The 229688-nt window shown below is 46.3% G+C and carries 195 protein-coding genes, 2 pseudogenes, 3 riboswitches and 1 other annotated feature (1 of these 201 cut by a window edge); of the genes and pseudogenes, 136 read left to right on the forward strand and 61 right to left on the reverse strand.

What is annotated here, in order from left to right:
- From BM056_RS03795 to BM056_RS03805, 3 genes are all read left to right on the forward strand, one after another.
- Window positions 1–85, forward strand: the end of a protein-coding gene (locus BM056_RS03795) for a phosphatase PAP2 family protein (RefSeq protein WP_092469254.1). It extends 1472 nt beyond the left edge of the window; the window shows 85 of its 1557 coding nt (coding positions 1473–1557); its start codon lies beyond the left edge, outside the window; the stop codon is at window positions 83–85.
- 292 nt (window positions 86–377) lie between these two features.
- Complete coding sequence (locus BM056_RS03800) at window positions 378–1958, forward strand: sigma 54-interacting transcriptional regulator (protein WP_092468865.1); 1581 nt, start codon at window positions 378–380, stop codon at window positions 1956–1958.
- Window positions 1959–2267: 309 nt separating this feature from the next.
- Complete coding sequence (locus BM056_RS03805) at window positions 2268–4559, forward strand: sensor domain-containing diguanylate cyclase/phosphohydrolase (RefSeq protein ID WP_092468867.1); 2292 nt, start codon at window positions 2268–2270, stop codon at window positions 4557–4559.
- 63 nt (window positions 4560–4622) lie between these two features.
- Here the strand turns inward: BM056_RS03805 and BM056_RS03810 are convergent, their stop codons facing one another.
- The 6 genes from BM056_RS03810 to BM056_RS03835 form a co-directional block, all read right to left on the reverse strand.
- The gene (locus tag BM056_RS03810) at window positions 4623–6038 is read right to left on the reverse strand and encodes an FAD-binding oxidoreductase (RefSeq protein WP_092468869.1); all 1416 of its coding nucleotides are present in this window, start codon (window positions 6036–6038) and stop codon (window positions 4623–4625) included.
- A 160-nt stretch (window positions 6039–6198) separates the two neighbouring features.
- Entirely contained in the window at window positions 6199–6903 is a 705-nt protein-coding gene (locus BM056_RS03815; RefSeq protein ID WP_092468871.1) for a FadR/GntR family transcriptional regulator, read from the reverse strand.
- Between the two features lie 106 nt (window positions 6904–7009).
- Window positions 7010–9235, reverse strand: a complete 2226-nt coding sequence (locus BM056_RS03820; RefSeq protein ID WP_092468873.1) for an LUD domain-containing protein — start codon at window positions 9233–9235, stop codon at window positions 7010–7012.
- Window positions 9232–9801, reverse strand: coding sequence for a LutC/YkgG family protein (locus tag BM056_RS03825; RefSeq protein WP_092468875.1), 570 nt, complete (start codon window positions 9799–9801; stop codon window positions 9232–9234). Before BM056_RS03825 ends, BM056_RS03820 begins: the two co-directional genes overlap by 4 nt.
- Before the next feature lie 62 nt (window positions 9802–9863).
- Window positions 9864–11546, reverse strand: coding sequence for an L-lactate permease (locus tag BM056_RS03830; protein WP_092468877.1), 1683 nt, complete (start codon window positions 11544–11546; stop codon window positions 9864–9866).
- A gap of 147 nt (window positions 11547–11693) precedes the next feature.
- On the reverse strand, window positions 11694–12707 hold the full coding sequence (locus BM056_RS03835) for an alpha-hydroxy-acid oxidizing protein (RefSeq protein WP_092468879.1): 1014 nt from the start codon (window positions 12705–12707) through the stop codon (window positions 11694–11696).
- Between the two features lie 371 nt (window positions 12708–13078).
- Here BM056_RS03835 and BM056_RS03840 point away from each other — a divergent pair, with 371 nt between their 5' ends.
- From BM056_RS03840 to BM056_RS26055, 12 genes are all read left to right on the forward strand, one after another.
- On the forward strand, window positions 13079–13738 hold the full coding sequence (locus BM056_RS03840) for a GntR family transcriptional regulator (protein ID WP_092468881.1): 660 nt from the start codon (window positions 13079–13081) through the stop codon (window positions 13736–13738).
- 62 nt (window positions 13739–13800) lie between these two features.
- Complete coding sequence (locus BM056_RS03845; RefSeq protein ID WP_092468883.1) at window positions 13801–14844, forward strand: TRAP transporter substrate-binding protein; 1044 nt, start codon at window positions 13801–13803, stop codon at window positions 14842–14844.
- 193 nt (window positions 14845–15037) lie between these two features.
- Window positions 15038–15505, forward strand: coding sequence for a TRAP transporter small permease (locus BM056_RS03850; protein ID WP_238456306.1), 468 nt, complete (start codon window positions 15038–15040; stop codon window positions 15503–15505).
- A complete protein-coding gene (locus tag BM056_RS03855; RefSeq protein WP_092468887.1) occupies window positions 15506–16789 on the forward strand; it encodes a TRAP transporter large permease in 1284 nt (427 codons plus the stop codon).
- Window positions 16790–16920: 131 nt separating this feature from the next.
- Window positions 16921–18567 carry a M20/M25/M40 family metallo-hydrolase gene (locus tag BM056_RS03860; protein ID WP_238456290.1) on the forward strand — a complete coding sequence of 549 codons (1647 nt, stop codon included), beginning with the start codon at window positions 16921–16923 and terminating at the stop codon, window positions 18565–18567.
- A 33-nt stretch (window positions 18568–18600) separates the two neighbouring features.
- Window positions 18601–19878: an aspartate aminotransferase family protein gene (locus BM056_RS03865; protein ID WP_092468889.1), complete on the forward strand. Its 1278-nt coding sequence runs from the start codon at window positions 18601–18603 to the stop codon at window positions 19876–19878.
- Between the two features lie 81 nt (window positions 19879–19959).
- Window positions 19960–21678 carry an aldehyde ferredoxin oxidoreductase C-terminal domain-containing protein gene (locus tag BM056_RS03870; RefSeq protein WP_274377510.1) on the forward strand — a complete coding sequence of 573 codons (1719 nt, stop codon included), beginning with the start codon at window positions 19960–19962 and terminating at the stop codon, window positions 21676–21678.
- Between the two features lie 35 nt (window positions 21679–21713).
- Complete coding sequence (locus BM056_RS03875; protein WP_238456291.1) at window positions 21714–23084, forward strand: FAD-binding oxidoreductase; 1371 nt, start codon at window positions 21714–21716, stop codon at window positions 23082–23084.
- Between the two features lie 20 nt (window positions 23085–23104).
- Window positions 23105–24340 (forward strand): (Fe-S)-binding protein, encoded by a 1236-nt coding sequence (locus BM056_RS03880; RefSeq protein WP_092468893.1) that lies wholly within the window; start codon window positions 23105–23107, stop codon window positions 24338–24340.
- A gap of 193 nt (window positions 24341–24533) precedes the next feature.
- A riboswitch (cyclic di-GMP riboswitch) is annotated at window positions 24534–24619 on the forward strand.
- Window positions 24620–24756: 137 nt separating this feature from the next.
- Window positions 24757–26103 carry a PDC sensor domain-containing protein gene (locus BM056_RS03885; RefSeq protein ID WP_092468895.1) on the forward strand — a complete coding sequence of 449 codons (1347 nt, stop codon included), beginning with the start codon at window positions 24757–24759 and terminating at the stop codon, window positions 26101–26103.
- Complete coding sequence (locus BM056_RS03890; protein ID WP_092468897.1) at window positions 26088–26483, forward strand: methyl-accepting chemotaxis protein; 396 nt, start codon at window positions 26088–26090, stop codon at window positions 26481–26483. The genes BM056_RS03885 and BM056_RS03890 overlap by 16 nt, the downstream gene beginning before the upstream one ends.
- A 5-nt stretch (window positions 26484–26488) precedes the next feature.
- Complete coding sequence (locus BM056_RS26055) at window positions 26489–26626, forward strand: hypothetical protein (protein WP_165613364.1); 138 nt, start codon at window positions 26489–26491, stop codon at window positions 26624–26626.
- A 32-nt stretch (window positions 26627–26658) separates the two neighbouring features.
- Here the strand turns inward: BM056_RS26055 and BM056_RS03895 are convergent, their stop codons facing one another.
- Window positions 26659–27366: a heparan-alpha-glucosaminide N-acetyltransferase gene (locus tag BM056_RS03895; protein WP_238456292.1), complete on the reverse strand. Its 708-nt coding sequence runs from the start codon at window positions 27364–27366 to the stop codon at window positions 26659–26661.
- 277 nt (window positions 27367–27643) lie between these two features.
- On the reverse strand, window positions 27644–27901 hold the full coding sequence (locus BM056_RS03900; RefSeq protein WP_092468899.1) for a glutathione S-transferase family protein: 258 nt from the start codon (window positions 27899–27901) through the stop codon (window positions 27644–27646).
- Between the two features lie 229 nt (window positions 27902–28130).
- Here BM056_RS03900 and BM056_RS03905 point away from each other — a divergent pair, with 229 nt between their 5' ends.
- From BM056_RS03905 to BM056_RS03935, 7 genes are all read left to right on the forward strand, one after another.
- Window positions 28131–29828 carry a Na/Pi cotransporter family protein gene (locus BM056_RS03905; RefSeq protein WP_092468901.1) on the forward strand — a complete coding sequence of 566 codons (1698 nt, stop codon included), beginning with the start codon at window positions 28131–28133 and terminating at the stop codon, window positions 29826–29828.
- A 179-nt stretch (window positions 29829–30007) separates the two neighbouring features.
- Window positions 30008–30235 carry a DUF1659 domain-containing protein gene (locus tag BM056_RS03910; protein WP_092468904.1) on the forward strand — a complete coding sequence of 76 codons (228 nt, stop codon included), beginning with the start codon at window positions 30008–30010 and terminating at the stop codon, window positions 30233–30235.
- Between the two features lie 78 nt (window positions 30236–30313).
- On the forward strand, window positions 30314–30544 hold the full coding sequence (locus BM056_RS03915; protein ID WP_092468905.1) for a DUF2922 domain-containing protein: 231 nt from the start codon (window positions 30314–30316) through the stop codon (window positions 30542–30544).
- A gap of 288 nt (window positions 30545–30832) precedes the next feature.
- The gene (locus BM056_RS03920) at window positions 30833–32155 is read left to right on the forward strand and encodes an ATP-binding protein (RefSeq protein ID WP_092468907.1); all 1323 of its coding nucleotides are present in this window, start codon (window positions 30833–30835) and stop codon (window positions 32153–32155) included.
- Window positions 32156–32579: 424 nt separating this feature from the next.
- Window positions 32580–33728, forward strand: coding sequence for a DUF2087 domain-containing protein (locus BM056_RS03925; RefSeq protein WP_092468909.1), 1149 nt, complete (start codon window positions 32580–32582; stop codon window positions 33726–33728).
- A complete protein-coding gene (locus BM056_RS03930; protein ID WP_092468911.1) occupies window positions 33728–35113 on the forward strand; it encodes an MATE family efflux transporter in 1386 nt (461 codons plus the stop codon). Before BM056_RS03925 ends, BM056_RS03930 begins: the two co-directional genes overlap by 1 nt.
- Before the next feature lie 148 nt (window positions 35114–35261).
- Entirely contained in the window at window positions 35262–36212 is a 951-nt protein-coding gene (locus BM056_RS03935; protein WP_092468912.1) for an EamA family transporter, read from the forward strand.
- 13 nt (window positions 36213–36225) lie between these two features.
- Here BM056_RS03935 and BM056_RS03940 read toward each other — a convergent pair whose 3' ends face one another.
- The 3 genes from BM056_RS03940 to BM056_RS03950 form a co-directional block, all read right to left on the reverse strand.
- Window positions 36226–38094 (reverse strand): heavy metal translocating P-type ATPase, encoded by a 1869-nt coding sequence (locus tag BM056_RS03940; protein ID WP_092468914.1) that lies wholly within the window; start codon window positions 38092–38094, stop codon window positions 36226–36228.
- 70 nt (window positions 38095–38164) lie between these two features.
- A complete protein-coding gene (locus BM056_RS03945; RefSeq protein ID WP_092468916.1) occupies window positions 38165–38584 on the reverse strand; it encodes a MarR family winged helix-turn-helix transcriptional regulator in 420 nt (139 codons plus the stop codon).
- A 327-nt stretch (window positions 38585–38911) separates the two neighbouring features.
- The gene (locus BM056_RS03950) at window positions 38912–40099 is read right to left on the reverse strand and encodes an SAM-dependent methyltransferase (RefSeq protein ID WP_092468917.1); all 1188 of its coding nucleotides are present in this window, start codon (window positions 40097–40099) and stop codon (window positions 38912–38914) included.
- Window positions 40100–40474: 375 nt separating this feature from the next.
- On the opposite strand from BM056_RS03950, the gene BM056_RS03955 reads away from it, so the two are divergent.
- The 19 genes from BM056_RS03955 (at window position 40475) to BM056_RS04045 (ending at window position 63794) form a co-directional block, all read left to right on the forward strand.
- On the forward strand, window positions 40475–40936 hold the full coding sequence (locus tag BM056_RS03955; protein WP_337833487.1) for an HAD family hydrolase: 462 nt from the start codon (window positions 40475–40477) through the stop codon (window positions 40934–40936).
- 267 nt (window positions 40937–41203) lie between these two features.
- Window positions 41204–41635, forward strand: a complete 432-nt coding sequence (locus BM056_RS03960; protein WP_238456293.1) for a DUF3574 domain-containing protein — start codon at window positions 41204–41206, stop codon at window positions 41633–41635.
- Entirely contained in the window at window positions 41632–42549 is a 918-nt protein-coding gene (locus tag BM056_RS03965; protein WP_092468922.1) for a DMT family transporter, read from the forward strand. Before BM056_RS03960 ends, BM056_RS03965 begins: the two co-directional genes overlap by 4 nt.
- Before the next feature lie 40 nt (window positions 42550–42589).
- Window positions 42590–43252, forward strand: a complete 663-nt coding sequence (locus BM056_RS03970; RefSeq protein ID WP_131820717.1) for a QueT transporter family protein — start codon at window positions 42590–42592, stop codon at window positions 43250–43252.
- A 151-nt stretch (window positions 43253–43403) separates the two neighbouring features.
- Complete coding sequence (locus tag BM056_RS03975) at window positions 43404–44543, forward strand: ABC transporter substrate-binding protein (protein WP_092468926.1); 1140 nt, start codon at window positions 43404–43406, stop codon at window positions 44541–44543.
- A gap of 42 nt (window positions 44544–44585) precedes the next feature.
- Window positions 44586–45980 carry an NHLP bacteriocin system secretion protein gene (locus tag BM056_RS03980; protein ID WP_092468927.1) on the forward strand — a complete coding sequence of 465 codons (1395 nt, stop codon included), beginning with the start codon at window positions 44586–44588 and terminating at the stop codon, window positions 45978–45980.
- A gap of 37 nt (window positions 45981–46017) precedes the next feature.
- Window positions 46018–48183, forward strand: a complete 2166-nt coding sequence (locus BM056_RS03985; RefSeq protein WP_092468929.1) for an NHLP family bacteriocin export ABC transporter peptidase/permease/ATPase subunit — start codon at window positions 46018–46020, stop codon at window positions 48181–48183.
- Window positions 48184–48210: 27 nt separating this feature from the next.
- Entirely contained in the window at window positions 48211–50931 is a 2721-nt protein-coding gene (locus BM056_RS03990; protein ID WP_092468931.1) for an NHLP bacteriocin export ABC transporter permease/ATPase subunit, read from the forward strand.
- A gap of 272 nt (window positions 50932–51203) precedes the next feature.
- Entirely contained in the window at window positions 51204–51515 is a 312-nt protein-coding gene (locus tag BM056_RS03995; protein ID WP_092468933.1) for a hypothetical protein, read from the forward strand.
- Between the two features lie 272 nt (window positions 51516–51787).
- Window positions 51788–52174, forward strand: coding sequence for a Nif11-like leader peptide family RiPP precursor (locus tag BM056_RS04000; RefSeq protein WP_092468935.1), 387 nt, complete (start codon window positions 51788–51790; stop codon window positions 52172–52174).
- Window positions 52175–52298: 124 nt separating this feature from the next.
- Complete coding sequence (locus tag BM056_RS04005; RefSeq protein WP_092468937.1) at window positions 52299–55502, forward strand: type 2 lanthipeptide synthetase LanM family protein; 3204 nt, start codon at window positions 52299–52301, stop codon at window positions 55500–55502.
- 43 nt (window positions 55503–55545) lie between these two features.
- Window positions 55546–55914: a Nif11-like leader peptide family RiPP precursor gene (locus tag BM056_RS04010; protein ID WP_165613365.1), complete on the forward strand. Its 369-nt coding sequence runs from the start codon at window positions 55546–55548 to the stop codon at window positions 55912–55914.
- A 431-nt stretch (window positions 55915–56345) separates the two neighbouring features.
- The gene (locus BM056_RS04015; RefSeq protein ID WP_092468941.1) at window positions 56346–56699 is read left to right on the forward strand and encodes a Nif11-like leader peptide family natural product precursor; all 354 of its coding nucleotides are present in this window, start codon (window positions 56346–56348) and stop codon (window positions 56697–56699) included.
- A 197-nt stretch (window positions 56700–56896) separates the two neighbouring features.
- Window positions 56897–57247, forward strand: a complete 351-nt coding sequence (locus BM056_RS04020) for a Nif11-like leader peptide family natural product precursor (RefSeq protein WP_092468943.1) — start codon at window positions 56897–56899, stop codon at window positions 57245–57247.
- Window positions 57248–57404: 157 nt separating this feature from the next.
- The gene (locus tag BM056_RS04025) at window positions 57405–58772 is read left to right on the forward strand and encodes a radical SAM/SPASM domain-containing protein (protein ID WP_092468945.1); all 1368 of its coding nucleotides are present in this window, start codon (window positions 57405–57407) and stop codon (window positions 58770–58772) included.
- A 664-nt stretch (window positions 58773–59436) separates the two neighbouring features.
- The gene (locus BM056_RS04030) at window positions 59437–60246 is read left to right on the forward strand and encodes a hypothetical protein (RefSeq protein WP_131820718.1); all 810 of its coding nucleotides are present in this window, start codon (window positions 59437–59439) and stop codon (window positions 60244–60246) included.
- 138 nt (window positions 60247–60384) lie between these two features.
- On the forward strand, window positions 60385–62856 hold the full coding sequence (locus BM056_RS04035) for a LuxR C-terminal-related transcriptional regulator (RefSeq protein WP_165613366.1): 2472 nt from the start codon (window positions 60385–60387) through the stop codon (window positions 62854–62856).
- A 117-nt stretch (window positions 62857–62973) separates the two neighbouring features.
- A complete protein-coding gene (locus tag BM056_RS04040; protein ID WP_165613367.1) occupies window positions 62974–63213 on the forward strand; it encodes a DUF2442 domain-containing protein in 240 nt (79 codons plus the stop codon).
- 38 nt (window positions 63214–63251) lie between these two features.
- Window positions 63252–63794, forward strand: coding sequence for a sigma-70 family RNA polymerase sigma factor (locus BM056_RS04045; RefSeq protein ID WP_092468953.1), 543 nt, complete (start codon window positions 63252–63254; stop codon window positions 63792–63794).
- 258 nt (window positions 63795–64052) lie between these two features.
- Here the strand turns inward: BM056_RS04045 and BM056_RS04050 are convergent, their stop codons facing one another.
- Complete coding sequence (locus tag BM056_RS04050; RefSeq protein ID WP_092468955.1) at window positions 64053–64340, reverse strand: hypothetical protein; 288 nt, start codon at window positions 64338–64340, stop codon at window positions 64053–64055.
- 157 nt (window positions 64341–64497) lie between these two features.
- On the opposite strand from BM056_RS04050, the gene BM056_RS04055 reads away from it, so the two are divergent.
- The 3 genes from BM056_RS04055 to BM056_RS04065 all read left to right on the forward strand — a co-directional run bounded on the left by BM056_RS04055 (window position 64498) and on the right by BM056_RS04065 (window position 66483).
- On the forward strand, window positions 64498–65631 hold the full coding sequence (locus BM056_RS04055; RefSeq protein WP_092468957.1) for a DUF7005 family protein: 1134 nt from the start codon (window positions 64498–64500) through the stop codon (window positions 65629–65631).
- 108 nt (window positions 65632–65739) lie between these two features.
- Window positions 65740–66078, forward strand: coding sequence for an NHLP leader peptide family RiPP precursor (locus tag BM056_RS04060; RefSeq protein WP_092468959.1), 339 nt, complete (start codon window positions 65740–65742; stop codon window positions 66076–66078).
- Window positions 66079–66294: 216 nt separating this feature from the next.
- A complete protein-coding gene (locus tag BM056_RS04065; protein ID WP_092468961.1) occupies window positions 66295–66483 on the forward strand; it encodes a DUF2442 domain-containing protein in 189 nt (62 codons plus the stop codon).
- Here BM056_RS04065 and BM056_RS04070 read toward each other — a convergent pair.
- The 11 genes from BM056_RS04070 to BM056_RS04120 all read right to left on the reverse strand — a co-directional run bounded on the left by BM056_RS04070 (window position 66480) and on the right by BM056_RS04120 (window position 75392).
- The gene (locus BM056_RS04070; protein WP_092468963.1) at window positions 66480–67121 is read right to left on the reverse strand and encodes a hypothetical protein; all 642 of its coding nucleotides are present in this window, start codon (window positions 67119–67121) and stop codon (window positions 66480–66482) included. The genes BM056_RS04065 and BM056_RS04070 overlap by 4 nt on opposite strands.
- Window positions 67122–67158: 37 nt before the next feature.
- Window positions 67159–67590 (reverse strand): hypothetical protein, encoded by a 432-nt coding sequence (locus tag BM056_RS04075; protein WP_092468965.1) that lies wholly within the window; start codon window positions 67588–67590, stop codon window positions 67159–67161.
- 14 nt (window positions 67591–67604) lie between these two features.
- Window positions 67605–68960, reverse strand: coding sequence for a radical SAM/SPASM domain-containing protein (locus tag BM056_RS04080; protein ID WP_092468967.1), 1356 nt, complete (start codon window positions 68958–68960; stop codon window positions 67605–67607).
- Window positions 68961–69091: 131 nt separating this feature from the next.
- Window positions 69092–69373, reverse strand: coding sequence for an NHLP leader peptide family RiPP precursor (locus BM056_RS04085; protein ID WP_092468969.1), 282 nt, complete (start codon window positions 69371–69373; stop codon window positions 69092–69094).
- 376 nt (window positions 69374–69749) lie between these two features.
- Entirely contained in the window at window positions 69750–70082 is a 333-nt protein-coding gene (locus tag BM056_RS04090; protein WP_092468971.1) for an NHLP leader peptide family RiPP precursor, read from the reverse strand.
- Window positions 70083–70102: 20 nt separating this feature from the next.
- Window positions 70103–71494, reverse strand: coding sequence for a hypothetical protein (locus tag BM056_RS04095; RefSeq protein WP_092468973.1), 1392 nt, complete (start codon window positions 71492–71494; stop codon window positions 70103–70105).
- Between the two features lie 386 nt (window positions 71495–71880).
- Window positions 71881–72117, reverse strand: a complete 237-nt coding sequence (locus tag BM056_RS04100) for a hypothetical protein (RefSeq protein WP_131820719.1) — start codon at window positions 72115–72117, stop codon at window positions 71881–71883.
- A gap of 49 nt (window positions 72118–72166) precedes the next feature.
- Window positions 72167–74062 (reverse strand): ferrous iron transport protein B, encoded by a 1896-nt coding sequence (feoB, locus tag BM056_RS04105; protein ID WP_092468977.1) that lies wholly within the window; start codon window positions 74060–74062, stop codon window positions 72167–72169.
- 16 nt (window positions 74063–74078) lie between these two features.
- The gene (locus BM056_RS04110) at window positions 74079–74306 is read right to left on the reverse strand and encodes a FeoA family protein (RefSeq protein ID WP_092468979.1); all 228 of its coding nucleotides are present in this window, start codon (window positions 74304–74306) and stop codon (window positions 74079–74081) included.
- Window positions 74307–74326: 20 nt separating this feature from the next.
- Window positions 74327–74548 carry a FeoA family protein gene (locus BM056_RS04115; RefSeq protein ID WP_092468981.1) on the reverse strand — a complete coding sequence of 74 codons (222 nt, stop codon included), beginning with the start codon at window positions 74546–74548 and terminating at the stop codon, window positions 74327–74329.
- Window positions 74549–74918: 370 nt separating this feature from the next.
- A complete protein-coding gene (locus BM056_RS04120) occupies window positions 74919–75392 on the reverse strand; it encodes a universal stress protein (RefSeq protein WP_092468983.1) in 474 nt (157 codons plus the stop codon).
- 226 nt (window positions 75393–75618) lie between these two features.
- Between BM056_RS04120 and BM056_RS04125 the strand changes: the two genes are divergently transcribed.
- A complete protein-coding gene (locus tag BM056_RS04125) occupies window positions 75619–76089 on the forward strand; it encodes a hypothetical protein (RefSeq protein WP_337833484.1) in 471 nt (156 codons plus the stop codon).
- A gap of 200 nt (window positions 76090–76289) precedes the next feature.
- Here BM056_RS04125 and BM056_RS04130 read toward each other — a convergent pair whose 3' ends face one another.
- Window positions 76290–77627, reverse strand: coding sequence for a YeiH family protein (locus BM056_RS04130; protein ID WP_092468987.1), 1338 nt, complete (start codon window positions 77625–77627; stop codon window positions 76290–76292).
- A gap of 507 nt (window positions 77628–78134) precedes the next feature.
- On the opposite strand from BM056_RS04130, the gene BM056_RS04135 reads away from it, so the two are divergent.
- From BM056_RS04135 to BM056_RS04145, 3 genes are read left to right on the forward strand one after another with little or no spacing between them, the layout of a single operon-like run.
- On the forward strand, window positions 78135–79736 hold the full coding sequence (locus BM056_RS04135) for a sensor histidine kinase (protein ID WP_165613368.1): 1602 nt from the start codon (window positions 78135–78137) through the stop codon (window positions 79734–79736).
- 5 nt (window positions 79737–79741) lie between these two features.
- Window positions 79742–80356 carry a response regulator transcription factor gene (locus tag BM056_RS04140; RefSeq protein WP_092468993.1) on the forward strand — a complete coding sequence of 205 codons (615 nt, stop codon included), beginning with the start codon at window positions 79742–79744 and terminating at the stop codon, window positions 80354–80356.
- A 9-nt stretch (window positions 80357–80365) separates the two neighbouring features.
- Window positions 80366–81823 (forward strand): transcriptional regulator, encoded by a 1458-nt coding sequence (locus BM056_RS04145; protein ID WP_092468995.1) that lies wholly within the window; start codon window positions 80366–80368, stop codon window positions 81821–81823.
- On the opposite strand, the gene BM056_RS27160 is transcribed toward BM056_RS04145, so the two are convergent.
- A complete protein-coding gene (locus tag BM056_RS27160) occupies window positions 81820–81954 on the reverse strand; it encodes a hypothetical protein (RefSeq protein ID WP_274377511.1) in 135 nt (44 codons plus the stop codon). The genes BM056_RS04145 and BM056_RS27160 overlap by 4 nt on opposite strands.
- A gap of 129 nt (window positions 81955–82083) precedes the next feature.
- Entirely contained in the window at window positions 82084–83214 is a 1131-nt protein-coding gene (locus BM056_RS04150) for a YeiH family protein (RefSeq protein ID WP_092468997.1), read from the reverse strand.
- Between the two features lie 221 nt (window positions 83215–83435).
- Between BM056_RS04150 and BM056_RS27165 the strand changes: the two genes are divergently transcribed.
- Window positions 83436–83561, forward strand: a complete 126-nt coding sequence (locus tag BM056_RS27165) for a hypothetical protein (RefSeq protein ID WP_274377512.1) — start codon at window positions 83436–83438, stop codon at window positions 83559–83561.
- Window positions 83562–83597: 36 nt separating this feature from the next.
- On the opposite strand, the gene BM056_RS04155 is transcribed toward BM056_RS27165, so the two are convergent.
- From BM056_RS04155 to BM056_RS04205, 11 genes are all read right to left on the reverse strand, one after another.
- Window positions 83598–84278 carry a TIGR00266 family protein gene (locus tag BM056_RS04155; protein WP_092468999.1) on the reverse strand — a complete coding sequence of 227 codons (681 nt, stop codon included), beginning with the start codon at window positions 84276–84278 and terminating at the stop codon, window positions 83598–83600.
- 99 nt (window positions 84279–84377) lie between these two features.
- The gene (locus BM056_RS04160) at window positions 84378–85187 is read right to left on the reverse strand and encodes an HAD family hydrolase (protein WP_092469001.1); all 810 of its coding nucleotides are present in this window, start codon (window positions 85185–85187) and stop codon (window positions 84378–84380) included.
- Window positions 85187–86368, reverse strand: coding sequence for a cysteine protease StiP family protein (locus BM056_RS04165; RefSeq protein WP_238456309.1), 1182 nt, complete (start codon window positions 86366–86368; stop codon window positions 85187–85189). Before BM056_RS04165 ends, BM056_RS04160 begins: the two co-directional genes overlap by 1 nt.
- Before the next feature lie 129 nt (window positions 86369–86497).
- Window positions 86498–87787 carry a phosphoribosyltransferase family protein gene (locus BM056_RS04170; protein WP_092469002.1) on the reverse strand — a complete coding sequence of 430 codons (1290 nt, stop codon included), beginning with the start codon at window positions 87785–87787 and terminating at the stop codon, window positions 86498–86500.
- Window positions 87780–88967, reverse strand: a complete 1188-nt coding sequence (locus BM056_RS04175; RefSeq protein WP_092469004.1) for an HpcH/HpaI aldolase/citrate lyase family protein — start codon at window positions 88965–88967, stop codon at window positions 87780–87782. The genes BM056_RS04170 and BM056_RS04175 overlap by 8 nt, the downstream gene beginning before the upstream one ends.
- On the reverse strand, window positions 88954–89715 hold the full coding sequence (locus BM056_RS04180) for a TerC family protein (RefSeq protein ID WP_092469006.1): 762 nt from the start codon (window positions 89713–89715) through the stop codon (window positions 88954–88956). The genes BM056_RS04175 and BM056_RS04180 overlap by 14 nt, the downstream gene beginning before the upstream one ends.
- Before the next feature lie 157 nt (window positions 89716–89872).
- Window positions 89873–90451 carry a TerD family protein gene (locus tag BM056_RS04185; RefSeq protein ID WP_092469008.1) on the reverse strand — a complete coding sequence of 193 codons (579 nt, stop codon included), beginning with the start codon at window positions 90449–90451 and terminating at the stop codon, window positions 89873–89875.
- Between the two features lie 159 nt (window positions 90452–90610).
- The gene (locus tag BM056_RS04190; protein WP_092469010.1) at window positions 90611–91231 is read right to left on the reverse strand and encodes a TerD family protein; all 621 of its coding nucleotides are present in this window, start codon (window positions 91229–91231) and stop codon (window positions 90611–90613) included.
- Between the two features lie 15 nt (window positions 91232–91246).
- The gene (locus BM056_RS04195) at window positions 91247–91819 is read right to left on the reverse strand and encodes a TerD family protein (RefSeq protein WP_092469012.1); all 573 of its coding nucleotides are present in this window, start codon (window positions 91817–91819) and stop codon (window positions 91247–91249) included.
- Between the two features lie 468 nt (window positions 91820–92287).
- Entirely contained in the window at window positions 92288–93709 is a 1422-nt protein-coding gene (locus tag BM056_RS04200) for an amidohydrolase (protein WP_165613369.1), read from the reverse strand.
- A 289-nt stretch (window positions 93710–93998) separates the two neighbouring features.
- Window positions 93999–95810, reverse strand: a complete 1812-nt coding sequence (locus tag BM056_RS04205) for a sigma 54-interacting transcriptional regulator (protein ID WP_165613370.1) — start codon at window positions 95808–95810, stop codon at window positions 93999–94001.
- Window positions 95811–96436: 626 nt separating this feature from the next.
- Here BM056_RS04205 and BM056_RS04210 point away from each other — a divergent pair.
- The 6 genes from BM056_RS04210 (at window position 96437) to BM056_RS04235 (ending at window position 102304) form a co-directional block, all read left to right on the forward strand.
- On the forward strand, window positions 96437–97597 hold the full coding sequence (locus BM056_RS04210) for a M20/M25/M40 family metallo-hydrolase (protein ID WP_131820722.1): 1161 nt from the start codon (window positions 96437–96439) through the stop codon (window positions 97595–97597).
- Window positions 97598–97708: 111 nt separating this feature from the next.
- Entirely contained in the window at window positions 97709–98962 is a 1254-nt protein-coding gene (locus BM056_RS04215) for an ABC transporter substrate-binding protein (RefSeq protein WP_165613371.1), read from the forward strand.
- Window positions 98963–98965: 3 nt separating this feature from the next.
- The gene (locus tag BM056_RS04220) at window positions 98966–99712 is read left to right on the forward strand and encodes an ABC transporter ATP-binding protein (protein WP_092469022.1); all 747 of its coding nucleotides are present in this window, start codon (window positions 98966–98968) and stop codon (window positions 99710–99712) included.
- On the forward strand, window positions 99699–100406 hold the full coding sequence (locus BM056_RS04225; protein ID WP_092469024.1) for an ABC transporter ATP-binding protein: 708 nt from the start codon (window positions 99699–99701) through the stop codon (window positions 100404–100406). The genes BM056_RS04220 and BM056_RS04225 overlap by 14 nt, the downstream gene beginning before the upstream one ends.
- A gap of 17 nt (window positions 100407–100423) precedes the next feature.
- Window positions 100424–101296 (forward strand): branched-chain amino acid ABC transporter permease, encoded by an 873-nt coding sequence (locus tag BM056_RS04230; protein WP_092469026.1) that lies wholly within the window; start codon window positions 100424–100426, stop codon window positions 101294–101296.
- A 6-nt stretch (window positions 101297–101302) separates the two neighbouring features.
- Window positions 101303–102304 (forward strand): branched-chain amino acid ABC transporter permease, encoded by a 1002-nt coding sequence (locus BM056_RS04235; RefSeq protein ID WP_092469027.1) that lies wholly within the window; start codon window positions 101303–101305, stop codon window positions 102302–102304.
- A 184-nt stretch (window positions 102305–102488) separates the two neighbouring features.
- Here the strand turns inward: BM056_RS04235 and BM056_RS04240 are convergent, their stop codons facing one another.
- Together BM056_RS04240 and BM056_RS04245 are read right to left on the reverse strand one after the other, a co-directional pair.
- Complete coding sequence (locus BM056_RS04240; RefSeq protein ID WP_092469029.1) at window positions 102489–103598, reverse strand: toxic anion resistance protein; 1110 nt, start codon at window positions 103596–103598, stop codon at window positions 102489–102491.
- On the reverse strand, window positions 103595–106030 hold the full coding sequence (locus tag BM056_RS04245; protein ID WP_092469030.1) for a YceG family protein: 2436 nt from the start codon (window positions 106028–106030) through the stop codon (window positions 103595–103597). Before BM056_RS04245 ends, BM056_RS04240 begins: the two co-directional genes overlap by 4 nt.
- A gap of 510 nt (window positions 106031–106540) precedes the next feature.
- Here BM056_RS04245 and BM056_RS04250 point away from each other — a divergent pair.
- The 32 genes and pseudogenes from BM056_RS04250 (at window position 106541) to BM056_RS04400 (ending at window position 147026) form a co-directional block, all read left to right on the forward strand.
- A complete protein-coding gene (locus BM056_RS04250) occupies window positions 106541–107605 on the forward strand; it encodes a permease (RefSeq protein WP_238456310.1) in 1065 nt (354 codons plus the stop codon).
- A complete protein-coding gene (locus tag BM056_RS04255) occupies window positions 107606–108478 on the forward strand; it encodes a TIGR03943 family putative permease subunit (RefSeq protein WP_092469032.1) in 873 nt (290 codons plus the stop codon). It begins immediately after the preceding gene.
- 285 nt (window positions 108479–108763) lie between these two features.
- Window positions 108764–109948 carry a YibE/F family protein gene (locus tag BM056_RS04260; protein ID WP_238456294.1) on the forward strand — a complete coding sequence of 395 codons (1185 nt, stop codon included), beginning with the start codon at window positions 108764–108766 and terminating at the stop codon, window positions 109946–109948.
- 191 nt (window positions 109949–110139) lie between these two features.
- On the forward strand, window positions 110140–111564 hold the full coding sequence (locus BM056_RS04265; protein WP_092469035.1) for a Wadjet anti-phage system protein JetA family protein: 1425 nt from the start codon (window positions 110140–110142) through the stop codon (window positions 111562–111564).
- 785 nt (window positions 111565–112349) lie between these two features.
- A complete protein-coding gene (locus BM056_RS04270) occupies window positions 112350–113456 on the forward strand; it encodes an isocitrate/isopropylmalate dehydrogenase family protein (RefSeq protein ID WP_207648129.1) in 1107 nt (368 codons plus the stop codon).
- Window positions 113457–113593: 137 nt separating this feature from the next.
- Window positions 113594–114691, forward strand: a complete 1098-nt coding sequence (locus BM056_RS04275; protein ID WP_165613373.1) for a mandelate racemase/muconate lactonizing enzyme family protein — start codon at window positions 113594–113596, stop codon at window positions 114689–114691.
- 30 nt (window positions 114692–114721) lie between these two features.
- Complete coding sequence (locus BM056_RS04280) at window positions 114722–115981, forward strand: 3-isopropylmalate dehydratase large subunit (protein ID WP_092469040.1); 1260 nt, start codon at window positions 114722–114724, stop codon at window positions 115979–115981.
- Entirely contained in the window at window positions 115982–116485 is a 504-nt protein-coding gene (locus tag BM056_RS04285) for a LeuD/DmdB family oxidoreductase small subunit (RefSeq protein ID WP_092469042.1), read from the forward strand. It begins immediately after the preceding gene.
- A gap of 55 nt (window positions 116486–116540) precedes the next feature.
- The gene (locus BM056_RS04290) at window positions 116541–117542 is read left to right on the forward strand and encodes a tripartite tricarboxylate transporter substrate binding protein (RefSeq protein ID WP_092469044.1); all 1002 of its coding nucleotides are present in this window, start codon (window positions 116541–116543) and stop codon (window positions 117540–117542) included.
- Between the two features lie 95 nt (window positions 117543–117637).
- Entirely contained in the window at window positions 117638–118129 is a 492-nt protein-coding gene (locus BM056_RS04295) for a tripartite tricarboxylate transporter TctB family protein (RefSeq protein ID WP_092469046.1), read from the forward strand.
- Between the two features lie 31 nt (window positions 118130–118160).
- Window positions 118161–119663: a tripartite tricarboxylate transporter permease gene (locus tag BM056_RS04300; RefSeq protein WP_092469048.1), complete on the forward strand. Its 1503-nt coding sequence runs from the start codon at window positions 118161–118163 to the stop codon at window positions 119661–119663.
- A gap of 30 nt (window positions 119664–119693) precedes the next feature.
- Entirely contained in the window at window positions 119694–121100 is a 1407-nt protein-coding gene (locus tag BM056_RS04305; protein ID WP_092469050.1) for an MmgE/PrpD family protein, read from the forward strand.
- A gap of 132 nt (window positions 121101–121232) precedes the next feature.
- A complete protein-coding gene (locus BM056_RS04310; RefSeq protein ID WP_092469052.1) occupies window positions 121233–121928 on the forward strand; it encodes a DUF2848 family protein in 696 nt (231 codons plus the stop codon).
- An 88-nt stretch (window positions 121929–122016) separates the two neighbouring features.
- Complete coding sequence (locus BM056_RS04315) at window positions 122017–123276, forward strand: aconitase/3-isopropylmalate dehydratase large subunit family protein (protein WP_092469054.1); 1260 nt, start codon at window positions 122017–122019, stop codon at window positions 123274–123276.
- Window positions 123276–123773 (forward strand): LeuD/DmdB family oxidoreductase small subunit, encoded by a 498-nt coding sequence (locus tag BM056_RS04320; protein WP_092469056.1) that lies wholly within the window; start codon window positions 123276–123278, stop codon window positions 123771–123773. The genes BM056_RS04315 and BM056_RS04320 overlap by 1 nt, the downstream gene beginning before the upstream one ends.
- Window positions 123774–123813: 40 nt before the next feature.
- Window positions 123814–125979, forward strand: a complete 2166-nt coding sequence (locus BM056_RS04325; RefSeq protein ID WP_092469058.1) for a sigma-54 interaction domain-containing protein — start codon at window positions 123814–123816, stop codon at window positions 125977–125979.
- A 24-nt stretch (window positions 125980–126003) separates the two neighbouring features.
- Window positions 126004–127260 carry a DUF401 family protein gene (locus BM056_RS04330; RefSeq protein WP_238456295.1) on the forward strand — a complete coding sequence of 419 codons (1257 nt, stop codon included), beginning with the start codon at window positions 126004–126006 and terminating at the stop codon, window positions 127258–127260.
- 129 nt (window positions 127261–127389) lie between these two features.
- Window positions 127390–128013, forward strand: a complete 624-nt coding sequence (locus tag BM056_RS04335) for a DUF4194 domain-containing protein (RefSeq protein ID WP_092469060.1) — start codon at window positions 127390–127392, stop codon at window positions 128011–128013.
- On the forward strand, window positions 127985–131326 hold the full coding sequence (locus tag BM056_RS04340) for an ATP-binding protein (RefSeq protein ID WP_165613374.1): 3342 nt from the start codon (window positions 127985–127987) through the stop codon (window positions 131324–131326). The genes BM056_RS04335 and BM056_RS04340 overlap by 29 nt, the downstream gene beginning before the upstream one ends.
- A gap of 1152 nt (window positions 131327–132478) precedes the next feature.
- Window positions 132479–133672 carry a hypothetical protein gene (locus tag BM056_RS04350; protein WP_092469064.1) on the forward strand — a complete coding sequence of 398 codons (1194 nt, stop codon included), beginning with the start codon at window positions 132479–132481 and terminating at the stop codon, window positions 133670–133672.
- An 11-nt stretch (window positions 133673–133683) separates the two neighbouring features.
- Window positions 133684–133815 (forward strand): hypothetical protein, encoded by a 132-nt coding sequence (locus BM056_RS27170; protein ID WP_274377513.1) that lies wholly within the window; start codon window positions 133684–133686, stop codon window positions 133813–133815.
- Window positions 133816–133922: 107 nt separating this feature from the next.
- Window positions 133923–134117, forward strand: a complete 195-nt coding sequence (locus BM056_RS04355; protein ID WP_092469066.1) for a ParB N-terminal domain-containing protein — start codon at window positions 133923–133925, stop codon at window positions 134115–134117.
- 176 nt (window positions 134118–134293) lie between these two features.
- Window positions 134294–134659, forward strand: coding sequence for a ParB N-terminal domain-containing protein (locus BM056_RS26785; protein ID WP_238456296.1), 366 nt, complete (start codon window positions 134294–134296; stop codon window positions 134657–134659).
- 82 nt (window positions 134660–134741) lie between these two features.
- A complete protein-coding gene (locus BM056_RS26790; protein ID WP_238456297.1) occupies window positions 134742–135038 on the forward strand; it encodes a DNA methyltransferase in 297 nt (98 codons plus the stop codon).
- A gap of 348 nt (window positions 135039–135386) precedes the next feature.
- Window positions 135387–135575 (forward strand): annotated as a pseudogene (rhuM, locus tag BM056_RS27580) (RhuM family protein); the annotation flags it as partial.
- Between the two features lie 31 nt (window positions 135576–135606).
- Complete coding sequence (locus tag BM056_RS04370; protein ID WP_131820723.1) at window positions 135607–136590, forward strand: hypothetical protein; 984 nt, start codon at window positions 135607–135609, stop codon at window positions 136588–136590.
- Between the two features lie 387 nt (window positions 136591–136977).
- Complete coding sequence (locus BM056_RS04375; protein ID WP_238456298.1) at window positions 136978–138552, forward strand: TIGR02677 family protein; 1575 nt, start codon at window positions 136978–136980, stop codon at window positions 138550–138552.
- On the forward strand, window positions 138536–139717 hold the full coding sequence (locus BM056_RS04380) for a TIGR02678 family protein (protein ID WP_092469072.1): 1182 nt from the start codon (window positions 138536–138538) through the stop codon (window positions 139715–139717). Before BM056_RS04375 ends, BM056_RS04380 begins: the two co-directional genes overlap by 17 nt.
- Complete coding sequence (locus BM056_RS04385; RefSeq protein ID WP_238456299.1) at window positions 139717–143826, forward strand: TIGR02680 family protein; 4110 nt, start codon at window positions 139717–139719, stop codon at window positions 143824–143826. The genes BM056_RS04380 and BM056_RS04385 overlap by 1 nt, the downstream gene beginning before the upstream one ends.
- An 18-nt stretch (window positions 143827–143844) precedes the next feature.
- Complete coding sequence (locus BM056_RS04390) at window positions 143845–145149, forward strand: TIGR02679 family protein (RefSeq protein WP_238456300.1); 1305 nt, start codon at window positions 143845–143847, stop codon at window positions 145147–145149.
- A gap of 155 nt (window positions 145150–145304) precedes the next feature.
- On the forward strand, window positions 145305–146417 hold the full coding sequence (locus BM056_RS04395) for a copper amine oxidase N-terminal domain-containing protein (RefSeq protein WP_092469075.1): 1113 nt from the start codon (window positions 145305–145307) through the stop codon (window positions 146415–146417).
- Between the two features lie 195 nt (window positions 146418–146612).
- Window positions 146613–147026: an SbcC/MukB-like Walker B domain-containing protein gene (locus BM056_RS04400; RefSeq protein WP_274377514.1), complete on the forward strand. Its 414-nt coding sequence runs from the start codon at window positions 146613–146615 to the stop codon at window positions 147024–147026.
- Between the two features lie 592 nt (window positions 147027–147618).
- Here the strand turns inward: BM056_RS04400 and BM056_RS25550 are convergent.
- The 3 genes from BM056_RS25550 to BM056_RS04420 all read right to left on the reverse strand — a co-directional run bounded on the left by BM056_RS25550 (window position 147619) and on the right by BM056_RS04420 (window position 151459).
- The gene (locus BM056_RS25550) at window positions 147619–148122 is read right to left on the reverse strand and encodes a transposase (protein WP_114319269.1); all 504 of its coding nucleotides are present in this window, start codon (window positions 148120–148122) and stop codon (window positions 147619–147621) included.
- 1545 nt (window positions 148123–149667) lie between these two features.
- On the reverse strand, window positions 149668–150699 hold the full coding sequence (locus BM056_RS04415; protein ID WP_092469079.1) for a sensor histidine kinase: 1032 nt from the start codon (window positions 150697–150699) through the stop codon (window positions 149668–149670).
- Window positions 150700–150718: 19 nt separating this feature from the next.
- Window positions 150719–151459 (reverse strand): LytR/AlgR family response regulator transcription factor, encoded by a 741-nt coding sequence (locus BM056_RS04420; RefSeq protein WP_092469081.1) that lies wholly within the window; start codon window positions 151457–151459, stop codon window positions 150719–150721.
- 314 nt (window positions 151460–151773) lie between these two features.
- Here BM056_RS04420 and BM056_RS04425 point away from each other — a divergent pair, with 314 nt between their 5' ends.
- Window positions 151774–152007, forward strand: coding sequence for an AbrB/MazE/SpoVT family DNA-binding domain-containing protein (locus tag BM056_RS04425; RefSeq protein WP_092469083.1), 234 nt, complete (start codon window positions 151774–151776; stop codon window positions 152005–152007).
- Window positions 152008–152158: 151 nt separating this feature from the next.
- Here BM056_RS04425 and BM056_RS04430 read toward each other — a convergent pair whose 3' ends face one another.
- Window positions 152159–153082 (reverse strand): hypothetical protein, encoded by a 924-nt coding sequence (locus BM056_RS04430; RefSeq protein WP_092469085.1) that lies wholly within the window; start codon window positions 153080–153082, stop codon window positions 152159–152161.
- Window positions 153083–153341: 259 nt separating this feature from the next.
- Window positions 153342–153653 (reverse strand): hypothetical protein, encoded by a 312-nt coding sequence (locus BM056_RS04435; protein ID WP_092469087.1) that lies wholly within the window; start codon window positions 153651–153653, stop codon window positions 153342–153344.
- Window position 153654: 1 nt separating this feature from the next.
- A riboswitch (cobalamin riboswitch) is annotated at window positions 153655–153850 on the forward strand.
- Window positions 153851–154261: 411 nt separating this feature from the next.
- Here BM056_RS04435 and BM056_RS04440 point away from each other — a divergent pair.
- From BM056_RS04440 to BM056_RS04465, 6 genes are all read left to right on the forward strand, one after another.
- Window positions 154262–155005 (forward strand): DUF2162 domain-containing protein, encoded by a 744-nt coding sequence (locus tag BM056_RS04440; RefSeq protein ID WP_092469088.1) that lies wholly within the window; start codon window positions 154262–154264, stop codon window positions 155003–155005.
- Window positions 155006–155025: 20 nt separating this feature from the next.
- On the forward strand, window positions 155026–155691 hold the full coding sequence (locus BM056_RS04445) for a MotA/TolQ/ExbB proton channel family protein (RefSeq protein WP_238456301.1): 666 nt from the start codon (window positions 155026–155028) through the stop codon (window positions 155689–155691).
- The gene (locus tag BM056_RS04450; RefSeq protein ID WP_092469091.1) at window positions 155642–155989 is read left to right on the forward strand and encodes a DUF2149 domain-containing protein; all 348 of its coding nucleotides are present in this window, start codon (window positions 155642–155644) and stop codon (window positions 155987–155989) included. Before BM056_RS04445 ends, BM056_RS04450 begins: the two co-directional genes overlap by 50 nt.
- Window positions 155990–156008: 19 nt before the next feature.
- Complete coding sequence (locus tag BM056_RS04455; RefSeq protein ID WP_092469093.1) at window positions 156009–160748, forward strand: cobaltochelatase subunit CobN; 4740 nt, start codon at window positions 156009–156011, stop codon at window positions 160746–160748.
- Window positions 160749–161363: 615 nt separating this feature from the next.
- Window positions 161364–162854 carry an MDR family MFS transporter gene (locus BM056_RS04460; protein WP_092469095.1) on the forward strand — a complete coding sequence of 497 codons (1491 nt, stop codon included), beginning with the start codon at window positions 161364–161366 and terminating at the stop codon, window positions 162852–162854.
- 713 nt (window positions 162855–163567) lie between these two features.
- Window positions 163568–164671: a mechanosensitive ion channel family protein gene (locus BM056_RS04465; protein WP_092469097.1), complete on the forward strand. Its 1104-nt coding sequence runs from the start codon at window positions 163568–163570 to the stop codon at window positions 164669–164671.
- Between the two features lie 4 nt (window positions 164672–164675).
- Here the strand turns inward: BM056_RS04465 and BM056_RS04470 are convergent, their stop codons facing one another.
- Genes BM056_RS04470 through BM056_RS04490 form a run of 5 tightly spaced genes read right to left on the reverse strand, consistent with a single transcriptional unit; the run spans window position 164676 to window position 169522 of the window.
- Window positions 164676–165854, reverse strand: a complete 1179-nt coding sequence (locus BM056_RS04470; protein ID WP_092469099.1) for an ABC transporter permease — start codon at window positions 165852–165854, stop codon at window positions 164676–164678.
- A 30-nt stretch (window positions 165855–165884) separates the two neighbouring features.
- Window positions 165885–167024 (reverse strand): ABC transporter permease, encoded by a 1140-nt coding sequence (locus BM056_RS04475; RefSeq protein ID WP_092469101.1) that lies wholly within the window; start codon window positions 167022–167024, stop codon window positions 165885–165887.
- 37 nt (window positions 167025–167061) lie between these two features.
- On the reverse strand, window positions 167062–167781 hold the full coding sequence (locus tag BM056_RS04480) for an ATP-binding cassette domain-containing protein (RefSeq protein ID WP_238456302.1): 720 nt from the start codon (window positions 167779–167781) through the stop codon (window positions 167062–167064).
- Window positions 167782–167783: 2 nt separating this feature from the next.
- Window positions 167784–168857, reverse strand: a complete 1074-nt coding sequence (locus tag BM056_RS04485; protein WP_092469106.1) for an HlyD family secretion protein — start codon at window positions 168855–168857, stop codon at window positions 167784–167786.
- Between the two features lie 35 nt (window positions 168858–168892).
- Complete coding sequence (locus BM056_RS04490; protein ID WP_092469108.1) at window positions 168893–169522, reverse strand: TetR/AcrR family transcriptional regulator; 630 nt, start codon at window positions 169520–169522, stop codon at window positions 168893–168895.
- 438 nt (window positions 169523–169960) lie between these two features.
- On the opposite strand from BM056_RS04490, the gene BM056_RS04495 reads away from it, so the two are divergent.
- Window positions 169961–171049 carry an acyltransferase gene (locus tag BM056_RS04495; RefSeq protein ID WP_092469110.1) on the forward strand — a complete coding sequence of 363 codons (1089 nt, stop codon included), beginning with the start codon at window positions 169961–169963 and terminating at the stop codon, window positions 171047–171049.
- Between the two features lie 24 nt (window positions 171050–171073).
- On the opposite strand, the gene BM056_RS04500 is transcribed toward BM056_RS04495, so the two are convergent.
- Window positions 171074–171709 (reverse strand): DNA-3-methyladenine glycosylase family protein, encoded by a 636-nt coding sequence (locus BM056_RS04500; protein ID WP_092469112.1) that lies wholly within the window; start codon window positions 171707–171709, stop codon window positions 171074–171076.
- 199 nt (window positions 171710–171908) lie between these two features.
- Window positions 171909–172349 (reverse strand): four-helix bundle copper-binding protein, encoded by a 441-nt coding sequence (locus BM056_RS27850; protein WP_092469114.1) that lies wholly within the window; start codon window positions 172347–172349, stop codon window positions 171909–171911.
- A 110-nt stretch (window positions 172350–172459) separates the two neighbouring features.
- On the opposite strand from BM056_RS27850, the gene BM056_RS27175 reads away from it, so the two are divergent.
- The 22 genes from BM056_RS27175 to BM056_RS04600 all read left to right on the forward strand — a co-directional run bounded on the left by BM056_RS27175 (window position 172460) and on the right by BM056_RS04600 (window position 197551).
- Window positions 172460–172585: a hypothetical protein gene (locus tag BM056_RS27175; RefSeq protein ID WP_274377515.1), complete on the forward strand. Its 126-nt coding sequence runs from the start codon at window positions 172460–172462 to the stop codon at window positions 172583–172585.
- Complete coding sequence (locus BM056_RS04510) at window positions 172585–173673, forward strand: Wadjet anti-phage system protein JetD domain-containing protein (RefSeq protein ID WP_092469116.1); 1089 nt, start codon at window positions 172585–172587, stop codon at window positions 173671–173673. The genes BM056_RS27175 and BM056_RS04510 overlap by 1 nt, the downstream gene beginning before the upstream one ends.
- Window positions 173658–175157, forward strand: coding sequence for a replicative DNA helicase (locus tag BM056_RS04515; RefSeq protein ID WP_092469118.1), 1500 nt, complete (start codon window positions 173658–173660; stop codon window positions 175155–175157). The genes BM056_RS04510 and BM056_RS04515 overlap by 16 nt, the downstream gene beginning before the upstream one ends.
- A gap of 6 nt (window positions 175158–175163) precedes the next feature.
- Complete coding sequence (locus BM056_RS04520) at window positions 175164–175916, forward strand: DUF6063 family protein (RefSeq protein ID WP_092469120.1); 753 nt, start codon at window positions 175164–175166, stop codon at window positions 175914–175916.
- Window positions 175900–180348, forward strand: a complete 4449-nt coding sequence (locus BM056_RS04525) for a coiled-coil domain-containing protein (protein ID WP_092469122.1) — start codon at window positions 175900–175902, stop codon at window positions 180346–180348. Before BM056_RS04520 ends, BM056_RS04525 begins: the two co-directional genes overlap by 17 nt.
- A 181-nt stretch (window positions 180349–180529) precedes the next feature.
- On the forward strand, window positions 180530–181342 hold the full coding sequence (locus tag BM056_RS04530; RefSeq protein WP_092469124.1) for a methyltetrahydrofolate cobalamin methyltransferase: 813 nt from the start codon (window positions 180530–180532) through the stop codon (window positions 181340–181342).
- A gap of 268 nt (window positions 181343–181610) precedes the next feature.
- Window positions 181611–182249 (forward strand): cobalamin B12-binding domain-containing protein, encoded by a 639-nt coding sequence (locus tag BM056_RS04535; RefSeq protein WP_092469126.1) that lies wholly within the window; start codon window positions 181611–181613, stop codon window positions 182247–182249.
- A gap of 1 nt (window position 182250) precedes the next feature.
- The gene (locus BM056_RS04540; protein WP_092469128.1) at window positions 182251–183405 is read left to right on the forward strand and encodes a uroporphyrinogen decarboxylase family protein; all 1155 of its coding nucleotides are present in this window, start codon (window positions 182251–182253) and stop codon (window positions 183403–183405) included.
- An 18-nt stretch (window positions 183406–183423) separates the two neighbouring features.
- Window positions 183424–183567, forward strand: a complete 144-nt coding sequence (locus BM056_RS26060; RefSeq protein WP_165613376.1) for a hypothetical protein — start codon at window positions 183424–183426, stop codon at window positions 183565–183567.
- 69 nt (window positions 183568–183636) lie between these two features.
- Window positions 183637–184986 carry an MFS transporter gene (locus tag BM056_RS04545; protein WP_092469130.1) on the forward strand — a complete coding sequence of 450 codons (1350 nt, stop codon included), beginning with the start codon at window positions 183637–183639 and terminating at the stop codon, window positions 184984–184986.
- Window positions 184987–185047: 61 nt separating this feature from the next.
- Entirely contained in the window at window positions 185048–185686 is a 639-nt protein-coding gene (locus BM056_RS04550; RefSeq protein WP_092469132.1) for a cobalamin B12-binding domain-containing protein, read from the forward strand.
- Window position 185687: 1 nt separating this feature from the next.
- Window positions 185688–186845 carry a uroporphyrinogen decarboxylase/cobalamine-independent methonine synthase family protein gene (locus tag BM056_RS04555; protein ID WP_092469134.1) on the forward strand — a complete coding sequence of 386 codons (1158 nt, stop codon included), beginning with the start codon at window positions 185688–185690 and terminating at the stop codon, window positions 186843–186845.
- A 12-nt stretch (window positions 186846–186857) separates the two neighbouring features.
- On the forward strand, window positions 186858–187001 hold the full coding sequence (locus tag BM056_RS26065; protein ID WP_165613377.1) for a hypothetical protein: 144 nt from the start codon (window positions 186858–186860) through the stop codon (window positions 186999–187001).
- 291 nt (window positions 187002–187292) lie between these two features.
- Window positions 187293–187979 carry a cobalamin B12-binding domain-containing protein gene (locus tag BM056_RS04560; RefSeq protein ID WP_092469136.1) on the forward strand — a complete coding sequence of 229 codons (687 nt, stop codon included), beginning with the start codon at window positions 187293–187295 and terminating at the stop codon, window positions 187977–187979.
- Complete coding sequence (locus BM056_RS04565; protein ID WP_092469137.1) at window positions 187972–188670, forward strand: GntR family transcriptional regulator; 699 nt, start codon at window positions 187972–187974, stop codon at window positions 188668–188670. Before BM056_RS04560 ends, BM056_RS04565 begins: the two co-directional genes overlap by 8 nt.
- Window positions 188671–188818: 148 nt before the next feature.
- A complete protein-coding gene (locus tag BM056_RS04570) occupies window positions 188819–190666 on the forward strand; it encodes an ASKHA domain-containing protein (RefSeq protein ID WP_092469139.1) in 1848 nt (615 codons plus the stop codon).
- A 288-nt stretch (window positions 190667–190954) separates the two neighbouring features.
- Window positions 190955–191671, forward strand: a complete 717-nt coding sequence (locus BM056_RS04575; protein ID WP_092469141.1) for a Vitamin B12 dependent methionine synthase activation subunit — start codon at window positions 190955–190957, stop codon at window positions 191669–191671.
- Window positions 191672–191996: 325 nt separating this feature from the next.
- A complete protein-coding gene (locus BM056_RS04580; protein ID WP_092469143.1) occupies window positions 191997–192581 on the forward strand; it encodes a 4Fe-4S dicluster domain-containing protein in 585 nt (194 codons plus the stop codon).
- Window positions 192578–193435: a CoB--CoM heterodisulfide reductase iron-sulfur subunit B family protein gene (locus BM056_RS04585; RefSeq protein WP_092469145.1), complete on the forward strand. Its 858-nt coding sequence runs from the start codon at window positions 192578–192580 to the stop codon at window positions 193433–193435. The genes BM056_RS04580 and BM056_RS04585 overlap by 4 nt, the downstream gene beginning before the upstream one ends.
- A 28-nt stretch (window positions 193436–193463) precedes the next feature.
- The gene (locus BM056_RS04590) at window positions 193464–195473 is read left to right on the forward strand and encodes a CoB--CoM heterodisulfide reductase iron-sulfur subunit A family protein (RefSeq protein WP_092469147.1); all 2010 of its coding nucleotides are present in this window, start codon (window positions 193464–193466) and stop codon (window positions 195471–195473) included.
- A 213-nt stretch (window positions 195474–195686) separates the two neighbouring features.
- Window positions 195687–196400: a zinc dependent phospholipase C family protein gene (locus BM056_RS04595; RefSeq protein ID WP_092469148.1), complete on the forward strand. Its 714-nt coding sequence runs from the start codon at window positions 195687–195689 to the stop codon at window positions 196398–196400.
- Window positions 196400–197551, forward strand: coding sequence for a glycosyltransferase family 4 protein (locus tag BM056_RS04600; RefSeq protein WP_092469150.1), 1152 nt, complete (start codon window positions 196400–196402; stop codon window positions 197549–197551). Before BM056_RS04595 ends, BM056_RS04600 begins: the two co-directional genes overlap by 1 nt.
- A gap of 124 nt (window positions 197552–197675) precedes the next feature.
- Here the strand turns inward: BM056_RS04600 and BM056_RS04605 are convergent, their stop codons facing one another.
- Window positions 197676–199061, reverse strand: a complete 1386-nt coding sequence (locus BM056_RS04605) for an MATE family efflux transporter (RefSeq protein ID WP_092469152.1) — start codon at window positions 199059–199061, stop codon at window positions 197676–197678.
- A gap of 12 nt (window positions 199062–199073) precedes the next feature.
- Window positions 199074–199520 carry a MarR family winged helix-turn-helix transcriptional regulator gene (locus tag BM056_RS04610; RefSeq protein ID WP_092469154.1) on the reverse strand — a complete coding sequence of 149 codons (447 nt, stop codon included), beginning with the start codon at window positions 199518–199520 and terminating at the stop codon, window positions 199074–199076.
- A gap of 197 nt (window positions 199521–199717) precedes the next feature.
- Window positions 199718–199976 (forward strand) — a binding site (T-box leader).
- Between the two features lie 393 nt (window positions 199977–200369).
- Between BM056_RS04610 and BM056_RS04615 the strand changes: the two genes are divergently transcribed.
- The 13 genes from BM056_RS04615 (at window position 200370) to BM056_RS04675 (ending at window position 216379) form a co-directional block, all read left to right on the forward strand.
- A complete protein-coding gene (locus tag BM056_RS04615) occupies window positions 200370–201560 on the forward strand; it encodes an ABC transporter substrate-binding protein (RefSeq protein WP_092469270.1) in 1191 nt (396 codons plus the stop codon).
- A gap of 16 nt (window positions 201561–201576) precedes the next feature.
- On the forward strand, window positions 201577–202452 hold the full coding sequence (locus BM056_RS04620; RefSeq protein ID WP_092469156.1) for a branched-chain amino acid ABC transporter permease: 876 nt from the start codon (window positions 201577–201579) through the stop codon (window positions 202450–202452).
- 51 nt (window positions 202453–202503) lie between these two features.
- Entirely contained in the window at window positions 202504–203511 is a 1008-nt protein-coding gene (locus BM056_RS04625) for a branched-chain amino acid ABC transporter permease (RefSeq protein ID WP_092469158.1), read from the forward strand.
- 34 nt (window positions 203512–203545) lie between these two features.
- A complete protein-coding gene (locus BM056_RS04630) occupies window positions 203546–204313 on the forward strand; it encodes an ABC transporter ATP-binding protein (protein WP_092469159.1) in 768 nt (255 codons plus the stop codon).
- A complete protein-coding gene (locus BM056_RS04635; RefSeq protein WP_092469161.1) occupies window positions 204306–205055 on the forward strand; it encodes an ABC transporter ATP-binding protein in 750 nt (249 codons plus the stop codon). Before BM056_RS04630 ends, BM056_RS04635 begins: the two co-directional genes overlap by 8 nt.
- 142 nt (window positions 205056–205197) lie before the next feature.
- Complete coding sequence (locus BM056_RS04640; protein WP_165613378.1) at window positions 205198–207213, forward strand: diguanylate cyclase domain-containing protein; 2016 nt, start codon at window positions 205198–205200, stop codon at window positions 207211–207213.
- A gap of 165 nt (window positions 207214–207378) precedes the next feature.
- Window positions 207379–209409 (forward strand): stalk domain-containing protein, encoded by a 2031-nt coding sequence (locus tag BM056_RS04645; protein ID WP_092469165.1) that lies wholly within the window; start codon window positions 207379–207381, stop codon window positions 209407–209409.
- Between the two features lie 169 nt (window positions 209410–209578).
- Window positions 209579–210157, forward strand: coding sequence for an RNA polymerase sigma factor (locus BM056_RS04650; protein WP_092469167.1), 579 nt, complete (start codon window positions 209579–209581; stop codon window positions 210155–210157).
- Window positions 210158–210160: 3 nt separating this feature from the next.
- Complete coding sequence (locus BM056_RS04655) at window positions 210161–210610, forward strand: anti-sigma factor family protein (RefSeq protein ID WP_092469169.1); 450 nt, start codon at window positions 210161–210163, stop codon at window positions 210608–210610.
- Window positions 210611–210645: 35 nt separating this feature from the next.
- Window positions 210646–211338, forward strand: a complete 693-nt coding sequence (locus BM056_RS04660) for a DUF2953 domain-containing protein (protein ID WP_165613379.1) — start codon at window positions 210646–210648, stop codon at window positions 211336–211338.
- Window positions 211339–211493: 155 nt separating this feature from the next.
- Window positions 211494–211844: a GerW family sporulation protein gene (locus tag BM056_RS04665; RefSeq protein ID WP_092469172.1), complete on the forward strand. Its 351-nt coding sequence runs from the start codon at window positions 211494–211496 to the stop codon at window positions 211842–211844.
- A 342-nt stretch (window positions 211845–212186) separates the two neighbouring features.
- Window positions 212187–213278 (forward strand): efflux RND transporter periplasmic adaptor subunit, encoded by a 1092-nt coding sequence (locus BM056_RS04670; protein ID WP_207648130.1) that lies wholly within the window; start codon window positions 212187–212189, stop codon window positions 213276–213278.
- A complete protein-coding gene (locus BM056_RS04675; RefSeq protein WP_092469174.1) occupies window positions 213275–216379 on the forward strand; it encodes an efflux RND transporter permease subunit in 3105 nt (1034 codons plus the stop codon). Before BM056_RS04670 ends, BM056_RS04675 begins: the two co-directional genes overlap by 4 nt.
- 154 nt (window positions 216380–216533) lie before the next feature.
- On the opposite strand, the gene BM056_RS04680 is transcribed toward BM056_RS04675, so the two are convergent.
- Together BM056_RS04680 and BM056_RS04695 are read right to left on the reverse strand one after the other, a co-directional pair.
- Entirely contained in the window at window positions 216534–218387 is a 1854-nt protein-coding gene (locus BM056_RS04680; RefSeq protein WP_092469176.1) for a flagellar assembly protein A, read from the reverse strand.
- Between the two features lie 477 nt (window positions 218388–218864).
- Entirely contained in the window at window positions 218865–219590 is a 726-nt protein-coding gene (locus tag BM056_RS04695) for an HD-GYP domain-containing protein (protein WP_165613380.1), read from the reverse strand.
- Between the two features lie 198 nt (window positions 219591–219788).
- A riboswitch (cyclic di-GMP riboswitch) is annotated at window positions 219789–219872 on the reverse strand.
- Between the two features lie 261 nt (window positions 219873–220133).
- Between BM056_RS04695 and BM056_RS04700 the strand changes: the two genes are divergently transcribed.
- From BM056_RS04700 to BM056_RS04710, 3 genes are all read left to right on the forward strand, one after another.
- Window positions 220134–220481: a helix-turn-helix domain-containing protein gene (locus tag BM056_RS04700; RefSeq protein ID WP_092469182.1), complete on the forward strand. Its 348-nt coding sequence runs from the start codon at window positions 220134–220136 to the stop codon at window positions 220479–220481.
- Between the two features lie 621 nt (window positions 220482–221102).
- The gene (locus tag BM056_RS04705; protein ID WP_092469184.1) at window positions 221103–221714 is read left to right on the forward strand and encodes a DedA family protein; all 612 of its coding nucleotides are present in this window, start codon (window positions 221103–221105) and stop codon (window positions 221712–221714) included.
- A 68-nt stretch (window positions 221715–221782) separates the two neighbouring features.
- The gene (locus tag BM056_RS04710) at window positions 221783–222991 is read left to right on the forward strand and encodes an NADP-dependent isocitrate dehydrogenase (protein ID WP_092469186.1); all 1209 of its coding nucleotides are present in this window, start codon (window positions 221783–221785) and stop codon (window positions 222989–222991) included.
- Between the two features lie 208 nt (window positions 222992–223199).
- On the opposite strand, the gene BM056_RS04715 is transcribed toward BM056_RS04710, so the two are convergent.
- The 5 genes from BM056_RS04715 to BM056_RS04740 all read right to left on the reverse strand — a co-directional run bounded on the left by BM056_RS04715 (window position 223200) and on the right by BM056_RS04740 (window position 227255).
- Window positions 223200–223802, reverse strand: a complete 603-nt coding sequence (locus tag BM056_RS04715; RefSeq protein ID WP_092469188.1) for a hypothetical protein — start codon at window positions 223800–223802, stop codon at window positions 223200–223202.
- 1226 nt (window positions 223803–225028) lie between these two features.
- Window positions 225029–225382 carry a hypothetical protein gene (locus tag BM056_RS26610; RefSeq protein ID WP_092469192.1) on the reverse strand — a complete coding sequence of 118 codons (354 nt, stop codon included), beginning with the start codon at window positions 225380–225382 and terminating at the stop codon, window positions 225029–225031.
- 342 nt (window positions 225383–225724) lie between these two features.
- Window positions 225725–226156 carry a PH domain-containing protein gene (locus BM056_RS04730; RefSeq protein ID WP_092469195.1) on the reverse strand — a complete coding sequence of 144 codons (432 nt, stop codon included), beginning with the start codon at window positions 226154–226156 and terminating at the stop codon, window positions 225725–225727.
- Between the two features lie 104 nt (window positions 226157–226260).
- Window positions 226261–226770: a DUF4367 domain-containing protein gene (locus BM056_RS04735; RefSeq protein ID WP_165613381.1), complete on the reverse strand. Its 510-nt coding sequence runs from the start codon at window positions 226768–226770 to the stop codon at window positions 226261–226263.
- Complete coding sequence (locus BM056_RS04740) at window positions 226728–227255, reverse strand: RNA polymerase sigma factor (protein WP_165613382.1); 528 nt, start codon at window positions 227253–227255, stop codon at window positions 226728–226730. Before BM056_RS04740 ends, BM056_RS04735 begins: the two co-directional genes overlap by 43 nt.
- A gap of 131 nt (window positions 227256–227386) precedes the next feature.
- Between BM056_RS04740 and BM056_RS26795 the strand changes: the two are divergent.
- From BM056_RS26795 to tsaA, 3 genes and pseudogenes are all read left to right on the forward strand, one after another.
- Window positions 227387–227872 (forward strand): annotated as a pseudogene (locus tag BM056_RS26795) (isocitrate/isopropylmalate family dehydrogenase); the annotation flags it as partial.
- A 158-nt stretch (window positions 227873–228030) separates the two neighbouring features.
- Entirely contained in the window at window positions 228031–228342 is a 312-nt protein-coding gene (locus BM056_RS04745; RefSeq protein WP_165613383.1) for a hypothetical protein, read from the forward strand.
- Window positions 228343–228911: 569 nt separating this feature from the next.
- Entirely contained in the window at window positions 228912–229346 is a 435-nt protein-coding gene (gene tsaA, locus BM056_RS04750; protein ID WP_274377516.1) for a tRNA (N6-threonylcarbamoyladenosine(37)-N6)-methyltransferase TrmO, read from the forward strand.
- A 120-nt stretch (window positions 229347–229466) separates the two neighbouring features.
- On the opposite strand, the gene BM056_RS04755 is transcribed toward tsaA, so the two are convergent.
- The coding region (locus tag BM056_RS04755) for a hypothetical protein (protein WP_207648131.1) at window positions 229467–229688 on the reverse strand (222 nt) is incomplete at its 5' end.

Below are 229688 nucleotides of genomic sequence, written 5' to 3' on the forward strand. Positions count from 1 at the left end.
TCTGCAGGATTACAGGAACACCTATAATGAGGATTTTCGCGGCTTTACCCTTACCAAGTTTGACGGGACCCGCATCATTATTTAATCATTATTTAATCTTCATTGTCTCTAAATTCTCTTTTCGGCCCCACTGGCAGCTAATGTATGTGGTTGAATGCATGGCAGGAATATATAGCCAAAATGTAGAACATAAATAAGATTAAAACCTTTCTTCAGCCTCTGAAACCAGCACATATTTAGATATAATTATCAATCCGGTATTCCTTAACTTTATGCTTTTCATGTGGGGCCTCTGCCTTGTCCTGGAGAAAAAATACCGCTCCTTCTAAAAACCGTTCACATTGGCCCGAAAATGACCATTTCAGGGGTGGGACACGGTGAAAACTTTGCTCGCAAAAGCTGATAACTCAACACGTGTTTGGTTAAGCCAAATTTTGCGTGATGCCGGCCGTCATGTCATTGAATGTGACAATGGAACAAATGAGCCTAATTTTGCTATTGCTATGGTGAAAAACATTAAAGAGCCAAAGAAAGCGAAGATGGTTTTAAACTGGTATAAGCTCTTTTTTGAGCATGCCCGCGATATTATTTTATTCATACGCCGGGAAGACGGTGGAATTGTCGAAGCAAACAATTCTGCGGTTAATGCCTATGGTTACAGCCGGGATGAATTGCTGGCGATGAGTATCTATGACTTGCGTGCCAAAGAAACCTTACCCCTGGTTAAAGCGCAAATGGAGCAAGCAAATCACCAAGGGATATTGTTTGAAACGATCCATCAGCGTAAGGATGGCGGCACATTGCATGTTGAGGTCGGCTCACAAGGCGTTACGATCGGTAACGAGCGTATTTTATTAAGTGTAATTCGTGACATCACCGCCCGGAAAAAAACGGTGGATAACCTTCGGGCAGCCAATAAGGAGCCGGCAGATTCCCGCGGGGCGCCGAAGAAAGTTTTACCTCAGGGAAAAGGGCCTGGTGGGATTGTTATCTTCTCCAAAAAAATGGAATCCCTTTTCCAACAGGCCAAAAAGTATCACACTGATCGATCGATTCCGGTTTTAATCCAGGGTGAAACTGGGACAGGCAAAGAAGTTATCGCCAAATACATTCATTATGGCGGTTTAAGCGTTGTGGAACCTTTTATCGATGTCAATTGCGCTGCGCTAACTTCAAGCTTATTTGAAAGTGAATTGTTTGGTTATGAATCCGGGGCGTTTACAGGTGGACTGCCCAGGGGGCAAAAGGGGAAATTGGACCTGGCTTCGGGCGGCACTATTTTCTTTGATGAAATAACAGAGCTGCCCATTGCCCTGCAGGCTAAATTATTACGGGTAATTCAGGAAAAAGAATTCTACCGGGTTGGCGGTTTGCGAAAAATAAGGATTGATATCAGAATCATCTGCGCAACAAATGGAAATATCGAAAAAAAAGTAAAAGAGGGTTTATTCAGACAAGACCTGTACTACCGTCTTAATGTCGGGCGTCTGTTATTGCTTCCTTTGAGGGAGCGGAAAGAAGAAATCTTGCCCTTAGCCACTAAGTTTTTAGAGGATTTTTCTCATCAGAGAGGAAAGAGATTCAGCAAAATCAGTGACTCCGCGGCCAAATTGCTGCTTTTCTACAGCTGGCCGGGGAATGTCCGGGAGTTGAGAAATACAATTGAATGGGTGACCTTCATGTACGACGATTCTGTACTGAAGCCCGCACATCTGGAAATTCTGCGGCAAAATGAAAATGTTCGCGTAGCAGAAGACTGCGCTCCGGTTATGGACCCGGATAACTTTACACTTCCCGCTGAAGGGTTATACCTGGAAAAATTTTTAAATAACATTGTCGGCCAGGCTCTGGCAATGCACAACGGCAATAAAACCAAAGCGGCTCGTTATCTTGGTATTTCCCGAAGATCACTGCAATGCCGTGTTGATCGAATGCGTAGACAGCTGTCCGGTGATTAACCCGACAACGCCATAATTTTACCTATTCGCGCAGGATTTACGTTTAAGCTGACTGATCCGTGCATTATAAAGCTGTAAAACACAAAACGTATTTTAGCACAGCAGCTTAAAAAACCAAATAGTACGGGTTTCGACAATAAATAGCAAAAAGCTTGCCCAAAATGGCAAGCTTTTTGCTATTTATTCACTGCTATATTAGCGCTATTTGGTAATTAGCCGTGCACAAAAAGAGTGCCAAATTATTATTCGACCACCCGCTAAAAGTCAGAGGGTGATTGGGCCGTACCCTCTTTAAGGAGGTTTTTTTACATGAAAAATCTTTATAACCTTATTCTTAACAATGAGAGCTGGCTTGTAGACAGAGTTTTTGATTATGCCAAAGCGCGTAATTATACCAAATACACTTCAACACTGAGGGAAGCCTGGCGTATGTCTGTCGCCGGCGTATCCGATACGATTATTGCGGCTTTGCAAAATTATGATAAGTCCCTGGAATTAGACCCGGACGATGATTATATCCGGGACCCCATTTCGGCTTACGCTGTTAGGCAGGCCCAAAAGCACCGGGCGCGCGGTGTTAAACTCGGAATGTTTCTTGGTTTATTTAAATACTACCGGCAAAGCTATGTTGATCTTATCCGGGCGGCTGAATTGGAAGAGGAGCTCAGCGATTTTTACCGTTTATTTATCAACAGGATTTTTGATCGCATGGAAATAGGTATTTATTTGGCCTGGGTCAAAGAAAATGAGAACAACCACATCGTTGACAGTTTACAAAAAACCAACCGGTTAATGATCAATGAAAAGAATAAATACTTGACAATATTAAAGCGGTATCAATTATTATCCCGGTACGCCAGGGACATTATTTTATTTGTCCGCCGTGACGGCCGCGTAATTGAAGCAAACGAAGCTGCAGTTGAAGCTTACGGCTATACCCGGGAAGAGCTGCTGCAAAAAAATATCCACGACTTGCGTGCTGGCCACACCAAATCCTTAATCAGCAATCAAATGAGACAGGCGGCGTCTTTTGGCATACTGTTTGAAACTGAACACAAGCGCAAGGATGGCGGCATCTTTCCTGTTGAAGTCAGCTCCCAGGGTGCGGTGATTGGCAACGAACGTATGCTTATGAGCATTATTCGCGATGTCACTGAACGCAAGCAAGTGGAAATGGCGCTGCGTGAGTCTGAAAATAGGTATCGAACTATTTTTGAAACAACCGGTAACGCGACAGTAATAATTGAGGAAGATGGGACAATATCACTGGCCAATATGGAATTTGAGAACCTTTCAGGTTATTCCAGGAGGGAATTGGTAGGTGAGAAAAAATGGATGGATTTTGTTATCAAAGATGATTTACAGAGGATGATAGATTATCATTATATGCGGAGAGTTAAACCGAACACCGCCCCGGGGAATTATGAGTTCCAATTCATTGATAGGCACGGTAATGCTAAAGATGTTTTTGTCAACATTGCCATGATTCCGGAGACCAATAAAAGCGTGGCGTCCCTGCTGGATATCAGCAAACGAAAAAGTATTGAAGAACAGCTCAAATTTTTGAGCCTGCACGATTCCCTAACCGGTTTGTATAACCGCAGCTACTTTGAACGGTCAATGCAGCGCCTGGAAAGGGAGGAGTTTGATCCGGTCGGTATTATTGTGTGTGATGTGGACGGGCTTAAATTGGTCAATGATACGCTGGGACACGACGCCGGAGATAAAATCCTTAAAACGGCTGCAGAAATGTTCAAAAAATCCTTTCGTAAAGACGATATTATGGCCCGTATCGGCGGTGACGAGTTCGCCATATTGCTGCCCAATTGCCAGGTAGAGCTCATTGAAAACGCTATCTATAGAATCAGGAAAGCCATCACGAAATACAATGAGTCCACCCCGGAACTTCCGATAAATATATCAATCGGTTTTGCTGCCGGAACCAAAGGAGCAATGGATTTTAACAATCTTTTTAAAGAAGCGGATAACAACATGTACCGGGAAAAGCTATATCATAGCCAAAGCTCTCGCAGTGCCATTGTCAAGACTCTGATGAAAGCGCTTGAAGCCAGAGATTTTATTACCGAGGGTCACGCAGACCGGTTGCAAACACTGGTATCGAAGATGGCTTCAGACATTGGTTTATCAGAACACAAGATCACCGACCTGCGGCTGTTGGCGCAATTCCATGATATTGGCAAGGTTGGCATACCGGATCGCATACTTTTCAAGCCGGGTCCGCTGACATCGGAAGAATTCTCTGAAATGCAGCGGCACTGCGAGATTGGTTATCGCATAGCGAAGTCCGCTCCGGACCTTAATCCCATAGCGGATTGGATTCTTAAACACCATGAATGGTGGAACGGCCTGGGTTATCCCCTGGGACTGAAAGGAGAAGACATACCTTTGGAATGTCGTATTTTAGCCATCGCCGATGCTTATGATGCGATGACCAATAATAGACCTTACCGGAAAGCCATGTCCAATACTCAAGCCATCTACGAATTAAAGAATTGCGCCAGCATTCAATTTGACCCTCGGTTGGTACAAGCATTCATAAAAGTACTTGAACAGGCAGTTAATGCGCCGGGTATTTTTTGAGTGATCTCTTCAGCGATTACATTTGTACCCTGAATCGAGAAAATTACCCGGCTTGACCGGTTGTTAAGCCAAATCTATTACTTTATCGGGATTGAGTATCAAATTGGGGTCCAGGGCTTTTTTGATGGCTGCAATCATCTTTAGCTGCACCGGGTCGGTAAATTTAGCCATGGCTTTTACCCGTTTGGCCCCGATACCATGTTCGCCCGACAGATTTCCCCCGCTGGCGTGGGTGATAGTATATATTTCGTCCAGCACTTTTTCTTTCACTGCATGCCAGGTGGCATCATCCATATTTTCCTTAAGCAGAGTGGCATGGATATTGCCGTCGCCGGCGTGGCCGAAGCAGGGTATTTTAATAGAATATTTTTCAGCTATTCTGTTGATTTCAGCCAGCACCGCAGGTATCTTGTTTACCGGCACAACAATATCTTCCATGCAGTACACCGGACTGGTAACGCGCAGCGCCTCAGCCAGGTGCCGGCGTGCCTTCCAGATTTTTTCCTGGCTGGCCCTGTTATCACCCACAAATACATCCAGCCCGTCGTTTTCCAGGCAGATGGTGCCGATGGTCTCGTAGTCGGCCTCCAACTGCGATTTGGTATACGCTTCCACTTCAATAATGATATGGGCGCCGGCATCACTAAAAGGAAGGGGGCGGTCGAGGAAGCCTTCTGCGGACTTGATGCACAGCTGGTCCATAAATTCAATGGAAGTAGGGATAATTCCGCCGTTGGTCATGATCTTGGGTACAACGTCAATGGCGGTCTGCATGTCCTCGAAAGGAACCAGCAGCACGGCGTTATGCAAAGGACGGGGCAATAGTTTTAAATATACTTTGGTTACTATGCCCAGCGTGCCTTCCGACCCAACCATCAAGTGCACCAGGTCGTAACCGGTGGAGCTTTTAACGCATTTGCCGCCCAGGGTGGTGATTTCGCCGGTTGGGGTGACAATTTCCAGGCCGTAAATGTACCGGGAGGTGGTGCCGTATTTTACCGCTTTGTTGCCTCCGGCATTGGTAGCCACGTTGCCCCCGATAAACGAACTGTCGGCGCTGCAGGGGTCGCCGGCATAAAAATAGCCTTCCGCCCAGGCGCGCTGCTGCACCTCGCCGGTAGTAACCCCGGGTTCAACAACCATAAAAAGATTCTCTCGGTCAATTTCCAATATCCGGTTCATGTTTTCCACGGAGAGTACAATTCCGCCCAGCATGGGTACGGCGCCCGCAGCCAGCCCGGTTCCTGCGCCCCGCGGTGTCACCGGTATCATTTCCCGGTTGGCCATTTTTATTATTTCCGCTGTCTGTTGGACGTCCCGGGGTTTTACCACAACCTCGGGCAGGTGTTTCCATTCAGCTTCGGGCACTTCGTCTCCGGCATAAGTTTCTAATTTTTCCGGATCTTCAATGACGTTACTCCGGCCCACGATATTGATCAGCTCGGTTACAAGCTCACTGGTAATTTTATTGTAATGCATGATAAAAACCCTCCTTATTAATACTGCCGCAGGCTTGTGAAGTCTGCTGGCATGGTGGTATGACCGCATTGGATAGCATACAGCAATTAACTTCCAGCCCCATAGTTTTTTCCGTTTAATATACTTCCAGCGGAGAACACAGGCTGCTATCCCGGCGTTTTTAAATATTGTTAAACAGGTAATCTTCGGCCTTGGTCAAATGTTCCAGCATTGCTTGGCGGGCGCCCTCGTGATCGCCATTTTTGATAGCGTCGTAGATAGCCCAGTGTTCCCTCATAATGCGCGGCGGGTTAGCGGGATTCTGATACAAAATATGCAGGGTTGCGGACAAAACGCGGCTCATAATATCACCGACGGTGTTCATCAGATTGAGCAGAAAAGAGTTATGGGAAGCCTCGGCAATGGTAAAATGAAACCGCAGGTCTGCTTCCCCGCCTAAATTGCCCTGCTCTATATCATTTTGCAATTGCTGCAGGGACAAACGGATATTCTCCAGCTGATCGAGGCTGCGGCGCTGGGCAGCCAAACCTGCGGCTTCCACTTCCAAAATTCTTCGCAGCTCCATAAATTCACGGACGTTTTTTCTGTCAGCCGGCAGCACCGGTGAGAAGGAATTAACCAGAGATTCCACATTTTGTTCGCTAATATAAGTGCCTTCACCCGGTTTGATTTTGATAATGCCCATAGCTTCCATAACCCGGAAAGCTTCCCGCACAGCAGAGCGGCCCACCTGTAATTTTTCGGCCAGTTCTCTTTCGGACATCAGTCTGTCACCGGGTTGCAAGGCTCCGCTGCCGATCATGGCCTTGACCTGGTCAATGATAACTTCATATATTTTTTTTGTTTTAATTGGTTTGAATTCCATTTGTGTCCCTCCGTGCTTCCAGCAACATACATTTGAATAATTATAGCACATATATCTGTTACATTGGATTAGATTAGGAGGAGGTGACTTTATTATGGTTGTGGTTCTATGTTGATAAATTTTGGGCCAGGATTTCGGCGGTATGCTTGACCGGCAGCGCCTTGCCCCGGCTGTCCAATCCGCCACTGAGCTGCAGCAGGCATCCCGGACAGTCCAAAGCCAGCATTTGTGCCCCGGACGCTTCAATGGCCGCCAGTTTTTTATCTAAAATGCACTGGGATATTTGGGGGAATTTGACGGAATAGGAACCACCAAATCCGCAGCACCTGTCGGAACCTTCCATTTCCGCAAGCTGTAGCCCTGCGGCGTACAGCAATGCCCGCGGTTCTTCCGAGATGCCCAGGCACCCTTTCATGTGGCAGGAATCGTGATAGGTAACCCGCAAATTACTTGGTTTTAATTTAAGCAGCTTGCCGTTTTCCGATTGCGCTGCGACAAAGGCCGAGAAATGCCGGACTTTGCCGGCGAAAGCCCTGGCCCGTTCCCGCCAGGCCGGATCTGCATCCAGCAGCTCCAAATACTGCTGCTTTAATGTATGGGCGCAGGTTGGACAGGCCGTAATGATCTGCTCCATCCCGTCAAGTTCAAAGGCGACGATGTTCTGACGGGCCAGTTTTGCCGCCGCATCCCGGGAGCCCATGTAAACGGCGGGCACACCACAGCAGCTTTGCTCCGGGGGAAAGACCATGGTCAGGCCCAGATGCTTTAACACCTTGTACACCGCCTCCCCCAATTGGGGGTAAACGAAGTCGGTCAGGCAGCCGGCAAAGAAGCCCACCCTGGCTGGGTGTCCCGCCGCCGGTGTATGGTGGCCGGCCGGTTTATAGTGCTGGCCGTTGGGATGTTCCGGTTTTGAATCAACCTGCGAAGGTATATTGAATAAATCGTCAACCCGGTCACGGAACGGTTTGGCGGCAATGGCGGGCAGGCTGCGTCCTTCGGTGCAACCGGCCAAAAACATGGGCAGGTGCCGCACCATGGGACCTTTTTGAAAAGGTTTTTGAGCCGTCCGGGCAGTTTTGATCAGGCTGTGGAACAGCTTGCGATTGGGGAGCACCTTTTCCAGGGCAAATTTCTGCATCCCGGACAGGCCGTTTTCAGCTGCCACCCGCCGGCGCAGCTCACGGATCAAGCGGGGTATGTCAATGCTGCCGGAACAAAAGCGTTTGCAGCGCTCGCACCCCAGGCATAAATTTTGAATATCGCTGGCATTCTGAAAACCGTTAAAGAAAGCAGTTAGAATCGTGCCGATGCCGCCGGTGTAGATATGACCGTAAACGTGGCCGCCAACCAGTTGAAACACCGGGCAGACGTTCAGGCAGGAGGCGCAGCGAATGCACTGCAGCGCCTCTTTAAATACAGGATCGGACTGCATTTCTGTGCGGCCGTTGTCGAGCAGCACAATATGCAGCTCCTTTTCCTGTATGGTGCCATCGGGGTACGCCGCCGGCGTGGGACCGGTAATCATCGTTACGTAACTGGTTATTTTTTGGCCTGTGGCGCTGCGTGGCAGTGCCTCCAGAATTGGTTTCACGTCAGTAAATTTTTCTACTAATTTTTCCAGGCCCACAATGGCTACATGCACCGGGGGCAAAGTGGTGGTAAGCCGCGCATTGCCCTCATTGGTCATAATCACGATGGTGCCGGTTTCCGCAACGGCAATGTTGGCTCCCGAGATGCCCATCTGGGCTTCCAGAAATTTTTTACGCAGCTGCTCCCGGGCCACCCGCACCAATTCCGGGATATCGGCAGAAAGCCGGCGCTTAACCTCATCTGAGAATACATCCGCCACTTCACCTCTGGTCATATGGATGGCCGGCATAACCATATGGGAAGGTTTTTGCCCTGACAATTGTAAAATCCATTCGCCCAGATCCGTTTCCACCGCTTCTATGCCTTGCTGGTTTAAAAATTCGTTCAAATGAATTTCTTCACTGGCCATGGATTTGGACTTGACAATTTTCCGCACCCCTTTTTCGTCAGCCAGTTGCTTGATATAATTCCGGGCCTCCTGAGCGGTGCGGGCCCTGTAAACTTTGGCGCCGCGGGCCCGGGCGGATTGGGTGAAGCGTTGCGCCAGCAGTTCCATATTTGCGGCGGCCGCGCCTTTGATAGCTGCTATTTGTCTGCGCAATTCCTCAAAGTCTTTTCCGGCATAAGCTTTTTCCCGCGCACCGGTGTAAGCGTCACCGAAACGGCCCAGTGCGCCGCGCAGGTTCTCGTTGGCCAGGGCATCGCTGACGTTGTTTTTTAGGATTCCCTTTTTACTCAATTCAGATCACCCCCCGGATGGTCAACAAAAATAATATACAGCTCTTTGGGGCCGTGCACCCCGATGGTCAAAACCCGCTCAATATCAGCGGTTCGGCTGGGGCCGCTGATAAAGGCTGTATAGCCCGGCAAATCACCGGCTTTATCGTTTAATAAATCAATGGCGTCAACAAAATATTCCACCATCCGGCCAGTGTGTACCAGTGCCACATGCACCGGCGGCAGCGTTGAAACCAGCCGCTGGTCCAAAGCCGTGCTATTCTGCATCAGGGTTCCGGTTTCGGCGATGGCCAGGTCCACTTCGGACAGCCCCAGGTGGATATCTTTGGCCTGCTGCTGCAGATTTTGGGTAAATACGGTTAGTTGGCTTTTATCTGCTGCGTCAAGGCATGCCTTTACCAGATCTGATCGGGCGGCTCCGATTATGGTGGCGTTCAATTCCTGCACTATCCGGGTTAGCAGCTCACCTGCGCTGCGCGGGTCTTTGACCCGGTAAACCCGGGCGGAAATAGCTTCCGCTTGTTCTTTAAAAACATCGTATAACCGGTGAAGATCCCTTTGGCTCATAGTTCAGCCAACCTTTCTAAATAACGGTGTAATATAATATTATACTAATTGCTTTTAGCTGTTTAAAGCAATGTGCTTACGGCCAGACCGCCATAGATGAAAATCAAGCCGAAGATCCCCACAGCCAGAGCATAAATAACGGTGGGTATCAGGTTTCTACGTATAATTACTCCTTCTACTCCGGTTAGTCCTACGGTAGCGCAAGCGGCTACCACATTGAGCACGCAGACCATGTTGCCGATGGCGCCGCCGACATTCTGCAGAGCCAGTGTTATAACTCCGGAGTGACCCAGTTGGCTGGCCACGCCAAACTGGAATTGAGAGAATAAAATGTTGGAAACGGTATTGGAGCCGGACATAAATGCTCCCAGGATACCGACAAAGGGTGATACCAGGGGCCAGGCGCCCCCGACCGTCATGGCGGTGGCCTTGGACATGGTAATCATCATGCCGTCTATTTGGTTAATGTTGACACTGGACTGTACCATCACCTGCACCATGGCCACGGCAAAAAACAGAGCAACGGCCGGGCCGGTAATTTGTCGCAGGGTGGCGCCCCAGGCTTGCTTAACTTTAGCGGATGGCATTCTGTGCAATAAAATGGTTATTATTGCCACCAGGGTAAATGGGACGGTTCCGGGCAGATAAAGGTATTGTAATGAATAATTGATACCGGAACCCAGAATATCTGACCAGGCCACCGCTTGACCCGCCAGAAGATCTTTAAGTCCAATTGCCGGTATTCTGGTAACTACTAGAATCAAAGCGATTAATATATATGGCGACCAGGCCAGCCAGAGGGGCATGTTGCTTTGCTCTTCAGCTCCCGCTTCAGTAACGCCCTTCCAATTGTCTTCCCAATCTTCACTGGCCGGGAATTTCCACTCGTCTTTGGGAACCAAAAATCCTTTGGAGGCAGCCAGCAACACAACGGGCAGACCTATCAGCGCCCCTACCAGAGCGGGAAACTCAGGACCAAGTACAACAGCGGTAATCATGTAGGGTACTGTGAAACACAGGCCGGCAAAAAGGGCGAAAGGCGCTGCCGCCAGACCGTACCTGACGGAACGTTTTCCCCTGGGCCCGAAAAAAGCGGTCAGCATGCAGATCGCCAGCAGAGGCAGGAAAGTGCCAACTATGGCGTGGGGAATGGCGGACCACAAACCTACTTGCTTTAAGAAGGGCAAGAATGCCCCTGCGCCAAGATTCTCTGTCACTGTGGATTTCATTACCGCGCCGATACCGCCGATAACCGGCGTACCAACGGCGCCAAAGCTTACGGCAGTGCTGTCAAATATCAGCGCCACCATAGCGGCAGCCAGAGGCGGAAACCCCAAACCGACCATCAGGGGACCGGCCAATGCGGCCGGAGTGCCAAAACCTGCCGCTCCTTCAATGAAAGAGCCAAACATGAACCCGATGATAATAGCCTGGATGCGGCGGTCCGGGGTAATGCCATAAAAGCCCCGGTTAATTGCAGCCATGGCTCCGCTTTTTTTCAAAGTATTTAGAATAAGGATGGCGCCAAAAATAATAATGAGAATATTAAAGGCCGAAAGAAAACCGTAAACGGTTGACGCTAATATACGAACCGGCTCCATACCCCAGACGGAGAAAGCAATTAAAGCGGCTATCAGCCAGGCCAAAGGCATTATCTTTTTAGCGGGTTGGGAGAACACAGTCATCATCAGAATGGTAAATAAAATTGGTATAAATGCCACCAGTGCCATACCTATTACACCCATAAGACTAAATTCCTCCTTTTCATAAAAAATTGGAAAACTTCTTATCTTAGCATAAGTTATTTATAAATATTTACAGGACTAAAGTGTTGATGTACTGCTGGTCATACCATTAATGTTAAAAAAATTGTTTTTAATGCTTAGTTACTATTAAAGTAATACTTTTCTGGTAATTTCCCCGAGAGAACCACATCCGGTAAGAAGCATAGCCTGTTTTAATTGTTCGGTTAGCTGGTTAATAACTTGCCGGACTCCCTCTGCTCCTCCGCCAAACGCTCCTATCACCAGCGGTCGTCCTACCAGCACTGCATCGGCACCTAAAGCCAGCAATTTAAGTACGTCGACACCGGAACGAATCCCACCGTCGGCGAGGATGGCAGCTTTTCCTTTAACTGCTGCTGCGATTTCCGGTAAAACCTCTGCGGCTCCGGGGGTATGATCCAAAATCCGGCCGCCGTGGTTGGAAACAACTATGGCGGCAGCTCCTGCGTCAACGGCAATTCCGGCTTCATCAGCAGTCATAATGCCTTTAACAATAAACGGAAGCCTGGTGGCTGAAACAATATCGCTCAATTCTGCGGGAGTTTTGGGCCCGACGGGTTGTCCCTTTAAAGCCATGGTTACCAGGCCGGCACCGTCTATATCCATGCCTACGGCTACAGCACCGGCTGCCTCGGCCTTGCGAATTCGTTTGATTACCTCGTGTTGTTCCCGTGGTTTGATGACCGGAACGCCCCATCCCTTTTCCGACGCCACTGCCTCCACGCCGGCTCCATACATGGTGGGGTCGGCTCCGTCACCGGAAAAGCCCAAGCTACCGGCCAGTAAGCTGCCGGAAATGATCATGCCTATAAATTCACGCTCTGATAAAGCACCTCCCATATTGTAAGTGGTACCGGTTATCGGGGCAGCTAAAACCGGTGTTTTAAGTGATAAGCCAAATATATGGCAGTGCGTTTGGGGATCCTTGGCATTGTGTAAAGTGCGCAGGTTCAACCGGTATTGCTCCAATGCTTCCAGGTTGGCCCTGAATCCACAGCCGGTTCCTGCGCCCCCCATACCCGGCACTTCACCGGAACATGCCCGGCCGTCACATACAGGGCAGACCCTGCAGGAGCCTTTTAGTTTTTCCCTGGCCGCTTTGCGAATCTCGCTCAAGTTCAATGTTTTCCTCTCCAATCTACAATAGAATGGTAAAAAAGCCTGCTGTACTGCTGGTATGACCATTGTGCTGTTGTACAAAGATTCGATTAATTTTTAATAAATCCTTTTTTTTAAAAAAAATTTTAGGGGTTAGACATTTAGCAGTGCCGATTTTCATGGATTCTCTGATTAGCTGTACCATTTCACTTCAGTTAGGCTTGTCAACTAAGGCCTGTAGGTGAGTGGAACTTAAACCGTCCTTGTATACAGGATACTTTTAAGGAAATATTTAATTTTCAAACAATATCGGTTATAATAGGAAGCAAAATATATAATCCAAACTTGTATTTGTATACAGATACGAGTACTACAATGAATGAGGTGGAAACAATATGGGTAAATTGCCTAAGATAGGAAACGATAAAACGTTAGCGGAACAAGCTTATTTAGCTATAAAAAATGCTATTTTAACCAACAGGTTTAAGCCAAGGGAAATTTTATCGGAAGAAGCGCTGGCTGAAGAGCTTGGTATTAGCAGAACGCCGGTAAGAGTGGCGCTTAAGGAATTAGCCTTTGAACGTCTGATTATACTTAACACCGGTAAAAACGCGGTTGTATCCGACATTTCAAAAGAGGATATCGAAAAAGTTTTTCCTATCAGAATTGCGCTGGAGCCATTGGCAGCAAGATATACAGCTAAAAATATTAATGAAAAGCAGGTTAAAAAACTTGAGGAAATTCTTTCTGAACAAGAACTTGCCATAAAAACTGAAGATTATAACTTATATGTTCAAAAAGATTTTGAATTTCATATTTCGTTAGCCAGTTACGCTGATAATGATTTGTTATTCGAGATGATAAAAACTATAAACACACTGGTTCAAAGATTTTTGATCCTTTCAGAAACATTACAAGAAAACTCTTTCGCTGCCTTGGAAGAACACAAAAAAATCTTAAAAGAATTGGAACAAAAAAATGCCGGCACGGCAGAGGAACTAACGAAAATACATGTTGTTAATGTGGCCAAGCGCATATTGAAAAACGGTAATTAAGGGGGGGGATTGTAAATTTAGTTGTTTTACGGTTATTGAAAAAATAAAAGGAGAGATGGTAAATGAAAAAATGGTTTGTGGTTTTTATCGGCATAGTTCTGTTAGCTGTTTTCGCAGCAGGTTGTGGGGGTAAAACAGCTACAAATGAATCCAATTCTACTGATGAGCAAAACACCGGCGCCAAAGATACCTATACTATTAAGCTTGCTTATGTTGTGCCTGAGACCCAATCAACGCATATTGCTGCAAAAGAAGTATTTAAAAAATATGTCGAAGAAAAATCAAACGGTAGAATTAAAGTTGAATTACATCCCAATGGAGAATTGGGCGGAGACAGGCAGGCAATTGAAGCCGTCCAATTGGGTACTATTCAAATGACAATTCCGGCTGCGGCAGTTTTATCAGGTTTTGAACCGAAATTTCAGGTATTTGATTTGCCGTATCTATTTAAATCAAAGGAAGCGGCATATAAAGCTTTAGATGGCGAACTCGGTAAAAAATTATCCGACCTGCTGATTCCATTAGGTTTGCGCAATTTGGCATATGGGGAAAACGGTTTTAGAAACATAACCAATAACAAGGGGCCAATTAATTCACCTGCCGACTTAAAGGGAGTAAAGATAAGAACAATGGAAAACCCGGTGCATATGGCTACCTTTAAAGCACTTGGTGCGAACCCGACGCCAATATCATTTGGTGAACTTTATACGGCACTTCAGCAAGGAACAGTTGATGCAGAAGAAAATCCGATTCCCCTGGTATATACTTCCAAGTTTTATGAAGTGCAGAAATACTATACTTTGGATGGTCATGTTTATGCGGCAACGGCAGTTTTAATTAATAATGATTTCTTTAACAGTCTGCCTGAAGACCTGCAGCAGATAATTGTAGAAGGCGCGGAAAAATATAAAGATGAACAGAGAAAATTATCCAGCCAGCAAGATACGGAAATGTTGCGAGCCCTTAAAGACAAGGGTATGCAAATAAATGAATTAACACCCGAGCAGAAGCAAGAGTTTATTGATGCCACACTTCCGGTCTATGATCAATTTAAGGATGTTCTGGGTGAGGATTTAATTAATTTAGCTAAACAAGCAAATAATTAAATGAAAGTCTTGGTTTATCATTCGGCCTCGCTCGGCCGAATGATAAAGAAGACTTGGTTCAGGTCGGGTTTTGACCCTACCTGAACCTTAGTCGCACTTATTTCGAGCTTACAGCCTGTTAATCCCGACCTAAGAGGGCGGGGTCTTGCGAAGATAAACTCTAAGGAACAGCAGTTTGGGGGAATGTAAGTTGGTGAGAAAAGTATGGAACTCTTTAGAGGAATATATATTAGTATTTAGTTTGGCCTTTACGGTTTTTTTGATCTTTATTCAAATTGTGATGAGGTACGTTTTCCACCATTCGCTGTCATGGAGTGAAGAGCTTGCCCGGTATGTTTTTTTGTGGCAGATATGGTTGGGAGCGAGTTTTGCCGTTAAGGAGCACCGCCATCTTAGAATAGAAGCTATTAAAAATGTACTTTCCCCAAAGGCCCAAAAATATTTTGAATTAATAACGCTGGTAATATGGTTTGGATTTAGCTTGTTTTTAGCTTTCAAGGGTGCTGAACTGACAATGATTTTGCTGCAAAGGGGACAAGTATCTCCGGCGATGCGGCTTCCAATGGCTTATGCCTATGCATCTGTTCCAGTGGGATGCGGATTAATGGCCATCAGATTAATTGAAGAAATGTTTGGCCTGTTTAGGAAGGGGGAGGCATAGTTGGAGATTTTAGTGCTTTTTGCAACATTAATTGTACTGCTTACTTTGAGCATACCGATAGGAATAGCTTTAGGAATCGCTACAGCAGTAACTTTGCTTCTGACCAGTAACATACCTCTGATTATGATTGCTCAAAACGCATTTGCTTCTTTAGATTCTTTTCCTCTTATGGCCATACCGTTTTTTATGCTGGCCGGTTCTCTAATGGGCTATGGCGGTATTTCCAAAAGGCTGCTGGCTTTGGCTGATAGCATGGTCGGTTTTATCACCGGTGGCCTGGCAATGGTAACTACGTTATCTTGTATGTTTTTTGCCGCTATTTCCGGATCCGGTCCCGCTACGGTTTCAGCTATTGGATCTTTTATGATACCTGCCATGCGCGAGAAAAAATATAACGGTGGTTTTGCCGCAGCGATAACTGCAGCTGCCGGTTCCATAGGAGTAATAATACCGCCCAGCATACCTTTTGTTATTTATGGTGTGGTTTCAGGCGCATCGGTTGGTGAAATGTTTATGGCCGGTATTATACCGGGAATATTGATTGGCATAGGTCTGATGTTGACAAGCCTGATAGTTGCTAAAAAGAACAAGTATGCAGCGGGGGATGCCAGGCCAGACTTCGGCCGTTTCTTAAAAGCCTTAAAAGATTCATTTTGGGCATTGCTTGTGCCGGTTATTATTCTGGGGGGCATTTACGGGGGTATTTTTACTCCCACGGAGGCGGCTGTAGTCGCTGTTGTCTATGCTTTGTTAATAGGAAAATTTGTTTATAAAGAATTGGATTTCCGAAGAACCTACGAAGCTTTTAAAGAGGCGGCCCTGATTAACGGCGCCACTACATTTATGATTGGTTTGTCGATGTCTTTTGCCAGTTATCTTACCATGGAACAAATTCCCGCCCAAATTGCCCAAAGCTTTTTATCGTATACAGATAACAAGGTCATAATTCTTATTTTAATTAATTTATTCTTATTGGTGGTAGGTTGCTTTGTAGATAATATATCTTCAATGATTATACTGACGCCCATATTTTTACCGGTAGTTACGAAGTATGGCGTTGACCCAGTTCATTTCGGATTGTTTATGACTGTGGCGTTGGCAACCGGTTTTGTTACACCCCCGTATGGAGCTAACCTATTTGTCGCGTCGGCCGTTTCGGGTGTAAATATAGAGAGAATTTCCAAACAAATGATTCCGTTTATTTTGGTTTTGATTATTTGTTTGTATCTTTTCACCTTTGTACCCGCCATTAGCATGTATTTACCCGGTTTGTTGCGGCATTAATGCCAACAGCTAGGGATATAAATTACAAAACGCTTTAAATTTTACTCTTGCCGGGAACCCATCGGCGAGGGTTATTTGCATCAAAGAAGGACCATTAATTTTACCGGTTAGCAGAGGGAGTGAATAACCTAGTGCCTTTTTACAAAGATGTAAAGGAACTAACTTTAAAACTGGTAGGAATACCAAGTATGAACAATAGCGCTGGAGAAACAATACTGGCTGAAGCAATAGCAGAGTATCTAAGAAAAATAGATTACTTTAAACAGCATCCTGATTATGTTTGGGAGGTTCCGTTAAAAGACGATCTTTACGGGAGGAAAAATGTTTTTGCCTTGATCAAAGGACAAAAAGGGAATTCTTCAAGGACAGTGATTTTACATGGTCATATTGATACTGTTGGAGTTGATGATTTCGGCATTTTAAAAGAATATGCATTTGATCCCGCGGCTCTGAAAAGGAAATTAAAGGATGTAAATTTACCCCCCGAGGTTAAACAAGACCTGGACAGCGGGGAGTGGATTTTTGGGCGCGGTGTGACGGATATGAAGAGTGGTGTTGCCGCACACATGGTAGTCATCAAAGAAATATCCAAAATGGCGCGGGAACTGGAGGGCAATATATTATTTATGGCCAATCCGGTGGAAGAAAACCAGCACACAGGGATAATTGAAGCTTTACCTGCATTGCAAGAACTCCAGGAGAAGTATGGATTGGAATATGTAGTAGCCATAAATAATGATTATATTTCTCCTTTATATAATGGAGACAAAAAGAAATATATTTATATGGGCGCGGTGGGAAAGCTTCTCCCATGTTTTTATATCGTCGGCAGGGAAACCCATGTCGGGCAGTGCTATGAAGGGCTTGACCCCAATTTGATAGCGGCGGAATTGCTTAAATCAATTAATTTAAATGCGGATTTATGCGATCAGTACAAGGGGGAGTATACCCTTCCTCCCACAGCTTTAAAGCTTACCGATTTAAAGCCGGCATATAATGTGCAAACTCCGCTGGCGTCTTTTCTTTATTTTAATTATTTTACTCACGACATACCGGTGGATAAAGTTTTGGAGATGATGAAAGAAAAGGCGTATGAAGCCTTTGTCAGGGTAATTAATTTTCTTGATCATGAATATCAAAAATATTGTAAGTTTTTGGGGCAGAATTACCAACCATTATCCTGGAAACCTAAAGTAATAACCTACAAAGAGCTTTATGACGATGTAAAGCAACAAGTGGGCCCGGCGCTTGATCATAAAATCAGCCAACTGGTTAAAGAGATGTTGGCAAGTGGAACGGATACCAGATTAATATGCCTGAAAGTTGTAGAAGAAGTAAAGAGTCTCAGCGGAGATAAAGATCCTGTTGTTGTGATATTTTTCGCTCCTCCTTACTGCCCCCATAATACGGTAAAGGGCGAGTCGGCCAGGGGGCGGGAGGTAATGCAGGTTATCAAAGACGTTATTGAGGAAATGTCTGCGGCAACGGGGGAAGAGTTTGAGATTCGTCAATTTTTCCCGAGCTTATCAGACAGCAGTTATCTTAAAATTGACGATCCTGACGAATCTATTAACGCATTGATTAATAATTTTCCGGAGTGGGAAAATGTATATCCTGTGCCGGTGAAAAAAATAAGGCAATTAAATATTCCGGCCATTAATTTTGGGGCTTACGGCAAGGATGCGCATAAATGGACCGAAAGATTAAATAAGAAATATACTTTTTCTGTTCTTCCCCGAATGACCATTTTAGCAATAGATAAATTTTTGCATAGCTAATAATCACTAAAAAATTGTATGGAGGTGTGGTATATGTCAATGAACATGTATGAAAGAGCGCAAAAAGTAATTCCGCCGGCTGCCGGCCGGGCCACCCAAATTGGCGTTGTTAGGGGAGAAGGTTCGTATCTTTATTCGGAAGAAGGTAAAAAATATTTGGATTTTGCCAGCGGGGTAGCTGTCTGCAACGTTGGCCACAACCATCCTGAAGTTGTTAACGCGGCCATAAATCAGATCCAAACCTTAATTCATGGCGGCCACAATGTGGTCTATTACGAATCCTATATCAGCCTGGCTGAAAAGCTCGTTGAATTAACTGGAAACAATACAATGGTATATTTTAGCAACAGTGGCGCCGAAGCCAACGAGGGTTCGGTAAAGCTTGCTAAATATGTAAGCGAGAGGCCTGCTGTAATATCCTTTATGGGATCTTTTCACGGTAGAACGATTGGCACAATTTCATTAACGGCATCAAGTTCCGCCTACCGCAAAAATTACGAAGGACTTTTACCCAGTATCTATTTTGCCGCCTACCCGTACTGCTTCCGCTGCCCGTTCAAACAAAAACAAGGAGCTTGCGGCATGGAATGCCTGGAACAGTTTGATAATATATTTACGCATTTAATTGATCCCTATAAGGTGGCGGCGATTATCATGGAACCTGTGGCGGGGGAAGGCGGCTATATCGTCCCCCCTGTGGATTTTGTGCAAGGGTTGAGCAAGATTTGCGATAAATACGGCATTTGCCTGATTTTTGATGAGATTCAAACCGGTTTTGGCAGAACGGGAAAAATGTTTGCTTATAAGCATTACGGAATACAGCCGGACATTATGTCTTGCGCTAAAGGGATCGCCTCCGGTTTCCCATTAAGCGCGGTGATCGGCAAGGAGGAAATTATGCGGCAATGGCCGGCCGGGGCACATGGCGGAACTTTTGGCGGCAACCCGGTTGCCTGTGCGGCTTCTTTAGCAACAATAAAACTCCTCGAAGAAAAACTAATTGATAATGCAGTAGAAATGGGTAATTACTTGAAAAACAGGCTTTTTGAATTAAAGGAGAAATATGCTGTTATCGGGGATGTCAGGGGACTTGGCTTGATGGTGGGCTTGGAATTAGTAGATGAAAATAAAAATCCCAATGGCAACCTGGTGAAAAAAATATTGGGGCATTGTCAGCAAAAAGGTTTGATCTTATTATCATGCGGCACCTATAAACAGGTTATCAGGTTTATTGCGCCTACCACGGTGACCAGGACAGAAATTGACGAGGCATTGGCAATCTTAGACGAAGGAATTAGCAATAACATTTAATTTGTTTATTTGGTATTGTATACATGTACAAATACCAATGTAAAACCTTAAGTCTAATTATTAAAACGCGAGGCGATACAGGTGATTATCAGAATAAACATGAGAACTAAATTGGTTAAACAAGAAAAGCTTCCTGATAAATATCAGTTATTAGGAGGCAGAGGACTTACATCAAGGATGTTGCTGGATGAAATTGACCCTACATGCGCGCCCCTTGGGGCAAACAATAAGCTGGTTATTGCTCCGGGGTTATTGGGCGGCACAGCCGCCCCATGTTCAGGCCGATTATCCGTAGGGGCTAAAAGTCCCCTTACCGGTGGAATTAAAGAGAGTAACGGAGGAGGAACGGCCGGCGGAAAGCTGGCGAAGATTGGGGTTAAAGCCATAGTAATAGAAGATCAACCTATCGAGGAAAATTTTTGTATTTTAATAGTTTCTTCTGCCGGTGTAAGAATATTGCCGGCTGTTGGACTGGAAGGTAAAGGTAATTACGAAACAGCAAATATACTCCAAAAAAAATATGGAGCGGCTGTCAGTGTCATTTCCATCGGCCCTGCCGGAGAAAGAGGCTATAGTCTGGCTTCGGTGGCAATAACCGATATGGAAGGGCACCCGTCAAGACATTGCGGTCGTGGCGGTATGGGAGCTGTAATGGGCTCTAAAAAAATTAAAGCTATAGTGGTAGATAATAATGAGGCACCGGCGATATTATATCAAAATGAAAAATTGTTCAAAGAGATTTCTAAAGAGTGGGCCCAAAATGTAATCCCGCTGAAAAAGGGGTTAACTGAGTACGGTACAGCGAATCTGGTTAATTTAGTTAACTCTTTAGGTGCTCTGCCAACCAGGAATTACAGTTATGGCAGTTTTACGGATGCAGAGCAGATCAGTGGGGAATATATGAAGCAAAGGATAGAAGAACGGGGTGGCAAGCCTTCCCATGCCTGCCACCCCGGCTGCGTAATCCGCTGTTCCAACATATATAACGACTCCAAAGGCAATTATTTAACATCCGGACTTGAGTATGAAACAATTGCACTTTTAGGCTCCAACTGCGGTATCAGCGACCTTGACTTTATAGCACAGTTGGATAATTTTTGTGATGATTTTGGTATTGATACAATGGAACTGGGCATAACCCTGGGTGTCATTATGGAATCCGGGTGGGCTCCTTTTGGCGATATTGACAAGATGGTGGAATTGATAGGAGAATTAAAAAAGGACACCCTGTTAGGTAAACTGATGGGGCAGGGGGCTGTAATAACCGGTAAGGTACTGGGAGTTCAGCGAGTGGCTGCGGTTAAAGGCCAGGGTATATCAGGATATGACCCGCGCGGATTGCAGGCTACAGGGGTGACCTATGCTACCACGCCAATGGGCGGGGACCATACCGCTGGTAACTGTTTACCCGGGCGAACAGGCTATAGACCTGAAACCAAAGACAAAGATTTTCTGTCCAAACCGGAGGGCATGGTGGAGCTTGCCAAAGATATGCAAGTAATGACTGCTGTTTATGATATCTGCGGGCTATGCTTTTTCCTGGGGCCAAGTGAGGATGACATGCTCAGGATTGCCAAACTGATTAACGCTAAATCAGGCGTGAATTTAACCGCACAGGATGTAATTGGTTTTGCTAAACAGTTGATTAAAGATGAAGTAGAATTTAATGAAAAAGCTGGCTTGTCCCAATCAAGCAATGGACTGCCGGAGTTCTTCAGTTCCGAAAAGCTTGGCCCCTATAATTATCTATTTAATATTTCCAAAGAAAAAATGATTCAGTTCTATAAAAAAGACTGTTAGTTTGCATGTACAGCAATTTTTTAGGGGGTAAGGGGTTGCAGAGTGGTATTATCAAAGAGCTAAAAAAAATAGTAGGGCCGGAAAATATATTAACAAGCAGGGAAGAGAGGGTGTGTTATTCTTTTGACGCTACTTTTCAAAGAGGGCTGCCGGATGCCGTTGTATTTCCGGGCAGCACCCCGGAAGTAGCGGAGATAGTTAAACTGGCGAACGTTGAAAAATTTCCCATATTCCCCAGAGGTGCGGGAACCGGTTTGAGCGGCGGCTCTATTCCACAAAACTCTGGAGTTGCCATGGTTTTAACCAGAATGAACAAAATTAAGGAAATTAGCAAAGAGGATCAGCTGGCCGTGGTTGAACCGGGCGTTGTTACAGGTTACTTTCAGCAGGAGGTGGAAAAACAAGGATTATTTTACCCCCCTGACCCGGGCAGTTTAAAAACTTGTACTCTGGGAGGTAACGTAGCCGAAAATGCCGGGGGACCCAGGGCATTCAAATATGGGGTGACTAAAGACTATATATTAGGTTTGGAAGTGGTGATGCCAACCGGGGACATTATGCGTACAGGTGGGCGAACAGTAAAAAATGTTACCGGATATGATTTGACGCGCTTGCTTACCGGAAGTGAGGGAACGCTGGGAATTATAACTGAAATTATTATCCGGTTAAGGTCTAAGCCCAAAGATAAAAAAACAGCCTTGATTACGTTTAATCAATTAGCAGATGCCGCTTATGCCATAACAGCTATAATAAATGCAGGTGTTGTACCTGTTACATTGGAATTGATGGATAAGGTAACCATCTATTGTGTTGAAAAATACATCAACATGGGACTGCCTTTGGATGCCGAAGCTATCTTATTAATTGAAGTGGATGGCTCAGAGGCGCAAGTAAAAGAAGATATACAAATGATTGAAAAAATCTGTAGAACAAATAAATGCCATAACATTGAAATTGCCTCTGCGCCTCAAGAAAGGGAAAAACTATGGAGCGCCAGAAGGGCGGTCTCTTCAGCTCTGGTTCAGCTTAAACCCACTAAAATTTCCGAGGATGCCACTGTTCCAAGGAGCAAAATACCGGAAATGCTCAGGCGGCTGAAGGAGATTGCTGCTAAATACAATTTGCACTTGCCTGTGTTTGGCCATGCCGGTGACGGAAACTTACATCCGAACATTATCGCTGATAAGGATGATCAAGAAGAGATGGTGCGTGTGGAACAAGCAATACAGGAAATTTTCCAAACTGCTTTGGCTCTGGGAGGTACGCTATCCGGAGAACACGGCATCGGGTTGATGAAAAAACCATATTTGGAATTAGAACTTGGTAAAACCGGGTTGGATTATTTGCGCTCCATAAAAAAAGCGGTAGATCCGAATAATATCCTCAACCCCGGCAAAATTTTTTAGGTGTAAATCAGGTGGGAGCTATGGATAAGAAATATCTCCAAATGATCGGCAAATGCAGCCGGTGCGGTGGGTGTCAGGCTCACTGCCCGCTTTATTTGGAAACAGGCAGGGAACCCTTTGTAGCCAGGGGTAAAATTGAACTGCTGGATAATTTGGCTGCCGGAAAATTGGTATGGAACGATAAACTGGCAGAGGTTTTTTCAACCTGTCTTTTGTGCGGTTCCTGTACGGAAAATTGCCCCAATGGCGTCGAGCCGGACAAATTGGTTAGGTTGGCCAGAAAAGATTTGGTTGCAGCCAGAGGTTTGCCAATTATTAAGCGAAATGTCTTGCAGCATTTATTAAAGCACAATGGCAGGCTAAATACGGCAGGGAGATTGCTTGGCCTATACCAAAAAAGCAAATTGCAGCTGCTGATACGAAATACCGGTTTTCTAAAACTTATATCAACCAATTTAGCCAACATTGAAGGCTTGCTGCCGCAAATTACAGGCCAGCCCTTTAGAAAAAATGTGCCTTTGCTAAACACCGTGGATGCGCCCAGGTTGAAAGTCGCTTATTTTACCGGTTGTGCCACCAATTGGCTTAATCCCCATATAGGCCGCAGTGTCGTAAAGGTATTAAAGGCATATGGTGTGGAGGTGGTTGTTCCCGAACAATACTGCTGCGGGGTGCCGGCGTTGTCCAGCGGTGACATGGACACGGGCAGATATCTGGCACGGGAGAATATCAGGAACTTCAGTGAGTTGGATGTGGATTACATTATCACCGACTGTGCGAGCTGCTTATCTGCCTGGTTGGAATATCCCGAGCTTTTGGAAAACGATGATGCATTAAATTTGGCTGCCAGGGTTATGGACATTAATAGATTGCTTGTGGAAATTTTAGATGTCAGTATTCCCGCTAAAGAATCGGGGGTAAAGGTCACCTATCACGATCCCTGTCATTTAAAGAGAACTCCCGGAGGTAGAACCAGCCCGAGGGAACTGTTAAAGCGTTTGAGCCCTTACTATGAATTTGTTGAGATGGATTTGGCGGATAGATGCTGCGGCTCGGCAGGTTCCTTTAATATAAGCCATTATGAGTTATCCCAAAGTGTTGTTAAGCATAAGGTTGCTTCTATATTAGATAGTAAGGCTGAGATTGTAGCCACTGCCTGCCCTTCTTGCATGATGCAATTGGGTCATGGCTTAAAAAAGAATAATAGCGATGTAAAAGTGCAACATACGATTGAATTACTGGCGCACTTGTTATAGTGAACGGTGGCCATGGCACAGGGGTGGGGCTTGACTGATTGGACAACGCCCCACCCCATTTTGTACTGGTAGAAATCTATTATTTCAGAAAAGTTTAAATTGCTTATCTTTTTTAAGAATAAAAGGATTCCAATTTAGTTTGTAGTATAATTCAACAAATAGCACCAAATTATGCTATTTTTGATCAACAATACACAAAAAAAGGTAAACCGGCTGAAAGGCCGGGACACAAAGCTATGGGCCTAAGGCTGTTTTGGCTATGGCTGCCAGGTTGCTTGTATTAGTTCATGTTATGCTGGCGACCGATGATTCGGTCGCTTTTGCTTTTCCGGGAGGTGAAAGGCATGACTTAGCTGTGATATTGCTGCCAATAAGTCGGTGTAATATGGTAAAGCATGAATGGGGTGTAGCGGCAAATGAAAAGTATCAAGCACAAATTAATATTATATATTGCAATTATTTTATTACTGGTATGCGGCGGTTTAGGCGTTATTGCCTATCAGAACGCTGCTAAATCTTTAATAGCCAATGCGGAAGAAACGCTGCCGGTTCTGGCTGTTGAAGGTTCTAAAATTGTAGAGAATAAGCTTGACGGGCAATTATCCGTTTTGGAGGCGAATGCGGCCCGGGAACGTGTCAGCAACGTGGACAACACCTGGGAGGATAAAAAATTAATATTGAATAATGAAGTTAAAAGGATGGGCCATTTGGGGATGGCTATTGTTGATACAAACGGGAACGCGCTGTCATCAAACGGTGCAACTTCTAATGTAGCCGACAGCGAATATTTCCAAAAAGCGTTATCCGGGCAAAGAGCTGTATCTGATCCTTTTATGAGTGAGGAATACAACGCTTTGGTTATGGTTTACGCTGTCCCGATTAAGAATGGTGATAGTGTGGTCGGTGTTTTAACCGCCACCAGAGACGGGAAAGAGTTATCCGATATAACCAGCGCCATTACCTATGCTAAAAGTGGCAAAGCCTTTATGATTAATAAAAATTGTATAACCATTGCCCATAGCAATATTGAACTGGTGGAGAACCGGGACAACGACCTGGAAAATGTGAAAAAGGATCCCCAATTACAAACTCTGGTCGAGCTGGAAAAGAGAATGATGGCCGGGGAAACCGGTGTCGGTGAATATGAGTATAACGGTGTATTTAAATATATGGGGTTTGCCCCTCTGGAAAGCACAGGCTGGTCTATCGCCGTGGCAGCCCCCAAAGATGAGGTTCTGGCAGGCCTGGCCAATATGAAAAAAAGCTCACTTGGAGCGTCATTAATTTTTCTGATTCTTGCGATATTGGGCGTTCTTGTGGTGGCCAGAATGATTACCGCTACTCTTAAAGCAAGCTTAAATCATTTAAAGCTGATTTCCCAGGGAGATTTCAGTGTAACCATTGAGGATAAATATCATCGCATCAAAGACGAAACCGGAGACATCGTAAGAGCTGCCGATACATTGCAAAAAACCATGCGGGAACTTGTGGGACATTTGGCGGAAAAAGCGGAAACCCTTTCCGCGTCTTCACAGCAATTAACTTCCAGCTCTCAACAAACCTCTGCCAGCGCTGCGGAGACTGCTTCAGCCATGTCTGAGATGGCCGGCACGGTGGAGCAGGTCAACCAGAATATGCAGCAAGTTGTAAGTGTATCCAGGTTAACATCCGAGCATGCGGAAAAAGGAAACCAGGGGTTGGACATGGTTAACCGGCAGATGGAAACCATTGCCGGTCAACTGATGCTGTGGCCGCATCCGTAAGCGAATTCAATGACAAAACCCAGCAAATCAGCCAGATTGTTGAATTGATTACCACTATAGCCGACCAGACCAACCTGCTGGCATTAAATGCCGCCATTGAAGCCGCCAGGGCCGGTGAACATGGCCGCGGCTTTGCCGTAGTTGCGGAAGAGGTGCGCAAGTTGGCGGAACAATCTGCTGCTGCGGCCGATGAAATCCGCAGCTTGATTCAGACTATCCAAACAGACGCTCATTCCATTGTTACCGACATAGTTTCTTCCGGTGCGGAAATTAAGAAGGGTGTGCAGGTGGTTGAAGAGGTCGGGGGCAGCTTTAAAAATATAATTGATGCGGTAAGAGGGCTCTATCCGCCCAGGTTGACGAGATTGCTGCAGCTATAGGGCAAATGTCCGACGGCGTGGAAAGCGTAGCCGCTTCCGCCGAGGAAGAAACCGCTACCATGGAAGAGGTTACGGCTTCCGCTGAAGCTCTTTCCAAGATGGCCGAAGAACTCAACACCATCATCGGCAGATATAAAGTATAACGCGTTGATTACCGCTTCCGGATCAAGCCGGCTCAGATATGATGAAAGATAACATACAGGGCTGCCATGATAAGTGGTTGGTGAATAAGATAAATAATAAGTGTATGTTTCCCGACTGCGGCAACCGGCTTCAAAAACCTGTTGGCTGTTGCGAAAAGGCTGCTGTTTTGTTTGTAGACCAACTTCCGGATGGATATTCCCCATAAGAATACTCCAAACCATGGAATTAACGGAAAGTAATCAACGGAATAAAAATCTGGTCCCATCAATCCCAGCGGTGCCAGCCAGTTATGGCTGACCGGCAATTGCGAAGCAGCATCTCCGGCCAGGATAATAATCGTTCCTATTGCCGCCAGCCAATAAGGAGAAAAATTGTTAAATACCGGGTAGAGCAGAAGGCACACGCCCAAAAACTGCAATATGCCGAATACGATGTTGGACCCTGGCACAACCAGATACATTACTATGTAAATGACATAGCCCCAGGCAATTAATTTAAAGGCCCTGCGGGTGTTTTTTTTGCTGAAAGTGCTGCTTACCCCGGCAATTAGAATAAATAAGATGGCAGCTGTTTTACCTATAATGAAATATAAGCCTTGATTATAAGCTATATTGACGTTATAGAACTCCTTGAGGTCGTAAAGCAGATGATAGGCAATCATCAGCAGCAGGGCCGTGCCCCTGATCGCATCAATTTCCCATAAGCGCTGCTGAACCGGTTTGGCCATGTTTTTTTCCATGTGTATGATTTCCTCTTTAAATGTTGGAAGCCATATTCCTACCTGCAATATAGCAAACAAAGCATAACCATAGCAAGTCTAAAAATAGTTTACTACCTTTGAAAATATTATTATGGTTTATCTCGTTAACCGCCGCTAAGACTCCCGCCTCTACAGGCGGGAGTTAAGCGGCGATAAACTCGAAATAAGTGCGACTAAGGTTCAGGTGGGGTCAAAACCCCACCTGAACCTTAGTCTTCTTTATTGTTTTCCGCCTTTAAATGCCGGGGTTGGAAATTTAACTTTCTACAGCCGGTTCAGGGCCAACTATAGAGAATTTTTGCATTAATTTCTCAATGGTAGTACATTCCTTTTTTAAATCTTCAAGAATCTTGGCCAGATAAACTGAAAAATCATTGTCGTGAATTGAATTTTTTAAACGGGTCATGTGATCTATGGAGATATTCCTATCCGTATAAGCCCGCCAGAGGGTATCGGCCTCATGTACATCCAGTTTTACCGCTTCTACTTGCCGGGGGTTTTTTAAAGAGATCATATTAATGCCCTCCAAGTAAATTTATATATATTATGTATCTTTTTTTTAAAGATATAATTTTAACGATGCCTGTACTTTTTAGCGCAAGGTGTAAGGGGATGCAGCTAAGGATATTTATTGACTAATATGTGAAATGTAGTACAATTAGGTTAATAGCTAATTAACCTTTTCTTAACAGTATCTTTACAATTTTTTAATATAACTTGCCCCTTAAAGGACGGTGATTTATTTGGAAACCTGGGAAACCGTAATCACAGGGTTTATTGGCGGCATGGGTCTTTTATTATATGGCATGTACATAATGAGTGAAGGGCTGCAAAAGGTGGCCGGTCATAGGCTGCGAACTATTCTTGGCAATTTAACCCGTAATCGTTTTGCTGCAGTCTTAGTGGGAATAGTTTTAACTGTTTTTTTTCAAAGCAGTACCGCCACAACTGTTATATTGGTTGGCCTGGCAAATGCGTCCATTATAACCTTACAGCAGTCTTTAGGTGTTATATTGGGGGCGGGTATTGGCACCACTGTTACCGCTCAGCTGATTGCCCTAAAAGTAACGGAAATTTCTTTCCCCATTGTCGGAATCGGGGCAACAATTATCTTTTTTGCCAAACGCGACCGATATCGAAGGATTGGTCAGATTTTGCTTGGTTTTGGACTTCTTTTCCTGGGCTTGCAGGTTATGGCCACAACAATGCAGCCATTGAAAGATGAGCCGCTATTCAGGCAAATGCTTTTAGGCGCCGGTAATTACCCGTTGCTGGCAATTATAGGTTCAACTATATTTACTTTTTTAGTCCACAGCAGTGCTGCTGCAATAGGTATTATCATGATTATGGCCATGCAGGGCCTGGTGTCATTGCACCCGACTATTTATTTAATATTGGGAGCCAATATAGGTACTTCATTCACCGCATTGCTGTCAAGCCTTGGTTCTTCAAGAGAGGCGCAAAGGGTGGCAATAGCTAATTTTCTCTTTAAAATCGTTATTGTTGTAATTCTTTTACCTTTTATTACGCCCTTTGCCAATTTAATAACCAAACTAAGCTCTTCCCCGGGCTATCAGGCTGCCAATGCTCATACATTATACAATATATTTCAGGCCATATTATTTTTACCTTTTATTAATCAGCTTGCCAAGCTGCTTAAAAAGATATTTCCCGATAAACAAACAGCAGAGGAAAAACAGTTGAAGCCCCGGTATCTTGATGAAAGGTTTATCACCAAGCCCGCCATCGGTTTGGGTTTGGCCTCAAAAGAAATAAATAACGCATCGGACCAGGTATATGACATGATCTGTTCTACGATCAACATTTTTGACCGAGGTGATGTTGTGCTGCTAAAAGAGATAAACGGCAAAGAGGAATATCTGGATATGCTTTGTAAAAACTTAACTAATTATTTAACGCAAATATTGCGTAAACCGCTTTCCAGAGAAGAATTTAACCGCTGCATGAGTTATATGAACATAATTAACGATTTGGAAAATATAGGAGACATCATTGAAAGAGATATTACCCATATCGCAACTTCCAAGATAACCAACGGAAGTCAATTTTCACAGGCTGGCTGGAAGGAAATCCAGCAGATGCACCAAAATCTTTGTAATTTAATGAGAATGGCTAACCTGGCCTTTATTTCCAGTGATAGTGACTTAGCTTATCAAGCCATTAAAAATTGCCCCAAGCTTGCCTTAATGGAAAGGAAACTTCGAGTCCAGCACTTTAATCGACTTATGGAGGGTACGGCAAATTCCATAGCTACAAGTTCAATTCATTTGGACCTTATAAGTTCTTTCTTGCGAATGAGTGAGCACATCAATAATATATGTCAGCAAATTATTACCAGAGGTGACGTAAGTAGTACATTGTTTAGCCATCATGAACAGGATTTACAAAGCAATGAGGATCAAATATGCTTTACTCATTAACAAATTTCAGTTCACGGGGAAAATTATTTTAAATTCTGATTGATCACTGTATTGGGGTATGCTAAATTTTAACTGGCCGAAGAAATTCGGCCTTTTTCTTTTCAGCGGCGGGGAATTCGGCCTCCCCGTCACTGAAACGGAAGGATGTTGTAAAAACCATTGATAGGAGGTGAAAATAAATGGCAGTCAGCAAAATACCCATCGGGACTGCGCTGCGCATCCAGTTCCAGACTGGTGTGGACGGCAAAGGCAACCCGGTCTACAGTACCAAAAGCCTGAACAATGTGAAAGACACAGCTGTGGACCAGGACATTTACGATGTGGCCCTGGCATTGGCCCAGTTGCAGGAATTTACGGTTGAAGCAGTGATGCGCGTAGACTCCGGCAGGCTGGAAGAAGCTATTTAACCGCTTGCGAGGGTTTAGTGCCCAAAGGTAAGTAATTTAACTAACTTAACGATTATATAACGAAAGGAGGTTTTTGATGTGGCAACCACGCAGAGCTTGCAGATGCGTTTTGTTACCCAGGCGGGCAACCGGGTGACCATTTCCCTGGATAGCCCCAAGGATAACTTGACCGAGGCGGAAGTAACCGCTGCCATGGAACAGATTATCGCCAAGAACATATTTGTAACCAGCGGCGGCGATCTGGTGGCCAAGGACAACGCCCAGATTGTGGACAGAACCGTCAGCGTTATTTATACTTCGCAACCTTAAAGGTAAAGGGTGGGGGATATACCCCACCCTTTAATATTTGGAGCCGGTGGTCTCAAAATAAATTATCTCGTTAACCGCCGCTAAGACTCCCGCCTCTACAGGCGGGAGTTAAGCGGCGATAAACTCGAAATAAGTGCGACTAAGGTTCAGGTGGGGTCAAAGCCCCACCTGAACCAAGTCTTCTTTATTGTATGATGTCTGTGGAAAGGAATTATCCTTTTTTGTGAGTAATAATAAGTTAATGCAGTTGATATTGTTAATTAAAGCCTAAACTTAAAGGAGGAGCTTATGGGCCATTTGGTCGGTAAAGATATTTATGGAAAACTGGGCGAAAAGATAGATAATCTCACCGTTAAAGCTCCCTGGAATGATGCTTTATATAAAATTTTAAAGGAGCTGTATGCCGGGGAAGAAGCCGAGCTGGTGGTAAAGATGCCTTATAACCTGTCCAATTTGCAAAGGCTCTCCAAAATAACCGGTTATGAGCCCACAAGGGTTAAAGGCATGCTTGATAAGCTTACGCATAAGGGATTGGTTATCGACCTTGCCAACAATGGAGAATATTACTATATGCCGTCCCCCATGGTAATAGGGGTTTTTGAGTTCACCATGATGCGGACGCAGGGAAATCTCAACTCCAAGGTTTGGGCGGAATTATTTCATGCCTACATGAGCGAAAGCGCGGATTTTCACAGGGCTAATGCCGGGGATGGCCAAAGGGTCAGCATTGCCAGGGCAGTGCCTCACCGTGACACGGTAGCACCGGAAGAAGCGGTGGAAATTCTGCCTTATGAAAAAGCGGAAGCCATAGTGGCGAGCCATAATAAATTTGCGATCGGCTTGTGTTCCTGCAGGCACGAGAAGCTGCACCTGGACTTAAAAAGCTGTGACGTGCCCCTTGATACTTGCGCGTCTTTTGGTTATGCGGCTGATTATTTAATTAGAAACGGGATGGCGCAAGAGGTTAGCCGCCGGGAGATGTTGGATAACCTGGAACGTTCAAGAGAGTTGGGGCTTGTTTTTTCAGCGGACAACGTTAAAAGAAATGTGACATTTATTTGCAGCTGCTGTTCCTGCTGTTGCAATATTTTGCACGGTATTAACAACTTTGGTTATCATAATACACTTGTTACTTCAAGTTTTATTGCCGGTGTGGACAAGGAAAAATGCACCGGGTGCGGGAAATGCGCACGCGCCTGTCCGATAAATGCAATTAAAATGGAACAGGCTGCAGCTGCCGAAGGCCGAACAATAAAAAGTAAATATTATGCTCAGGTAGAAGCTTCCATTTGCTTGGGCTGTGGTGTCTGTGCTTTAAAATGCGCAAGCGGAGCCCTGCAATTAAAAAAGCGGGAGCAGAAAGTAATCCACCCGGAAACTACCTTCGAACGCAATATTTTGCAAAGTCTTGAGCGAGGTAACCTGCAAAACTTTATCTTCGATAGTCCCGAGGCCGTTACGCACAGGGTAATGCGCGGTTTAATTGGAGGCTTTTTAAGACTGTCACCGGTGAAAAAAGCTCTAATGAGCGATCAGCTCCGTTCTGCGTTTTTATCCATGATGACTGCGGGAGTTAAGCTCCAGGGAGGCGGCTGGATGACTAAAATTTAATCCCATTTTATCAAACCTTACTGAGAATATCTTTAAGGCAGCCCTGTATCCAGGTAAACTTCGGAATAGCGCCTGCATATATCCTCCATAATATCAGTAATCTACTAATGAATTTAATATCTTCATAAAATAAGGTTCCTCAACATTTTTTCCCCCGTATAATACTTTGATGATTTGTTACCGGCTGGAACTAAACGGTTACATTATAACATTAGATAAATATCAGCAAAAACGCCTGTTTTGCTGTTTTTCCCATTAGCTATGTTTTAAAGGGCCGTGAACGGCGATATGGATATTTATTGTATTATTAAGATATTGCAGTTATAATAATTAGTTTAAGACCGACCTTCTTAGTTGACAAAAAACCAAACATATGTGTAAAATGTTTGTTATATGAACAATCAAATTGAGGAGGTGTTTATGGTTGAAAAATTTGGATTTAATTTGGAATGCTGCAGCGGAAGAAATTAAAAACGGATATGTTGAAGCAGAGGGCTATTATATTTGCCTGCTCTGCGGTAAAAAAATAGAGAAAGGGGTTATTTATCCCGAGGAAGATATGCTCTATGAAGCCGGCAGGTATATGCGTGTTCATATTGAGAAGGAGCATGCATCGGTGTTCGATTACCTGATTCAACTGGATAAACGGCTTACAGGTCTTACGGAGCATCAAAAAAAACTGCTGCAGCTTTTTTACCAGGGCAAAAGTGATAGTGAAGTTCAAAAGGAAATGGGTATCGGCAGTGCTTCCACCATTCGGAATCACCGGTTTGTATTAAAGGAGAAAGAACGTCAGGCCAAAGTGTTTCTGGTGCTGATGGAGCTTCTGAAGGATAAGAATAGTCGTTCACCAGGCTATCTGCCTCCGCATATAACAGCAAAGATGATAGATGACCGCTACAACATTACGCAGGAGGAAAGCGAGAAAATACTTAAAAAATACTTTCCTGCAGGTACGGATGGCCCATTAAAGACTTTAGATATGAAAGAAAAAAATAAGCTGGTTGTTCTTAGGGAAATTGCCAGGAGATTTGAAGCGGATAAGTTTTATGACGAAAAGGAAGTTAATACCATACTGAAAACTGCCTATGATGATTTTGTTACTTTACGAAGGTATTTAATTGAGTATGGGTTTATGGACAGAAAGCCGGATGGCAGCCGCTATTGGCTAAAAAGTAAATCAAACGGGGTGGAGGTGGAGGATATGGATCGTAGAAAAGAATTAAAGCAGCAGTACAAGGAAATGAAAACAGAGGGCGGGGTTTACCAGATTAGAAACACTAAAAATCAAAAGGTGTTTGTAGCTGCCACTCCAAATTTTAAAACAATCAATGGAAGAAAAACTATGTTGAGAGCGGGAGGACATAAAAACAGGGCACTTCAAGATGAATGGAATCAATTTGGCGCGGACGCCTTTGTGTTTGAAGTGCTGGAAGTCCTGGAAGAAAAGGAAGAGGGCTACTTTGATAAAGCGGATGAACTGAAAAAGCTGGAAAAAAAGTGGCTGGATCAGCTGCAGCCGTTTGGGGAGCGCGGTTACAATCAACCTAAAAAGGAAGCGAAAGCCAGGTAATGGAAGCCGTTAAACCGCAGCAGCAAAGTAATGACAGTAAGCCTATATGGCACTTAATGCTGGTTTTTCTACTGCCGCTGATTCTCAGTAACGGGCTGCAGTCGGTGGGCCAGCTGGTTGGCAGCATTGTTGTCGGAAGGTGGCTGGGCGTAACGGCGTTAGCCGCAATTTCAGCCTTCTTTCCGCTGTTTTTTTTGGCCATCTCCTTCGTCATCGGCATAGGCGCAGGCAGTTCAATTTTAATCGGGCAGGCCTACGGCGCCCGCAACGAGGAAAAGATGAAGGCTATCGTTGGGACAACGCTCACATTCACTTTCCTGCTCGGTCTGGCACTGGCCATAATTGGGGGCATATTCACCTGGGATATTATGAGTTTAATTGGAACCCCGGCCAATATCATTGCCGTAAGCGTCCATTATGCGCGGATATTGTTTTGGTCCATGCCGGTTTTGTTTTTGTATTTCGCCTACACAACTTTTATGCGCGGCACTGGTGATTCCAAGACACCCTTTTACTCTCTTTTGGTCAGCACGGCCTTGAACCTGGGTCTGCTGCCGTTCCTGGTTTTTGGCTGGCTGGGTTTGCCAAAGTTTGGCATATACGGGGCGGCGTACGCAGCAGTGATATCGATAGTTTTAACGTTTGTCCTGATGCTCATTTACCTCAATAAAACAAAGCATCCATTGCAATTTGATGCCTCTGTGCGGCAGCATCTTCGGATAGATCTTGACTTGCTAAAGCTGCTGCTGCGTTTGGGCATTCCATCAAGCATCAACATGATTCTAGTATCACTTTCTGAAATTGCGGTTATTTCCTTTGTGAACCGGTTTGGCTCCGATGCAACCGCTGCTTATGGCGCTGTAAACCAGGTTGCAAGTTATGTACAAATGCCTGCGGTAAGCCTCGGCATAACGGTGTCGGTATTTGCCTCACAGTCGATTGGGGCAAATCGTCTTGAACAGCTCAAGGATGTGATTCGGGCCGGGGTTGTGCTCAACTATGTTATTGGTGGAATTCTAGTTATACTGGTCTATCTGTTTGCGCAGGTAATATTATCCTGGTTCATCACCAGCCCGGGCACACTACAGATAGCTCATAGACTCCTTATGATCACATTATGGAGTTATTTGATCTTTGGTCACGCGCAGATTATTACCGCTACGATGCGCGCCAGTGGAACTGTTTTTTGGCCAACAGTGATCAGCGTTGTTTCCATCTGGTGTGTCGAGGTTCCCGTGGCCTACTGGCTGTCCGGCTTTACCCGGCTCGGTATCGAGGGAATATGGATCGGTTACCCGGCTGCCTTCATTGTCAGCCTGATTCTGCAATACGCTTATTACCAGTGGTCATGGAAAAAGAAGCGTATTACCGCTCTTATCCATTAAAAATTGTTTTGTAACCGGTAGTAAAATAACTTATAATTGAATTATTTGAGGCAACATAAATTGCCCGGGTGTTATGTCCGCTATGTTTTGGCCTGCCTGTGCGGTCACAATACCGGGCTGAACTTTTTTAAGCAAGAAGGTTGGATAAATGGAAAATAAAAATGCCGCTTTTAATGACCCCCGCGTATTGTTTGCTTACATAACGGTCTGCATCCTCTGGGGGTCTACTTATTTGGCCATCAGGGTGGGGGTGAGTGATTTGCCCCCGGGTTTATTTGCGGGTATCAGATTTATTACAGCCGGGCTGATAATGCTGGCCTTTGCCAGGATCAGGGGATTAAAAAACGCCCCCGGCCGCCGCGATATCGTGAATTCTGCTATTGTAGGGTTGTTCCTGCTTTACGGCGGCAACGGCCTGGTGGTGTGGTCGGAACAATGGCTGGCTTCAAGTCTGGCAGCGCTGCTTATAGCCACGGTGCCCCTGTTTGTTGCTCTTATTGACACAGTGGTACCTGGTGGAACTCCTATTGGGTGGCTTGGCTGGGTCGGTTTGCTAACCGGTTTTTCCGGCGTTGCGCTATTGATGGCACCGGGCATTGAGCTGGGGGGAACTCAGCTTGCCGGATTGATAGCCATATTACTGGCGGCTTTGTTATGGGCTTCGGGTTCTGTTTTTTCTTCCCGCAAGCCTACCAGCTGTTCAATTGTTTATTCTATTGCAATACAGTTCCTGGCCGCCGGTATTGCTTTGAGCACGACGGGCCTGTTCGCCGGCGAATTGCCCCGTTTCCACCTGACTAGGGCCGGAATTGGCGCCATGCTGTACCTGATTTTTTTTGGGTCCTTGGCGGGTTATAGTGCCTACATTTACATATTAAAAGCCATGCCGCCGGCTAAGGCGTCCACCTACGCTTATGTTAATCCGGTTGTTGCGGTGCTGCTGGGCTATTTTATCTTAAAAGAGCAGGTTACTGTAATAACCGTAATAGCCGCGGCAATAATTTTGGGTGGCGTATTGCTGGTGCAGATGTCCAGAACGAAGGCGCCTGTTGAGTCTCCCGGGGCTGATAAATTGACTACTGTGTCCAAGAGTGCATAAAAGCAAAAGCCAATTAGTATTTTCCTGATGATAAACTGATTAGCCGGGCGGAATTTAAGACTACCAGTACGGACCCGAAATTGTGGGTAATCGCGCCCATTATCGGATTTAATAAACCGAATCCCGATGCCAACAAGGCCAGCGCATTAAAAGCCAAGGCAAAAGCAATATTAAAATTAATGGTTTTTATGGTAGCCCGGCCAAGCTGGAAAAGATACGGCAGTTTGGCCAGGTTGTCCTCCATCAGGGCGATATCCGCCGCTTCAATGGCCACATCCGTGCCCATGGCGCCCATGGCAATGCCGATATCGGCAGCGGCCAGCGATGGGGCATCGTTAACACCGTCACCAATCATGGCCACTTTATGGCCCGCTTGCTGAAGCTCTTTGATCTGAGTTAATTTTTGCTCCGGCATGAGCCCGGCCCGGAATTCCTTTATGCCGCTTGCTCCGGCAACATGAGCCGCCACCCCGTTGTCATCACCGGTTAACATGATGATTTTCTCAATACCGGACCCCGGCAAAGATTTAATCAAGCCACCAACCCCGGGCCGGATACTGTCTTTAATATATATTTTACCAATAATTGAATTGTTTTCTTTTACTATAAGCGTTTTGACTCCCGGTCCGAATTTTGTGAGACTATGTTCTGCCACGGACTTTGTTTCAGGTGTCAAGCCGCCAACAAAAATATTTTTATTATCAACCGCTGCCTCAACACCCAGTCCAGCTACGTTGGTGAATGATTCCGGCTCGGCAACAGCAATTCCCCTTTCCTGCGCGAGCTCCAACACAGCCCGGGCCAGAGGGTGCTCGGAATACTTTTCCGCCGTGGCCGCCGCGGCCAGAACATAATCCTCGGATGCCCCGTTTAACGACTTAATCCCGGCAACCACAGGATGACCGGTGGTAAGGGTGCCTGTTTTATCAAAAACAACAGTGTCCAGCCTGGCAACCTCCTCCAGAAAAGCGCCCCCTTTAATCAAGATGCCGTTTTTGGAGGCATTGCCCAGGGCCGCTACGATGGCTGTCGGGGATGAAAGAATAAAGGCGCAGGGGCAGCCTACAATAAGCACCGTAATGGCCCTGAATATATCCCCTGTGAAAAGGTAAACCGCGAAACTGACAGCGATCATGAAGGGAGTAAAATATTTGACGTAACGATCCATGACCCTTAAAATGGGAGCTTTTTGGCTTTCAGCTTCCTGTACCAGTTTAATCAGTTTCCCCAGCGACGTTTCCCCGCCCACTTTCAGGGTCTGCACCACTATCATTCCGGAATAGCTGGTGGAGCCGGCGTAAACCAGATCTCCCACTGTTTTATCCACAGGCAGGGACTCTCCGGTCAGCGAAGCCTGGTCCAGGGAGGCCTGGCCATGAACAACCCTGCCGTCAACCGGAATTTTTTCTCCCGGGCGGATTAGCACTTGATCACCCAACTTAATTTCCCGCACCGGGACGGAAACTTCAACTCCCTCACGCATTACCGTGGCCTGCTCGGGGCTTATCCGGATCAGGCTGTCAATAGCGGAACGGGCTTTTTGCGCAGTAAACTGTTCCATTAACGAGCCCAATACCATAATCAGGGATACCAATGCCGCCGGCAGGTACTCTCCAATCAAAACCGAGGCTATAATGGCCAAGCTAACCAGTTCGTCAACATTAAGTTCTTTTTTCAGCAACCCATTAACCGCACCCCAAATGATTGGCCCTCCCAGTAAGGCAAGAGCAAGTAAAGACGATATATCGGCCGGAACCGGGTAATCTCTTTTTCCCAGTATGTAACCGGCTAAAATTAAGCAACTGCCTATAATTACGATGTAGAATTCTTTCATTTGCATCAACTCCCGGTACTTACCGAGATTTGCATATCGACCAATCAATTCGCCCGTCTCCTTTCATTAGGTCATGCTGATGTCATGCTGCGGAATGATCAATAAAGCTGCGCCGGCGTTAAAAAGTTTCGGCGTTGATCTTCTTGAGGATATTCAGCAACTGCCCAATTTCATCTTCGTTAAGAGCAGTAAGCATCTGCTCGGTTAGATTAAGGTGATACTGGTGATGTTCCTTAAAGGCGTTCATTCCTTTATCCGTTAAAACAATCAGGTTGACCCGCCTGTCTTCTTTGCTTGATTCACGTCTGGCATAATCCTTTTTTTCCAGCCTGTCCACCGTTACTGTGGTGGTTCCGGTGGTTACGCCTAATTTTTGAGCCAGGTTTTTCATGTTCATATTTCCGTACTGTCCCAGTACTTCAATGGCGTGGGCTTCTGAGACTGTCAGGTCACTGCTGCGGATTACCGAACTTTCCCAGGAAGAAAATCCGTTAAAAAATTGCAACAGTTCGTCGGTCAGCTCTTCAACGGGCTTCATTAACAACACCTCCTTTGGTTTTAGTAATGTTAGATTATGTTATTGTTTGAATTTCAATTATTATGATAGCACACGTACATTAGTTTGACAATCAAATATTTTTAAATTAAAACAAAAGCAGGTGTAAATTTACACCTGCTAATTGGGGTAGTACCAGCAAAGCTGACACCACCCGCCAAGTAGTTCCCAATTAATGGTCCCACCCAACTCTAATACGGCAAACTCTGCATTGCCCAGGTTAAATATGCCTTTTTCCCAGCGCGGTCGGCAGATTTGTAATCAATAGGTTTCGCATCACTCGGATTAATTTTTACCGGTATTTACAGTTTAAGCATAGATATGCTCAAGCGTTAGCTGCAGGCTGTTATTGAGCCCCTTGGAAAACAGCAGCTGGTAGACATCCAGCCCCGATACCCTGAAGGAAGCGGCGCAGCTGCGCAGGTAAAGACCCCACATGCGCACGAACCGCCGGCCAAACTTTTGCTCAATAGCAGCAAGGCGGCCGTGGAAGTTTTCAAACCACCGGTCCAGCGTCATGGCGTAATGCATCCGCAGGCTTTCTAGGTGCAGGGTATGGAAATCATATTCCGGCAAAAGCGATACTGTTTCCCGCAGCGAAGGAATATAGCCGCCGGGGAAAATATAAGTGTCTATCCATGAATTGACGGGGTGTTCATCCACTCCGGAAATGGTATGCAGCATAGACAGCCCGCCGGGAACCAGTAATTTGTTTATTTTCTCCATATATACGGGCATGTTTTGTTTACCCACATGTTCAAACATGCCGACGCTGACTATTTTGTCGAACTGGTATTCATTTTCATCCAGGTCCAGGTAATCAAGCAGTTTGACTTCAACCCGGTCACTTAAACCCAATTGGGCGATCCGCTCCTTGGTGGCCCGGAATTGTTCTTCGCTGATGGTAATACCCAGGGCCTGCACGCTATACTGCCGGGCTGCCCGGATAATCAGCCAGCCCCAACCGCTGCCGATATCCAGCAGGCGCTCCCCGGGCTGCAGCTGCATTTTTTTGAGGATGTGGTCTATCTTTTGCAATTGCGCCTGATACAGCGAATCCTGGGGTGTTTTAAAATAAGCGCAGGAATAGCTCATGGTTTCATCCAGCCACAGGGAGAAAAAGTCATTGCCCAGGTCGTAGTGGCGCTGAATGTTCTGCTTTTGCTTGAGCCTGGCGGCCGCTCCGCAAAGCGTTTTGACGGCGGAAAACGCTTTGCCTTTTAGGCCGTGGTCATTAAGATTACTTTTGTTTAATTCCGCAATGCGTATAATTTCCTCCAGGCTGCCTTCAAAATCAATAATCTCGTCCATGTAGGCCTCACCGAAGGATAATACCGGGTCATCCAGATTAAAAGTCAGGGGCAGCGGCTTGTGGAAAACAAGCTTCGCTCTGGGGATTCCGGTGCCGTACCGCACCTCTTCACCGTCCCAGTATTTAACCTCAAAGTCACCTTCGCTAGCTTTTTCAAATAAAGCTTTAAGCAATTGTTTTCTCATTTACCAAGCACCTCCTTTTAATATCTCTCAAGTTTTTATTTTTTTATTGTATTAAATGTAATGTAAGCTGTTTATATGTATGATTTATACAAGCTGCTTCCGATGAAAGTGGTAAATTTGTTTTGTACTTGGGGCAAGACCCCGCCAAGAGATATTATTACCTGCGCCCTGGAAAATACACAGTTCCTACCATAAAATAGTAGGAATTGTTGACCTAATTGGCTGTTCTGATAGTAATTAAATTTATTTAGGTATAAGCAGGTAATATAGTTGGCTTAAGATAAATAATTAGATCGCAACTGCGGCCGGGTGCGGTATGATATGTGGGAGCGGGCGGATCATTTTCCTTGAAAGGAGGTGGAAAGCTTGATTTCAGTGGATGTACCCGGCCGCGGCACGCTGCAGTTTAAACACATCGTGCTGGATTATAACGGTACAATGGCCAAAGACGGCATGCTGCTGCCCGGCGTCGAGGAAAGCCTGAACCGGCTCAGCGAGAGTCTGGAAGTACACATTCTGACTGCCGACACCTTCGGCAAGTGCCGGGGTGAGTGCAGTGGCATCAAAGGTACCGTTCAGATTCTGTCCCAGTCAATCGGGGCCGGAGAAAAGGAAGCCTTCGTGGAACGCCTGGGGGCGGAGCATACCGTGGCGGTGGGCAACGGCGCCAACGACCGGCTGATGCTGGCGAAAGCCGCTCTGGGCATGGTCATCTTGGGACCGGAAGGAACCTCGGTGCAGGCGCTGCAAAGTGCCGATGTGGCGGTAAAGGAAATCAATGAAGGACTGGAAATGCTGCTACAGCCCAAACGATTGATTGCAACCCTTCGTCTGTAAGCTAGAGTTAAGTTAAGTTACGGGTATCTGCTATTGCCCGGCTTTGTTCACAATATAATTATCATCAGAGGCAATAAGCAGATCACTGAGAAGAAAATGTTTTAGTTTTTTTAAAAAATTGTGTAATGAAAACCGATCCACTACGTATTAACATGTAACAAGTTAAAGAGAGCCCCGGTGTCTCAATCTTTAAACAGATTTTATATTATATCATCTGCACGACTTTAGCTGTCAGATTTCAATAGAGGCATTATCACATATAAGAGGATGAAAACAATGAAAAAATGGTTTGTATTGATGATATTAACGGTTACACTTGCTATTTGTGTTTCCGGCTGTTCCACGCTAACGAAAAAAAGCTTTGCCAATAATGAAGCAGTCCAATATACCTTGTATATTGGCTTAAATGATAAGGATACCTACCAACAAAAGATACCCACCGGGGAAGCAGAAAAGAAGGTGAATGCTATTGCTTTGAAATATGTTGATGGTTTTACGGAATTTTCGGGAAAAGGTGTTTATAAAGATGATAAAGGGGTTGTAACATATGAAAATAACCTTATCTATATATTTAATTCTGCCACTGATGAGCAGATGAAAAGCATTATGGGAGAGGTGCTAAAAGAGCTGGACCAAAACGCAGTTCTCATTGAAAAACAAAAGGTGGGCTATGAATTCTACGGGGGTAAAAATTCATGACACTGCTGGAATCAAACATAATATTGTTTTCGATTACTTTGTGCTGGGCATCGTCTTACATATTCATGAAAAACCTGCCGGTTAATCTTTCGCCATTTGCCTATGTGACATTGACAGCCGGGCTTGCAAGCATCATCCTTTTTATAGTGTTTTTTAAGAGAATTCGTGATTTTAATAAAAACGTTCTATTAAGAAGTGCGGTTATGGCGGCGATTTTATGTACCAGTTTAATTTTTGAAAAGTTGGGCATTGCTTCTATTCCAGCATCAACTGCAAGTTTTGTTGCCTCTCTCAATGTTGTTATTGTGCCGCTGCTGCTGCTGTTTTTTAAGGAAAAGCTATCAAATAATAATTTCCTGGGAATTCTTCTTATTTTAATAGGATTAGCGCTGGCAAGTGGAATAAAAATAGGACAACCATTGAAAATTGGGATGTTATATATGTTTTTTTCCTCCTTATTTATATCGGTTTTTATTATATGTACTGATAGATTTACTAAGGGATACGATCCGTTGCTTTTGGGTGTGGGTCAAATGTTTTTTACTGCTATCATTGCCTTTGGTCTATGGAGCTTTGAGGAACCAGGAACATTTCTAGCCCTTTCCTACTCAAATGAAATGCTGGCCAATATATTTATGCTCGCCTTTTTTTCTAAAGCGTATGCCTACATTATGCTTATGTATTCTCAAAAATATGCAAACCCGCTTAGCGTTACAGTTATAGCCTCTACAGAACCCATAGTAACCATGGTTTTAGCTTTTCTTATCCCGGGTACCTTTGGCGTTACGGAAAGCTTTACCCTAATAAAGATAATAGGTGCTGTATTTATTGCAAGCGGTGCAATTTGTGCAGGTACAAACTTTTTAAGCAAAAGGGAAGTGAAGCCTCTTGCAGGAAATACTATCACCCTTTAAACAGAAAAATACATTACTACACATATGTTTGTGTGCCTTAGTGTTTATAGGAATGGCGGTTCCTTTTAAAGTGATGGTGCTGATTAAGGGAGTTACCGAGGTCCGCCCGGTCAATGCTGTGCCGGTTGCGGTGGGGCTCTTGTTTGGCCCGGCAGGAGCATGGGGCTGTGCTATTGGCAATTTGATTGCCGACTTGTTTGGCACTTTTTCCAAGGGATCTGTTCTAGGCTTCGCTGGCAATTTTATAGCAGCCTATCTGCCCTTTAAACTATGGCATATTTTTAGAAAGGGTGAGGCACCAAATGTCAAAAGCTTGAAAAATATTGGGATATATATCTTTATTTCGGCAATTGGAGCCCTTGCCACAGGAATTCTTATTGCTTGCGGAATGGATGTGTTTTTAGGCTTTTGGTCACGAGAACTTTTTACAATCATTTGCCTGAACGATTTTCTCTTCCCTCTGTTTATAGGATTGCCGGTGTTTATTGTGCTTACCTGTGAGGATAATAAAATTCCTCCATTTATGCCGCAAAGACAATCCGGATCACCTGCACTGAGAAACGCATGCGTAGTTCTGTCTGTTGTTATGGCTCTAAGTGTGTTAATTATGGTGTATTTAGGGTTTGCCATGTCGGGCAGTTTATTGATGCTTATCTGCGGCGGTGTGTTTTTGCTGTCGATAGCGGGGGTAATTGTTTTATAAAAGATTATTGACGATTTTTGTTACTATTCAGAATTCAGTAGTCAGAATACCTTAACCCGGTTCTATTATTCTGACTCCTATGTTGTTATAGATGCTGAATAGTTACCGATTTTTAATAGATGTAGATATTTATAGCGGAGGATATACTGCCATGTCAAAGGGTCACTGGATAAAGATCTTGATAAGTATACTGGTGACAAGTGTTTTATTTTTTGTAATGTTTGGCTTGTTTATGAGCTTCTCGAATAGAAAAGGACAGGTAGATATTGTAATTGGTGTGGCCTGGCCTTTTTCAGTAGAAGACGACCTGTTCAAAGAGGGGGTCGAATTGGCTGCGGAGCAAATCAATGCCAGGGGAGGGGTAAACGGGCACAAGGTACGTTTAATCGAGAAGGATGATCAAGAAACTATTACCGGCGGGATGAATGTTGCCCAGTCCTTTACGAAAGTTCCCAACCTGACGGCTGTGATCGGTCATAGTGTCTCTTTTATCTCCACCGCAACCTCAAGAATTTATGAGAACGCGGGCATTGTTATGCTTTCTCCCTCTTCAACCGCTCCCGCCCTTACTAAAAAGGGATACAAATATATTTTCAGAAATATTCCCAGTGATGATGAGATTGCCAGGCAGCTGGCCTTATATGCCGCCAGGCAGGGCCAACGGCGCATGGTGATTTATTATGCTGATGATTCCTATGGAATTGGCCTGGCCAATTCCTTTGAGGATTACGCCCGAAAGAACGGGATTGAAATTGTCGACCGTTTTTCCTATTACGCCGATACAAGAGATCTGGACAGAATTAGCGCGAAGTGGAAAGCACTTGATTATGACGGTATTTTTGTCGCCCATTTTATGCCTGACGGGGCTCAGTTTATTGCCGACGCTGCTAAGACAGGTGTAAATGTGCCATTTTTTGCCGGTGACGCCATGGATACGCCGCAGCTTTACCAGGTTGCCGGAAAGGCTGCGGAAGGAACAGTGGTCGGAACGATTTTTAATCCCCGGGATACCAGGCCAGAAGTAAAGTCCTTTATCAAAGACTTTTACAGCAAATATGGTAAAATGCCGACTCCATACGCCGCCCAGGGCTATGATGCAGTTAATTTACTGGTAGAGGCCGTAAAGGAAGCTGATTCGGCAAGTCCTTCCGCTGTCGCCCAAAAACTACGGACATTCAAGAACGTACCCGGTGTGGCCGGCTCGCATACTTTTACGGACAACGGAGATGACATTGGAGATCTGGTGGTGAAAAAAATGATCAAAAACGGACAATTTGAGTATATCCATTAGTGAAATAATGACGTAATGCAGAGTAAAGAGGTGGCTTGACTCATGGCACAGGGTTTGTTCCGCAAGGTAGCGTTGGACAAGCTTTCATCCCCCGAACAACTTGACCAGCTAATAACAGTGACTACGCCCAGGGCATGGTTTGCTTTGCTGGCAATGGCATGTATTCTGGCAACGTCCGTACTGTGGGGTATTCTCGGGAATATCCCCACAAAAGTTTACGGGCAGGGAGTTATAGCCAATAGTTTTGGCATATACAATATCTTCAACAGTAGTTCCGGCCAGATTTCCGATATCCGAGTCAGAGTGGGCGACCATGTTAAAAAGGGAGAAGTGGTGGCAAGAATTGATCAACCCCAGCTGGCGGCACAAATTAACGATTTAAAGACTGTACAGAATCAGTTAAAAAAGCTTGACGAGAACGGTATCAAAGGGGATGGCGATAAAAACATCGGTTCGGAATTAGTAGACCTGTACAGTTTAACCCAAAAAATTACGGAGGCCGAAGCAACCCTTACATACGCAGAGGCTGATTATAAAAATGCCATATCGGGACAGTCGTATGATATACAAATGGCAGAGATTAATTTGGAACAAGCCCGGGTTGGTGAAAAGGACAAACAAAGTTACCTGGATAAAATGACAGTTCTTTATAAAAACGGCGCAGTTTCTGAAAACGATTTTAATAATGCCAAAAGAGATTATGACTTGCAGCACCTGGCAGTGCAATCGGCCCGGGAGAATTTAAACAAGCTGACAGCCGGCGATTGGGAGGATACCATAATTACCTACAGGGAAAAGTTGGAAAGTGCTCAGCTTTCGCTGCAGATGCTCAAAGAGCAATTCGCCACTACCAGGGCGACAAAAATTGCTGAAACCGGGAACAAGATTGAAAAATTACAGAATGAACTGATCTCTTCCTCGGAAATAGTAGCGCAGGTGGACGGCCGGGTGGTGGAAGTCATGGTGAATAAGGGAGATATTGTTCAACCGGGGACAAGCCTTTTTAGCCTGGATCGCGAGGGAAGCACCATCAAACAGGAAGCGGTGCTGTATGTCCCGGCTGAGCTGGGAAAAAGGATTTCACCCGGGATGGAGGCGCTAATTTCCCCCAGCACAGTGAAAAAGGAAGAATACGGCTACATACTGGGCAGGGTGACTTCGGTGTCCGAGTATCCGGCTACCGACCAGGACATGATGCATACCCTGGGGAGTGAAGGGCTGGTGGCCAAGCTGGCGGGGCAGGGCGCAGCACTGGAAATACATGTGGACATTACGGTGGACAGCTCCACCGTGAGCGGGTTTAAGTGGACATCTACCGGCGGGTCGCCGCAAAAAATCAATAGCGGCACATTTTGCGACGGTTCTGTGGCCATAAGTAAAGAGCGTCCCATCAGTATGGTTATACCCACGCTAAAAAGAGTCCTTTCTATTTATTAGTTCATTTTACTAGTTCATTTGCAACGGGGGTTAACGGGTGAGGAAAAAAAGTATTAAACGGGCTAAGGTTCCCACCGTGCTGCAAATGGAGGCGGTGGAATGCGGGGCGGCTTCACTGGCCATGATCTTGGCCTATTATGAAAAATATGTACCCCTTGAAGAGGTAAGGATTGCCTGCGGGGTTTCCCGTGATGGCAGTAAAGCCAGCAATATCCTGAAAGCGGCGAGGAATTACGGGCTGGAGGCCAAGGGTTACCGCAGGGAACCGGAAGCCTTAAAGGATATGAAACTGCCGGTGGTTATTCACTGGAACTTCAATCACTTCTTAGTGTTGGAGGGCTTTGACAAAGGGGTTGTTTACCTGAATGACCCCGGCAGCGGACCCAGAATCGTTTCCGAAGAGGAGTTCGACCAGTCCTTTACAGGAATTGTGCTGGCATTCGAGGAAGGGCCTGATTTTAAAAAAACCGGCGGTAAGCCAAGTATAATAACTGCCTTAAAAAAGCGGCTGAGGGGATCGGAAACCGCCCTGGCCTACGTAATTTTGGTGGGGCTGGCTTTGGTCATACCCGGTTTGGTTATTCCTATTTTTTCTAAAATATTTGTTGATGATATTTTACTGGGCGGGAAAGAGAACTGGCTGGTCCCCCTGCTGCTGGGGATGGCCTTGACTTCCGTATTACGGGGTGTCCTTACCAGCTTGCAGCAGTATTACCTTTTAAGACTGGAAACAAAAATAGCTTTAAGTTCTTCCGCCCAGTTTCTGTGGCATGTGCTTTGTTTGCCGGTGGAATTTTTTACCCAGCGCTATGCCGGTGATATAAGCATGCGTGTACAGAGCAATGACAGGGTGGCCCAGCTCCTGTCGGGCCAACTGGCAACAAATGCCTTAAACTTGGTCATGATTATTTTTTACTTTGCCCTGATGGTTCAGTATAACATTTTACTGGCGCTGACCGGCGTTTTGACCGCCGCTGCCAATATCTTTTATATGAAATATGTTTCCCGCCGCAGGGTGGATCTAAACCGGAGACTGCTGCAGGATCAGGGCAAGCTAAGCGGTACCGCCATGTCCGGCCTGCAGATTATTGAGACCCTGAAAGCATCCGGAGCGGAATCCGACTTTTTTGCCAGGTGGTCGGGATACCAGGCCAAAACCTTAAACGCGGAGCAGGAGATGGGAGTTTCCACTCAGTTTTTATCGGCTATACCAACCTTCCTGACTACTCTGACCAATACCGTGGTTTTAGTTTTAGGTGGCTTTCTCATTTTCAAAGGGGAACTGACCATAGGGGCGCTGGTTGCTTTCCAAAGCCTGATGAGCAGTTTTTTGGAGCCGGTTAACGGGCTGGTCTCCCTGGGCAGCCAGCTTCAGGAAATGGAAGGGGATATGAACCGCCTGGATGATGTTTTGAAATATCCCGTTGACGAGCAGACGAGAGAGGACCTGCCGGCTGATGGTATCAAGGATGATCATGAAAAGCTGGAAGGATATGTCGAGCTGCGTAACTTGACCTTCGGTTACAGCCGCCTGGAGCCGCCGCTGATTGAGGAATTTAGTTTAAAGCTGACCCCTGGCTCCCGGGTGGCACTGGTAGGAGGGTCGGGGAGCGGCAAATCTACGGTTGCAAAATTAGTCTCAGGAATTTACAAACCGTGGTCAGGGGAAATTTTGTTTGACGGAAAGCAGAGGAAAAGCATGTCCCGTTTGGTTTTAAACAATTCACTGGCGCTAGTGGACCAGGAGATCTCTTTATTTCAAGGGTCGATCCGCGACAACCTTACTTTATGGGATAAAACTGTGTCTGAATTTGATTTGATCCGGGCGGCAAAGGATGCCTGCATTCATGACGAGATTACCGTTAAAGCGGGCGGGTACGATCAAATGCTGAGTGAAGGCGGAAATAACTTCAGCGGTGGGCAGCGGCAGAGGCTGGAGATTGCCAGGGCTCTGACCGGTAATCCTGCGGTTTTGATTATGGATGAGGCGACCAGCGCCCTTGATCCGCTGACGGAAAAAAAAGTGGATGAAAGAATTCGACGTCGCGGCTGCACTTGCATAATTGTTGCCCATCGTTTGAGCACCATCCGTGATTGCGACGAAATTATAGTTTTGGATCAAGGGAAAATAGTTCAGCGCGGCACTCATGATGAGTTAAAGGATGTAGAAGGGCGTTATGCTGAGCTGATTAAGGCTATTTAAGATCATAAGAAATGCTGGTGGGTGTGGATGAAAGCAAATCCTGACTTTTTCCTAAAAGAAGGGACAAGGGTTGGACTGGCGGGAAACAAGCCTTTACTGATAACTGACCCGGGCAAGCTGTGGGTGGTTGAACAGGGAAAGGCCACTGTTTTTTCTGTTCAAATCTCTAATGGTAAAAACTGGGGTGAGAGAAAATTTTTATTTGAGGTGGAAGCAGGGGGAATCATTTGCGGCGTCAGGCCGGAAGGGGAAGAACAGGCCGGCCTGCTGTTGTCAGGTTTACCGGGTACCCGCCTGCTGCAAATTGACCTGGCCGGTTTTCACCAACTGGTGAAGCAGGATTTCGACAAAACACTAACCACCCTGCTCAGCCAGTGGATTAATCATCTGGCTAAAGACATTGCAGCCGGAATAATGCCTGAGATCCAGATTCTTCATGCCACTGAAGACGTGATCTGGATTAAACATTCAGCCTTTGGTGACGATCTTATAACCTTGGACCAATTTCACAGTCTGGCCTTACAGGCAATTATTGACGACCGCCAAAAGCAGAAGCAGGTTGAAAAAAAACGGCTAAGGGAAAAAGAAAAGACTAACCTGCTTTTTTTTGAAAATGCCCTCAAGGGAATACTGTCTGTTGCGGAACCGGGGCGTACGGAAGATGTATTGGAAGATGTTGCGGACGACCCCCTCTTGGCGGCCTGCCGGCTGGTGGGCAGGGCCATGAGGATCGAGATGGTTCCTGCCCCCCGGGCTGAAAAAGGAATGGCTAAGAAAGATCCCCTTGGTGACATTGCCAGGGCTTCCCATATACGTATCCGTCAGGTGGCCTTAAAAGGGGACTGGTATAAGCGGGACAATGGCCCCCTGCTGGCTTACCTGGAAGAAGACAATCGACCGGTAGCCTTGCTTCCACTGTCAACGACACAATACCGGCTGCACGATCCGGCCAATAAAGCTGTTATTCCGGTAAATGATCAAATTGCCGCCCGGGTAAAGCCCTTTGCTGTTGCCTTTTACCGCCCGTTTCCCAAAAAAGAGCTAAACTTGCGCAATGTTTTAACTTTTGGCCTGGAAAGCTGCTGGAAGCGGGATCTGGCGATGGTTGTGTTAATGGGTTTGCTTGGCGGTTTGCTGGGCATGGTCATCCCGATAGCTACAGGAATTGTCTTTGACACCATCATTCCCGGGGGAGAAAAGGCACAACTTCTGCAAATTGCTTTTTTCCTCGTTGCCGGTGCCCTGGCCGGGCTTTTGTTTCAATTAACCCGCTCCCTGGCCATGCTGCGGCTGGAAGGGCGGATGGAGGGAGCCATCCAGGCGGCTGTCTGGGACAGGCTGCTCAGCCTGCCGACCCCCTTTTTTAAAGAATATACATCCGGAGAGCTGGCTATGCGGGCCATGGGCATAAGCCAAATCCGCAGGATGTTATCCGGGGTGGTCATTACTACCATCATCTCCAGTTTATTTTCTTTCTTTAACTTTGGCCTGTTGTTTTATTACGATTCCCGGCTGGCGGGTGTGGCCACTATCCTGATAGCAGTGGCTGTAGCTGTGACTGCTTTCTTTCAATTCAGCCAAATGCGTTACCAGCGGCAATCGGTTGATAAGTCCAATAAAATTGCCGGTTTGATATTGCAATTAATTGGCAGTGTGGCCAAGCTCCGGGTTGCCGGTGCGGAAAAAAGGGCTTTTTATTTATGGTCAAAGGAATTCACCGGCCTGAGAAAAGTTACCTTTAAGAGCAGAACCATATCCAACCGGTTGGCTACCTTTGACTCGGTTTTTCCAATAATCACTTCTATGGTTATTTTTTATATTCTGGTAAGTGTACAACATAATACTATGGGAGCGGGCAAATTTGTTGCTTTTAATTCGGCGTTAACCAGCTTTATGACCGCTATTATTGCATTATTCCAGGCATTAACCTCAATAATCGTGATTATCCCATTGTATGAAAGAGTTAGGCCAATTTTGCAGACCTTACCGGAATATGACGATTCAAAAAGCGACCCCGGTGAATTGACCGGTTCCATTGAGGTTAGCCATGTTTCTTTTCGCTATAAACAAGAAGCGCCCCTGGTTTTGGAAGACGTTTCTCTGCAAGTTCAGGCAGGGGAATATATAGGCATTGTGGGGACCTCCGGCAGCGGGAAATCCACTTTGTTCCGTATTCTGCTGGGGTTTGAGAAGCCGGAATCGGGCCAGGTTTATTATAACGGCCAGGCTCTTGAAAAAGTGGATATTCGTTCGGTGCGCAGGCAGCTGGGGGTGGTTCTGCAAAACGGACAATTGATGTCGGGAGGTATTTTCACCAACATCGTAGGGGCAAATATCCATTTAACCATGGACGACGCCTGGGAAGCAGCCAGGATGGCCGGACTGGATCAGGATATTAAGGCGATGCCAATGGGTATGCACACGGTGGTCAGTGAGGGGGCGAGCACCCTGTCGGGAGGGCAAAGACAAAGGCTGCTGATCGCCCGGGCCATTGTCAACAGGCCTAAAATCGTTTTCTTTGATGAAGCTACCAGTGCCCTGGATAACAGGACTCAGGCTATTGTCAGCGAAAGCCTTGACCAACTTAGGGCGACACGGATAGTAATTGCCCACAGGCTGAGCACAGTGGTCAATTGCGACAGGATTGTGGTAATGGATAAAGGTAAAGTCGTTGAAAACGGAACTTATGCGCAATTAATGGAGCAGGGCGGTATGTTTGCGGAACTGGCCAAGAGACAGCTGGCTTGATAAAATAGGAGTCAGGAGTCAGGAGTCAGAATAATAGAACCGGGCTAAGGTATTCTGGCTCCTGAATGCTGAATAGTAATAAATTTTTTTAAGAAAAGTATGTAATGGATAGCGCCTTGCGGCGTATTAATAAAGAGGAGCCTTATGATAAACAGTGAACCGGAGTTTGATCTCGTTAACCGCCGCTAAGACTCCCGCCTCTACCAAATCTTCTTTATTACGCAAGCTGCTTAAGACCGGTCCGGGCTTGCTGCCGAGGGGTGAAATACGATATGAATGAACGGGAATTAGCTGAACGCTTCAGCAAAGATATTGATAGAATCATACAAGATAATAAAGCGAAAATCACACCGGCAGGACCGGACCGGGAAGAGTACATGAAAACTATTGAACTGGCCAGGCTGCTGGCGGAAACCGATTTTAGCGACGAATGCAAGATAACCCGGGACCTCCGGCAGCGTTTGCTGGATAAGATCAAGGTGCTTGGAGGCAGACAGATTGAATCACCAGAACTTGATGAAGATGATTTGGAAAATGTGGCCGGTGGCATAGAGCCTCACCATGGACACCAGCCGGATGAGTAAAGACTCAATGCACCAGGAATACACTGTTTTCAATCCTAAAAGATGTGGTAAAGCGAAAGGAAACCAGTGACCCGCCAAGAGCTTGGTAAATAACTATCAAACTCTTGGCGGGTCATTGGTTTTTTTCATCTCGCACTATAAACGATGCCTGGGAAGCCGCAAAATGTGTTACGGGTGGTCTGTGTGAATGAAAATGCAAAAAAGTTTGTAATAAAAAGATGGTCAGATCGTATTACCCATTAGGAAATTAAATAAAAAAAGGAGAGACGAGCATGTCAGTGGAAAATGTGAAAAGCTTTTATGCAAAGGTAAAAGAGGATGAAAAGCTGCAACACCAAATTAAAGAGCAGGCGAAGGGCACTGCGGAGGAAAGCATGCAGGCATTGGTCGGACTTGCCGCCGCGCAAGGGTTTCCATTCGATAAAAAAGATTTGGAGGCGTTTATCGATGAGGAGACAAAAAAATTTAACACACAGGGTGAATTAAGCGATGCAGAACTGGCTGAAGTAGCTGGTGGTGATCTATTTCATTGGGTTGTGTTTTCGTTGGCTTCTTTAGGAGGTGCCTGTACTGCTTCAGCACTGACTAACGTTACAATAAAACACTGTGTTTTAGATGAAGAACCAGTTAATCCTAAACCGAATATGATTCTTCGCTAGAGTTGCATAAAAGAAATCAGAGGCTTCACAGGGTATCCGGACTGCAATTGTTAAATTGGTACGGGAACAGGGCTTCAAATTGACAATGTATGAAAAGATAAAAGCGAAACGGTAGGTAGAGGGTATGGCATTGACAGAATACCAGAAAACTATGCTGGCGGCCAGGGGCGCTTTCCTGCATGAACGGATGGGTGGCAAAACCAGGCCGTTGCCGGCCGGGCAAGGGGAGGACTTGAGCAAGTCAAGGTATAGGCTTTGGCAAGAGAAGGCGGGAGGTAACGGGGGTAACAAGGCATTTCTAAAGAGGTTGAAATTGGATAATCTCACCGGGGGAATGGCACGGAAGATTTTACGTGATACGGTCTGGAATGAGGATCATCCTGTTCCGGACTGGGTTACGGTGATTGATGAGATAATGAAATTGTTTCCGGCGGATGTAGCTGAACTGCAGCAGGAGATGTTCTTGGCGGCAGAAAAGGAAAACCTGTCAAACCAGCACATGGTTTGGGCCGTGCTGCCTTTTGTTGATTATGCGGAAGGATTGCTGCAAAAGAAACTGGGTCCTGATGTTGAGTTGTTTTCCCCCCGGTCTTTTTCCAACATGAGCGCATCCCTGGTTAACTCCCTAAGTACATTGTGCTTTAATACTTTGCAGTACCGTTACAGAATCTATGCCGCGGCTAAAAACCCTGTCAACTTTTTACTCAACATAAAACGCACTAGGAAGGAAGAACTTTTAAACCAGCAGCAATTTACCGAACATGTCCTGAAGGAGGGCTGGCGGGAGATACTGCTGGAGTTTCCTGTCCTGGCCAGGTTTATTGCCACGACCATTTCCCAGTGGGTTGAAAACTATACCGCAATGGCGGTATTTTTGAAAAAAGATACAAAAAGCCTGGAAAAAGTCTTTTGTGACGGCAAGCCGTTAGGCCAGGTTCAGGCAATAGAAGCCGATTGGTCTGACCCGCATAATCATGGGAAATGTGTTAATATACTCAGCTTTGCATCGGGTATCAGGCTGGTATTCAAGCCACGAAGCCTGTCCATCGACCGGAGTTGGTCCAAATTCAACGACTGGCTTGGTCAAAATGGCATGACTTCATTTATTAAAACACCCGTGGTATTTGACGGCGGTGACCATGGATGGGCGGAATTCATTGAGCGCCTTCCTTTAAAGGATAGCAAAGAAGCCGAAGAATTCTACTTCCGGGCCGGTGTCTTGCTGGGACTGTTATATGTTCTGGGGGGCAACGACTTCCACCGGGAGAACTTGATTGCCCGGGGCGTCTGTCCGGTACTGGTAGACACCGAAACACTGCTGCTGCACAGAGTAAGACCCTTTCAAATGGATGCTGCAGGTATGGATGCCGCCTGCAAGGCCCTTGATGTTCTAAGTGATTCGGTGCTGCGTACGGGTTTATTGCCGGTATGGAAAGTAGACGCTTCCGGCAGGTCGGAAGATTTAAGCGCTCTGCTTGGAGGCAGTGAAAAAGACGGCAACTTGCCGGTATTGTCGGGAAAACAGTTAACCGTGCGGGATTACCGGGAAAAACTCCTGGAAGGGTTTTCCCATATTTATGATTTTATGCTTGCCCACCAGGAAGCACTTATAGGGCCGGAGTCGTCTTTTGACCTGTTTAAACAGAGCAATTTTCGATTTTTAATCAGAAACTCTCAAATTTACGGGGACATACTGGACCACACCACAAAACCGGAATTTTTACGGGACGGCCTGCTATATTCCCTGGAAATTGAAAGGCTGGCCCCCGCATATTTATTATCCTCGTCTGAGGAGATTTTACCGGAGGTTTGGTCCCTGTACCTGTCAGAAAGTGAGGCGCTGCACCGTCGTGATATTCCGCTTTTCTATGGGGAGGCGGAGGGACTGGCAATAAAAGATGAGTCAGGTGTCGTGTATGGCGATTATTTTCTCCAATCGGCCGTAGCAAGGGCCAAGGAATTGGCCGGCCGGCTCAGCCCGGCGGATAAAAAGACGCAATTGGGGTTAATTGAAAACGTTCTCTCCATGTATGAAAAAAACCCTCACGAACCATCCGCGCCAATACCTGCCCGCGCGAAAATCAGACTTGACCGCCTGCCCGGCTTTGATTACGGGCTGTTAATAGATGAAGCGGAAAAAATATATGAACAAATTATTAATATGGCTATTACCGGCAGCAGCGGGGATATCACCTGGATTGTACAGCAGCATGATATACGGACCCAGAGGCTTACCCTGGGGCGCATCGGTTTCTCCTTCTATGACGGGATACTGGGATTAGGACTGTATATGTCGGCGCTGTATCATCTAACTAAAAAGCCAGAGATCAAAGACAATGCGTTACGCACTGTTGATGGTTTTAGAAAAATATTAACAGATACTGAAAATCCACTGCCCGTCCGCCGGCTTACACTGGGTCTGGCCGGCGGGGTGGCGGGAATGGCCAGAACGATTACGGCCATGGGTGACTATCTGGAGGACGCATCCCTCTGCCGGGATGCCAGGCGCATACTGCATAATATTCAGCCGCAGCAAATTGAAGAAGACAAGGCGTTTGATGTAATGGCCGGCTGTGCCGGGCTTATTTTAGTGTTGGTAGAGGCATACAAGCGGTTTGGTGATGAGAAATTGCTCCAAGCGGCCCGGTGGTGCGGCCAACGACTGCTTAGCGTCAGAATAGCGGCCAAATCCGGACACATGGTTTGGGACTCGGAATTTGCCGAAGAGCCGCTGACGGGGCTTGGTCACGGTGCGGCAGGCATTGCCCTGGCGCTGCTCCAGCTTTATGAATATACCAAGGATAGGAATTATTACGATGGCGCCCTGGAGGCGCTGGATTATGAGAGCGGTCTATATGATGAAAGATACAAAAACTGGCCGGACCTGCGCAGCAATCCCCGCAAGACCGGGGGAGAACAGTATTCTATGGCCGGCTGGTGCAGCGGTGCGCCCGGGATAGGTCTGGCGCGAATAGCAGGTTTAGATAGACTTAACAGTGATGCGGCCCGTAAAGATATAGAAAATGCCATTGCCTTTACCCTGAACTACCCGCTGGACTCCAGTGACCATGTCTGCTGCGGCAACAGCGGCAGAGTGGACTTCCTGGTGGAAGCGGCTGTAAAGCTGGGCCGGCCGGAACTGCTGGCTGAGGCCCGGCAGAGAATGATGGCAATGGTACTCAGGAAGCGGCAGACCGGCGCCTATACTTTAAACAGCAGCAGTACCGGAGTAGTATTCAACCCTTCGTTTTTCCAGGGAACATCAGGCATTGGCTATGAAATCCTGCGTTGCCTGGAGCCGGAAAAAATTTATAGTGTGTTGTATTGACACTGAAAAACAGTTTTTGATTAGGGAGCGATGTAAAATGTCAATGGAAAATGTTAAATTATTATTTGATAGCCTGGCAAATAATGAGAACCTGCAAAAACAATTAAAGGATTTACGCCATAAAAAGAACGAAGAAATGATCAATGAAATAATTAAACTGGGAGAAAAACAGGGCATTCAATTTACCAGAGAAGAATTTTATGAGTATATTGCAAAAGCAACCAGGCAATCTCAAAATGAAGATGACTTAAGTGATGAAGAATTGCAAGGGGTGGCGGGAGGATTGAGCGGCTGGATAGCAACATCTGTCGTTACATGCCCATCATCAATGATTATGAAGGTCATTTATCAAGGTGATTATACCTGTATTGCAGATAAAGATGTTGAAATACCAGGGATACCTGGATTGTAAAACCAGCGCGGCGCCTCAACTGTCGAGGTTTTTATCTTGGGCCTCTGAAACTGGGGAACAGTTTCAGAGGCCCTCAACTATTTCCTCCACCCTTCCTTATCTTTATTTAGCATTCTATGACATACCAGTGCTCCTTTCTATGCACAACCCGATTTTCTAAGACCTAAACAGCCGGACGAGCAACAGCCGGCCATGCCATCAGATGTTCTTCAGTCAACTGTGTTGGGGCCTCGGCGATGCCGGGGCTAAAATTATTAATACAAAAAAACTACTGAAAGTGTGTAATGGATAACCGGTAGCAACGTATTAACATACAGCAAGTCAAAAACAAAAGGGCAGGTAAAATGGTCAAGCAGGCCGCTTGAAGACATTGCCCAATTTGCTGTTCAACCCCCGGGGATTAAACCCTAAATGAAAAGGAGTGGATTTAAATGTCCAAGGAAAATGTTAAAAAGTTTTATGAGGCTGTTGTCGCGGATGAAGGGCTCAGAACGAGATTGAGCGATATTAGCAAGCAATATCAGGGTGAAACAATGGATGAGGAAAAGAGCGCCGAGCTGGTGGAAAAGTTAATTTTGCCCATAGCGTCGGAAATGGGTTTGGAATTTACCATTGAGGAACTGCGGCAATATGAACAAGATTTGGGGCAGGCAAATGTGAATCGTGAGCTTGACAGTAACGAGTTGGATGCTGTAGCAGGTGGACTTAGTGGAGGAGCCTGTATCATTGTTGGTGTCACAGTTGGAGGCAGCGGTTTTTGTTTTGGTCCTGGGGTGATTCTTTAAGTATACATCCTTGATGCTCCAGTACACTATTAACCAATTTTATGTAAGTAAGACTCGTCTTCGGAAGGAGCGAACTTAGATCAAGCTATTCAGACTATAGATCTCCAGCCTCCAGGTACGGTATTTTACGGGATGCATAGCGAGATAGGAAGTAAGATTATCGAGAAACAATAAAGAATAAAAAGGAGTAGATTTAAATGTCCAAGGAAAATATCAAAAAGTTTTATGAGGCGGTCGCTGCGGATGAAGGTCTTAGGACGAAATTGAACGATCTTAACAAACAATATCAGGGTGAAGCAATGGATGAGGAAAAGAAAGCCGCGCTGGTGGAAAAGTTAATTTTGCCTATAGCGGCAGAAATGGGTTTGGACTTTACCCTGGAGGAACTGCGGCAATATGTAGAAGACATGGGTCAGGCAAATGTGAATCGTGAGCTTGACAACAACGAGTTGGATGCTGTAGCAGGAGGTGCAATAGGAGCCTGTCTCTTGGTTGGTGTGCAAGTAGGTATGATTGGTTTTTGTGCTGGTGCTGGTTTTGTTTTATAAGCATACATCCTTGATGCTCCAGCACACTGGTAATTCCTAATATGTAAGTAAGCCTTGGCTCCGAAAGGAGCGAACTTATTCAAGACAACCTGTAAGATCTCCGGCCTCCGGGTACGGGATCTTACAGGCTGTATAGCAAAATGAAAGGAAAGTAGAAATGTACCTACGATTAAAAGATAAATTCGTCTTGCGCGGGTGGGAGGGTATACCGTACGGCATGACTGATACCGGCACCGGGCGGACCATGCTGTTGGATACCATAACCTTTCAGGCGGCAAGCTTTTGTGACGGAAAGACGGACCTTGCCTCGCCGCTCATATTACCTGCTCACAAAGAAGCAATTGATAAGCTGGTTAAGGAAGGTATTGCCGGGGAATGCGCCGGAGGCGAGGGCCTGGCCGGGCACCAGAAGTACCGCCGGACAGAAGCGCGCTTTGCCGATTCGGTGCACTGGTCAATTACCGGCAAATGCAACCTGCGCTGCCGCCACTGCTTTCTGTCGGCGCCCCAGGCCAAATACGGCGAGCTGACTACCGAACAGTGCCTGGAAATAATCGATCAAATTGCTGGCGCCAATATCGGCAAGGTCAGCCTGACCGGCGGCGAGCCCCTTGTCCGGCGGGATTTCTGGCAGCTTGTGGATGCTTTAAGAGAAAAAAGGATTGCCATACACCAATTATATACCAATGGCGTACTGGTAACCGACGAGCTTTTGCAGCAGTTGCAAACAAGAGGCATAAAGTGCGGTATTTACTTGAGCTTTGACTGCTGCGGCTGCCACGACTGGCTGCGCGGCGTGACGGGAGCGGAGCAGGCGGCTATTGCAGCAATCAAGCGGGCGCGCCGGCACGGTTTCGAGGTGGGTATAGAAACAGCGCTGCATAAAGACAATCTCAATAAACTGGCCCAAACCTATGAACTTTTAAAAGCACTGGGCATATCCTCCTGGAAAATATCACCAACGATGAGCGTCGGCAACTGGGCGCACGAGCAGGGGCAATACGACATCCCCATCAAGGATTTATACGATGCCTATCTGCAGCTCATCAAAAAACACCACGGGGATGGAGCACCCTTTGCCCTGATGCTGGGCGGGTTTTATTACTGCGGTAAAGAAAACGATCAATACATAATCCCTTTGATTAAATATGACGGTACGGAAAAGGCGCTCCGGCAGACAGTCTGCAGAAGCTGCCGCATAAATCTGTATATTATGGCCGACGGCAGGCTGCTTCCCTGTATCCCGATGACCGGTACGTACATGGAAAAGGAAATGCCGAACCTTTTGACCACAACCATCACCGAGGCCATGAATAGCTCGCGGTATTTTGACATCATTGATACGAGACTGGAAAAACTGTTTCGGGAAAACAATGAATGTGCCGGCTGCGAACATAAGCTGAAGTGCGGTATGGGCTGCCGGGCCAATGCCATTAACTGTTCAGGCAGCTTTTACGGTGTAGATGCCGGCAGCTGTTATTTTTTCAAAAACAGATATGAAGAAAAGATAAAGAAAATTTTTTAAACATTAAAAGTGTATAAATAAGATCTACAGCCAGACAGTTTAAACGGTCTGGTTTTTTACTTTTCTCTCAATTATGAAATTTCAAAAGGAATTGAGCAAAAAATGCTGAAATATCCAGAAGGATAGAGCGGCACTAAAGTATATAAGCCAGACTGTGGCGATTAAGCAGATGATATTTGGCTCTCAAAAACAATAAGATAGCCCTCGGGCGGTTAATCCGAGAGTGTTACGTTACGATATAATATTTTAGGAAGGGACTGTCAAAATGTATGAAATGATTTTATCTGCTTGTATTCTATTTGCCATTTTGGTTTTGGGAGACATAATTTCTCTAAGAACAAAAGCAAGGGTTCCGATGATGTTTGTAGCCTTAATAACCTACCTTATCCTAACATGGGTCGGAATGCCAAAGGATTTTCCCACGGTTTCCAATCTTGGGATGTTTGGTGAGCTTATGATTCCTCTATTGGTTATCCACATGTCTACTCTTGTACCTCCCCACGAATATATCCAACACTGGAGAGCAGTGGTAGTTGCTCTTATTAGCGTCACAGTTTCTGTCCTGATTATTATTTTTGCCGGCGGGTTAATATTTGGCTATCCCAGTGTGCTGTCCAGCGCGGGTGCAGTCTCCGGAGGCGGTGTAATTGCCGCATTGGCGTCAATGAAAAAACTTCAGTCAATTGGCCTGGGGGCACTTGCTGTTATTCCGTTAGTTATGGTCGCTCTCGTAGATCCTATTGGTCAGCCTATTGCCGCAAATATGCTCCGAAAATATGCAAAAGCTCTAAAACAGACAATAAAAGCTGAGACAATTATTATTGAGGCTTGTGAACAGCTTGCTGCTGCAAGTGATGTAAAAAACGTGCCTTATGGCACCGATGAAAACCCCAGTATCAGATACAAAGCAATTATTCCCAAAGAGTATGAAACTGAATTTGTAATGCTATTTAAACTTTTTGCACTCTCCTTTATCGCAGTTATCCTGGAGAAATATAGCGGTATTAATATGATATTCTGGTGTCTTGCATTAGGGATAATAACCACGCATTACGGAATTCTGCGGGGAAAAATGTTGGAGAGAGCAAATTCTTTAGGTATAGCTATGGCCGCACTGTTATTCTATGCCTTCACAATGATGAATGATATCACTCCGCAGGTTTTGTTACAGGAAATAGTAACTGTCGTGGCTATACTATTCATTGCTGTTATAGGCTTGATTCTAGGAGGTTTTTTAGGTGGTAAAATGGTCAAATGGCCAAAGGAATTGGGCATGGCCGTAGGTATAGGTATTATGTTTGGGTTTCCTGGAAATCTCATTGTATCCACTGAAGTGTCCAGGAGTATCGGTGAAACTGCCGAGGAGAAAAAATATATTTTGGAACAACTATTACCGCCTATGCTCGTTAGCGGTTTAGCGGGATTCGCCATTGCCTTGGGCATCACGGTAAGCATTTTGCTTAAAACATTATAATAAGGCAATCTAATCAATAAACCAGCTAATAAAATTAATAATTTTATAAATTATTTTGTTTATAAGATGTTTCGTATATAAAGATCAGTTTTAATTTCACTAACTGGCGAAAAGCCCCCAAACATGGAGGATGACACTATGATTGAAAAACAGGCTTTTCAAACCAATATCCATTATTTTTCTCCATGGCTTCTTAAAAAGCTGGGAGGTATTCTAACCGCGCCGGTAACGGTGGTAGAAGCCCCTTCGGGGTATGGCAAGACCACGGCGGTGCGGGATTATCTTATGGACAACCTGCCCAAGGGCACACCTGTCTATTGGTGGAGCGCAGCCGAGGACGCGCCGGGGACTTCTTGGACGAGGCTGTGCCGGGAGTTTGAGCATATTGATCCGGCGGCGGGAAAAGAACTGCTTTCCGCCGGCTTTCCCAGAGTGATGACTGCCTGGGAGATCGGACAGGTAATCGGCAGCCTCCGCTGCGATACGCAATCGGTGCTGGTGCTGGATGATTTTCATTTTTTGCAAAAGGAACTGCCCCGGACCGTTATGTCGGTGCTGCTCTCCTACGCCGGAACGAAGCTGCATCTGGTCATCATCACCCAAACGGTGCGCCCATTCTCCCTCTCTTTTTTTGAGCAGGCGGGCGTCCATTACATCCGGATAGAGGACCTGCGTTTGAATGCGGAAGATGTTCGGCACTATTGCCGGCTTTGCGGTGTTGCTGTTTCACAGGCTGAAGCCGGGCAGCTTTACGGATATACCGAGGGCTGGATCGTGGCGCTCTATCTCACCGTGCTGCAAATGCAGCGGGGAGAAGGGCTTTCTCCGGGCCTCAGCGTCCTCCAACTCATGGAAAATATCGTATGGGATGGCTTGAGCAGTCAGGGGAAAAATTTGTTCTTTCACATTGCGCTCTTTTCCGGTGTGACAATCGAGCAGATTTGCTTTTTGCTCCAGGCCGATCCCCTGCCGGAAAGCGTGTTTACCCTGCTGGAAGAAACGCCCTTTGTCCGTTACCAGGCTGAAGAGCGGCGCTATGTGCCCCATGCTATTCTCAGGGAAATGCTGCTGCGCAGGCTCAAGGCGGCGGATACCCAGACGAAAATCAGCTGCTATAGCCGTGCAGGTGCATGGTATACACGAGCGGGTGAGACTGTGAACGCCCTCTCCTGCTTCTTTAAGGTGGAGGATTATGATTCCATTCTCTCCCTGCCGTTGACCGGGCTGACCCTGGCTCGAATCGACGGCGTATCCTTTACCCAGCTTGCTGCCGGTCTTTTGGCTGATTGTCCTGCGGCGATCAGGGGCAAATACCCCATCTCACTGCTGCGCATTGCCTATGCCCTCATTGGAGCCGAAAGGCGCGAACAAGCGGGCGCGCTACTGGAGGAAATCAAGAACATCATCGGGGAAGTGGAGGACGAAACTGAGCGCAGTGCTTTGTTGGGGGAATGGACGCTGGTTTCCGCCTACATGGAGTTTCCCGATATCGAAAAAATGGAACCCCTGGTCCAAAAGGCGGCTGAGATGATCGGAGGCAGATGCAGGACGCTTACAGCAAGTGAGCCCTTCGCTTTTGGTCTGCCCCTGATGATTTTCTTCCACCGAAGGCCTGGCCGGCTGGAGAGGGAAATCCAGGCCCTTGCCAACGTGGCGAGCCTGCTTTATGCCCTCACCGGTGTGAAAAGCGGTGCGGATGTGCTGCTGAAGGCCGAAACAGCCCTCTATCGCGGATGTCTTCCGGAGGCGGAGCCCCTTTGCTATCAAGCCGCCTATCTGGCCGAAGGTAGCGGGCAGTGGACAGTGCGGACAGGAACGGTCAATTTGATGGCGCAGCTGGCCGTTAAGCGCGGCAGCAATAATGACTTGTCGCAGTATATCAAAGAATTGGAGGAAACAGTAGGCACGGATGCTATATGTCCTTTTGTCACGCAAATGCTGCAGACGGATTATTATATGTGGCTGGGCCTGACCGAATTGATTCCCATATGGGTTCGGGATGGCAGAGCAACCTTCTCCGATGCACCCTCATGGGTAAAGATTTATTTGGGATATTTCCATCTTGGTGTCCTTTTGCAGGAGGGAGAATATATCCGGCTGCTGGGGGCGGCGGAGGCTGCCATATTGGAATGCCGGGAACTGGGCTATCTGATGGTGGAAATATACATGCATATCATAGCGGCAATGGGCTGTTTTAATACCGGACGGCGCAAAGAGGCTTTTTCCCATGTGCGGGAAGCCCTTGCCAGAGCCATACCCGACGGTATCTATCTCCCCTTCATGGAATTTAAATCGGTGCTGGGCGGTTTGGTCGAGAATGCTTTTGCCGAGCTGGGTGAGAGGATGCCGGAGGAAATCGCCACAAGCGGACAGTTAATCAGTGATAACTGGAAGCTCCTGATCCGGCTCAGCTCAGAAAGCGGGACGCTGCCCCACGGCCTGACCGAGCGGGAAATGGAGGTGGCTACCCTTGCCGCCAGGGGCATGAGCAACAAGGAAATCGCTTCAGTATTGTTTATTTCGGAGGCTACCGTTAAATTCCACCTGCGCTCTGTGTTTTCCAAGCTGGGCATCAACCGCCGAAGCAAGCTGGCGGGGATTCTTGAATAAAAAAATTGCAATAAAAAACTATCCTTTCGAACGGGGCGAGAAATAAAATTCTGCTTTATTATATAAGGCAGAATTTTTCTTTTTTACGACAAAAACACAATGGAGGTACTTTTTTTAATGGGAACCATTCATTCAGTCATCCCTTTGGAGGGCTATCGGCTGCTTATAGAGCTTGATACCGGTAGTAGCATTATCGTGAATTTAGCGGGTAAGCTGAAAACCGCTCGCTTTGCGGAGCTTTCCGATCAAGCGGTATTTAACAATGTAAAAATCTATAGGGAAACGGTCATATGGGGAGACGGTGTGTTAAAAATACCGCTGTTCGAGCTGATTAATGTTGCTGTCAATGGTATGTAGAAGGATATTCGTAATGTTTTATCAGGAGGATCTTAGTCATGGGAAGAAATGAAGGAGATTTAGAATGCCGGGCTATTTATGACCCGGCTGACTTGATCAAAATTTACGATTATTACTTGCCCCGCGTCTATAAATATATACGCTACAGGATCAATAACCAGGACGAGGCTGAAGATCTAACCAGCAAGGTCTTTGAACAGGTGCTGACCAATATCGGAAGATATAATCCCGAACGGTCGCCGTTTACCACATGGATTTTTACCATTACCCATAATATCATTACCGATTATTTTCGCATGCGGAAGCGGCGCCAGATTGTGTCCATTGATTTAATTGGTGAGCTGGCATGCGCCAGAAGCGGGCCGGCTGATGCGGTAGTTCAAAACGAAACGCGGGAAGAACTGTTAAGGACATTATTCAGGCTGAGTGAACGGGAACGAAATATTATCGGACTTAAGTTTGCGGCAGGTCTGAGCAATCGTGCGATATCCGAAATGACCGGCCTGACTGAAAGCAATGTGGCCGTTATACTTTACAGGGCTTTAAAAAAAATGAAGTCTGATTTGTCGACTGAGAAGTGAATGAAATAAAATCGCACCTGAGCTTTCACCAGCCGCTTTGTTTTCCTTCTCTTGCTTAAACCGATCCCGGACGCTCATTTTTGTTGGCCTCCTTAGTATTTTTTTTGAACGGTTTACTTTGACGAAATGCCCATGCCAAAGTTGTCCGTGAATGATCTGTAGCTGTCGCCCCTTACGGATTCATCAATATCTACCTCTGCACTGTACGATGCACAACTCCCGCTCCAATTCACCCTCCAGGTGACTGCACTGGACATATCAGATTTCAAAGCCGCCGGCGACTGCGTTGAGCTCATTTTCCGTTAGCTCGTCCCCGTCCAGCAGGGACGCAATCCTGGCGGCCACCTCCGGAGCATGCTCGATAACAATGTCGTCCAGCGTATCTCCGGTCACCCGGATCCGGGTACCGTCGGCAAAACTGAACCCCTCCCGGCGAAATGTCTCCAGCGGATTTGCCAGCAGTTCTTCCCGAAATGCTGCATCCGTTTCGAACCTCTTTCTAAAATGATTGAAAAGCCTCTGGAATCTCTCGAATTTTTCTCCCATGCAAAACCTCCTCGTTTATCTTAAACCATTATCATACTTTCCGGAACAGATACGCCTCGTGCGGGCATCAGCGGTTTTTGGTTTCTGTATGTTAATACGTCCCAGCTGGTTTTTCATTACACTTTTTAGTAATATTTTTTATGATAGGGGAAAGGGGATGATCGCTATTGGCAAAAAAATATACAGCGACATTTTAGCTGATTTCGGAGCTACAGAACCGGAAATTCTGGAGTTACTGGCATATAATAATAATTTTTTCGACCGTGAGCTGTTAGAATCGGTATCTTTTCCCCTTGCTGACGAACCATTTATAGAAGCATGGGAAATGTACGGCCGGGAAGCTCAGGAAAAAGGAACTTTTGCTGTACTGCGGGACCGTCTGGTGCAGTTTCGTTTCCCAATCCAGTCAGGGATCAGCCGGACAGAAAGTTATCGCTCGGCAACCCTGAGGGGGAAATGGGTTGAAGTACCCCAGGCAGGTTTAACATTGGCATGCCCCGAAAAACTGGAGCTTTATTTACACCAGACTCTGGCGGGCAAAATCCCGATACTGTTTACAAGGCACAGGCCGGATTTCGTTACACTGGTGCAGGCCTTGGCCCATCACAACGAACCTGGTGAAATTCCTGCTTCCATGGGAGCTTGCCTGATAAAGGGGTACAATAACTGGGACCGGATTCAATTCTACAGAAACAAATGGCAGGAGGAAAACCCTCTCCAATGCAGCGAAAAGGATTGGCCGGAAGAATTTAGGAAGTTAATTCCCCGTAAAGAACTGTACCAGGATACTTTTATTATTTTAAGTGATGGGGATTACAGTGGTATAACGGCAGAAGAAATGAAACTAACCTGGGAAAAATGGAGAGAAATGTCACTGGTTATTCGCCGGGAACACGAGGCGACCCATTATTTTACCCTGCGTGTTTTCGGCCTGGCCCGCAATCATATCCTGGATGAACTGATTGCCGACTTTATGGGGATTATCGCTGCCACTGGTTCCTACCGGTCCCATTGGTTTTTGCGCTTCCTTGGTTTGGAGGATTACCCTGCCTACCGGGAGGGTGGCAGGCTGGAAAATTATCTCTGCCACACAAAACTCTCCCAGGGGGCTTTCAAAATACTTCAGCGTCTGGTAAAAAGCGCAGCAGAAAACCTGGAGCAAATTTATCACCAATATGGGGAAGGAATAGATTGGCAACCGGTGGTTTTTACCGGCCTGACCATGATCGATCTTGTTTCTAAAGATGCGGAAAAATTTTTGCGAAACTCCGGGGCAAGTAATTATTTATGACTAAAATTTATTCAGCCATTGTGTAATGAAAGCCCGGCTATAACGTATTAACATACAGAAGCAAAATTCCAGTATGGAGCAAATCAAAAATAAGGAGGGATAAACAAAATGAGCGAACATAAAAAGTACACTCAAAAGCTGCCCACCTGGCAGGAGTTCCAGAACGGGCTGATGGTCAGAGCGCTAAAAGACGAGAGTTTCCGCAAGGAACTGCTGGTTAATCCCAGGGCGGTGGTGGAGAAGGAAATGGGTAAGCTTAAGCAAGGGGCTAAACTTCCTGAAAACCTGGAGGTCAAGGTAATTGAGCAGCCCCAAAATGCCCTGTACCTTATACTGCCAACCATTTCGGATGAACTTTCTGATGAATTGCTCGACGAAGTGACAGGCGGGATGAACTCAATGGAATATATGATTCGTTATTGGCTTAAACAATTTGGCTTAGCTTAAACAATTTGGTAAATATAACGTGGTAGGCGGTGTTTTCACCGATGATATTAGGTATTCAGTTTGCAGCTTTTTTCCTTTTGTTGCCGTATGTGAAACAATACTTAAAAAAAATGCCAAAAACCATCCTTTCGAATGGGGCGAGAAATAAAATTCTGCTTTATTATATAAGGCAGAATTTTTCATTTTTAAGAAAAGGAAACAATGGAGGTACTTTTAATGGGAACCATTCATTCAGTTATCACCCTGGATGGCTATCGGCTGCTTATAGAGCTTAACATCGGCAGTAGCATTATCCCGAATTTAGCGGGGAAACTGAAAACCGCTTGCTTTGCGGAGCTTTCCGATCTAGCGGTATTTAACAATGTTAAAACCGATAGGGAAACGGTCATTAACCTATTTCCTTAAACTAGATCATTTCTGTCCGTACGAACAATTGCTTCCGGTTTAAGGGTTATAAAGACCAACAAGGAAAAGCAAAGAGATACCTCGAGGGTATAAATCAAAATACTCTTTAAGCGACTCCACAATTCATCATGAAAATACTTTACATCGATATCTGTGCCAACTATTCCGACGATATCGCCGTTTTTATTAATTAAAGGACTATAACCGGTGATAAAAGTACCCCACTTATCGTAGCTCTTCACACCGGTATGCAGTCCGGCCCTGCTGGTATAGGCCTCGGGAGTAAAAAGTTTATCCGCTTCACCCAGGGAATCCTTTTCGGCATCAAAGATGTATTCAATTTGTGAATCAGAAATTTTATGTTTTACGTAAAGGTATTTTATCCCCGTTTGTTGTTGTACCTCGCGAAAATAGTCCTGCATTTGATGAAAATAGGCGTTACGCTCCTTTGTGTTGACTATCTGCTCATATTGGTTGGCATCAATTGCCCCGGCAACCACTTGGGATATGGTTAACGCCTCCTTGCCGATATCATTGGTTGTTCTTTCATACCAATGATCCAGGAAAATTGTTTGTACGGAAATAAAAAAGATAATAATGGCAATGTATAGAATGATTAATCGTGTCTTCCTTTTCATCAGACTTTCTCTCCCTTAAACGTTCTTGGTGTTCTGGCTAGTTCTTTTTACTTTCGGCCTTGAGATGTTCCCCGGCTTTTTCAGCCTCCTTATACATATCCGAATTCTTTGGCGTTACATTCTTGTAGTCTTCGTTAACGCAAAACCACATGCCTTGACACAGCAGATAGAGTTTTCCTGTTTCCTTTAGAAAGTAATATTCCCTTGGTGACGCCTCGGTGTCCTGTTCGTAATAATATATGTCCTTGCCCCTGATCTCCTGCGGAACTAAATTATCATTATCTATTTTTTTTATGCCCTGGAATGATGCCTTCACATTTTCATATTCATTTATAATCTTTAAGCCTGCTGCCGAATCAGCTCCTTTGGCAGGTTTTGCGTTGCACCCGCCAAGTAAAATTGTGGATGCTGCTATAGCAATTAAAATTAAACTTATGGTAATTGCTATTGATAGATTTTTCTTTTTCAATATGGGAAGCTCCTTTACCCTTTAATTTCTTTTTCTCGCATAAACCGATCCCGGATGTAATGCTCCAGACTGTATTTCCACTCCGCGCAATCGGGTCGGTCCTTGTTTACAAACATGGCCCGGTAGCCGCATCCCCCCATACAGATGGGCAGCATCTTGCATGCCACACAGTTGGCATATTCGAAAGGCTCCCAGGTGAGCCAGCGGATCTCGTGCATGCGCTCTTGCTTGGTTCGTTGCTTGAAGTCTGTAATATTGCCAATGCTAGCAGGCTTGTCGCCTATTTCCGACCAGCACTTGTACATGTCACCGTCCGGGCCAATGACATAGGAATTTACCCGGTTAGCCCCGCAGGCATGGGCGATACGGGGGTAGTAGGATATCTGGCCTATTTTAAAGCCTCTTTGTTTTAATGTTTCGTGGAAGGTCTGATTTAACAGGGTGAACTCTTCCATGGTGGTACAGGAGCTTTCAATAGATTTGCAGCCTGCCGTATCTGCGAAAACATGGCCCAGGTGGATGGCTATATCTTTTAGGTTGTTGTCCTCCAGAATATCCAGGAGTTTCAATGCCTCGTCCATGTTGGAACGGTCTACATTAATTCGAAGGGATACTTCCAATTCATTAGCAGTCAACAGCTTGATGCCTTCCAAAATCCGGTCGAAGGTGGGGGTGTTATCGCCTTTAAGCATCCTGCGGCTGTTATGCACTTCGGGCGGTCCGTCCAGGGTAATCTGGAAAGTTTTTATCCGGCTGTCTTTCAGCTTTTGCACTATGTCCGGGTCTTTGGTAAGCAGGTAGCCGTTGGTAATCATTCCGGCAGAATAACCCATTTTGTTTTCTTGGGTGATAGCAATAATTTTCTGCGTCAGGTCATAGATAATTTCTTTGCCCAGGAGCGGCTCACCACCATACCAGGTGATGGATAAAAATTTTATTGTCTTGGCTGCCCGTTCGATATATTTCAGCAATTCTCGCTGCACGTTTTCCCGCATAAGAGCATTTTGGCCGTCCCGCTTGGCCTGGATTTCCTCCGACTGTTCATAGCAATAGGTGCAGGCAAAATTACAGCGTAGAGTGGGCGCAATGGTAAACCCCAGCCCCAGCCGGTTGTATTTATTGCTGTTATAGGCGAACTTCAATATTTTTAACTCATCGGCTGCGTCGTCCAGAACGAATCCTCCCTGCTTCAGCCCGTCGATAAACTGCTTTGTGTCTGTAGGCAAGGTATCGTAGTCAAACTGCGGAAGGTTTAACAAATCTATGTGGGTATTCTCCACCTCGGCCAAGGAAGTGGTCAGGCTATTAAAAAGCATTGCCTTTTCCGGGTTGTCAGTAGGCCAAATAAAGTTGTAAATGGAAGGTTTCATTATGTTTCAGCTCCTTAAAAAGATCCCGGAGAAGAAAAGCTTCTCCTCCGGGCCAAATGTCACTATGGAACAACCACTCACCGAAGCGGCCGGAACGGTGTCAGGTATCTAGTGCAGCGACACAAATAGAGTCAAAATATCACGCGACACGACCCGCCAGCGACCGTGTTCAGTTGTTCATCAGTCAACTCGTCAGGATTATATGGTAGTACAAGGTACACTACTTTAGCCGATTCCTCAAGGACTCTAACCTCGACTTCTTCAGGAACCTGAACGCCTAATTGTCCAAGGGTTTCTTTGGGATTGTCTACCAATGCTTTCTTAAAATCTTTGTCTGATTGCGCCTTCAGGATAATTTGTTGCTTGAATTCTTTACGGGGCGTAGATTTAGATAAATTTTCGTTTTTACTCATTTGGTTTGCCTCCTTGTATCTTTTTGAACGTTTTACTTTTGGTTTCTGTATGTTAATACGTCCCAGCTGGTTTTTCATTACACTTTATAGTAATATTTTTTATGATAGGGGAAAGGGGATGATCGCTATTGGCAAAAAAAATACAGCAACATTTTAGCTGATTTCGGAGCCACAGAACCGGAAATTCTGGAGCTGCTGGCATATAATAAAAATTTTTTCGACCGGGAGCTGTTAAAATCGGTATCTTTTCCCCTTGCTGACGAACCATTTGACGAACCATTTTATAGAAGCGTGGGAATTGTACGGCCGGGAGGCGCGACATGGCAAATGTGCCTTGTCGCGCTGTTGTCTTTAGGATGTGTAAATATCTAATTAATTAAGGACGTATGGTGGGACCTGCTGGTTTTTCAATCTTTGGACTGCATTTTCCAATACATAACCCAAATAACATAAAATCGCCCCCTGCCACGCTGTCCAGCTGTTCGTCAGTCAGTTCATCGGGATTAACAGGCAGGACCAGATACTTAACTTTTGCTGTTTCTGCAACAACTTTTAATTCTAAATCCGGTGGCAATTGGACCCCAAATTCATTAGCAATAACTTTACCGGGGTTAGCTAATACTTCTTTTTTGAAGTTTTCGTCTTGCCAAGCTTTCTCAACAATTTTAGCCTGTAGTTGCTCCCTGGTGAGTATGTCCTTCATGTTCATCACTCCCTTTGGATTTATTATCACGGGTTGACAGAAAGGATAAAGTATTTTTCCCCTTCACCCACGCCAAACCAGAGTTGCCCGTTGCCCACCATAACGCCCATGTAGTTGACAAATAAATTATCAACTTTTTGTTCCGCAACCGCCTTTTTTACATTTAGAGTAAATACAGTGTCATATTGTTTGAGCATTTCCTCTGCATTTTTTATTGTTACCTGTTGATTATGAATCTGCAAAGTCACCGGATAACTAAAATATTTCACCACCTCTTCCCGGTCATCACTATTAATTAATGATTGTACTGCGTAGAAGTACTGTTCAAAGCCCACAGGGTCATTTATGCCGGCTGCGGCATACCTGTTCACGCCTTTTGTCATAGTCTGTTCTGCAGTATCTTCCTCATTTCTGGCTTGTTCTCCAGTTTTTTCAGAGTTATCTTTTTCCGTCAGGTGCTGGGTCGGGCTGTCTGTCTTAATTCCTTCTCTGGTAAGTTCCAGAAGAGCACCGTCCAATATCATAATAAGCGTGTTCTTATCCTTGACCAGAAACATATTGCCAATTTCTTTTGAAATCTGCTCATAATTTGCATCATCGAACACAGTAACCATGGTTGCCTGATTTTCTGGTATATCTGTTTGGGCAAAAGGAATATTATATTGCTCTGTAAATTCCTGTACGGAAATTGTTTTTTCCCGGTAATAATTTCTGTCGGCAATATTTCCTTCCATATATGCGAATACATCGGTGTAATAAAGTTTTTTCCCTATCAGTTGGCGGGCAATTTCGGTGTCAGCATCACCTGATGCGGCTAATAGCCGTTGGATTTTCCATATGCCATAGAATTTTTTGTCCTCGCTTTCGTTGTTAATAGGCTTGAATGATTTTAAGACAACGTCTAAAGAAGAAATAATTTCTGTATATTCCTTCTTATCGGTAGGACTTTTATCGTCATAGGGAAAATCGAAGGAAGGCATGCCGGCAAAAACGTTTCCATTTATAACTCCCAGTTTTTCATACGGAAAAGGCTCATCTTTCTTGTTGGCATCCTGCTCCCATTTTTTCTCACTTCCATAATTTATGACATTGAGTATTACAGGATTCTTTGCGGATACATTCTTGGAAGTTGTCCTATGCTTAACCGTAAAACTGTCATTTTCTTCACTTATAACTACTCTGCCGCTCCAAAACATGGGCGCTTCCAGATAAAAACCGTATTTTTCACTTATAAGGTAAACCAGATTTTCTTGCAGCTCTTTTGTGACTTCCTCACCGGCAGCTGTGTTTTGGTTTTGGTTTGCCGGCACATTTGTAGTTGAACCTTGAGTGGACGAATGCTTGCTGCAAGCTGTTAACCCCAAAATAACAAGCGCAATGATGGTGATTCTTACCGTCAATACCATGACCTTTTTCATGACTTTTACCTCCCTAATTAGTTCTTGCCTGATTGAGCTTTTATGACAAGTTGTTCTGTTTCCTTGCGGCCTTTAGCTTTTTCTCATTTTTTTTGTATTATTGTTTGAAAATGTGGCTTTACTCCAGCTTTGCATTAGCCTCTTTATGTTAGTACGTTGTAATCAGTTTTTCATTACACTTTTTATTAACCACCTTTCCCGGATTTTTTAATAGTCCCTTTATTTTTAAATTAAACAAAAGCAGGTGTATAAATTTACACCTGCTAATTAAGACTTACTTTTCAATTTGTATATTTATTTCCAATTGCTCGGCAGTCGGTGCTTTTTATAGCTTGCGTCATGCAGCAATTAAATCAAGCATATTTGAATAATGATAGTCATTATCATTATCTGGTCGAAAAATCACCCGGTTTTTTGGTGTTTGTGGAGCTTTGCTGCGCGTCTTCAGTATGGCAACTGGAGCCCTGGCAATTACCGCTGCAATTGCAGCAAGAGCTTTCGGAACCACAACAAGTGCCATTTTTCAGGTTGGCTGCTTCCCGGCGAAATCCCCGGAAGGTGAAAAAGCCAATCACCGCCGCCAGGATTACGGTTGAAAGCACTCCTGAATAGCCTTCCATCATAACAACCTCCGTTCATAATTTTTTTACCCCAATGAAATTTAAGTCTGTATTATCCGCCAAAACCCAACAATAAGCCAATCCAGTAAATCAAAAGGGAGACAAGCCAAGCTACGGCAAAGGTATATGCGGCTGCAAATAAAGCCCATTTAAAAGAACCCAATTCCTTTTTAATTGTCCCCAGAGCAGCCATGCACGGGGTGTACAGCAGTGTAAATACCAGGAAAGCATAGGCCGAAAGGGCTGTAAATGTCGCACCTATGGAACCTTGCAGCTGCGTGGCCGCCTGTACTGCTTCCTCTGCCACTTCGCTGATGCCGTAAATTACGCCCAGGGTGGAAACCACTGCCTCTTTGGCCAGTATGCCGGTTAACACTGCAACACCCGTTTGCCATGTACCAAATCCATGGAGGGCAAAGAGGGGGGCGATAACGCCGCCGATGGCAGCAAGAAAACTGTCGGCGATATCCGCCGAACCTGATAAATTATAGCTGGAAAGAAACCAAATAATCACCGACATGCTGAAAATAATGGTACCTGCTTTAACCAAAAATCCTTTGCCTTTTTCCCAGGTCTGCAACAGAACAGTCCTCAGGGTGGGAATCCGGTAAGGAGGCAATTCCATTAGAAATGGCTCCGCATCTCCTTTGAAATAGGTAGATTTGAATATTAACCCCATGACAATTGCTATTACTATACCAAGAAGATATAAAGAAAGAACCACGGTGCTTTCACTGCCGGGAAAGAATAATGCGGCAAACAACGCATATACCGGAAGCCTGGCGCCGCAAGACATAAAGGGTGCGATCAAGATGGCAATCCGGCGGTCTTTTTCAGTGTCAAGGGCTCTGGCGCCCATAATAGCCGGAACGCTGCAACCAAAGCCCACCAGCATGGGCAGAAAAGCTTTACCGGATAAACCGATTCTGCGCATGGCCCGGTCCATAATAAACGCCACTCTAGCCATGTAGCCTGTTCCATCCAGAAAGCTGATCAAAAAGAAGAGGGTAAAAATTAAAGGAACAAAGACTACCACGCTGCCGACGCCGCCGATGATGCCGTCTGCTACCAGGGATTGCAGCCATTCGGCAGTCCCCATTGCCGCCATGGCGCCGCCAACCCATTCTAGCAGGGTTCCGTTGACGAGTTCGTCCAAAAGATCTGAAACCGGCTGGCCTACCCAGGCGAAGGTTAACTGGAACATCATATACATAATGCCGATGAAAATAGGAATCCCCAGTAAACGGTTGGTAAACAAATTATCCAGTTTATCGTGCCATGATTCTACAGCTTCATTAATAACCAGGGCCTTTTCCAGAACTTTATTAATGAATTCATAGCGGGCTTCAATGATTCTTTCCTCAATTAGCTCAGTGTCTTTTTCAGTTTTCTTAATGTTCTCTATCTGTTGGAGATGTTCAGCCAACAGCCGGCTGTCGGCCTTGCCGGGCAGCAGCGCGGCAGAGGGGTCCAACGAATTGACCAGTTGGTTTAATCCTTGTTTATTGGTTGCCACCGAGGATATAACCGTCACTCCCAGTTGTTTGCCCAGAGCGTTCAAATTAATGTCATAGCCTTTGCTTTTAGCTTCATCCATCATGTTCAGGTTGACGATGGTGGGGATGCCCATTTCCAGTAATTGGACCGTCAGGTACAGATTGCGCTCGATATTGGAAGCATCTACCACATTAACTACCATATCAGGCTTTTCCTGCACTAAATAATCTTTAACAATTTTTTCTTCCAGCGAATAGGCACTTAGGCTATATGTACCCGGCAAGTCGATAATGTTGATTTGTTTATTGCCTTTGGCATATTGGCCCATTTTTTTGTCGACGGTAACCCCCGGCCAGTTGCCTATATGTTGCCTGGCTCCGGTCAGTGCGTTAAAAATAGTGGATTTACCGGTGTTGGGGTTGCCCGCTAGAGCTACGTTTAACACTGACATTGCGCTAATCACTCCTTTATACTATATTTACAATAATTTGCTCCGCTTCGGTTTTACGAAAAGACAGGTTATAAGATTTTACCAGCACCTCTATGGGGTCACCTAATGGTGCCACTTTAATAACTTTCAGCCTGGCTCCTTTCATAATTCCCATGGCCATAAAACGTCCCCTGGCCTGTCCTGTGACCTGAACACTGTCCACAAGTGCCGTTTGGCCCGGTTTCACATCTTTTAAGGTAGTCATTTCTTACACCCTCTCCAAAATTATTTGACCAAAATATACCTGGCCATTTCCTGTCCAAGCATAACTTTTCCGCCACGTATGGCCACAACAAGGGGACCTTTATTACAACAGCGGCAAACTTCCACGGGAGTACCGGGGATAAATCCCATCTCTTCCAGGTGGCGCTTGCAATGAGAACAATTATCAATGCTCTGAATGTGAACGGTTCTACCTTTTTTAATGCAGTTTAACGACCTTGGCATAAGATTCACCTCAATTGTAATTATTTAGTTTACTAATGATTATCATTATCAGTGGTATTGGAAAAAAACTCGCCCCAAAGGGTGTCAGACCTCTATAATCCTTCTGGAATTTCTGGGACTTCAACGTCAAGCCTTAGCCAATGATTGACTGACCGGCCGGGGAATAAATGATAATGATAATGATTATCGTATTCATTGTATCTCTTATGAGCCATTTAATCAAGCCCAACTCAATTTCTTTTTAAAAAAATTTGTATTTTTAAAGCTTATGATCATGAAATGTGCCGGCGACGACGCATGCAGCCGAGCAGGAAAAAACCGGCGACAGGCACATTTTTAATTTACGTCACCTTGGCCCGGGGACGGGTTGTCAGCAGCCCCGTCCCCTTGACATGTTGCCGCCCAGCCAAACGGGGCATTTGATCGCCCGGAGCAATTTATTGAGATTAAATTTCAACCCGGCCTCGGCAGGGTGTCCGGCTGCGTAAGGATTGGGCAGCACCAGCAGGTCCGCTTCCCGGGCAAGAGAAATAAGCAGCTTTGCGGTATTGCCCGCCAGTAGTTGTTTTTGCACTTGCACCTGACGGGATTTCGCCAGGTCACAAAATTCATCCAGCACGGCAGAAGCCTGTTTTTGCAGGCCTTCCCCGAGCCAGCTGAAAAATTTGGCCCGGGTAACGGCCCCGCTCATCCACTCATCTCCCAGGATATGAGCCCAGCTTTGATCAATGATAAAAACGGCCCGTATGGACGCGTTCCATAAGCCGGCCAGTTCCAGCGCCGTCAAGCCTGCTTCGCGGGCCGACGGTGAGCCGTCGGTTACATATAATATTTGCGCCGGCATGGCATCCCTTCTTTCAGCGTTATGGCGGGTCACTATGATAATATTTGACCAGGGAGTATGTTGTATCCCAACTCAGACAGGTAAGCAATAGTTATAATAAAATGAAATTGCTAAATGACGCTATACTTGTCAACAAAAAGCCGGCCCGGGAAATCCAGAGCACAGTGTGTGGCTATTGTGTTGTGTTGCATGATATAATAAACTTCAATAACAAATTTAAATAACCTTGCACGGACATGATTTAAAGATCGGGCGGAGCCGTGAGGACGGCTGGGCGTCCGGCGGTTTTACGTTCCGTAAACTGTTGCGAAAGGCCGAAGGGAAGACGATGGATAAAAATAATATTACCTGCATTCAAAAAGCCAAATTTATCTTTGAGTTTTATGAAAAAAGAAAGTGGCAGCCGGGAGAAGAACCTCCGTTAAGCCGGGTTGTTAATGCTGCCACGGTTGACCCCGGGGCGGTCAGGAATTTAGGTACTTTCCTGTCCGGGCGGCTTGATCGTATCGCCCGCATGATGGAAATCCTGCTGGCCGCCCATAACCGGTGGGGAGTAAGCGGCAAAAAAGATAGGGTAATTATGGAAACTGACTCCTTTGATTTTAACGATGCGCTGAAACTGCTCAAGGAAAACGGCTTTAACGATGATGAATTTGTGCTTAAGGTGGAGTATGAGCGTAAATGGGGACTGCTGTAGCACCTGTCATTCGTATGCCTGATCAAGCTGCGCTGCAGTCAGCTCATTGCAGTCAACTTCGCCGTCGGGGAATGAAACGCGGCCAAAAAAAATAAAACGATGTGCCAATCCATAATTTGCGATTACGGCAAAAAGTCCCCGGGTACACGATAGTGTGCACCCGGGGACTTTTATCGTGGTAATTGTTTGGTTGAATTGAGTTATTTGACGGCCACGGCGACCCAGTAGCCGCCCAGTACCAGGATGGAGAAAATGTAACCCAGCGGCACGTTGATTAATACACCGGTGGTGAAGGCCGCGAAGGGACGCCAGCCCACCGAGGTCAGTTCTTTAAAACGAGTGGTCAGGCCGATGGCCAGGAAGCAGAATATGAAAGCCCAGGTTCTTAAGGTGGTAATGGGTTTAATGATATTATCAGTTATCGATTGGGATGTTGGCGCGTCGCTGCCGGCGATAACCATTGTGATCAGCGCGGAGGCCACAAAGAAACCAAGTACAAATTTAGGGAACCTGAACCAGATTTCCGAAGTCTGGGGTTTGGTTCCGTCTTCCCTTTTCTCCCACATGGTGATGGAAACAATGGCCAGGATAAAGCACCAGATACCCACGAACATATCACGGCCCACAACCTTCATCAAAGTAAAGGTGGTGATGGCCTGGTCGCCTATGGCGGCCGCCGCGGCCATACCGGCGGCGTCGGCGAATTCCGAGGTGCCGATCCAGGCCCCCGCGGGGCCGGCGGGAATGCCAAAGACGGAGATGAATACCGGCAGGGCGTAAATCATGATAATAGCCCAGACAACCACCAGTGATATGGCTACGGACACGTGCTGCTTATCAGCTTTTACCGCGCCGCCGATGGCGATGGAGGCGGAAACGCCGCAAATGGAACCGCCTGCGCCCAGGGTGGCGGCAAATCTTTTATCTAGGCCGAACAACCTGGAACCCGCAAAATAAATGGTTAAAAATGTGGAAACGGCAATAATCGTGGCCTGAGTAAAAGCCACCGGGCCGGCTTGCACGATTTTGGTAAAGGGCAGGGTGGCGCCCAGTAAAACAATACCAACTTTAACGTAAAACTCTGTGCGCAATGAAGCTTCCATCCACTTTGGCATTTTTACAATGTTGCCGATGATGAGCCCCAGGGCCAGGGCTACCAGCGGAGCTTCCAGGTTATATTTGCTCGCCCATTCCCAGGCGCCGAAAATTGAGACCAGCACGCTGGCGATAAAGATCAGGATAAAGCCGGGAATGAACTCGCTTAATTGGTGTCCCAGAATTTTCACGGCGATGGAGAAAACCACCGCGAAGGCTATGAACATTAATACCAGCGAGCCGAAATTGGCGCCCAGGAATGAGGTAACGGAGCCGAATTCCGACCATTTGGGGATAGATACACTGATGGAGCTGATGGAACTGCCGGAAAGCCACAGCAGCAGCGCGGCGATTACCAGGCCGAGTCCAAGCCATACCGCCCACCAATCTTCTTTTTTGTAAAGGTCTGACCAACCTCCGCTTACGGCAGGTTTGTTGGACATGGCATAATTCCTCCTTTAAATGTACTAATGAAATGCACTAATTTTAATGTACTGATACAATTTTAATAATCAGTTGATCAGTGATAAGTAAAGGGCCTGTAACAGCCGGCAGTTAACAGGCGCCATACACTGCCCGGGCTAAAGCTGTGCAAACAAATATTACCGGAGCTTATGGCTGAAATAATCAGGGCTAATAATTGCTATAAAAATCTTACCTTATTTTTTAACGCATTCATATCCTTGGGGTGCAGGATGGTTTGTTTCTGCTTGCTACTTGGATATAATGATGCAAGAGGGTGAACACTTTGGTTCAATTAGCAGATCGTTATGATTCACAAAGGAAATAAACGTATAATAATAAAGAAGACTTGGTTCAGGTGGGGTTTTGACCCCACCTGAACCTTAGCTGCACTTATTTCGAGTTTATCGCCGCTAAGACTCCTGCCTATAGAGGCGGGAGTCTTAGCGGCGGTTAACGAGATGAAATAGGTAGTGGGGTGAAAAATGATGGCCATAAGCAAAAGGGTGCGCAGCTGGTTTTACGCCACCCTGGTTCTGTTATTGCTGGTGCCGGCATTGCACCTGTACAACATACAGGTAACGGCGGCGAGTATTAAAGCCTTGTCCGGTGATTTTGAACTGCTGGCGGAAAATTATGCCCTGTCACCGGATATGGGGCTGCTGGTCTATTATGCTCAGGCCTATATTTCGTATAACGATCAAAATTTTTTAGACAAGTTCAATGAAATGGGCGCCACGTTAATTAAAAAAGAGCTGGACCTGTTAAACCGGGCTGATGAAGATGCCAGAAAAGCCGAGCTGAAAAAAATGGTCCTGTTAACCCAGGATTACGTTGCCTATGTGCGCGGGGAAGTGGCGCCGCTGATCCGGTCCGGCAACCGGGGGGATTTCGAGGCGTTGTACCGGGAGCAGTATGACCTGCTGGCTGCGCAGCTGCTGGATGCATCCCGGCGCTTGCTGGCTGAACGTCAAAACACCGTTGCTAAGACGGCTGCCGGTGAAGTGCAGTTACTGGGTAAAACCGGTTTTTTAGCGTCTATTTTGGTTTTGCTTGCCCTGGGCATTACGGCGCTGGGCGCCCGGCACCTGATTTACCCCCTGTCAATAAACTACAGCCACGCGCAAAAGTTGCTTGATTACACCAGAGATGCCGCGCTGGTGATTGATCCCAGGGGCAACATCACCCGGGTCAACCCGGCCTGGGCGGAGCTGATGCATATTCCCGTTTCTGAAATCGAGGCCGAATCACTTAACAGCCTGCACGTGAAATATCCCAAAACTCAGGGGTTGACCCAGCCGCTGTTTAATGTGCTGCTGGACCATAATAAGATATTAAATAACCAGGTCATTTTAAATGAGGCGGAAGAAAAAACATTCATCAATATTGATTACTACCCGCTGCTGAATTTTAATAAGCTGACCGGGGCGGCTATGCTGGCCCACCCCGTGGAGATGCACAAAAATAAGCAATATTTGTTTGACACCATTGAGGCGGAGCGCAAGAAAATATCCATTGAAATACATGACTGGATCGGCAGGGGCATGTCCCCCATCATCCACTCGCTGGACTATATACTGCGGGCGCACCGGCAAATCCCCGAGGAGGTTTACGCCGACCTGGCCAAGCTAAGGGAACACTGTCAGAATGCCGCCATGGATATGCGCAGTATTATGAATGACATCCACCCGTACTTAATTGACAAAGTGGGGCTGATCCAGGCCCTTGAGTCTTATGTGTCCAATTTTGAACAGATGCAGGGTGTTAGGGTGTACATGTTTTACAAGGAACGGACCTTTAATGTGAGTAAAACCGCGGAAATTGTTATTTACAGGATAATCCAGGAGGCGCTGAGCAATGTGGTCAAGCACAGCAGCGCCACGGAAGTGGACATTTATTTTAAAGTTGAAAATGATATTCTTAAGATAGAAATAATGGACAACGGCCGGCCGCCGGAAAATTTAACGGCGGGCAAAGGAATGTGGGGCATGAAGGAAAGGGCCAATTTAATCGGCGGCGACATGGTTTACGCCGGTGATGAAGGCGGTTTTGCCCTGACCTTGACCATTCCCGCCCAGCCGAAAGGGTAATGCAGATGGGTAAGATAAAAATAATGCTGGTGGAAGACCACAATATAGTGCGCGAGGGTCTGAAAAGGCTGATTGAAATGGAAGAGGGGATGGCGGTGGTAGCCGAGGCCGGCACCTGTGCCCAGGCCAGGGCCAACCTGCCGGATGATGCGGATGTTATCCTGCTGGACATCAAACTGCCCGACGGAGATGGGCTGGAGCTGTGCCAGGAAATCAGGCAAAAGGCTTCGCGGGTAAAATTTATCGCGCTGACCACCTATGACGATGCACTGTTTATTAAAAAAGCCCTGGAGCACGGTGTGCATGGGTTTATCCCCAAGTACGCCTCTTTTGACGAAATCAAATCGGCTATCCACATTACGCTGCGGGACGGCCGTTACCTTTATCCCGGGCTGAACATGCAGGCCTTGATGGGACTTTCGGGAACGGGCCTTTCGGAGTTTGAAATACAGATACTGCGCATGATTGCCGACGGCGAAAACCAGAAAAATGTTGCCGCCGCTCTGTTTATCAGTATCTCGACCTTAAGAAGAAGGATCAAGGGAATTTGCACTAAAATGGGCGTGGATACCATTGAGGAAGCCCTGGCCTCCGCGGTTAAAAAGGGGTTGATTCAGTAGGTGGAGAGCTTGACCAGCAAAAAAAAAATTCTGGTTTATTTTGCCGTAATCTTCTTTTTAACGCTGATAATCTTTTTTTTCATCCTGGAATTCCGTTATCTTAACCGGGTGGTCACGGAAAACCGGGGCAATATCAGGCAGATCGTGTTAACCGAAGTATACTCTTACCTGCGCGACCTGCAGCTGTTTACCGAAGATGCGGCCAATTTCGTTGAGGACGAAAACGGGCCGACCGGCCAGGCGCTGCGGTCGGTTGCCGGCAGGGATAAAAGGATTACAGCCGTCTGCCTGCTGGATCGGACGGGGAAAATAATCAGCTCGTTTAAAGGAAACGCACCCGGAGGGAATGAACCCGGAGCAGATGAACCCGGGCTCTACCGGGGTGCCCTGGCCGGCAGCGCACAGGGCATTCCTTATATCTTCGGCGTGGAAAAAAACGGCCGCCTGGACCAGGTGGGGGCTGCCGCAGTTGCCGTGGGGCAGGCGGGCAACCGTTACCTGGTGGTTATTTTCAATGTTAATGACTTTGTAAATCAGTTTATGCTCAAGTACAATACCGGTCAGGTCAAGGCGGGTATCCTGAACCGGGCGGGGGTGCCGCTGGTTTGGCCTTTTGAACAGTCCTCTCTGGCCAATTTCAGCCCCGGCGCTGAAACATTCAAGTTCCAGGCCGATCGTTACAATGTCAGCAGGGCGGACCTGGAAAACTCCTCCCTGGAGGTCTACTTTTTTGACCGGCAAAGCAATTTTGCCGCTTACAGAATCATCACCATCATGTTTTTGCTGTTTACACTTTATTTCTTGATTTACCAGTTTATCGTAGAATTGCTGAACGCCAACAATATCCAATCCTATTTTGAAAACATTGATTTTAATATTTTCAATCATTTAAAAGAGGGCATCATCCTTTCCAATAAGTTTAACAGAGTGGTATTTGCCAACAATGTCATTCACGAGCTGTTTGCCGAAAAGGAAATAATTTTAAAGAAAACCTCTTTGAAGGAAATAACCGGGCCTTTGGATAGCTTTGAGAGCAAGGTGACATTAAAAAAAGCCAATAACCTGCTGGAGATTATTTCCGCCCCGATTGTGAAAAACGGCAGGCTGCTGGGCGCGCTGGTGGTGGTTAGTTTAAGCCATGAAAAAGAAAAACTGTACGGCCGGGCACTGGACAAGGTAATTGAGTTTTCTTCCGACGGGGTGGTTTTTGTGGATAAGGACGGCAAGGTGGTTACCTGTAACATGATGGCCAGTTATTACCTGGGCAGTGTCAAGCCGGATGCCGATATTAATCATGTGAACACTGAACTGGCCGGCCTGGTTGAAAGCAATATCGGGTCGGGTTCTGTAACCAGAAGGAATTTATCCTTCGGGGATGTTTACTGTGAACTGGCGCCCCTGTACGACGCCGGCGGGTTTTATGCCGGCACGGTGGTGTTTTTAAAAGACAGCGGCCAACCGGGCTAATGAAACAGCAGCACCAGGATTAAAATCAGGGCCGATACGGCCAGGGCGGCGTAATCCTCCAGCCGGTCGGAATTAAAAAGCAAATTTAAATTATCCTGTTCATAATTGTGCCGGTCGTGTTGGTCTGACAATACAATGCCCTCCCTTGCAAGCAACTTTATCCAATTCTGAGACTCCCGCTTCTATAAGTGGGGGTTCCATTTTTCTGCCTTGGGTGGGGTAGAGTCCCCCGCTGAAGTTTCGCTGTTCGGCTGGTGCCGTTACGGTTGCTGGCGAATGAACAGCAGCACCATCACCAGCGCCCCCACGGCTTTGACCACGGCGGCGGCTGTACCCACCACCAGCGGTTTACCACCTGCTTTACGCAATTCATCGAAGGATATCTGCATACCCAGGCCTGAAAGGCCGATGGCAAAAAACCAGTTGTACAGGTTGCGGATAAACACCAGCTCGGCGGATGGCGGGGATGTTTCACCCAGCAGGCCAAATGAGGTCAGCAGCACCACGACGAAAAACCCGATTACGAACAAAGGAAACTTCTCCCAAAAGCTCGTGTGAATGGCGTACTCGTTTTCTTCCTCCTCCAGCCGGCGGCTGTTATACACCGCCAGGGCCAGTACGACAAACGGGAGAAAGATGATCCTGGTTAAATTGAAAATTTCTCCCGTTTTTAAACTCTCGGAAACCCTGTGGGCGGTGCCGTGGTCGAAGGCCAGAGCGGCTGCCAGCACCTGGCCGGAATTGACTATGCCCGTGCCGGCCCAGACCCCGAACTGGTGGGGACTCAGCCCCAGCACCGTGCCGATGGTGGGGAAGGTTAATAAAAAAATCAGTCCCACGGCCAGGATGGTGGCTATGGAATAAGCCACGTCGGATATTTTGGCCCTGACGGCGGGAGCCGCGGCTACAATTGCCGAGACCCCGCAAACGGCCGTGCCGGCTGCCAGCAAAGAAGCGGCGGCCGGGGACATGCCCGCCTTTTGGCCCAGGTAAAGGGTAAATAACAGGGTCAGGGAAATAAACAAAAAGATGATTAAAAAGGCGGTCAAGCCCAAGCTGGCCAGGTCGGAGACGCTGTATAACGAGCCCAGCAGAATTACGCCGATTTTGATAAACAGCCGGGAAGTCCTTACGCCCGGCATGAGAACCTCCGGCAGCCCCACCAGGTTTCTTAGCAGCATGCCGGTTAAGATGGAAATGAGAATATAATTCAGGTGCAGTACGTCAATTAATATTTTGCTGGTCAGTGGTTCTGAGGCGAATATCGTTTCCAACCCCGGCCATTGGGGAAAGCCCAGGTCGGCACCGCCTCTGGCCAGCACGGCTACCGCCAGCATCAGGGCTATGCCCGGTAAAAGTTTGGATATCAGGTAAAGCATTCGCACCAGCATAAAAAACCCTCTAAAAGTTATTTAATCCAACTTAAACTAAGTATAATAACTTTTACCCGGGGTAGCAAGGCAGATAAAAAAAGACCGGGCGACCAGAGGACGGGGTTTCTGACAACTATGTCGGTAACCCCGTCCTCTTGTCACTTGGGTTATATTTCTTGTAAAACTTTGTAATAATTTTAAATATATATAAAATAAAACATTGTTTGTGGGTGATTAATGTGAGCGGAATCGTTATCAAAGCAATGCTTGCAGCGCTGGTGTTTACTATCGCAATTACCCAGCGGATTAGGATTTTCGGCATCTTGCGGAACCGCAGCAAGCATATGCACAAAATGTTAAAATAGCCTACTTTGCATTAACACCGTTAATCCCGTTATTTTTTATTTTCTTTGTGGGATGAATTGTTTGATCCAACTACCAAAGCCTCTGGGGTTCCTTGTTTGGATAATCACCGGGCCGGGACCCCGGAATTTGCAAACAGCAACCTCACCGGAGGTAAAGGTGGAGATCCAGCCCTGGGAGGCTTTCTCAATGCTGTATTGCATATAATCGGGCCAGGCAACCAGGTGGCTGTTATCTACTATATATTCCTGACCCTGTTCAAGATTGATGACATGGATGCCGCCGTAAGAGTTGACAAACACCATGCCCTTGCCGCTAACCTTAACCACAAAGAAACCTTCCCCTGAAAATAGCCCCTGTGAAAGGTTTTGCATCTTGGTGGACACTTCCAACCCCGCGGAGCCAGCCAGAAAGCCATCTTTTTGTATTACCAGGCTGTAGGAGCCGTCTAATTCCACATCAACAATGTCTCCGGGAGCGGACGGGGCCAATAGCACCTCTCCCGGACCTCTGCGGGCGGTAAGGGTTTGGAAGAAAAAACTTTCCCCCGCTATCATCCGGCTAAGCCCGCCCAGCAACCCGCCGTCCATTTTTCCTTCCACGTCCACTGTGGTGGACATGGCAACCATGGCATCGGATTCCGCCTTGATGGTTTCTCCTTTTTGCAGGTTTACTTGCACCAACGGGAAAGCACCCTGGTAAAGAATTTTATAATCCACAGCTGATCTCTCCTTGTATGACAGTTCTTATTCACGATACTTGATTACTGGTGGCCGGAATTCATAATACTGCGATACGATAAACGGTTCTCATTCCGACTACTGACTCCTGACTCCTGACTCCTCCTGTATCGTTTTTAACAGCTCTTCGCCGGCCAGTATGCCTGATGCTGCTGTAAACAGCCAATTGCCCTGCAATCTGGCCGGTGCATCGCCAAATTGCTCGAAAAGTTCGCCGTGAGCGGGGGATAGGGCCAAATCCGCGCCCCGGATAAGGGGCAGGTCCAACAGAGAATCGCCGCAAGCTACTACGTAATCATCACCTGTGAGCTCGGAGACTTTTCTTAACGCCACCCATTTATTGATAACTTCAGGGGTCAGATAAAGCTTCCTGCCCTGTATTGACACAACCCATTTTTGGTCCCGCGCCCAGTTGCTAAAAGCAGCCAGCTCTGTTAGAGGCGTTTTTGACCTGTCAATAAGGCAATAATAAAAAACCCCATCGGCATTACGCATTGGCTGAGCCCATTCACCGGCTTCCAGCCTGCTGAATTCCGTTAATATATCCTGCCCCGCCAGGCACTCACGCTGCAGCGTTTGTAAAACGTCATTGTGGTAAGTAATATCCACAGCGCCATCCACCAGGAGATTGGCTCCGTTACTGACAATAGCATACTTGGGCACAACTTCGCTTTGGAAAAAACCAATGCGCAAGTATTGTTCAATCGTTCTGGTGGTGCAGGGAACAAAAAAAGCTTTGCCGGCAATGCTTTTTAGCAGCGCTGCTGCGGTTTTAGTCATGTAGGAACTGTATTTACCGGTTTCCACGGCTACAACTTGGCCGGAAAAGTTCCGGGTGAACTTATCGGAATAGATGAGGGTGCGGTCAAGGTCGCTGGCAAAAATCATTAATTATCCCCCATCGGCTGAATCAGCCCGTAACAGGAATAGCTCATGTCGGGATACTCGATTACCTGCACCCCCCGGGCCTGAGCCAGGATTAAAACATGCTTGATATTAGGGCTGGCCATGTCTTTGACTAGTATTTTCCAGGGGACCCGGCGCAAAAGGACTCTGGTCGTTTCTCCCACGCCGGGTTTTACCAGATTGATGTTTTTTATGCCAAATGCGGCCATGATTTTTTTAGTTTCTTTCCTGCCCCGCCAGGCCGGTCTTTGATCCACCCCGATTGCGGGTTGTTTGGTTAAAAGGTGTTGTGCCTGTATCCGTGCGGTATTAAAGTGACCGGTAATACTGTCGACAAAATAATTGGAGAGGTCTTCCCCGGCAAGCTCTCGATAAAACTTAACCCCGTGGAAATCCGCAGGTCCCACCAGGTCATCCCGGTATATCGTTCTGGACACCAACCCGGATATAGTTGCGTTAAGGCAGGCGCTGGGAATTAAAAAATCGTCTCTGGTACCAAAGATATTGGCGCAGCAGCCCGGGTCCGCCAGCACGGCGATATCTTGGCAAATGGTGTTTTCCGCCAGCCCGAATTCCCTGGCGAAGCCGGCAATTGAGTAAAGCAATTCCCTGGTAATGGTACCTTTGCCGGTCCACCCGTCAATAAACTGCAGCTCATAATTCATGTGCCTTTGGAGGATATAAAGCAGGGCATTTTTATCAATGCCCTTGTCACGAATAATCGAAATGCTGTAATGCGGAGCGTTAATTCCGTAAAAGTGTTTGATATAGCGCTTAATCAGCACTCCTACCGGCGTGCCGGCCCTGGCCAGGGAAACCAGCACCACATTCCTGCCGCGCTTGTTAAGGATTGTCTCAGCCACAATAGCCGTGGCCAGTGCCAATCTATAGCTTGTTTCCTTTAAAGCCTGATGGAAAAGGTCAATATATTCTTGATTGGGTTTATATTCAATCGGCAGCATTTCAGAATAGTGCCGGCCGCTTTGCATGGCCCTTTCTCTTTCCTCATTGCCTTGCTCTTGAATCAATGGGCCAATGTCTTTTAATAGGAAAATGACATCATCTGCCGGGTAACTTCCCAGCGGGGCCGGGTCATTTATTCTGGGATAATCCTGCAGCTGCTGACAGAGGTGGGCTTTAGCCGGAATGTTTATTTTTAACACCTCCAATAAAGAAGACTTGGTTCAGGTGGGGTTTTGACCCCACCTGAACCTTAGTCGCACTTATTTCGAGTTTATCGCCGCTCAGGCTCCCGCCTATAGAGGCGGGAGTCTGAGCGGCGGTTAACGAGATTAATTGCATAAGCTAACGAAGTGAATTTTATCAATCCCCAATTGTTTAAATGATTGGACTAATGGCGCCGCCTGCTGCGGCAAGGCGCGCCTTTCCCAAAATACAAATACCTCATCGTAACAGCCGGGAGGAATATTATAAACAAAATTTTTGATTCCCGGGTTAAAAGGGTCCTCGAAGGTTATGGCATATTGGACGGCGTAGTCCTTTTTTAAAAGAGGGTGGACCGGACTCCGCGTTGTTGACTGCACCCGGACACCATCGCCCATAAACGACGCTATTAAAAAAGGCAGATACATAAATTCACCGGTGCCAAGACACAGGGTTTTGTTGCCCTGCCTGATTTTACAGAGTTTTTCTCCCAGTTCCCCGGCCTTGACCAGCAAATTGCTGTTGTCTTTTGCAGTTAGGCCAAAGCGTCCGGTGTAACCAAGATAAGTGACTTTTTCCCCGTTGGAGTTGATTAGCTCAATTTGGGGTTCTAGTTGGGGCTGCAGGATATGAACCTGGGGAATTGCCCCTCCGGTTGCGATAAAGGAGCTGTTGACCACCGGGGAATTTCCTTTTGACCAAAAACGTCCTTTTAAGAGGGATAAGACTTCGATTGGCGCCCCCAGCTCCTGTTCCATCCGGCGGAATTTTTCTTGAAAATCTTTGGAGCGCCAGTCAAGAATGGTTAAAATGATATACTTTGGTTGGGGATATTTAGCGTGAATAGATTTGATGATATTCAGACAGGTATTGCCTGAAGTGACTTCATCGTCGATAAGCACTACCAGCTCATTATCCTTGACGATATCCAAACTGTTGATTAATAGCCTTTGGTCCGGTGCGTGACAGTGATCTTCAGTGAAATAGACAGTATCGTGGAAACCTTTAATATTTTCCCTCGTTGTATGCAAATAGCCGGTGTTGCCGGAAAAGCTGCCAAACACCGAATGGCCGAGGGCGGTGGCGGTTTCGGCGAATCCGACAAAAAGTGTCTTGCCTGGCCAATGGTAGGGTTGTGGCTTAAAAAAGTGCGCCATATCATGCGTCAAACAGCTGACGGCTTGAGCTATTGCTTTTTTGCTGACTGGCAGGCCCAGGGTTTGCGCCAGCCTGGAAGCTAAAAGGTATCCTGTAATAAATGGGACCCGGGGGTGAACCGGAATATGCTTGCCAATTAATTTACTTACGAATAAGTAACTTCTTTTGGCATTATTTCTGGCCGCCATGGCAAAGAGGTGCCCGGGTGATAAATGATAAAAGCTTTCTTCAACGCTGATGCCAACTTCGAGATTATCCAATACCGTGTAGCTTTTCTCCCTCGTAAATAATGCTGGTGTAATCATAGTGTTCATTGAGCACTCCATAAATTTTTGATAGTAGCATGATCCTTTTGGCCCAGTTGGTGTGGGGCTTGGGTTCGTTCATCTTATTGTTATAGACGCTTTTGGTAACCCCGCCGGTATCGCCGTTGGCCAGGATGTCGCCGGCGTCACAGTATTCCTCATGGGTTACGGCATAAAGCGCCTGGACCGGCAAAATATGGGACGGATGTATTATGGTCTTGCCAATTAAGCCATTGGCTTTATCAAGCATTACTTCTCTGATTAGCCCGTCAATGTATCTGCCAATCAGACTCTGCCGCACTCTTCTGCCTTCATTGCCGTAGTGTTCCTGGAAAGGGGTTTGCCTTAACTGCGGCTTTAACATTCTTGAGCCCGAGGGAAAGTATTCCCAGACCGGACCCGAAATTACATAATTATCCTGCGGTCTGCCGAAAACATTAACCAGGTCGGCAATAAAGTCCCTGATAACCGCTATATCATAGATGGTCAATTCAGGGCTCCTGCGGAGGCTGTATAATCCAGATAAATCAGTGGCCCCTATCCTGATATTGAGCACAAGGTCTTTGTAGCTGTCCAGCAGTTGTTTTAAATTAAGGATGTGTTTAGCCCTGGATTCCAGATATATTGTTTGGGGCCCCTCAAATATAGGCATACCGTAAAGTGTTCGGCCAATTAATTGATTGGTTGCGATAAGCTGTTCAAAATACTCATGTCCAACCTCAATATTGAATTTGGGGAACACAAAGCCGGTTAAAACCTGCAAGGCCGGTCCAAGATGAGTTACCAGTCTTTTAAACTGCTGCGGATTTCTAACCCTAATAAAGATAAAGGGGAGCGAACTCCCCTTCTCTTTTAAAGAAAGTAAAGTTTTCAGCTGCATCAAAAGATTCTTTTCCGCAACATCAACTTCTCTGTCATTTATGGCATCTTCCAGGCAGATGACGGCGGACATCAGTCCGGGTATTTTATTATTAATAATGTCGTTCAATGCTTTGTTTGATGTTCCGGGCATATAAAGGGTTGCACCCAACGCATGGGCTAGCGTTTGCTTGTCTGCATTCAGGGGACCCTGCGTTGGTGGAAGATAAAAGATCTTTTTCTTTTGCTCCTTGCTTAAATAATCAAAGTGAATCATGCTTCTTTTTACCACCTTCACGCAAGTGATGAAGAGCAATGGTTCCAAGTAATACAGCTCCCATGACAGAGAAGAGAACAACATGAGGTACATGGATATCAAATGTTTGGGCAAAAAGCTTGCCACCAATCAAGGCGATTAAAACGTAAGCTGCAGATTCCAACTCGGGATATTTGTCCAGCAGCTTAATGAAGAGTTGAGCGACACCCCGCATCATTAAAATTCCTAACATACCGCCGATAAACAATACCCATACTTTATCGCTCATGGCGAATGCAGCCAGGATGCTGTCAACACTAAAAGAAATATCCATTAGCTCAACTGTAACCACAGTACCCCAGAAGGAAGTCCAAAAACCACTACGCTTATTAAGTACGGCTTCATCGTCATCTTCTGCAGTCTTTTTGAATTTTGAATAAAAGAATTTGGCCGACATCCATAATAAATAGCCGGCACCTAAAATGGCAACCCACTTGAACTTAATTAAATAAGTTCCAAGCCCTATAGCAATAAAACGGAAGAAGTAAGCGCCCCAGATACCGTAGATTAATGCTTTTTTACGTTGTTTTTCGGGTAAATGATTAACACACACTGCCAGCACAAGAGCATTGTCGCAGGATAGTAAGCCTTCTAAAATAACGAGCCAAAATACAATACCCCAAGTGACAGGATCTGTTATTACTCCGTATAGGGCGTCCCAGGAAAAGAATTGTGCGTAATTAGCTAACAATCCGGTTATAAAGTCCACTTAAAGTATAGACCTCCCTAAAATTGATTGATTGGTTGCTGAATTAAAATACTACGATGTTTTGTTTGGTTTTGGTACAGTTAGCATATAGTAGTGGATGCCGGGTTATTTTAAAAAAGGGTGCCATAGCGGCACCCTTGCATGTAATCAAGCTGCCCTAGCCCGCGCTTAACCCGTAGGAAGCGGCAAGCGCACCCAGACCGCCCTGGAAACCGCTGCCCACCGCACTAAATTTCCACTCGCCGTTATGCCGGTATATTTCCGCGGCAACCAGCCCTGTTTCGATGGAGTAATCTTCACTCAGGTCGTAACGGAGCAGTTCTTCGCCGTTGTCGTCATTTACAACCCTTACAAAAGAGTTGGCAACCTGGCCGAAATTTTGGTTGCGGGTATCGGCCTCATGGATATTAATGCAGATAGCTATCTTTTCTACATCAGCAGGAACACCGGCGAGGTTGATTTTAATGGTTTCATCGTCGCCTGCGCCCTCACCGGTACGGTTATCGCCGGAAAGAACAATGGAGCCGCTGGGGTCCTGTTTATTGTTATAGAAGATGAAAGCGCCATCGCCGGTGGCTTTACCGTCTTTATTTACCAAAAAAGCCACTGCGTCCAAATCAAACTCATTGCCTCCATCATACTTGTTCAGATCCCAACCAAGGCCGACCATAATTCTGGTTAACCCGGGATTAGTCTTGGTTAAATCAATTTTTTGACCTTTGGACAGAGAAATCATCTGGGTAACCTCCCGTTAATCATAATTAATTTTGAGTACTCAGGAGTCAGAAGTCAGGAGTCAGAATAAAAAACCGGGGAAAAACGGAAATCCAGATGAAAGAAAAAGATGCTTCGTCTTGAATTATTCTGAATTCTGAATGCTGACTCCTGAATTCTGCTATAAAAACCGCCTGGTCAGGCTTTTCAGGCCTGGATCGGTAGTAGATTCTCCGAGCGCGGCAAATTTCCACTCGCCGTTATGACGGTAAACTTCTCCGGTAATCAATGATGTTTTGCCCTCATAGCCCTCGGAAAGGTTAAACCGGCATAATTCCTGACCGTTGGTGCTGTTGACGATACGGATAAAGGCGTTGCGGATCATGCCAAAGTGCTGCTTGCGTTTTTCGCATTCGTAAATATTTACTACAAACACCAGGCGGTGGACATCAGCCGGCACTCTGGACAAATCGACATTAATCTGCTCATCATCACCGTCACCGGCCCCGGTCAGGTTGTCGCCGGAATGGCGGATACTGCCGCACGGGCTGGTCAGGTTGCCGAAGTAAACCAGGTTTTTGGGGTTGGCCAATTTACTGTTGGCGTTTAACAGGTATACTGAAGCGTCACAGTCAATGTTGGCTTGTTTGTTGCCTCCGCCAAACAAACCTCCCAGGAGCCCGCCTCCGCCGCCTCCTTTGGCGTTTTCTACGGGGTCCCACCCCAAACCTACCATAATATTTTTTAGTCCCGGGTTGGACTTGGTGAGATCTATTTTTTGCCCTTTTTGTAAGTTAATCACTTATAAGCTCCTTTCTTATTCCAGCCCATAAAGACGAACCAGGCCGGCCAGCCCATCATTAAAACCTTGTCCCACGGCAGCAAACTTCCATTCGGAGCCGTGACGGTAAAGTTCGGCGAAAACCAGAGCCGTCTCAATACTGTAATCTTCACTCAGGTCGTAGCGCAGCAGTTCTGCACCCGTTCTTTCGTCAACTACCCGGACAAAAGCGTTGGAAACCAGGCCAAAATTCTGGTTGCGTTCCTTGGCCATGTGAATGGTAACGGTGATGGCAATTTTGTGGATGCCGGCGGGAACCTGGCTGAGATCAATTTTGATCTGCTCATCGTCACCTTCACCTTCGCCGGTGAGGTTGTCCCCCAAATGTTCAACAGAGCCGCTGACATGCTTTAAATTATTATAAAACACAAAATCTTCGGCACCGGTGCATTTACCGTTTTCAGCCAGCAGGAAAGCGGAAGCATCCAGGTCAAAGTCGGGTCCGTCAAATTTGTTGGTATCCCAACCAAGCCCTATAACAACTTTGGCAAGACCGGCATTACCCTTGGTTAAATCGACTTTTTGCCCTTTTTGTAAGTTAACAGCCATAAAAAGCCCTCCTTTTTAATTTTTTGGTATTGCTTTCAAGTATGATTAATTTTAAGTGCATTACAAAATCTGTTTAATATTGTTTAGGTTGAATCTTCGTCTTAAAAAGTCGTAAGACTGCTATTGAATCAGCTATTATAAAAATTATAAACCAAAACAATACCCAATCATACTCTAAAAAAATGCCAGAGTGGAAACGGTGGACGAAATAATCCCGCCATACCCGGATCAACTCATGCGATTAGTCATGAGATGATCTAATGACGGTTTTTCTCCATAATGTGCTGATAACCCTTCTATTTTGATAAAAAAGTTATATATTTCACCAGTTGCTTGATAATTCGACGTAGAAACGTTTTAAAATGTTCCCAAAATAATAAGCTCTTTATTAAAGAACCTATTAAAAAAAAGCGAGTCAATCACTTCATATGATTGACTCGTCCCATGTAAGCGCAACCAAGACGACATTCATTTAGTTATATACAACGGGCGGTATTTTTCCATGGCAGAGCAATTTAGCTTAAACGGTGGTTTAACCGAATCCGGGATAAGTGACTTATAACTTCGCCCGGCGAGCCGTTCTTTTAGTTCGTTTTTCGCATTTTCGATAATTTTAGGATATTGTACAAGGTCTATAGCTGAAGCTGCCAGCACTTTGGCTGCTGTATCCATGCTCTTTTTGCCGATACTGCTCCCCGCACAGGCAGTAACCATCCAGTTATGGAAGCCAACCCCCGGGGGCGCCATCGAAATCCAGGCTGTGGCGTACGGAGCATGCCAGCTGTATTCCGATGTATCGCACACTGCTGTACCTCCACTTCCGAATGGAAGAATGTTTTCCATTAAGCCGGTATCCGCTACCCCGGCATTCCTTTGCATTTTTTTGGCAAATTCATGTTCCTCTTTGGTAAATTTAGGGGTACCAATGGTATCTAAATTTTTATGAACCACTTCAGCAAGTGTTTTATTAGGTATTTTTTCGTGGGTTGCGCTTATTAATTCTATCACAACTTCGGTTTCGGTTGCCATTGCCGCGGCTTCGGCGCACTTGTGAATACGGGAAATGATGTTGGCCGCTTCTTCTGCCGTAGTAATCCTGCCGATATACCATGCGGTTGCTCGGTCTGAAACTACACTTGGAAACTCGGGCCCAACATCAGAAAAAGTATAATTGATCGTGTTGGCTGCATCGGCTGTGCCAGGTGGAATGTGCTCCCTGAGCATTTCAACGGCATGTGCTTGGAGCATGGCCGCGTCGAGGGCACTGCGACCATACCATGGGGCGTTACCATGAGAGGTTCTTCCTTTAAAATGATAATATATACTGAAATATGCATTACAAGTATCGTAATCCGCCCGGTTATAATGCCAAGGATGCCAATCCAGGAAGGCATCCACTCCTTCAAACAGGCCACTGCGGGCCATAAAAGGTTTACCAACGCATAGTTCTTCAGCTGGTGTACCAAAAACCTTGATCGTTGCGGCAAGATTAAAATGTTTTAGGGCTTCCTTAAGCGCAATGGCAGCTTCTATGGCACCGGCTCCCAACAAGTTATGACCGCAGCCATGTCCGGGAGCCCCCTCAATAACAGGATTCTTTTCCGCGCTTATTTTCTGGGACAAGCCGGGCAAACAATCATATTCAACGCTAAAACCAATTACCGGCTTGCCGGAGCCGTAAGTGGCAACAAAAGCCGTAGGCATATCGGCTACTTTTTTTTTCACGCTGAAACCGTTCTTTTCCAATAGATCAGCCAAAAGCGCAGATGACTTAAATTCTTCCATTCCCAATTCCGGATAACTCCAGATGCAATCGGCTGATTGATGAAAAATAGACTTGTTTTGCTCAATCCACTCTATTACAAATTGCTTGATATTGTTTCTTTCCATAAAGCAAAACCCCTTTTGTATAATCAGTTGATGCCAAACCGGCCAGGTTTTTATCTGCATGCCATGCAATATATATGCCCAAAAACATTAGCTCTAAAAAAACCGGTTTTTAATGGACATTATAAAAAAAGAAAATCCTGCATAACCCGATAATGAATTAAACAGGAATTTTTGTTTTGATGTTTGACCTATACGAAAATAGGATGACAACTTAAAATAACACATAAAATTAATTTTAATTTCACATAAGTTATTCCTGAGTTAAATAACCCAAGAATGAATTACCAAATCAATCTTTTTGAATGTATTCTTGAATTTTCCGGTGTGCGCTAGATTGGCTGATGCCTAGTATTGACGCTATCTTATAACTGTTTTCCGAAATTTTATAGGCCATGTGAACAAGCTGTCGTTCGACTTCCCGTGTTGCTTGCTTCAACGGCATAATTTTATTAATAACAATTTGATTATCCGGGTAAAAAACATTGGTCATGAATTGAGGAGGTAAATCTTCCTTTTTAATTATGCCGCTGTTATTAGTAACAACCATTCTTTCAACAAAATTTTCCAGTTCTCGGATATTACCGGGCCATTCATAGACAAGTGCTTCTTGATATAAATCTTCCGTGAATTTAACTTGTCTATGATACTGTTTGTTGAATTTATGCAGAAAATAATCTATAAGAGGAATGATGTCATCTTTTCTTTCCCTCAAAGAGAAAATATGCAATGGCACCACATTTAAGCGATAAAATAGGTCGTGTCTGAATTTTCCTTCCTCAATTAATTTTTTCAAGTCTTTATTAGTAGCAGCAATAATTCTAATATCAATATCGATTAATTTTGTCCCACCGACACGAATTATTTGCCGATTTTGAATTACTTGTAATAGTTTTACCTGTAAGTTTAAAGGCATTTCACCGATTTCATCCAAAAAAACGGTCCCTTTATTGGCTATTTCCAGCAAGCCCGGTTTCCCATCCGTTTTTGCTCCTGTAAAAGCCCCGGATTCATAACCAAAAAGTTCCGATTCTAAAAGAGAATCCGGAATCGCTCCGCAGTTAATTTCAATTAATTTTTCATTTGCTCGATTGCTTTGTTGGTGAATTAGCCTTGCTATTACACCTTTGCCAACTCCTGATTCCCCGGTAAAAAGAATGGTTGAGTCTACTGTAGCGATCTGTTGAATTAAATCTATCAGTTCTTTCATTTTCTGGCTTTTGTAAATAATGCTGTTTTCCGACATATCATCGTTTTTATTAAAAGTAGGTTTTTTATTTTTATAACCTAAATACTCATTTAGTATTTTAAGATCTTCAAAATCCTTTGAATTGCAAACTATGCGGAATATGTTTCCTTTAGTGTCGTAAACGGGAACACCCGTTACTACGGCCTCTCTTCCATTCCTCATTTTTTGGATGATGGTAATTTTCCGTTTTTCTTTCATTACAAGTGCACTTACGGACGGGTAAAACAGCCCTTCTTTCTCTAATTTTTTGGCGTTTTTTCCTAACACCTCCTTTCGTTTTACTCCGGCCATTTTTTCAAAGGCTATGTTTGCTCGCAAGGTATTCCCCCGCCCGTCAGTTACATAAATACTGTCGGATGAAGCTTCAATAATTTCATTTAATTCTTGGTTTGAATTTTTTAGTTCATTCAGTTGGTCAAATAAACGGATTAATTTATTTTCGTTGGGCAAGCTTGTAAGTTCATCATCCGTTTGCTGATCATAAAAATGTTGAAGCAAAGTATCTAAATAACTCTCCAAAAAAATTTTTTTTGATAAAATTCCTTTTACTTTCCCGTCATTACCCAGGACAACTATGTTATGGCTTTTCTCGAAGACTTTTTCAAGCGGTTGATCTTCTTTGACCTGGACATAGCTCCGGTCCAAAATGCACTCTACAGGTAATTGCACAGAAACCTGTTGCTGATAAGCATCTAATATTTGTTCTTTGGAGATGATGCCAATTAATTGGTCAGATTGGTTGCGGACTAATAAAAATTCCGCCGCCTGCTCTTTAAATAACACAATGGCTTTTTCTATTGGAGCACTGTTTGCAATAAAATGTGCTTTTGCAAAGGTAAGGTCTTTAACCAGCATATAGCTCCCCCCAAAGGTGTGTTTTTTCATCTCCAATTTATTTGTGGGTTTATTAACCCAATAATGAATTAACGCTAAAATTAAAAATATATTGCTTTAAAAGTAGAATAATGTATAACCATGTTAAATTTAATTCATTTGTGAATTGCGCTTGACTGGTTATCTAAATACAAAGCCTAGTAAATTCAGGTTAATTCCATACTTTTGTGGATTACTGATTATTGGAATGCTTCTTGCAATTAAGTATTGACTATACTCAATTTCAGGACATTTAAGTCTTTATACGCCAAAATACAACAACAAAACACCTTTATTATCGCTATTTTTGTAAATAGATGGAGAAAAGATAATTTCTTACGCTGATTAATTCTATCAAATTGTAATATAATTGAACAGAAAAGGTTTTTTGGGGCTTATATAATGTTGTGTTAAGGGCGAAGATGTACTTGGTAAGGTCAAAAATTTGAAACATAATTGTGCAATGAAGTACGGTTTGGCAAAGAAGCCGGTGCAGGGTCTGTTTACAGGCCCCTGCACCGGTTTTTAATTTTTGTGCGTGGTATGTCAGGTTATTAAGCACAGGGGGAGCAGGTTTATAAATTTTGGAATGGGGGTTAGCGGTATTAATGAATAATAAATGGGGTTTCTGTGCAGAAAATCTAGTCAATTTTACTCAAAAGCTAATCCAAATCCCCAGTTTAAGCACGCAAGAGCAGGAGATAGCTAAAGCAGTAGCCGGGGAAATGAAAAAATTAAATTACGATGAGGTATATATAGATGAAAAAAACAACGTTGTTGGAACAATAAAGGGCGTTGGAGGTGGCCCAACTTTATTATTCAATGGTCATATTGATCATGCTGGTGTGGGAAATATGAAAGAGCCATTTTCAGGTAAAATCCTGGATGGAACAAAATATGGTCATCCCGGACCTGTTATTTATGGACGTGGGGCCAGTGATATGAAAGCCGCTATTGCAGCCATGGTCTACGCCGCCGGTGCAATTAAGGAGCAGGGTATTTCTTTGCGGGGTGATGTTTTGGTAACAGCCGTGGCCATGGAAGAGATGGCCTACGGGGAAGGAATTTCATATCTGCTGGATAACGGCCTTAGAGCTGATTTTGCTGTTAGTGGTGAGGCTACAAATCTCAATGTTTATGTCGGCCACCGGGGCAAAATAGAGTTCAAAATCATAACGAAAGGCAAAACCTCGCATGCAGGTTTTCCTGCCGGCGGGGTTAATGCGATATTTCTGATGAATAAATTCTTAAATAAATTACAGGAAAAATACTCGCTGCCAAATCACCAGTTTCTAGGCAAAGCTTCATATACAGTAATTGATATTGCCGCAAGCCCGGGTCGTCTGACGCCAATTGTTCCCGATCACTGTGAAATTATCTTGGACCGGCGCTTTTTGCCGGAAGAAACGCCGGAAATGTTAGCTGAACATATATGGAAAATTATAGGGGAAGTTAAAAATGAAGATCCCTTGTTTGATGCAGATGTTGAACTGGTTAAAGTGTTTCCGGCCATGTTGACCGACCCCGGAGGCAAAATAGTAACGGCCGTTAAGGAAGCTCGCCGCATGGTAATGGGGGATGAAGGGGAAATAGGTGCCTGGTATTTCGGGGTGGACGGAACATTTATCGAGCGTGCGGGAATTCCTTGTGCCGGTTTTGGTCCGGGTAATGAACACTACGCTCATACGCCGGAAGATCATGTTCCTGTGGATCATGTAGTAACTGCAGCGAAAGTATATAGTCAATTAATTATTAAGTTATGTTGTTAATTAGTACAGATCAATCATTATTGAGGAGGTGGTTTATAAGGAGGTAGCCGGGTGTAGGGGATAGTTGAATTTATGGCTGAACTTAAACAGAAAAAGCAGGAGGTGCGTTTGATGAGAAAATTAGCAATAGTGTTTGGTTTGTTATTAGTTTCCCTGTTGGCTGTGGGATGCGGTTCTTCCGGCAAGAGCGGCGGCTCTGCAGATGTAATAAAAATTGGTATGGTTGGCCCGTTAACAGGCCCGGCGGCAGAAGCCGGCATTGCGCTAAAACAAGGTGCCCAGCTTGCTGTTGATGAGTGGAATGAAAAAGGCGGCATAGCTGTTGACGGGAAGAAAACCAAGGTGGAAATATTGTTTGAAGACTCGCAAAGTAAACCGGAAGCAGGAGTCAGTGTTGCTGAAAAATTAATTACCCGGGATAAGGTAAATGTTTTAATCGGGGATGCTTTTGCGAGCTCGGTAACCATGGCGGTTATGGAGTTGGCTCCCAAGTACGGCATTCCGGTAATGAGTATTGAGCCTGTTAGTGGCGAAATAGCCAAGAAAGTAAAGTCCGATCCGGAGAAATATGCTACTTATTGGAAAGGTGATTTTAACAGTGATGCATATGGACAAACAGTATTTGAAACATACCAATACTTAGTTGAAAAAGGATTATTTACTCCAAAAACAAAAACGGTTGCCTTTGTTGTTGAAGATACCGACTATGGGAGATCAAATGCGGAAGTTGTGAAAAATCTCTTTGCGGGTATTGGCTGGAATTCTGTGGCTCTAGAGACTGTTCCGTTGGGTTATACTGATTTTTACCCGCAGTTGAATAAAATTAAGAATTTAAATCCTGATGTTCTGGTATCTTGCTTTACATCACTATCCTCCGGAGTTGCTTTGGTTAAGCAGTTCCAAGAAATTGGTTTAACCGCCAGTCACATGGCCATTTATTACCCACTCAGACCGGAATTTACCGAGCAAGCAGGTAGTGCTGCGGAAGGATTGCTGTGGACTCCGCTGATTTTTGATCCCGAGAATCTGGATCAGCAAAAAGCAATGGCGGATCAAATTAAATCCAAGTATGATGCTGTTCCTAATTACGACCACGCTGCCGGTTATGATGGGATCAACAACATGCTTAGCGCAATTGAGGCTGCCGGTTCCTTGGAACCTAAAGCGATTGTGGCAGCTCTGAGTGAAACTGACCGCAAGGGTGTTCAGGGCCGGTTTGTTTTTGACCAGGAAAGCCATACCATCAAGGCTGGCGAAGAGTTCGTTCCTGTACCCACTGCTCAAATTGAGGGAGGTAAAAATTGCATTATCTGGCCTGAAAACGTTGCCTCTCATGAATACACTAAACAATCTTGGGTGAAATAGTTTATGAGTCAAAATATAATTCTTCAAGTTGATGAGGTTTGGAAAACTTTTGGCGGGCTGGTTGCCCTTGGTGGAGTTTCATTGAAACTCCACCAAAATGAAATTTTAGGTCTGATCGGACCAAATGGAGCAGGCAAAACTACACTATTTAATGTGATCGCGGGGGCATTTCGACCCGATAGGGGGACCGTTATCTTTAAACATGAGAACATAACCGGTCTTAAGCCTAATCGCAGGTGTCATTTGGGGATTTCCCGAACCTTTCAAATTCCGAAACCATTTTTAGATATGTCCGTACTGGATAACGTAGTTGTCGGCGCTTATTTTGGGTCGGCCCGCCGGATAGGGATTGAGGCAGCCCGGGATGCCGCCGTGGAAATTCTAAATTTCGTAGGTCTGGATAAGCAAAAGGATTATCCGGCCAAAAATTTGACCATCGGTGAGAGGAAAAAATTAGAGTTATGCCGGGCTTTAGCTGCCAAACCTGATGTACTTCTCCTGGATGAAGTGGTGGGCGGTCTTCACTCTTCCGAAGTAAAGGAAATAATGGAAGTTATCAAAAGAATTAACCAATCGGGAGTTGCTATTTTAATGATCGAACATGTGATGAAAGCAGTTATGGGTGTGTCGCAGCGCATCGTTGTACTGCAGTACGGCAAGAAATTGGCAGAGGGTACACCTGACGAAATTGTGCAAAATGAAGAGGTAATAGCTGCTTACCTGGGAGGCAAAAGGGATGCTGCAAGTTGATTCGATCAACGTTTATTATGGAGACGTTCAGGTACTATATAATGTGTCTTTGCAAGTCGGCTGTCAAGAAATCGTTGCCCTGCTAGGCTCTAACGGTGCCGGTAAAACAACTACCTTAAAAACTATAACAGGACTGTTAAAGAAGCAAACAGGGAATATTTCCCTGCAGGGAAAAACACTGGAGAAAATGCCGGCCTACCAGATGGTTTCTCATGGGATAGCTATGGTTCCGGAAGGTCGCAAGCTATTCCCCAATATGACTGTGCGTGAGAACCTTATGATAGGAGCGTTCCATCCTGAAGCTTTTGCCAGGGCCAAGGAAAGCATGGCATGGATTTTGGACATGTTTCCCCGGGTCAATGAACGTCTTAATCAATTGGCCGGTACGCTATCCGGTGGCGAGCAGCAGATGGTGGCCATCAGCAGGGCATTAATGTCCCGCCCCAGGTTATTATTGCTGGATGAACCTTCCCTGGGTTTAGCCCCTAACTTGGTGGAACAAATTTTTGATACGATACAGGAGTTGAATATAAAACAAGGGCTAACAGTATTAGTGGTTGAGCAAAATGCCCAGATGGCTCTTCAAATAGCCCACCGGGCCTATGTACTGGAAAATGGGGAAATTGTATTGTCCGACAATGCCGATCAATTGCTTAACAGCGAAAAAGTGCGAGAGGCCTACCTTGGCCTATAGTAAGGTGGTGAAAATAGTTGGGTTTAGAAGTCATAGAACAAATTGTTAACGGGCTGGTTTTGGGTTCAATGTACACTCTTGTAGCAAGTGGCCTCTCACTAATCTGGGGCTCCTTAAAGATGTTAAATTTTACGCATGGGGAATTTTATATGCTGGGTGGATTTATGACCTATCTTGCCATTACTTCAATGAAACTGCCACCCCCCATTGCTTTGTTGTTTGCGGTTATTGTAGTGTTTATTCTCGGCGCTTTTTTTCAAAAGGTATTCATACGCCCGCTAATTGATAAACCGGGATGGGATGTCAGTCATATTGTAATGACCCTTGGCCTCTCAATATTCTTACAAAACTTTGCGTTAAACGTTTGGGGAGAGAAAATTCAAAATGTGCCGTATTTTATTTCCGGAAACCTTGAGGTCTTGGGGTTGCGCCTGTCTTATCAAAGGATAATGATATTGCTGGTGACTATCATAGTTATGTTTCTGTTATCCTTCCTGCTTAAAAAAACCCGGTTGGGTTGGGCTCTCAGGGCAACGGCACAAGACCGGGAATCAGCTACGCTGTACGGCATCAATATTCATAATGTTTATATGTGGACTTTGGGACTAAGCGCCGCATTAGCTGCATTGGCAGCGGCAATGTTGACACCTATTTTCTCTGTTAACCCCTGGATGGGCAGCGCCATACTGACTAAGGGCTTTATTGTTTGTGTCCTTGGCGGGCTGGGAAGTCTCGAGGGAGCTATTTTAGGAGGAATTATCCTCGGAACAGCGGAAAGTTTATGCGTCTTAGTTTGGTCATCTGAATGGAAAGACGTTGTTTCCATTGCCATTCTGGTACTGGTGCTATGGTTTAGACCTGCAGGATTATTTGGCACGAAAGAGTGGTGATAAATATTGAATCCAATTACCAAACAAAACCCCGCAAATCTGCTAAAGGATTTGATTAACAGCCGGTGGCTGGTGGCAGCCTTTTTGATCTTATTGCTGATTATGCCTTTTCTGGTCCCGGACCCGTATGTAATCCATATTCTTATCTTGGCTATGATGTATGCCGTGCTGGCCGGCAGTTGGAATTTTCTTTGTGGTTACGTTGGTATTTTTAGTTTTGGGCACCAGGCTTTTTTTGGCATAGGAGCATATGTTTCCGCGTTGTTAAGTATGCATCTGGGAGTTTCGCCGTGGCTCGGGCTAGTCATTGGCGGTATGGCAGCCGCAGCGGTTAGTGTTATAATTGCCATTCCTTGTTTACGCCTGCGAGCTGCGCCATATATCGCCATTGCTACATTAGGCATGGCAGAGATTATCCGGGTTGTAGCTCAGAATCTGGTGAGCTTGACTCGTGGAGAATTAGGGTTATGGGGTATTCCCGGATTTACCAAATTTACTCTGCCTGTATTGGGTGAAGTAAATTTTAGTGGTAATAGAACTCCCTATTATTTTGTTATGCTAATACTATTCTTTTTAATTACCGGAGGCATCTCCTGGATTGTCAGATCTCCTTTTGGTTTGTCTCTTAAATCCATTCGGGAATCCCAGGATGCTGCCGAAAGCTTGGGTGTAGACGTGGCGTTCTATAAAATATTAGCTTTCATTATAAGTTCCTTTATTGCAGGGGTAGTCGGCAGTTTTTATGCCCATTATATTTTGATACTCACACCCTCGGCTGTTTTAAGCACCGGGGTTGTAGTTGAAATTATTACTATAACCCTGGTTGGGGGGCTTGGGATTATCTGGGGTCCGGTGATGGGAGCCTTTGTGCTAACATTTGCCCTTGAGCTCCTTAGATTTCTTGGAGATTATAGATTGCTTTTCTATGGAGCCGTACTGGTATTGGTTATTTTGTTTTTGCCTGAAGGGATAGTTAGAAAGATATTCCCGGAGAAAAAATTGGTATAGAAGGTGCCGGCAGGTGAAAGCAATAGCTAAAAGCGCCAGAAAGTTTCTTGATCAAACACGAACCCACGAGACTGCTGCTACACTGGCGGTCTCGTGGGTTCGAAGTTTTTATGGGCTTACAGAAAATACGAGCTGATGTTTCCTGGCAGGCGATCGTACAATAACGATACTCGTATATCTAACATTAATTAAGCATTTTTTTATTTTTAAATTCTTCCTTGAAAGCAAGCAGCTTTTTGCTGTCTTCAATTCTTTTCTGGCGCATGTCCTCTTGAATTTGCTTGGTATCTTCAATCCCCTTGACGATTGTTTGCCAGGATTTTTGCAATGTTTCCACGCTGACAAAACTGCCGGAGGCCAGCTGGGCTGTCATTTTGGATTGGAGAGCCGTATTTTCGGCATTTCTTAAAAGGAGTTCGTTGGTTTTTTGATCCAGCGCTTGCATCGCCTTGGCTTGAACGGCTTGTCTCTTTAACATAATAGATTGGATCAGGCACTGCTTGAATATCGGCAGCGTAATAATGAAGGCGGAATTTATCTTACGCACTAAATTATAGTTGCCGTTTTGAATGGACTTGATGCTGGGCATGGTTTGAATGGCAATATTTTCAGCCAATTTTAAGTCATGCACCCGCTGCTCCATCATCTCCAGCATTCTGCCGGCATTATTCACCGCCACCTGGTCAAGCTGGTTGCCGCTGGCTTCGGCTTTGCTTTGCATTTGGGGAATGATATTATCTCTCATTTCATTAATCGCCAGTTCTCCGGCGTAGATGTATTGCTCTAGCTGCTCGTAGTATTCCAGGTTTTTAACGAACATTTCCTCCAGGTCGGCATTGGTTACGTTAATTTCAGACTCGTATTGTTTCAAGGTGACATAGATTTTATCTACTTCGTCACCCATAGTGTGGTACTTTTTAAATAATGCCTCGATAGAGTCTTTCGCTTTGTTGAACAGCTTGCTTAAGAAGCCCTGTTTATTTTCTTCGAAGTCCTTGATGTCAAACTTGTCCATGATCCGGTTAAGCTGCATCAGCATATCACCGGAGTCTTCCACTTTGGTGGTTTCCATGCTGTGTAAAATTTTGTCGGAAAACCTGGCTATTTCCTCAGTAACGTTGGCGCCAAAGGTCATGATGGTATTGGCATTGTCAAGATCAATTTGTTCTATAATATTGTCCACTTCAGGCGATCTTTCGACTTTGACTGCAATTTCCTGTTTTTGTTTCTCCAAATCAAAAGGAGCTACTTCAATCGCCTGTTCATTTTGCCTTTCGGGTCTATTAATTTTCAATGAAACTTCCTCCTTATTTTTTGTGAAACATTATTTAGGAAAGCACTAAGTTTATTTTCTTCAGCCGGCAAATCAGCGAAGTCCGGTACCGGTAAATCCAGCTGTACTGCCGGCAGCTGGTGGACATCCAGCAGTTCTTCCTTCAGTTTAAGCTCAAGGTTATTGTAGTTGGTTGGTGTAAAAATGGCAATGTCTATTCCCACCAGGTTAAGAAAAGCGATAATTATGGCGTCTTCATCACTGAAAATATCCTTGGTGCCGTCATAAATAATGAGTTTGGGCACTTCCGCAGGGAAATCAAAGGTTTCTATCAGCCGTAAAATACGATCATCCATAGTTAAAACGGCCATTAGTATTTTTAATCGCAATTCTTTGTCATTGCCGCTGTTAATAAAAACATCCGCTTTAATCAGCTCATCGGTTTTATTGATGATAAACTCCTGCAGTGCGGTTTTTAAATAGCTAAACCGGTAAAATTCACTTTGGAACAGTTTTTCTCTGTCTATCAAGCCGGAGCTGTTGAATAAAAAAGCCGACGCATATAAATCCCGCTTGCTGTAGCTTACCTTGGTAAAAGGAACGCTTGTTATGACGTAAGTGTTGCCGGCTGTTGCCAGCTCTCTGTAATCATGCCAGTACTGTGGCAATTCTTTATGGGTACCCCTGATCTTGGCAAAGAGGTTGGGCACATAAACATTGTTATCGGCCACTTTAAACTCCGGCCGTATCTTTGCTTCTTCCCGCCAGAGAATTTTCAACTCATCGTAGGTGGTTTTTAACGTTACCGGTTTGGTCAGGCTGTGCTCGAACTGCCAGGGCTTAAATAATCCCACGTCTCCGGTGTAAATAACCTGCTCTATTTCCCGGGCGGCGTTATAGGCAACTGTGGCTTTCCTCACTGTTCGTTCATGTTGGGGGAATTGTTCCAGTGCCGCACTATGCTCATGTTGGATCAGTTTGGTGTGGTTCTGTTCAGGGTCAATTTGTTTAAAGACATGATCTTTTTGTACATCAGAATTAACATATAAAACATCACAGCCGATTTTGGAGAGATAAATTAACAAGTATGCTTCATGGCATTTAATGTTGCCATAATATAGGATTTTGGGGCTGTCCTGAAAATCAAAGGACTTATATAAAGCAGCAAAGTATTTATTGATCCAGCCAATTAATTTTAACGCAAAATTTTCTGTTTTGGATAGGCTGCTGCCGGCCTCTGTTTGATCAAACAAGTCGATGGTTTCCTTAAAGGCTGTTTTGATGGTGTTCTGTAAGGGCTGGCTGGCGGTAGCCGGTAAAATTCCGGCATTGATAATTTTGTTGATTAAAAGCTCCTTCTCGCTGCCGTGCAGCAGTGTTGTCCGCGCCTGCCCCAGTTTGGATTTATACAGTGCAATTGCTTGATTCCCGGGCATAGCCACATGGTCCGTCAATCTGATAAAGCCGTTTGGTTTGTTTTGCAGAGTTTTATCCAGCCGGTAGAGGGTATTGTAATATTCGTCCACTGCTGAATCTATGCTTGCGTTGATGCCAATGTGCCTGTAAAAGTATACAGGTATAATGGGGGCCGGGTTGCCCAGATAGCCGCTTCTTTTATTTAACGGCAGCAGCAGGTCCCTGAATATGTCACTGGAGCTTTTAAGTTTAACCACGGCGGTATGGCCGGTGACGGGCACTACTTGATCCAGCGCATCCAAATTCACCGGCTCTGTTGGCTTGGTTATGGCCTTAACCGGCGGGTGGTCAAGTTTAACTTTGATGCTTCCCTCCATGAGCATGGAAAACCGGTTACTGTTATCCACTTTGGAGTAATCTGAATCGGAACAGGGATTAATGTATAAAACATCACAGCCTATTTGGGACAACAAAATCAGGTAATAAACACAGTGCTTTTTAATGTCGCCATAATATAATATTTTGGGGTTCCAGGGTGAATTGGTTTGGTATAATTGCGGGATATGTTCGTGCAGCCATAGCAGCAGCTTGGAAACAAAATTTTTTACCATACTGATATTAACAGACGGTTCATTTTTTAGATACTGGGCAAGGACAGTTTTAAAAGGCCCTTTTATTTCTGCGGCAGCTGTAGGAAATAAATTGTCCCTTGCCAGGATATCGCACAAAGCGTCTGCCTGGATATCGTTTAACACGGCCAGGGCATTGTTGATGCCGCCGGTCAGGTTTTTATTAAAAGGGAGCGGGATGTCTTCAATAAAATAAAGATATAAGCTGCCCAGGTTGCTAAGTCTCTCATGCAGCAGGGTTGTTTGATTAATAAATTCCGTCTGGTTGTTGAAGCCGATGATTCGGTAAAAGAAAACGCTTTTGCCGTTGTCCCGGGGACGTTCTTTTAAAGGTAGCAGTAGATCATTATAAATATCCTTTGATTGCTTTAACACAATCTGCCTGTCCCTATTTCTGCTAATCTTCATCAAAAACTACCCTTTCCTATCAAAAAACTATCTGTTTTTAGTATCTCATGTTTTAGTATCTCATGGTATGGCTAATCTGCCAACACCTTTGACATTTCTTCTTATTTCAATAAAGAAGACTTGGTTCAGGTGGGGTTTTGACCCATACGTTGGGGACATTCCTCGACCCAAAAGTTTAACCCATAAGCAGAGGTGTGTCCCCTGACCGCTAAACCTTAGTCGCACTTATTTCGAGCTTACAGCCTGTTAATCCCCGACCTAAGAGGGAGGGGTTTTACAGGCTGTGCGAAGATTAATAGTTGATCCTTGACAATTAATATTTTGCAAGATATAAGTAATAATAAATTGTAATTAGGAATATTACTATTTAGGAGACGGTATGACCAAGGATGATTATGCCATTGAGCAGTTTTGCGAAGCATGGCTTTGGGATCTTCGGCTATTGCGAGTTATGTAGGGAAAAGCGGTAGCAGGATAAGCTTGGGCGAGAGGGGGGAGATGGGATTGCGTGTGTTGATATTAAATGTTAAAAAAATAGCTGTTTCTTTTTTAATGCTGTCTTTGGGTATATATATTGCCTGGCACCTGGCAAAATTTTTAACAGCGGCAGTACACTTAAATAATACCGGGATGAATATAGCCTGGTCCGATCTGTTAAATTTTAAGATAATTTTTTTGAGCATAATTATTGAGGCACTGCCATTTATTCTGATCGGAGTCTTTGTATCCGCTGTTCTGCAAAATTTCGTTTCAGAAGAGACTATCCGTAGAATTCTGCCCCGAAATAAAATGGCCAATTTACTGCTGGCCAGTTTTTTGGGGATTATTTTCCCCGTATGCGAATGCGGCATAGTTCCGATCACCCGCAGGCTCATCAGTAAGGGGGTACCTCTTTACAGTGCTGTTACTTTTATGCTGGCCGCACCCATTATTAACCCGGTAGTTGCCTCTTCGACAGCGGTTGCCTTCAGCGCCGCCCCCCCAATGGTTTGGTTTAGATTGGGACTGGCTTTCTTTGTTTCGTTCGTTGCCGGGCTGCTTTTAAGCTTCTGGTTCGACAGCAGGGAACTGAAAGGCGGTGCACTGCAAAGCCTCTGTGGCTGCGGTTGTACTCACGATCACCATAACTATAATTACCACGCACGACCAACTATGGCGACTAAATTAATTAACACCTTCCAGAATGCCTGCGATGAGTTTTTCGACATGGGCAAGTATCTGATTATGGGTGCTTCCCTGGCCGCGCTGGTTCAAACCTTTGTGTCACGGGATATTATACTTCATATTGGTCAGAATTCACTGTCATCTATAGCAGCCATGATGACTTTCGCCTTTGGGGTTTCCGTTTGCTCATCAGCCGACGCTTTTATTGCCGCATCATTTGCAGGCAACTTCACTACCGGTTCACTGCTCGCGTTCATGGTATTCGGTCCCATGATTGATATGAAAAATATCCTAATGATGCTCAGCGCTTTTAAAACTCGTTTTGTGCTGGCGCTGGTTGTGATTATTGCTCTTTTGGTTATAGGCAGTACTTATTTGATTAATTATATGTCAACCGGGGGTATGGGGTAGATGCAAAGACAGGTGTCTTATAATAAAGAAGCTTTGTTAAAATCTTTAATTCTGTTGGGATTTAGTGTGTTTCTCTTTTGGCTTGTGAAAAGTAATAATATTATCTATTATATTAACCCCCGATTTGCAGGGCTTACTAAATTGGCGGCAGTGCTGATTTTTCTGATGTTTCTGGTGCAGGCAGGCAATTTTTATCTGCAGACGCATTCAGACCATCGTCATGCTCATGCCGGCCGGGGCAGAAGTAAACTGGTTTTTTTACCGTTCGTGATCACCCTATTGATGGCTTTCCTATTGCCCAACCAAGCTCTTGATGCCGGCATGGCTCAAAATAAAGGAATGGATCTTGGTTCGCGGACCGCCGTTTCTGTCCAGTCCGGCCAAGCCGGTGCAAACCCGGGTAATGCGACTTCTGCGGAAACAAATAACAGCGATGCGAATAGCCGGGGCTACACCGAACAGGATCAAAATCCCGTGCAGACTAAGATTGATGAACTCCGTCAGGCCAGTTTAATACAAGTCAGCGAAGAGAATTTTACTCTGGTAAACAGTGAAGTCTACACTTATCCGGATAAATATGCCGGCAAAGAAATCACCATGCTTGGTTTTGTGGTTAAAGATCAAAAGTTCCAGGCCGAACAATTTGGCTTGGTCCGCTATGTAATTACCTGCTGCTCTGCTGACGCTCTGCCTGCCGGGTTTTTATGCGAATATACCAGTGCGCCTGATTTTAATGAAGGCGATTGGCTGAATATCAGGGGAACAATTGAATTGGGAAAATATGAGGGCGAAACCGCCCCGGTCATTAAGGTTGCTTCTATTAGTGCAGCACAACAGCCTGAAAACCCGTATATCTATCCTGTTTATTTTTGAATTTAAAAAGAAATTATACAAAACACGAGCAAATTACTGCCAACATAAAATGACAGCCGATGTCTGAGTGTTACTTTGGGTATTTGATACCCTAATAAGGCAATACCCGCAAAACCCAGGGTTTGGTTATAAATGAATAATCTTCAAAAGACAAACATAACAATTAATCATATTCGTCATTAATATGTGCCTTCGGCTGTCTAGTGCAGCTACATAAAAGTCTTGCAAGTGAAAGCCAACGCTTTTAAAGCCAAGGGATTTTAAATCTAAGGAATGAGGGTTTTTATGATTAATCGGGCGTTATTTTTGTTACTGGGCACAGTTATATTGACCATCATGGGCATATCTACGGCTTATGGCCAGGAAAATGAACCGGAAGAGGATTGGAATGCAGGCCAAATTATCAGGGCCGAGGTTCTCGACGTACATACTGAAATGGAAACCGGAGCGGCAACGGGAATATCGGGAAAAGAGAAAAATCAATTGGTTACTGTTAAACTTATAGGCGGCCAATATAACGGACAGTTGCTTCAGCTCCCTCACGTGGTAATGGATCAACCGGGCTACGATATAGAGGTACGGCCGGGGGAAGAAGTTATTGTATATGTGGAATATGATGGAAACAACATAAAAAATGCATACATTGAGGATTATGCGCGGGACAAGAAGTTATTTTATCTCGTAGGGTTATTTGTATTGCTGTTAATATTAATAGGAGGTAAAAAGGGGATAAAATCGGTTATCTCCCTGGCCATTACCGGGGGGGCAATTTTTTTGGTGCTGCTTCCCTTGATATTTCGGGGTCATGATCCCATCGTAGTAACCATCCTGGTATCTGCCGCAGTGGCTGCAGTAACACTGATCATGATTGGAGGAATATCCGTTAAAACAATAGCGGCCATTATTGGCACCACCGGTGGAGTTCTGACAGCGGGAACACTGGCCTTTATTGTAGGTACGGCTGCCCGGTTGACCGGTTTCAGCGATGAGGAGATGCATATGCTGCTGTATATCCCGCAGCAGGTAAATTTCGATTACCGCGGTATATTATTCGCAGGTATGATTATTGGCGCGCTGGGCGCCGTGATGGATGTGGGGATGTCCATCGCGTCTGCGGTCGAAGAAATAAAAAAAGCAAATCCCTTCCTGAGGGCAGGTGCGTTAATTCGGGCAGGTATGAACGTTGGCCGGGATATTATGGGCACCATGGCAAACACTTTGATTCTGGCTTATACCGGTGGGGCTATTCCGCTCATGCTCGTATTTATGGCTTATAATATGCCTTTTATTAAAGCAGTTAATCTTGACTTGATAGCTACTGAAATTGTGCGTGCTTTGGCGGGGAGCATCGGGTTGATACTGGCTATTCCAATTACGTCAATTATTGCCGGTTTATTGTTTGGACAAATGAAGGTTCAACCCCAAGAAGTTTATGATTATAGAAATGAGAAGGGCCCTTTAAATTACTGATAGGATTTTAAAAAACCATTGCCGGCATACTGTTTCCGGCAATCCTGATGTGTTTATCCGCATACAAACCCACCTGAACCATCCATAACCTAATTTCCATATATCGCTGCGAAGTAGCGGTCTTTCTGATATATTATTAAATTATAAGTGAAATTCAGACACCAATCAGAAATGGGCAGTGGATAATGCAAATGTACGGCAAGGATTTTTTTGCGCGGGTTCCGGAAAATTTTTTTTCGATATTTAGCCGCAATCTCAAAGAAATTTATGTGGATTTGATATTTTTGGTCTACCAGGAGTATAACCAAAGAATTTATACCCTGTCGCGGGATCACATTATCGAGCTATTTACGGAATACCTGGAGAGTATGGGGGAGCAAACCTGGCAGGTTGACGAAGATAGCTCCCCGGAGGAAGCGGGAAAAAGCGCCCGTGAGCAGGCGCTGCAATATTTGCGCCGGCTGGTGGATTCGGGCTGGCTGAACCTGGAGCCGGAGCTTGATTATACTTTTAGAATATCCATCCCGGATTACGCCATTGTCATGCTGGAAGCAATGAATAAAATCCGCACGGGTTACCGGGTGGAATTTAAGGGCAGGATACTTAGCATTTATCAGAACCTTACCGGCAGCGAAGGGTTTTCCTACGTTGCCCTGCAGCAGGCTTATGAGTCTACGCAGGAGTTAATTGACGGTTTAAAAAGCTTAAATCACAGCATTAAAAATTATACCGAGAAGCTTCTGGAAGCTGAAGATGTGCGTGCTGTCTTGAGTCAAATTTTTGATGTGTACCAAACCAAGGTCCTGGGTGAGCAATACTACAGGCTAAAAACTTCGGAACATATCTCCAAATACCGCGTCGGTATTTTAAAGCGCACCAGGGAATGGCGTTCCAGCAGAGACGAGATCATCAGGCAGGCCGCTGTCATGGTGCGGGAAAAACGGGTGCCGGATACGGGAGCAGCCGAAAATCTTTTATATGAATGGACGGAATACATCGATACTTCTTTCGGCCGGGAGATGGACAGGCTGCTGAGTGAAATTGACCGGCGCAATGCCAGGTATGCCAGGTCGGCGGCTGACCGCCTCAGGTTTAAGCTGCACCAAGGCCGGGGTGCCGGTCAGCATATCTATACGGTGCTGGCTTATCTGGGTAAATTAGCTAAAGAGTCGGGCGAAAAAACTTTGGTTCCCGGGGAAATTACCGGTTTCATTGCTCTTTTCCCCCAGGTGGCAGTGGACAACCACAGCCTGAGAAGGCCGCCCGCGGCGCGGCAGACCCATAAACCCCAGCCGCTCCGCGCTGTTGCCGTGCCGGAGGAGGTACGCAGAAAACAGCTCCAGCAGTTTGGCTCAAGGGTGGCGGAAGAAGTTACGGTGGAACAGGTAAATAATTATGTGGATAATATCCTGGGTGAAAATGATGTCTGCCCCATTGAGCAGGTACCCCTCAACAGCCGCAACCAGTGGGTAAAACTAATTTACATTATCCTGTTCAGTCAGTCCCCCACGGCCAATTACCGCCTGGAAGGGGAAAGGGGAGAAACGGTTGCCATCAAGGAAGGGTCCATTGAGGTGCCCAACCTGGTTATTAAAAGGAAGGGGAGGAAGCGTTGAGCCGGTACCTGTAACCCTTTGCTTCTTCCTTTCTTAGCTACCATGAAAAAAAGGTTTTAAGTTACTTGTATCTGGCGATCCGGTGGTTCCCTTCATGCGCTGCGCTTACTTCGGGAACCACCGGATTACCTTGCCCGCGGTATCTATTTTTCATCTCGTTAACCGCCGCTAAGACTCCCGCCTCTACAGGCGGGAGTCTTAGCGGCGATAAACTCGAAATAAGTGCGACTAAGGTTCAGGTGGGGTCAAAACCCCACCTGAACCAAGTCTTCTTTATCATCTATCGTCCAAAATGCTCTGCCGGCGTATTCCTCTCACCCGCACGCGCATTATAATGATCTATCCCCCATATGGTATATCTCGTTTTCACTTTCCTCCCCAGCCTTTTTAATGTTTCTTGGCGCTGTAGCCGGAGGTTTAACTGCTTCCCGGCGCTATAGGTTCTATTAGGGCTTTCAATAGGCTTTCAAAGATCGCCTAATAATCTCCCAATAAGCTCCTTTTGGCGGGCTGTAAATAACGTTTAACAGTCTGTTGTTGGCTAATCTCGTTAACCGCCGCTAAGACTCCCGCCTCTACAGGCGGGAGTCTTAGCGGCGATAAACTCGAAATAAGTGCGACTAAGGTTCAGATGGGGTCAAAACCCCACCTGAACCAAGTCTTCTTTATTGCGCCTGTTGGGGCAGTGGCACAAAAATTGCGAAACATGAAAATTGTGAAATATAGTGAAATTGGATTAGCGTCCAATGTTATCAAAATACCACAAATGGAGAGAGGGAGAAGAGGTGGCAAAATATAGTATCGGAATTTTGCAGGGCGATGATATCGGACTGGAAGTTGTGCCGGTGGCGGTTAAGGTTTTGCAGGAAGCGGTGGACAGATATCCCGGAGTGAAAATTGACTGGTTGGACCTGCCGATAGGTTATCCTTCCTATCTTGAATGTGGTGAAACTATGCCCCAAAGGACACTGGATGCCCTTTATGATTTGGACGGCTGGTTCCTGGGGCCCATTGGCCACATGGCCTACCCGCGGGATGATCCCAAAGCGATGAATCCGCACCCGTTCCTGCGCCGGGAATTTGATTTGGTAAGCAACATACGGCCGACAAAATCATTTTCATCCTTGCCCTGTTTGCATCAGAGTGTCGATTTGGTCATTATCAGGGAGAATAATGAGGGCTTCCAGCCTGACCGTAATATGTTCAGAGGGACGGCCGAGTATATGCCCACACCCGATCTGGCGATGTCGGTGCGCGTCATTACCAGGAGAAACTCGGAATTCGCAGCCCGTACCGCTTTTGAGCTGGCCAGGCAGCGCAATAGCCTGAAGAAAGTAACGGCCATTCACAAAAACACTGTTTTTAAGTTAGGCTGCGGATTATTTATCGACACCTGCCAAGAGGTGGCAAAGGAGTACCCTGATATCGAATTTGAAACCATGGTGGTGGATACATTTGCCATGGCTCTGGTGATGCGGCCGCAAAAATACGATGTAGTGGTGAGTACAAATATGTTCGGTGATATCTTAACCGATGAGGCCGCCGGTTTGGTCGGCGGTCTGGGCATGGCCCCCGGGCTTTGCGTCGGTCCGCGCTACGTTATGGCCCAGGCCACCCACGGTTCGGCTCCGGATATTGCCGGCAGGCATATAGCCAATCCTTATGCGATGATCATGTCGGGGCAAATGATGCTTTCCTGGCTGGGGAATAAAAAGGGCGACGGTGAGGCAATCCAGGCCGCCCGGGACATCGAGCTGGGCGTAGGCAAGGTATTGGATGAGCTGGCAGCTGTTACGCCTGATTTGGGCGGCAAGGCCTCCACGGGAGAAATGGGAGAAGCCGTTTGTGCCGCTATGCGCAATCTGCCGCCGGGGGCAGGCAGCATTTACTAGCAGGAAGTTTTATTTTCTGCATGAAAACAGTAATGCCGGCCCGGTTCACCCCACCCTTGCGTATTGTTGCCGATCGCGGCGGTTGTTGGGGTTGCTTGGTAAAAAAATTGAACAATTAGTGATTGGAGGATTTTATCGTGAAAATTAAGTCAGTTGATGTGTATGCCACTGACTTGGATCTCTCGGGTGAGCACCGCAGTGCGCATACCCGGTATACCGTGACCCAGGACGTTTTTGTACGGATTGTAACCGATGAAGGCAATTGCGGGTATGGTTCCACGGCACCCAAATATTATATCACCGGAGAAACCCAGGATACCGTCATTGCTGTTTTAAAGAAAAGGCTGATACCGGCCGTAATCGGCCAGAACCCTTTTGATCTGGAAAAAATTCATGATGCCATGGACCATGCCATCAAGGGCAACACATCTGCCAAAGCGGCGCTGGATACAGCCATATATGACTTGATGGGCAAGGTTTTAAATGTACCGGTTTACCAACTGCTGGGCGGCGCCTACCGTATTGAAATGCCTGCTTTTGACCTTATTGGACTGTGGTCCCCCGAGGAGGCCGCTGCCAAAGTCGAGCAGCGGCTTGCCGAAGGTTACCGGGAGTTCAAAATCAAGGCCGGGCCGGACCCGGCAGCCGACCTGCGGCGGGTGGAGGCGGTGAGTAAGGCGGCGCCCGGGATACCGCTGAAAGTGGATGCGAACCAGGCCTGGAGCACCAAACAAGCAGTGGAGCTGACGCGTAAATTCGGCGAGTTGGGCGTATCGGTGATTGAACAGCCCGTGCACATGGATAATATCGAAGGCTTGTGCATGGTGAGAAACGCCTGTCCGCAGGTGGAAGTAATGGCCGATGAAAGTATGAAATCCCTGGGTGACGCCCTGCGGCTGATCCGGAGTCAGGCTGTGGATATGTTCAATATTAAGCTGATCAAAGCGGGGGGCATTTACCCGGCCAGGAAGATAGCGGCGGTGGCCGAGTCGGCCAACATGTGCTGCATGGCCGGCGGGACCATTCAGAACAGCTTGCTTGATGCCGCCACGGCACACTTTCTGGCCGCCACCCGCAATATTATTTTCAATGAAATCAAGTCTCCGCAATGGATTAAAAATGACATTGCCAGCGGCCTGAAAATTGTAGAGGGCATGGTGCGTGTCCCCGACGGGCCGGGGCTGGGCATGGAAATTGATGAAGAACGTTTGCAAGCCTGCCGCGTGGCCGGCTAGCTTTAAGATGTAAAATGGGAGGGAACAGTTTTGGGTAAGACTTTAGTTGAAAAGATAATTTCCCGCAACGCAGGGCGCGAAGTCAGCGCCGGGGAACTGGCCGTCTGTCCGGTGGATGTGGTAATGATTCATGACGGCACAGGAATTTTAAGCATCAAGGAATTTCAGCGTTTGGAAGAGGCGGGGCTGACCCTGGCCAAGCCGGAGCGCACGCTGGTCTTTCTGGACCATGCCGGGCCGTGCCCGCGCATGGAACTGGCCACCGACCATGTCAAGCTGCGGCATTTTGCCCGTGAGCGCAATGCCGTTCTTTATGATGTAGGACAGGGGGTCTGCCACCAGATTCTGGTGGAGAAGTGGGTCAGGCCCGGCACTGTGGCGCTGGGGGCGGACTCCCATACTACCACGGGGGGAGCGCTGGGAGCTCTGGGGACAGGCATGGGCTCAACCGATGTGGCCATGGCTATGGCCATGGGCGAAAACTGGTTCCGGGTGCCTGAAACCTTGCGGATTGAACTCGGCGGGCAACTGCCGGACGGAGTTTACCCCAAAGATGTTATTTTGTATCTGGCCGGGCAGATCGGCAGCGACGGCGCCACGTACAAGGTGCTTGAATTCGGCGGTCCGGCCGCTGCGGCGATGGAGATGAGCGACCGCTTTACCTTGTGCAACATGGCCATCGAGTTCGGAGGCAAGGGAGGTCTTTTCCCGTCGGACGAAAAGACCCGCGCGTATCTGGCGGCCCGGGGAAGGGAAGAAGACTGGGTCGCCCTGGCGCCGGACCCTGACGCCGTGTACGAACGTGTTATTAATGTCCGGCTTGAAACAATAGAACCCATGATTGCCAAGCCGCATACCGTTGACAACGTCTGTCCGGTGGGGGAAGTGCAAGGCCGGCCCGTTGAACAGCTTTTCCTGGGCTCCTGCACCAACGGCCGCCTGGAGGATCTTGAAGTGGCCGTTAACATGTTAAAAGGCAAGCGCATAGCCGCTTCCACGCGGCTGCTGGTTATGCCGGCTTCCCCGGCCGTTTACCGCGGCGCCCTCGACGCGGGTTATATCAAGGATTTCATGGAAGCCGGAGCGACGGTTTTGCCGCCGGGGTGCGGTCCATGCTCCGGGGTGCACCTGGGAATTCTCGGGGACGGGGAAAGCTGTTTAAGCACCACCAACCGGAACTTTAAGGGCCGCATGGGCAATCCCAACGCTTTTGTTTATCTGGCCTCACCGGCGACGGTGGCGGCATCGGCCCTGACCGGCGTAATTACGGACCCAAGGGAGGTAATATAAATGGATTATTTGGAAGGTAAAGCCTGGGTGTTTGGGGATTTCATCTCCACGGACCTGATTGCTCCGGGACGTTATTTTCACCTTAGATCCAACTTGCCGGAATTCAGCAAGCATGTTTTGGAAGACGCCAATCCTGATTTTCCGCGTCTGGTGCAGCCCGGCGACATTGTCGTGGCGGGCAAAAACTTCGGCATGGGGTCAAGCCGTGAACACGCGCCGGCCATCATGAAACTGGCCGGGGTGAGCGCGGTGCTGGCCGAATCATTCTCCCGCATCTTTTTCCGCAACGCTATTAATATCGGGCTGCCGGCCATAGCGGTGCCTTCCGGCGATTTTGTCGCTCAGGGAGAGCGCCTGAGGATTGATCTGGTAAAGGGCATAATTTATAACCTTGATCGGGATCGGGAAATACATTTTAATCCGCTGGCGCCCTTTATGATTAATATTCTAAATGACGGGGGGGTTGTCGATCACGTAATCAAGCACAAGGGTTTTCAGATTTAGCCGTTATTGGCAGAAAAGCAGCATTAGAAAATTATTGAGATTAGGGGGTTTGAAAATGAAGTTTAAACGAGGGATTTTGGTTTTGGTGTGTATAGCGGCCATCGCCGCGCTGCTGGCCGGATGCGGGCAGGGGTCCACGGACCAGCAGAGCGGGGACAAGGAACAGGCGGCCAAGGTCACTGATTACCCGAACAAGCCGATCACCATCATAGTGCACAGTTCACCCGGCGCCGGCGCGGACCTTTTCGGACGCCAGGCGGGTAAAGCCCTGCAAAACGTGCTCGGCAAACCGGTGGTGGTGGAGAATAGAACCGGCGGCTCGGGCGCCGTGGCCCTGCAGTACGTGGCCGATTCCAGGCCCGATGGCTATACTCTGATTGGGATGACGGATACTTTGATCACCACGCCTTTAAAAAACTCGACCCCGAAGAGTATTCACGACCTTGTTCCGGTAGCCCGGCTGGTGCTTGACGGAGATGTGATTTACGTTAATTCCGACAGCAATTGGGATTCTCAGAGCGTACTTGACGCCATTAAGGGAGGGTCTGCCAAATTTAAATTGGGCAGTCCGCAGGTTGGCTCTCCGGAATCCATAGCCGTAAACACATTGCTCAATCAATACAAGGCCAATATTAACGCAGTTACCTACGGCGACGGCTCCGAAGCTTTAATGGGTGTTCTCGCCGGGGATATTGACGCCGGCATCGCCGAATTGGCCGAGATCCTGCCGCAGCTTGAGGCCGGCAAGGTCAAAGTCGTTCTGGCCTTTAACTCGGAGCGGAACCCGGCCATACCCGATATCCCGACCTTTGTTGAAAGCGGTTACCCGGATGTGATTGTGGATAAATTCCGCGGCTTCAGCGCGCCCAAGGGTACGCCGCAGGAAGTTATCGACGTGCTGCAGCAGGCCTTTCAGCAGGTTATGGACGACCCGGATTACAAGAAAGCTTACACTGACAACCAGCAGATTCCCGCTTACCAGAACTCAGCGGACTTTCAGGCATTTTTGGATGAAACCGAGGCGAAGTATAAAACTTTCTTTGACGCCCAGAAGTAAAAGCAAGTTGGCTGGGGACGTGGAACTGCGTTTGAGGCGTCTGGCCTGATGTGGTTCCACCACCCCATTTGAGATCGGCAAAGGAGGTGAAGACGATGGCACGAGATCGTGTCACGGCGGTGGCGACGCTTCTGCTGGGCATCTTTGTCATTGTCAGCGGACTGAACATGCCCCGGGCAGCGCTGCACAGAGGACCCGGGCCGGGGGATTTCCCCCTTTTGATGGGAGTGCTGCTGCTGGTCCTGGGCGTGGCTTTGTTGGTAAACGCCGGACGAAAAAAGGCGTCGAAGGCGCCTGTGGAGGTTGCGGAAGCACAAAATGAGGTTGTCCAGTCTCCGGATGAGTCCGGGAGACCTTGGATCATAAGTGTCGGCGGTGCGGTGCTTTTACTGGTGCTGTACCTGTTGCTACTGCCGCTCCTGGGTTTTGTGCCGGCCACGCTTATTTTCAGTATGGCCTATCTTGTATTGTTATACGGACAGCGGTTTATTCAGAGTCTTGCGCCAACGGTATGCTTTACCGTTTTGTGCTACGTGCTTTTCCAGATAGTTCTTAAAGTGCCGCTGCCGACTTTTCTCAATCGCTAAAAAGCATAACTGATGGAAAGGAGGTTTGTCCATGGATGGATTTGAACAGCTGCTGCACGGCTTTGCGATTGCCGGTACGCCTGTGAACCTGCTTTACGCCCTGTTGGGGGTTTCGGTAGGCACACTGATTGGCGTTCTGCCGGGTGTCGGTCCGGTGACCGGCATCGCGCTCTTGCTGCCGCTGACCTTTGGCCTTAATCCGGTGAGCGCTTTGATCATGCTGGCGGGAATATATTACGGGGCCATGTACGGGGGGGCTATTACATCTATCCTAACCAGCATCCCCGGAGACAACCCGGCGGTAATAACCGCTTTGGAAGGGCATCAACTGGCCAAAAAGGGGCGTGCCAGTTTAGCTATGGGCGTGGCGGCCATATCATCCTTCACCGCCGGAACCATTGGATTGATTTTGCTGGTTTTACTGGCGCCGATCATTGCCCAGGTGGCCATCCGGTTTGGTCCGCCCGAGTACTTTTCGTTAATGCTTTTATCCTTTACCCTGGTGGCGGCCCTGTCGACCAATAATTTAATCAAGGGCCTGATTGCCACTGTGCTGGGGCTTTTGATTTCCACGGTGGGAATCGATATCATGTCGGGTGAACCCCGATTTACCTTCGGTTTAATAGGGCTGTTGGACGGTATTGATTTTATCATAGTTGCCATTGGTCTTTTCGCTCTGTCCGAGGTCCTGATCAGCCTGGAGCATAAAGCGCCGCCTATTCAGCGTCTGACGAACTTTCGCCTGCGGGAAATGATTCCGTCCCGGGCTGAATTCAAACGGTGTATCGGCGCCATCCTGCGGGGTACGGGACTGGGGTTTGTGGTCGGGATACTGCCGGGTGCCGGGGCGAGTATCGCTACTTTTCTGGATTACGGCATGGAAAAAAGTATCTCCAAGCACCCTGAGGATTTCGGAACCGGTGTGATAGAAGCGGTAGCCGGCGCGGAATCCTCCAATAACGCCGCGGCGGATGGTTCTCTGGTAGCCTTATTGACCCTGGGCATTCCCGGTTCCGGTTCGACGGCGGTGCTCCTGGGCGGGTTCATGCTGTTGGGAATCGCTCCCGGCCCCACCCTTTTTACGCAGCACCCGGACGTGGTCTGGGGGCTGATAGCCAGCATGTATCTGGGCAATGTAATGCTTTTGGTGATGAACCTGCCGATGGTGTCGGTATTTGTCCAGGTGCTGCGCGTTCCGTATCCGGTGCTTTCGCTGGGGATTATTATCTTTTCCGTGCTGGGAGTATACAGTGTTGGCAACAACATCTTCCAGCTCTGGCTGCTGGTATTTTTCGGGGTTTTGGGGTACGTCCTGCGCAAACTGGATTTTCCCCTCGCACCTTTGCTCCTCGGCGTGGTCCTGGGGAAGATTATGGAAAAGTCGTTTTTGCAGTCCCTGCTTCTTTCCGAGGGGAAATGGCAGATTTTCTTCCAGCGGCCCATTTCGCTGACCCTGTTGATTGCGCTGGGGATTGTGCTGGTTTTCCAACTGGTGCAGATTGCACGGCGTAGCGCCTACGCCGGCGGGAAGTAGTCCGATGACGGATAAAGGAGGACCGGGCGATTGAACAAGCAAACAATAGCGCAAATTCTCGGAGATTTTATAAACAAGGTGCAATACGAGGATATTGATTCGCCAACGGTGTGGCGGGCTAAAATGTGTATCCTGGATATGGCGGGGGTGATCATTGCCGCGCAAGCGGAAGAGAGCACGCAGATTTTGCTCCGGTATTTGCAGCGGCATGGCGATAATCCGGAGAGCAGTGTTCTCGGTACTGCATTCCGGCTCCCGGCGGCGCACGCGGCCATGCTCAACAGCACCATGGCCCATTCGCTGGAGCTTGAGGATCACCACAGCCACAAGCGTTCACTGAATCATCCGGGAGTATGCACTACTCCGCCCGCCCTGGCCATAGCCGAAAAATTGGGCAGCAGCGGCCGGGATTTTTTAACGGCGGTGGTTTTAGGTTACGAAATAGGCAGCCGGATCAGTGCGGCAACCAGGCTCGGGGTATTAAATCTCGAACAGGGATTCCATGAAAGCTCGGTCTGCGGTCCTTTTTCCGCGGCCACGGCAGCAGGAAAACTGACAGGCATTACTGCCGATAGACTGGCCCAGGCTTTTGGCATTTGTGGCAGCCTGGCGGCCGGCTCGATGGAATTTAAAAGCAGCGAAGCCTGGTCAAAGCGCCTGCAGGTGGGCAGCGCCAGCCGCAGCGGGGTTATGGCCGTTGAACTGGCAGACGCCGGGTTTACCGGACCGCCCACGGTTTTTGAGGGCAAACACGGTTTTTTCCATTCCTATGTGCACGAGGGCAACTATGATTTAAGCAGGGTTACGAAAGACCTGGGAACTTCCTGGGATATCAACAATATCCAGTATAAGCCTTTCGCCTGTGCGGGGGTGCTCCATTCGGCAGTTACGGCGGCCCAAAAGGCCGGGCGGCTGCATCATCTTCACCCGGATGAAATACAGCGGGTGCTGGTCCGGACGGCCTCCAAGGTGGTGGAAGAGTATGCGCAGCCCCATGAGCGGAAAGCGGCGCCGGAAAATCCGGTCGGCGCCCAGTTCAGCCTGCAATATTCAGTTGCGGTAATGCTGGTCCGGGGCAAGGCGCTGCTGGAGGAATTTTCGCCGGAAGCTATCCGGGACCCTGATATTCTGCGGGTTGCGGCCCTGGTGACGCCACTGGCCGATTCGGGCATCGACGCGGGGTGGCCGGGAATTGACCCGACGGAAATGACGATTATTCTTAAAGACGGCAGAGAAATTTTGACCAGGGTTGAAGAAGCCAAGGGAGACTTGGTTAATCCTGTGACTGACGATGAACTGCTGGACAAATTCAGGGAGCTCACCGCGCCATATCTGTCGGCGGAGGCCATTGAAAACGCGCTTGAAATGTTTCAGAAGCTGGAGACTGTCAAGGATATGAGGGAATTAACCGGAGTACTGACACCGCTCTCCCGGTAGCTGCTATTTATAAAGTCAACCGGAGACAAGTGCTTGCGGGGCCGGGGAACGGCTCGAGCGTCCCCGAAGAGAAAGCCGGCGGGAAGGTGCTGGAACCGTTACCGCGGCGCGGCCAATAAGGAGATAAACAAGATGAGTGCAAAGAAGCTGGAACTTTTTGTTGATGGACGTTTAGACCAAAAGATTGAATTCATTGCCAGCAAGGTGATTAATACCGGCTATTCCGGCCGCAATCAGGCAGAGATTAAAAAGCATGTAGATGAGCTGAAGGCCCTGGGAATTCCCGCGCCGGAAAAAACTCCGCTTTTTTTGCCCAAGCCGGCCCAGCTGCTCAGCACGGCCGGCAGTATTGAGGCTATTGACCGCAGCAATACCGGTGAGGCCGAAGCGGTGCTGCTGGTAGGCAAGGAAGAAATCTATGTGGCCGTGGGCAGTGACCATTCCGACCGGGAACTGCATGCTTTCAACATCCCCAAATCCAAGCAAATTTACCCTAACTTTATTTCCAGAACGGTATGGCGCCTTGCGGATGTGGAAGACCACTGGGATGACCTGATACTCAGATCAAGCATCAGCGTGTCCGGGAAACGGCGGGTATACCAGGAAGGCCGGCTGGCAGCGCTGCTGGGCCCCCGTGAACTGCTGGCCTCTGTCAGTCCGCTGGTCGGTGGGGATTTAACCGGACTGGTGATTTATTCGGGCACTCTGGCCGCCAGGGGAGAGATTAGGTTCAGCGACCGGTTTGAGGCTGAACTGGTGGACGAGGTGCGCGGGCAATCCCTTTACTGCGGCTATGCAATTGAATTGATTGACTGGTTCCGGAATTAAGGCTTGATCCGGCACTGCGGCGCAAGTTAGATGTTGGCAAAACCGTAAGCGGAGCCAATAAGCATTTCATTTAGTAGGGGGATAACTTATGAAGCCAATGACCATTGTGGAGAAAATATTAAGCCGTAAAGCGGGCGCTCCGGTGTACGCGGGGGATTTTGCAACCGTGCCGGTTGATGCTCTGATGATTCACGACAGCAACGCCGCCACCACCATGGAATCTTTCCGTTCTTTTAAACGCAATGGGATCATGCCGGGAACAGACGTGGTCATGGTTATGGATCACTTTGCGCCCTGCCCCACAGAGGCGGCGGCAAATATGCACCTGAAAATGCGTGAATTTGCAGCCGGCCACAACCTCAGGCTTTACGGGGAGGGAGACGGCGTAGGACACCAGATAATGTGCGAAGGGCACGTGTTCCCGGGGGATATTGCCGTGGGGACAGACTCCCACAGCTGTACATACGGCGCGCTGAACGCTCTGGGAACGGGCATAGGGTCAACGGAGGCCGCGGGAGTGCTGGCCTACCGGAGGATGTGGTTTAGAGTGCCGGAAAGCATCCGGGTAGTCTGGCATGGCGAACTGCCGGCCGGGGTGACCGCCAAGGATCTGGCGCTGAAGACGGTGCAGGAAATCGGACTGCGCCGGGCCATTTACAAGGTGTTGGAGTTTGCCGGAGATGTGGTTTCGCGTCTTCCGGTGGAAGACAGAATGACCATATGTAACATGGGGGTTGAAGTTGGCGCCAAGGCCGCCATTATGCCCCCCGACGATAAACTGCTGCAGTGGATTGACCGGCGTCCGGGAACTGCCCGTACATTTGAGGCAGCCGGGGCGGACCCCGGCTGCGCCTACTGCGAGGTGCTGGAGCTGGATGCCGGTCAACTGGAGCCTCTGGTGGCCTGTCCGCCCATGGTGAACCTGGCGGCTCCGGCCCGGGAGTTAAGCGGCAAGCCGGTGAGCCAGGTGGTGCTGGGGTCATGCACCAACGGGCGGGCCGGGGATTTTCACGCTGCCGCGGCGCTGCTGGCGGGCAAAAAAGTGGCCCCCGGTGTGCGGCTGATACTGGTGCCGGCCTCCAGGCAGGTGTTGACCGAACTGATCAATGACGGCACGATGGAGGCGCTGGTCCGGGCGGGCGGACAGCTGATCCCCCCCGGCTGCGGCCCCTGCGCCGGCTATCACGGCGGCATTGTGGGCAAACAAGAGGTGGTAGTGGCCACAACCAATAGGAATTTTATCGGGCGCATGGGGAGCCAGGACGCCGAAATATATCTGGCCTCACCCGTTACCGCGGCGGCTGCGGCCCTGACCGGCATGATCACTGATCCCCGGGAGGTGCTATAATGTCATTAAAAACGCTATTGCAGGGAAAAACGCATAAATTTGTCGATGATATCACCACTGACTACATTATTGCAGGAAAACATCGATCAAAGGCGGAAAATGTACTTGATTTAAAGGATTACGTATTTAACGAAATCCGGCCCGGTTTTGCCGGGAGCGTTACCCGGGGCGACATAATTGTGGCCGGACATAATTTCGGCTGCGGGTCGTCCCGGGAACATGCCGCCACACTGATCAGGGCCTGCGGTATTGACGCGGTACTGGCCAAGTCCTTCGCCCGTATTTTTTACCGGAATGCGATTAATATCGGTTTGCCGGTGATTGAATGCGACACTGACCTGATCGGGGAAGGCGATTTGCTGCAGGTGGACCTGAAAAGCGGGACGGTCAAGAATCTTTCGACCGGGGCGGCAACATCCTTTAAACCCATACCGGCGTCACTTAAGGTAATATTGGAGGCGGGCGGGCTGGTCAACCACCTGACCCGAACCACGTAGCACAGAACGGCAGCAAAAATGACAGCAGGGGGTAAGCGCTTTGAGTAAAAAAAAGAAAAGTGTCTGCTTTATTGCGCAGTACAAGGTAACCTGTGATTTTGTCGCCCGACAGCTCTTGCAGTTTTTGGACAAATTCATTACGGTGAGAACCTGGTGTTTGAAATACGACAGCGCGCCCCCCGGCCATTTTTTTGATAATGATATATTTATTGTTTCCTGCAATACCACAATGGAACTGGTGCGCGGTTATTTCCCGCCCGGTAAAGCGGTATTGCTGGCGGCCCGCAACATTAACATTAAAAGGTTGGAAAAACTGCTTGAATTTAAGCCGGGCACCAAGGCCCTGGTAGTGGCCGGATCGGCGGAGACGGCGGCATCGGCCATTAATTTAATGAACGGGTTTGGCGTAAATTATCTGGAACTGGTGCCGTATTATCCGGGCAGCTCAATTGAAATCCCCGGAGATATTGAACTGGCCATCACCACGGGACTGTCTCATATAGTGCCGGAGCAGGTTAAAAAAATAGTGGACCTGGGGAACAAAGGCATCGATCTTTCTACCTTTGCCAACTTAATGCAGCATTTAAATATCCCCATTGAGGTGTTAAATGAAATCTCCCACCATTACCTGGAGGCAATTCTCAGTGTCAGTCATAACCGGCTGAAAATAGCCAGGGTCAACGAAAACCTGAAGCATAACATGGAGGTTGTGTTGAATACCGTTAACGACGCCATCATAGCCGTTGACGGTTCCAATCATATCATCATGTTCAACCCCACGGCGGAAGAGATTCTGAACATCAAAAAAAGCGAGGTAATGGGTAAAATCGCCGGGGATGTGATTCCCCAGCTTGATTTTACCGGCTGCCTTAAATCCGGGGAAAGTATTCTTAACGAAGTTAAAAGGATCAACGAGACCCATTATGTTATTACCATCAACCCGATCCGCAACGAACCCGGACTGAACAACGGGGTTGTGGCGACGCTCAGGCCGGTTGACGAGGTTCAGGAATTGGAGACCAAGGTTAGAAGGGTGCTGAAAAAGAAAGGCAACGTGGCCAAACATACCTTTGCCGATATTATTGGCGAGTCCGCGGAGCTGAAGAAAACTATCGCCCTGGCTAAAAAGTTCGCGGAAACCGAGCTGACTGTTTTACTGGAAGGGGAAAGCGGAACAGGCAAGGAATTGTTTGCCCAGGCTATACACAATCAGTCTTCCAGGCGGAAAGGACCATTCGTAGCCCTTAATTTTGCGGCTCTGCCGGAAAATCTGGTGGAAAGCGAACTTTTCGGCTATGAAGACGGGGCTTTTACCGGGGCCAAAAGGGGCGGCAGACCCGGGCTGTTCGAGGAAGCCCATTTGGGCACGATATTTTTGGATGAAATTGGCGACTCCTCGCCGGAAGTGCAAAAAAGGCTGCTGCGCGTCCTGGAGGAGCGTGAAATAAGAAGAGTTGGCGGGAGTACGGTTACTCCCGTCGATGTCAGAGTTATAGCCGCCACCAACCAGAACCTTGAAAGCCTGGTTAAACAAGGCAAGTTCCGGGCGGATTTGTTTTTCCGCCTGTGCGCGCTGCCCGTGTCATTACCGCCGCTGCGCAGCAGGGACGGAGATATTATCCTGCTGGTTAATTATTTCTCCGGTAAGATTTCCGGCAGACAAATAACATTGGATGCATCAATTAAGGACTTTCTACAAAGCTATAGCTGGAAAGGAAATATACGGGAACTGGAAAATGTGGTGAAATATATGTGCAGTGTGCTCGGCTTGAAACAAGTTGCCGGGCTTGGTGATTTGCCGCCTTATCTGATGAGGAAAAGCTCGCAGCTGTTGGATGCGGCAAATGCCGAACCGGTACGGCGCCAGGCGGCGGACAGGTATAAAACATTGGTCTCGGCTTTGAAAAGCGAGGGCAGCCTGGATACGGTGTTAATCATGCTGCAGGAAATACAAAGCTGCTCCCTGCTTAACCGGGGAGTCGGGCGCAACGCGCTGATGGAAAAGCTCAAAGCCAGCCGGGTGCCTTTTTCTGATTATAAAGTCAGGCAGCTGCTGAGAATGCTTAATGAATTAGGCTATATTGACTCCGGCGTTACCCGGCAGGGCAGCAGAATAACCGCATTGGGCGAGGAGCTATTGTCGTTTTTGGAATCAGGGCAGCCGCATTTGGGAAATGATGGTATTGATAAGCTGTACTTACTTTAAGTGCTAATCATGGGAGGAGCAGTAATGCCAGTGTCAAGCATATGGCCGATAATAAAAATACTCGCTGTTTTTTTGCTGATGATTTTAATGCTGCGGAAAAAAATCAGCCTGGATATAACGCTCTTGGTGTCAACGGGCGTTCTGGGCGTTATTTTCGGCCTTGGCGCAATAGCGCTGTTCAAGCAGTATGCCTATACGCTTGCCGACATATCAACTCTGGATCTTATTGCCGTCCTGGTGCTGATTATGGTTTTGGAGTCGGTGATGCGGCGTACCGGTATGCTTAAGGCGATGACCGATTCTTTAGCCGGCCTGCCCTGGAATAACCGTTTGCTGACCGCCGCCATACCGGCCATCATCGGGGTGCTGCCGTCGGCCGGCGGCGCCAGGTTTTCGGCGCCGCTGGTGGGGCAAGCCACGGAAGGGCGGCCTTACGTGGTTGAAGACAAGGTCTTTATCAACTACTGGTTCAGGCATATTTGGGAGTTTTCGCTTCCTTTGTACCCGGCCCTGATCATTGCGATCAAAATATCCGGTTTTACCATGTCACAGATTTTAGTTTGGCTCTGGCCCTTTTCGGTGTTATGGGCCTTTCTTGGTTACTGGCATCTGTGGGGGCCGTACCAAAAAGTTAAGCAAGGTGCTTATCCCGGCAACGACCGGCTTCATTCCGGCGCCGCAACCGGATCATCTCTCAGGATGCTGATCGCCAATACGTGGCCTTTGTGGGCTACCGTAATCCTGGTGTTCTGCCGCGTGCCCATGGCAATTACACTTGGTATAGTTGTTTTATCGCTAATTATTCAGAAGCGATATGCCTGGCGCTACGTCTTTAAAACTTTGATCGAGCGGCTAACGCTGCGAATTGTCTTTTTAATTTGGGGTACGATGACCTTTAAAGATGTTCTTGTATTGTCGGGAGCCGTCGACCAGGTAAGCGCGGCAATATCGGCCATGGGTATTCCGGTTCTGGCTATAGTGGTGATCATGCCCCTGCTGCTGGGGGTAATGACCGGCATGGTTCAGGCCAGCATCGGCATATCCTTTCCCCTGGTGATGTCTATTATTCACCCTTCACCGGTCTATGTGATGCTGGCCTATGTATCCGGCACCATTGGCGTGATGATCTCGCCGGTGCACCTGTGTCTGGTGTTGACTATCGAGTATTTTAAAGCCGACTTTGCAAGATCATATAAGCCGCTGGTGCTGCCGTGCCTGTTCATGGTTTTAATGGCCCTGGTGGTGTTCAAGTCTCAATGGTGGTTAAGTTCCATTTTATAGAAAAAACTAGACATTGTTTCACTAAAAGCCGGTAATTCCCGGGTACAGGCTGGGAATTACCGGCTTTTTAATATATATTATTAAATAATGAAAAAGCTAACCTGCTATTAGAAGGAAGGGGAATAATCGTTGAGCTGGCACCAGGAGTACGAGGAGCTTTCGAATAAGGATAAAGACACCTTCAGTAAAGCGGCAAATCTGCTGCTCGGCCAGAGCTTTCTGGTCTACGAGCGGGAAGAAGACCGTCTATTTTACCGGTTTGTTGAGCGTTATTTGGATATCTTCAGCGAATATTTTTTCCTCTCCGGATGGGATTTGCACCACAACAAACGATTTTCCGTGCTGCAGCTGTACAATCGCTATGGCCGGAACCGGTATCGTTTTACCCTGCAGGAAACAATAGTTTTATTTATTCTCAGGCTGCTTTATGATGAAAAGCAGCAAGCCTTGCGGCTGACCCAGGAGGTATTGATATCAGGTGAAGAGATCCAGGGGAAATATATGGCCCTGGAGATCAAAAACCGCTTGCCGGCCCGGGATGACCTGGAAAAGGCGTTAAAGCTGTTCAGCAGCTTTTCCATTCTGGACTTAAAGCGCGGGCAATGGAAGGATCCCGACGCTGTGTATTTATTATATCCGACCATTCTATTAGTTGTTGACGTGCCCAGCCTGGAAAGGCTGGCGGACTGGATCAATGCAGGCGAATCAAAGGAGGACAAAGAAGATGCTACTGACCGGAATCAAGCTGATTAACTGGCATTACTTTACTGACGAACACATTCCAATTGCGGGCAGCGCCTTGATCACCGGCAACAATAAAGCGGGCAAGTCCACGCTGATTGACGCGCTGCAAGTGGTTATTGTTTCCAATATGAGAAAGATTATGTTCAATTCCGCCGCCTTTGATGAAAAGACGGCCAGGGACCTGAAAGGTTATTTGCGTGGCAGGACCGGCACGGAAGGCAAGTACACCTACTTAAGAGGAAACGATGAGGATTTCTCCAGCTATATCGTGCTTGAATTTACCCGTTCTTCCAGCAATGAATCTTGCTTAATCGGCGCGGTGTTTGACTATTATTGCGACACCGGGGAAGAGGATCACGTATTTTTCAAAATTGAAAATTGCAGGCTGCGGGAGCATCTGTTTTTACAGGACGGTTACCCCCGCAACCGGGAGCAGTTTGTCCACTACATGAAAGCCAGGGGGCTTAATTTTCGCCAGTACCGCAATGACCTGGAAGGTTACAGAAACGATTTGCGCCAGCTGTTTGGCGGAATCAAGGAGTCCTTTTTTTCGCTTTTTGTTAAAGGCATTTCTTTTAAACCCATCACCAACCTGAGGACGTTTATTTACAGCTACATTTTGGATGAGCGGCCCGTAGATGTGGATACCATGCGGGATTACGCCGAAAGATACCGCCAGATGGAAACCCAGCTGTTAAACACCGGCGCTGAAATTATGGCTCTGGAGGAAGAATACCAGGCGTATGAGAAAGTTGAGCATTTGAGGCGGCAGGAAGCAGCGGGTCGCTATATGTTGCACAGGGGCGACTATGAGCAAAAAGTGCGGGGGCTGGACGAGGCGCAGCAGCAGTGCCAACAATCGGAGGAACGGCTGCAGTGGCTGTTGACTGAACTAGGCACACTGGAGGCCGGTTATAAAAAGTTAACTGCTGAAAAAGAACAGTTAATCGAAAAAATAAACGGCATAGCGGTTGTGCGGCAGGAAAACAAATTAAAGCAGCAGATCGGGGCTTTAACGGAACAAATCGCCAAGTTGGAACAAAAACAGCTCAACCTGCTGCAGCAGGTCAAGGCAGACCTGCGGGACAGGGAAAAGCTAGTTGATATTTTAAGCCTGCTGCAGGCCCCCGGCCAATTAACGGAAGCGCTCAAAGAAGACGAACGTGCCTGGAAGATGTTCATGGAGGCGGGGTTCTTTCCGGCCGAACCGGATAAGCATACCCGTTCCTGGAATGAAAGCATGAAATGGCTGATCGTACAGGCAGCGGAACTAAAAAAACAGCGGGAAACAGTGCAAAAGCAGGCTCAGGAACTGGCTGAGGTTATTAGAAACCTGGGAAAAAACCGGGTACTAAACAATGCTTCCGCCACCATGAAATTAAAAAAAATGCTGGAGGAACAGCTTACCCCCCGGGAAGGCCAGAGCCGGGTGCCGGTGGATATTCTTTGTGAAGCCATCGACATACGTGACCGCCGCTGGCAGAATGCCATCGAGGGCTATCTTTCCACCCAGAAGTTTGATCTTTTGGTGCCGCCCGGCTATTTTGACCGGGCACTGAGCATTTACGAGCGCCGTAAATTTACCCACGGCATGGAAAACGTGGGTTTAGTCAATACCGACAAGCTGGTCAAGGAGGTTAAACCACCGCTTGCTGGAAGCCTGGCCGAGGAAATATCAGCCGATAAAGAGCACATCCGCGCTTACGCCAACTGGCTTTTAGGCGGTTTGATAAAATGTTCGTCAGAGACGGAGTTCAAACGACACAAGCGGGCTATTACCGCTACCTGCATGGTGTACCAGAATTACACCGCCCGCCAAATTCCCCACAAACGATATGAGGTGCCCTATATAGGAGCACAGGCGGTAAAGCTGCAGCTAGCCGTAAAACAGGAGGAATTAAGGAAATGCCAGCAAGAGTTAACCCTGTTGAACGAAAAGATCAAAAAAAGTGACAGTGTTTTAAGCTTGAACAGCGATAAGCATTATCTTTACCAGCAGTGGTTAACGAATTTCGAGCAGTGCAAAAATTTAGACCAGCTGGAATGGGAACTGGTACAAACAAAACAAGAATTGCTGCACCTGGACCGTTCGGAACTGGAACTACTGGAAAAGGCCAAAGAAGGTAAAGAGCTGGAATTACGGCAGTGTGAAAAAGAAATAGCCGGTTTAAACACAGAAAAAGGCCAGGTACAGGCGAAACTTGAATTGCTTGAACAGCAGCTGCGGCAGCTTGCCGGTGAAAAAGATGCCGCCTGCCGAAAATATCTTGCTTACCTGGATACACTTGCAGATGAATTAAAGGAAACCTGCGAGGCCAAATGGGAGCGGGAAAGCCAGCAGCGCTCGCCTGCGGAACTGGCGCACAATTATTACATCAGTATTCAGGGACTGGAAACCAAAATTAAAAATAGTATGGACCAGGTAGTCAACGCCAGGCACGATTTTAATAAGAAATTTGATTTTTTAGCTGACGTTACCGCCGCCGATAACGAAAAATATGCTGAAAGGCTGCATTTTTTAAAGGATATTCACCTGCCTGAATACAGCAAAAAAGCCGGTGAGGCCCGGGAAAAAGCAGAGCAGGCTTTAAAAGAGCACTTCCTGTCCCGCTTGCATGAGGCCATCAAGCTGGCCTATGAAGAAATAGACGAATTGAATTTTGCGCTGCAGGATTTGAAATTCGGCAGTTATTCCTACCGGTTCAGCCTGTCCCCCAAGCCCGAACTGCGGGAGTTTTACGAAATGATCGAGGGTTACCAGTTGGGCTCAACCGAGCTGCTTTTCAGCACGGTGTTCCAGGAGCTATATGGTGATAGTTTCAGCCGGCTGTTTGAAGAGATCACCTCCGACAGCCAGCAGGATAAATTGCAGGAGCTTACCGATTACCGCTCCTACCTTGATTTTGACATCATCATTACCGATGACCGGGGCAACAAAACCTATTTCTCCAAGGTGTCCCGGACCGAATCGGGAGGCGGGGCCCAGATTCCCTTTTATGTGGCCATTTTGGCTTCCTTCTACCAGGTTTACCACCTTTACCGCAATAAAGAAGATACCCTGCGCCTGGTGGTTTTTGATGAAGCCTTCAACCGGATGGATGCCGACAATGTTGAGGAATGCATGCGCTTTATCCGCAAATTGGGTTTTCAAGTCCTTATCGTCGAGCCCACCGGTAAAATCCAGCTGGTGGTGCCCTTTGTCAATACCAATATAATTGTGATGCGTGAAGGCTTCAACAGTTTCGTGGAGCGCGTAACCTGCAGGGAAATCGAGCAGTGGGTCGAACATGAACAGCAGCAGTCAATGGCAGCCGGCAGCTAATGTTTTACGCAGCCGCCTGGCAGTGGAAAAGCTAAGTGGACTGTTTCTGTCAACCGTATTGTTATGAACAAAACCCATGGTGAATGGTGATGTTTATTGCAAGGGAAACGGCAGTTGGCAGCCAGTTTGTTGCTGGCTGAATGGCGGGAACTAAAATTAACAAAAGGAGAAACCGGATTGGATCGGTTATGCTTTGCAAAAAAGATAACCTGTTGATATGTTTCCTCAGACGAGTCATGTGGAGACAGTGGTAGTGCTATATTTGAAATGAGTTAAAAGCTTTGATCCAGGATGGTTTTAGAATGGATGTGTTCTTTTTAGTGTAAGTTGCGATGAAAGGAATATATATTCTGGGTTTCATAACAGGATCGTTTCTAGGTGGTCTGGTTTTTTTATTGGTGTGATATTTTTTTGTACAAGAATTAGAAGGCATATTCAGGGAATGTGTTGAATGTTAAAACAAAATGATGTATGCTTTGATAGTTTGCTATAAACCTCATTAATAGCAATTCCACGTTGGGAGCGCTGGTGTGCCGTGTCGGGCATATTTCAGCCACATCTGGACACCTAAATCGGCGGGACTCTAGGACACATTGTCAAAGGTGAATAAGCCTGTAACTTTCAAAAATATCATCGGAGCAAGGTTGATGGCAAAATAAAATATAATAGCTCTAACATCCTTGATAATAGCCTTCCTAATGATGTCCATCTAAACTTTACAGAAGGCTGAAATTAGAAGAATAGTTATGTCTTAAGGAGATTACTTGATGTTTTAAGTGACTAATAGATTGGGACAAGGCAATTGTCATCGTCATCATGTTTGTTTTTATTACGGGGTTTACCATCGACATAGGTTTCATCTATTTCAATGATAGTATCAATAAATTCCTATTGTTATTGGTTTCCCATTGCAAATTTATTTTGTTGTAACATCCTCCAAGCTGTTTTTATTTGTTGCGCCTATTTCACGTTGGAGTTGCAGGGCAGATATGCCCTTCTTATCGTTAAGGAACAAATAAATGGCAAAGAACCATTTGCGGAGATCGGCTGAAGATTTCTCGAAAATGGTTCCCTTAAATGGAGTTGGATAGATATGCCGAACTAATTTAATTCTTTTAGAACGAATTCTCATTATGTATAGGAGGGAGCGCGATGGCAAGTGCTGACAACACAAGCAAGCGAAAAAAGATAACGCAGATTCTTGCCGAAGAAACAGGCGGCAAGAGCTATAAGGCTCACAAGTATAGCCTTGACTCAGAACGCTCCACCTTGGATTACAATGAGACCGAAGATCGCACCTTCTTTTGGAAAAAGAGAGGAGAAACCGAACCTCCGATCACTTATAAATCGCTTGAATCGCTGGCAAAAATGCTCGCAGCCCGAGACGAGCAAGTACTTACGTATTTTCTCGATGGTTCACGACACGTTTACAAAGTCGATGACATGGCATATTCGCAATCGGGTGATAGGAGTGTAATTTATCCAACTATTGCCGGACAAGTTGGGGTAGGTATCTGCAAACGTGAAAATAAACAGATGATGCCGGAAATTTTAACAAGAGAGATTATTATTTCTATTCCAAGCATCGCTGACCCAAGTGGCAAAGGAGGCTTTTTTGAGTCGCTGTCAGTAAAATTGAATGAGAGCAACGAGTTAGCAAGGATTAAACAATGCGGATGGAAATTCTCCACACCTGTTCCATATGACACGAAACAAGACGAGAGAAAATTTGAAGACCGAGGTACCGCTCGCATTCAAGAAGCAATGATAGAACGTGAGAAGGAAATGGTTAAGAAACTTGTACGGGAAGGGAAGCTGAATCAGGACAACTACCTTGTCAAAGATGGTTCGCTCGAATATCGCTTAACTAAAACCGACAAAGACGATGACAAGAGTTTTCAGACATTCAGGCAGAATTATAACTGGGTAATTGGAGTATCGAAATCATTTAACCCCGAGGCGTGCTTTGATAAAGGCAAGGCTAACCCCGGTTTAATTGCTGACTTACCGCTATATCATCGAACACCTGTGGCGTACTTTGGCAGTGAAAAAGAGCCACTTGCTTTTGCTGTTTGGTATGTGAGGCTGAGAGATAAAGGCAGAACGCGAACACCATTTGATGGCATACTCAAGGTGGAAAAAATTCTTGTACGTGACGACGAAATTAAGAATGGAATGGAAACAGAAACCGTTGATAGGCTTAGCGCATTACTTATTAATGAACGAAATCCAACTTGTTATGGTACGGACATACGATGGGCAAATCACATCTACCCGATTTATCTCACAGAGAGATTCATTAAATCTCAGTACCTAAGCGTAGAGAGCTTTTTACATCTGTTTTAAGGAGAATTTCAATGGCTAAAAACAAACTTATCGGCAGGGTTCTTGCGACCGAAAAAAATCCGACGACCATTGACGAGTTTTACTTCTGGACTAACTCAGATACTAAAATTAACGCATTTGACATCGTCCTTTCGCCGCAGTAGGCTAACATAGGCCTCCTCCACGTAAAGGGCGACCAGATACTTGTAGTGTTTCAATGTATAATCAAAACATAGGAATTAGCCATTTACACAAACTTTATTGCACTCCCATGAAAATTGAAATATCAGACCTAAAACATGCCGAATACAATCCCCGTAAGGATTTAAAATCTGGTGATGCTGAATTTGAAAAAATCCGCAACAGTATCACAGAGTTTGGCTATGTGAGTATGCCGGGTAAGATTGAACAGTCTAACCGTTTAAAATTGAACACCCTTACCGGCATAATTAAACACCACATATGACCCTTCTGAAGGCAAAATCTCTATGAGGGAACGCAAAGGTATTCCAGAAGATAAACGTTAAGCAGCCTTACGGCTGTTGAGGGCTCTGCCCTCAAACTCCCGAGGTTTAACGCATTGGTTTTCCAAAGGGAGTGATGTAGCCTTAGCGGTTTAGGTGTTCAATTACGACGGTCAAGGTGTTTTTTCCCACCGGTATATTCAGCTATGTGGAACCGATTATTGTTAATACTGATTTGACCATTGTCGGTGGCCATCAACGTTGCAAGGTATTAAAGGAATTAGGATATACCGAAGTTGACTGTGTTGTTATTGATATTGATAAAACCAAGGAAAAAGCCCTGAATATTGCCCTTAATAAAATCTCCGGCGATTGGGACATGGAATCACTGGCAAAGTTGCTGGATGAATTAAAGGAAAGGGATTTCAACATAGAATTTACCGGCTTTGATTTTTCCGAAGCAGAAAATTATGGGATGAATTTATGCCAAAGGATGATAAGAAAGAGGAAGATGAGATTCCCGATGTGCCGGATAAGCCGGTAATTCAATCAGGTGATATAATCCTGCTTGGCAAACACAGATTAATATGTGGCGATGCTACTAAGAGTGAGGATTTAGCATATTGATGAACGGTAGAAAGGCAAGGCTAACCGTTACCGATCCCCCGTACGGGATTTCGTATGTTGGGAAAACAAAGGATTCATTAACCATTCAAAATGACAACTTGGATGATGAGGAATTTTATAATTTTTTGCTAAGTGCTTTTAAGAGAATATATGAAATATCCGATGACGGGGCAAGTTTTTATGTTTTCCATGCCGATGCCAAAGGATTAATTTTTAGAAGGGCTTTTATTGATTCCGGTTTTAAACATTCTCAATGTTGTATCTGGGTGAAAAATGCTTTTGTGATGGGAAGGTAACCGTACCAATGGCAACATGAACCAGCAATTTTTGGTTGGAAGCCAACAGGTTACATTATTGGAATAGTGATAGGAAACAGAGCACCATATGGAATTTTAATAAACCGTGAGCAGGATAAATTTAATTAGATGGGTTTTTATAGGGGTGAGCCAATGGAAAAAACAGATATATTAATTTATCAGATGGAAGATGGAAAAACCAGAATATAGGTAAGACTTGAAAATGAAACAGTCTGGATGACACAGAAAGCAATCGCAGAGCTCTATCAAACTACACCTTAGAATATTACTTTACATATTAAGAATATTTAAAAGGAAGGGGAACTTGAGGAAAAAGCAACTTGTAAGTATTACTTACAAGTTCAAAATGAAGAGAATAGGCAGGTTGAACGTACGATTCGATCTTATAATCTTGAAATGATTATTGCAATTGGCTACAGGGTTCGTTCTAATCGTGGGACTCAATTTAGACGCTGGGCAACGGAAAGACTAAATGAATATTTAGTGAAAGGTTTCACCATGGATGATGAACGGTAAGGGGAATGATTTTTGAGTTTTGCCAAAAGGTTTGTACATTTTTGTAAAAGGATATAATTTAGCAAAAGATAGGAATGGGAGGTTAATCAATATTATAGTAAGGACATTAAGAAAATATATACATAAATATGGAATTCTGTTTTTATTACTATGTTTATTTAGTACCATGACTGCATGTGAATCGAAGGATATATTGGGTGATGATGAGCCGGAGGTTTCACAAAATGCAACGGAGGATGGCACTATGGGAAGTAGCAATGATGGAGTAAATACCGAAGCGGATAAAGGAGCAGAACAATCTACAGCACCAAATGAATTAGAAGACACTGTATCAGGGCAAGATGGCGAAGAGACACAAATGAACGAAGCAGATATTGACAGAGAAGCTATGATGAATGAATACAAATCGATTTTGAAGGGCATCTATGACAACCATATTTTCCCGGATGGTCAAGCTTGTGATTGGGATGGTCGTAGTGATGTAACGCAGAATCAATTTGCAGTATATGATATAGACCAGGACACCCAAGACGAATTGATTCTTGCGTATACAAATAGCTCCATGGCAGGTATGATAGAATTGATATATGATTTTGATAACGATACTAAAACTGCGAACGAAGAGTTTCGAGAATTTCCGACTCTTACCTATTATGATAATGGTATAATTAAGGCAGATTGGTCACATAATCAAGGGTTGGCAGGAGATTTCTGGCCTTATACCTTATATCAGTATGACAAGAAATCGGATAGCTATGTCGATGTCGGAATGGTAGATGCATGGGATAGGTCGTTATCAGCGACGGATTATAATGGTGATCCATTCCCTGCAGAAAGTGATACTGATGGGGATGGAATCGTGTATTATATCATGCAGGATGGAGAGTATAAGTTGGATCATCCAATAGATGGAGCAGAATATGAGCAGTGGCGTGATTTTTATATAGGCAATGCGAAAGAAGTTAATATTCCATTTATAAATTTAACTGAAGAGAATATAGATAACATTCAATAGTATCATCCTTTTAGCATGTTAATGGGTTATGGTTTTTTTAATGGGATACCGGTCAATATAGGTAGAGCTTAATATACCCTGCCGCCAAGGCCCCACCAGGCTCGAGTGGCATCTTTTTTGACCGTTCAAGGCATGTTGAGACCGTAGTAAAAATAGAAAGAAGACTGAGAGAAAAATAGGGAGCGATTTAGTTGGGTAATAAAAAAAGTGCGCGGACAAGAAATCCAAACAGGGCTTTTTTAACAGTTGCCATATGGGTTATACTCAGCAAAGGAAATAAGTGGTTTTTGAAGGAAATGAGAAAGTGGCAGTCATCCTCGGCAAACAAAATGGCGAATATATCCTAAAATTAGCAACGCCCATGCGTTTATGCTATAATTATACAAAATGATCATTAAAATACCTGATCAAGGAATTGATTTATGTATGACTGTATCGCTACTAAAACCAATTATAGAAACAAGTTACTTAAATGCGCAAAATGTCGGCCGGTACCGCTGCATCATGCGCTATTTTTATGAGCAGCACCAGCGGCTGCGCTACTGGTTGAAGCCGCAGGAGGTTTACGACGGTGTGGTTGCTTTCGGCCTGCTGGAGGAAGATTACACCCTGGAACAGTGCCAGAAGGATTTAAACCAACTGGTGGAGTGGAACAACCTGGTACCCCGCCACGACGGGGGCCGTTCAGCCACGGTGGAGGAATATCTGCGCAAAAAATTCCGTTATCAAATGACCCCCTACGCGGTGGAAATAGAGCGTCTGGTTGCGGGTTTGGAAAAAATTCGCGGTTATGGCGGTTCACTGGAACCCTCTTTGTTTGAAAGCATCGACGAACAACTGAACCGGTTGGAAAAGGATGCCGGTCAGTTTCCGCCGGGTGAAGCGGCTGCGCTGTGGGATAAAATTTACGGGGATTTTATCAAGCTGACCGAAAATGCTTCCGACTATATCGCCAGCTTGCAGAGCACCAAAGTGGAAGAGCTGATGCTGACCGAGGCTTTTCTGGCTTACAAGGACTCCGTAACCCGGTACCTGCAGGACTTTATTCAGGGATTGCAGCGCCATGCCTATAAAATCGAGGCGGTTCTGTCCACCGTCGACCGGGGTGTCGTCAGCAACTTTCTGTCCAATGTACAGCGGGATCTGTCCGCCCGGCCTCAGTTGGACGAACCGGTAACACCCGAAGAACAACTGGACCGGCTGCAGCTGGAATGGCAAAGCATGGTGCGCTGGTTTGCGGGACACGATAACGAGCCCAGCGACGTTTATTTCCTGGAGCAGACCACCAAGGACACCATTGCCCGGATCGTGCGCAACGCCCTGCGGATTCAGGAAAAACACCGTCTGGGCGTCAGCCGCAAACGGGAGTTGGATTACCTGGGCAAGTGGTTTTTCTCCCTGGAGGATATCAACGATTCCCACCGGCTCGCAGCCCATGTGTTCGGCCTGTACCGCTGCCGCCATTTTCAGGGAGTGGACGAAAGGGGCACCGACAACGCCGACGTATCCATGTGGCAGGCCGGTCCCAACATACGGGAACTGCGTTCCCGCAGCAGAAAACGGCTGCGGGATACGGGCACCGGTTCCATTAGGGACCGGCGCGAGCGCCAGCAGCAAGCCAAAGAGAAGTTTCTAATCACCCAACAGGAGGAAATGGCGGTGCTGCAAGCTTACCTGGCCAGACGGGAAATCCGCATCGCCGATCTGGACCCGGTATCCGCCAGGGAACGCTATTACCTGCTGTACTGGATCGGCCGGTGCATGGCCAATAAATCGCGACGGATATTAACCCCCGAGGGCATCGGGATCAGCCTGGAAATGCCCGCCGGACGGGAACGGGCCAGGCTGGAATGCGAGGACGGGGAACTGGACATGCCCAATTATCTATTAAAATTCAGCGCCGTAACCGCTGATCAAACGGACGGCAGAGCGAACGGAGAGCAATATGAGCAAAACCGGTGAAAGTGTGAAAGATATTCGCCAGAGGTGTATCCAGGCCCTGTTGAACCGCAACTGGATCACTAAGCGGGACGACCCCGAACTTTTCAGCTACATCAGGGCGCAGTACCAGGACCTGCGGGACTGGTTTGGCGAATACTGCGGTTTTGCTTTGCTGCTCAACAGGCAATTTGCCAAATTGGAGAAAGCACCGGGGCGGGCGCAGCCCTGGATGGGTTTCGACAGCTTTTCCGAACCGCGGGATTACGCCCTGTTCACCTACTGTCTGTGGTATTTGGAGGGTAAAAACGAAATGGATCAGTTTCTGCTTACCGACATGGTGGAAGAAATTCGGGAATACCTGGCGGGCCAGGACGTTTTTCTGGACTGGACCCTGTACACCCACCGGCTGTCTATGGCCAGGGCCTTAAAGCAGCTTAAAGCACTGGGCGCGCTGGTGGCGGTGGACGGAGACGAATCCGATTGGGCCCGGGCGGGCCACGAGCACAATGTGCTGTACGAATCTTCCTACCTGGCCCGCTATGTTTTACGCCGCTTTCCCCGGGACCTGACCACTTACGACTCCCTTGCCGCCTTTGAGGCGGGCACCTACCCCGCCACACCCGAAGGTCAGCTGAAAAAGCGCCGTCACCACGTCTACCGCCGCCTGCTGCAGGAACCGGTGGTCTACGACCGGCAATGGGACAACGAGGAAGAGCGTTATTACGTGCGCACCCAGCGGCATACCATCCTGGAAAACCTGGCTAACTTTGCCGGACTGGAAGGGCAGCGTTACCGGGAAGGACTTTTGTTCTACTACCCCGAAGCTTCCGGTGAAATGTACCTTTTTCCCACCGGGCGCGGGGTTTCGGATATCGCACTGCTTTTGGCCGGTGAACTGCGGCGTATGCTCGCCCGGGAAGAAAGCGGCCTCTATATTGAGGAAGACGGGCGCATCGGTTTGACCATAGCGGAATTGGAGGGAATTGTGCTGAGACTGAAGGAACGGCATAAAATGCTTTGGAGCCTGCAATACCGGCAGTCCCGGGGCAGCGAGCTAGCGGAGGAGGTGCTGGCCCACCTGGAGGAATGGGGACTGGCCGGTCGGGAAAACGACGGGCGGCTCTGGATTTACGCCGCTCTGGGACGCTGGAACGGAGATTATGATGTTTATGGTGGGGATGAGTGATGACAGAGCGCTGGCAAATGAACCGGGCGGGGATAATTAATTTCTGGTATTACGACGAGGCTGAATTTTATCTGGCCGGGGGGCGGTTGATTTTACGCGGGGCCAACGGTTCGGGCAAATCGGTGACCATGCAGAGCTTTCTGCCCCTGGTGCTGGACGGGGATAAACGGCCCTGGCGGCTGGACCCCTTCGGCTCAAAAGACCGGCGGATCGACTATTACCTGCTGCTGGAGCCCGACAGCGGCCATACCGACCGCACCGGTTACCTGTACCTGGAATTCTACCACCCGGCACAGGACCGCTACCTGACGGTGGGTATTGGCCTGAGGGCCCGGCGCAACAGTCCCAACCTGGGTTTCTGGGGATTTGTGATTACCGACAACCGCCGGGTGGGACGGGATATCTGGCTGTATGAAAAGGATTACAGCCAGGGCCGGGAGGTGAAGATTCCCCTGACCCGCGCCCAACTGGAAGAAGCCATCGGCAGCGGCGGGCAGGTAGTCACCGAGCAGGGCGAATACAAGCGGCTGGTCAATAAAGTATTGTTCGGTTACGAAAAGATTGAATCCTTTCAGGAGCTTCTGGACCTTTTGATCCAGCTGCGCAGCCCCAAGCTGTCCAAGGATTTCAAGCCTTCGACCATTTACGAAATACTCACCGGAGCGCTGCCCGCCCTGCAGGAGGATGAACTGCGTCCGCTGTCCGAAGTGCTTGAGGATATGGATGAAATCAATGACCGGCTCAATGAACTGGCGGTGCATCTGCTGGAGGCGGAAAAACTGCACCGGTCATACAATAAATATAACGAGTACCTGCTTTACAATGCATCCCGCTCATTGCTGCAGCAGAAAAAACAGCGGGACGACCGGAAACGCGAGGCCGGCGAGCGGCGCGACAAAACCGCCGGTTTGGCCGCGGAGCTTGCGGAAAAAACCGGCGACCGCGAAGAGGCCGGCACCGGGCTGGAACGGACCAAAACCGAATACCAGACCTTGCTCACCAGCGAAGCGGTGGAAAAAAGAACGGAACTCAATCGTCTGAGGACGGAGCAGGGGGATTTGAACCGGAACCGGGACAATTGCGCCGAACGGCTGCGGTTCTGGCGGGACAAGCAAGCCCGGGCCGGAGAGGAACAAAAGTCTTTAACCGGGCAGCGGGAAGAACTGGCCGGACGGCAAAACGATTTATTGCTAGAATTGGAGGATCTAGCCCGGGATGTGGACTTCGGTTACCATGATACCTACCACCGGCGCTGGGACGGCGACATTCCAGCCGACGGTTCCCTGTGGCCGGCCTGGGAGCGGGACATACGGGAGCACCGGGAGAAAATCGGCCGGGCCGTCAAGCTGGCCCGGGAGGAAAGCGCTTTAAAAACCCGCCGGGTGCAGGCAGAAACAGAGGCCAGCCTGGCCAGGGAAAAAAGAGCGGCGGCTGAGGACCAAACGCGCCTGGAGGAGGATAAGCTGGAACAAGCCCGCCGGGAACAGGAAGAAAAAATCTTCCACTGGCGCCGGCAGCTGTCCCGCCTGTCCCTGGCGGACGAGGATCTGCACCGGGTCATGCAGGCTTTGGCCCTGTTCCCCGACAGATCATATGATAATGTTCGCGAACCCGTCACCCGGGCTTATTACACCGCCAGGGAGGCTATTACCGCGGAGCGGCTGGCGTGGCAAAACCAAATGCGGCAGCATGCTGAGGAAAAAGACCGCTTGACCAGGGAGTGGCAGCAATGGCGGGACCTCCGGGAACCGGAACCGCCCCGCAGCCCCGCCCGGGAATATTCCAGGCACAAACGCCCCGGCGCCGGAGCTCCCCTTTACGCCCTGTGTGAATTCATGCCGGAATTGACCGAGGAAAAAAAGGCGGCCTTGGAATCCACCCTGCAGCAGGCGGGCCTGCTGGATGCCTGGGTGTCGCCGGAGGGTATGGGTGTGCTGGGTGCCGACGAAGAAGAAACCTGGTTAAAGCCGGCCCCCCAGCTGCTGCGGCCTACCCTGGCGGATTACCTGGTGCCCACCCCGCCGAAAAACAGCGGCCTGACGCCGGAAATTATCGACGACGTGCTGCGCACCGTCTGTCTGGCCGGCGACGCCGACATGCCCGGCTGGGCCGGCAAACCGGATGAGGCCGTAATCACCGGACAGGGATACTTTCGCCTGGGCGCGCTGTGCGGCAAAGCCGCCCTTAAAGAGCGGGCCGAGTTCATCGGCAAGGAAACCCGGCAGCGCACCAGACTGGCGGAAATGGCCAAACTGGAAGCATTGATTGAAGAAGAGGAAAAAGCCCTGGCCGCCTGCCGGGAGCAGCTGGAGCTGCTGGATGAGACCGCGAAACGGCTGGAGGCGGACCTGCAAGCCTTTCCGGACGGCGAGACCCTGCAGGAGGCGCTGCGCGGTCTGGAAAAAGCGCGGCTGCGCCTGGACGCCGCCCTGGAGGAAGAGCAAAGCAAGAACACCGTGCTGCGGGAAGTCATCAAACAGCTGCAGGAGGCCGCCGCCCGCCTGCACGAACATATGGCGGGCTGGAATATCCCCCGCACCGAAAGCGCCCTGGAACAGGCCGCGGAACAAATGAGCGTCTACCGGAACAACCTGGGGGAATTGAAATCCTTTTGGACTGAATATAAAAGCGTCCTGGCCGCCCTGACCAGAGCGGAAAAAGATCTGGCGGAAGCCGGGGAAAACGCCGGGCATGAAGAAGAGGAACTGGCCGGATTGCAGGAGCGGCTGCGCAAGGTGCAATATCAAATAGAAGTTTATCAACAGCTGCTGGAGGAATTGGGCATTGCCGATATCGACCGGCGGTTGCACCAGCTGGAACAGCGGCAAAAAGAACTGGAGCGGCAGATCGACCGGATGGACAGGCAGATAACCGAGATAAAAATTAACCTGGCCGTGGCGGAAAAAGATACTGCTGAAGCGGTTCGCCAGCTGGAGCAGGCTGAAGCGGAACTGGAACGGCAAACCGTCGGCTGGCTGGTAGAGTGGAACCGGCAGCTGGTGGCCGACTGGGCGGAGGTAACGTTTGACCCGGCGGACAGTCCGGCCGTTTTCCGCGCCGCCGGTCAGGTTGACCAGCGTTACCGGGAACGGTACGGCGGCAAAACATACCCCGAGCTTTCCGACCAACTGCACGACGTGTTTCACAACACCCGCCAGGCGCTGCACGATTACGCCCCGGAAACGGTCACGGAAGCGGAAACCCACCGCTTGCTGGTGCTGTTCACCAGAGATCGGCAAAACCCGGTGCCGCCGCACCTGCTGGTGCAGGAATTAAAAGAGCTGGCAGAGGAACAAAAACACCTGTTAAGCCAGAAGGACCGGGAGCTGTATGAACAAATCATCCTGCACAGCGTGGGCAAGGCCATTCGCGACAAAATATACCGGGCTGAAAAATGGGTGCGTCAGATGAACGATTTGATGCAGCAGCGGGATACTTCCAGCGGCTTGCGCCTGCACCTCAAATGGGAACCCCGGGCGGCGGCCAATGAAAGAGAACTGGATACCGCGCAGCTGGTGCGACTGTTAAAAACCGATCCCCGGCAGCTGCGGGACGAACATATAGAGCAGATGATCGAGCACTTTCGCTCCCGGATCACCCGGGCCAAACTAGAAGCCGACCAACAGGACACTTTGCGCCAGTGGATTTTCCGGTTGCTGGATTACCGCCAGTGGTTCCGCTTCACCCTGTATTACGAAAAAGGCGGGCAGCCCCGCCGGGAGCTGACCGACGCCCGGTTCAACGTGCTCAGCGGCGGTGAAAAAGCGCTGTCCATGTATATTCCGCTTTTCGCGGCGGCCAACTCCCGTTATAACGACTCCCGGCCCGGCGCTCCCCGGATCATCTGCCTGGACGAGGCCTTTGCCGGGGTGGACGAGGAAAACATGCGGGACATGTTTGAACTGCTGACCCACCTGGGCTTCGATTACATGATGACCAGCCAGGTGCTGTGGGGCTGCTACGATACCGTGCCGGGACTGTCCATTTACGAAGTTTACCGGCCCCGGGACGTTGATTACGTTACTTTGATCCGCTATTACTGGAATGGCACCCGCCGGGTGCTGGTGGACGAGCAGCAGGAAGATAAAACGGAGGAGCAGGTCGGCTAGCAAGTGGGGGGAATTTCCGTGAACAGTCACCTGAAAACACACCGGGAACTAGAGGAATACTTCGACCATAGCAGTTTTCAAAAACTTTTTGGCGCAATCAGCCAAAAATACAAATCGCTGAGCCGCATAGGCGGCACAATTAAGCTTATTGGTCTTTCCCCCGAGGAATGCGACGTGCTGTCCGGTTTTTTGGGCCGGGACTGCCGGGACCGGAACGAGATTACGGTCAAACTGCTGGAAGTCGATAACATATTGCGGCAAAGCCGCTTTGACATAACCCTGCCTGATTTTCTGTCCCTGTATTTCGGCAACAGAATTTTGTCCAACAAAGAAGCGGTTCTGCTGGAGAGCCGGAAATGGTCCGTGTTCTTCACCGGACTGCAGGAGCAGACACGTACTCCTGTAACCCGCGCCTGGCTGACCGAGCTGTCTGCCGGCCGGGGAACGGGCTACCGAACAGTACTGGCCATATACCGGCACAATGAGCGTGAAGCCGCTGAGCTGCTAAAAACCTGCGTTAACGCAATGGATCTGCTGGCGCAGCACCCGGACCGGCGACAGCGGCTGCCCGTATTTGCCGCCCGGCTGACCGGCGATCCCCACGCCCTGGATGGTGACAGGCCGCTGGGGCGGCTTTTGTTTTTCGGTCTGCATCATCTCTACCGGCTTTCCGAAACTGAATACGGAGCGGAAAGAAGAAAGATTCTTTTCAGCCGGGCCGGTTTGGAGGAAGATGACGTGTCTTCCAATGTCATCGTGGCCGGGCTGCGAGTTCGTCCCGGAGATCCCCGGGAGCCCGTGTTCACCGCCGCCACCGCTGCCGCCAGCCCTTTGCTGCTGCCGCTGCGCTTCGTGGAGCAACCTACCGCATGGCTGCCGGCAGCAGTTTATACGCTGGAGAACCCGGCCGTTTTCAGCGCTATTTTGGATTTTGCCGAGGAGGAGAGCATTGAAATGCCGTCCCTGGTCTGCACCAGCGGGCAGCCCAGTGTGGCAGCCCTTAAGCTTCTGGACCAGCTCGTTCAAGCCGGGTGTACAATCCGCTACGGCGGCGATTTTGATCCCAAAGGTCTGGAAATCGGCCAGCGCTTGGCCGAAAGGTATGGCGCCTCTTTTCAGCCCTGGTTTTTTAACCATACCACTTATCTAAACGCGCCCCGGGGCGTCAGGCTGGCGCAAGAGCAGATCAAAAAACTTACCGGTCAACAAGCGTCATGGGACAATAAACTGATTGAAACCATGCTGCAAACCGGCAAAGCGGTATACCAGGAAGTACTGGTGGAACAAATGATTCAAGAGTTGATCTTAGACAAAAAACCATAGAATCGTTTGAAATATATTCTTGACAAGTAATATACCTGGAAAGATACTTTTTCCTTGTAACCCGGTTAGTACACCGAAAATTATAAAAAGATTGTTGCAACGGATAGGGATAATTTACTAAAATTATATCTAACTAACTGATTGGAGAGATATATTTGAAAAAATTATTCCTTATTGTATTCATTTTAGCCATTACTACTTTCCCCTCAATATGTTCAGCTTCCGTAAAAATAATACTTAACGGAAAAGAAATGAACTTTACTACACCACCTACTAACTATAACGGTCGAATGTTGGTCCCTCTTAGAGATATTTTTGAAGCTCTTGGAGCAAATATTGAATGGAATGACTCCAGTAGAACTGTTACTGCTCAAAAGGATAGTAATCAAATAATACTTGTGGTAGGTGGACAAGCCACTAAAAATGGAAAATCAGTTGATCTCGATGTTCCTGCAAGAATTATAAATAATAAGGTAATGGTTCCTCTTCGATTTATTTCAGAGTCATTTAATATAGATGTTGGCTGGGATAATAATACCCAAACTATCTCGTTACTCACAGAACGGGTTCCTGATAGTAAAGACAACATTGCGCCAACTAATAATAGTAATCAAGAGAACACCTTATCACAACAAAAACCTTCTGGGAAAATATATACACTAACAAATGAAGATTTTCGTAAAATAAAAAATAACTCGCCTCCAAGTAAAATGGATTACGATAGTTTTACTTTCAAAGATGGTGAAAAGGAAATCTGTATATATTTTCCTAAAAAAAGCTTACCGGCTAACCCAAACCCAATAAGTCCTTGGAGTAACCCCGATACTCTTCGTACTATAGGGATTAATGATCATGTCACTGCTATATTAATTTCTTCCCACCTACATCTTGACCCTGAAGTCCTCCTTAAAGCGAAGCAAGGTTCTACATGGGAGGAAGCAATTAAAAAGCTACGACCAGATGCTATGACCGAACAAGATTTTATTAGAATGGAAGAGGATCTCAAAACTCCAAATCAGCAAGAAGTCGCTGAATATAGAGAACATCTCCAAGAGCTTATAACAAAATACCCAGAAGTTTACCAGGAAATAAAGGTTAGATATGAAAAATTAAAGGGCGAGAAGGATCACCCATTACTATATGAGTCTATATTTAGATGGCATGTGGAAGATGGCTTGGATCTAGAGACAATGTTTGACGCACTAGCAAGTGGCGGACAAAAGAATCTGTTAAACTATGTTTATATTCAAACTCAGCGAAATAAATAATCTCAGTTTTATATAATCTATGGAAATTAATCTAAGGCACTGTCCTTCCTTTATCAATTCAGTACCCGTACATCAGAGACTTGTCACAAGGCAAGTCTCTTTTTAGTAGGTGAATAATTAGGGCTTGCTGCACCAGTCCAATTTTCAATTAGGATAAATTACAGGAGCTTACCGATTATCGCTCGTACCTTGATTTTGATATTATCATTACCGATAAACAGGGGAACAAAACCTATTTCTCCAAAGTGTCCCGTACCGAGTCGACGGGGGTGCCAGGCGCCCTTTTACGTGGCGATATTGGCTTCCTTTTACCGGGTCTACCATCTTTATCGCAAAAAAGATATCCTGCGCCTGGTGGTTTTTGACGAAGCCCTTAACCGGATGGATGCCGACAATGTTGAGGAATGCATGCGCTTTATTCAAATATTGAGTTTTCAGGTGCAGATCGTCGATCCGGCCGGCAAAACCAAGCTGGTGGTGCCTTTTGTCAATACCAATATTATCGTAATGCGGGAAGGCTCCAACAGTTTTGTGGAGCACGTTACCTGCAAGGAGATCGAGCAATGGGTGGAACATGAACAACACCGGGCCTTGACAGCCAGCCGCTAGCGAAGACGGGCCCGGATAAGCTCACGACGTTATTGTGGGTCTATTACGTTAAAAACCATACTCACCCCCTAACGAAAAAAGGGACGCCTTTGGTCGAGCGTCCCTATCAAAACCAGGCTCGAAGCAAATTCAAATATCAGGAAATCGATAAAATGAAAAAGTCTGTGCACAAAGCTAGTTCAACCAGACAGCATCATCGCCGATATCGATATCGTGAAAAACACGCACTGGGTGGTGCAAATAAGGTAGTAAAACGAGGCTATTGGCAAAGTCTTTCCAGTTAAAAATATACCAGAAGGCTTTAAAACCTTGTCCGGGTCATGAAAACGCAGCAGGGAGGGCTTGGTGCGGTGCCACCAAAATCAATATAATCAATAAGTTCTCGTTGTCAAAACCAAGTGTGTTATAATAGCTCATGGGAAAGAGATCCAGTTGAATGTTGGCCATAAGTATACACCTCGCTTGGTTTTTGGGTGCTTTTATCGCTATTAATACTTAATTGGAAATGACGGTGTTTTTCCTATTTATGGCTAGATTATTTCTCTAATCTAAACTTTACGAACAGGATCTATAATTATATAAATTACAGTAGTTATGCAGTTTCAGGATAATACTCCCAACTCCATAACTTAAAATCTAAAGAATTTGGCCACAATTTATCAATCAAACTTGCAAAACGCTCGGTTGCCGTGTCAAAATAAACATGGATCTGCTGGTTACAGCAGCTGATCCGACAACCGGCGTTGAAAAAGTACCCAACAATCATTTTGCACAGGGAGAGGGCTTGTTCAGCGCCGCAAACCCAGGCAGCGTAACAAAGAGGGGTTTTTGCTGTGAACAAGAGCTCCACATGTGCGAAATGAGCCGACTCAGACTGGGTGTAACAAGATATTAAACCAAGATTTTGTTTAACTGCTCGGTAAAAAACTTCTATTCTCCACCGTCTGTTATATGCTTTCGCCGCATCTTTGGGTGCATCAACGCGGTTACTGATAAGAAGATACGGTATCCTTAAAAGTTGCCGGAACTTCTTCTTCCGGTAAAATGATGCTCGTTTCTGATGCCTGTTTATTATAAGTTGCTGCAATAACTGCAATAGGTACTAAAATTTGCCGGGTTATAGGTTTTCACTTACGGGTAAAGGTTTCAAAAGACAGCTTGATGTAAATATCCGGGATACTAATTACCGATCCATTCACCAATGCTCGAAGCATGGGATACACTTCTTGAAGCAACTGTTTTGGATTCAGCTTGACATAAATTTCTTTCCGTTGCCCGTAGTCGTAGATTTTCCGAAATAAGACCGTGTTTCTTTTGGCTTTGGTAACCCAATCAAAGTTTTTATCCATGAACCAGCGCAGGAACTTCTTACACAAGAACCAGCGATCCATAGCAACCCAAAGCCTGTTTCAGAAAAGTCAAGTGTTTTTGGAAACTATTGGTGCTATTTTATAAATATTTTTATGTAGTTGTGTATCTGGAATCAATTTACATCAACTGCATAGCTCCTGTAAATTAAAATTGAGATTAAGTGATTAATCTAAGGTATTTAACAATTTATTGAGATAGGAGGTCGTTGCCAAAATGTCTTTAACGTTAATTGCACAAATACTTAGCCTAATTATTGTGTTGGGAATAATATTTGGAATTAACATCTTAGTTCGTTCATTTAAGAATATAAATACTAGATTATTAACTATAGAAAATAAAATTAAACATATGCCAATTGACAAAGAATGAGATTGTCCCGCTAAAATAAACACACCAAACGGCAAGTTTTCTCATGATTGCAGAGTAAGAGTCTTTTCGAAAAGTTTAAAACTTTATTTGACGACCATAAATAGGAAATGTACCGTCACTTGCCGAATTAAGGGGAATGTAAAATTTACGTGTAGTGCGTCCGGGCAAGGCCGCTGATTCTAGTGGGTCCCACCAGGGTAAAGCCTAACCAGTAGCCCTGTAGCTAGTTCTTGGAGGCTTACAAGTAACTGTAAGTTTTAAGCGTAGGACGGCAAAATAACGGGCCGAAAGCGAAAGCTGATTACACGCACAGAAGGCAACATCAGTATGGGCGTTTTGGTGAGTCTCTACTTCTAAGAGCTTGGCGCGTTAAACAACGAGAATTAGTGGTAACCCGGGAGAGACCCTGTCCTTCCTTGGCAACGGGTATGCCCTACAAGCGATAACCAAGTAAGGAAGGCAAATGAGGGACAGGGAGTCGGATGACTAAATAATATCTATGAAACAGCGTAACGGCTGTAGAGAGAAGGCAGTCACACAAGGAGACCTTTGCAAAGGACACAATTACCACACACAGAGGTGGAAGATAATTGGAAACAAAACTTGCAAGGATAGTGCAAGTAGCAAAAGAACGTCCCAAGGAACAATTTACAAGTCTAGCCCATTTAATAAATGTGGGAATTTTACTACTTAGCTCCTGTTTCTATTAACTAATGATCTTTCTTGACTGCATCTAATATTTTTCTTATTAATTTCCAATACCTGGTGCGTAACGCGTGAGGATTGCTACATAACTCGCAAGGATACTTGCTTGCATCGTCAATTTTTGGGTATAAAAAATCAGCTCCATAACTTGGAACTGATCGGAGATGTAAAAATCAATATGATAATTTTCATGGAACTAAATCCTTAGCTTCCAGGGAATATAAATCAAGAATTGCACACCCGGATAGTTTTCAGGTTCCATTAAATACATCTGTCCGTTGTAGTGATCCACAATCTGTTTGATAATGAACAAACCCAGGCCACTGTGACAGTTTGTATCTTTGGTGGTATATCCGGCGGTAAACATTTGATTCCGTAAACCTTTCGGAATGGAAGCACCGGTATTGGACACCCTTAATTGCATGCCCATCTTATTGCTGTTAATTACCAGGTCTACCCTGGGAGAGTGGCTTGATATTGCCGCTTCCAGAGCATTATCCAGCAAGTTGCCGGTTAGTCGGGTCAAATCTTCCGGCGGAAGCGGCAGAACGCCATTTTTTATATTGACTTGCCAATTAAAATCAATACCGCGTAACTTAGCTTCTTCTCGCTTTACGCTGAGGAGAGCGCCTAATTCCGGTGGGTTCATACTGATTAAATCTGCAATCTGACAGACGCTATTATTTAAGGTCTCAATGTAGCCTTCAGCTTGTTTATACTGCTTTGCATTCAAGTACCCGTAAACTGCCGTAAGGTGATTATAAAAATCGTGACGCTGAACTTGCATTTTAAGATTCAAGTTGTGCATCTCTATATTATGAAGCAACTTTGTTTCCAACCTGGCTTCCCGCTCCGCCAGTTTTAATGAATAGCCGGCCACAAATACGGTAGCAAGAGCAGAGGTAATAATAACAATACTACTGGTTGTCACCATGGTTGCGAGGGTAAAACTGGGATATACGTCCGCGGCATAAATATAAAAGCTGATGTTAAGCAACACCAACATCAAGGCTTGCACCAGGCATATGATAAAAAGGTAGCTCCGGCCAATTAAGCGCTTGTTTGAATCCTTGCCTAACATAATCATATTTTCAAGTAATGGGAGCCGCCATTCACGCCTGGCAGCTACGCAAGTCACAGCGGCCAATAAAACCAGGTGCGGCAAGGTGAATACTATCCGCAGCAGGGGATCGGGGATAATGTCCTCCAGTTTTGGTACGAGGTCCATATTTACTTTCCCTTCAACATTATGATTCCAGCAGCCCCAACAGGGTATTTACCCGGTCCCGGCTAAGTAAAGCTTTACCTGTGTTGTTCTTAAACTTCACCTCATAGTAAGAAGAGCCTTGGAGATTGATCACCCGCTCAACCTGCTCGATATTGATGATATAGGACTTGTGTGAGCGAAAAAATTTTGTGCCCAGCCGCTGTTCAAAATTCTGCAAGGTTTCCCTGGTTGTAAACTGTCCATTAATATAATGAACAAGGGTATGGCGTCCCTGCTTTTCCAAATAATAGATGTCATTGAGTTTTAAAAACACTCGTTCATAACTCGAATTTATGGCTATCCTAGCTTTTTTTAGGCCGGAAGCGTACTTGGTTAGGAGCTTTTCCGGTGCTTGTACAGCCTTTTGAATGCGGCGGACGGTGTTTTTTACCCGGTCTTTATCAATAGGCTTTAAAATGTAATCGTAGGCGTAAAGCTGATAAGCTTCCAGTGAATATTCTTGATGAGCTGTGATAAAGACAATATATAAATCTGGTTTCAGTTTTTGTATTTTTTCAGCCAGTTCGATACCTTTCATGTCGGGTAGCTCAATATCCAGTAAGGCCAGATCCGGATCTCGCTCTTTAACAAGCCTGAGGGTATCTACTGCATTTTCTGCTGTCCCAACTAATTGAATATCATCTAATTCGCTTAGAATCGAGTGGAGCAATAGCAACACTCCCGCTTCGTCGTCAGTTGCTATGACTTTAACCGGTATCACATCTAGTACCTCCCGCCAATTCTAAATTAAAAAATCCTAGTGCTTTGACTTTATAAGAAAAATCTTTGAAAATGGAGGAAATCATTGTTGTTGATAAGAAACCGATAATATTTACTTAATTGTTTCAAAAACAGTTTTTATTAGACATTTTACCATTATTTGTTTATATAATCAACCTGTTCCCGGCAGGACTTATCAGCGATGGTAGAGGGATGCTAATCATTTGAATTAGTACCTTTTTGTCGTACAATATAAAAAAGTCGGAAAAATGGAAATGAGGAATGTCGGGGGTGAAAATATTAGATATATAGTTTGTGAAATCTAAAAAAGTAAGGGTGTGGGGAAAAGGACAGCCAACGATACCGGTTGGAATAAGAGAAAGGCTGGACATCAAAGAAGATTCTTATCTGGAGGTATTTCAGGTTGGCAAAATCATTGCAATACCTGAAAGGTTGATTGTAAAAGAGCTTGCCAATAGTTTTCCACATATGTTCGATGTCGGGGAAGAATTCCTGAACAAGCTTTATAGTCATGATTTTTATTATTGATTGGTAATTAAATTAAAAAACCGGGGCCGTTTTATCGGCACCCGGTTGATGTTAACCTCCTATCATGAGCTCCTGGTAACGTTCCGAAGCTAATTCTGTACTCACAACTTTAGGCTGGCATTCCGGATTCACCTCGATAGGTAGGCCTTAATTAATTATAAACTGTATCCAAAACACTATCTTCATTTATTTCTTTTTTGGCTTTCAGTTTATCCATCATCGCATCCCATTTTTCTTTATCATGCTTTTCAATTATACTGTCGCTTCTTGTAGCAAGTCTTTTTGCTGAAGCACCATCATCCCTCAAAAATACCAGATATTCTTCTCCCGCTTTTATTTTTGCTGGAAGTGGCAGAATTCTCTTATTTAGCTTATCTCCCTTAAATTGATTTACAACTTGAAAGCTAACCAGAGCAACATTTTGATTAAATTTTACTACAGAATGCGGTATGATATGAACAACGTAATCAGAAGAGTTGATAAGATCCTCGGCATCTTTTGCTTTATCCTTAATATTATAGCTTTTCTTTTGTTTTACTGTTAATAACGGTGATTTGGAAATTAAATGGATTAACTGTTCCTTATCCATTTTACCAATAATTCTTGAATCACCAAGCAATGAATTACCTTTAATTTTTATAATTGAAATATCAGAAGCAATAGATGTATGAAGAGGATTTGGATATAGCTCACTCTCCCAAGAATCAAGAAAAAGTAAATATTTGTCACCTACATGTACTTCGTCCTTACCTTCATACAGGTCGATTTGATTAGAATTCTCCTCACCTTTTAAATATTTATCCACTTTAAAACTATATTTGTAAGTACCCATATTAGATTCCATAAATTGTTCTGCATTTTCTACTTTGCCTACAACTATGCAATCAGCATTTTTAATCAAATCATCAATGCTTTTGAATTCATAAAGTAATTCTGCTTGACTACTCAAAGATGTATGGGCAACATCTGCTTCACTTTTACTGATCGACTCACGGCCAGTATAAATTGACATAAAAGCAAATGCAGCAATAACTGTCACAAAAATAATCGGTATAAAACCTTTTATGCTTTTCACTTACATCCCTCCAAATAATATTTATGAACAGTGTCAATAAATAAGTAATTTAATAAATCTGTATCAGGTGATTTTTGTCACGCGTAGTCAATGAAGTTGCGCTGCTTGTCCATAACACATAACGTCACTGGTATTTTTCGAGTGACCAACCCAACCGAATGCGTGTCCAAACTTTCCTATGACAAAAAGATTTGCATCATCCATGTCATCAGCACCATAGTGATACACACCTGCACTTCTCCACTGTGAAGAAGCATGGTTAATATAACTGGACAATGTCGAAGTAGGCATATATTATCTCCACTATAGGCATAAACGGCGGGAGCTGCATGCCACTGCTGGCGTCACTATACCAGTAGGAAAGGGTTCCAAGAGTAGCAGCAGATGCTATGCCTGAAATACTGATAGTTAAAATAGCGATAGCTAAGATTAAAACCAATTTTTTCTTTTTGATACATAATTCCTCCTTTTTTAAAAAAATTATTGCTATAACAATGTGGATTAATGATTTTATTAAATGGGTATTGCAATTATAATGGACATAATTTTTAAAAAGTGTTAATATACTCATAAATTGTATAACTTGTTTAGGTTCCTCCGGTTTTACCGGGGGTGAAAAGGGAACCGGGTGTAAATCCCGGGCGGGTCCGGCCACTGTAAGTGGGGAGCGGCTCCCAAAGTGCCACTGGGTTTTTTAAATAGCCCGGGAAGGCGGGAGATGTGCTGTGAGCCACGAGTCAGGAGACCTGCCTGAACAATACACGATAACCTCCCGCGGAGAGGGTTGGTGTAGTTGCCTTGGATAAACAGGTGGTAACTTACTGGTTTGATAACCTTAGCTTATGGGAGCTAAGGTTTTATTATTTATTTAATAAAATATTATAACAGGTGCTGCCGTTCGAGAAGCGGTAGCTGAAATTCGGTTCACTTATCTGCTGTGAGGGCATGGTAACCCAAAAAAATACTTGGGGCCGTAAACCTAAAACCAGCAAGCCGGGCCTTCAAACACACCGCTGATAAATTGGGGGGTGGTTGGACTATGGTTTGCTAAAGTGGCCGAAATAACTTATAGCCCCCGGCCATATAGGGGGCTTATATTTTTTTGGTGCGCATTACGCGGCTATGTTAAAAACCAAAAGGGTTTAGTAAATTTGCGGCTTGCAAAAGAAGGCGATAAATATGCTATGGCTACAGGGCGGTTTATTGATTGCCACTTTAATTCTGGGTATTAAAACAGGGTTGATTTTAGGGACATCCCGGCTGAGCCGGCGGTGGTTGATACTGGTTTCAGGTATTTTCGGCATCAGCCTGTACTGTTTGGTGCTGGCTTTTGGCTCTCACCAGCAAATGCTGGTTGCATTTTTGGATCGCTATACCTTTGTTGGTTCTCTACTGATGGCCATACTGTTGATTTACCTTGGCCTGCAGCAAGAACCGGAGCAGGGATGCTCTTCATCCGGACAACCGGTTGAAAGAGCTGTAAAACCAGGATTCAGGCCCGGTCAATGGAAATTTATCCTTGGCTTTTTACCCTGCCCGCTGTGTTTGGCTGCCCTGTCTTTTTCAGTAATTTTGTTCAGTCCCATGGTGGGCATGTCCTTGTCCGGACTTGGCCGGACTATAGCCCTTTTCTTTTCAGCCCTGGTGCTGGTTGTTTCCGTAGCAATCAGGAAAATTGTTCAATTAATTAAATTTAATCCTGCCGCTGTCTTTAACATGTTGTTATTATTTATCGGCATACTTACACTCACCTTTGCCCTGACTGTCCCCAATTTTGTGCAGTCTATGGACATGCCCTTAACCCCTCTGACCATAAGCTCACCTTACCTGGTGGCTCTGGTGCTGGTTGGGATGGCCGGCCTGGGGCTTTGGGGGTATATCATGCACCAAGTTAGTTATATAAAGGACGGTGATAAACAGTGAACATTCCCGGTTCAGAATATTTGACAAAAATTTTACATGCCGCTTCACAGAGCTTGTTAATCCCCGTTATTTTAGGTCTGCTCTTTTTTTTGGTAATTGCTTTTATCGAGTTAGGCGCCTTTATGGCAGAGGCCAAAAGGAGGAAGGCCAACAAACCGGTAAATATGATGGAAGTCTTTCACGATGTGGGAAATATTGCACCCTGGCAGATGAAAAACCTGCAGCAGGTTATCGATAGCTGTTCCCTGCTGCCCCGCCAGAAGAGACCGCTTACCGACCTTTTAGCCAAAATCTATCTTTCTACTGAACTCAAGAAGCTGATTGCCCGGGATATCCTTGACCGTGAAGAATTCCGGGCCAAGAAGGTACTGGGGAAAACAGACCTGCTGGCCAAACTGGGGCCGGTGCTGGGACTCATGGGCACTCTTATTCCCCTGGGCCCCGGCCTGGCCGCTCTTGGTCAGGGCGATGTGCGGGGGCTGTCCGAGGCGGTAATTATCGCTTTTGATACCACGGTGGCGGGCATTGCAGCCGGAGCCGTGGCTGCCTTGATCTCCAAGATGCGGCGGCGCTGGTACGAGCAGGATCTGGGCAACATGGAACTGCTCTTGGAGTTGGTGGTGGGAGGTGAAACCCGTGCTGTCCAGGAAAATGAGGCGGGGCCGGCTGTCCGAAGAAGAAGTTGATCCTCTGGGCGGGCTGGGCAACCTGGTTGATGTGATGCTGGTTTTTTGCTGCGGCCTCATGGTAGCTCTGGTGCTTTCCTGGAACCTGCAAAACATTATTTTTGCCAAAGTTAAGCCGGAGGAAAAACAGCGCCTGATGCAAAGCATGCAAAAAGTAATTGATGTAGAGCGGGGCCGGGAATTGAATGAGGTGCCTCAAATACAACAGGGCGGGGGGGCCGGATACCAGGAGATGGGTACGGTGTACCGGGATCCGAAAACCGGAAAGCTGATTATGATTGAAGATGGCAAAGAATAAAGGAGGTGGCAAAGGCTAAATGTTCTCAAGGACATATAAATTACGTAAAACCATAATCTTTACCTTTCTCATATTTTTGGCCCTTGTTGTTGCTCCGCTGATTAAGGCACCGGTGGCTGCAGCGGATGAAAATGCGAGCGCCAGGGTGGTCATGCTTTTGGGCAGTGAGGGTTTTTTGATGCCCCTGGTGGATGCTTATGACAAGCTGGGAAATTACCCTATTGAGCTAAAATTATATACTTCCAATGACTTGAAAAATGAAGAAAAAGTTCAACAATTAAAGGAAGCTTTACAGGATGCCGATGTGTTCTTGCTGGAGATGATTGGTTCCACCGGTATTCAAACGATAGGGCCGTTGCTGCAGGACCTGCCTGAGGAATGGAAAGGCAGGGTGCTTTCCGCCCGGAGCGGTTCTTTTCCGGAATATCCACAAATTGATGAGAGTCAGGATGGCTTTCTAACCAATTATTTTAATTATGGCGGTGTGGAAAACATGCGGCGGCTGGTATTGTATCTGGCCTCTGCATACGGGCAGGTAGCAACCGGGGAACAGTTGGATCCGATCAATATGCCCGGCCGGTGCATCTATCACCCGGATGCTGAAGGATTAACCCTTAACGTAGACGGGGTGTACCGGACGGTGTGCGATGCGGTCTATGGGGCTGTTAACGGAACGGTCCGGGGGTTGGTGGTAAATGAAGTCCACCGGGCGGTTTATGACAGTGTTTCAGCTTCCGTATCCCAGCCGGATAATAATACGAACCTGACACTGGCCCGGTTGACGGTCAGCCAGGCCGTATACGACCGGGGCGGGGATGCTCCGGCACTTGACGCCGGGGAGCTTTACCAAACGGTGGCCGGGGCCGTATCCCTGGCCGAACAGGGGGATGACGGGTTACAGGCCTTATATAACACCGTGCGCCAATCTGTTGGCGAGGCGGTTTACCAGGGCGGCGGTTCAGATGCCGGGTTAGCTGTGGATATAGTGTACAGCGCTCTATACGACCGGGTTGCACAGGACTTTTCGGCAGATGCCCGGGCTGCGGTTTACCGGGCAATATACGATGCCCTGTGGGGGCCGGAACTTCCCGGGTTTGACCCTGCTCAGGTATATCAAAGTGTGTATGACGCCGTATACCTGCCCACCGGCGGGGGAGGCGGTATGGGACTTCCGCCGGGTACTTTCGATACTTTAGGCGGTTATTTGGTCTGGTATAAAGCCAGCGGGCATTTTAAAGAAGGGGCTCCATGGGTCGGTATCACTACCTTCGACAGTTTCTTTAAAAATAACGATATCGACATGTTTCTGGCCGTTCAAAGGGAACTGGAAGCCGGAGGGGCCAACGCGCTTCTGATTTTCAGCGACAGCAGCAACCGTAAAACGGCGTTCCAGGATTTTTTCATGCCCGGCGGCAAAAGACAGGTAGACTTTCTCATTGCCGCGCTGGGATTTAACTTTATCTACGGCCGGCCGGAAGAGGGTATCGAGTTATTTAAACAGTTAAATGTACCGGTTATGGCACCGGTTTACAGCAGCGATCTGAAAGAATGGCAGAATAACCCGGCCGGTATCAGCAGCGAGGTGGCCTGGCAGATTGCTTATCCTGAGCTGGACGGGCGTATTGAACCGGTGTTCATGGGTGGCAGCACGGTAGTCGGGATAGATAAAAGTACGGGAGCTGCCATAGTGAAAAAAGTACCTCTTCCCGACCGCATTGAACGCCTGGTAGGCCGGACACTGGCCTGGGTCAACCTGCAGCAAAAAGACAATGCGGATAAAAAAATAGCAATTGTTTATTACAATCACCACGGAGGTAAAGATGATATCGGCGCTTCCTACTTAAACAGCATTGCCAGCGCAGCGGCTATTTTAGAAGCATTACAGGACAACGGCTACCGGGTGGAAGGTGAGATCAGCCCCCGGGCGGTAGAAGAAATCATTCGCCGGCGTGGAAGAAATGTCGGCAGCTGGGCGCCGGGGGAATTGGACGCACTGGTACAGGCGGGGGCTTTACTCTTACCGGTAGAGAAATACCTGGAGTGGTACGCCACCTTGCCCGCGGAGCTGCGGGCGCAGGTAGAAGAGGAATGGGGTCCGCCTCCGGGCAACATCATGGTTTATAAGGGCAAACTGGTTATTCCCGGCGCTACACTGGGCAATATTTTCCTGGGCCCGCAGCCCGTGCGGGGATGGGGGGATGATCCCTCCAAAATCGCCCATTCACCTGCTCTGCCCCCACCACACCAGTATATAGCTTTTTATTTCTGGCTGCAGAAGGAATTCCAGGCCGACGCGGTGATCCACCTGGGCACCCACGGCACGCTGGAATGGCTGCCCGGCCGGAGCGTGGGGCTGGGGCAAGATGACTGGCCGGATGTATTAATGAGCGATCTGCCGGATATCTATCCTTACATCATGAATAACCCCGGTGAAGGAACGCAGGCCAAGCGGCGGGGGTATGCGGTAACCATCGACCACCTGACGCCGCCCATGATCCAGCCCGGGCTCTATGGTGCACTGGCCGAACTGCAGCAGCTGGTAGTGGACTACGAAGATGCGGTAAACGCAGGCAATACTGATAGAGCAACCAACCTGCAGGAACAGATTATTGAAAAAGTTAAGGTAAATAGCCTGGACCGGGACCTGGGCCTTGATCTGGAAACGGCCGATTTTGCACAGGTGGCCTCCCTGCTCCATGAATATCTGGAAGAGCTGGCCACGGAACTCATGCCCTACGGCCTACATACCTTCGGCTTGCCGCCCCAAGGAGAAATGCTGGACCTGATGGTTGAATCCATCGTTAATTACGATAAGACCGCCAGAGCAGGAAGCCGGGAGGAAATCAGAGAACGTTTGCTTTTGACTACTAACGAAATAACCAATTTGCTCCGGGCTCTTTCCGGTGAATTTATTGAGCCCGGGCTGGGCCGGGACCCGGTGCGGGTACCCGATGCATTACCCACGGGCAGAAACATGGTTTCCTTTGACCCGCGCATGGTGCCCGACGAGGCGGCCTGGAAAACGGGCAAAGAGGCGGCCGATCAGTTGGTGGAAAAATTTTATGCGGAGCAAGGGCGTTATCCAGAAACGGTGGGCGTGGTTCTCTGGGCTACTGAAACCATGCGTACCCAGGGAGAATCCGTGGCAATGATCCTTCGTTTAATCGGCGTTGAACCGGTGTGGGATAAGAGTGGCCGGGTAAGCACAGTGAAGGTTACTCCCCTGGATGAACTGGGGCGGCCAAGGATTAACGTGCTGGTGACCATCTCCGGCTTGTTCCGGGATACCTTTTCCCATACGGTAGGCGTGCTGGACGATGCTTTCAGGCAAGTTGCTTTACTGGAAGAAAACCCGGAAAACAACCGGGTGCGCAAGGTCTATCTAACCTTGCGGGACAAGCTTCGGGAGCAGGGCCTGTCGGAGCAGGAGGCGGACGATCTGGCACAAGCCAGGATCTTTGGTGATGCTCCGGGAACCTACGGGACAGGTGTTTCAGAGCTGGGTCAGGCCACCAGCGCCTGGGAAGATAGCCAGGATCTCGTGGACACCTACATGAACCGTATGTCCTACAGCTATGGTAAGACTGCTTACGGTGTGCCGGCCCGGGATACCTTCCGGGAAATTTTAAAGAGCGTGGATGTGGTTACGCAAGTGCGGGATTCCCTCTGGGGCACGCTGGACAACGATGATGTGGCCCAGTATCTGGGCGGGCTGAAACTGGCGGCGGAAGCGGCCTCCGGCAATAAAGTGCAGTCATATATCGTCAACACGCGTACCGGCAGTCCCCGGGTGCAGACTTTCGCCGAGTTTGTCGGCACGGAATTACGCAGCCGGCTGTTAAACCCCAAATGGATCGAGGGAATGCTCAAAGAAGGCTATGCCGGGGCCCGGGAGATCGGTGAATATGTGGCGAACATGTTCCTGGTGGATGCCACCCTTGAGGGTATCGACGGCTGGGCCTGGCAGCAGGTGGCTGAAACCTTTATCTTTGACGAAAAGATCATGAGCCAACTGGATCCCTATGTGGTGCAATCCATCATTGGTTGGAATCTGGAAGCGGCGCGGCGGCAGATGTGGCAGGCCGATGAGGAAACATTGTCCAAATTGGCCGATACTTATATGCAAACGGCCGCTCAATATGGGGTGGTTTGCTGCCACCATACCTGCAGCAACATTGTCTTTAACGAGTGGCTGGCCAGTTATGCTACAGTGGACAGTGAGACCATGGATAAGTTCAAGGAAGTTTTTTATGCATCAACTGACCAAAAGCTGAACATAGCGCCAAATCAAAGTCAGAATCAGGATGATGATTCACCGCAGCCAGCCATTTCACATTCCCATAAGGCTTCACCTGAGCCGGCAGTACCTGTTCAGCTGATACCGCAACCGGCGCCATTACCGGAACCGGTACCTGAAGCGACAGTTGAAGAGCATGAGTCACAAAATGCTCAACCGGTTGGTTTGACACCGGCAGGGGCCGGGGAAGAGCAAAACCAACCTCAACAACTGGCTCAATCTAATACGCTGGCGGGAAATAAACCGGCTCAACATATACGTCCGAAAACACAACAGCCTGTGCCACAGGAAATCGAAAAGCCGGAACAGGGGCAAGAAAATGTTAAAGCATATGAACTTAAAGAAAAATCAGCACATCAAGCAACCAGTACCGGTACCAAAGCCGTTTCCTTGCTGGCATTGTTAGCTGCCCTTGGACTGGTGGCCATATTTATCAAGGGGTATATTAGTAAGCAACCTTAAGGTTGAGGATGTTAATTTGGCAGATGGAATTTTAACTGTCCATGATGCCAAGTTTGGGAAGGATCAACTCCATACAACGTATGTGGCCATTATAGGAAGTGATTCCCTGAAAAGGAAATAAATTTGCTAATTTTTAAGCAACACTTCCCATAATCGGTTACTTCCCATAGTGGCTGATATTTTTATGCCTCACAGCATAAGTTATATCCGCATTGTATTAACATATAAGTCGGCGGGGAGATGCGCGACCGGGTATCTCCCCGCGGCTATTTTTAAATTTCTGTATGATGCTGTACGTAGAGTCTAATTATTGATGCGTGCATAGAGCTGGGTTTGAATTTATCCGCTTTCCTTAGCTACCGGCACGACCAGTCTGCTGTTATACAGGCCCAGTTGCTTCAACAGGAATTTTCTATGTTCTTCTAGCATGAATGTCACTTATCAGAGTGTTATCAATCAATTTAAAAGCTAATTGTTTTTGGCTGTTTAATAAGATAGAATTGCCTAAAGTGCTACATGAGGTGACGAAAGGCATCATCTAATTGCAACTGGTGTCAAAAAAAGGACAGGGTTACACAACCTGATCATGCTAAAATTAAGGGGAACTGCTAATTCATGGTGAAAAAGACACGGCGCAAAATGGTTTCCATTGCCGTTATGGTATCGGTTTTGCTCGTAGCTATAGATACGACCATTGTTACTACCGCGATGCCTAATATTGTAAAACAATTAAGCGGGTTGAAGCTGATCAGTTGGGTATTTGCTATTTATCTGCTTACCACATCCGTAACCACGCCGATTTTTGGCAAACTGGCCGACTTGTTCGGGAGAAAGTCCATCTTCATCTTCGGCGTGGCGCTTTTTGTCATCGGTTCCATGCTGTCCGGGGCAGCGCAATCGATGCAGCAGTTAATCTGGTTCCGGGCATTTCAGGGGATCGGCGCCGGCGCCGTGATGCCGCTGACCTTAACGATTTTCGGCGATCTGTACACGGGGGAAGAGCGCGCCAAGATGCAGGGGCTGTTCAGCTCGGTTTGGGGCATTGCCGGCTTGCTCGGCCCTTTGGCAGGCGGACTGTTTGTCGACCACATCTCGTGGCGTTGGATCTTCTATATCAATGTGCCGGTCGGAATCGCCGCTATTGGACTTATACTTGTCTTTCTGCATGAAACTCAGATCGAAAAAACGAAAAAAAATATCGATTATTGGGGGGCGGCGCTGTTCACCCTTGCGATGGGTTCGCTGCTCTACGTGCTGATCAGCGGGGGGGAGTCGTACGCCTGGAATTCCGCTACGATAATTTCTCTGTTTGCCGTCGCTGCCGTATTTCTCATTTTATTTATTGTAGTGGAAGCAAAGGCGAAGGAACCGATGCTCCCGCTTTCATTGTTTAAAAGCTCGGTGATTGTTGCATCCAATGCCGTAGGCTTTATGGCCAGCTGCGTGCTGATCGGCGTCAATGTATATTTGCCGGTCTGGATTCAGACGCTGCTGGGCCACAGTGCCACCAGTTCGGGACTCGCGCTGATGCCGATGTCTTTTGCCTGGCCGTTGGCCTCGACATTGGCGGGGCAGTTTATGTACAGAGTAGGCTCCAAAGCAACAGCCGTATTCGGTGCAGTGCTGATTACAGCGGGATCGGCCTGGCTGGTGTTTATCCATACAGGCTCCCCTTATTGGTATTTCGTGGGAATAATGATTGTCATTGGTTTTGGCATGGGGTGTTCCTCAACGCCTTTAACTGTTTTGATCCAGTCGGCTGTAGGTTGGAATATGCGCGGCGCGGCTACGGCTTCCAATATGTTTTCGCGATCACTTGGACAAACGGTCGGCATCGCTGTGTTCGGCACAGTGTTTAACAATGCTTTAAACAAATACGTGCAAAGCCATATCCCTGGCGGTTGGCAGGGCGGGGATATCAGCAATGCTTTGATGTCACCGGGCGCAAACATTCCTGCAAGCGTTCTTGAACAGCTGCGCCATGGCATGGCCCAAAGCCTGCACTTGATCTTTATCCTGGGATTTGCCATTTCCATAGTGACCCTGCTGGCTAGCTTCATGCTGCCTGCCCACAGCAAAGTACTGGCGCAGCAGCAAGCGGATTGAAGCTGCATCTTAATAATTGGCGCATTATTAACGTTTTGTGGAGCGCGTTACCGGCAAAGAGATCGAGCAATGGGAATATATTAACCATAGTATCCTAATTAAATAAAGATATAAATTACATGTTGAAGGACTTGATTGAATAACATAAAGAATAGATTAAACAAAAAAATTGCCAATAAATAAGGCAATTTGTGGTACAATGCGATAAGGGAATATTGAAATACGGGCCTCACCTGCCGGGGATGGAAACATCCAAATAAGGAGGTGAGGCAGAAATGATTCAAATATCGGACGTAATACAAGCCGTAATAGCCGTTATTCTTCTGCTAACCCTCGTTGTGCTAATAGCTGACCGGCGGAAGTAATGTAAAACCCCTGAAGTTGTTCTCAGCAACTTCAGGGGCTTAAATGAAACCCCGACAGGCGAGGCAACCGTGCCGTATTACCAATATTCCCTACCTAATAAAATAATATAACGATAATTAGTAAAAGTCAAACCGGCTAAAGGCCGGTTTCTCTGATTACCTGGAGGTAATTTTAGATAATTAAAGGAAACTTGCCGGGTTAAATGAGAGCGGGAAAGACAACAGCGCATGCCTGTGGAGTTGGCGCATAATTATTATATAAGTATTCAGGGTCTGGAAACCAGGATCAAAAATAGCCGCTGACGGTTTAAACCAGGGGGATTACGGTGAAAAAGGAGCAATGATATTATGGGTTCCAATATTAACCAATTTGTCCAGTTAATAAATGAGCTGCATACTTTGCCGGCTATAATTGAATTGCTAATTATACCATGTGCTATTTTTTTAGCTTTTATCCTATTTAGCAATATCTTTGCCAAGTATATTTTTTCCGCCATTTTAAAGTTATGTTCCAAAACCAAAACAGAGTTGGATGAAAAAATATTTTTAGCTTTTCAAAGACCGCTAAAGGTTTTCCTGGTGATTTGTGGCTTGTATGTGGCGGTAATGTGGCTGCCTTTAGATGGTGGTTATCAATTAATCATCAATAAATTGTTTCGCTCGGCAATAATAATTTTAGTTACATGGGGCTTGTATAACATAGAAGATATTAATACTATCTTTTTTGATAGAATACAGCAAACCCTGGACATAGAGTTTAATAAAATACTATTGCCCTTTATATCCAAATTTTTAAGGATTGTCACCTTTATTTTTGCATTTACAATTATTGTGCAGGAATGGAATTATGATATTAGTGGTTTGATCGCCGGTTTTGGTTTGGGAGGATTGGCTTTTGCATTGGCTGCCAAAGATGCTTTAAGCAATATCTTTGGCGGAATAGTAATTATTCTTGATAAGCCGTTTTCCATCGGTGATTGGATAAAAACTTCCAGTGTTGAGGGTGTTGTAGAAGATATAACGTTTAGGAGCACCAAAATAAGGACTTTCGCCCAGGCGTTGGTAACAGTGCCGAATACAACTTTGGCCAATGATTCTATAACTAACTGGTCGAGGATGGGCAAACGCAGAATAACGTTTAATTTAGGAGTCGCGTATTCAACACCGGTGGATAAATTAAAAATTTTAACGGATGAAATAAGGGAGATGTTATATAACCATCCTGGCATTGACAATGAAACTATCTTTGTCAGGTTTGACAATTTTAATGAAAGCAGCCTGGATATCTTTTTATACTTCTTTACGGTAACCACAGACTGGTCGGATTTTTTACAGGTGAAAGAAGATGTTAACCTGAAAATTTTGGAGTTAGTGGAACAGAACAATATAACTATAGCATTTCCCAGCAGAAGTCTTTATATTGAAACGCCGATATCTGTTAGCAGCAAATAGCAAGTCAAGTACGTCGGAAGTAATACTGCTTTTGGCTTGACGCATGTTTTCTGGGTTTGCCAAAGGTTATCGCCGGGAACAGCGCCGCTGCAGACATGACGGATAGGGCAAGGATGTGGTTGCCGAGGTAATGAACCCCTAATCCTTTCAGGGTGACCAGTCGCAAGCCTTCAGCCATCCAGGTGAAGGGCAGTAAATGTGCCAGGTCGTTGATATAAGCCGGTATATATCTGGTGGGCCAGGTATAACCGGAAATAATGAAAAAGGGGACAGACAGCAGCATTATGTACCGGGTAACCTGCAAGGAGGTGGCTGCCTTTACCGAAATATAAAAGCCTGCGGCAATGATAACAAGAATATAAAGTGCGCCTAAAAGGATGATTAAAAACAGTGAACCTCCGATTTTTACGTGTATCAAATAATCGACCAGCCAGAGCAGCAGGGCGTAGTTAAAAAAACTGCTGATATAATAAGGCAGGGATTTACCCAGGAAAATTTTCCACGGGGGTACTGATGAGCTGAGAAATTGGAGCCAGCTATTTTGTTCTTTTTCACGGGTTACAGTTAAGCCGGCACTTTGCAGGCCAATCTGGTGCAAAACCATCAGAACGATACCTAAAAGTATAAAGGTGGCATAACTGTACGTGGGGTTATACCAGACTTCCATGTTCAAGGAAACTGTGTCCATGGTGTTTTGAACTTCCTCTTTGGTTAAGCCCAGCCCGGCCAGATAAGCCGATGTGTGGTCAATATTAAAACTGTTAATTACTTCCCGGGCATATTTTCTGGTATTATAGCCCCAGATCAGGTTAGAGCTGTCATAAACAATTAAAACCTCAGTGTTTTGATGTAAAGAAACCTTTTGGGCATAATCTTCAGGAATCACCAGGCCGGCCCGCACCGTACCGTCTCCCATTGCCCGTTCCAAACCGGAGTAGCTGTTTATTTGTTTATTTAACTGAAAATGCGGGCTGTTGGCAAAAGCAGTAACAACTTCCCGGCTTAATTGTGAGTTATCCAGGTTAACCACACCCAGGGGAATATTGTTTAAAACTCCTGCTATATAAACCGCACCGAGCAGCAGGGTGTAGAGAAAGGGTACGAAAAATATTTGCCCCAAAAGCAACCTGTCCCTTAATATATGAACTATTTCATAATAAGCTATAGTTAATACCTGTCTCAAGTTAAATCCTCCCTAAGAGCTGCGATGCTTTTATTTTCGTAAAGTAATAAGAGCCGCCGCCCCATAGCAGGCGACTGTCACCAGGGACAGCATCAGAAAGTAATGTCCAATAAAGGCCGGTCCGGGGTTTTTAAAGGTTAAATAGTTTATACCCTGAAAAAACCAGGTTTGGGGCAATATTTTTACCGCCTGCTGCAGGTAATGGGGCATTGACTCCATTGGCCAGGTATATCCGGAAAGTATAAAAGAAGGCAGAGCAATAAGCATGCCCAATCTGGTGGAATCCACGACACTGTGGGCCAAGCTGGAAGCCAGTGTGCCAATACTGTGCAGGGCCAGAGCAAATACCAGTGTAAAGAGCAGCAGCAGCCCAAAGTTACAGTGTATAGGGATGTGCAAGATAACAAAGGCAATGACGTAGACAGGTAGGACCAGAAGCATAAACATGGCCACCTGTACAATTGATTTACTGAAAAACAATTTTAAAACAGAAATACCGGAGGCTTTAATCTGGTACCAACTCCTGCGGCCGGTTTCGCCGATTACGTTGATACTCGCGGCTAGCATGCAACACTGCTGCCATATATTCAGGGCCAAAGCCAGCACCAAAAAATAAGCATAGTTCAAGGTGGGATTAAACCATGGCTCTTCCCGAATATTAACGCCCTGATAAGCCTCCCGGGCCTGATTGAAATTTATACCGCGAGATATCAGGGCATTAATGCCTGCCCTGGAACTGACGGTACGGGTAACAGCCATAACAGCACTGGCGGCGTTAGTAGCATAAATCATATTACTACCGTCCACCGTAACAAAGATATTTGTCCGGCGGTGTAAGGCAACCTGGCGGCCCAGGTTTTCCGGAATAACTATACCAACCACCACGCGGCCTTCTTTAATCAACTCCTCCAGTTCCTGGTAGTTTGAGGGGTAGGCCACAACCTTTAGGTATTCCGCATTCTTCATATCCTTAACCAGTTGCCGTGCGGTGTCGGACCGGTCCAAACAGACTATGGCAGTGGGTATGTCTTTGATTACCTGGGCACTGTAGGTAGCGTAAAATAAAAACAATCCCAGCAAAGGGCCAATGAGCAAGAGGTATCGCAGATCCCGGTCCCGCCACATATAGGTTATTTCCCGATACATAACGGACAGGCATTGTTTAAACATAATGATCACCACGTTTTAAAAGTAGGTTATAGCAATATTAAGATAGTACCCGGTGTTCCTCATTTGTTCGAAAAATATTGCGATATTCTTCTACCAACTCCTCAGGCCGGTAGATGGTAATTTTCCCTTTATCCAGCCGGCCTACCCGGTCCATGTAAGCACTGTATTCAAGTCTGTTAAAAGCCCAGAGGCAAGTGCCCCCGCCGTATAAATAATTTTTTATTGCTTTAATAATTAAATTATGAGAATGGAAATCAAGGCCATCAATCAATTCATCAACCAGCAACAGCTTGGGTGCGTTTAGCAAAGCACAGGCCAGGGCAAGTCGCTGGTAAACACCTTCCTCCAGGGTGTCAATCGGATCATTTAAGTAATCTTGCAGTTCCAACTGCTCCACTACCTGCCGGATGTTCTGTGAGCCGGCTTTTTTTAGAGCGGCGATAAAGTCCAGATTTTCGCAAGCCTTTAAGTCTTGAAAAAGACTTTTTTCCTGAGTTACCAGCCCCAGGTAGCTTTTAAATTTTTCTGTTCTTCTGATATCATAATTCATTATCCTGACGCTGCCCGCCCTAAATCTGTCAATACCGGCAAGAACATGCAGCAGGGCTGTTTTTCCGGCGGATTTGTTGCCGAATAAGCCGAAGCATTCCCCTGTTTGCACTTCCATGGATAGTTCATTAAGAACACACTTTTTTCTTATAACCTGAAGCAGGTTTTGGACTTCTATAATAGGCGGCATAGCTCTATATCCCTCCAAGTTTATTTGCTCTCCTCCAGCAGTTTGACCGTAGCTGTCATGCCCACTTTCAGTGTCAGGTCCGGGTTGGGGACATCCACCTTAACCTCAAAACTGCGGATATCATGGCTATATTGTTCGTTAACCGCCTTTTGCACGGCAAATTCTCCGGCATCGTTGATCCAAACCACCCCGCCCCGGAAAACCTTACCGGGATAGGCATCTACTTTAATTTCCGCCTCTTGTTTGAGATGTACCCGGCCAATTTTTTTCTCATCAATAAAAATCTTGACGTATGTATGATTTAAATCGGCAATTTCCAGAACAGGGGTGCCGGCGTTAACCATTTCCCCCTCTTCCAAGTATTTTTGGGTAATATAGCCGGTCAGCGGTGACTTTAGCAGGGTATTGTCCAAGGCGGCTTGGGCTTCCTGCACAACTCCCCGTGCTTGTTCCACCTGGCCTAACGCAGCCTGATATTGTGATTGAGATACCTGCACCTTCAGGCGGGCCGACAGTGCCTGGTTTAAAGCAGCCTCGGCCTCTGTTAACTGGTTTTGGGCCAGAGTATAGCTGGTGACTGCTTTATCATAGTCATTATCGGATATGGCCTGTTCCTGGTGTAAGGCGGTCATCCGGTCATAGGTTTTTTGAGCATTACTCAGGCTTGTTTTGGCCTGTGCTACTTTAGCGCCGGCCTGATCTATGGCCGCTTCCACCTGCTGACTGTTTAACGGAACAGCTTCACTTGCCTCACGGGCCTGTGCTTGAGCTGATTGGTAGGCGCCCTGAGCCTGACTTAGCTTGGCTGCTATTTCTATGCTGTCCAGGTTAGCCAATTTCTGTCCTGCTTGTACATTGCTTCCTTCGTCACAATAGAGCTTAGCAATTTTCCCGGGTACTTTAAAAGAAGCCACCACGCTTTTAGCTTCCACTGTTCCTGTAGTAGTTAAGCTGTTTTGTGCGTCGGCGAGGGCGCTTTGCTTGCCGGCAAAGTAGTTATTGAAAATAAATACGGCAGCAACAATGAGCCCTAAAAACAGGACTGTAACCAGGGCTTTTTGAAAATTAATTTTTTTAAAGGCATCGGCAGACATTTTTGATCCTCCTTCTGGTTTTGTATAAATGTAAGCTAACAGGAGATACCTTCAAAAATAAGTTCCAGTATATGCTGCAACCTTTTTTCCAGCATAGCCGGGGAAATTATGTCTTCCTCCCACATAAACTGCAGCATGTATCGGCGGGTGAAGTAAAACAGGCACAAGGAGTTTACGCTTACCAGAACTTGGCGAATATCAATGTGGGGCCGGAACAGTCCTTCTTGAACACCCGATTTCATAATCTCATTTAGCACGGGCCAGCTTTCCCAAAGATAGTCGGGCAGTAATTCCCTGGCGTATTTCCCGCCCTGCATGGCTTCCCAGCCCATGATGCGTACATACTCAGGGTTTTCCGCCAGGAAATAAAAGTAACTTCGAATAACCTGCTCAGCTTTTTCCCTGGGACCGCTGCCCTCTTGAACAGCCAGCATGCCTGTAGTATAGATCTTGTTAAAATTTCTGTTCAGCACGGCCTGATAAAGATTTTCTTTACTGCCGAAGTAATAATAAAGCATGCGTTTATTTATTTTAGCAAGCTCGGCAATTTCATCCACCCGGGCACCGTCTAAACCTTTTTGGGCAAAAATTTTTTCTGCTGATTGCAAAATACGTTGTTTGGTTTCCTCAGCTTTTGATTCGATATCCTTCAATAGCAGCACCATCTTTCCAGGTAACTAACTAACTAATTAGTTAATTACCATTTTATAAGCATCTATATTTTTGTCAACTATCCTGAAAATAAATAAAATGTATTTTCATCCTATGATGGTGCCGCGCAGCGGCATGGTGGTATAATCAGAAAAAATCTTTACTAATATTCCAAGTAACTAACATTTCCGTTTTTCACTCTGCCTGGTAAAAGCACGTTATCAGGATAAAATCCGGGAGAAACAGCACAAATGACAGCATCTGGATAATCTGTAAGACATACAGGTTCCTGGTGACCAATAAGCAACTTTAATCAGGTTGACAATTGCAACGAATGCATGGGTATAATGGCCAAAATAAATACACTGCGGGTTGCAGTTTGGAGGAGATGTAACGTTTTGATTTTCCCATTGCTGCATAGGGAGAAAAGAAACAAGCGTTAAAAAAATGTCATGGAAAAGATTTTGCAACTAAATCCTTACAAGGAGAAAAGAGCGGTCGATCAAATTGGCCCTCTGGTTGTTCCGGCACCGGTTCTTGCTGATCGGGGCTGGGTAAAAGAAATGGAGTTGCTTCGCGGTATGTCCTGCATTGGGGTGGTTGTCGGGCATTCGGTGGTTTATCCGCATACCACCGGGGTTTTGGAAGTGATCAATCAATTTGTTACTATTGTCGTTCCGTTTTTCCTTTTTCTCTCCACCTTTTTGGCGTTTTATACCAATCCCAACGGAACTCCACGCGGTTATCTGAAAAAGCATTTTTGCCAGGTGGGGGTACCCTACCTGCTGTGGGCCACTATTTACACCTGGCTTCCGGTCTTAACGGGCATAACACAGGCGCCCACTTTTTCGGAATACCTGAAAAAACTAACGGGTGGCGCCTTTGATTTATATTTCATTCCGATTGTATTGCAGTTCTACCTGGTTTTTGCGTTGAATCGCTTTGCCTGGTTTCGGCGGTTGCTTTACTCACCTTGGGCTCTCATAGTCAGCCTGGGGCTGATGCTTAGTATACAAACACTGTTCAGCGGCCCGTTCCGACCGGTTTTCCCGTACTTTTATCTGACCTTTCCCGCCTGGTGCTTCTATTTCGTGCTTGGTGCCTGGGTGGCCCGTTGGTGGGAGCCCATTCGGGAATGGCTGACGCGGCCTTGGCGATCGGTACAGTTGGCTGTGCTTTTTCCAGCGGGTCTTTGGGCTATCATTCAATTGCCGCAGGCGGCTTCGTTTCAGCCCCTCGTCCAGGTGGCATCGCTGTTGATGTTGCCCTTTCTGCTGACTCTGATCAGCCGTATTCCGAAAGGCACATGGCTGGAACTGGTTGCCCGTCATTCGTTCGGCATTTACTTGATTCACCGGTTACCGTTCAACCAGTTTCAGCATTTCTACGCTACTTTGGAGCCATATTCGTTTTTTTTAACCAGCTTGGTCGTGCAGGGAGGTATTGGATATGGCCTGACCCGGATTCTGCACCGCCTACCAGGCTTGGGCTGGACGATTGGCGCATGGGGCAGGGCGAAAGTGTTAAAGAGGGTTGGGTGAAAGCGCCGGGATAAACCGGCGAGTTTACCGTACATGTCCCCGGTTTATGGCTTCCCACAGGTAAAGGGAGGCTGCCGAACGGTACGGCCGCCACTTTTCACCGTATTGTTCAAGATCTTTGGCGCCTGGCATTTCATCCAGGTGATACAGCCATTGCACCGCTCTCCGCAAACCAAGATCGGCAATTGATAGAACATCGGGGCGCCCCAAAGAAAATATTAGGAACATTTGGGCGGTCCACACACCGATGCCCTTTATTATGGTTAAGGTGCGGATTACCTCGTCATCCGTCATTTCGGGCAGCCTGGCCAGGTTCACTTCACCGGACGACACTTTCCCGGCCAGGTCCTTAACATATATAATCTTTGGCCTGGAAACCCCGGCGGCCCGCAGCTTATCCTCGTCAAAGGCCAGTATCATCTCTGGCTTCATTTCTCCGCAGGCTTGTACGATTCTATTCCATATGGTTGTAGCCGCCTTTACAGATAGCTGCTGACCAATAATAGATCTGACCAACGAAGCGAAATAATCGTCCCTTAATGGCAAAGTTAGCTCACCAATCAGGTCGATTAATTCCCCCAGCAGGGGGTCGGTAGCGGTAAGGCTTACGATGGCGTCACATTTTGTAGTTAGCGTAAATTGTCCTGTTACGGTAATCACCTGTCATACTGTATATAATTATTTCCCTAAATATACACATAAATCAGGTATCAGGCAACCCTGCATAACTATCACACGGGGTTATGGTTAAGCACAGGAACATGGGTTCGATACCAACATATAATCGCCCCGCAAGGGGGTTGTTAGAACTAATATATCAAGGCAGGGTGAAACAGCCATACCCTGCCTTATATAGTTTTTATTTATTTTCATCTTTCTTTTCCGGTTGAGAACACATGCCAGGTGCACCAGGGCAAACGGGACCGGTGTAACCGGGCATTGACATTCCGGCAAAAGCCCTACATTCTCTAGCACAATCCATACAGACCCGACCGCAAAATTGTGATTGGGGATCAGGCATTCTCAAACAGTGTTCTCCGCAAACTTCACAGACTTGAGCGCATAAGGCAGCTAGTGACCTGGCAAACATACTACAACGGGCAATGTATTTAGCTGTCAGTGTGCAGATGTCCGCACAATCACGTAAATACTGAAGTTGGGTTGCTCTTGCTTGGTCGCACATTCCAAGTACTGCGGTGAAGGTATTTTCGCACACGGCTTCACAGTGTTGGACGACGTTTAATACACGTTCATGGCTTTCTATGGGGTAGTAAGCATAACTTGCCGGGTTTTCAGACATAATACCACTCCTTTCAATTTATTGACATAATATGCCAAGGGATGCATAACGGTACCATAAAAAAAATATTCTCCCATGATCTCACATGAGTTTAACTGTGTATTTCAGCCATGCTGTTTATTAAGAAGGAGATATGGCTATTTTTTGGCGCTAAGACCAAAGATATGGATGCCCGGTTCATGCTCTTCCAGCGGGAAGAAGGGGAAGAACGGAGCCTTGCAGATGGCATGTATTGATGCCGGTAGGAAGTTTTTGTTTTACATTAGCTAAATATGATACAATTACGCTAAAAAAGGTGTTTAGCGTGCTTGATCGTAAACTACTGGACTTTTTAAAAGCATATAAGAATTCATCCATTACTTTGGGCAAGCTTGAACAATTCTGTCCCGGTTCAACAACCTATGAGGATTTTGCTGCAGCGGTACTGTCGTTGGAAGAGCAAGGTGTCTTAAAGAAAATAGATTCGTCAGGCGAAAATTATAAAGATCCCTCGTTAGCTAACAAATATGCAATAAAGAAAGATGCTCTAAAACTGCACCACCAACAAATTAAACAGCTGCAGTTGACTGTACACCCGTTAATCAGCCTGGACCGCTATTACAAACTAAGCGAAAAAGAATGGGAGAAAGATTATAAATATATTAAAAAAATAGATGCTTATTTGAAAAATAAAGGAGTTCCCCAACTGCCTGTTTCCATGCCCCAGCGCTCCTATGAATTGGTGGCGGATGAAAAATGGCTGGAAGCCGGAGGCACTAAAGTTCTAGAACGGTTGGGTGTTGGGGAGCAGCTGAAAATAGAACAAACCCCGGACCCGCTAATGCTTGCTGTTGCTCCCAAACGGTTTACTTCCTTATCGCATCTGCATCTGGTTGTGGAAAATAAAACCACCTACTATGCCCTGGCTGATATTCTTTGCGAAACGGCATTTACCTCATTGATCTATGGGCAAGGCTGGAAAGCATCTGCCAATCTGGCTTATTTGCCAAAGCAATTAAATCTCCCGGGGTGCGAACATATAATTTACTATTTTGGTGATTTGGATGCCGAAGGAATACGCATCTGGTGGTATATTAACGAGAAAATAAAAACAACACCCGCCGTTGCTTTCTACCGGGCGCTTTTAACCAAACAGGCGAAGTATGGCAAACAAACTCAGCGCCCGGACCGGCGGGCATTGGCACAATTTTCAGCTTACTTTAGCCGGGATGCCGGGCAGCAGCTGTCAAACCTCTTAGCTGAAGGCCGCTACTATCCTCAGGAAGCGTTAAGCAAAGACGAACTTCAGGAAATATGGAGGAATAGCGCATGGACGACCAGCTAAAAGGAATTACCTCCGGTTATCATGAGCGGATGCACCGCATCGGATTATTTGAGCCGCTGTTTAAACTTAAAAGTAAAAGCGGCAAAGACAGAGACGGAGTGCCCATTGACTATTATGGTTTGGGCATGCTGACGCTGCTTTTTTTCTTTGAACATATGCTAATGAGAAAAAAGGCCGGGGTGCGTGAACTTGCCAGATATCTGGCCGATCTGACGAGTAATGAAATTTCACTGGACGCTAAAGGCTATGAAAGTTTAGCCCGTTCCATTATTGAAACTTTCCGGCCCCCGGGAGGGAAAAGGGCGGCCCATCTTTTTTATAATTGGGAAACACGCCGAACCGAGGAGTCATTATACTCGTATTTAAAAGCGGCCAAACATGACCTGGAATCATACAGCCAGTATTATGTTTTAGATGAGCACGGGCTGGAGCTTATCTTTGCCACCAAGGAGTTTTTCAGCGAGTTTCAGCTGTCAATCAACCAGCTGCTGTTGCGTAAACAGCTGGAAAAAGGGGAGTTTGCGGGCGCCCTCAGGCAAATTGAAGAAATGCGCATGAACGTTGAACAGCTGCAGGAACGAATGAGAAAAGTAAAGCAGGAGATTCAGCGCAATATTATTTCAGACGAAGCTTACCAGCGCTATGAGCAGACTATACAAGATGTGCACCAGCGGCTGCAGCGCGAAAACGAAGAGTTTGAGGAACTGCTGGCCTTTGTGCATGAAACCAGGGACCGGTTGAGCTACGAAAAAACAGATCGCCGCGATCAAAGAGCTTATGAGCTGATTTTAAGAATTGATGGCGAACTGGGTGAAGTTCACTACCAGCACAGCTTATTATTAAAAAAATCTATAGAACTAAATACCACCGTTTTAAAAGCCGCCAGGGAGTCCTTATATTTTGTTGCTGTAAATTCCTTTAACTTTGACCAGGAAATTGTGGCCCGGCTGATCGCCACACCACTGCCTGTTCAGGCGGCCCGTGTGCTGGTGGAGCCGGTTTTAGCGCTGGAACAATACCAGGGCTGGTCCCCGTTAACGGTATTTGCACCGCAGCATATTGGCGGGGATGAATCCACAAATGAAGCAGCTCAATTCTTATCGATATCCTCGGAAGAGCAAAAGCGCATTGACCAAAAAATACAAAGGCAAAATTTCACCAGAATAATGGAAATAATTAACCAACTATTTCAAGATGCCGGGACATTTACACTCCGGCAAATGGTTGAGCAGCTACAAGCCACCGGACAAGCTCAACTGCTTAACCACAGATCCTTTTATGACTTTTGGCTGCTGCTGCACCAAAATTCTCCTTTAGAGATAGCTAAATTCAAAAATAATGACGAGCAAGTATTTACTTTTGCCGGTGCACAACAAGTATTTGGTAAAAATGTAAAGAGGATTATTGTTGAGGAACTACCGGAAACTGTAAGTGTAAACGAGAGGTATGAGATCCAGAACTTTATCTTTCAGTTGGGACGGTAAAAAAATATGCTATATGAACAAGAACAAATTATTCAGGCCTTTCGCTTGTTCTCCAAGCTTAGTATAGACGGTAAAGGCAGCGAAGATGAGCTCAGGCTGTATTTCAGTGATGATCAGATCAGGGGTCTGGTTGATCAGTTTGCCCAGGAGGTTGAATGCACCATTATCTCCGCCGGGGACAATTTATATTTTGTTCCCCTGGCATTGAGCTCGCCCCATCATATCAAGAACGAAACCTTAAAGCGGACATATTTAAAAGCCAACTCAACCAATAACGACATTTATTTGATGTATGTGTCAATCGTTGTTTTATTTGGGGCTTTTTATAATAGTTATCAAACCATAGAGCCCACAATTGATTTTATCTCAATGAGTGAATGGCTTAAACTGCTGGATGAGCGCCTGCAAGCCTTAAAGGAACATGACCGGGAGACGCTGGCGGAGGCGGAAAAGGATTACAAGTATAATTGGTGCGCTATCCTGGAAAAGTGGGATGCCCTGGATGACTTAAAAGAAACGGCCAAAACCCAGGATAAGCGCACCAACAGCCGCCTGGGCTTTCTCGATAGCGTCAAACGTTTCCTTGAAGCGCAGGAGCTTGTTCACGATATTGGCAATTTTGAACTTGAGTTAACTGAAAAGGCCAAAACCATTATTCAGCGGTATTATATGGAAATAGAATACAACCGGGGGATTTTGGAGTTCATGTACCAGTTGGAAGAAAAGAAAGGGGAAGCTGAAGTTGCCGGCAATCTCTAAGATTAGATTTACCAATGTAATCTATGAAGGCGGGGCCAAAAGATATAACGATGATATTTTTCAGTTCGACGGGTACAATGGCATCATCCTGCTGGAAAATGGCGGCGGTAAAACAGTTTTTATTCAGGCGGCCATACAGGCGGTATTGCCGCATCAGGATCTGGCGGAACGCAAGATTAAAGACACCTTGCTGCTGCAGGGCTCCAGTGCCCATGTGGCCATTGAGTGGATCATCAATGAGCATCCCCGGCGTTATGCCGTAACTGCAGTGACGCTGTTTATAAGAAACGATAACCTGGATTCCTACCGCTATGTTTACGAATACGAGGCCGGCGGCTCCGGTGCAATCGAGGATCTCCCCTTTGTCCGGGAAGGGAAAACCGGCGAAAAGCGTCCGGCTGCTGCCGGGGAGATGCAGGATTATTATTATGAAATGACCAGGAAATCCATGCTGGCCCAAACGTTTCCAACGATTTCGGCCTATCATCAATATATAGAAAACAGTTTTAAAATTATCCCTTCGCAGTGGAAAAAAATTGTGGATATCAATGGGGCGGAAGGGGAAGTGGAAGGCTTCTTTGAAGGCTGCAAAACCACTACCCAGCTGGTTGACCAGCTGTTGATTCCTACCGTCGAAGAAGCGTTGGCCGGTAATGGCGCCAAGGATTTTGTAGAGCTTTTCGATAAACAGCGCTCTCATTTTAAGGAACACAAACGGCTGCAAAAACAGCTTGAGGAAAATAAAAGCATTGAGGAAAGAGTTAACTTTTTTGTGGAACATTATCAAAACCTGCACCGGGAGCAGCAGAAATGGCTGCGGGACAAGCAGAGAGCGAAAGCGTTTTTTGAGCTGACCACGGCGGAAAAAGGAGCAAACGAAAGGCAGCAGCAGGAGTTAACAGGTAAATATGAGCAATTAAAGGCGGCTAAAGAGACCTTAAAGCGCAAAAGAAAATCCTTTGAAATTAGAAAACTGGAACAAGAACAGGAGCAACTAAAAGCCGCGTATCTGGACGCCCGGGAGCAATACCTGGAATATCAAAATCAGCTGAAAAATATCGAATTGCGCTATCAATCTCTGGAAATAGCGCAGATAAGGAAAAAAATCAGAGAATACGGGGAGTACAAGACAGAACTTGAAAAGCAGCTGCAGCAGTTGGAACAAAGCCCGGCGGCAGCTGAATTGGAACAGGAACTGATCCAGGTAATGCGGGAGTTGAAGGGGTATTTTGTAACTGAAGAACAAAAAATTGCAGCTGTGTTAAACGCCCGGCAGGAACAATTAGCCCGCTATGAAGAGAATAAGGACAAATTAGAATCGGAGCTGAAACAGCTTGGTGAAAAAGAAATTGAAATCGCCGGTAAACTAGCTTCTTATACCGAAAAAATCAATTCCGCTGCCGGACGTATGGATAAATTAAGAATTAAAATTTTAATCAACCCTGACCAGGAACAGGTGGAGGCTGTTTTACCGCAGTTAAAAAAAGAGGCGGAAGAGCTTGAAAAAAACCAATGGGATTTTCATAAAAAGCTAAACGAACTGGCTCAAGACAAGAGTAATTTAGATCAACTGATTAGACAAAAACGTGAGGATGCAGGCCAGTTAACAGCAAAAGCAACCAAAGTTTCCAGTGCTCTTCAAAATATTAAAGCCGCCGAAGAACACTTGAAAGAACAACTTATGCAGCGAAACCCTGAGTTTGCGCGCTATAATTCTCTTTATACGGATGAAGCGTCAATAAATGCCCAGGTGGAAGAAAAAGTAGAATACTTATACAAAGAAAAGCAGACTTTATTGAATAAGGAACGACTGGCTTACCGTTTTATTGACGACTATCAAGACAGTGAAACTTTTACCGCCGATCCGTTATTGGAGAAACTGGTGCACGGCTGGCAGTCGCAATTTCCTTATTTGGAACTGGGTTCTTCATTTATTGAGCGGGCTTATGCGGCCCGGCCGGATATTGCTGCAGATACATTTTTGCTATGGCCCATGGCTTTAATTACCTCTGAAGACGATACGGAAAAGTTAATTAAAAAGCTGGCATTGCAGCGGAAAAGGTTTACCCACCCGGTGCTTGTTTTGTCATCCAGGCAGGCGCGGTCATTTTTAGACGGTTTGGAGACAGACTTAACCTTTGTTGAGCCGCAGGACTGGCAGTTAAACATATACAAGGATAAATTCTCAGCCTGGAAAGAAAGGCTAACCGGTGAAGCGGAAGAAATCAGACAGCAGCGGGAACAGTGCGATGAAACGTATAATAGCTGGACGGTACTGTTGGCTAACACCCGTGATTTTTACAACCGGTACCCTTACGCCCAATTTGCAGGGCTGAAGCAGAGCCAAGTAGCTTTAGCCGAGCAGCAGGAAAAGGTTAAACAGGAATTGCAGCAAGCGGAAAGCAGGCTGAAGAAAGCTGATGAAGAGAAGGATTTATATCAAAAACGCCTGCAAGAAGCAGAGAGAAACAAAAATGATGTTGAGCGCAGGATTGCTGACGCCGGGGAGTACCTGGAGCAAAAAGCCGTCATGGAAAACGCCCGAAAAGAAAAATATGAGTGGCTGCAAGAGCAGGAACACAACCAAACAGCCAAAGAAAAATCAAACAATAATTACCGGCTGCTAACCAACGCAATGGAAGAATTTAAATTGGGCACCGGGGAGATCAAAAACGAACTAAAGTCTTTAAAAAGTGATGAGGATTATAAACGTGTTCAGAATGCCCAACATTTGACACCCATTTTTTCACAAGTGCTATTAACTACCTTGAAAGAGCGTAAAAAAAATACTGAAGCTCTACTGCGTAAAGAACAAAATAACCGGCAAAACATTCTTGATCACATTGAAAAATGCAACCGGGATTTAAGTGATCAGAAGCATCAGTTGGAACTAAAACAAACCAGTGCCGATGAAGGCGTTGATTGGGATATGGAGTTTCCGGCTAACGGCAATGAAGAACTTTTAAATCTGGCCGGACGGAAAAAAGACCACGAAAAAAAATTTAAGCCCGTACGGGCCAATTATGAAAAACTGGAAAAAGAATTAAATATTAAAGAAAGCGAATTGAAAATTCGTCAAACGGATTTCAATAGAGATTTTTCACCCCACCCCGTAGATTTGTTTCATGAACCCTTAAACATGGTGCCGGAAAAGTTGCGGGAAGAAGAAAAAGAGCTGCAGGAGCAGCAGCAAGAACTTGACGGTGAACAAGCCAAATTGCAAAAAGAACATAGCAAATTGGTGGATGCCTATAACCAGCTTAACGGCAAAAACGAGCGCTTCGGTTTCTTGTCCGAGGATATAGAGGCAGCAATTTTAGAAGGAAAGATTATTGCCAATTATGCCTATCAGCGCAAGCAAATGCTGGAGAACCTCTTTAAGCAGCTGGACGAAGGGGAACAGAATGTTTCCAGGCTGCAGGATCAGATTAATGACCGGCGCCAGAGGCTGGTTGATTACTGCAATCAAGAAGTAAGAGATATACGCATGCGTGAGGATGTTAAAGCTGGTTTACGAAACAGAAAAACTTATGCCGAAGTAATTGAGTGGCATGGCAGAATGCAAAAACGAATCCAAAGTATTATTACCATTATTGAAAAAGATTTAAGAAATCATAATATTGAGATGGAACAGTTCATAGCCTATCTGCACGGTCATTTAAACAGAATCAAAGAAGAATTGGAGCAGATACCCAAAAAGACCAAAGTTAAAGTAGATGATAAATGGAAAGAAATATATCTCTTTAGCGTTCCCGGCTGGCATGAAGAAGAAGGCAAGGAGGAGCTGAGAAGGCAGATCTACTGGATGCTGGGGGAACTTGAAGACGGCAGGTTTAAAGATGAATCCGGCCAGGAAGATGAAGCTAAAGTGAGAAAGGCCATTGAAAAATGGATTCAATCAAAGCAACTGTTGAGAGCGGTTATGAAAAATGAAACAATTAAAATAAAATGTCGAAAAGTGAGTAATGATGGAAAAGTCAGCGGGGGTATATACTCGTGGGAAGAATCAAACCGCTGGAGCGGGGGAGAAAAATGGAGTAAAAATATGACCCTGTTTTTGGGTATTTTAAATTATTTGGCAGAAAAACGGCAATATGTTAACCAAAACGTCAAACGCTACAGCAGTGTTATTGTGGACAACCCGTTTGGCAAGGCCTCAAGCGACCATGTGTTGGAGCCGGTTTTTTTTGTTGCCGAACAGCTTGGCTTTCAAATCATAGCGCTTACCGCACACACTGACGGTAATTTTATTCGCAAGTACTTTCCTGTGGTCTACAGCTGCCGACTGCGCCAGGCCCAGGGCAGTGACAAACTGATTATGACCAAAGAGAAAGAGTTAAAAAAGGCTTATTTTAAAGACCACGACCCGGAGGCGCTGGAAAGACTGGGCGAATATAAACAGTTAACTTTATTTGACTTAGATAGCTATTAATAAACTTAAAAGATCCGCCGGTTGAGGTTTCCATATTCAACCGGCGGATCTTTTTTTAAAATTTTTAATTAGTCTGATAGTTAGTATTGACAAAGAAATGATAAGTGATAGTATAAAAGTAGACATGTATATACGTGTAAAGACATATGTGCGCAGCAGCTGATAAGGGGGAAGTTATAAATTGATCATTATCGGGGAAAAAATCAATGGAACCATCCCAGGCGTAAAAAAAGCCATCGAAGCAAAGGACGAAGAGTTTATCCGAAATCTGGCCGTCAAGCAAGCCGAAGCGGGAGCCGATTACATTGACGTGTGCGCCGGCACTGCGCCGGAGGTTGAAGTTGATACTCTGAAATGGCTGATGGACATTGTTCAGGGTGCCGTTGACACGCCGTTATGTATTGACAGCCCCAACCCCAGAATAATTGAACAGGTTTTTAAGTACGCTCAAAAGCCCGGGATTATCAATTCGGTGTCTGAAGAAGGTGATAAATGTGAAGTCATTTACCCCATGATTAAGGGTACGGAATGGCAGGTTATTGCTTTAACCTGTGATAGTAAAGGCATTCCGTCTGATGTTCAAACCAGGGTTGATATCACCAAAATCATGGTGGAAAAAGCCCGGAAGCACGATATAACTCCCGACAGGATCCACATTGATCCGCTGGTGATGGCGTTATCAGCGGACAACCAGTCTCTGTTAAACTTCGTTGATACATTAAAAACCGTCAAGACTATCTATCCCACCATCAAAGTAACCTCAGGATTAAGCAACATTTCTTTTGGCATGCCTTTAAGAAAAATAGTAAACCAGCACTTTTTGACCATTGCAGTTTATGCGGGAATGGATTCAGCGATCATGGACCCCTGTAACAGGGATATGTTGACCACCCTGCTGGCAACTGAAGCATTGCTTGGGTGCGACCGGTATTGCCGTAATTTCTCCAACGCCTACCGAAAAAATAAAATCGGCCCGGACAGAAGTAATGAGTAATAAGGATAGGATAACTAGTTAACCAATTAAAGATAGATTTAAAGAGTAATTTTTTTACTGTGCCCTGTATATACAGGTATGTATCACATGCCGCATTAAGTTAACAGAATAGTTTAGTATCTCTATTTTCTGATAAAACAAAAACTGTTATTTACCGCTGCGCGCACAAAATATTTATGCAGGGGGGAGTGAACAGCAAAAGTTAATAGAGACCGGCATCTGGAGATAATTTATCCAACCACCAGACATTTAAAAGGAGGACTTATCAATGTTAGATATGCAAGCGTTAACTAAGGCAGTAGGAGATCTCGACGAACCGAAAGTATTGGGCATGTTAAAAGACTTTGTGGCTGCCAACCCCGGCAGCGAAGAAACCACAGAGGTGGTCAACGCCTGCCAGCAAGGGATGGCCATAGTTGGCGACCTGTTTGATCAAAAAGAATACTTCGTCGGGGATTTAATATTTGCCGGTGAATTGCTGACTTCTGCAATTGATATTTTAAAACCCGTCATGGGTCAGGAAAGCGCCACCAAAGTTGGGAAGATCGTTCTTGCCACGGTAGAGGGAGATTTGCACGATATCGGAAAAAATATTTTCAAAAGTATGTCGGAAGCGGCCGGCTTTGAAGTTTATGACCTGGGCATTGATACATCGGCCAGCGCTTTTGTGGAAAAAGTAAAAGAAGTTAAGCCGGATATTTTAGGTATGAGCGGCGTGCTTACCCTGGCTCTGGATTCCATGAGAAACACTGTTGATGCGCTTAAAGAAGCTGGATTGCGTGACAGTGTCAAAGTGATCATCGGCGGGAACCCCGTTACCGAACAGGCGTGTCAGATGATTGGCGCGGATGCTTTTACAACTAACGCTGCTGAAGGCGTTAAATTATGTCAAGGGTGGGTGAAATAATATGACGGACGTTGTAGCATTGGCCAAGGAAAGGGAACAAATTTTTCGGGATCTGTTCAGTGGCAAAACTCCCAAAAGAGTGCCGGTAAGCAATCCGGCAACATTGGAATTTGCCATTCAGTACTACGGCGAAGACCTGGCTGAAGCCCAATGGGATTTAGCCAAAGCCGAGCCGGCGTTAGATAAGTTTTGCAAAGAATTTCCTACCGATACAACCCCTATTGGTAGTATAAGGCCTCCCGCTTTCTATCAATTATTAGGTTCTAAAGCTATTGTCATGGGTTCCGGCGGTTTCATGCAGCACCCGGAGGTCACGGGCATGTTCCCTGAAGAATACGATGACTTTATCGCAGCTCCCTATGACTTTATTATTGAAACAATTTTGCCCCGGTTATATACCGAACTTGACACTGAGCCCAATAAAAAAGCCATGGTTTTGGCCAAAGCAATGCGGGCCCATCTGGATGATTATACATTTGTGGGGCAGATGAGAGAAAGGGTTAATGCAAAATATGGGATGGTAGCCCCCGCGGTCGCTCTGACAGAGGCGCCTTTTGACTTTTTGGCCGACTTTATCAGGAGCTTTAAAGGGATTTCCAGCGATTTAAGAAGGTATCCCGATAAAATTTCGGCGGCTTGTGAAGCGGTGCTGCCATTGATGATCAAGAAGGGCAGGCTGCCTGATCCTGCTATGCTTGGGTACTCGTTCCTTCCGCTGCATATGGCTCCTTATATGCGTAATTCAGATTTTGAGAATTTCTACTGGCCAACATTTAAAAAGCTGGTGGAAGCATTGGCTGACGAAGGGTACAATGTGCAGTTGTTTATAGAACACGATTGGATGAGGTTCCTTGATTTTCTGTACGAATTGCCTGAAAACACCATTATGAGGTTCGAATATGGAGATCCCAAGGTTGTTGCGGAAAAACTGGGTAAAAAACACATCATTTCCGGTTTTTACCCAATAACATTATTGCAGATTGGAACACAGGAACAGTGTATTGAAAAAGCCAAGGAGCTGTTAGATATTCTTGCACCAACCGGAAAATATTGGTTTCAAGGAGACAAGAGCATTGTTAGCGTAGATGAAACCGGTAATACCGGCAAAAACCTCCGGGCTGTTTTGGAATATGTCATTGAGAACGGCACTTATTAATGAAGGGAGAGAAAAGTAATGAAATCAAAATACTATACAACCTGGGAAGAATACAAAGAAAATCACCCGGAATTGGAAGGAAAGCCCGAACAGGCAATCGCCCCAAAAATTCAGAAATATGAAGATATTATGTTTAATTTCATATTGAGTCTGTTATTGTAAACCGAGCCGGCGAAGAAATTTTTTGCATAAAAACCGTCGATCCAAGTTGATTTGGGAGGTGGGATGTTAATGGAAAAGGCTTTAAAGAGGTCTGTCATTAATCTTTATGGATTACCTTCATTTGGATTTCAGTTGTTTGTAAATATGGAGGTAATGTATTTTGCAGCGTTTATGACTGATTTTGCCAAGCTGCCAATGGCCTTGGTGGGGACTGTATTGTTGATAACCAGCATATTTGATGTTCTATGGGTTCCCACTGCAGGCGTTATCCTGGAAAAGAGTAATATGAAATGGGGTAAATACCGTTCGTGGCTGCTTGTAGGACCTCCTTTTGCAGCACTGTTTTTTATTTTGCAATTCGCTAAAATAGGTTCCCCGGTAACCAATGCCGTTTTAATTACAATTGGATTTGTGGTAAGTCATTTGATCTGGAACATTTATTACGCGGGACATATCGCTCTGAACTCCTCAATGACACCGGTAAGAGAAGAAAGAATTGCCATGTCATCAAACAGGGGGATGTTTAATGGATTAGGAGCCCTTGCTTTCTCGTTAATTGGTATGCCGATGATATTGGCCCTGGGAAAAGACAACCCTCCCATGGGATACACGCTTACCGTTGTTATGACAGGTATCATTATGATTGCTTGTTATTATGTGCTATTTTTTATAACCAAGGACTATGCTTTTCACGGAACTTCTACTCAAGAAGGTAAACCCGCGGAAAAAATGCCCGTCACTGAGATGCTTAAACAGATATGGGTTAATCCGCCGCTTATGGGATTGATGCTGGGTGAACTGGGAAGATATTTAGGAAGGTTTGTTATATTCGGGCTGGCGTTTTACTATTTTCAATATGTTGTAGATAACCTGGCGGCACTTACCATATTCTATACCGGACTTAATGTGGTAATTTTCGTTGGCGCTGCGCTTGCAAATCCCCTGGCCAAAAAATTTGGGGAAAGAAATATATATATATTGTCAATCTCGATATTTATAGTTGGGCTGCTGACTGTATGGGCGTTCCCGATGAATTACATTTCCTTCATGGCAGTAATGTTCATAGCTTATTTAGGATATGCGATGCCCGACGCATTGGGCGTTGCCATGTATTCGGCCACTGTTGATTATGGCGAATGGAAAACAGGAAAGAATGCCAGAGGTTTTATCATGTCATTAATCAATTTTCCAATTAAGTCAGCCATACTTGTAAGAAGTGTTATCATCACCGCCGTGCTTGCGGGAGCAGGATATGTCGCCAATATGGAACCTACTGTGGAACTGACAAGGGGTATAATAAATGGAATTGCGCTGGTTCCTGCGGTTATTATGCTAATCGGGTTGTTATGTATTGTATTACTATATAAAATCACTCCTCAATCTCTTGCGCAAATGCAAAAAGAAATTGCGGCAAAATAATTCCGGTAAAAATGATGATGGTTTTCTTGCAAATTACTGAAAACTAAAGGAGGACTTATCAATGTTGGATATGCAAGCGTTAACCAAGGCAGTAGGAGATCTCGACGAACCAAAGGTATTTGGCATGTTAAAAGACTTTGTGGCTGCCAACCCCGGCAGCGAAGAAACTACAGAGGTGGTCAACGCCTGCCAGCAAGGAATGGCCATAGTTGGCGACCTGTTTGACCAAAAAGAATACTTCGTCGGGGATTTAATATTTGCCGGGGAATTGCTTACTTCTGCAATTGATATTTTAAAACCTGTCATGGGTCAGGAAAGCAGCACCAAAGTTGGGAAGATTGTTCTTGCCACGGTAGAGGGAGATTTACACGACATCGGAAAAAATATTTTCAAAAGCATGTCGGAAGCGGCCGGCTTTGAAGTTTATGACCTGGGCATTGATACATCGGCCAGCGCTTTTGTGGAAAAAGTAAAAGAAGTTAAGCCGGATATTTTAGGTATGAGCGGTGTGCTTACCCTGGCCCTGGATTCCATGAAAAACACTGTTGATGCGCTTAAAGAAGCCGGATTGCGTGACAGTGTCAAAGTGATCATCGGCGGGAACCCCGTTACCGAACAGGCGTGTCAGATGATTGGTGCAGATGCTTTTACAACCAACGCTGCTGAAGGCGTTAAATTATGTCAAGGGTGGGTGAAATAACATGGCTGATGCGAAGGCGCTGTCCCAGGAAAGAACTCAATTGTTTCGTGATATGATTGATGGCAAAATTCCTAAAAGAGTCCCTATATTTGTAGGTTTTCCCATTGAGTTTGCCATTCAGTACGCGGGCAAAGACCTGATGGAAGCCCAATGGGACACCACTCAGCTGGAAGGAATATTTGATAAAATATGTCAGGACTTTTGCTCGGATTTGCTCCCGGTAAATGCCTTTAGATTTCCTTCATTTTACAGGCTTTTAGGGGCTAGAAACTTTGTTATGGGCTCCAACGGCTTTTTGCAGCACCCTGAAGTTGAAGGACTGCTGCAGGAAGAATACGATGATTTTATTGCCAACCCCTATAACTGCATTATCGAAAAAATACTGCCGCGTTTATATACCGAACTGGATACGGATGCCAGCACCAAAGCATTGAACCTGGCCAAAGCCTTTAAAGCTTTTCAGGATGAAATGGGCAATGCGATAATGACTTACGGCAAGCTGATAGAAAAATACGGTTATGGCGATGCCAACTTCTTTGCCGGATTTACCGAGGCGCCACTGGATTTTGTAGCTGACCAGCTCAGGAGCTTTAAAGGGATTTCCACTGATATGAGAAGGGTTCCCGACAAAGTGGAAGCAGCCGCCGAAGCCGCCACTCCGCTGATGATCAAAGCCGGTCTGCACCCGATTCCGCCGTCAAAATACAACGCCACCTTTATTCCGCTGCATATGGCGCCGTTTATGCGCACCAGCGACTTTGAAAGGTTCTACTGGCCGTCATTTAAAAAACTGGTGGAAGCACTGGCGGAAGCCGGCCATCCTGCAAATCTTTTTGTTGAGCAGGACTGGATGCGCTATCTGGATTATTTATATGAACTGCCGGAAAACACTATCATGCGCTTTGAATATGGAGATCCCAAACTGGTTAAGGAAAAGCTCGGCCAAAAACACATCATTTCCGGTTTTTACCCGACCTCACTGTTAAAAACCGGCACCAAACAGCAGTGCATAGATAAGGCTAAGGAAATTATCGATATCCTGGCACCGGGCGGCAGGTATTATTTTGACTTTGATAAGGTTCCGGTTACCCTGGATAGTGTTAACGTGGAAAACACACGCGCCGTGTTGGAGTATGTGGCCACGAAGGCAAATTATTAGGAGGGTTGGGTTATGTATACAACATATTATAAGACCTGGGAGCAGTATCTGGCGGTGCATCCTGAGATTGATGAAAAGCAGGCCAAGGCGATGGCTCCCAAAATGCAGGGCTACGAAGATATGATGTTTTCGTTCATTATGTTTCTGTTGATGTAATGCGTAGTGGTAGGGGCACGGCATGCCGTGCCCCTACCACTACCATGTCTTTAAATCCGATTGAAACAATTTTGTATGTCATTGCTATGAATACAATCTCCAACCTATTTAACCTGCCAATGTGATTAAAAGAAGGAGTCTGGAGTCATTCGAGAGTTGACAAAGAAGCGGGCAAACTCTAAGATGAAAACTAGGTATATGGCTGTATATACTTCTATCCTGAGAGCTGTCCCACCAGGTTTTATAACATGGGCCTAACTTTTATGTCAGGGGTGCGGAGGTGAAGTTTAAATGAAAGAATTGGGTAAAAAGGAACAGCTGTTAATCACCCATGTGGAACAGTTAAATGAAGAAGAAGTAATTAAATTATCAGACGAGCTGTTGAAAGAAGGTATGGCACCGCTGCGCCTGCTGGACTTAATAAATGAAGGCATGAACCGGGTAGGGAAACTTTATGAGAGTAAAGACTATTATATTGCAGACTTGATTATGGCCGGGCTGATATTTAAACAGGTGCTGGAATTGGATAAAATGACCGCCCATTTCCGGGTTAGACATAATGACAAAATCGGCAGAGTTGTTTTAGGCACTGTAACAGGAGACATTCACGACATTGGCAAGGATATTTTTAGAGGTATGCTGGAAGCCAGTTGTTTTGAAGTGATTGACCTGGGGGTGGACGTGCCCAAAGAAGTGTTTTTAAAAAAATGTGAGGAATATAAACCGGATATTTTAGGCCTTAGCGGAGTATTGACCAATACAGTCGATACAATGAAAGAGATAGTGGATGCTTTTCAGGAAACCGGCGTCAAGGACAAAGTTAAGATAATTGCCGGCGGCAACCACCTTACAGCGGAAGTCTGCGGGTTTATCGGCGCGGATAACTTTGCCAACGACGCTTCATCCGGCGTTAGAATCTGCAAAAAGTGGATGGACGGTATTAATGAGCGTGAACGGAGAGTAATTGATAATGGTTAGTCCGGTTTATCTAAGTATAGTTGAAGACATTAAAACCAGGATCAACAGCGGCGGCTTAAAACCGGGCGATGCCGTACCCTCGGAAAAGGCGTTATGTGAAGAATACGGCGTCAGCAGGATGACGGTAAGAAAAAGCCTGACCATTTTAGCCAACGAAGGATATATCTATTCCATCCCGGGGAAAGGAAATTTTGTTCAGGAACCTGTATTAAACAAGTACACCATTTTTTACGATGAAATGAACAATTCTATCAACAGTGTTGATCAAACAAAATTGTTGGAAGTTAATATCATTATGCCTGATGAAAAGCTGGCCAATGATTTGCAAATTACCAAAAACAAAAATGTAATTATGATTCGCAGGCTGTTTTACACAGATGGCGTCCCCGTGGCTTATGATGTTAAATATTTGCTCTATCAAAAAGGGATGCCTATTGTGGAGAAGGAAATCGAACATGCTACTTTCCCTGAAATGTTATCCACTAAAGTTTCTCATTTTGCGTTAAAGAAAGAATTAATTATTCATGCCGTAATCCCGGATGAACAGATAAAAAGACACTTAAATATTTACAACGAGCTGGCCTTACTGGTTGTTGAACAGAAGCTTTACAGCAGTGACAACAAACCGATGGGACTTGGGATAACTTATTTTAGAGGAGACTATATTAAACTGCAGGGAATTAGCCAGTAACCCTGATGAGGAAGATTTAAAGGATTATAAACAAGTTGCAATGCTGCATCTGTAACCGGTGCAGTTTAGTTTTTTCCAAGCTAAACGTGTGAGTACTACAACGTAATTTGAAGTTCAGCGGAGCTTTAATTATTGGGGGGGATCTACTTTGCAGGGCTATAAAGTGATATTTCAACCCGGTGACCTGGAAGTTGAAGTGCAGCCGGGCGGCACAATCATGGAAGCGCTGGACAAGGCGGGCATTAATGCTGATTTTCCCTGCGGCGGCAGAGGCAAGTGCGGAAAATGCCGGGTTAAAATTTTAACGGGAGCAGGCGAACCTACTGCTGTGGAGCAGGACATACTGGAGGCGCAAGAATTAGCGGAGGGGATTCGCCTGGCCTGCTCGACAACAATCAGTAATGATTTAACCGTACAGCTGCCTAGTTATATCCAGCACAACATTTTAATTACCTCGGGAGAAAAAACATTTCAGGTTGAGCCGCATCTGAAAAAAATAGCTGTAGAAATAGAAAAGCCCTCGCTGGATGCATATAGTTCAGACTGGAGCCGCCTTAAAGGCAGCCTGGTTGGGCACGGCTATGATGGTGCTGACTTAAAGGCTCAGGTTGCCCTTTTACGGCGGCTGCCGGAGGCCGTCCGCAGGGCCGGTCATCGCCTTACTGCGATTATGCACGACAATGAGATTACGGGCATTGAGGAGCAGGATACCACCGGGATCATGCTGGGCATGGCTTTTGATATAGGGACAACCACCATTGTAGGCTATTTGCTGGACCTTTATACCGGGCGGGAGCTTGGCGTGGTTTCGATGCTCAACCCGCAGACCAGGTTTGGTGCGGACGTTATCTCCCGCATTACCTTTGCCAATCAGGAAGAGGACGGACTGGCCAAACTGCATGCCGCTGTGCTGGAGGCCATCAATAAACTGATCGGGGAAGCGGCGGGTAAAGCCGGGGTAAATAAAAATGATATTTACGGGATAACCATAGCGGCCAACACCACCATGCACCATCTCTTCCTTGGCGTCAGCCCCCGGTATATTGCGGTGTCGCCATATGTATCGGTAGTAAGTGAACCCCTGGTGGCAAGCGCCGTTGATCTGCAATTAGAGATCAACCGGGCAGGCAAAATATTTGTTTTGCCAAATATCGCGGGTTTTGTCGGGGCGGACACCACGGCGGTGCTGTTGGGCACAGAACTGGACCGGAGTCAAGATGTAAAATTGGTCATTGACATAGGTACAAACGGAGAAATTGTCCTGGTTTCCAGGGAAAGAATGGTTGCCTGTTCCGCCGCGGCCGGCCCGGCCTTTGAAGGAGCTCAGATCAGCAGCGGCATGAGGGGGGCCGCCGGGGCCATTGACCATGTTTATTTTAGGGACCGCCTGGATTACACCGTAATCGGCGGGGGCAAGCCCCTGGGTATTTGCGGTTCCGCCTTGCTTGATACCGTGGCGGGCTTGCTGGAACTGGGTATCATTAATAAGCGGGGCAAGCTGTTGCCGTTTGAGCAAATTACCAATACCAATGCGCAGGCTTACCAGGATCGTCTTTTACAGCACGAGGGCGAACCGGCTTTTTTACTTGCCGACGCCGGTAAAACCGCCCACGGCAGACCGGTTATGGTAACCCAGAATGATATTCGGGAGCTGCAATTAGCCAAGGGGGCAATGGCGGCCGGTGTCAGGGTTTTAATGGAAACTTGTGGCGTTACAAGGGGCGACGTCAAAGAAGTACTATTGGCCGGGGCCTTTGGCAATTATTTAACCCCGCACAGCGCGTGCGTGATCGGACTGATACCACTGGAACTGGAAAGCAAAATTAAAATGGTTGGCAATGCGGCGGGTACCGGGTCCAAGCTGGCCCTGCTATCCGCCGGGGAGTACCGCAGGGCGGCTGAGATAGCTGAATCGGCCGAGTTTGTTGAATTGGGCAGTTATCCCGGGTTTAACAGTATTTTTGCTGAATGCACTTATTTTCAGCAGCTCCGTTAAACTTCCAGGGGGAAATCGTCAGTGCCGGTGCCGGCAGTGTCAATAACCCCCGTCCCTTGACATTCTGATTCATCTCGTTAACTGCCGCTAAGACTCCCGCCTTTACAGGCGTGAGTTAAGCGGCGATAAACTCGAAATAAGTGCGACTAAGGTTTATCGGTCAGGGGACACACCTCTGCTTATGGGTCAAACTTCTGGGTCGAGGAATGTCCCCAACGTATGGGTCAAAACCCTACCTGAACCAAGTCTGCTTTAATAGCCTGTACAGAAAAGGATGGAAGCATAATCATGACGGAGCCAAAGATTTGGGAAATGCCCCTGCCGGATGTCAGGGTGGAGGATCTTTTTCAAGCGGAAGGTGCGGTTTATCATAAACGCCCGCCACGGCCAAGCACGCTGGAATTGCACCGCCGGGCTCTGGCTGAGGCGAGTGCTCTGGTCCGTCCGGTGCTGATTTGGCGTGAAGTTGAAATATTGGGCGCCGGGGAGCGGGAGCTTTTGCTGGAGGGAGGGCAAAAGTTAACCAGCAGGCTTTTGGCTGAGGTGGCGGGAACTGCGGAGAAGTTGATTTTTTTCGCCATGACCATCGGCAGCACCCTGGACGACCGGGAGGATAATTATATCAAGTCCGGAAAAACATTGGAAGCCTTTGCCCTGGATGCTGCCGGAACAGCATATACCGTAAAAAGCAGTATGTCGGCGGTGAATAAAATTGAGGAGCACTGCCGCAGAGCAGTTCTTCAAACAACCTTTCCCATGGGGCCGGGGCACTCATACTGGCCCTCGCTGGAGGATTTGCAAACTATTTTTCACTTTCTGCGGCCCGGGCAAATCGGCCTGCGCCTGACGGATTCAAACTTAATGATGCCCCGCAAGTCAATCGCCATGGTAATGGGCGTGGGACGCGGCCTACCGGACTATCAAGGTAAAACTCACTGTGACTTCTGCAGCCTGCGGCAAAAGTGCCAGCTAAGCCACTTTGGTCTTGACATGTTGACAGAATGAAATTATAGTTATTATTGTGTTTAATTTTACTATTGTATCATTTGTAAAAACCACAATTTGCTTACCCTAAGCAATTAATTGATTCAATTATAGCGAAATTAAAGGTTAGTTACAGCGAAATCAGTAACAGGTGGACCAGTTTGGAACAGCTGGTCCAAAACAGGGCACCGTAGTTGTGAAATAATTGTGAACACGACGGTGCTCTGTGCTATTAATTCACTAACTTATCGTTTTTACCATGGCACATTTTTTGCGTTATTAAAATATTGTTTATAGTCCTGGGGTCATAACAATAAATATTATTTATAGATAAGGGGTCTGACAAATGTCGGTGGCATTTAACCTAACGAACAGTCTTAAAGATAATATGGATTTCATTAATATAGTGGGCAAAGAAAGTGGCCAGCCGGTAGAGCAATGCTACCAGTGCGGTAAGTGTACCGCCGGGTGTCCCGTGGCCTTTGCCATGGATTATCCACCCCACCGCGTACTTCGTATGGTGCAGTTGGGATTAAAGGAAAATGTGCTGAAGAGCCAGGCTATTTGGCTTTGCGCCGGCTGTTCCACGTGCACCTCAAGGTGTCCCCGTAACGTTGATCTGGCCCAGGTTATGGATAGCTTGCGCGGTTTGGCCAAGCACGAGGGAGTTCCCCTTGATGACCGCGCCAGGGATGTTTCCCTGTTTTATGACTGCTTTTTAAACACGGTTAAAAATAACGGCAAGCTTCATGAACTGGGCATGATGCTTAACTATAATTTAAAAAACAAGCATTTATTTAAAAATGCCAATACCGGCCTGGCTATGTTCACCCGAAGCAAAATTAAATTTTTGCCCGCTAAGACCAAAAACCACCGGGACGTGGCGAAGATTTTCCAGCGGGTTCATGAACTGGAGGGGGAAGCCAGATGAGATTTGCTTATTTCCCGGGATGCTGCGATCACACCAGCGGCAGGGAATATGATATTTCCACCCGGGCGCTTTGCCAGGCTCTGGATGTGGAATTAGTTGAAATACCCGACTGGAGCTGTTGCGGTTCAACACCCGGACACAGCACCAGTCACCTGCTGGGAGTTGCCCTGGCAGCGCGCAACCTGGCCCTGGTGGCGGAAATGGGGCTGGATTGCACCGCTTCCTGTGCGGCCTGCTACCAGCGCCTGGCTATGGCCAATGTGGAAATGCAAAATAACTCAGAACTATGTGAAAAAATTAACTGGATTACCGGAAAACCTTACCATGGGAGCGTTAAAGTCAAGTCGATAGTGGAGATAATTGCTGAATTAGATCCGGAACAAATAACCGGCCGGCTTGTCAAGCCGCTGCAAAATTTAAAGGTAGCCGTGTATTACGGCTGCTTAATGGTCAGACCCAAAGAGGTGCAGGTTGATGATCCGGAAAATCCTTTGGTTATGGACCACTTGCTGGAGGCCGTTGGCGCTCAAACCCTGGATTGGAGCAGTAAAACCGAATGCTGTGGCGCTTCCCTGGCCATATCCAATGAGGATGTCGTGTTGAAGCTAACCGGTAAAATCCTTGCCGATGCCGCCCGGGCCGGAGCTGACTGTATTGCCACAGCCTGCCCGCTTTGTCACTTCAATCTGGATATGCGCCAGAAAAAAATAAACCAGGTATTGGGAACCGGTTACCAACTGCCCGTGTTTTACTTCACTCAGTTAATCGGACTGGCCATCGGGCTAAAGCCTGAAGATTTGAGCTTTAACACGCATTTTATAGATACAAATAAGGTACTTAAACTGGTTGGATGAATTCTGCTAAGTATTGGAGCGATGCGTTATGAGGATCGGCGTATTTGTTTGCTGGTGCGGGTCCAACATTGGCGGGGTTGTTGATGTCCCCCGGGTGGCCGCTCAGGCCGCCCTGTTACCCCATGTTGTGCACAGCGTTGATTATAAATATACCTGTTCCGAACCGGGACAGAACATGATTGTTGATGCTATTCAAAAGCACCATTTAGACAGGATAGTGGTTGCTTCCTGTTCACCCCGCCTGCATGAACCAACTTTCCGCAAGACCATCGCCCGGGCGGGGTTAAACCCTTATCTGCTGGAAATGGTCAATATTCGCGAGCACTGTTCCTGGGTGCATAGCAAAGAACCTGATCAAGCCACTGCCAAAGCCATAGACCTGGTGAGAATGGCTGTGGCCAAAGCGGCCCGCTTGGAACCGCTGTATGAGGGAGCCATTTCCGTAACCAAAAAAGCAATGGTTATCGGCGGCGGCATTGCCGGCATTCAGGCGGCGCTGGATATCGCGGAAGCCGGGCATAAGGTAGTGCTCGTTGAAAGGGAGCCGACCATCGGCGGCAAAATGGTGATGCTGGACAAAACTTTCCCCACTTTGGATTGCTCGGCCTGTATCAGCACGCCCAAGATGGTGGCGGTGGCCCAGCACCCTAATATCGAACTGCTCACTTATGCCGAGGTTACTGGAGTAACCGGTTATATCGGCAACTTTTCAGTTACAGTTAAACAAAAGGCGCGTTATGTTGACCACACCCGCTGCACCGGGTGCGGCACCTGCTGGGAAAAATGTCCGCAAAAAGTTTCCAGCGAATTCAACCAGCATATTGGCAGCCGTAAAGCCATTTATATTCCCTTTCCCCAGGCGGTTCCCAATAAGCCCTGCATAGATGCGGCCAACTGCCGCCGCCTGAACGGTAAAAAATGTGGTGTTTGCGCCAAAGTATGCGCGGCGGGGGCAATTAATTATGAGCAGCAGGATGAATACCGGCAGGTGGAAGTGGGCGCCATCGTTATGGCCACCGGTTACGATCTTTTCGATTGGGCGCAGGCTTACGGCGAATACGGCTATGGAAAAATTCCCGACGTAATCACGGGACTGCAGTTTGAACGCCTGGTCAATGCCGCCGGCCCCACCGGTGGGAAAATAACCCGTCCTTCCGACGGCAGGGAACCCCAAAATGTGGTTTTCATCAAATGTGTGGGCTCCAGGGATGAAGCCAAAGGTAAAGCATATTGCTCCCGGGCTTGCTGTATGTATACCGCCAAGCACGCCCATCAGGTGCTGGAAAAAATTCCGGGGTCCCGGGTGTTTGTCTTTTATATGGACGTCCGGGCGCCGGGCAAAGCTTATGAGGAATTTTATCAGCGCACCGTTAACGAGGGGGCCCGGTATATCCGGGGCCGGGTATCGAAAATATTCCGCCGGGGTGACAAATTGCTGGTTAAGGGGGCGGATACCCTGCTGGGCTGCCAGGTGGAAATTGAAGCCGACCTGGTAGTTTTAGCCACGGCAATGGTGCCGTCCCGGGGCTCCCGGGAAATTGCCCGGACGGTGGGCTTTACCGCGGACCAGGACGGATTTTTCCAGGAGGCGCATCCCAAACTACGCCCGGTGGAGACGAACACGGCAGGGATCTTTTTGGCCGGAGTTTGTCAAGGTCCCAAAGATATTCCCGACACAGTGGCCCAGGCCAGCGCGGCGGCGGTTAAGGTTTGTGCGCTGCTTTATAAGCAGGAAATTGCCACCAACCCGATGATTGCCGAGGTTAATGAAGCAAAATGCCAGGGTTGCCTGTTATGCCGTGATGTATGCCCGTTTCAGGCAATTGAAACCAAAACCATTCCCAACAGCGCTCATGGCCAGGTTAAAACGCAAACAGTTGCTCATATTAACAGCGGCCTATGCCAGGGCTGCGGCAGCTGCGCCTCATCCTGCCGTTCGGGTGCGGTAAACTTGAAAGGGTTCTCCAATGAACAAATTGCCGCCGCAATAGAAGCATGCCTGTATGAAAACGATTTTACTGGAACCTCCGGGGCATAATAATTACAGTAGTCAGGTTGTAGTAGAAAGGACGCAAGAGGGACGGACGTCTCTCTTGCGTCTTTTTTGCTTAAAGTCCGGAATCAGGACCCCCTTTATTTAAAAATTAACAAAAATAAATGTTGATTTTACTCGATCTTTGCAGCCAGTTTACATCGAGGAGGGATAATGTCGGTATGATTAAAATAAGCCCGTTAAGTAAGGGGTCTTTTAATGAAGGCTATGTTTGGTGCGGTGGCACAGTCATTAGTATCCTTAAAATCCTTTGTTAATACCGGTATAATTCCTGCACAAGGGGTCAAGGGGTGCAGTAGCACGCATTTATTTATTAACGCCAGGGCAATACAAATTTTGTTTTTAGATGGTCACCAATTTGCGGCGAGAATACTTAATAAATATAAGTCGGACCTTAACAACGGTTGTTCCTGGGCTGACAGGGGTGTGCGAAGTGTTTGCCATCATTATAATCCCGTTACCGGCACCGGCTTATGGAAATGGCCCAGTGCATATCAAAAATGCAATGATTATCTAACACAAGCTAAGCTGTTGTGGCTTAACGGCAAATTTAATGATGCTATTTTTTGGTTGGGCGCTGCAGCGCATTTAGTACAGGATTTATGTGTTCCGCACCACGCTGCCTGCAGTTTGTTCGAAGGCCACCTTGATTTCGAAAATTGGATAGAAAAGCGTAAAGAGCAATATGCAGTATTTGATGACGGCATTTATAATTTGGGCCGGACACCCGGCGAGTGGGTGAGTCAAAATGCTTGCTTTTCCATGGCTTACTTGGACCTGATTTGCCCGGAAAGCCCGGTTAAAGACTTTGACAGGGCCGGTGATATATTGGTTAAAAGGGCACAGCGCACCACCGCCGGCTTTTTCCTGTACTTTTTTCAAATGGTTTATCAATTAAGGGGGCCAATATAATGCGTGTTGCCATATTTACTGACACTTTTGTTCCGCAAGTTAATGGTGTGGCCCAGGTTGTTGCCAAATTTGTAGCTTATCTTAAACAAAACAACATTGCCAATGTGATTTTTGCACCAAATTATGGAAGAAGATCAACTTACATTAATAATTATAATGTTTTTACCGTACCTTGCATTAACTTTCCGCTTTACCCCGAGTGTAAATTAGCATTCCCCGGTTTAAGTGCAATAAGGCAACAGCTCGAAGAGTTTTCCCCGGATATTATTCACCTGATGACACCTTTTTCGATAGGTCTATGCGGCCTGAAAATGGCAACCAAAACAGGTATCCCATTTGTAGCATCGTTTCACACAGATTTTCCGGGCTACTTGAACTATTATCGATTGAGCATATTTGAAGGCCTGGCCTGGCAATATTTGAGATGGTTTCATAACCGGTGCGGCGCTAACTTTTGCCCGTCCGAGGACACCTCTAAACTGCTTAAGATAAATAATATAAATAATGTAAAAATATGGGGAAATGGCGTCGACATTACTCTATTCAACCCGGCCAGATACAGCAACATAGTGCGCAGAAAGTATGTACCTGAAGATAAAATTGCTTTTCTTTACGTGGGGAGACTGGCGCCGGAAAAGAACCTGACGCTGCTGTTTAACGCTTTTCAAAGGGTTTATCAGAAATATCCCAACGCCCACCTCGTAATTACCGGTGATGGCCCATCATATCATGAATTGAAACAAAAAGCACCCCAAGGGGTTACTTTCACCGGCTACTTAACAGGTGCTTTTTTAGCTGAAATTTATGCGTCCTGTGATGCTTTTGTTTTTCCCTCCACCACTGAGACATACGGTTTAGTAATACTTGAGGCTATGGCATCGGGACTTCCGGTTGTGGCGGCTTATGCCGGAGGCATTAAAGAGAATTTAATTCATAATTACAATGGCCTTGCGTGTGTGCCGCAAGACGAAGAAGACTTGTCCTTAAAAATGGAGCTTATGCTGAGAGATCAAAAACTAAGGTCAAGGTTGGCCAAAAATGCAGTATATTATGCAGCTCAAAAATCATGGGATCATGTCTTTAATGAGTTGTTGGAAAATTACTATGCCATTAACAGTGTACCAGGCAATAAGATATTAAGTTATCAATAGTCCATGTTGTCCCCTTCCCCGTTTAGCCGGAAATGAAATAGCGGTGTGAAGTTTTTGGGGATACATACAATACAGTCCGCAATCCCAATACTGCAATAATGGATTGCGGACTGATCTTCGACATTTAACGGCTAAGAATATCAGGCTGCCCGGTGAGCTTATTGGTAAGCTTCGTGTCGGGCAGTTTTTTTATTTCAAGATATATTATGCTGATGGTTAACATTACTGACAGCGCATCAGCGATAGGCGCCGTTCTCCAAACTCCGTCAATGCCCCAGAAACGGGGTAGGATCAACAGCAGTGGGATAAAGAGCAATACTTGTCTGGATAAGCTGAGGATAGTTGATTGAACCGGTTTACCAACAGCTTGAAAATAAGTTGAACACATTATTTGTATAGCCAGAACCGGAAGCAGCGCAAAATAAACCAGCATGGCATGTGCAGTCAATTGTGTTAGTGCGGTATTGTTTTCACTGAATAACCCGATAATTTGGGCCGGCCAGAGATGAATTACCAGATAAAAGACTAAAGCAATGCAGGTTCCAGCTAATATAGCTTTTTTCAAAGTTTCTTTGACTCTATGGTATTGCCTGGCCCCATAATTATAACCAATGAGTGGCTGCGCTCCCTGACTTATGCCCAGTAAAGGCATTAACAGTAAAGTTGCGATACTCATCATTATTCCTACAGCGGAAAGCGCCAAATCTCCACCGTAAGCCAACAGGATTTTGTTTAACAACAATTGCTGAATGCTGTTGGCGATTTGCATGGCAAAAGGGGCAAAACCAATGGACATGATGCTGATAAGTATGGGCAGCTGCAACTTAAGATTTTTTAACCTGATTTTAACCACACTTCGGCCTGACCAGTAATAATTCAGCACCCAGATTGCTGAAACCATTTGACCGGAGATTGTTGCCAAAGCCGATCCTTTGATCCCAAGGCCTAACTTAAAAATAAAAGTATAATTTAAGATTATATTAACAAACACGCCAATGAGCTGAGTGAGCATGGCAATTCTGGGATTGCCTTCAGCCCTGATAAAGTTGTTCATGCCCATACTGATGGAGCCAAAAATCGACCCCAGCATAATGATATGTGTAAAATCACGGGCGTATGGAAAAACCTCTGGGCTTGCTCCAAACAGTCTTAAAATTGGATCAGAAAATAAAAGATAGATTATCGTTATCGTCAGCGGCAATAATATCAACATTACCGCACCATTGCCTGCAATCTTTTCCGCATCTTTTTGCTTCTGTTCTCCTAAACGTATGGAAATTAATGCCGTAGCGCCAACACCTATTAGAATTGACACACCCATCATGATCAGCATGATGGGAAAGGCCACTGTTGTTGCCGCTAAACCCAGAGATCCAACCCCATGCCCCACAAATATCCTGTCAATAATATTGTAAAGCGCGTTAACCAGCATCCCCACTATAGCTGGTAAGGAGAACTTCCAGAGCAGGCTGCCGATTCTGTCATCTCTCATCTCGGTGCTATGTTCCATTTATGAGCTCCTTTACATTTTTTTCATAAACCATACTACATACCGTAAGCTGTCAATAAAGCGTGTTATCTCTTCCGCATCAACTTTTTGCAGAAACACGTCAAGTTTACGGGTGTAAAAATCCATGACCCTGTTCATCTCATCCCTGCCAGCGGTGCTAAGGGATATTAAATTCCTTCGTCGGTCATTGGCATCATTAAAACGAATAACCATGCCCTTTTCTGCCAACTGGTCAATAATGGTTGTAAGGCTGCCTTTTTCAATATCGAGCATTTTGCCAATCTCGGTTGAAGTCAAGTGGTTGTGCTGGTATAAAATGTTCATAATCTTGGCATGATTTTTTTTAATCCAGGGCAGACCGTCATATTCATGGCGAAAACGGATTAAAAACTTTTCATGAAACATACCCATGAATGCATACAATAAATCATGTAATTCCTTGGTTTTTTGAATATTCATAGCATCACCCACAGTATTATTGGAATGGAAAAGATTAGAATGCAAACAGTTAGAATACTTACTATATTACTGTATTATATTTTTTCCGTCAACAGCTTTTGTTTAACGATGCTGCCAATGATTTCTTGCTAACAGGCATTAGAAATATTTCTTGACCGCTATTTACAGAAATGTTATGATATTGATCAAGTAATAGGTTAAAGGTAATGAAGGGGAAAAGTAGGCGGCACACAGCCTTTCAGGGAAGAAGCGTCGCGACTGAAAGCGCTTCCAAGGTATGAATCGTTGAAGTTCTCCCCCGAACTGTCGGGCTGAAATATTTTAAAAAGTAGGCCCGAACGGAAACTTCCACCGTTAAAAGGAAGGGGGTATAAGGAATATTTCCCGTACCCTGCTAAGAGTGGACCTTTATGGTCAACAAGGGTGGTACCGCGAGAGTAACATTTCGTCCCTGGGGGATGAGATGTTTTTTGTTTTTAGTACACCTGTAACTACTCAGGAGTCAGTAAGCAGGAGTTCGTAGTCAGAATGAGCGAACGGTTTATTATCTCAAAATATTCTGAATTATGAACTGCTGAATTCTGAATACCTGAATAGTAACGTACACCTTTTGGCAGGCAGGTGTGCAGGTATTCCCGTACCCTTTAGAAGAGGGTTTTTGATGAAACCAAACGGGGTGGTACCGCGGAAGGCCACAGCTTTCGTCCCCACGAAAGCTGTGGCCTTTTTATATGCGTAAAACCCGGAGGTGATAGTAATAAATTCATATAAGTAAGTTTAATATGGGGGTTTGTCCGGAATAATCAATTAAATTCAGGAGGGATAAATTTGAATAAATTGGTAAATAAAATGGCTTTAACACTATTGGCAATAGTTTTGTTAATAGCTGGCATAATAGCAGGTGGGTGTGCCTCCAGCCAAAATAGCGCCGGAAATGAAAGTGCTGAACAGGGAAAAGAACAGGGCAATGAGCCTTATCAAATAGGCGCGGTGGTTGATATTAGCGGCAACTCTTCATCTCTGGGCGTCCCTGAGCGGGATACCTTGCTTATGCTGGTTGATCAGTTGAATCAAGCCGGTGGGATTAACGGCCACCCGGTGGAATTAACTATTTTGGATAATAAAAGTGAAGAAACCGAAGCGGTGCTGGCAGTTAAAAAGTTAATTGAGAAAGATGTGCTGGCTGTCCTGGGCTGTAGCTCCAGCGGCCCGTCCATGGCGATGATCAATACTGTCCAAAGTGCAGAGGTGCCCATGATGTCCATGGCTGCGGCCAGCAGCATTGTTGAGCCCGTGAATGAACGGCAGTGGGTGTTTAAAACCGCCCAAAGTGACATTGTAACAGTTGAGAATATCATTACCTATCTTAAGGCGCGGGAACTGACCAAAGTGGCTTTCCTGTATATGAATAATGCTTACGGGGACGGGGGAAAAGCGGCGTTTACCACTGCAGCCAAAGAAAACGGCATTGAAATTGCAGCGGAAGAAAAATTTGAGGCCAGCGATAAAGATATGACGCCGCAGCTCACCAAGGTAAAAGCCGGCGGGGCACAGGCAGCTGTTGTATGGGCCATACCTCCTTCCGCATCAATTATAACTAAGAATTTCAAGGATATGGGATTGTCCATACCGCTGATCCACAGTCACGGCGTGGGTAACCAGCAGTTTATCGAACTGGCCCAGGGGGCTGCGGAGGGGGTTATTTTACCTATCGGTAAGTTAGCCGTGGCTTCCCAAATTCCTGACAGCGATCCCCAGAAAAAGGTATTGGAAAGTTATATGGCGGATTACCAGGCCAAGTATAACACGCAGCCGAATTCCTTTGGCGGGTATGCCTGGGACGCTTTTAACCTGGTAGTGGCCGCGATTGAAAAGGCCGGTCCGGATCGCGCCGCCATCCGCGACGAATTGGAGAAGACCAGTGGATTCTCGGGAATATCCGGCACATTTAACATGTCGCCCCAGGATCATAACGGGCTTGGTGTGCATTCTATGGTACTGGTACAGATTAAGGACAGCAAGTGGCAACTAATTGAGTGAATAAAGAGGTGTTAATATGTCCGATCAGCTGTTGCAGCTTCTTTTTTCAGGACTTACCTTGGGGAGTATATATTCCTTAATTGCTTTAGCTTTGGTTACCACCTTTAACATTACCGGTGTTCTAAATCTCGCCCAGGGAGAATTTGTTGCCATCGGGGCACTGCTGGCAATCAGCCTGTATGCAGCCGGAATACCTATGATCGCTGCATTTATCCTGTCGATTTTGCTGGTGGCGATTATGGGCGGGATTTTGGAGCGGGCTGCGATTCATCCGGCCCGGCGGGCGTCGGGACTAACCCTGATCATTATCACCATCGGCCTGTCAATCGCCTTACGCGGCCTGGCGTTGTTAATTTGGGGCACTGACACATATTCACTTCCCGCTTTTTCCAAAGGCGGGCCCCTTTTCATCGGGGGGGCCGCCCTGAACCCACAGAGTATTTGGATTCTGGGTTTTGCTGTTTTAACCCTGTCGGTCCTTTACGCTTTCTTTGAACTGACTTATGCGGGCAAGGCGGTAAAAGCCGCTGTTATCAATCGAACCGCGGCCAGACTGGTGGGTATCAACCCCAATACCGTGTCCTTTTGGGCTTTTATCGGGAGCGGAGCTCTGGGCGCGGCAGCGGGTATCTTTATCGCCCCCGTTACCATGACGACTTATGATATGGGCTTCATGCTGGGGGTTAAGGGTTTTGTGGCTGCAGTTATCGGCGGGCTGAGCAATGTCGGAGGTGCTGTGCTGGGCGGCCTTCTGCTGGGAGTCCTGGAGTCCTACAGTGCCGGTTTGATATCCTCCGGGCTGAAAGATGCCCTGTCCATAATCATTCTTCTGGCGGTTCTCCTGCTAAGGCCGCAGGGTATTTTAGGGGTGCTGGGTGAACGCAAAATCTAGTGAATAAAAGGCGGGGAAACGTAATGTATCAACTTAGAGGTGTGGTTGAAGATGAATAAGTCCTTTTTATGGCCGGCGGTTATCCTGCTTTTCTTTGCCCTGCCCCTGGTAATTGACAGCAATTATTTGCTTAGTGTTCTTATTGTCATCGGCCTTTACACAATTATTGTGCAGGGCCTGGGAATTTTAATGGGTTATGCGGGGCAGGTATCCTTCGGTCATGGCGGCTTTTTCGGCCTGGGGGGCTATGCAGTTGCTATTATGACAACACGCTATGACTGGCCTCCGCTTTTAGCCCTTTTGGCCGCAATTATCCTGCCGGGGCTAATAGCAGCCGTTATCGGACGGCCGACGCTCAAACTGCGTGAACTATATCTGGCCCTGGGTACAATGGGTTTTGGCATACTAATCCATACCATGTTTAATGAGGCCAGGGAATTGACCGGGGGACCGTCGGGAATTGCGGGAATTCCCTACCTTTCAATTGGCGGGCTGACCTTTGACAATGATTTAAAATTTTTCTACCTTGTTTGGGTCGTGGTGCTGTTGGTTTTACTCGGCATTAACAATTTAATCCGCTCGCGGATGGGCAGGGCGCTCCGTGCTGTCAGTGAAAGTGAGCATGCCGCTGAAACCGCCGGGATAGATACAAGCCAGCTAAAATTAAAGGCCTTTATTTTCAGTGCTTTGCTTGCGGGACTGGCCGGCGGGCTCTATGCCTTTTATATCACTTTTGTCAGCCCGGCGCCTTTCGGCTTTAATATCTCGGTGCAATTTGTGCTGATGGCTGTGGTCGGAGGGTTGGGTACTTTTCTTGGCCCCTTGCTGGGGGCGGCGCTGGTGGTGCTGCTGGGAGAGCTCTTGCGCTGGGCGATACCGCTGGTTATCCCCGGTGCCGGTGGTGAGTACGAGATAATCTTTTTTGGACTGATACTGGTGGTTCTAATGATCTATCGCCCCGAAGGTCTCGGGTCCTTCGGCCAAATTATCAAATCACCTGCGGCCAAAACGCCGGCCGTACCGGATGCGGGCTTACCCGAGCGGGTGGAAATTAATTGAGATTAATTGAAGTTAATTGAAGGGGGTTTCCAGTGTGCTGCTGGAAGTGCAGGGTCTTACAAAATATTTCGGCGGTGTTGCCGCAGTAAAGGATGTTGGCTTTCAAGTAACCGAGGGCACTATTTATGCTCTGATCGGTCCTAATGGTGCCGGCAAAACCACGGTGTTTAATTTGATCACCGGGATGCTTCAGCCCGACGGTGGGGCCATTAACTTTTTGGCTAAACGGCTCGACGGGCTAAAAACCTATCAGGTTGCCGCGGCGGGCATCACCAGGACATTTCAAAACCTTCAATTGTTCAGTGGTATGACCGTACTGGAAAACGTAATGACCGGCGCCCATTTAAAAGGCCAAACCGGCTTTGTCAAATCAATGTTGCGGCGGCCCGGTATAAACGCGGAAGATAAAAAAATTATTGAGCACTCCATGGCTTTGCTGGGCGAGGTGGGGCTGGACGGTTCGGCCGGCCTGCCTGCCGCGGCGCTTCCCTTCGGGCAGCAAAGATTACTGGAAATAGCCAGGGCGCTGGCCTCCGGCCCCCGGCTGGTTCTGCTGGATGAACCGGCAGCGGGCTTGAACAGCACTGAAACCAAGACACTGGCCGGTTTTCTTAAAAAATTGAAGGAAAACGGTTTAACCATGATTTTGGTGGAACACGATATGGAAACTGTGATGGAAGTGGCCGACCGCATCACGGTGTTAAACTTTGGTCAGGGAATAGCTGAAGGAACACCGGCTGAAGTGCAGGCCGACCCGGAAGTAATCAGGGCTTACCTGGGGGAGGATGAACAGATTGCTTAGAATAGAAGGGCTCGACGTTTATCACGGATACGTGCAGGCAGTCAGGGGACTTTCCCTGCATGTCAAAGAAGGTGAATTGCTGGCTATCCTGGGTGCCAACGGGGCCGGTAAAAGCACTTTGCTTGGAACTTTGGCCGGTCTGAATAAACCGGTTAAAGGGAATATTATGTTCAAGCGGACAGGTGACACACCTAAAGATATAACCGGTAACTCTCCCGAAAAAATGGTGCGCCAGGGCATCAGCCTGGTGCCGGAAAGAAGGGAAATTTTCAGCTCTTTAAGTGTGCTGGATAACCTGATGCTCGGCGCCTATCATCGTTACCGCAGCGATAAAGCCACTATTTCAAATGACGTCGGTGAAGTTATGGAAATTTTCCCGGCTTTAAAGGGCAGAGAAAAAGAAATGGCGGGAACATTAAGCGGAGGTCTGCAGCAGATGCTTGCCATCGGCAGAGCGCTGATGGCCCACCCTAAAATGCTGCTTTTGGATGAGCCATCGGTTGGCCTGGCTCCGCTGGTGGTGCGCGAAATTATGTCTATCCTTTCCCAACTGAAGAAAACCGGGGTAACAATTATGCTGGTGGAACAAAACACAAGGGCTGCGCTAAAGGTGGCGGACAGGGCATTGGTTATGGAAAGAGGTACCATTACCATTAGCGGCAGTTCGGCTGAGTTAATGTCCGATTCCAAAGTGCAGCAAGCCTACCTGGGCCGTGCCCGCATCCAGCCCGCCATAGCGTAAGTGGGCGGCTGTCATTTTTTAAAAAGATTGTTTTACTTTAAAGGATAATCTTGCATATTGTCGAAAAATGAAAATATTGCATCCATTCTTGAAAAGCGTCCGGTACTGGGCGCTTTTTTTAAAATGGGGGTTACATATTAGCATGGAACATGTTGTTATTGGGGCCATATCGGTTGTGGCAGTATTTACAATTATAATTTTTAGCCTGTATCTGCAAAGCTGGGAAAAGTGTATGTACATTTGGGCCTGGTCCTGGTTAATTAATCTTGTAGGATTGATTGCGCTGCTGTTTTTAATATTCCACTACAATGATAACCTTATCATTACTCATACTATTGCATCGGTATATGTTGCCCCTCTGTTGTTATACCTGGGTAGCTGCGAGTTCTTTGATCGGCCTGTTAACAAAAGCATAATCCTTGGCATTTTGGCGGCCGGTATTTTTAACATTACAGGCATTTTTATCAAATTGCCGTTTATGCTTTATTTTATTCCAGCCTGCATATGTTTGTTTATCATGTTTTTTGTAACTGGCAGAATGTTTTTGCAGGATTCGCTTAAAAGTTTTGCCGGTTGGTTTATGTTGGCCAATGGTGTGCACATATTGGGCAGCCCGTTTTTATATCCGGTTGATCAATATCAGCACTGGGGGTATTTCCTGACGTCGTTCTTTTTTACCGGCATTTCCATCAGTTTACTGGTTCATTATTTTCAGAACAGGAACAATATGCTGGCCCGGAGCGAAGCCAAATATCAGGAACTGGCCGATTTTTTGCCGGATGTTGTTTATGAAATGGATTTAAACGGCAGGCTCACCTATGTTAATAAAAACGCCTTTGCTTTTTGGAAGGCCACCCGGGAGGATTACGATAAAGGACTTAATGTGCTTGACTTTATAGTGCCGGAAGACAGGACAAAGGTTAAGGAGAATATTCAGAAGTTGATTATGGGTGTGGATACCGGTCCCAACGAGTACACGGGCCAGCGCCGGGACGGTACCAGATTCCCGGTTATCATTAGATCAACACCGATTTATCGTAAAGGGAAAGCTGTTGGGTTTCGTGGTTTTATCATTGATATCACCGAGCGCAAGAAATTGGAAATGAAAATGCAGTATTTAAGCTGCTATGATGCTTTAACAGGTCTTAAGAGCCGTTATGGCTTCCAACAGGACGTTGCTAGATTATTAGAAAACAATACATATAAGTTAGGGGTTATTATATGTGATGTTGACGGATTAAAGCTGGTGAATGATACCATGGGGCATCACGCCGGTGACGAGATGCTCAAATGCGTTGCCCGGATAATTAAAAAAATGACCAGGGATATAGATGTAACAGCAAGAGTTGGCGGGGATGAATTCTGTATTGTGGTTCCGGTTACTAGATCCGGTATTGTTGAGGAAACTGCTCAGTTGTTGCGTAAGGGCATTACAGGACACAATAAAACAAATCCCAAGCTGCCTCTGAGTTTATCTGTTGGATACGCAATAGGGGATGATCCTGCCAATGATCTAATGCAGTTGTATAAGCAGGCAGACGACTTTATGTATCGTAATAAGCTGCACCACAGCCAAAGTAACCGCAGCGCCATTGTACAAACACTGATGAAAGCATTGAAAGCGAGAGATTTTATTACTGAAGGCCACGCGGAACGCTTGCAGGATTTGGTTATAGACATAGCGTCGATTATTCGTTTATCGGAAGAAAAATTAAGCGACCTTCGCTTGTTGGCCCAGTTTCACGATATCGGTAAGGTGGGTATACCCGACCGCATCTTGTTTAAGCCGGGTCCTCTTACCGGCGAAGAGAAGAAAGAGATGGAACGTCACTGTGAAATTGGGTTCCGCATTGCCAGGTCTTCCAACGAGCTTGCTTCAATAGCTGAGTGGGTACTAAGGCACCATGAGTGGTGGAACGGCGAGGGATACCCGCTGGGGCTGAAAAGGGAGGAAATCCCGTTGGAGTGTCGCATACTGGCCATAGCCGACGCCTATGATGCTATGACCAGCGACCGGCCGTACCGCAAGGCGATGTCGCACTTTGAGGCTTTGGTTGAACTAAAAGCAGGGGCCGGTACTCAGTTTGACCCACACTTAATTGCTAAATTTATTAAGGCTGCCGGCAAAAACGCATGTGATCAGGCGGCAAATATATAACCCTCGTTCTATGGAGCGGGGGTTTTTCCATTTTAATCGTTTTTTCAAGTTTAATCGATGAAACTTTCTGAGGTAAATATACGTCTAAGATGTAGAAAGTCGAAAATCAGGAAGATGGGTCATCTAGCGTAATTATTTGTTATTAAGTGACCAACGGAGGTATTTATGAATTTCAAGAAACTCTGCACTGCTTTAACTTTATCGGCCTTATTGGCATCCCCGCCCCTCTGGTCAAACGACACTGCTGCATACGCTCAGGATACCACTGAACAGGATACCGCCAAAAAGGTGGTATTAACTCTGGACAGTAAAGACGCTTTGCTGAACGATGCCCCGTGCCAGCTTGAAATACCGCCTGTGCTGGTAGAAGGCACGGCATTTCTTCCCGCTCGCTTCGTGGCGGAGGAAATCCTCGGCGCCGCGGTAAACTGGGATGCAACCACAAGAATCATGGAAATAACCAAAGGTGAAGTTGATGTTAAAATGCCTTTGGATACCGGAATGGCTTCAGTAAATGGTCAGGAAGTGGAAATAAGCAATCCGCCCTTTATAAAAGACGGGCGCACCCTGGTGCCGCTGCGTTTTTTGGCGGAAAACCTGAACATGTCCATAGAATTTAATGCTGAGGAAAAGACCATTACCATCACCGAAGTCATCACTGATGAGGCTGAGCCCGCACCCGTCAACCTGCCCCCGGTAATTACTTATCTGGGGTTGCCAAATGACGTGATTAAAATCGGGGAAGCGCCCAACTTTAATTATACATATGATAATGAAGAGGGAGAAATTATTACCGACGAGGAGTGGAGTTATCAACTTCCAGGCGATAGCCGGATCATGACAGGTAAACCCCGGGCCTTCTTCCAGCCCGGTGAATACACGGTCAGCCTTAGAATAAAGGATGCCGCCGGAAACTCGAGTGAAACCTTTTCTACCGGTGTTACTGTAACTGATGAAATGCTCATGTCTGAAATGGCCTTTAGATTTTCCTCACCTGTATATGGTGAGCTGTTTGAGAATGCTCAAAATTTTAGTTTTAATCTGGTTGAACCCGGCGAGAACGTTGCTTTTGAACGAACCGGGCCTGTTCTGCACCTGAGTAACAGCCCGGAGGTGGTGACCGGTTCCGGTATTCTTTATCAGAGCGATGCATCGGGCGATTTCAGGCTGTTGTATCATCATCTGAATGGCTCCTCGGAAAAACAGTGCCTTTATGTCATCGCCGGAAACAACGGCCAGACCCCGGTTACCCTGAGTACCTTGAAATCCGGGGTGGGCGGCCCGGTAGCCGATTACATGAACCTGGGACAAACTGCGGCAATAAGATACCTGTCGTCTCAACCATCCGACTCCGTGACTATTCAACCCGGGAAAAAAATCATTTTAAACCCGGGCCTGCGCCCTTTGAATTATCAAGAAGCCGTTACAGGTATGCAGGACTTTCAGGCGGACGGTAACATAACCATCAGTGTGATTATGGGCCCGCAGGAAGCACCGGAACAGGAGCAGGAACCTGAATTGGAACAAGAGCCGGAAGAAACACCGGGACAGGAGCAGGTACCTGAACAGGCGCCGGAAGAAACTCCGGCGCAGGGTGTGTCAATAATATTCTCCGATAACCCGCAAGAGGTGGAGCCGGATGAGGTTACGGGTGCTGACGGTGCTGACAGTGAGCCCGTTCCGGTAAAGACACCGGAGGAACTGCTGCAGGAAAAAATTGAGTACCTGTTATCCCTGCCGGTGTTGCCCCGAAACTCTAAACAGGTACGGGGTATTTTCTCCAACGCGGACTACCTGGTGGACATACAGGGGAATGGCGGGCGAGAGGAAAAAATTGCCCTGGGCATGGAAACGCCCGGATTTGATACCTGGATTGAAGGCATAGACCCGCTTACGGGGGAAACTGTAAAGAACGTTGGCAATTACGGTGTGGTTTACCATTTAAAGATGTCTGCTTCCGAAAACACAGGCGTGCTGTTAAATCCCCGGGGCAGCGTTTTTAAAGGGGCTTTTCTGGGTCCTGACGGAAATGTTTACAAGGCTCCGTCAACCAGTTATTTCAACGGACTTAGACAGGCTGCCGTGCTGGGTGTTCTGGAAGCCGGTCAAACGGATGAATTCGTATATACGCCTCCCAGCGGTTCGGATACACCAATAATTTTGACATTGATACCCGAGGCATTTTGGGATAAATAAAGTAATGTCAAGGGCATTATGATCAGGGGGCGGGGTTGTTGATACTTAACAACTCCGTCCTTTTATTTTTTTTTGGATTATGGTGATGGTACATTTTTTATTTTTTGGTTGAAACTTTTTGGTGATAAAGGGGTATAGGTAATTGAAGGCCCAATAAGGAGGAACAGCGGTGGAAGATAACGCCGACCAAAATTTGATTATCCGCTGCCGTGAAGGTGATGAGCAGGCCTGGCGTCAGCTGCTGGCCCGCTACGAAGTCTACGTTTATCGCCTGTGTTTACGCATCGGCGGGTCGCGGGATGAAGCCCTGGACCTCACCCAGGAAGCGCTGGTTAAAGTGCTGACAGGGCTGAGCAAGTATCAACTTGGCCGGCCTTTTAAGCCTTGGTTGCGGCAGGTTACAGTCAATGCCTGCTTGAATTGCCTCAGGCGCCGTGCACCAACCACAATCTCTCTTGAACAGCCTGTTGCTGAAGACATAGTACTGGGAGATACACTTACCGGCAACACAAACGACCCGGTGGATGCCGCGGAATGGCAGGATGCCCGTGAGGTACTCCGTCAAGCGATAAACGGGCTTTCTCCCCAGCAGCGCTTAGTACTTGTGATGCGGCACCAGGAAGGGCTTAGCTATGAAGAAATAGCAGTTACTACCGACCTGCCTATAGGCACGGTAAAAACCCATCTTTTCAGGGCTCGACAGGAGTTGAGGCGGAAATTGGGCAGCGTTTATGAATGGGAGGGATAAAATTTGAAGTGCAGCAAGGAAGCATTACAAGCTTTTCTGGATGGCGAATTGCAACAAAACGAAATTGAAGCTGTCCGTCGGCACCTTGGTTGCTGCCCCGCCTGCCGGCAGGAATTGTCCCGGCTCAGACTGCTCTGGCTGGAATTGCAGCAGGATGAGAAAATTGAAATTCCCCCGGAACTCCCATTTATTCGCCAGCAGGCTATAGCCAGAGCCAAAGCAATCATCCAAGAAACAAAGGATACAGAAGATGTGGAACAAAGACCGGGAATCAGTCTTTGGGAAGCCCAAAAGCTAGCCTGGCAGCCGGCCCTCGCCGGGGTGTCCCGGATTCCAGGCCCGCGACAGTTGGGGCGTTTAGCTAAAGCAACCGGGCGCGAACTGCCCGCTGTGTTCCGGGGTGTTTCAGCTGTAGTGGGCAGGATTGTCGGCAAAAGGCGTGATCAGCGTTGAGTGGGAAGATAATATTATTCTTTATTCTGGTCCTATTGCCTTTGGGGCTGTTAAGCGTGCCGGTAACCTTTAAAGCCAGGGGGGCCTGGGGTCCCGGGAACAAGATGATGAATTTCAATCTAGCCTGGGGCTGGAAGCTGCTTTGCACGACCATAGGAATTAACGGAAGGGAAAAGTTGATCCGGATTCGTTTTGCCGGAATAGCATTTTCTCCCCCTGGTAAAAAAACTGAAACAACTGCAATAAAGACAAAAACGATTCCAAAAACAGTTCCAAAGAAAATTTCTAAAAAGAAAACCAGACGGAGGGAAGAAAAAAACAAATTCAGCCCTGCAGCAATTAAAATGCTGTTGAATAAGGAATTGCTGACCGTTACTTTGGGGTACCTTATAAAGATTATTAAATCGATCCGTCTCCGGCTGCTAGTGAACGGTGTATATGGCACCGGCGACCCGGCTTTAACCGGAATGCTCGCCGGGTTAATCGCTGCGCTGCACGCCGGGCATTTCAACCTTGACCTGGAGGCCGACTTTAGCGAGCCCATTATTGATATAGCCGGGGAAATATCCGGCCGGATCATACCAATTGCTATTGTGTGGTTTACCATATGCATTATCCTGACCAAGACGGTCCGGCGGTTGTGGTGGACCCATCTTAAAACCAAATTAATCTCGTTAACCGCCGCTAAGACTCCCGCCTCGCATAAGGAAAGGGGACACACCTGCTGAAGCTTGGGTATTTCTCTGGGGATAGGAATGTCCCCAACTAATGGAGTTAAGCGGCGATAAACTCGAAATAAGGGCGACTAAGGTTCAGGTGGGGTCAAAACCCCACCTGAACCAAGTCTTCTTTATCAGAAGAAAACCAAAGGAGGCAACACAATATGTTTAAGGAAAACATTGAAGCTCTGGTATCCCATTTGGAAAATATTATATCGACCAAGACCATTGTCGGCGAGCCTATTATCAGCGGCAACACAACCATTATCCCCATCGTTACCGCCGCTGTGGGTTTTGGTACCGGCAGTGGAGAAGGGCAGGACGATAAGCATCAGGGAGGCAAAGGAGCAGGCGGCGGCGCCGGGATGAAGCTTACTCCCTCAGCACTGCTGATCATCCAGGGGGATAATGTGCAGGTATATTCCCTTGCCCAGAAGGGCAGTCTGGCTAAATTGGCGGAAATTATTCCTGAGGTAATCGGGAAGTTTAAGCCCAGTGATAAAGTTGAACAATAACACTCCATAAATATAGCTAACCCTCGTTCCGTCGAACGGGGGTTTCCTTGTTGGATGCGAAGCGGCGGTTGTCAATAACCCCGGCCCCCTGACATGCGCAAGGATTTTGTCATTAGATTTGTTAAATTATTTACGTAATTTTTACAGCCAAACCTATTGCGTCTGTTGTGCTTGGTACAATATAGTAGTTAGGAGATTTTGTATACATAGCGTCTGGATTTAGCATGCAGCAGTGCGATGTTTCAACGGTGAAACACGACTTAAGAATATTTTAGCCAATTAATTGATAAAGGAGGGACAGCCCGCAGCTTTTCGTTACAGGAAAAGCAGAAGGCAAAGGCTTTGCGCAATAAAAAAATAACCTGGTTGGCAATAAGCTTGGTATTAGCCATATTAATAGTTACTTTTACCCTTAAAATAAAAAATAAACCTTCAGGACAACCCGAGCCGGCGGAAGCAAAGGCCAAGCTAGTGGTTGTAGAAACAGTTACCCGGGATAAGGCCCAACGTTTGTCCGAAATTTCAGCGACCCTGGAAGCTGACAATGAAACTTTGCTTTCCTTTGAAGTTCCCGGTCAAATAGTGGACTTGCCCTACAAGGAAGGTGACAGGGTTAAATCCGGTACTGTTCTGGCCCGGGTAAACGCGACGGAATTCAGTCTGCAGGTGGCTCAGGCGGATGCGGGGTTAAATAAAGCCCGGGTTGGTTACCAGCAAGCCCAGCAGGATTTTGACCGCATTGAACAGCTTTACCGGGAAGGCGTTGTTGCCCAGTCTGATTACGAAAAGGCCCGTGACGGTTTGCAGGTGGCAGAAGAGGATTATCTCCAGGCACAGCAATCAGCGGATTTACTGGAACAGGATAAGACAAGCCTGATTGCGCCAATTGACGGCACCATTCTTGTCAAATACGTCACCCGGGGGCAGATAACGTCCGCGGGCTCGCCTGTTTATAGTATTGGCCGGCTTGACCCGTTAAAAGCTGTTTTACCAATACCGGATAATGAAATTGCCAATTGGCACCAAGGCGACAAAGTACAACTAACCCTGTACGGAGCAGAGCGCGAGGGGCGGGTTTCCCGTATCTACCCGTCCACCAATAGCGGCACCGGCACGGTAGGGGTGGAAGTGACTGTGGCGAACCTGAAACAAGATTGGTTGCCCGGTCAGGTAGTAATGGCCAACCGGCCTGAGACGAGGGAAGGTTTGTATGTTCCCGTAAGCGCAGTGATCAACCGGGGCGAAGATAAACCTTACGTATTTCTGGCCATAGCAGGTAAGGCAGTTAAAAGATCGGTTACCATTGGTGAACTTTTTGGAGATAATCTGGAAATTACCTCGGGCTTAACCGCAGGGGACAGGATTGTGGTAAAAGGGGCCGACCAATTATTTGAGGGCGATGCCATTGAAGATCCGGGAGGTAACGGTAAGTGATTGAGTATTTTTTACGCAAGCGTAAGATCACCCTGCTATTTTTTATTATGATAGTTATTCTTGGTATTCTTACCGCTTTCCAACTTCCCCGGCAAGAGCAGCCCGATGTAATCATCAGTGTAGCGACGGTGACCACAATTTTCCCCGGTGCTTCTCCCGAGAAAGTGGAGCAGACAGTTACCAATAAGATTGAGCAGCATATCAAAGAAATTCAAGGCATCAAAACAATAGAATCGGATTCGGGGTCCGGTTACTCATCCATTGTTGTTTATCTTAAGGACGACGTTGACCCGAAAGAAAAATGGGATGAACTGCGCAAAAAGGTTACAGACGCTGAGGGAGATTTGCCGGATGGTGTGGAAAAGCCGCTGGTTAATGACGACCTGGCCGCCATAGCGTTTTTTTCCTTTAATATTGCGGCCAGGGATCAGAGTCAACTTTATGGCCTGCGGGAAACCATTGAAAACTGGAAAGATCAGCTCAGGACGGTACCGGGCATAGCTGATGTAGAGTTTTGGGGACTGCCGGAACAGGAGGTCCGGGTTGAACTGGATACGTGGAAGCTCAGACACTACGGTATAACTTGGACTCAAGTGATGGCCGCTATTCAGGGTGAAAATGAAAGGGTGCCCATTGGTGACATGGAAGTAGCGGGCCGAAACTACCAGTTAAAATTGCCTGAAGATTACCAATGGGAGAATTTGAATAAGGTAATCGTAGCCGTTACCCCGGAAGGATTTCCGGTATATTTAAAGGATGTGGGCAAGGCCTATTTGACCACGGAAAAAGCGGATGTCTACGCCTATCAGGACGGCCAGCCTTGCGCCATTATGGGCCTAAGCGTTGAGAAGGGCACGGACGTACCTTCGCTGCACCGGCGTGTTGAACAAATGCTTAATAAACTTTCTCATAATTTGCCTCCGAGCGTCAAGGTTACACCGGTATATTCCCAAAAAAAACAGGTTGATGACATGTCCCATGAACTTTATCGGGAAATGATCATTGCTGTTTTAGCGGTATTATTGGTCTGCACCCTGGGGCTGAACCTGGTAACCGCAATGATGGTGGCGATAGCCATCCCCATTTCCATGGCGGTGGGGCTGATATTCCTGCCTTTTCTGGGGATTACCCTCAATATGATGTCTATTTTCGGGTTGATCGTGGTACTGGGTGTCCTGGTGGATGACGCGGTGGTGGTTAACGATAACATTGAAAGGCGCCTGGATGTGCTGAAGGAATCCAATTTTAATGCTTCCGTCAAGGGTGCCAGGGAAGTTTCCGTGTCCATCCTGACCGCCACTTTAGCCACCATATTTTCTTTTGGACCGCTGATGTTTATTTCAGGCATCAGTGGGGATTTCATTCGGCCCATACCAATAGTGGTTAGCCTGACCATGCTGGCTTCAATGGTGATGGCCTTAACGATCATACCTATTTTCCGCAACTGGTATGAAGCGCGTCATGGTAATGTTGATAATGGCAATACTGAAACAAGTGGCCACAGGTCGGCGGGCCTGCTGGGGACACAGTTTAAACGCCTTACCCGGTGGTACTCGGGGCGTTTGATGCCCCGTATACTGGAGCGTCCTTTGCGTGTCGGTCTGACCGGTGTTTTAATCGGCACTCTGGCATACGGCCTGATACCCTTTACCCCTGTGGAATTATTCCCGACGGCCAACCGTGAGGAACTTCCCATCAATATCCGTTTGCCCAAGGGGAGTGATATTGAAGAAACCAATAAAATTATTCAGGAAGTGCAGGCGTGGGTGGCCAAACAGCCTGGAGTAAAGGAAGTGACAGCCTGTGCGGGGGGGCGTCCGGGGCTTTGGTACGGGGGCGGAACAGGCCTTGATGGAATGTCCGATGAAAACGGCCAGGTTATGGCCAAGGTTGACCTGGATCAGGTCAACACCACTGAATTAGTGGATAAATGGCGGGATGAGCTTGGCCCCCAATACCCTGGTGTGACTATTAACCCCTGGGAACTGAAAACCGGGCCGCCGGTGGGCAACCCAATTGAAATTCACCTGTACGGAGAGGATATTGACCAACTGCGGGCCATGGCCCAGCAAATTAAAGACAAAATATCAAGGGTGCCGGGCGCCAGGGATGTGCAGGACAGCTTTGGCTTGGACGATAATACCCTGGAATTTACAATCAACAGGGGTATGATGGAACAAAAAATGATCACCTATACCGACCTATCCCGTACTTTACGTTTGGCCGGTGAGGGGATCACAGCCGGCGAGTTTGACAATGGGAAAAAACTCCTCGATATTAACATCTATGCCCAAAGCCCGGGCACCGATCCCATGTCCGTATTCCAGCACCTTACGGTGCCAAATGCGTCGGGTCAACAAATTCCGCTGACGGAGTTGGCTGCTGTGCAGCCCTCTTTTGACATACAAAACATCCCGCATCGCAACTTGACCAGATCAGTTTCCATAACCGGCGACGTGCGGGGGAGGACGGCCACCGAGGTAATGGCCGATATTACCCCCATCTTGGAAAAAACAAATTTTCCGGATGGCTACCGCTGGGAAGTGGGTGGGGAGATGACAGAACAGACCGATATATTCATCGACATGGGCAAACTCTCAATTATTGTATTTTTCCTGATCTTTATCCAGATAGTCATCCAGTTTTATTCTTTAAGCCTGCCCCTGTTGATTATGAGCACCGTTTATCTGGCCGCGGCGGGCAGTTTAATCGGACTGTTTATTACACAAACGCCGCTTGGCTTTATGACCATGATGGGGGTCATTTCCCTGGCGGGAATTGTGGTGCGCAACGGTATTGTGTTAATCGACTTCATCGAAAAGGACCGGGCCGAAGGAGCGGAATTGAAACAGGCGGTGCTCCGGGCCGGAGAAGCGCGGCTACGACCAATCCTGCTGACCTCGATGACAGCAGTGGCCGGCCTGACACCTCTGGCCCTATCAGGCAATCCGTTATTCGCACCCCTGGCGATGACCATTATTTCGGGTCTGATATTTTCCACGATGCTTACATTAATTATCGTACCGGCTTTATACACGGTACTGGCGCAGTATAAAAATGGCCTTACCGTGAACTCGACAAATGATCTTAAACGGTCTTAATTACCTTCTTAAAAAAACCCCGGTGTATTTCCTGGCAAATTATGCCCAGGAAATATTTTATAAATGTATACATGCTGTTTAATGCAATTGTTGAATTAGAAGTGTTTCGTTGTATTTTTAACTAAGATGATGCGGCTAAGGCTGTGGCTTTTTCTTAAACCGGAACTGCTTTAGACTTGAGGTTTCCTTCCTTGTCCAGCCACAAGCGTATGTCTTTTTCCTCCCTGTCAAAACGATAAATTATGCCACCTACAGATATGGAGGTATTTTCAAAGGCATAATCAAGGGTAACCACGGCTTTCGGGCCGGCCACCACCTTGGTGGGTGTCCCAACTTTGGAGCCTACTATCCCCAGGTGCACATCTCCGTCAGCCTGGACCTCACCTCCACGAAACACACCGGATATAGTTACTTCTTTACCGGCCTGGATTCGTGAATTATAACAACCACTGCCAATCATCCGAACACTACCGGTAGCTATTATAGTAGAATTGAGAATGCTTGACGCCACGATATCACTTTCTGATGAAGATGGCAGGTATGCGGTAAAGGTCTGTTTCCATTCGGCAGCTCGTTGGGCTAGTGTTTCTATCTCTGTGAGGTCACGTATGCCCAGAGGGGTTTGAACCACTACCCGTTCGAGTAACCGGACAAATTCACCCAGATTATCACCGGCTAATTCCGGAGGCAGAATTTCCAGCCTATTCTTTAAAGCTTTGGTCACTACAGGAAGATGTCGAAATTTTTCATCCAACAGCAGTTTTACTAGTGGGCCGATACCGTGCTTAAGATCACCCTGCTTGAACGCAGAGTGACTCAGCAACTGCCGGATAGCCATGGTCATTTCTTGTAAGCCATTAGACAGAACATTAATCTCCGGTAAAATACTTTTTTGAAAGGCGGCGGTTCCTCCCGCGACTACTACTGATGAAATAATATTGCCCTTAATCAGGATAGAACCCGTGGCCTGAACATTTGCATCAGAAACCAATCCTGCTACCTTTACATCTCCTTCCGCTTCTACCGTCATTCCTTCCTCTACATTACCAGTGATGTGGATATCGCCTTTAAATAAAATATTGCCGGATGCAAGATTTACATCTCCATTATGCACAAGTCCAGGCAGCACACTTACCGTAACCAGATTATGCCGGCGGGAGGCCAGAGGACGCCCGGCCCGGGCTGCTATAACTTGTTCACCATCGCCGGTCAGCACCGCTCCTTGACCGGCAACAAGCTTAAAATCCCGGGGCGACACCGGTATAATTACATCACCCTTGACGTTAGTGCCAGGATTCCCCAATGTGGGTGGGTGCTTGACAGCCAGGATTTCCCCCGCCTCTACTGAATTAAAAACATACCGTTCCCGGAAATCCAGCGTTTCAGTTTCCTCTATCTGTACAGGTACTTTGGACTTAGAAGAAAAAAGTAATTCCAACCGGCCATCTTTCCCTGGTTCCGCCGGGACACCTTGTGCGATAACCACCTCCTCATCGGTACAGGATCTAACACTGCTCAAGCATGCTTCCCAATTTACATTATAGTTAACTCCCAGCCGGGATAATTCTTGTAATAGTTCGTCCCATGTGAGTACCGGTAATTTTTCTTTCCGCTCAACTACCGCCAGTTGCAGTTTGCGGGCGGGCGGAAGTTCCGCCAGTTCACGGTAAACTGCAATTGCGGGGCAGGTTCTCAATATCGCTTGAAGGCCATCTGGGGAAACAGTTACAGACCATTCGCCTTCTTTACGTTCATTTATTGTTTCCACCCTAACCGCATCCTTCATACATACGGGGGTGGGATAAGTGCGTTCCTCGCCGTTTACAAGCAGTCTAACCCCCGGGCAGGGTATTACTAACGGATAAGGTCCTTCCGCCCGGTGGCGGACATTAATGCGTCCTCGTTGCACAAATGCATAAGGAAGGTCGTTCGCCTCCCTGTTCAAATATGCATTGTCAGCTTCGTTCGCTGTTACTGTCAAGGTACCGCAAGTAATCTCACTTTTCATTTTGAATCTACCCCTTACTAAACGTTGGAGTTTTTTCTTAGGACCTCCAGTACCCGGAAAAAACCTATCACATCCAGGTCTTCACGAATTAGACTGGGAATGTGGGTGATATTCAGAATGCGTCCCTGGTTAAAAAGGAGCCTTGCCTGGCTCAGGAGCATACCCGCCCCGGAAGAGTCAATGAATTGAAGTCCGTGCTACCTCGACCCATAAGTTTTCCTGTAACTTTATTACGTACTGTCCTGGAACCGGCGCTTGTGTTTTTAACCCAAATTCTTTGGTATTTAGTGCTATGATTTGTGCCGGATATTGGTTGAAACGCTCTCCTTCCAATATTACCTGGACCGGTGGCGATAGTATCCGGTGAAGGGGGCCCGGCTGAATAAAATATTTGCACTCCAAACAATGACGATCCGGTTCTTGCTTAGCGCAGTCAAAACACATTTGCATTTTTACACCGCCCTTCTAAATGTGCGCCTATTTTACATATCTTTTCAATTGCCAGGCTATTATCAATAAACGGTCCAGCCATTGGCTTTGGGCAAATACCAGCGGATGAGATAAATTGCCATATGAATCCGCCAACTGAACAAGCCATCTCCTTTCCTTGTCCAATTGTTTTTCCAGTTTGGCGGAGTCTTTATAGGTATCAATTTGCCAAAAGGATTCTTTGGCCAGAGTCGCAACCAGTTTCGGATCAAACTGGGAACCGGCACACCGGTGAATTTCTTTAATTGCCTCGCATATTTTAATAGGCGTACGGTAAGGTCTTAAGGACGTCATGGCATCCAGTGAATCAGCTAGTACAATGATGCGGGCGCGCAGGGGTATACGTTCTCCTTGCAGTCCTTCATACCCCTTCCCATCCCACCTTTCGTGGTGATAACGAACTATTTCCACCAGGGATGCGTCCGCTTCCATTTTTTTTAATAATGAGGTGCCCCGTAAGGAATGTTCCTTTAATTCAGCCCATTCATCCCGGGTAAGGGGTCCCGGTTTATCTAAAATCTCGCGTTTAATATGCATCTTTCCCACATCATGGAGGAGCGCTCCGTTTACGATAATTTCTCGATCCAATTCATCCAGATGAAGAACAGTGCATATTTTTAAAGAGAAATTCGCAACGTTGGCACTGTGTAGTAATAATCCCGGTCGGAACTTTTTCATTGTCCCTAACAGGTCGTCTATCCCTGCTGGATTCACAAATAACACCTCTTGTAACTTTTTTTGCATATGAATATTAACGAATGGTTATAACTACAGCGCCGGTGTTACGATACCTGCGTTGGCTTAGGCTTTACGCAGCAATAAAGGCTAACTTAGGCAGGCCTTTTCCAGCAAGCAAAAACGGCAGTCTAAAAACTGCCGTAAAAGAAACCATTAAAAAAGCAACCCCTTTATCACGGCAGCCTGGCAGTCATGCCTTAAAGGTTTAGACCCATGGCTTTGCGTCCCACCCTTTCGAGTGGTTTGCCTTTTATACAATAAAGTTTAAATGAGTTAAAAATTTATTGTTTACTGTGCGCATGGTTAGCCGAAAATATTTACCAATATTGGGGGGGGTATTACCTTGAAAGTGTATAGCTACTGATTGAGATGTAATAATTATAAGCAAAATACCTCATATGATGGTGTCGGAATATATCTTATTTTAGCACTGTGAGTTTATATTATCAATAAATATTTGGACTTATAGTTTCTAATATATCATTAATACCGCCTTTACAATGTAAGAGAGGTGATATAATGGACGATATTCGATATGTTATGGGGCAAAATATCCGGCTTTTTCGAAGATCTAAAGGTGTAACCCAGGAAAAATTGGCGGAAATGGTTAATGTAAGTGGGTCATATATAGGGTATCTGGAAAGGGGTAAAAAAAGCCCATCCATTGACTTGCTGATTAAAATTGCGGGTGTTTTAAAAGTAGATCCGGCTATCCTGTTAACTTCCAATGAAAAAAAAACAAACCAGGAACTAAAAAAATTGATAATACTTTTATCGGACAAAGGACCGGAACCAATACGATTTCTAAATGAGGTAGCTAAAGCATATTTTAAATCGTTGGGGCCCGAGCGACCAATTACTAAATAAAAATGTTTATTTTAAAATCTTCTTATTATTGCTAAGCTCGTTGGCAACTTTAGCCACAATAACCTTGAGTTTATCAGTTCATAGCTGATTTTGCCCATATTGATGCCTTAAAGCCCCATAAACTAAGGCTTCTATGTTGTTGTGTTAATATGTTAAGTTTTGTCGGATTAGATTAGATTGAGAATAATCCGAGTATCTAACAGCTAGCCAAACGTTTACAGAAATTATCTAATGCTAAAAACAGGGTAAATCTTGACTCTTTCTCCGATGCTCGGCTGGTTAACTGGGGTTATATTGTTTACAAAAAGCTGGAAGGAATTTGATTTGGATAATATTTTGACGGCTATTACGTACTCCAGACCGGTGAACAAGGGTTCAATGTGCAAGATGTGTTGATACGGCACTGGCGCAGTATAAAGAAAAGCGGAGAGCTAACAGGAAGTTCTTGCTCCCAACAAAGCCACTCCTTAAATTGCACTTGTTATTATCAGGCTAAATTAGTAGTATGATATAGAAGGCTTAAATAAGTTTGAGGACTATTGGGGTACTGATTAATATCAGCTAATGCTGTAGCTTTCAAAGGGTTTTAATTATACGAGAGTATTGAGAATAGGTGTGATAATGTTGCATCAATTAATTGAGTTACTTACTTCCTTTGCTACGGGTTTGATCAATACGCTAGGTCACTGGGGTGTTTTTATTGGCATGGTCCTGGAAAGTGCCTGCATCCCTTTACCCAGCGAAGTGATTATGCTTTTCGGCGGTTTTTTGACTGCCCAGGGTACGCTAAATTTCTGGGGCGTTGTCTGGGCCGGTGTTTTGGGCAATGTGGTTGGATCAGTGCTGGCCTTTTGGGCCGGCGCAAATGGCGGTCGCCCTTTCCTTGAAAAATACGGCAAGTACATCCTGTTTAACCATCATCACTTGGATCAAGCAGATCGCTGGTTCTCCAGATATGGTGAATGGGCGGTATTTTTCGGACGCATTTTGCCGGTAATCCGGACATTTATCTCTTTACCGGCAGGTATTGCCCGGATGAATTTTGTAAAATTCCTTATTTTTACCCTGATTGGCTGTATACCCTGGAATATTGCGCTAACTTACATGGGACTGAAACTTGGTCAGAACTGGCAATCCGTAGAACCCTATTTCCGGCCCGTTAGCTATGCAATTATCATAGCTGTAATCTGTGGTATTATCTGGTTCTTTATTAACAATAGAAGAAAGAGATAGACCGGCCATAAAGAATGTACCTTTGGCTACTAGGATATATAATTTAATTTTAGTAAGGGAGGAAACTTATGTCCAAAATCAAAATGAGAGTCCCTTTAGTTGAAATGGACGGGGACGAGATGACAAGAATTATCTGGAGAATGATCAAAGTAACTTTGCTGGAGCCTTATATTGAGCTAAAGACTGATTACTACGATTTGGGTTTGGAAAAAAGGGATCATACCGATGACCAGATTACTATAGACGCCGCTATGGCCACAAAAAAACATGGTGTTGCCGTAAAATGCGCTACTATTACCCCCAATGCCCAAAGGGTTGAGGAATACAACCTGAAGCAAATGTGGAAAAGCCCCAACGGCACTATCAGGGCCATTCTTGACGGTACCGTGTTTCGCGCTCCCATAATTATTGATAGCATAAAACCCTTTGTCCGGACCTGGAAAAAGCCTATCACCATTGCCAGGCACGCCTATGGCGACGTCTATAAGGATGTGGAGTACCGGGTGGAAGGGCCAGGCAAGGCGGAGCTTGTTTTTAAAACTGAAGCCGGTGCTGAGCACCGTGAGACAATTTTTGACTTTAAGGGCAAGGGTGTAATCCTGGGCATGCATAATATCGATAGTTCAATCGAGAGTTTTGCCCGGTCATGCTTTAACTATGCTCTTGATACAAACCAGGATTTATGGTTCGCCACCAAGGACACGATATCTAAAAAATATGATCATACCTTTAAAGATATTTTTAATGACATATATGAACAAGAGTATCAGGAAAAATTCGCCGAAAAAAATATTGAGTATTTCTATACCCTGATAGATGATGCAGTGGCGCGCGTTGTCCGTTCAGAAGGCGGTATGATCTGGGCCTGCAAAAATTACGACGGTGATGTAATGTCGGATCTGGTAGCCACAGCATTTGGCAGTCTGGCGATGATGACCTCGGTTTTGATGTCGCCGGAAGGGTTCTACGAATTTGAAGCGGCCCATGGTACCGTAACAAGGCATTATTACAGGCATTTAAAGGGTGAGGAAACTTCAACAAATCCCATGGCAACACTGTTTGCCTGGACCGGAGCCCTGAAAAAGAGAGGCGAACTTGACGGTCTCGCAGACCTGGTTGGTTTTGGGGACAAGCTGGAAGCAGCCTCCGTCAAAACAATTGAGGACGGCATCATGACTAAAGATTTGGCGATGCTGTCCAGCTTGCCTGAGAAGAAAGTAGTCAATACAGAGGATTTTCTTTTGGAAATTAAGAAACGGTTGGATAAGATGTTATAGGAGATAACCGGTGTCAGGAGGAACGGAGTTGTTGACACTCAACAACTCCGTTCCCCCTGACATTAGACTGAAGAAGATTGTCAATAACCCCGTCCCCTTGCCGCCACCTGATTTAATTACTCTGTTATTATTTGCGCTTTGATCTTGATTAGCATACACATACTGTGGACAAAAAACACGAATGGAAAAACAAAACTCATTAAAAATGCTATTGTTTATATGGACGCAGATATACACCTTCTACTGTACAAATTTTTTCTATTAGTTGTTTATGGCTATCATCTTCAACATAGAGCGGCATTACTAAATCATTTGTCCATATAATTGTTTTAAATATAGGGAATATAAAAATAGAAGATACGCGTTCTCTTAGCCCTAGTTCAAGTAAAACGTCCAGATAAGATATATTGTTGATTTCGAATAACAAATCATTATCTTGTTTACATAAATCAGTTTTCAGTTTTAACAATGTTGTTGATTTTTTATTGGAATTTAAAACTTTTAATAAAAAATCAAACTCATTTTCAAGCAAGGATGTTTGAACCAGCACAGGGTTGTTATAGACCCACATCTTTTTTATAACATTTTTAATCTTTGCTTCTTCTACTAAATACTCCTTTAATAAATTATTATTATTGGCTCTGTCAAAGAAAACTTCTACTTGGCTATATACTTCAGGTTCGCTAATTAATAGCGGAAATCTATCCAAATAATGACATCTTTCTGGAAATTCACTACAAATGCTAGTAAAAATATCAAATTTAGCTGGATAATTTAAATTAAAAGCATTTAAAATATCCTTTAATTTCATAAAGCCTCCATATAAACGAATGTATTTATTCTCTTTTTCATTATGGATAATTTTTCAATAATATCTATTTAAACTATTGATAAATCTATTTTTAGTGCCAACTATTTGAAAAGCTATTATCCGTAACTAAAATTATCTAGATCCTATTCGGGTGAATTCATCATCAAATTTTAAATAAACATTATTAGTTTTTTAGCGGACAGTCCATTTAGTTCATCATTTGTTATCTGGTGATTTTCTTCATTAGTTAATAAAATGCTTGTATCTTTTGTGAAATATGCATTAACTTAATAAAACAAAAGATACATTTAATTTAAACCTTAAAAATAGATGTAAATTTCCTATGTGGTTTCATTATGAATTAAAACAAGCTGAAATCAATTAGTATAATGCAAAATGTTGATGCAACTGATAATATAGAGTTGTTTTAAGGCCGGGTTATCAATAAAGAGACGTGAAGGTTGAGATGCTAATTTAAAAGAGTAGTGGTAAAAGCGATTAGTGTATGTAAAGTAGCCAATATAATTGTCGATATGGTAGCATAAGTAGCCAATTTTAACTTATTATATTGCACCATTATACATGTTAAGATAAAACTAATGCTTGCCCCTAATGTAAGTATAAGTTGCGTCAAGGGGCTAACGTCTTCGTATCTCCAAGTAAATGAAACTAGCGTTAAAGAAAGTGCAAGCGTACCTGCGGACAGAATCTTTTGGGACATGATTTTTTGAGAAGAAATATTAGTCTTGTTGTAGATAAAAATGATGCTACCTATAGATGTGGTAGTAGCCAGCAAACTAAGTAATCGTGCAATTTCGGACATTATAAAATTATACTCCTTTCGTTATAAAATGTTAATAATAATTTCTGGCTTATTTGTTAAAAGGCTTTAATTGCCAAGTAGGGGATAGTAATAATCTTGAGTGTAATAAAAAAGGCGCTGAACAAGCCCTCTCCCTCTGCGTAGTGATTTGGTATTTTTTCAACGCCGGTTGCCGGGCCCGCTGCTGCAACCAGTAGGTTCAAGTATATTTTGACACGACAGCCGAGCGTTGTGCAAGTATCCTGAAACTGCATAACTACTGTAAATAACGTATATTAAATGATAACTTACAGGACTTTCTGTTAAAAACTATACTTTAAATAAACTGCTTAATTATAGCCAAAACGGAAACCCATTATGGATGAATCCGTTTTGGCTATAAAAGACCAATGTAATCTAGTAACTAGCACTGTTGTGATTTTATTGTAATTACTTCACCAGCGGGGTCATAATCTGTAACGATTCCGCACCCAGTACGATTATAGTAAGCTAGAGTAGCTGCGCCGAAAGCCATAAAACCAGCTGCAATTCCGAATGCAACAGATGCTGGAATACTTACCAAAGCAGCAAGTGCAGCTGCAATAGTGCTTAACGCAGCACCGGCACTCAGTTGGGCTATTCTACCATTGGTATCACATGAATCTAACCATACCCTCCAGCCCCAAGAATATTCCTTAGAATCAGTTACTCCACCGCAATTTGCTAATATTCCGTTCTCGTTAATAATCTTAATGTCTTTTTGGACATTAGTTACCATTTCTTGAGTTGCTCCAGCTTTTAATGCCCTGAGCCATCGTTATTAATTCCTCCTACTTTTTGTAGAGGACTTTTTATTTTTTATAAGCATCCAGTTGGAAATTCGTATCGAAAATTTTGTTTTATAAAACTTGTCAAAAACATTCCAGACGTTCTTGTCAATAATGACTGGCTTATCTCAAAACTTTGGATCATTGACCTGACTGAAATAACGGCGTTACTTCAAGATGGTCACAGCGCTAGGGGTTCTGCTCCACGCGATCCTACCTCCACGATCCGTTCGTTTTTGCTTTTTTTTACTGACTAAATAATTAGATTTTTTTAATTACCTATTCATCTAATATTATTGCGCATAAGCCTCATAACTACCGGATACTGTTTCACCGGTACCGTTTCGGTAAACTGTTGCAGTAATTGTCAGCCGATATGAATAGCCTGTTGTCACATAATAGGTCTTATCGAAGAGCAGTTTTTCACCTGTAGCCTCAAGATCACTCCATGTTTTTACAGCGGTATATGTTCCATCTGAGTTCTTGCGTGCCAACACCACTTTGCCGGTGATTTTTGTCGTACCGGATTTGCCAAGCACACGAGCGCCGCAAGTTCCTTTTCCGTCGTCAAAAGAAAGATTTACATTTACTGAAGTGGTGTTTGTCCACTGCGGGGACATCGTTATTTGTGGATTATTTACTGCGGCGAGCGACATCCCTCCCAGGGAAAAGTAGAATGCAAGAGCCAGAAGCAGAGAGGTACATTTCTTCATTCTCACAATCATTGTCATTCCTTCTTTCGTTTATTTTTGAGGGATTATTTCACCCTTTACTATATAAACGTTTGAAGGCATGATTTGGTAACACTTTTATCTGAAAAATTTTCAAATTACTTTTTCAAGCTTTCTCCGATACGTATTAATTCCGCGCTATCTATTTTGGATGTCAGCTCATAAACTAAGCCGTTTGATTGCCAAATCAATACATTGGCATCATCCGCAGTCAGTGCCTTAAACAAATATGCTGTATTTCCTGATACTTTAACTTTTGTGTACTCTGTATTCTCATTGTCAACTAATGAAGTTCCTGATTCTGCCGGCCGCTGGTCAAATAGAATTTCATCCCCGGCATTATTTGCGTATATTAATGTAAATGTATTGCCATATCTTTCAGCCGATGTTTCTTTATAGCCCTCCGGCAAATAAGTTGGGCGGTAAACATTCTCTTGCTGACTTTCTTTTTCCAACTCACCAAATTTCACTTCCGTATATTTTTCCTGCCAGGCAATAATAGCGTTAAATATTGAATTTCTCGTCGCTTCAACGCTCAACAGCACAGCGTTTAACAACGTAAATACTATGGCGATACAGGCAGCGACCTTACCAAATCTCCTTGCCAAATGCCGTATTTTTGACTTTCTGCGCCTTTGATAAATAAGCTTTTTAATTCGTCTGTCCAGTTCCGGCGATGCTTTAACTCCATTTTAAGATATAAAATATCGGAATAATTCTTATTCAGCTTGGCTATGGAGTCCGCTATTTTATCACAGGCACCCCTTGCGGCAATATCATCTAAAACCGGCTCTTTATATTCAGAGTATTCAATATAGTCATCAAGCGGCTTTGTTTGATTGCGGTTTTGCCTCCGCAATAGATCAAGTGAGATATTTCTCACTATAATAACGACAAACCCCCTTGTTTGGTGATCGTTAATTGTATTAATTTTTTCAAGGTTATCAATTATTCTGATAAAAGCTTCGGATACGGCGTCCTCTGCCAGATGGGTTTCATGCAAGATGCTGTTTGCTATGTAGAGCATGGTTCCACGATATAGCTTATAAATCTCGACCGCCTTATACCGGTCATCCTCATTTTTTATTGCCATTATAAGTGCAAGCATAATCTTACCCCTGTAGTTAAATAAAATATAGCTGCTTTTATATGTTTATTATATCGTAATTTTTTACTTATTTCCGTCATGCTTTCAAGTTGTTGCATGCTTGATCAGTACATTTGGTCTCTGAACAAGAGTATCAGGAAAAATTCGTTGGGAAAAAGATAGAGTACTTATACATCCTATAGATGACGTGGTGGCGCGTGTTGTCCGTTCCGGGTCTGCAAAAATTACGACGGTGATGTAATGTCTGATCTGATGGCGACGGCATTTGGCAGTTGGCGATGATGACCTTGGTTTTAATGTCGCCGGAAGGGTTGCGAATATGAGGTAGTCCATGGAACGTCCAACAAGTATTATTGCAGATATTAAAAGGGCAAGGAAACTTCCACAAACCCCTTGGCAACATTGTTTGCCTGGACCGGGTCACTGAAAAAGAGAGATGGACTTGACGGGTGGCTCTATCATGTCGGAATATACACCTCCGTCAAGACAATTGAGGACTATATAATGACTAAAGATTTTGCGCTATTATCTAGCTTATCTGAAAAAAAAAAGTGGTCAATAAAGAGGATTTCCTTTTAGAAATCAAGAAACAGTTAGATTAAGGTGTTATGGAAGATAAAAGTTTTGTGCGCAGGGGGGAAACTTCCTTTATAGTATATTCTCAGTTATTGCTGCATTTTGTACTAAGTCTGGAAGTGCTCGTTGCAGTAGCATGTGTATACACTTTTATAATATAATAAATAATTAGTCCCCAATATAAATGAATTTTTTATTTTTTGCCTTGAGTGTAGCGAAAGGAATGAAAACAATGCAAGATGATAATCAAGAGAAAAAAACAGAAGACGCTAGTAATAAAAAAAAGCAAACAGTGAAAGAATTTTTTTTATTATGGATAATTATGTCTATTTTGCTTATTTTAATTAGTAACCGATCTATTTTTTCTCTGCGCTTTATTTTTGAAGCCATTATCGGTACTGGTTTAACTGCTGCTGTTGCTTGCTTTTTTCCTTATGACCGAATTAAAAATTTTAAATTTTGTAAAAAAAATAGCTGTTGTAAAATTTTTTTCTAAACTACAGATGAAAGCCCCAAATCCGACTGGATTCAGGGCTAGATAGAATTCTTCGTAGTAAATTTCATTCTCAATCTCAGTATATATGGTACCTATACCATTCACAACTGCATACATTGTCATTACTCCTAAAGTACGCCTACCATCTATAATACTGTAATCTTTGTGTTTTTGTTCCTATCTGTAACCAAAAGGAAACTGAAAACCTGTTACCCATTAACCTATATTCGAGCAATTACTAAACTTGCCATATTTAGAAAGTCTAAACTATTGGGTATCATCGATATTGGTCTGAGGAAATATAAGCGTTAGTAAATATCTAGCATCGGTACGCTCGGGAAATCGGGGCGGACGGTTACGCCGCAGACGCTGTGGCCGCCACAGATATGTGCAAACAATTCGCCGGCTAAAACCATAGCCAACCGGTTTCCGCTGTTTATAAAAAAACCAGTCCCTCGTGAGCATGTAGTATTTATGGCTCCGGAGGGCTGGTTTTGTATTTGTTTGAAGATGTATAATAAATAGAACAAATATGCCATGGTAAACCAACATTGGCAAAAACGCAGGAGGTGTCGAAATTGGAACTGGTGCAGATCGGGGTCATTCACAGCCCTTATCTGGAACGGAGTGCTGCGCCCCGCCAGGAACGTTTGTCCGAAGAAATAATGACCCTGGAAATTTACCCGGCCTATGTGAATGGGCTAAAGGATATTGAACAGGTGAGTCATTTAATAGTGCTTTACTGGTGTGACCGGACGCAGCGGGATACTTTACAGACGGTGCCGCCCTCCGGCACGGATTTGCGCGGTGTATTCGCCTGCCGATCCCCTTCCCGTCCCAATCCCATTGCCTTTTGTGTTGCAGAGTTATTAGGGCGCGAGAACAACCACTTGCGGGTTCGCGGCCTTGATGCGTTGGACGGCAGCCCGCTGCTGGATATTAAACCGTATGCCTCTGCCATTGATAGCATTACCGGCGCCCGTATTGGCTGGCAGGAAAAATAATCGTTCAGAACCGCGGATACGGTTCGCTTTAATTATTAACTCAACTTTCACAGAACCAAAAACCCCTTTAAGCTAGGCACAACCTGAAACCAGCAAGTCTTAATTGCTTATGTTGACAATTTAAGACGCATTAGCAACAGCAGGTAACATCTTTTTCCTTATATATGTTGGCAATTGTTGTAACCATATATCGACTTTTTCGGCAACAGATATTGCTTGAGATTCCACCGTATTACCAATCACGATAGAGTTCATTATGGATAACAATTGGGTAAGGGCTGTTTGATAGTCAAGCTCCTTTACCTCATCACACATTATGAAGAACAGCTCCCCCAATGACTT

The sequence above is a fragment of the Desulfotruncus arcticus DSM 17038 genome (genome assembly GCF_900113335.1).
GTDB classification, from domain to species: domain Bacteria; phylum Bacillota; class Desulfotomaculia; order Desulfotomaculales; family Desulfallaceae; genus Desulfotruncus; species Desulfotruncus arcticus.

Coding starts and splice junctions, on each gene's coding strand:
- BM056_RS03805 (WP_092468867.1), top strand. CDS start 2,268: ATGAAAAATCTTTATAACCTTATTCTTAACAATGAGAGCTGGCTTGTA.
- BM056_RS03810 (WP_092468869.1), bottom strand. CDS start 6,038: ATGCATTACAATAAAATTACCAGTGAGCTTGTAACCGAGCTGATCAAT.
- BM056_RS03815 (WP_092468871.1), bottom strand. CDS start 6,903: ATGGAATTCAAACCAATTAAAACAAAAAAAATATATGAAGTTATCATT.
- BM056_RS03825 (WP_092468875.1), bottom strand. CDS start 9,801: ATGAGCCAAAGGGATCTTCACCGGTTATACGATGTTTTTAAAGAACAA.
- BM056_RS03830 (WP_092468877.1), bottom strand. CDS start 11,546: ATGGGTGTAATAGGTATGGCACTGGTGGCATTTATACCAATTTTATTT.
- BM056_RS03840 (WP_092468881.1), top strand. CDS start 13,079: ATGGGTAAATTGCCTAAGATAGGAAACGATAAAACGTTAGCGGAACAA.
- BM056_RS03845 (WP_092468883.1), top strand. CDS start 13,801: ATGAAAAAATGGTTTGTGGTTTTTATCGGCATAGTTCTGTTAGCTGTT.
- BM056_RS03865 (WP_092468889.1), top strand. CDS start 18,601: ATGTCAATGAACATGTATGAAAGAGCGCAAAAAGTAATTCCGCCGGCT.
- BM056_RS03880 (WP_092468893.1), top strand. CDS start 23,105: ATGGATAAGAAATATCTCCAAATGATCGGCAAATGCAGCCGGTGCGGT.
- BM056_RS03885 (WP_092468895.1), top strand. CDS start 24,757: ATGAAAAGTATCAAGCACAAATTAATATTATATATTGCAATTATTTTA.
- BM056_RS26055 (WP_165613364.1), top strand. CDS start 26,489: ATGTCCGACGGCGTGGAAAGCGTAGCCGCTTCCGCCGAGGAAGAAACC.
- BM056_RS03895 (WP_238456292.1), bottom strand. CDS start 27,366: ATGGAAAAAAACATGGCCAAACCGGTTCAGCAGCGCTTATGGGAAATT.
- BM056_RS03900 (WP_092468899.1), bottom strand. CDS start 27,901: ATGATCTCTTTAAAAAACCCCCGGCAAGTAGAAGCGGTAAAACTGGAT.
- BM056_RS03910 (WP_092468904.1), top strand. CDS start 30,008: ATGGCAGTCAGCAAAATACCCATCGGGACTGCGCTGCGCATCCAGTTC.
- BM056_RS03920 (WP_092468907.1), top strand. CDS start 30,833: ATGGGCCATTTGGTCGGTAAAGATATTTATGGAAAACTGGGCGAAAAG.
- BM056_RS03930 (WP_092468911.1), top strand. CDS start 33,728: ATGGAAGCCGTTAAACCGCAGCAGCAAAGTAATGACAGTAAGCCTATA.
- BM056_RS03935 (WP_092468912.1), top strand. CDS start 35,262: ATGGAAAATAAAAATGCCGCTTTTAATGACCCCCGCGTATTGTTTGCT.
- BM056_RS03945 (WP_092468916.1), bottom strand. CDS start 38,584: ATGAAGCCCGTTGAAGAGCTGACCGACGAACTGTTGCAATTTTTTAAC.
- BM056_RS03950 (WP_092468917.1), bottom strand. CDS start 40,099: ATGAGAAAACAATTGCTTAAAGCTTTATTTGAAAAAGCTAGCGAAGGT.
- BM056_RS03960 (WP_238456293.1), top strand. CDS start 41,204: ATGAAAACAATGAAAAAATGGTTTGTATTGATGATATTAACGGTTACA.
- BM056_RS03965 (WP_092468922.1), top strand. CDS start 41,632: ATGACACTGCTGGAATCAAACATAATATTGTTTTCGATTACTTTGTGC.
- BM056_RS03975 (WP_092468926.1), top strand. CDS start 43,404: ATGTCAAAGGGTCACTGGATAAAGATCTTGATAAGTATACTGGTGACA.
- BM056_RS03980 (WP_092468927.1), top strand. CDS start 44,586: ATGGCACAGGGTTTGTTCCGCAAGGTAGCGTTGGACAAGCTTTCATCC.
- BM056_RS03990 (WP_092468931.1), top strand. CDS start 48,211: ATGAAAGCAAATCCTGACTTTTTCCTAAAAGAAGGGACAAGGGTTGGA.
- BM056_RS03995 (WP_092468933.1), top strand. CDS start 51,204: ATGAATGAACGGGAATTAGCTGAACGCTTCAGCAAAGATATTGATAGA.
- BM056_RS04000 (WP_092468935.1), top strand. CDS start 51,788: ATGTCAGTGGAAAATGTGAAAAGCTTTTATGCAAAGGTAAAAGAGGAT.
- BM056_RS04005 (WP_092468937.1), top strand. CDS start 52,299: ATGGCATTGACAGAATACCAGAAAACTATGCTGGCGGCCAGGGGCGCT.
- BM056_RS04010 (WP_165613365.1), top strand. CDS start 55,546: ATGGAAAATGTTAAATTATTATTTGATAGCCTGGCAAATAATGAGAAC.
- BM056_RS04015 (WP_092468941.1), top strand. CDS start 56,346: ATGTCCAAGGAAAATGTTAAAAAGTTTTATGAGGCTGTTGTCGCGGAT.
- BM056_RS04020 (WP_092468943.1), top strand. CDS start 56,897: ATGTCCAAGGAAAATATCAAAAAGTTTTATGAGGCGGTCGCTGCGGAT.
- BM056_RS04025 (WP_092468945.1), top strand. CDS start 57,405: ATGTACCTACGATTAAAAGATAAATTCGTCTTGCGCGGGTGGGAGGGT.
- BM056_RS04030 (WP_131820718.1), top strand. CDS start 59,437: ATGAAAAAACTTCAGTCAATTGGCCTGGGGGCACTTGCTGTTATTCCG.
- BM056_RS04035 (WP_165613366.1), top strand. CDS start 60,385: ATGATTGAAAAACAGGCTTTTCAAACCAATATCCATTATTTTTCTCCA.
- BM056_RS04040 (WP_165613367.1), top strand. CDS start 62,974: ATGGGAACCATTCATTCAGTCATCCCTTTGGAGGGCTATCGGCTGCTT.
- BM056_RS04045 (WP_092468953.1), top strand. CDS start 63,252: ATGGGAAGAAATGAAGGAGATTTAGAATGCCGGGCTATTTATGACCCG.
- BM056_RS04050 (WP_092468955.1), bottom strand. CDS start 64,340: ATGGGAGAAAAATTCGAGAGATTCCAGAGGCTTTTCAATCATTTTAGA.
- BM056_RS04055 (WP_092468957.1), top strand. CDS start 64,498: ATGATCGCTATTGGCAAAAAAATATACAGCGACATTTTAGCTGATTTC.
- BM056_RS04060 (WP_092468959.1), top strand. CDS start 65,740: ATGAGCGAACATAAAAAGTACACTCAAAAGCTGCCCACCTGGCAGGAG.
- BM056_RS04065 (WP_092468961.1), top strand. CDS start 66,295: ATGGGAACCATTCATTCAGTTATCACCCTGGATGGCTATCGGCTGCTT.
- BM056_RS04070 (WP_092468963.1), bottom strand. CDS start 67,121: ATGAAAAGGAAGACACGATTAATCATTCTATACATTGCCATTATTATC.
- BM056_RS04080 (WP_092468967.1), bottom strand. CDS start 68,960: ATGAAACCTTCCATTTACAACTTTATTTGGCCTACTGACAACCCGGAA.
- BM056_RS04085 (WP_092468969.1), bottom strand. CDS start 69,373: ATGAGTAAAAACGAAAATTTATCTAAATCTACGCCCCGTAAAGAATTC.
- BM056_RS04090 (WP_092468971.1), bottom strand. CDS start 70,082: ATGAACATGAAGGACATACTCACCAGGGAGCAACTACAGGCTAAAATT.
- BM056_RS04095 (WP_092468973.1), bottom strand. CDS start 71,494: ATGAAAAAGGTCATGGTATTGACGGTAAGAATCACCATCATTGCGCTT.
- BM056_RS04100 (WP_131820719.1), bottom strand. CDS start 72,117: ATGATGGAAGGCTATTCAGGAGTGCTTTCAACCGTAATCCTGGCGGCG.
- feoB (WP_092468977.1), bottom strand. CDS start 74,062: ATGTCAGTGTTAAACGTAGCTCTAGCGGGCAACCCCAACACCGGTAAA.
- BM056_RS04110 (WP_092468979.1), bottom strand. CDS start 74,306: ATGACTACCTTAAAAGATGTGAAACCGGGCCAAACGGCACTTGTGGAC.
- BM056_RS04115 (WP_092468981.1), bottom strand. CDS start 74,548: ATGCCAAGGTCGTTAAACTGCATTAAAAAAGGTAGAACCGTTCACATT.
- BM056_RS04120 (WP_092468983.1), bottom strand. CDS start 75,392: ATGCCGGCGCAAATATTATATGTAACCGACGGCTCACCGTCGGCCCGC.
- BM056_RS04130 (WP_092468987.1), bottom strand. CDS start 77,627: ATGTCCAACAAACCTGCCGTAAGCGGAGGTTGGTCAGACCTTTACAAA.
- BM056_RS04135 (WP_165613368.1), top strand. CDS start 78,135: ATGGCCATAAGCAAAAGGGTGCGCAGCTGGTTTTACGCCACCCTGGTT.
- BM056_RS04140 (WP_092468993.1), top strand. CDS start 79,742: ATGGGTAAGATAAAAATAATGCTGGTGGAAGACCACAATATAGTGCGC.
- BM056_RS04150 (WP_092468997.1), bottom strand. CDS start 83,214: ATGCTGGTGCGAATGCTTTACCTGATATCCAAACTTTTACCGGGCATA.
- BM056_RS04160 (WP_092469001.1), bottom strand. CDS start 85,187: ATGATTTTTGCCAGCGACCTTGACCGCACCCTCATCTATTCCGATAAG.
- BM056_RS04175 (WP_092469004.1), bottom strand. CDS start 88,967: ATGATTCACTTTGATTATTTAAGCAAGGAGCAAAAGAAAAAGATCTTT.
- BM056_RS04185 (WP_092469008.1), bottom strand. CDS start 90,451: ATGATTTCTCTGTCCAAAGGTCAAAAAATTGATTTAACCAAGACTAAT.
- BM056_RS04195 (WP_092469012.1), bottom strand. CDS start 91,819: ATGGCTGTTAACTTACAAAAAGGGCAAAAAGTCGATTTAACCAAGGGT.
- BM056_RS04200 (WP_165613369.1), bottom strand. CDS start 93,709: ATGGAAAGAAACAATATCAAGCAATTTGTAATAGAGTGGATTGAGCAA.
- BM056_RS04205 (WP_165613370.1), bottom strand. CDS start 95,810: ATGCTGGTTAAAGACCTTACCTTTGCAAAAGCACATTTTATTGCAAAC.
- BM056_RS04210 (WP_131820722.1), top strand. CDS start 96,437: ATGAATAATAAATGGGGTTTCTGTGCAGAAAATCTAGTCAATTTTACT.
- BM056_RS04215 (WP_165613371.1), top strand. CDS start 97,709: ATGAGAAAATTAGCAATAGTGTTTGGTTTGTTATTAGTTTCCCTGTTG.
- BM056_RS04220 (WP_092469022.1), top strand. CDS start 98,966: ATGAGTCAAAATATAATTCTTCAAGTTGATGAGGTTTGGAAAACTTTT.
- BM056_RS04225 (WP_092469024.1), top strand. CDS start 99,699: ATGCTGCAAGTTGATTCGATCAACGTTTATTATGGAGACGTTCAGGTA.
- BM056_RS04245 (WP_092469030.1), bottom strand. CDS start 106,030: ATGAAGATTAGCAGAAATAGGGACAGGCAGATTGTGTTAAAGCAATCA.
- BM056_RS04255 (WP_092469032.1), top strand. CDS start 107,606: ATGCAAAGACAGGTGTCTTATAATAAAGAAGCTTTGTTAAAATCTTTA.
- BM056_RS04260 (WP_238456294.1), top strand. CDS start 108,764: ATGATTAATCGGGCGTTATTTTTGTTACTGGGCACAGTTATATTGACC.
- BM056_RS04265 (WP_092469035.1), top strand. CDS start 110,140: ATGTACGGCAAGGATTTTTTTGCGCGGGTTCCGGAAAATTTTTTTTCG.
- BM056_RS04285 (WP_092469042.1), top strand. CDS start 115,982: ATGGATTATTTGGAAGGTAAAGCCTGGGTGTTTGGGGATTTCATCTCC.
- BM056_RS04290 (WP_092469044.1), top strand. CDS start 116,541: ATGAAGTTTAAACGAGGGATTTTGGTTTTGGTGTGTATAGCGGCCATC.
- BM056_RS04295 (WP_092469046.1), top strand. CDS start 117,638: ATGGCACGAGATCGTGTCACGGCGGTGGCGACGCTTCTGCTGGGCATC.
- BM056_RS04300 (WP_092469048.1), top strand. CDS start 118,161: ATGGATGGATTTGAACAGCTGCTGCACGGCTTTGCGATTGCCGGTACG.
- BM056_RS04310 (WP_092469052.1), top strand. CDS start 121,233: ATGAGTGCAAAGAAGCTGGAACTTTTTGTTGATGGACGTTTAGACCAA.
- BM056_RS04315 (WP_092469054.1), top strand. CDS start 122,017: ATGAAGCCAATGACCATTGTGGAGAAAATATTAAGCCGTAAAGCGGGC.
- BM056_RS04320 (WP_092469056.1), top strand. CDS start 123,276: ATGTCATTAAAAACGCTATTGCAGGGAAAAACGCATAAATTTGTCGAT.
- BM056_RS04330 (WP_238456295.1), top strand. CDS start 126,004: ATGCCAGTGTCAAGCATATGGCCGATAATAAAAATACTCGCTGTTTTT.
- BM056_RS04340 (WP_165613374.1), top strand. CDS start 127,985: ATGCTACTGACCGGAATCAAGCTGATTAACTGGCATTACTTTACTGAC.
- BM056_RS04350 (WP_092469064.1), top strand. CDS start 132,479: ATGGCAAGTGCTGACAACACAAGCAAGCGAAAAAAGATAACGCAGATT.
- BM056_RS27170 (WP_274377513.1), top strand. CDS start 133,684: ATGGCTAAAAACAAACTTATCGGCAGGGTTCTTGCGACCGAAAAAAAT.
- BM056_RS04355 (WP_092469066.1), top strand. CDS start 133,923: ATGAAAATTGAAATATCAGACCTAAAACATGCCGAATACAATCCCCGT.
- BM056_RS26790 (WP_238456297.1), top strand. CDS start 134,742: ATGAACGGTAGAAAGGCAAGGCTAACCGTTACCGATCCCCCGTACGGG.
- BM056_RS04375 (WP_238456298.1), top strand. CDS start 136,978: ATGATCATTAAAATACCTGATCAAGGAATTGATTTATGTATGACTGTA.
- BM056_RS04380 (WP_092469072.1), top strand. CDS start 138,536: ATGAGCAAAACCGGTGAAAGTGTGAAAGATATTCGCCAGAGGTGTATC.
- BM056_RS04385 (WP_238456299.1), top strand. CDS start 139,717: ATGACAGAGCGCTGGCAAATGAACCGGGCGGGGATAATTAATTTCTGG.
- BM056_RS04415 (WP_092469079.1), bottom strand. CDS start 150,699: ATGGACCTCGTACCAAAACTGGAGGACATTATCCCCGATCCCCTGCTG.
- BM056_RS04435 (WP_092469087.1), bottom strand. CDS start 153,653: ATGAGTATATTAACACTTTTTAAAAATTATGTCCATTATAATTGCAAT.
- BM056_RS04440 (WP_092469088.1), top strand. CDS start 154,262: ATGCTATGGCTACAGGGCGGTTTATTGATTGCCACTTTAATTCTGGGT.
- BM056_RS04455 (WP_092469093.1), top strand. CDS start 156,009: ATGTTCTCAAGGACATATAAATTACGTAAAACCATAATCTTTACCTTT.
- BM056_RS04460 (WP_092469095.1), top strand. CDS start 161,364: ATGGTGAAAAAGACACGGCGCAAAATGGTTTCCATTGCCGTTATGGTA.
- BM056_RS04465 (WP_092469097.1), top strand. CDS start 163,568: ATGGGTTCCAATATTAACCAATTTGTCCAGTTAATAAATGAGCTGCAT.
- BM056_RS04475 (WP_092469101.1), bottom strand. CDS start 167,024: ATGTTTAAACAATGCCTGTCCGTTATGTATCGGGAAATAACCTATATG.
- BM056_RS04485 (WP_092469106.1), bottom strand. CDS start 168,857: ATGTCTGCCGATGCCTTTAAAAAAATTAATTTTCAAAAAGCCCTGGTT.
- BM056_RS04490 (WP_092469108.1), bottom strand. CDS start 169,522: ATGGTGCTGCTATTGAAGGATATCGAATCAAAAGCTGAGGAAACCAAA.
- BM056_RS04495 (WP_092469110.1), top strand. CDS start 169,961: ATGGAAAAGATTTTGCAACTAAATCCTTACAAGGAGAAAAGAGCGGTC.
- BM056_RS27850 (WP_092469114.1), bottom strand. CDS start 172,349: ATGTCTGAAAACCCGGCAAGTTATGCTTACTACCCCATAGAAAGCCAT.
- BM056_RS27175 (WP_274377515.1), top strand. CDS start 172,460: ATGCTGTTTATTAAGAAGGAGATATGGCTATTTTTTGGCGCTAAGACC.
- BM056_RS04510 (WP_092469116.1), top strand. CDS start 172,585: ATGCCGGTAGGAAGTTTTTGTTTTACATTAGCTAAATATGATACAATT.
- BM056_RS04515 (WP_092469118.1), top strand. CDS start 173,658: ATGGACGACCAGCTAAAAGGAATTACCTCCGGTTATCATGAGCGGATG.
- BM056_RS04520 (WP_092469120.1), top strand. CDS start 175,164: ATGCTATATGAACAAGAACAAATTATTCAGGCCTTTCGCTTGTTCTCC.
- BM056_RS04535 (WP_092469126.1), top strand. CDS start 181,611: ATGTTAGATATGCAAGCGTTAACTAAGGCAGTAGGAGATCTCGACGAA.
- BM056_RS04540 (WP_092469128.1), top strand. CDS start 182,251: ATGACGGACGTTGTAGCATTGGCCAAGGAAAGGGAACAAATTTTTCGG.
- BM056_RS26060 (WP_165613376.1), top strand. CDS start 183,424: ATGAAATCAAAATACTATACAACCTGGGAAGAATACAAAGAAAATCAC.
- BM056_RS04545 (WP_092469130.1), top strand. CDS start 183,637: ATGGAAAAGGCTTTAAAGAGGTCTGTCATTAATCTTTATGGATTACCT.
- BM056_RS04550 (WP_092469132.1), top strand. CDS start 185,048: ATGTTGGATATGCAAGCGTTAACCAAGGCAGTAGGAGATCTCGACGAA.
- BM056_RS04555 (WP_092469134.1), top strand. CDS start 185,688: ATGGCTGATGCGAAGGCGCTGTCCCAGGAAAGAACTCAATTGTTTCGT.
- BM056_RS26065 (WP_165613377.1), top strand. CDS start 186,858: ATGTATACAACATATTATAAGACCTGGGAGCAGTATCTGGCGGTGCAT.
- BM056_RS04560 (WP_092469136.1), top strand. CDS start 187,293: ATGAAAGAATTGGGTAAAAAGGAACAGCTGTTAATCACCCATGTGGAA.
- BM056_RS04565 (WP_092469137.1), top strand. CDS start 187,972: ATGGTTAGTCCGGTTTATCTAAGTATAGTTGAAGACATTAAAACCAGG.
- BM056_RS04575 (WP_092469141.1), top strand. CDS start 190,955: ATGACGGAGCCAAAGATTTGGGAAATGCCCCTGCCGGATGTCAGGGTG.
- BM056_RS04580 (WP_092469143.1), top strand. CDS start 191,997: ATGTCGGTGGCATTTAACCTAACGAACAGTCTTAAAGATAATATGGAT.
- BM056_RS04585 (WP_092469145.1), top strand. CDS start 192,578: ATGAGATTTGCTTATTTCCCGGGATGCTGCGATCACACCAGCGGCAGG.
- BM056_RS04590 (WP_092469147.1), top strand. CDS start 193,464: ATGAGGATCGGCGTATTTGTTTGCTGGTGCGGGTCCAACATTGGCGGG.
- BM056_RS04595 (WP_092469148.1), top strand. CDS start 195,687: ATGAAGGCTATGTTTGGTGCGGTGGCACAGTCATTAGTATCCTTAAAA.
- BM056_RS04600 (WP_092469150.1), top strand. CDS start 196,400: ATGCGTGTTGCCATATTTACTGACACTTTTGTTCCGCAAGTTAATGGT.
- BM056_RS04605 (WP_092469152.1), bottom strand. CDS start 199,061: ATGGAACATAGCACCGAGATGAGAGATGACAGAATCGGCAGCCTGCTC.
- BM056_RS04610 (WP_092469154.1), bottom strand. CDS start 199,520: ATGAATATTCAAAAAACCAAGGAATTACATGATTTATTGTATGCATTC.
- BM056_RS04615 (WP_092469270.1), top strand. CDS start 200,370: ATGGCTTTAACACTATTGGCAATAGTTTTGTTAATAGCTGGCATAATA.
- BM056_RS04620 (WP_092469156.1), top strand. CDS start 201,577: ATGTCCGATCAGCTGTTGCAGCTTCTTTTTTCAGGACTTACCTTGGGG.
- BM056_RS04625 (WP_092469158.1), top strand. CDS start 202,504: ATGAATAAGTCCTTTTTATGGCCGGCGGTTATCCTGCTTTTCTTTGCC.
- BM056_RS04640 (WP_165613378.1), top strand. CDS start 205,198: ATGGAACATGTTGTTATTGGGGCCATATCGGTTGTGGCAGTATTTACA.
- BM056_RS04645 (WP_092469165.1), top strand. CDS start 207,379: ATGAATTTCAAGAAACTCTGCACTGCTTTAACTTTATCGGCCTTATTG.
- BM056_RS04665 (WP_092469172.1), top strand. CDS start 211,494: ATGTTTAAGGAAAACATTGAAGCTCTGGTATCCCATTTGGAAAATATT.
- BM056_RS04680 (WP_092469176.1), bottom strand. CDS start 218,387: ATGAAAAGTGAGATTACTTGCGGTACCTTGACAGTAACAGCGAACGAA.
- BM056_RS04700 (WP_092469182.1), top strand. CDS start 220,134: ATGGACGATATTCGATATGTTATGGGGCAAAATATCCGGCTTTTTCGA.
- BM056_RS04705 (WP_092469184.1), top strand. CDS start 221,103: ATGTTGCATCAATTAATTGAGTTACTTACTTCCTTTGCTACGGGTTTG.
- BM056_RS04710 (WP_092469186.1), top strand. CDS start 221,783: ATGTCCAAAATCAAAATGAGAGTCCCTTTAGTTGAAATGGACGGGGAC.
- BM056_RS04715 (WP_092469188.1), bottom strand. CDS start 223,802: ATGAAATTAAAGGATATTTTAAATGCTTTTAATTTAAATTATCCAGCT.
- BM056_RS26610 (WP_092469192.1), bottom strand. CDS start 225,382: ATGGTAACTAATGTCCAAAAAGACATTAAGATTATTAACGAGAACGGA.
- BM056_RS04730 (WP_092469195.1), bottom strand. CDS start 226,156: ATGATTGTGAGAATGAAGAAATGTACCTCTCTGCTTCTGGCTCTTGCA.
- BM056_RS04740 (WP_165613382.1), bottom strand. CDS start 227,255: ATGGCAATAAAAAATGAGGATGACCGGTATAAGGCGGTCGAGATTTAT.
- BM056_RS04745 (WP_165613383.1), top strand. CDS start 228,031: ATGAATTTTTTATTTTTTGCCTTGAGTGTAGCGAAAGGAATGAAAACA.